The sequence below is a fragment of the Kitasatospora sp. NPDC048296 genome (genome assembly GCF_043201815.1).
Classification (GTDB): Bacteria; Actinomycetota; Actinomycetes; order Streptomycetales; family Streptomycetaceae; genus Kitasatospora.
This window is the reverse complement of the sequence record NZ_JBICZB010000001.1, coordinates 99,490-330,175: the sequence shown is the minus strand read 5'-3', so window position 1 is coordinate 330,175 and position 230,686 is coordinate 99,490. Positions and strand designations below refer to the sequence as shown.

Sequence of the window (230,686 nt, the reverse complement as noted above, 5' to 3'; positions counted from 1 at the left end):
TCCCGCACCACCGGGACGACCAGGCCGCGTTCGCCCTGTGCGGCGAAGCCCAGGTGCACCGCCGAATGCCGGACGATACCCGAACCGTCCTCGGTCACACTGGAGTTGAGCTCGGGGAAGCGCGCCAGCGCGACTGTGCAGATCCGGGCCAGCAGCGCCAGCACGCTCACCTTCGGGCCCGGCGTCGCGTTCAACTGCCGCCGCAGCGCCATCAGTTCGGTGGCGTCGACGTCCACCCAGCAGGTCGCGGCGGGAATCTCCCGGTGGCTGCGGCTGAGCTTCTCGGCCACCGCCTTGCGCAGTCCGCGCAGCGGGACGACACCCTCCTGAGCCGCCGGAGCGACGGCGGGCGCGGCGACCACCGGAGCCACCACCTTGGCCGCGACCGCCCGTTCGACGTCCGCGCGCATGATCAGCCCGTCCGGCCCGCTCCCGGCGAGCGCGGCCAGATCGACCCCCTGCTCCCGGGCCAGCCGCCGCACCAGCGGCGAGATCACCGGCACCACGACCGGAGCGGCCGGAGCGGAGGGCACGGCAGGAGCCGGGGCAGCGGCGACCGCAACCGGCGCAGCAGCAGCCGGAGCCGGAGCCCCGACCCGACGCCGCCGCCCGCCCTTGCTCTCGACGACCCCGTACCCCACCAACGGCCGCTCGACCTCAGCGGCGAGCGCGGCGGCCGGCGCCCCGGGAACAGCCCCCTCCGTCGGCGCCCCCGCGACCGCGACCGTCACCAGCGGCGCGCCCACGGCGATCTCCTCGCCGAGCTCGCCGTACCGCGCGGTGACCACCCCGCCGTACGGGCAGGGCACCTCCACCACGGCCTTGGCCGTCTCGACCTCCACCACCGGCTGGTCGACCGCGATCACCTCGCCGACCTCGACCATCCAGCGGACCACCTCCGCCCCGGTGAGTCCCTCACCGAGGTCGGGCAGCCTGAACTCCCGTACGACGGGCATCATCCTCAGTCCTCCCACTGCAGCCGGGCGACCGCGTCCAGGATCCGGTCCACCCCGGGGAGGTGGTGGTGCTCCAGCATCGGCGGCGGGTACGGAATGTCGAAGCCGGTGACCCGCACCACGGGCGCGGCCAGGTGGTGGAAGCAGCGCTCGGTGACCCGCGCGGCGATCTCCGCGCCGGTGCCGCCGAAGCCGCTCGCCTCGTGCACCACCACGGCCCGGCCGATCGAGCGCACCACCCGGGTGACCGTCTCGTCGTCGAAGGGCACCAGGGTGCGCAGGTCCAGCACCGCGAGGTCCCAGCCCTCGGCCTTCGCCGCCTCGGCCGCCTCCAGGCAGACCGGCAGCGAGGGGCCGTAGGTGATCAGTACGGCGGAGGCGCCGGTGCGCCGCAGCACGGCCCGGCCGATCGGCTCGACCGGCGCGGCCGGGTCGAACTCGGCCTTGCCCCAGTAGAGCCGCTTGGGCTCCAGGAACACCACCGGGTCGTCGGAGGCGATCGAGGCGCGCAGCAGCCCGTACGCGTCCGCCACCGTCCCCGGGGTGACCACGTGCAGGCCCGGGGTGCTGGTGTAGTAGGCCTCGGAGGCGTCGCTGTGGTGCTCGACGCCGCCGATGCCGCCGCCGTAGGGGATACGCACGGTGATCGGCAGCGGGAGCTTGCCCGCCGTACGGTTGCGCATCTTGGCGACGTGCGAGAACAGCTGTTCCAGCGCCGGGTAGGCGAAGGCGTCGAACTGCATCTCGACCACCGGGCGCAGCCCGTACATCGCCATGCCGATCGCGGTGCCGAGGATGCCGGCCTCGGCCAGCGGGGTGTCCAGGCAGCGCTCGGGGCCGAACTCGGCGGTGAGCCCGTCGGTGATCCGGAAGACGCCGCCGAGCCGGCCGACGTCCTCGCCGAGCACGTGCACCGTCGGGTCCTCGCGCATGGCGTCCCGCAGGGCGGAGTTGAGCGCCTGCGCCATGCTGGCGGTACGGGAAGAGACAGCGGTGGACATCAGTGCTGCACCTCGGCCTCGGCGGCCAGCTCGGCGGACAACTGGGCGGCCTGCTCCAGCAGTTGCGGGGTGGGCTCGGCGTAGACGTGGGCGAACAGCGCCATCGGGTCGAGCTCCGGGTCGGCGTGGAACTCGGCCCGCATCCGGGCCGCCAGCGCCTCCGCCTCGTCCGCCGCCTCCTGCACCAACCGGTCGTCCAGCAGATCGAGTTCGCGCAGCGCGTGCTCCATCAGCAGGATCGGGTCGTGCTCCCGCCAGGCGGCCACCTCGGGCTCGGTGCGGTAGCGGGTGGCGTCGTCGGCGTTGGTGTGGGCCTCGATCCGGTAGGTCAGCGCCTCGATCAGGGTCGGGCCCTCACCGCTGCGGGCCCGCTCGACCGCCTCGCCGAGCACGGAGTGCAGCGCGGGAGCGTCGTTGCCGTCGACCAGCCGGCCGGGCATGCCGTAGCCGACGGCCTTGTGGGCCAGGCTGGGCGCGGCGGACTGGGCGCTGAGCGGCACGGAGATGGCGTAGCCGTTGTTCTGCACCAGGAAGACCACCGGGGCCCGGAGCACGGCCGCGAAGTTCAGCGCCTCGTGGAAGTCGCCCTCGCTGGTGCCGCCGTCGCCGAGCATGGCCAGCGCGACCACCGGCTCGCCGCGCAGCCGGGCGGCGTGCGCCAGTCCGACGGCGTGCGGCGCCTGGGTGCCGAGCGGGGTGCAGAGCGGGGCGGTGCGGCTGGCGCGCGGGTCGTAGCCGGTGTGGGCGTTGCCGCGCAGCAGGGTCAGCGCCTCCAGCGGGTCGACGCCCCGGGAGACCACGGCGAGGGTGTCGCGGTAGCTGGGGAAGAGCCAGTCGTGCTCGCCGAGCACCAGCGCGGCGGCAACCTGGCAGGCCTCCTGGCCGGTGGAGGCTGGGTAGACGGCGAGGCGGCCCTGCTTGGTGAGGGTGGTGGCCTGCTGGTTGTAGCGGCGGCCGACCACCAGTCGGCGGTAGAGCTCGCGCAGCAGCGCCGGGTCGTACTTCTCCAGCGCGGGGGTGCCGAGCACCCGGACGGGGGAGACGTCCGGAAGGAGCGGGGCCGGATCGGTGCGCGGGGCGGTGGCCCCGGGCAGCCAGCCGGGCACCGCGGTGTGGTGTCTGTGGTCGAGAACGGTCATCTCGGGGCACCTCCTGGGGTGGCGGGGGCTCCCTACCGATTGTTCGGTCGTCTGTTCATCTTGACCAGAACCGTGACAAGGTGGTGGACATTCGGCCTGTGCGGGGGTCGACTGGTGGCAGTGCGTCCAATCGGTGAGGGTGGGGGGTCATGTCGGCTGAACAGATGTCCAGACTCGACCGGGTCGACCGGTCGATCCTGCGGCTGCTGCAGCAGGACGGTCGCGCCTCGATCCGCTCGGTGGCCGAGCGGGTCCACGTGTCCCGGGCCAATGCGTACGCCCGGATCTCCAGGATGGTCGAGGACGGCATCATCCGCGGCTTCACTGCCAGGGTGGACCACGAACGGGCCGGTCAGGGCGCGTCCGCGTACATCACCCTGAAGATCGTCCAGAACTCCTGGCGCACCGTGCGCGAGCAGCTGCTGGAGCTGCCCGGGGTCGCCCACATCGCCCTGGTCGGCGGGGACTTCGACGTGCTGCTGCTGGTGCACACCGCCGACAACCACGCCCTGCGGGAGCTGGTGCTCAACCGGATCCAGTCCATCCCACAGGTGCTCGGCACACGAACCATGCTGGTGTTCGAGGAGACCGACCAAGTGCCGCCCGATTAAGGCGCCCCCTGATTAGGCGCCCTTCGCCTCCGAGGCGCTCTGATCCGGTGCCGACGGTCGGCGCTCCGGCGCTCGTGCCTCGCTTGTCGCTCCTCCCTTTCGGCACCGGCGCGCCCCTTCGGCTCAGGGCGCGAGTGCCGTCAGGTGCGCGAGTGCCGTCAGGTGCGGGCCCGCAGCCCGTCGAAGGCCAGGTGCACCACCGCGTCCGCGACCCCGTCGGCCGCCTTCAGCCCCGGCCGGTACCACTCCACGATCGAGTTGATCATCCCGAACAGCAGCCGGGTGGCCAGCCGCGGTTCCACGTCCGCGCGCAGCGCGCCGTCCGCGACCGCCGCCCGCAGCAGCTCGGCGACCTGGTGGTCGAAGTCCCGCCGGCGCTCCAGCGCCCACAGCTCGGTGGCCGTGTTGCCGCGCACCCGCAGCAGCAGCGTCACGTACGGCAGCTCCGCCAGCAGCACCTCGGCGGTGCGCCGCACCACGTGCTCCAGCCGCTCCACCGCCGGCCCCTGCACCGCGGCCGGCTCGGCCAGGATCGCGAACAGCCCGTCCAGCGCCCGCCCCACGGCCAGCCGCAGCAGCTCCTCCTTGCCGCGGACGTGGTGGTAGATGGAGGACTTGGAGATCCCGGCCGCCCGGGACAGGTCCTCCATCGAGGTGCCGTCGTAACCGCGCTCGTTGAACACGTCGACGGTCACCGCGAGCAGTGACTCGACGGTGTAGGCGGTGCGCGTGGTGTGATCGGCCATCCTCCGAGTATCCCCGGCCGCCCCGGACCCCACGCGATCGGGTCGGCCGGTCCGTGCCGGGCCGCTCGGTCCATGCCCGGCCCGGTACGGACCGCCTAGACTTCGGCGGACGATCGTCCACGTCCAGCAGGCTGGGGTCCACCGCTGATGAACGCAATACCGGCAGTCTCCTCCGACCTGCCCGAGCAGCGCAGCGAGGAGCCGGAGAGCGTCCCGGACACCTGGCAGGAGCGCGCCCGCGCGCTGGTGGTCCGCTTCGGCCCGGCCGTGTGGTGCTACGCGGTGCTCAAGCTGATCGGCTTCACCGTGTTCATGAAGCTGCTCTCCTTCGCCGGGGACTACGCCAAGAAGCCGGCCCGGTTCGGCGGCGGCGCCAACACCTGGGACGTGCTGGCCAGCTGGGACGGCTGGTGGTACCAGCAGGTCGCGCAGTTCGGCTACCACCCGGCGCTGATCCCGGTCCCGGGCGGGCAGCCCGGCTTCACCATCGAGCAGAACTCGGCCGCCTTCTTCCCGCTCTACCCGGGCCTGATGCGGCTGACCTCGGACGTCACCGGGCTCGGCCTGTACGGCGCCGGGATGCTGGTCTCGATCCTGGCCTCGCTGTTCGCCGCCGCCGGGATCTACGCCGTGGTGGACAGGATGTCCGGCCCCCGGGCGGGCGTGATCGCCGCCGGGATCTGGGCGATCGCCCCGGGCTCGGGCGCCGAGTGGGCGGTCTACTCGGACTCCCTGTTCGTCGCGCTGGCCGCCTGGGCCTGCTACTTCGTGATGACCAAGCAGTGGGTCACGGCCGGGGTGATCACCCTGATCGCCGGGCTCAACCGGCCGACCGCGGCGGCGCTGATCGGCGCGGTCGGCCTGGCCGCGCTGGTCGAGCTGTACCGGCGGGAGAGCGGCGTGCTGCGCCCGCTGGCGGCGATGCTGCTGGCCCCGGTCGGCCTGCTCGGCTACGTGGCCTGGGTGGGCTGGCGGACCGGCGAGTGGGGCGGCTACTTCCGGCTGCAGCGCGACTCCTGGCTGCACTACTTCGACTGGGGCCAGGGCACCTGGCACTCGATCCGCGGCGTGCTGCTGGGCCGCAACGACTACCCCTTCGCCTTCCCGGTGCCGGACCTGCTGGCCACCCTGATCGTGTTCAGCCTGCCGGTGCTGATCGTGCTGCTGATCCGGCTGCGCCCGCCGCTGGTGCTGACCGCCTACACGCTGGCCACGATCGTCTCGGTGCTCGGCAGCCTGGGCATCTTCGGCAACGTCTCGCGCTACCTGCTGCCGGCGTTCCCGCTGTTCATCGCGCTCGCGGTGGGAATGCGCAAGCTCAGCTGGCCGGTGCTGGCCGCCGTGCTGGGCACCGGCGCGGTCGCCTCCGGCTGGTACGCCGGGTACGTGCTCTTCGAGCTCGGCGTGCCGTAACCACGACGCGCACGAAGCAGCAGGGGGCGCGTCCGCCGAGGACGCGCCCCCTGCTTTTCTGCCGGAATCCGATCCCTGCACCCTCTTGAGCCGACCGATCGTTCGGTTACTCTGTGACGTGTCCCGTCCTCCCCCTTGAGGAGCGCACAGATGTCCGCAGCGGTCACCCACCCCCTCGTCAGCGAGCTGGTCGAGCGCCACCAGGCCACCCTGGACGCCGCGCTCGCCGCCGCCGCGAAGCGCGACTACTGGTCCCCGTACCCCGAGTTCCCGAAGGCCTACGGCGAGACCGGCCCGGCGGACGGCAAGGCCGCCTTCGACGCCCTGCTCGGCAGGCCCTTCGCCATCGAGGGCCACCCCACCGACGGCGACCAGGTCGGCGGCGAGGCCTCCCCGTACGGCGTCGAGCTGGGCATCACCTACCCGCACGCCGACCCGGACGCGCTGATCGCCGCGATGCGCGCCGCCCAGCCCGGCTGGGCCGCCGCCTCCCCGCTGGCGCGCGCCGCCGTCTGCCTGGAGATCCTGCACCGGATCAACGCCCGCTCGCACGAGTTCGCCCAGGCCGTCATGCACACCACCGGCCAGGCCTACGGCATGGCCTTCCAGGCCGGCGGCCCGCACGCCCAGGACCGCGGCCTGGAGGCCGTCACCTACGCATACGCCGAGCAGACCCGGCTGCCCGAGCGGGCCGCCTGGACCAAGCCGCAGGGCAAGCGCGAGCCGCTGGTGATGACCAAGGAGTTCACCGTCGTGCCGCGCGGCCTCGCGCTGCTCATCGGCTGCAACACCTTCCCCACCTGGAACGGCTACCCGGGCCTGTTCGCCTCCCTGGCCACCGGCAACCCGGTGCTGGTCAAGCCGCACCCGCGGGCCGTGCTGCCGCTCGCGCTGACCGTCGCGATCGCCCGCGAGGTGCTCACCGAGGCCGGCTTCGACCCCAACCTGGTCTGCCTCGCCGCCGAGCACGAGGGCGGCACCGTCGCCCAGACCCTCGCCGTACGGCCCGAGATCAAGATGATCGACTACACCGGCTCGACCACCTTCGGCGACTGGCTGGAGGAGCACGCCAAGCAGGCGCAGGTCTACACCGAGAAGGCCGGTGTCAACGCGGTGGTGATCGACTCCACCGACGACTACAAGGGCATGCTCGGCAACCTGGCCTTCGCGCTCTCGCTCTACAGCGGCCAGATGTGCACCACCCCGCAGAACCTGCTGATCCCGCGCGGCGGCATCGGCACCGACCAGGGCGACAAGTCCTTCGACCAGGTGGTCTCCGACCTCGCCGCCGCCATCGAGGGCCTGCTCTCCGACGACGCCCGCGCCGCCGCCATCCTCGGCGCCGTGGTCAACCCGGGCGTGCTGCAGCGCTCGGCCGCCGCGGCCGGCGGCGAGTACGGCGAACTCGCCCTCGCCCCGCGCGCGGTGACCTCGCCCGAGTTCCCCGGCGCGACCGTCCGCACCCCCGCGCTGATCAAGCTCAACGCCGACAAGCCGGACGACCGCTCGGTGTTCCGCAGCGAGTGCTTCGGCCCGGTCTCCTTCGCCGTCGCCGTCGAGTCCACCCCCGCCGCCGTGGAGCTGCTGCGCACCACCGTCCGGGAGAAGGGCGCGATGACCGCCTCCGGCTACACCACCTCGCCCGAGGTGGAGGCCCTGCTGGTCGAGGCCGCGCTGGACGCCGGCGTCTCGCTCTCGCTCAACCTCACCGGCGGCGTCTACCCCAACCAGACCGCCGCCTTCTCCGACCTGCACGGCACCGGCGCCAACCCGGCCGCCAACTCGGCCTACTGCGACGGCGCCTTCGTCGCCAACCGGTTCCGCACGGTGGAGATCCGCCGGCACAGCTGAGCCGACGCACGGGCGGCACCCGGTCCCCCGGTGGCCATCGGCCACCGGGGGACCGGCGGTTCACAGCAATCGTGAGGCCCGGGATGATGGAGGCTGGGAGAACGCCGGAAACGGCGTCCAACCGCCCTCCGAACACCGGGAGCTGAATACATGACCGTGAAGCCGACGACCGAGACCGACGTCGTCATCGTCGGTGCCGGACCGACCGGACTGCTGCTGGCCGGCGACCTCGCCGCCGCCGGAGTCGGCGTCACCGTCCTGGAGAAGCGCACCGCCGAATCCAACCTGACCCGCGCCTTCGCCGTGCACGCCCGCAGCCTGGAGCTGCTCGACGCCCGGGGACTGGCCGACGAGCTCATCGCCACCGGCCGCCCGCTCGGCTCGCTGCGGATGTTCAACCGGGTCGCGATCGACCTCAGCCCGATGCCCACCCGGTTCCCGTTCGTCCTGATCACCCCGCAGTACAACGTCGAACGGCTGCTCCAGGACCGCGCCGAGAAGGCGGGCGCCACGATCGTGCGCGGCGCCGAGGTCACCGGACTGCGCCAGGACGCCGAGGGCGTCACCCTGGAGACCCGCGACGGGCAGGCCCACCGCGCCCGGTACGCGGTCGGCACCGACGGCGTCCGCTCCGCGGTCCGCGACCTGCTGGGCATCCCCTTCCCCGGCGAGGCCGTGGTCGACTCGGTGCTGCTGGCCGACGTCCGGCTGGAGCGCGAGCCCGCCGACGCGATCGCCGTCGGCGCCAACAAGAGCGGCTTCTCCTTCATCGCCCCGTTCGGCGACGGCTGGTACCGGGTCATCGCCTGGGACCGCCACGAGCAGTACACCGACGGCGCCACCCCCACCCCCGAGCAGCTCACCGCGATCGTCCTGGCCACCCAGGGCGAGGACTACGGCCTGCACGACGTGCGGTGGAGCTCCACCTTCCACAGCGACGAACGCCAGGCCCCCAACTACCGCTCCGGCCGGGTCTTCCTGGCCGGCGACGCCGCCCACTGCCACTCCCCGGCCGGCGGCCAGGGCATGAACACCGGCCTCCAGGACGCCGCCAACCTCTCCTGGAAGCTCGCCGCCGCCCTCCAGGGCCGGGCCACCGACGCGCTGCTGGACACCTACCAGACCGAACGGCATCCGGTCGGCAAGATGGTGCTGCGCACCTCCGGCGCGCTGATCCGGATCGCCCTCGCCGAGTCCGCCCCCAGCCGCGCCCTGCGCGGGGCGCTCACCGCGCTCGGCAGCCACCTCGACCTGTTCAGCGAGCGCGGCGCCCGGCTGGTCTCCGGCATCGAGATCTCCTACCCGGCCCCCAAGGGCTCCCACCCGCAGGTCGGCAAGCGCGTCCCCGACCTGCGGCTGACCGCGCTGAGCAAGCCCGAGGAGGGCGCCCCGGCCGGTCCCGAGCGGCTCTACGAGGCGCTGCGCGCCGGGCGGTTCGTGCTGGTCAGCAATGACGAGCTGGCCGCCGCCGAGCCCTGGGCGGACCGCTTGGTCTCCGCCGCCCCCGCCGACCCGCACGGCAAGCTGGCCGACACCGTCCTGCTGATCCGCCCGGACGGCTACGTCGCCTGGGCCGCCGTCGACCCCGGCCAGGGCGAGCTGAGGGACGCCCTCACCACCTGGCTGGGCGCGGGGGCCGCCGAGGCCTGATCGGCCGTCCGATCCCCCACCTGATCCCCGCGCCCCGACAGGGGCGCGGGGATCCGCGCGCAGCGGAAGGCGCGGCCCGCACCCGGGCTACGGGCCCCGGACCGCGCGCCACCGCACCCCGCGCAGCGGCCCGCACCCGCCGACCCTTCGTTCGGTCGTCCCTTAACCCCGCGCCTTCACGTAGTGCCGCGCCGCCTTCGCCCGGTTCCCGCAGACCGCCATCCGGCACCACCGCCGGCGGCCGTTCTGCGAGGCGTCGAAGAAATGCAGAATGCACGCCTCGTGTGCGCACTGCTTCACCCGGTGCGCGCCCTGCCCGAGCAGCGTCAGGAAGTCGTCCGCCGCCAGCCAGGGCGCCAGCCACTCCGGCCGGTCGGCCTCCACCCGGTCCTCGGCCCCGCCCGGTCCGGCCGTCCGCCGGATCCGCCCGTGCGCCAGCACCGCGTCCAGTCCCTCGCGTGCCCGCAGGCTCAACTCGCCCTGGTCACGGGCCTCCTGGGCGGCCAGCCGGATCGCCTCGCGGGTCTCGCGGATCGCCGCCAGCCCGGCCTCGTCGGCCGCGCAGCGCCCGCTCAGCCCGTTGCTGGAGAGCCAGATCCCGTACTCCTCGACGCCGGTGAGCAGATCGTTGACGGGCGTCCCGGCCCAGCGCGTGTTGAGCAGGTCGAGCGCGAGCGGCTCACCGATCAGCGGTCGGGGGTCCCTCGGGTCTGCCGTCACGTCAGTCATCCCTCTCCCTCGGCTCCGCCCGATTCTACGACCGCGCCCCGCATCGCGAATTGGTATGGACCGGCGCCGGAATTCCGGCCATTCACTGTATGGAATCACCGGCCGCCCGGGGATCCACAGTTGACTGTTTTTTAGCAACGAATTACTTGACCATGATCCAACAAGCGGACTTGTTCTGTCATGTTCTAGCCAGCGTTCTACCCCGGAACGCCCTGGCCCCTTGCCGGCCCCCACAGCCGGCCAGAGGAGGATCCGTTGCGCCCCCGCACCCTTGCCCTCGCCGCGGCGATAGCCGTCCTGCCGCTGACCGCCGTCTCGCTCGGCGTCTCCACCGCGCAGGCCGCCACCGCCCCCCACGCCACCCCGCGCGTCGCCCTGCCGAACACCGTGAACCCCGCGGTGGCCCACTCGGAGAAGAAGGGCGACGTCCCGGCCGAGCAGCAGATCTCGGTGGCCGTCAGCCTGAAGCTGCGCAATGCCGACGCCCTGGACCGCTTCCTCACCGCGGTCACCACGCCCGGCTCGCCGCAGTTCGGCAAGTACCTGACGCCCGAGCAGTTCTCCGCCCAGTTCGGCCCGGCCCAGCAGGACGTCGAGAAGGTCAAGGCCTACCTGGCCGCGCAGGGCCTGACCGTCGGCGACGTCAGCGCCAACCGCCAGGTGATCAACGCCCACGGCACCGCCGCGCAGATCTCGCAGGCCTTCGGCACCCACGAGAGCTCCTACGTCGACCCGCAGCTGCAGCGCGCGTTCTTCGCCAACGACGACGCCGCCTCGATCCCCGCCGACCTGGCCGGCGTGGTCCAGGGCGTGAGCGGCCTGGACAACCACGCGGTGCGCAAGACCCACCTGGCCAAGCCGAACGCGGTCACCCCGAGCGCCGCCACCGCCACCCCGAGCGGCATGAGCCCGGCCCAGTACACCGGCGCCTACAACCTGAACAAGACCGGCGCCGACGGCACCGGCACGACGGTCGCCCTCTGGGAGTTCGACGGCTACAAGTCCTCGGACCTGACCACCTACGACTCGCAGTTCGGCCTGACCGGCCCGGCGGTCTCCACCGTCTCGGTGGACGGCGCCAACTACGACTCCGCGCCCGGCCAGGGCGAGGGCGAGGTCGAGCTGGACAGCGAGATCGTCCGCGGCGCGGCCCCCAAGGCCACCCAGCTGATCTACGAGGCCCCGAACAACGACCAGGGCGAGATCGACATGGCCAACAAGATCGTGGCCGACAACAAGGCCTCGGTCATCTCGATCTCCTGGGGCTCCTGCGAGCCGGACACCACCGCCGCCTCGATGACCGCGGTCGACAACGCCTTCAAGCAGGCCGCCGCCCAGGGCATCTCGATCTTCTCCGCCTCCGGCGACGACGGCTCGCGCGACTGCACCCGCTCCACCAGCGGCTCGACCGTCAAGGCCGTCGACTTCCCGGCGTCCAGCCCGCACCAGACCGGTGTCGGCGGCACCAACCTCAAGGTCACCAGCAGCAACGCCTACTCCTCGGAGAGCGCCTGGAGCACCGCCGGCGGCGGCGTCTCCACCGTGTTCAGCAAGCCGAGCTGGCAGACCGGCACCGGCGTCAACGGCACCATGCGCACCGTGCCGGACGTCGCCTCCAACGCCGACCCGCAGAGCGGCTTCTCGATCTACACGGCCGGCGCCTGGCAGGTCTACGGCGGCACCAGCGCGGCCGCGCCCCTGTGGTCCGGCTACGCGGCCCAGTTCAACCAGAAGGCCAAGGCCGCCGGCCAGTCGGTCCTCGGCGAGGCCAGCCCCCGCCTGTACTCGGTCGCCAACAGCAGCAACTACGGCAGCACGTTCCACGACGTGACCACCGGCGCCAACCAGGACTTCTCCGCCGGCACCGGCTACGACCAGGTCACCGGCTGGGGCTCCCCGGTCGCCGACGCCCTGACCACCGCCCTGCTCGGCGGCAGCAGCGGCACCACCCCGCCGCCCACCGGCGGCTGCACCGCCGCCCAGCTGATCGGCAACGGCGGCTTCGAGTCCGGCACCGCCGCCCCGTGGACCGCCTCCTCCGGCGTGATCACCAACAGCACCTCCGAGCCGGCCCACTCCGGCTCCTGGAAGGCCTGGCTGGACGGCTACGGCAGCACCCACACCGACACCCTGTCGCAGACCGTCTCGGTCCCGACCGGCTGCGCCTCCGCGACCCTCACCTTCTGGCTGCACATCGACACCGCGGAGACCGGCAGCACCGCGTACGACACGCTGACCCTGCAGGCCAACAACACCACGCTGAAGACCTGGTCCAACGCGGACGCGGCCTCCGGCTACGTCCAGCAGACGGTGGACCTGACCTCCTTCGCCGGCCAGACCGTGAACCTCACGTTCACCGGCACCGAGGACGGCTCCAACCAGACCAGCTTCGTGATCGACGACGCCGCGCTGAACGTCAAGTGATCACCGGCCGGTAGCTCCACCGAGCACCACCGAGACCCCCGCCGGGGCGGCGCCGACAGGGCCCGCCCCGGCGGTGTCCGTTTCCGTCTCGTTCGCGCCTTCCGCCCTCCCGGGTTCCGGTCGTGTTTCCGGACTGTTTCAAGATCGATAACCATCTGGTCGACCTGTCGTGACCACTGTCATACGCGCGACTGATGACGTAGCCTCTCGACCGTGCATAGGGTTCCCCAAAGCTCGGTGAAGCCGCTGGCGGCGCGCCCCGGCGCCGGCCCGGTGCCACCGAACTCACCTGGTGGGGAGGGTCACCGCATGGCCGCACAGCAGCCTCAGGACGCCGCGCGGCTGCGGCTGGTCGGATCGCGTACGGAGCGTCCCGACCCGCCCACGCCTGCGGCCCCGGCCACGGCCCCCGTGCCGTCCGCCGGACGCCCCACCCCGGCCGGCGGCTTCGCGGACGCCCTGCACCTGGCCATCGAGGCCAGCGGCCTCAGCCTGGACCGGATCCGCGCGGCGCTCGCCGGGCGCGGCGTCAGGGTCAGCGTGACGACCCTGAGTTACTGGCGCCGCGGGCGCAGCCAGCCCGAGCGGGCCAGCTCGCTGCGCGCCGTCCACCTGCTGGAGGAACTGCTCGACCTGCCGCACAGCTCGCTCTCCTCGCTGCTCGGCCCGCCGCGCCCGCGCGGCCGCTGGGCCGCCGCCGCCAGCATCAGCCACCTCGGGCTGGAGGACGTCTGGCCGGGCGAGCAGGAGATCGCCGCGATCTTCGCCGAGCTGGACGCCCCGCCGGCCGGCGAGCTGGAGCGGCTCAGCATCCACGACTCGTACTACGTGGACGCCGAGCGGCGCGCCAACCTGCTCCGGATGCGCCAGGTGGTGCGCGCCACGGTCGGCGGCGTCGGCCGCTGCCTGGTCGTGCACAAGGCCGACGAGGAGGCCACCGGCTGCCCGGAGATCACCTCGGTGCGGCACGGCCGGCTGGGCCGGGTCCGCCGCCGCCCGGAGGTCGGGCTGACCGTCGCCGAGCTGATGCTGGACCGCCCGCTCGGGCTCGGCGACAGCACGGTCTTCGAGTACGAGGTGGAGATCCCGCCGGGCGGCCCGACCATGGAGTACAGCCGCCGCTTCGCCACCCAGGTGCGCGAGTACGTGCTCCAGGTGCACTTCGACCCGGCGGCCGTCCCGGTGCACTGCGAGCGCTACGACCGCGAGCCGGGGGCCGACGTCGACCACCGCCGCGAGCAGCTGTGGATCGGCGCCTCGGCGAGCGCCCACGTGCTGGCCCCGGACCAGCAGCCGGGCCACATCGGCATCCGCTGGGAGTGGGCGTAGCCGCCCCCCACCCCACATCCCCACAGCCCCGTCTGACCGTCAGGTCCGGCGGGGCTGTCGCGTTCCCGCCCCGGAGAACCTAACCCCTTCACCCAGGAGAAATGGTTGACTCTCCATCATCTAACTCATAGTCTCATGAATACCGGTTAGGTAGGAGCCTCGCCGGACCGCCCCAGCCACAGGAGTGACCAGGCATGTCCAGCACCACCCTGCTCCGCACCCTGCAGACCGGCCACGTGGGCCTGAACGTCACCGACCTGACCCGCTCGATCGACTTCTACCGCGCCGTCCTCGGCCTCCAGCTCGCCCACGAGGGCACCGACCCCGAGCGCCGCTACGCCCTGCTCGGCCGCGACGGCCGCCTGGTGGTCACCCTCTGGCAGCAGAGCACCGGCGCCTTCTCCACCGCGACCCCCGGCCTGCACCACCTCTCCTTCGAGGTGGAGAGCCTGGACGAGGTCCGCGCCACCGAGCAGCTGCTGCGCGAGCTGGGCGCCGAGTTCGCCTACGACGGCGTCGTCCCGCACGGCGAGGGCTCGGCCTCCGGCGGCATCTTCTTCTCCGACCCGGACGGCATCCGGCTGGAGGTCTACACCCGCACCGGGGTGGACGGGACCGACGCCGAGGCACCCACCACCGACGCCCCGACCTGCGGCTTCTTCTAAGCCGACACCGAGCGCGGACCACCACCGGTGGGCCACGGGGGAGCCCGCCACCGAGCCGAGGGGAGCACGCCATGACGACCGTCAGCACGCCGTACCACGCCGGCGAGCGGGCCGCCCAGGCCCGGGCCGGCCTGACCGAACGGGCCGACCACGCCGGCCGGTCGATCCGCAGCACCGTCCCGGCGGTCGCCGCCCGCTTCCTCACCGAACGGCGGATGCTGGTGGTCGGCGCCGCCGACCCCGACGGCCGGATCTGGGCCACCCAGCTGGCCGGCCCGGCCGGCTTCCTGCAGACCGCGGACGAGCGGACGATGACGGTCGCCGCCCGCCCGGCCGGGGCCGACCCGCTGGCCGAGGCGCTGGCCCGCCCGGCCCGGGTCGGCACCATCGCCCTGGACCCGGCCGGCCGCCGCCGGATGCGGCTCAACGGCCGCTCGGCGCCGGACGGCCGGGGCGGGCTGACGATCCACGCCGAGGAGGTGGTCTCCAACTGCCCGAAGTACATCCAGCGCCGCACCCCGCTGGACCGCCCGGGCGCGGGCGCGCCCCGTGCGGTCGCCGCCGGCCCGGTGCTGTCCACGGCGCAGCAGCTGGCCGTGGCCACCGCGGACACCTTCTTCGTCGCCACCGCCGGCCCGGACGGCAGCGTGGACGCCTCGCACCGCGGCGGCTTCCCCGGCTTCCTGGAGGCGGTCGGGCCGGACCGGGTGCGCTGGCCGGAGTACCGGGGAAACAGCATGTTCATGACGCTCGGCAACCTGGAGCTGGACCCTCGGGCCGGCCTGCTGCTGCCCGACTGGGAGACCGGCGGGGCGCTGCTGGTCACCGGCGAGGCCCGAGCCGACTGGTCCGAGCAGGCCCGGGAGTCCGCCCCGGGCGCCGAGCGGATGGTCGAACTGACCGTCACCGGCGTGCTGGAACTCGCCGACGCCGCCCCGCTGACCTGGACCGGTCCCGACTACTCGCCCGCCAACCCGCGCTGAGCCGCCGTCGGGTCCGTACCGGCGCCACCTGCGCCGCCCCGCCCGCTTCGGGACTTCGGTCCCGATGACACGCGGATGCGACCCGGGCAGGCCGCTCCCGTCCCGCCGTCAGGCGCGGACCGGGAAAGGCCCGGACACCTGGCGCGGGCCGTCCTCCCGGCGCCCGTTCCTCAGCGCCTGCCGGACTGCCAGTGGAACAGGCCCATCGCGACGCTGGTCGCCAGGTTGAAGCTGGACACCCCCGGCTGCATCGGCACCGCGACCAGCCGGTCGGCGCGGGCCTTGAGCTCCGCCGAGACGCCGTGCCGCTCGGTGCCGAAGGCGAGCAGCGCGTCGTCCGGGAACGGCAGGTCCCGGATGTCCGCGCCCTCCGGGTCCAGCACGTACAGGGGCCCGGCGGGCAGCTCCGGCAGGCTCAGCCGCTCGACGGCGGTCGCGAAGTGCAGCCCGGCGCTGCCGCGCAGCACGGTCGGGTGCCAGGGGTCCAGATCACCGGTGGTCACCACCCCGGTGGCGCCGAACCCGGCCGCCAGCCGGATCACCGCCCCGACGTTGCCCAGGTTGCGCGGGTTCTCCAGCAGCACCACCGGCGCCCTGCGCGGCCGGTGCGCCAGCACCGCCCGGTTGGCCTCGACGGTCGGCCGGACGGCCAGCGCGATCACCCCGGTCGGGTGCAGCCGGGGCGCCAGCGTCCGCAGCCGGGCCTCCGGCAGCTCCACCGCGAGCCCGTCCAACGCCGGGACGACGTCCTCGGCCAGCTCGGCGGCGAGCGCCAGCAGCGCCGACCGGTCGGCCGTCAGCACCCGGCGGACGTCACCACCGAAGCGCAACGCGTGCTTCAGCGCGTGGAACCCGTCCAACAGCACCGCCCCCGGCTCCCCCTCGGCCGTCCGCCACGCCCGCACCAGCTCCTCGTCCATGCCGCTCATGCTCCCACCCCGCCTACCGCCCCTCCGAACTCCCCCGCAGAGCCCGCTCCAGATCCCGCAGAGCCACCCCCAGCAACCGCGTCCCAGCCCGCACCACATCCGCCTGCACGCCCGCCGGCACCTCCGCCAGCCGCTCCTCCAACCGCGCCTGCGCCTCCCGCACGGCCCCGAACTCGACCGGTCGCCCCGTCAGCAGCGCCCCCGCCGCCAGCGCCGTCGCCAGCTGCAGTTCCTCCGCGTACTCCGCCGCCCCCGGCACCGGATCCGCGTCGGCGGCCGGCAGGTGCGCCTCCAGCAGCACCGCCGCCCGCCCGAGGTGTCCGACCGCCGCCCGGGCCCGGTCGATCTGGCGCCGGCTCACCCCGGTCAGCCCGGACTCGTGCCGCCCCGGTTCGGCGTCGGCCCGCTGCATGGCCTGGATCAGCTCGGAGCGCGCCTCCCGCGAGTCCAGCAGCGCCGACCGCACCACCCGCCCCCGGGGTGCCGCCGGCTGCTCGTAACAGGCGACCACCGCCGCCGCGTACCGCCCGGCCGCCGCCAGCCATTCGGCGAGCCGCTCCCCGAGCCGCGCGGTCTGCCAGGTGGGGAACAGCGCGTACGTCAGCAGCGCGACCGACCCGCCGAGCAGGGTCAGCCCGACCCGTTCGAAGGCCGTCGCCAACGGGTCGCCCGCCTGCAGCCCGAGCAGGAACACCACGTACGAGGAGATCACGACCGTGGTCAGCGCGTACCCGGTCCGGAACGCGAGGTACGCCCCGCCGATGCACAGCACCGCGAGCGCGGCCAGCACCCATTCCCCGGGGTGGGCGAGCTGCACCACCAGCGTGGAGGCGGCGACCCCGACGACCGTCCCGGCCAGCCGGGCGACGCCCCGGCTGTACGTCTGGGCGAAGTCCGGCCGCATCACCATCGCGGCGGTCATCGGCGCCCAGTACCCGTGGTGGAACCCGGCCAGCCGGGCCAGCAGGTAGGCGACGGTGACGACCGCGGCCAGCCGTACGGCGTGCTGGAAGATCGCCGAGCGCGGCTGCAGCTGCCGCCGTACGGCCCGCGCCGCGACCGGCAGCATCCGGACGATGGACGGCTTGTGCAGCGCCCCGCCGGCCCCGACCACGGGGGTGGTGATGGTGTCCTCGTCGCTGCGGTCCAGCGTGTCCGCGGCCTTGCGCAGCAGTCCGCCGAGCCGTCGGGCGGAGCGCCGGGCCGCGCCCCGCAGCCGGGCCCCCTCGTCGGGCCGGACGAGGGTGAGGGTGGGCGCCGAGCGGGGGAGCCGGACCGGGTCGCCGGTGCGGATCGCCCGGGCGAGGGCGTCCATCACCTCGGCGGAGGCCGCCAGCACCTCGCGGGCCCGGTCGCGCTCCGGTCCTTCCCCCGGGGCGCCCACCTTGGGGTCGGCGAGCGCGGCGAGGGTGGGCCGGATGCGTTCGGCGAGGCCGCGCAGGCCGCGCATTTCGGGCGGCCGGTGGCGGTCCTGCCAGGGGGTCAGGGCGGCGGCGTACCGGGCGGTCATGAACGGCGCCGGGTCCACCTGCGCGGTCGGGTCCTGCCGCAACCGGCGTGCGTAGTCGGCGAGTTCCGCGTAGGTGTCGGCGAGGGCGCCCCGCTGGGCGGTCCAACTCCCGATCGGCCACAGGGTGATGACGACGGCCTGGACGATCCCGCCGAGCGCGGCGACCAGTCCGTGGCCGAGCGCGGTGAACGCGCTGACCGGCAGCTGGACGACGATCAGCATCACCGAGAGGGTGTTGGCCGCGACCACCCCGGCGGTCGGCCCGATCGCCCAGGCGAGCCCGGCGCCGAAGGCCCACACCGCGAGCAGCACCGGGAACAGTCCGGTGACCCCGGCGGCCAGGTAGCCGAGGAAGGTGCTGACGCCGAGCCCGAACCCGGCCGCGACGGCGAGGCTGGCCCGGGGCCGGAAGCTGCGCTGGAAGGTGGCCGAGCCGGCGATGAACGCCCCCATCGCGGCCGAGGTGGCGAGCGGGACCCCGCCGAGTGCCAGGGTCGGGAACAGCACCAGCGCCACGGCGGCCGCCCCGCGGGCGGCCCGCTTGGGGTCGGTGAGCGCCCGGTCCAGGGTGAGTCCGGTCCGCGCGGTGTCACGAAGGGCGGCGAACCAGGACATAACGACATCCTAGGCGGCAGGCCCCCCGTCCTTGCACCGGGTGGAGCCGTTGCCCCTGATGGCCCCGGGGGACCTGCCCGCTCCGATCCGCCCGAGCCGCGCCGCCACCCAGAGCAGGGCGCCGGTCGGCAGGAACACCGCGTCCGCCGCGACCATCGCGAGCGAGAACACCGGCAGCCCGAGCACCACCGCGATCCCCACGTGCTCGACCATCATCACCGCCAGCAGCACGTTCTTGACCCGCCGGTTGACCAGCGTGAACGGGAAGGCGACCTGCAGGATCACCGTGCCGTACGAGATCAGGAACACCGGCAGCAGCGCCGAGCCGACCAGCGCCGACAGCCCCGGCCAGGGGCTGAAGTAGTCCAGGTGCAGCGGGTAGTACAGCGCGGTGCCGTCCTGCCAGCGCGAGCCCTGCACCTTGTACCAGCCGGCCGTCGCGTAGATCAGCACCACCTCGGCGGCGATCACCAGCAGCGCGCAGTTGTGCACCATGTTCGCCAGCGCGTCGAGCACCGCCCGCGGCTCGCCATCCGGCCGCAGCCGTCCGAGCACCCACCAGATCCCGGCCACCGCCCAGAGCCCCCAGAACAGCGGCGACCAGCCCAGGTACGGGAAGGTCGGGCCGGTCCAGGTCAGGCTGTCGCCGGAGAAGTCGCCGAGCTGACAGGCCGCCAGTACCGCGCCGAGCACCGCCCAGAGCCCCACCCCGGACCACTCGGACCACCAGGACCGACCGGACCGACCGGCCCGGGCCCGCCGGGCGTCCAGCGACCAGACCTCGGCGCAGCGGGTGAAGACCAGGTAGACCGCCATCAGGTGGACGACGTTGTCCCCACCGTCGCCGAGCAGGACGCTGCGGTTCTGCAGCGACAGCACGGTGACCAGGAACAGCACCGTGCCCGCCCGGGTCCGCCAGCCCAGCAGCACCGCCAGGGCGGCCAGCACGGCCAGGTGGTAGACCAGCTCGAACCAGAGCCGCCCGCCGAACCAGGGCAGCACGGTGAACGCCCCGGTGTCGGCCAGCAGCCGCTGGGCGAGCTCCATCGACCAGGGCGAGCGGTCGCCGTACAGCACCCGCCGGTTGGGCCACTCGCGCAGCAGGTAGACGAGCCAGACCAGCCCGAAACCGATCCGCACCACCGCGGCCTGGTGCCGTCCGAGCACCCGCCCGGTGAAGGCCTCCATCGCCCGCCCGAGCACCGCCACCGGCCCGCGCGGCACCGCCACCGGTGCGGGCGGCTGCCCGCCCTGCCGCGGGACGCGGTCCGACAGTGGCGGCTCCACGGCCTCCACCGGCTGCGGAGCCTGCGCCGACACCTCGTTCACCCGAGCCCCCGGTAGTCCTCGTCCCCGACCGGCCACCACGGCAGCTCCCGCACCTTGGGCGCGGGCGGCGCGGCCTCACCGCTCCAGGACGGCGGCGGGACGGTGGTCGAGGTCACCCGGAACTCGATCTCCAGGACCCGCTCGCCGTCCACCTCCCGCCCGATCCGCTGCAGCGCGATCCGCTTGAGGTACTGCTCGGCGAGCCGGCCGCGCGGGTTGGTCTGCTTCTCGTCCTGGTCGTGCGAGCCGTCGTAGAAGTCCCAGGCGCGGCGCAACAGGTTCTGGTCGGCGTGGCTGGGCGCGGGGTTGCCCCGGATCGCGGCGAGGTCCTGCGCGGTCAGCCCGGTCCAGTCACGGGTGCGGGTGGTTCCGCCGTCGGCGACGGTGCGCACCCGGGCGTCCACGCTGATGTTCTGCTGCAGCGGGTTGGGGGCGAACAGCTTCCAGTTCTGCTCGAACTCGGGGTACACCACGCCGTCGACCTGGTCCTGGTACTGCCGGGACAACGCGTTGGAGGGTGCCACGTGCAGGAACACCGCGCTCAGGAACAGCCCGGTGCCGCCCACCAGCACCGCCCCGGCGAGGCCGAGGACGAGCTGCGCGGGCTTCGACCAGACCCTCCCCGGCCCTTCGGCCGGGAGGTGCCCCCGGGAGGCAGGCCGGTCCGTGTTCTCCGTCATGGCCTCCCCCGCCCGACCGACGCTCCGCCGGCCCCGTACCGGCGCGTCGCGCGCCCATCCTGCCCCAACCCCCGAACGGGACCTACAGGACGAAGGCCGCCTGGCCGCTGCTGCTGACCATCGGACGGCCCGCGCCCTCCCAGGCGTACATCCCGCCGTCCACGTTCACCGCGTCCCGGCCCTGCTGGACCAGGTACTGGACGACCTGCGCGGAGCGGCCGCCGACCCGGCAGAGCACGTACAGCTTCGCGTCGGGCAGCTCGCCGATCCGGGCGATCACCTCGCCGATCGGGATGTGCAGCGCGCCGTCCACGTGGCCCGCGTCCCACTCGTCCTGCTCGCGCACGTCCAGCAGGGCGGCGTCGGCCGGGACGGAGGCGGCGTCGGTGGTGGGGATCTGCGCGAACATCGTGTGGCTCTCCTGGTGGGGGTACCGCCCGGCCGGAGGCTGGGGGAAGGTCGGGTCGCTGCCATTCTCGCCCACCGGCACCGCCGAGTGGGCACCGAACAGCCGTTCCAGCTCGGCCTGCTGCGCGGCGGCCTTGGCGAGCAGCTCCTCGGCGAGCTGCTCCAGCAGCCGGTCCGGGTCCTGCGGGGCGAGGGCGAGCAGCTGGCCCATCGGGGTCTGCTCCAGCCGGACCTGCTCGGTGGCGGTCTCGGCGATCTTGGCGGTCAGCCAGTCCAGCCGTCGGCGCAGCCAGCCCAGCCGGTCGGGGGAGTCGAGGGCGGGGGCGGCCTCCGGCGCGGTGGACCACTCGGCGGCCAGGCCCTCCAGCGCGGCGGCGTCCCCGTACGCGTAGGCCTCGTTGACCCGGACCAGGAAGGCCGCCCGGCGCTGCTGCTCGGCCGGGTCGGTGCTCAGGTCGGGGTGGGCGCGGCGGACCAGGTCGCGGTAGACCCGCTGGGCCTGCTTGCCCGGCTTCACCCGGGGAGGCGCGGCGGGCGTCGGGGCGGCCTCGGCCTGCTCCTCGCCGGACTTCTCCCGCACCGAGTCGAACAGTGCGTCCAGGTCCGGCAGCTCCTCGACCCGCTGCCGCGCCTCGGCGGCCAGCCGGACGTCCTCGGGCCGTCCGGTGCGGGCCGCGACGGCCTCGGCGACGAGTGCGTCCAGCTCGTCCAGCCGGGCGTAGAGCGGGCCGAGCAGCTGGTGGTGGATCAGGGCGAAGTTGTCGATCTCGACCCGCAGCGTCTGCACGTCCACGTCCATGCTGAGCCAGGCGAGTTCGGCCGCGGCCACCCGCTCCTCCAGCTCCTGCTGCTCCGGGTCCGTCCAGCGAACGGGGCTCTGCGCGCTCACTTCTCGCCTCTGTCTCGTCCGGCCGGCAGGGTCCTGCGGAGCCGCCGCGGGGGCGGCCCGGCCTGCCACCCTACCGCCGCGCGGGCAAGCCCCGTCCGGGTGAAGCGGGGGTACGAACCGGCGCGCGGCACGTGACACGCAACCGATCCTGATGAATCTCCCCGTTTCGGTGTCGGGCCCGGCCCGGTCCGTGCTTCGCTGGTATCCGCACAGCGTGCCTTCCTCCGGAGAGACGGCCGCCTCCAGGCGTGGCGGCTAGGCGGGAGCAGACCGAATCCATGGTGGCCGAGTCCAACTCCACACCGCGTTCGGCGGGCGCCGAAACCGCGCCGGGCGACCACCCGGGCGGGGTGGCCGCCCTCGTTCGGCTCGCCCTCGTCCTGGTCGACCGGACGGGACGGATCGCCCAGTGGAGCCGGGCCGCCGAGGAGCTGTTCGGGCACCGCGCCGAGGCCGCCACCGACCGCCCCGCCTCCGGCCTGCTGCCCGCCCTGGAGGACCGGATGCTCGGCCGCTGCGCGGTACGCCGCCGCTGCGACGCCCTCGACACCCTGGCCGAGCGGACCTCCGGCGGCAGGCCCTGGGCCGGCCGGCTGACCGTGCACGACCGCGAGGAACACCAGCGCGACGTGCTCTGGTGGGCCTACCCGCTGTCCGGCCCGTCCGGCGGGCTGCTCGCGCTGGCCGCCGACGCCCGCCCGCTGCGCACCACCGGGCCGCGGCTCGCGCTCGGCGAGCGGCTGCTGCCGTTCTCCGCCGCCCCCGCCGCCCGGGGTGGCTTCCACGGGCTGACCGCGACGCTCACCCCCGCCGTCGGCGGGCTGCCCGAGCCGCTGTCCCGGCTGCTGCCCGCCGCCCAGCGGGCGCCGCTGCTGGAGGCGGTGGCCCACGGCGGGCTGCCCGCCCTGCGGCTGGACGCGACCACCGTCCTGCCGGTGCTGCCCTCCGATCCACAGTCCGGCGCCGCGCACGCCGCCGTAGGCCTCGGCCGCCGCTACCCGACGCCCCAGCAGCGCGCCGCCCGGGTCGGCCCCCCGCCGCAGCCCGAGCAGGCCGCGCCCGGCCGCCGGCCGCCCGGCCCGCTGCCCGTCCAGCGCGAGACCGCCCAGCGCGAGACCGCCCAGCGCGAGGCCGTCCAGCGCGAACAGCGCGAACCGGCCCAGCTCCCCGCCGCGGTCGGCGGCGGCCCCGCGGGCGTCCCGTCCGTCCCTCCCCCCGCCTCCGGCCGGGAGGTCCCCCCACCCATCGGAGGAGGAGCCACCATCGAGCAGCAGGCCGCCGTCGAGTCGTCCGCCAAGGGCCTCCCGTCCCGCCGCGCCGACCAGGCCCCGTCCGGAACCGTCCCCGCCCCCGCCTGCCCCGAGGGCCCGCCGGGCGGACGGCTGGGCCCGTTCCTCACCAACGGGCAGGCAGGCGAGCAGCTGGCCCTGCTGAACGAGGTCGGTGGCAAGGTCGGCACCACCCTGGACCTCGGCTTCACCGCGCGCGAGCTGTGCCAGGTGCTGGTCCCCCGGGTCGCCGACTTCGCCTGCGTGGACCTGGTGGACGGGCTGATCTCGGACTCCGAGCTGCCGGTCGCCAGGCCGGACGACGACACCATGCTGCGCCGGGTCGCCCTGGTCTTCAACGAGACCGGCGGCGCCTGGGACCACGTGCTCCCCGAGGGCTCGCTGGTCAGCATGCCCCGCCGGACCCCGCCCGGGATGGCCCTGCAGCTGAACCAGCCGGTGCTGGTCCCGGTGGTCAGCGACGACGTCGCGGTCAACTACGCGATCGCGCTCGGCGGCGCCCGGCTGGCCCCGGTGGTCTCCGGCCGCTCGATGCTGGTGGTGCCGCTGTCCGCCCGGGGCACCGTGCTGGGCATCCTCAAGCTGCTCCGGCTGCCCGACCGCGCCCCCTTCGACGAGAGCGACGCCGCCACCCTCAAGGAGCTGGCGGTACGGGCCGCGCTGTCGCTGGACAACGCCCGGCTGCACCGCGCCGAGGCGCGGGTCGCCACCACCCTGCAGCGCTCGATGATCCCGACCCGCCCGCCGCAGATCCCGGGCGTGCAGATCGCCCACCGCTATCTGCCGGGCGATCCCAAGGCCGAGGTCGGCGGCGACTGGTTCGACGCGATCCAGCTGCCCGGCAGCCGGGTCGCCCTGGTGGTCGGCGACGTGATGGGCCACGGCATCCACTCCGCCGCCGCGATGGGCCGCTTCCGCACCGCGATGCAGACTCTCGCCGCCCTGGACCTGCCGCCCGGCCAGCTGCTGCGCCACCTGGACAACCTGGCCCACAAGCTGGGCGACGACCACCTGGCGACCTGCCTGTACGCGGTCTACGACCCGATCAACCGCACCTGCGAGCTGGCCAGCGCCGGGCACGTCCCGCCCGTCCTGGTGCACCCGGACGGCACCGGCGAGCTGCTGGAGATCCCGGCCGGCGCGCCGATCGGCGTCGGCGGGGTGCCGTTCGTCGCCAAGACCATCGACGTCTCGGACGGCTCGATGCTGGTGCTGTGCACCGACGGCCTGGTCGAGGTGCGGGGCGGGGACATAGGAGCCGGCCTGGCCGCGCTGTGCGGCAACCTGATCGACCCGCAGCAGAGCCCCGAGCAGGCCTGCGACGAGGTGCTGCGCCGACTGCACACGGACGACCGCAAGGACGACGTCGCCCTGCTGGTGGCCCGCTTCGACGGGGTCGCCCCGTCCGAGGTGGCCACCTGGGACCTCACCGTGGACCACCGCGAGGTCCGCCGGGCCCGCTCGCTGGTCCGCGAGCAGCTGGCCGCCTGGCACCTGGAGGCGCTCGGCGACACCACCGAGCTGCTGGTCAGCGAGCTGGTCACGAACGCCGTCCGGGTCGCCCGGGACACCGTCCAGCTGCAGCTGATCCGGGTGGACAAGCTGCTGGTCGAGGTCAGCGACGACAACCACAACCTGCCCTCGCTGGAACCCGCCGAGCAGCTCGGCGAGACCGGCCGCGGCCTCACCCTGGTCACCAAGCTCGCCGAACGCTGGGGCACCGCCCGCAAGGCGGTGGGGAAGGTCGTCTGGTTCGAACTCCCCCTCCCGCACGCGTGACGGCCGCGTACGGACACACTGTGAACCAGTGGGTCGGCGTACGCGGCCGTCACGACCGATGAAACGACCGTCAGGGGATGGCGGCCCCCGCCGAACGGTGCCGCCCGGCCTCCACCGCGACCTCCCGGGAGGCGACCGCGGCCACCGAGGTGGCGGCACCGACCCCGGCCAGCACCCGCGGCCAGAAGTCCCCGAAGACCTCGACCGAGACGGCGATCAGCAGCGCGGTGACCACCGCGACCACGTGCTCCAGACCGGCCAGGTTCGGCAGCACGATCGCCTCGCCGACCATCAGGGTCACCACCAGGGCGGCCGTGAGCCAGGCCCGGCAGCGGAACGCGATGCAGATCGCCAGCGCCACCACCGCGGCCGACGGCCCGGTGTCCCGCACGTAGGCGACCCACTTCGGGAAGCCGAACAGGTGGCCCGGCCCGATGGCCACCCCGATCCGGGCGAACAGCGTGCCCGTCAGGGTGCAGGCGTAGGCGACCACCAGCGTCATCCGCCGGCCGAGCACGATCTCGGCGATCGCGAAGACCACGAACACCTGGGCCAGCGCCCCCCAGACCGGCAGGTCCAGGGCCGGCACGTACAACGACAGCGGGGTCCGCACCAGCGAGACCTCCAGCGGCAGCGCGGCCCGCACCACTCCGATGTGGTTGACGAACCGCTCGCCGCCCGGCAGGTGCTGGACGATACTGAACAGCAGGATCAGAAACGTCGCCGCCGTGGCCAGCGGGAACGCGGCGAACCTCTTTCGCACCACTGCGTCCCGGACCGTGACGTACAACGCTCCCCACTCGGCGACAGCGGCCGTTCTGGCTAGCGCCACCGGCCCCTTTCGCACGCCCCCCGCGTGGGTCCTGTGAATCACAACGTTTCTCCTGAATCCCCGAACTTCTCAGCCACTCCAACATTAGAAGCCAGTTAACAAATCCACATCGGCATGGATGGGGATTCAGGTCATCCTCAGGGGGGAGAACAATCCCCCCACCGGGTCCCCCATCGGACCGATCGGGCCCTCCACCCCACCCCCCGTCCGACCGGGCAGGCCCCCCTCCGCCCCCGACGGAGGGTTATCCCTCCCCGTCCCGCGCCGCCACCGGCACCCGGGGGGCCACCACGGCGGCCCGGGAGTGTCGGCGACGGAACAGCGCGGGCAGGCTCGGCGCGACGATGAACCCCTCGGCCCGCGCGCTCGCCAGGCCGATCCGCGGAATCTCGCTGCTCTTCTCGAACAGCAGGTAGCGCGGCTCCCAGATCGGCCGGTACTTGGCGTTCGCGCGGTACAGCGACTCGATCTGCCACCAGCGCGAGAAGAACCCCAGGACGGCACGCCACAGCCGCAGCACCGGGCCGGCACCCAGCCGCGAACCGCGCTCGAACACCGACCGGAACATCGCGAAGTTCAGCGAGACCCGCTTCAGCCCCACCTCGTCGGCGCGCTGCAGCAGCTCGATCACCATGAACTCCATCAGGCCGTTCTCGGTGTCCCGGGCCCGGCGCATCAGGTCCAGCGAGAGCCCGTCCGGGCCCCACGGGACGAAGCTCAGCAGCGCCGCGAGCTCGCCGTCCCCGTCATGGCACTCCAGCATCACGCAGCGGCCGTCGCCCGGGTCCCCGAGCCGGCCCAGCGCCATCGAGAAGCCCCGCTCGGTCGCACCGTCGCGCCACTCGTCGGCCTTGGCCACCAGCTGCGCCATCTCCTCCTCGGAGATGTCCTCGTGGCGGCGGATCCGCACCGTGTACCCGGCCCGCTTGACCCGGTTGTAGGCCTGCCGGACCACCCGCATCGCGCGGCCGTCCAGCGAGAACTCGTCCAGCTCGACGATCGCCTCGTCGCCCAGCTCCAGCGCGTCCAGCCCGTGCCGGGCGTAGATCACACCGGCCTCCTCGGAGGCGCCCATCACGGCCGGCGCCCAGGCGTGCTCACGGGCCTCGGCCAGCCAGGCGTCGATCGCGCCCGGCCAGGCCTCCGGGTCGCCGATCGGGTCGCCCGAGGCGAGCGAGACCCCGCCGACCACCCGGTAGGTCACCGCCGCCTTGCCGCTGGGGGAGAAGACCACCGCCTTGTCCCGGCGCAGCGCGAAGTAGCCCAGCGAGTCGCGCTCGCCCTGCTTGTCCAGCAGGCCGCGCAGCTTCGCCTCGTCCTCGGGGTTGAGCAGCTCCTTGCCGCGCGGGCTGCGGAAGGCCACGTACAGCACCAGCAGGAACAGCACCGCGCCCATCGCGTTGATCGCGGCGTTCACCCAGGTCGGCGCGGCGATCACCGAGCGCAGGTGCTCGGACGGGGTGATGGTGATCATCCGGCCGACCGAGTAGCGGAAGAGGTCCCACCAGCCGGCGCCGTTCAGCTCGTTGGTCAGCCAGACCAACAGCGCGCCGACGCTGCCGCCGAACACCAGCCCGCCGACGAAGGTGGCCGCCGCGGTCTTCGGGTTGGAGCGGTCGCCCTTGGACGTGAACTCCTTGCGCCCGATCAGCAGCGCCAGCACGAACAGGCAGGTCAGGATGGTCGAGATGTAGTTGAGCGGGTGCTTGTTGAACCGTTCCCCGGGCAGCACCATGACCGTCAGGTACAACAGTGCGAACACGCCGCTGAGCGCCGCGTTGAAGATCCACGCGGCCCGCTTGCGGCGCCGCATCGCGACGGCGAGGAAGACCGACAGCACCGCGGCGGCCAGGCCCGAGGTCATCAGGTACGGGGTGAAGTACTCACCCTCGTTGTGCTCGGAGACCTGGTTCCCCCAGGGCACCAGCAGCACCGTGGCCACGTTCAGCAGTGCCAGCAGCCGCAGGTACCAGACGGAGGCCACGGCGGCCCTCGGACGCCAGCGGTCGAGCAGCCCGGCGGGCCGGGGCCCGGTCGACGTGGCGGACGGCTCCGGCTTCACAGTGGACGACACAGCTCAATTCCAAACGATCAGATGGTGGGGCGCATCCGCACACGGCCCGGCGCCGGGCGCCCGCACGGGCCCGGCGGACTGACCGGCCACCCCCGCCCACCGGCTGCCCGCAGGGAGCGGCGGGCCGGAAAAGGCAGCCAACTCCATGGTTCCCCACCATTCCTGAGAATTACGTGAACCGGGTAGCGGATTCCCACCCCCGCCGAACGGCGGGGGTCGACACCCCCCATGCGTTCGGCGCCCCGCCGTCGCTACCCCTACCCTCAAAAGCGATCCCCGCGGACCGCCCGAACCCGGCCGCCCGAACCGAGGAGGCACCATCACCACGACCCGCGTGCTGATCGTCGACGACGAGATCCTGGTCCGCTCCGGCCTGGGCCTGATCGTCGGCTCCGCCCCAGACCTGGAGGTGGTCGGCGACTGCTCCGGCGGGCAGGCCGAGGAACACGTCCAGCGCCTGCGCCCGCACGTGGTGCTGCTCGACATCCGGATGCCGGACCTCGACGGCATCTCCGTGCTGCGCCGCCTGCGCGCCCTGCCCGACCCGCCCGCCGTGGCGATGCTCACCACCTTCGACACCGACGAGTACATCGGCACCGCGCTGCGGGCCGGCGCGGCCGGCTTCCTGCTCAAGGACACCGCCCCCGAGCAGCTGGTGCACGCGGTCCGGGTGCTCGCGGCCGGCGGCAACATCCTCTCCCCGACCGTCACCCGCACCGTGATCGGCGGCTACGTCGACGGCGGCGGCCCGGACGCCGAGGCCACCGCGCTGGCCCGCACCCTCACCGGCCGGGAGCTCGACGTGCTCGCCCTGCTCGGCGAGGGCCTGTCCAACGCCGAGATCGCCGACCGGCTCTTCCTCGGCACCGGGACGGTCAAGGACCACATCAGCGCGATCCTCGGCAAGCTCGGCGCCGCCAACCGGGTGCAGGCCGCCGTGGTCGCCCACCGGGCCGGCCTGGTGCGACCCAAGTCCGGCGACGGGGCATGACGACCGTCGACCAGCTGCCGTCCCGCCGGCTGCCGGCCTGGTGCACCGCGCCCTGGCTGATGCTCCTGCTGCCCGTCCTGTACTCCCTGCTGGACGCCGCGCTGGTGGCCCGGGACGCCACCTGGTGGCAGTTGGCGCTCTCCACGCTGGCCGCCGTCGCGCTGTTCTGGCGCCGCCGCTTCCCGGTGGCGGTGTTCCTGCTCACCATGCCCGGTACCTGGGTGGAGGCGATCTGGCTGGCCCCGATCACCGCCGTCTACACAGTGGCCACCGGGCGTCCCAGCACCAAGGTGCTGTTCCCCTGCGCGGCCCTGTTCACCCTGGTCTCCTTCTTCCACTGGCCGCTGCCGACCCCGGTCATCGACCTCAGCCGGAACACCGCCCTGGACGCCATCCAGGCCGTGATGCTGGCCGCCGGCCCGGCCGCCACCGGTCTGCTCTCCCGAACCCGGCGAGAGCTGGCCGCCCGTCTGGAGGAGCTGACCCGCGGCCAGGAACGGGAGAGCCGGCTGCTCGCCGAGCGGGTGCTGATGAGCGAGCGCGGCCGACTGGCCCGGGAGATGCACGACGTGGTCTCGCACCAGGTCAGCCTGATCAGCATCCAGGCCGGCGCGCTCCAGGTGAGCACCGCCGACCCGGCCGCCGTGACCGTCGCCCGCACCATCCGCGAACTGTCCGTACGGACCCTGGACGAGCTGCGCCAGATGGTCGGGGTGCTGCGCGGCACCGGCGCCCCGTCCCCGGCCGCCCCGCTCGCCCCGCAGCCCCGGCTGGCCGACCTGCCCCGGCTGATCGAGGAGAGCGGCCTGACCGCCGACGCCGAGCTCAACCCCGGTGACCGCCCGTGGCCGGAGGCGGTCGAGCGGGCCGCCTACCGGACCGTCCAGGAGGCGCTCACCAACATCACCAAGTACGCCCCGGAGGCGGTGGTGCACGTGAAGGTCCGGGCGAAGGGCCGCCGGCTGCGGGTGGAGGTCCGCAACGAGGCGCCGCCGGTCCGCCCGGCCGAGACCCTGCCGGGCGGCGGCCACGGGCTGGTGGGCCTGCGCGAGCGCGCCCAGCTGCTGGGCGGCACGCTCACGGCCGGCCCCACCCAGGACGGCGGCTTCGAGGTCCGTGCCGAGCTCCCCGCCACCCACTCCTGAGCCGAGCGCCCCGCTCACGGACCGCGCCCGGCCGGGGTCCGTGAGCACGGACCCCGGGGAATGAGTTGGGAGAACGAGAAAGCCCCGCAGATCCGAAGATCTGCGGGGCTTCGCTGTGCGCGAGGGGGGAGTTGAACCCCCACGCCCTTTCGGGCACTGGAACCTGAATCCAGCGCGTCTGCCTATTCCGCCACCCGCGCATGGGTGTTGTCTTCTTTGCCGACCTTCCCTCAGAACCGCTCGATACCATGTGGTCTTCGCGCTTCCTCGGTCCGACTTCCCTTCCGGGCGGCCCTTCCGACGTGGAAAACAGTAGCACGACCTGGGGGGCAGCTCCGAATCCGTATCCGGGGGGACCGACCGGACCCGAACGGGCGAACGACGAACGGGCGAGCGAAGGAGGGAGGCGGCTCCCACCGGCACACCTGGCGTGCGGCACCCGGCATGCGTCACCCTGTGTGTCCGAGCCCACCCCCGGGCACCACGCGGTCCGGGAACCGTACGGAAGGGCCCGGCGTGGATACGATCAGTACGGAAGTACCGCAAGTAGGCACGACCGACTCCTCGGAGGACCGCTCCTCGGAGAGGGCCGGTCGGCAGGCAGGCGAACGAACCCTGGAAGGGGGTGCCCCATGGGGATGCTGAAGAAGTTCGAACAGCGACTGGAGGGTCTTGTCAACGGCACCTTCGCCAAGGTGTTCAAGTCCGAGGTCCAGCCCGTGGAGATCGCCGGCGCTCTGCAGCGCGAGTGCGACAACAACGCGAGCATCTGGAACCGCGACCGCACCGTCGTGCCGAACGACTTCATCGTCGAGCTCAGCCCGCACGACTTCGAGCGGCTCAGCCCCTACTCCGGCCAGCTCGGCACCGAACTGGCCGGGATGGTCCGCGAGTACGCCGAGGCCCAGCGGTACAGCTTCATGGGCCCGCTCCAGGTGAACCTGGAGAAGGCCGACGACCTGGACACCGGCCTGTACCGGGTGCGCAGCCGCACCCTGGCGGCCGAGGAGCCCCAGCAGTACTCCCCGCCGCCGCAGCAGCAGCCCGGCTACGACCGCCAGCCGTCCGCCCCCGCCCCCGGCGCGCCGTGGCAGCAGGGCGGTGCCGGGCAGTACAGCGCGCCCCCGCCGCCGGCCGCACCCCCCGCGATGCCCGCGGCCCCGCCCGCCGGCGGCAACGTCCGCGCCTTCCCCGGCTCCGGCCACGGCGCCTCGGTCCGCCGCTGGATCGAGGTGAACGGCGCCCGCCACCAGATCTCCGGCGCGGCCTGCGTACTCGGCCGCTCGACCGAGGCGGACGTGCGGATCGACGACCCCGGGGTCTCCCGCAAGCACGCCGAGATCCGCCCCGGCACCCCCTCGATGGTGCTCGACCTGGGGTCCACCAACGGCATCGTGGTGGACGGGCAGCACACCCAGCGCGCTACGCTCCGCGACGGCTCCCGAATCGTCGTGGGCTCCACCACCATCGTCTACCGGCAGGTCGAAGGGTAGTGTCCGAGTTGTTCGCGCGCCTCGCTCACCGACTGGCGGGACGGCCATGTCAGAACTGACCCTGACGGTCATGCGGCTGGGTTTCCTCGCCGTACTGTGGCTGTTCGTCATCGTCGCGATCCAGGTGATCCGCAGCGACCTGTTCGGCACCAAGGTGAACCCCCGCCCCTCCCGCCGCGGCGCCAACGCCGCACCGGGCGGTACCGCGACCACCGCGGGCGCCGGACGTCCGGCGCCCGCCGCCGGCGGGTCCACCGGCTCCGCCGCGGGCCAGACCCAGGGCGGCGGCCGCCGTCGCGGCGCCCCGACCCAGCTCGTCGTGGTGCAGGGCTCGCTGGCCGGAACCACCGTGGCGCTGCAGGGCCAGACCATCACGCTGGGCCGCGCGCACGACTCCACCATCGTGCTGGACGACGACTACGCGTCCTCCCGGCATGCCAGGATCTATCCGGATCAGACTGGGCAGTGGACGGTCGAGGATCTAGGCTCCACCAACGGCACCTATCTGGACCGGCAGCGCCTGACCGCGCCCACCCCGCTCCAGCCGGGCATGCCGATCCGTATCGGCAGGACCGTCATCGAACTGCGGAAGTAGTAGCGCATGAGGGCAAGCATCCCGTCCAAGACCCAGAGGGGGGCACAGGTCGCATGACCCTGGTGCTGCGCTTCGCCGCCGGCTCCCACAAGGGATTGATCCGGGAGGGGAACGAGGACTCCGGCTACGCCGGGCCGCGGCTGCTGGCCGTGGCCGACGGCATGGGCGGCGCCGCGGCCGGCGAGGTCGCGTCCTCCGAGGTGCTCGGCTCGATCGTCCGGCTGGACGAGGACGTGCCGGGTGCCGACCTGCTGACCCTGCTGGGCAACGCCGTCCAGGGCGCCAACGACCGGCTCCGGCAGATGGTCGAGGAGGACCCGCAGCTGGAGGGCATGGGTTGCACCCTGACCGCCATGCTGTGGACCGGCCAGCGGATGGGCCTGGTGCACGTCGGCGACTCCCGCGCCTACCTGCTGCGCGACGGCTCGCTGGTGCAGATCACCCAGGACCACACCTGGGTGCAGCGCCTGGTCGACGAGGGCCGGATCACGCCCGAGGAGGCCGAGACCCACCCGCAGCGCTCGCTGCTGATGCGGGCCCTGGACGGCCGCGGCCAGGTCGAGCCCGACCTGTCGATCCGCGAGGTCCGGGCCGGCGACCGCTACCTGATCTGCTCCGACGGCCTCTCCGGCCCGGTCAGCCACCAGACCCTCCAGGACACCCTCGGCAGCTTCTACTCGCCCGAGCAGACCGTGCAGGAGCTGATCCAGCTCGCGCTGCGCGGCGGCGGTCCGGACAACATCACCTGCATCGTGGCGGACGTCATCGACGTCGGCGCCACGGACACCATGAGCGGCCAGTTCAACGACGTCCCGGTGGTGGTCGGCGCGGTCGCCGACACCCCGCCGTCCTCGGCCGCCGCCGACCGTTCGATCGCGGACACCCCGGCCGGCCGCGCCGCCGGCCTGGGCCGTAGCCCCCAGGGCGCCTTCGGCCCCGCCGAGGGCTACGAGGACGGCTACGGCGCCGCGCAGGGCGGCTTCGGCCCCCCCGAGGGCTACGAGGGCGAGGCCGGCTACGGCTACTCCTCCGCCGAGCCCTCGGTGTACGGCACCGAGGACTTCGACGAGGAGCAGCCCCCCAAGCGCAAGCGTCGGGGCCTGACCGTCTCGCTGGCCGTCCTGGTCACCCTCGGCCTGCTCGGCGGCGCCGGGTACTTCGGCTACCAGTGGACCCAGGACCAGTACTACATCGGCGAGGACGGCGACCACGTCGCCATCTACCAGGGCGTCAACCAGAACCTGGCCGGTCTGAGCCTGTCCTCGGTGCACGAGTCGCACAACGACGCCCCGCTGAAGTGGCTGCCGCAGGACCAGCGCGCCCAGGTGAACAAGACCATCTCGGTCGGCAGCCTGAAGGACGCCGAGAAGACGATGACCGACCTCGTGAACTGGGCCCAGCTGTGCCAGAAGGTCGCCGGCACCACCACCGGAGCGGCCCCGCAGGGCGCCCAGCCGGGAGCGGCCCCGCAGAGCGCCGCACCGACCCAGGCCAGCAAGGCCTCGTTCGTGGCCGCCGTCCCCGTCCCGGGCGAGAAGGAGAAGACCCCGCGCCCGGCCGCGGCGGCTCCGACCGCCACGCCGACCCCGACCGCGCCGAGCACCTCCGCCCCGACGCAGAACGCCACCCCGCCGGTGGCCGCCGCCCCGAGCGAGCAGGCCCAGCAGCCCCAGCTGAGCGACGATGACCGCAGCCGGGCCGAGTCCTGCCCGAAGCAGTGACGTCCGTGACCCGACATAGGTCCGCCCGGAGCGGGCTTGCCGGCCGTCAGGGAGCGGTCACCACGTGAGCAGCTACAACCTGAGCGGCGATACCGGCCGCGCCGGCCGTCGGCGCCGGGCGGTGGCCCAGCGAGCCGTGCCCCGGCGCCGGGGCAACACCACCATCTCGCTCCAGGGCGCGCCGAACCGGCGCAACACCGAGCTCACGCTGCTGGTCTTCGCGGTCCTGCTGCCGATCCTGGCGTACGCCAACGTGGGGCTGGCGATGGACTCCCGGCTGCCGGCCGGCATGCTCGGCTACGGCCTCGGGATGGGCTCGCTGGCGCTGGTCGCGCACCTGCTGGTGCGCCGCTTCGCGCCGTACGCGGACCCGCTGATGCTGCCGATCGCCACCCTGCTGAACGGGCTGGGCGTGGTGATGATCTGGCGGCTGGACAAGGCGGGCAAACTGCTCAGCGGCAACTTCCCGGCGGCGAGGAACCAGCTGGTCTGGTCCGCGCTCGGGGTCGCGCTGTTCATCGGCGTGATGGTCCTGCTGAAGGACCACCGGGTGCTCCAGCGCTACACCTACATCTCGATGGTGGTGGCGCTGGTCCTGCTCGCCGCGCCGGCCTTCTTCCCGGCCCGGGCGGAGGACTTCGGCGCCAAGATCTGGATCCGGATGGGCAGCTTCTCCATCCAGCCCGGCGAGTTCGCCAAGATCATCCTGACCGTGTTCTTCGCCGGCTACCTGATGGTCAAGCGGGATGCCCTGGCACTGGCCAGCCGCCGCTTCATGGGCCTGTACCTGCCGCGCGGCCGCGACCTCGGCCCGATCGTCGTGATCTGGCTGCTCAGCCTGCTGATCCTGATCTTCGAGAACGACCTCGGCACGTCCTTCCTGTTCTTCGGCCTGTTCGTGGTGATGCTCTACGTCGCCACCGAGCGGACCAGCTGGATCCTGTTCGGCCTGCTGATGTCGATCGGCGGCGCGGTCGCCGTCGCCACGACCACCAGCCACGTGAAGGTCCGCATCGACGCCTGGCTCGACCCGATGGCCGCGTTCTCCGCGAACCCGCCCAAGGGCTCGACCGAGCAGATCGGCCAGTCGCTGATGGCGCTCGGCTCCGGCGGGGTGACCGGCTCGGGCCTGGGCCAGGGCCGCTCCTGGCTGATCAACTTCGCCGCGAAGAGCGACTTCATCCTGGGCTCCTTCGGCGAGGAGCTCGGGCTCACCGGCCTGATGGCGATCTTCCTGCTGTACGCCCTGCTGGTGCAGCGCGGCCTGCGCACCGCCCTCGCCGCCCGCGACCCGTTCGGCAAGCTGTTCGCCGTCGGTCTCGCCTCGGCGATGGCGCTGCAGGTCTTCGTCGTGGCCGGCGGGGTCACCGGGCTGATCCCGCTGACCGGTATGACCATGCCGTTCCTCGCCCAGGGCGGTTCGTCCGTGGTCGCCAACTGGGCGCTGGTCGCGATCCTGCTGAAGATCAGTGACAGCGCCCGCCGACCCGGGGTCGAACCGGCCCCGGCCACCGAGGGCCAGGGAGGACCCGTCCGATGAACAAACCGATCCGCCGGGTCTCGATCTTCTGCCTCGTGCTGATCCTGGCCCTGATGGCGCGCACCAACTGGGTCCAGGGAGTCCAGGCCGATTCCCTGGCGTCCAACAAGAACAACAAGCGCCAGCTGTACGACCGCTACGCCCAGCCGCGCGGCAACATCATCGTCAGCGGCCAGCCGGTGACGAAGTCCGACTTCGTGAACGGCCTGCGCTACAAGTACAAGCGCTCCTGGGTCGACGGCCCGATGTACGCGCCGGTGACCGGCTACTCCTCGCAGGCCTACGGCTCCAGCCAGCTGGAGAACCTGGAGGACGGCATCCTCTCCGGCAGCGACGACCGGCTGTTCTTCCGCAACACGCTGGACATGATGACCGGCGAGCAGAAGCGCGGCGGCGACGTCGTCACGACCATCAACGCCAAGGTCCAGAAGGCCGCCTTCGACGGCCTCGGCGACAAGAAGGGCGCGGTGGTCGCGCTCGACCCGAAGACCGGCGCGATCCTGGCCCTGGTCTCCACCCCCTCGTACGACCCGAGCACCTTCGCCGGCGGCGACAGCGGCGACACCAAGTCCTGGCAGGACCTCAACGCGGACCCGAACAAGCCGATGCTCAACCGGGCGCTGCGGGAGACCTATCCGCCCGGCTCGACCTTCAAGCTGGTCACCGCGACCGCGGCGTTCGAGAACGGCCTGTACCAGAACATCAACGACGCCACGCAGACCCCGGACCCGTACACCCTGCCCGGCACCCAGACCGTGCTGAAGAACGAGAGCCCCAACGAACGCTGCGAGAACGCCACGCTCAAGTCCGGGATGGACCAGTCCTGCAACACGGTCTACGCCAAGATGGGCGCGGACCTCGGCAAGGACAAGATGCGGGCGCAGGCCGAGAAGTTCGGCTTCAACAGCACGGTGGACACCCCGATCCGCTCCGAGAAGAGCATCTTCCCGGACAGCCCCAGCCTGGACGGCACCGCCCAGGACTCGATAGGCCAGCACGACACCCGGGCCACCCCGCTGCAGATGGCCATGGTCTCCGCCGCGATCGCCAACAACGGCAGCCTGATGCAGCCGTACCTGGTCGACCAGGAGCGCTCGGCCTCGCTGACCACCATCTCCAAGCACACCGAGAAGCAGTTCTCCCAGGCGATGAGCCCGGCCACCGCGCAGAAGATGCAGGACCTGATGGTCTCGGTGGTCGAGAACGGCACCGGCACCAACGCCAAGATCCCCGGCCTGCAGGTCGGCGGCAAGACCGGCACCGCGCAGCACGGTGAGGACAACGCCGGGCTGCCGTTCGCCTGGTTCACCTCCTGGGCCAAGACCCCGGACGGCCAGTCGGTCGCGGTCGCGGTCGTGGTCGAGGACGGCTCCAACAACCGCGACGGCATCAGCGGCGGCCGCCTCGCGGCCCCGGTCGCCAAGGCGGTGATGCAGGCCGCGCTCGGCAAGTGAGGGGAGCGCGGCCGACGGTGAGGCGAATGTCACGATCGGCACCCCGGTCCGGATACCGGTCTGATATCGGCCGACGGCTGACTCCGGTCCGGCGGGGTGCGACCGGTAGCGTATCCGCCAGCAGCGGGTGTGCCCGTTGCCGCCCGCGAGGCGACGCACGGCCCGGCCGGAGAACCGGCCACGGCGCGCGCGGCGTCACCCAGAGCGTGCGGGGACACCTACGTCACAACCTCACCGGCGGGTGAGGGAGAGGGTCGGAACTATGGAAGAGCCTCGTCGCCTAGGCGGCAGGTACGAGCTCGGCGGCGTCCTCGGGCGCGGCGGCATGGCCGAGGTGTACCTCGCCCATGACACCCGGCTCGGCCGTTCCGTCGCAGTGAAGACGCTCCGGGCCGACATGGCCCGGGATCCGTCGTTCCAGGCCCGCTTCCGTCGCGAGGCACAGTCGGCGGCGTCCCTGAACCACCCCGCGATCGTCGCCGTGTACGACACCGGCGAGGACTACATCGACGGCATCTCCATCCCGTACATCGTGATGGAGTACGTCGAGGGGTCGACGCTGCGCGAGCTGCTGCACTCCGGCCGCCGGCTGCTGCCCGAGCGGGCGCTGGAGATGACCATCGGCATCCTCCAGGCGCTGGAGTACTCGCACCGGGCCGGCATCGTGCACCGCGACATCAAGCCGGCCAACGTGATGCTGACCCGGCAGGGCAACGTCAAGGTGATGGACTTCGGTATCGCCCGTGCGATGGGTGACGCCGGGATGACCATGACCCAGACCTCGGCCGTCATCGGCACCGCCCAGTACCTCTCCCCCGAGCAGGCCAAGGGCGAGCAGGTCGACGCCCGCTCCGACCTGTACTCCACCGGCTGCCTGCTCTACGAGCTGCTGACCGTGCGCCCGCCGTTCGTCGGCGACTCCCCGGTCGCGGTGGCCTACCAGCACGTCCGGGAGGAGGCGCAGCCGCCGTCCGTCTTCGACCCCGAGGTGCGCCCCGAGATCGACGCGATCGTGCTGAAGGCGCTCGCCAAGGACCGCGACTACCGCTACCAGAGCGCCGACGAGATGCGCGACGACATCGAGCGCTTCCTCGACGGCCTCCCGGTCGCCGCCGCCCAGCAGGCCGCCGCCTACGGCATGGGCGGCGCCGGGTACGGCTACGACCAGAACGGCTACCCGCAGCAGCACGACCCGTACGGCCAGACCAACGTGCTGCCGCAGCAGCCCGGCGGCCCGACCACCGTGCTGCCGCAGGCCTCCGCGCAGCCCGGCTACGGCCAGGGCGGCTACCAGGACGACGGCTACGGCCAGACCTACGCCGGTGCCCCGGGCGGCGGCCACGACGGCTACGACGACGGCTACGGCGAGGGCGGCCGCGGTCGGCGCGGCGAGGACCGGCCGAAGAAGAGCAACACCTCCTGGATCGTGCTGGCGGTGGCCGCCGTGCTGGTCCTGGTCGGCACCTTCTTCGTGGCCCAGGCGATGTTCAGCGACAAGGGCACCAAGGACACCGCGAAGGTGTCCGTGCCGAACCTGGTCGGCAAGAGCCTGGCCGACGCGAAGACCGCCGCCGGGGCCAAGCTCCAGGTGACCGAGGGCGACAAGATCGCCTGCCCGGACGCCACCATCAAGAAGGACCAGGTCTGCACCCAGAACCCGGTGGCGGGCGGCCAGGTCGCCGAGAACGGCACCATCACGGTGCAGATCTCCTCCGGCCCGGCCAAGGCCCAGGTGCCGAGCGTGGTCGGCAAGACCAAGGACCAGGCCACCAAGGCGCTCTCCGACGCCGGCTTCACCAACGTCACCACCGAGTACAAGGACGACGACACCGCTCCGCAGGAGAACGTCACCGCCCAGGACCCGGCGGCGAACCAGACCGCCGACCCGAGCGCCCCGATCAAGCTGACGGTCTCGCAGGGCAAGACCAAGGTGAACGTCCCGAACGTGGTCGGCGCGCAGAAGGACGCCGCGGCGGCCCAGCTGCAGAGTGCGGGCTTCCAGGTCGACATGTCGAAGACGGTGCCGACCACCGACCCGACCAAGGTCGACACCGTCGCGGCGCAGTCGGTCCCGGCCAACACCAAGGCCCCGGCCAACACCAAGATCACGCTGACCGTCTACAAGGCGCCGGACAAGGCCCAGGTCCCGCCGCTGCAGAACGTCAAGCTGTCGGACGCCATCGCCCAGCTGCAGAAGGCCGGCCTGGGCTACACCGTGGTCGGCCCGCAGGACCCGAACGCGATCGTCCAGATGAGCAACCCCGGAGCCGGCACCCAGCTGGACCCGAACACCCAGGTCCAGCTGTTCACCAAGGCTGCGGACCCGACCAAAGGGGGCGACCCCTTCACCACACCCCCCAACCCCAAAGGGGGGCCCAACAACTAAGCCCCTGTTCCCCTGGTTCTGAGGCTTGGCCGTCCCGAGCAACAACGCCCGAGGGCCCGTCGCGGTGATCGCGACGGGCCCTCGGGCGTTGCCGGGAGCTAAGCCTGAGGAGACCTCAGGAGGCACCGAAGGCCCCTCAGGAGTGCCGCAGCTCGGGCGGCGGGGTGCGCTTGGCGTCCATGTCGTCCACCCGCACCAGGCTCCCCCAGACCGCCATCCGGTACCGCGAGGTGTACACCGGCGTGCAGGTGGTCAGGGTGATGTAGCGGCCGGGGGCGCTGTAGCCGGAGCCGACCGGGACGGGCGCGATGATGCCGGTGTCGTACTTGGAGGTCTCCGGCAGGGTGCTGTCGACCTCGTAGACGTACCACTTGTCCTTGGTCTCGACCACGATCGCGGCGCCCTTGTGGACGGCGTCCAGGTCGTGGAACTTGGCGCCGTGGCCGTCCCGGTGGGCGGCCAGCGCGAAGTTGCCCTCCTGGTCCCAGGGCATCGCGGCCTTGTAGGGCTGCTCGTAGACACCCGCCACGCCCTCGTCCAGGACCCCGGTGGAGGTGCCCATCCGGATCAGCACCTCGAAGTCCTTGCCCATCGCCGGGACGTGCAGGAAGCCGACGTCGTCCCCGATCGCGGGCGGCGGCGCCGCCGGGGCCCGGCCGGGCGCGGAGGTGGCGCCGGGCGCCGGGGTGACGCCGGGCGCCGGGGTGGCGCCGGGCGCGGCCGAGGGGCCGGCGGTCGGGCCCGCGGCCCAGGAGCTGCGCAGCTTGTCGGAGGCGTCCGCCGCGGAGCGGTCCGCCTGCACGTTGGTCCACCACAGCGAGTAGGCGACGAACAGGGCGAGCACCAGGCCCAGGGTGATCAGCAGCTCGCCGAAGACGCCGAGCGCGGCCAGCGCCCGGCTCCGCCCGCGCCGCGCCCCGCCCGCGCCTTCGGGCGCGGCGCCGTCCCCGGGCGGGGGGAAGGCCTCCTGGGCCGGCTCTGCCGACTGTGCGGTCCCGTCGTCCTGCATCTGCGGTGCTCCCCCTCCGAACGGGCCTCCGGGCGGCTATCCGCCCGTGATCGCGGCCGGCTTGCCTTGGCTGCGCGGCCGTTCCTCGATCATCTTGCCAAACAGGATGAGTCGGAACTTGGAAGTGAACTCCGGCGTACAGGTGGTCAGCGTGATGTACCGGCCGGGGCCGGTGTACCCGGAGCCGTTCGGCACCGGCTTGATCACGCTCACGTTGCTGGGGGAGGTCTGCGGGATGCCGCCGGTGATCTCGTAGGTGTAGTAGGCGGTGGCGGTCTCCACCACGACCTTGTCACCCTTGCCCAGCTGGTTGATGTACCGGAACGGCTCGCCGTGGGTGTTGCGGTGGGCGGCCAGCGCGAAGTTGCTCGCCTTGTCGCCGGGCATCCCGGTGTTGGTGTAGTGGCCGACCAGGCCCTTGTCGAGCACTGCCGACTTGTCGGTCCCCTCGGCGATCGGGAACTTCAGCCCCAGCTTGGGCAGGTAGATGATGGCGAAGCCCTTGCCGGGCGCGAACGCCTCCGGCTTGTTCGGGTCCGGCGCCGGCTGGCCCGGCTGGGCGGGCGGTTGGGCGTCGAACTGCTGCTCCAGCTGGTCGCGGGCGCTGCTGGCGGCCTCGTCGGCCTGCACGTTGGTCCACCAGAGCTGGTAGGCGACGAACAGCAGCATCACCATGCCGAGCGTGATGCACAGCTCGCCGACCAGCCGGGCGCCCACCACGGCCGCGGACTCCTTGGGGCGCGTCCGGCCGGCCGCCCGGCCCTTCGCCCGGCGCCGCCCGCCGCCCGCACGGACCGAGGTCCGGCCCTGGGCGGCCCGTCGGCGCTCGGCCCGGCCACCGGTCGGCGGGGCGGGCTCCGCGGCCGGCTCGCCGTCATCGGCGGGCAGGCGCAGCTGGAGGGTCTGGTCGGGCAGCCACGGGTACTCGGGCCCGCCCGCGGCGGGCTCCTCGGCCTGCTCGTACACGCCCCAGGCGTCCTCGGGCGCGCCCTGGACCGGGTGCTGCCGGGGGTACGGCCCGTCGGCCCGGCCCCCGTCGTACGGCGCGCCGGCGTATTGCTCCTGCGCGCCGCCGTACTGCTGCTGCGGGCCGCCGTAGGGACCGGCCTCGGGCTGGTAACGCCCCTCCGGGCGCACCGCGGTCACGCCGCTCAGCCCCGGCCGATCACCGGGGCGAGCCCGGCCGACCGGTCCACGGCGTGCGGGTCGCCGCACTCCGCCAGCCAGTTGGCGAGCATCCGGTGCCCGCCCTCGGTCAGCACCGACTCGGGGTGGAACTGCACGCCCTCGACGGGCAGTTCACGGTGCCGCAGGCCCATGATCACGCCGCTCCCGGTGCGCGCGGTGACGATCAGCTCGGCCGGCACGGTGGCCGGGTCGACGGCCAGCGAGTGGTAGCGGGTCGCGGTCAGCGGCGAGGGCAGGCCCTCGAACACCCCGCCGTCCTCGTGCTCGACCGGCGAGGTCTTGCCGTGCAGCAGCTCCGGCGCCCGGTCGACCACCGCGCCGTACGCCACCGCGATCGACTGCAGGCCCAGGCAGACGCCGAACACCGGCAGCCCGATCCCGGCGCAGTGGTGCACCATCTCGATGCAGACCCCGGCCTCCTCGGGCGCCCCGGGCCCGGGGGAGAGCAGCACCCCGTCGAAGCCCTCCTCACCCGTCCGGCGGACGGCGTGCTCGACGGTCACCTCGTCGTTGCGCACCACCTCGCAGGTGGCGCCGAGCTGGTACAGGTACTGGACCAGGTTGAAGACGAAGCTGTCGTAGTTGTCCACGACCAGGATGCGGGGTGGGGTCGGCTGGGTGGTCATTCGCGCGTGGTCTCCGTGGGTGCGGTGCTGGGGGGAACTGCCGGGCCCGCCGGTCAGCCGGCCGCGGCTCCGTCGCCGCCGTCCACTGTGACGTCACCGAAGGGGAGCAGCGGTTCCGCCCACGGGAAGACGTAGGTGAAGAGAAGGTAGACGATCCCCAGAATCAGGAGCAGCGAAATGACGGCCTTGACCAGAGTGTTCCCCGGGAGGTGACGCCAGATGAAGCCGTACATGGTGCTCCCTCGACGTAGCGGACTGGGGTCAAGAGTAGACCCGAGATCCACAGCTGCGAGGCCGGTCCGCCACTCAGCTGCTACTGTCCGCCCGCCGACCGGAGTTCGGTGGTGCCGGAGTAGCCGGGCAGGGTCAGATCGCCGCTCTCCTGGACCTTCCAGCCCAGGCCGTACGCCTGGACGTACTGCAGGTAGTTGCGGATGGTCGGGTCGGCCTCGACGGCCGCCCGCAGGGCGTCCGTCCTGCCCACCGCCTTGACCACGTACGGCGGGGAGTAGACCCGGCCCTGGAGCAGCAGGGTGTTGCCCACACAGCGCACCGCGCTGGTGGAGATCAGCCGCTGGTCCATCACCTGCACGCCCTCGGCGCCGCCCCGCCACAGCGCGTTGACCACGGCCTGGATGTCCTGCTGGTGGATGACCAGGTCGTTGACGCCGGGCTCGGGCACGCCGGGGATGCGCGCGGTGGCGTTCGGCGGGGCGTCGTTCAGGGTGACGCTCAGACCACTGCCCTGCAGCGGTTCCAGGGCCGCGCCGAGCCGCAGGCCGTCCAGCCGGGCCGCGTCGGCGGGGTTGTTGCCCTGCTGCTCGGTGACCTGCTGCGCCCGGGACTGGAGGTCGGCCAGCTGGGCCTGCGCCTGCTGGTTCTGGGAGCTGCGCTGGCGGATCACGTCGCCGAGGCTCAGCAGCGAGTTGTCGGTCCGCAGGTCGGTGCCGCGGGCGGTCTGTGCGCTGATGTAGAAGAGCAGACCGGCGAGCGCGAACACGGCGCAGGTCAGGGCACGGCCGACAATTCGGATGCCGGATCGGCGGGTACCGGCCTTCCCAGGGGGAATCGACAAATTAGTCACCGTACCCTTATCTCCTTGAGACCCGCCGAGCCACTACGCTAACGGACGCCGGTGGCAGGTCGGGGAGCGGTCCCAGAGCGTTCTCCACGTCCCGTCGTCGGCGTCTCACCCGCTGCACCCCTGCGCGGTCTCACAGCGCATCGACAGGAGAGCTCCTCGTGCCGAAGTCTCGACTCCGCAAGAAGTCCGACTACACCCCGCCGACGACGGCTGTGGTGAAGATCAGCTCGGGCCGCGGTTGGGTCGCGCCGCTGATGCTGGCACTGTTCCTGATCGGCCTGGTCTGGATCGTCACGTACTACGTGACCAGCGGCAGCTACCCGGTCGAGAGCTGGCGGAACTGGAACATCCTGGTCGGCTTCGGCTTCATCGCGGCTGGGTTCGGCGTCTCCACCCAGTGGAAGTGACGCTCCGCTCGTCCTGAGGCTCGAATTCGAGCCGTTTCCGCCGCCTCGGATCGCGGTTCCCGAAGCGGCGGTTCGGCATGCCCGGACACGGACTGAAGCCCCGTCGGTTATCCCCACCATCCGACAGTCGGGCTTATCCACATGGTTATCCACACTGGGGAAAAGTCCCCACAGCCTGTGGATAACTTTTCCGGCCGGGACTGTCCACAGCTGTGCACAACCGCCCGGGAACGGGAGAACCGCACAGGGGAACGCGCGTAGAACAGCAGTTCACAGGCGGACCGGCGCACAGCCTGTGCACAACCCCCCACCCGCTGTGGACAAACGTCCAGGGCGTCACGCGCCGTAGAGGGCCATCCCGGTCAGCAACATCGCCGCCTCCACTGCCACCGCCCCGGCCACCGTCAGCGCCTGGACCAGTCCGCGGCGCTCGCGGGGGGCGTACATCAGGCCGAAAGCCGTCAGTGCGCCCAGGGCCAGGCCGCCGAGGTGCGCGCGCCAGTCGATGCCCGGGCGGGAGAAGGTGACCACCAGGTTGAAGACCAGGAAGGCCACCGCCGGGGCGAGCGGGCCCCGGTTCCGCAGCTGCATCACGATCGTGGCGCCGATCAGGCCGAAGACCGCCCCGGAGGCCCCCAGCGAGTTCATCCAGTCGCCGGCCACCAGGAAGGCGAAGGTGCTGCCGCCGAGGCCCGCGAGCAGGTAGAGGGCCAGGAAGCGCAGTCGGCCGAGCGCCTCCTCCAGCGGCGGGCCGAGCCAGAACAGCACCAGCATGTTCATCCCGACGTGCCACCACTCCAGGTGCAGGAAGGTGGCGGTCAGCAGCCGGTACCACTGGGCCGGACCGTCGGCGATGCCGTACGGACCGCCGAGGACGTCCCGCCCGGCGCTGACCAGCGACCAGACCTCACCCAGCCGCGGCCTGAGCACGTAGGCGGCCAGCAGCCAGACCACCAGGTTGATCCCGATCAGCACCCGGGTGACCAGCCCGCCGTCGACGGTCAGCGCGCCGCCGAACCGGGTGGTCGCCCGTCTCGCCCCGGCGTGCCCGCCACCGACGCACTCCGGGCACTGGAAACCCACCGAGGCGGCCACCATGCACCGGGGGCAGATCGGCCGCTCGCAGCGGGTGCAGGAGATCCCGGTGGCGGTCTGCGGATGCCGGTAGCAACCGGGCGGCCCACCCTCCGGAGAAGGCTCCGTCGACTGCCGCGGCTCGTCCGGGAGCATCAGCGCTCTCCCCTTCCCGTACCCGACCACCGGAGCCGCCAGCGTACTGCGGTACCCCTCGCCCCCGGCGCCTTCCCGCACCCGGGCCCGCCCCGGAAGGGGGCCCCGGCCCACCCCCGCTCCTCCCCCGCCGCTCCCCGCAGGGGCCCTCGCCCGGCCCACCCCGGAGTGCCGCTGGACAAATCCGGATGCATGATCAGCATTCAGGTGGATACGTGCATAGAGGATGCCGCCCAGGAGGAGAGACTCGTGAGCTTTTCGGATTCGGCCCGTGAGACGGCCACCAGGACCCGGGACACCGCCTCGCACTTCGCGGACGGCGCCAAGCAGCGCCTCGGGCCCGCCTTGGACGCGCTCGGGCCGAAGGCCTCCCAGGCCGCCCACAATCTCCGCGTCCAGTACGACAGGCACCTCGCCCCACAGTTCGGCCAGGCCTTCGCCAGCCTGCCGCCCGAGGCCCAGGAGAACGCCCTGAAGGCCCTCCACCGGGCCCAGGAGACCGCGCTGGCGGCCCGCCTCTCCGCCACCCGCGCCGCCGACCAGGCCCGCGCCACGGTGGGCCCCAGGGTCGCCCAGGCCGTCGAGGACGCCCGCGCCGCGGTCTCCCCGGTCGCCCACGAGGCCCAGGCCCGCGGCGCCGCCGCGCTGACCGCCCTCCAGGGCCACGTGAGCGCGGCCGAGATCAGCGAACTCGCCGCCCGGAACGCGAAGCGGGCGCGGTGCCGCGGCGGCTGGTCCACCGGCCTCGCGGTGGCGGGCGTGCTGGCGATCGGCGGCGGCATCGTCGCCTGGCAGTGGTGGCGCCGGCACAGCAACCCGGAGTGGCTGGTCGAACCCCCGGCCCCGGAGGCACCCCGGCCGGGCGGCGCCCGCGGCGCCACCGCCCCGATGAACGGCGCCGCCCCCGACGACGCGGCCGAGTCCACGGAGCCCACCGAGGACGACCGCCCGCAGTCCTAGCGGCCGGCCCGGGGAAGACGGCCCGGAACGACAGAACGGCGGCCGACCTGGAGAACAGGTCAGCCGCCGTTCAGGCGCTGTGGAGCATAGGAGACTCGAACTCCTGACATCTGCCTTGCAAAGGCAGCGCTCTACCAACTGAGCTAATGCCCCTCGACGGCACGGCGCGTGCCAACGGGCACTAGCGTACCGGGTTTCGACGCGATTCCGAGCGCCGTCCCCTCGAAGGAACCGGCCGGTCCGGTCATGTGACCGGACCGACCGGTTTCGGGAGGCGCGATCAGCGCCTCCGAAGATCGTCGATCGTCAGATCGTCCGGGTCAGCGACCGGCCGGAACCGGGTCGGTGGCCTCGGTCCACAGGTCCTGCTCGGCGCGGTCCGCCTGGACCTGACGGTAGACAAAGAAGCCGCCGAGGGCGACCAGGGCGACCAGGAGGAGCTTCTTCACCGCGGGACCTCGTCCTTCTTGCGTTGGTGGACTCAGGAGCCGGTGCTCCAGCCGGACTGAAACGGGCCGACGAGTCCAGATGTGTTTCGAGCGCGAACGGGCTGCCGGGTGCCAGACTGCCCTTGCGGCCGATGATACACACCAGTGTCCCAATCGTGACCAGCCACCGGCGCTTCAACCCGAAGGCCCGCCTGGAGGATTGACGCCGCACCTCCCGTCCTGCGGTTCGTCCGCACGCGGCCGGTCCGGGAAGCCCTCGTCAGAGCCGGTCCGGCCGGCGCCCCGGCCGCGACGGCCCCGGACTCACGGCGAAAACGACGAGGGGCCCGGAGTGATCACTCCGGGCCCCTCGTGGCGGTGGGCCTAACAGGACTTGAACCTGTGGCCTCTTCCTTATCAGGGAAGCGCTCTAACCGTCTGAGCTATAGGCCCGCGCTGCTCAGAGAGCGTACCGGAAGCGGCCCCGATCTGCGAAAACGACAAGAGGCCCGGAGTGATCACTCCGGGCCCCTCGCGGTGGTGGGCCTAACAGGACTTGAACCTGTGGCCTCTTCCTTATCAGGGAAGCGCTCTAACCGTCTGAGCTATAGGCCCTTGCCGCACTGAAAGATTAGCGGACCGACCGCCGATCTCCCAAATCCGTTCCGGCCTAGGTCGCGGCAGGGACCTCGACGGCCGGACGCACCAGCCACTCCTCGCGGGTCGGCGGCAGAGCGGCCATGCCCTCCTCGGTGCTGCGGACGGCCAGGACCTGGTTCACGCCGATCCGGTTCTGCTCGAAGGCGAGCGCGGAGGCGGCCATGTACAACCGCCAGACCCGGGCGCGGCCGCGACCGACCAGCCGGACCGCCTCCGTCCAGTGCGCCTCCAGATTGGCCACCCACTCGCGCAGGGTCAGCGCGTAGTGCTCGCGCAGCGCCTCGACGTCCCGGACCTCGAAGCCGGCCTCCTCCAGCCGAGCCACGGTGGAACCGACCGGGGAGAGCTCGCCGTCCGGGAAGACGTAGCGGTCGATGAAGGGGCTGGTGCGGTGCGGCTCACCGGGGTGGTCCGGGCGGCGGGCGATCTGGTGGTTGAGCAGCCGGCCGCCGGGCACCAACAGCCCGTACAGGCCCTCGGCGTAGACCCGGTACTGCTCGGAGCCGACGTGCTCGGCCATGCCGACGCTGGAGACGGCGTCGAACGGGCCGTCGGTGATCTCCCGGTAGTCCTGCAGCCGGACCTCGACCCGGTCGGCGAGACCGGCCTCCTCGACCCGCGCGCGGGCCAGCGCGACCTGCTCCTTGGAGATGGAGACGCCGACCGCGGTGACCCCGTAGTGCTTCGCCGCGTGCAGCAGCAGCGAACCCCAGCCGCAGCCGACGTCCAGCAGCCGCATCCCGGGCCGCAGGCCGAGCTTGCGGCAGATCAGGTCGAGCTTGGCCTCCTGGGCCGCCTCCAGGCTCTTCGCCTCGGGCGTCCAGTAGGCGCAGGAGTAGACCATGGACGAACCCAGCACGAGGCCGTAGAAGTCGTTCCCGACGTCGTAGTGGTGGCTGATGGCCGCGCGGTCCCGGTTGCGGCTGTGCAGCCGCCCCTGGGCCCTGCGGACCTCCTCCGCGGGCGGGGTGGGCTCCGGGCCGATCGCCCCGGCCCGCACGGCGGCGGCGAGGACCTTGCGGCCCCTGGCGCCGAGCACGTCGCGCGGCCCGATGGTCATGGTGCGGATCTCCGGCCGCTCGGCGAAGCGGGCGACCGCGGAGAGCGTCTCGTACAGGTCGGTGCCGGGGGCGAGTTCCAAGTCCCCCGAGACGTACGCCCGGGCCAGGCCCAGCTCGTCCGGCTGCCAGATCAGCCGGCGCAGCGCCCGGCGGTTGCGCAGCACCACCGTGGGCGTTCCCGGCGGCCCGGCGACGCTGCCGTCCCATGCCTGGACCCGCAGTGGTGCCGGGACCCCCATCAGCCCTTCCAGGGCCTCCACCAGTTGACCTGCGAGCTTCGCCATCGCGCGCCTCCGTCCAGTCGTCCTGCTGAACCTCTCCTGACCCGGTCGACGGACCGGGGGGCGGCCTGTGGCACTCCCAGGCGCGGGAACGGGCGGCGTCCAGCTAATCCCACCGCGGCCGACCCGTTTCCGGGCGGCGCGCCGCGGGAGCCGGCTGTCACCCGAATGCCGACGGGCCCCGCAGGCGGCAACAGCCTGCGGGGCCCGTACATTCCGTTCCCGAACGGAGAACTGACCGATGGTCAGTATCCGGCCGGGGGTCAGTCCTCTTCGGCCAGGGTCAGCTCGACGCCGCCGGTGAAGCCGGCCGCCGCGTTGTAGATGAAGGCCGAGAGCGTGGACAGCGCGGTCAGCAGCACGACGTCGACCACGGCGATCAGCGTGGTGAACATCATCACCTTGCCGAAGCCGATGTAGTCCATCAGGTTCAGCTGGCTGCTGGTGTTCTCGGCGCCGCCGCCGGTGACGTCCTTGAGCGTCTTGGTCAGCGAGTCGAAGACGCCGAGCGAGTCCAGCGTCATCCACAGCACCGCCGCGGCCACGATGATGATGATGCCGACGGCCAGCGACAGCAGGAAGCTGACCTTCATCACCGACCACGGGTCGACCTTGGTCACCCGCAGCCGGGCCTTGCGGGTCCGGCCGAGGGTTCCGACGCCGGCCGAGGGCCCGCCGGAGGAGCGGCGCGCCGCCCCGGGGACGGGGGTGCCGCCGGCCGGGGTGTTGCCACCGGTCCGGGTGCCCCGGGCCGGGGTCGGCTGCCCCTTGGTGTAGGTGGTCGGCGTCGAGAAGCCGCCCGCGCCCGAGGCCTGACCGCCGGGCGGCGGCGTCTGGCCCCCGTAGGTCGCACCGGCCTGGCCCGCTCCGCCGACCGGCGGCATCAGCGAGGTGGACGCGGCCGAGTGCTCGGTCGGCGGCTGTCCCGGGACGCCGTACGAACCCCCGCCCTGCGCGCCCGGACGGCCGCCGGAGGGTCCTCCCGCAGCACCCGTGGCTCCACTCACCTGGTCCTCCCGCACTTCCCACCAGGGCGGCGCCGCCCTGGTCCGTCACTCGTCATCCAGCGCCCGGCGGGATTGCCCGGTACTGGTCGGCGTCCGATGCCGCCGCGCCCACTCCTGTGGACGCGGCGACACCGGCCTGCGGTTCGGTTCAGGCCTCGGCGTCGCCGCCGACCGCCGTCTCCGTACCCTCGGCCGTCTCGGTGGACTCGGTGCCCACGACCTCGTCCTCCGCCGTCTCGTCGTCCTCGGCCTCCGCGTTGCGGGCCATGCCCACCACCGCGTCGCGCTTACCGAGGTTGATCAGTTGGACGCCCATGGTGTCACGTCCGGTTTCACGAACTTCGGAAACCCTCGTTCGAATCACTCCACCCGACAGGGTGATCGCCATGATCTCGTCGGTGTCGTCCACCACCAGCGCCCCGACCAGCGAGCCCCGACCCTCGACGATCTTCGCCGCCTTGGTCCCGTAGCCGCCGCGCCCCTGGACACGGTACTCGTCCACGCCGGTGCGCTTGGCGTAGCCACCGTCGGTGGCGGTGAAGACGTACGTCCCCGGGCGGACGACGTTCATCGAGAGCAGCTCGTCGTCCTCGCGGAAGGCCATGCCCTTGACGCCGGAGGTGGCGCGGCCGGTGGGCCGCAGTGCGTCGTCGGTCGCGGTGAAGCGGATCGACTGGGCCTTCTTGGAGACCAGCAGCAGGTCGTCCTCGGCGGAGACCAGCTCGGCGCCGATCAGCTCGTCGTCCCGGCCCTCCTCGTCCTGGCGCAGGTTGATCGCGATCAGGCCGCCGGAGCGCGGGGAGTCGTAGTCCTTGAGCGGGGACTTCTTCACCAGGCCGGCCCGGGTGGCGAGGACCAGGTACGGCTTGTCCTCGTAGGTGCGGACGGCCATCACCTGGGTGATGTGCTCCTCCGGCTGGAAGGCCAGCAGGTTGGCCACGTGCTGGCCGCGGGCGTCGCGCCCGGCGTCCGGCAGCTCGTAACCCTTGGCGCGGTAGACCCGGCCCTTGTTGGTGAAGAACAGGATCCAGTTGTGGGTCGTCGTCACGAAGAAGTGGTCGACGATGTCGTCCTGCTTGAGCTGGGCACCGCGCACGCCCTTGCCGCCGCGCTTCTGCGAGCGGTAGAGGTCGGAGCGGGTCCGCTTGACGTAGCCGCCACGGGTGATCGTGACGACGATGTCCTCCTCGGCGATGAGGTCCTCGATGGAGAGGTCGCCGTCGGACGGGATCAGGGTGGAGCGCCGCTCGTCTCCGTACTTCTCGACGATCGCGGCGAGCTCCTCGGAGATGATCTCCCGCTGACGGATCGGCGAGGCCAGGATCGCGTTGTACTCGTCGATCTTGCGCTGCAGCTCGTCGTGCTCGTCCGTGATCCGCTGGCGCTCCAGGGCGGCCAGGCGGCGCAGCTGCATCTCGAGGATGGCGTTGGCCTGGAGCTCGTCGATGTCGAGCAGGCCCATCAGGCCGGTGCGGGCGGCGTCCGCGCTCGCCGAGGCCCGGATCAGCGCGATGACCTCGTCGATCAGGTCCAGGGCCTTGAGCAGCGCGCGCAGGATGTGGGCGCGCTCCTCCGCCTTGCGCAGCCGGAAGGTGGTGCGCCGGACGATGACCTCGACCTGGTGGTTGACCCAGTGCCGGATGAAGGCGTCCAGCGACAGGGTGCGCGGCACGCCGTCGACCAGGGCCAGCATGTTGGCGCCGAAGTTGGTCTGCAGCTCGGTGTGCTTGTACAGGTTGTTCAGCACGACCTTGGCGACCGCGTCGCGCTTGAGCACGACCACCAGGCGGGTGCCGGTGCGGGAGGAGGACTCGTCGCGGACGTCGGCGATGCCGGCGATCTTGCCGTCCTTGACCAGGTCGGCGATCTTCAGCGCGAGGTTGTCCGGGTTGACCTGGTACGGCAGCTCGGTGATCACCAGGCACTGGCGGCCCTGGATCTCCTCGACCTCGACCACGGCGCGCATGGTGACCGAGCCGCGGCCGGTGCGGTAGTAGTCGTCGATCCCGCGGCGGCCGACGATCAGCGCGCCGGTGGGGAAGTCGGGGCCCTTGATCCGCTCGATCAGGGCCTCCAGCAGCTCCTCGGCGGAGGCCTCGGGGTTCTCCAGGTACCAGAGCGCGCCGGAGGCGACCTCGCGGAGGTTGTGCGGCGCGATGTTGGTGGCCATGCCGACCGCGATGCCGGTGGCACCGTTGACCAGCAGGTTGGGGATGCGCGCGGGCAGGACGGTCGGTTCCTGCGAGCGGCCGTCGTAGTTGGGCGCGAAGTCGACGGTCTCCTCGTCGATGTCGCGCATCATCTCCATGGCCAGCGGCATCAGCTTGCACTCGGTGTAGCGCATGGCCGCGGCCGGGTCGTTGCCCGGGGAGCCGAAGTTGCCGTTGCCGTCCACCAGCGGCATCCGCAGCGACCACGGCTGGGCCAGGCGGACCACTGTGTCGTAGATCGAGGTGTCACCGTGCGGGTGGTAGTTGCCCATGACGTCGCCGACGACGCGGGCGCACTTGTAGTAGCCCTTCTCGGGCCGGTACCCGCCGTCGTACATCGCGTAGAGCACGCGGCGGTGCACCGGCTTGAGGCCGTCGCGGACCTCGGGGAGCGCCCGGCTGACGATCACGCTCATCGCGTAGTCGAGGTAGGAGCGCTGCATCTCGGTCTCGAGCTCGACCGGCTCGATCCGCATGGTCACCTGGGCGGTGGCCTCGGCGGCGTCGGGAGTCTCGGAGGTCTCGGGCTGTTCGCCGTCGGGACGGTTGTCGTCGACCACTGGTGGTCAGTTTCCTTTCACGCGGACTGGTACGTGCGGGGCCTGGGGTGCAGGCGCGTCACACGTCCAGGAAGCGGACGTCCTTGGCGTTGCGCTGGATGAAGGAGCGGCGGGCCTCGACGTCCTCGCCCATCAGCACGGAGAACAGCTCGTCGGCGCGGGCGGCGTCCTCCAGGGTGACCTGGAGCAGCAGCCGGTGCTCGGCGTCCATGGTGGTGACCCGGAGCTCCTCGGCGTTCATCTCGCCGAGACCCTTGAAGCGCTGGATCGCGTCGTCCTTGGGCAGCCGGCGCCCGGCCTCCACGCCGGCGGCGATCAGCGCGTCGCGCTCGCGGTCGGAGTAGGCGTACTCGAAGTCGTCCTTGCCCCACTTGATCTTGTACAGCGGCGGCATGGCGAGGTAGACGTACCCGGCCTCGACCAGCGGCCGCATGAAGCGGAACAGCAGGGTCAACAACAGGGTGCGGATGTGCTGACCGTCGACGTCGGCGTCGGCCATCAGGACGATCTTGTGGTAGCGCAGCTTGGACTCGTCGTAGTCCTCCTGGATGCCGCAGCCGAAGGCCGAGATCAGGGCCTGGACCTCGGTGTTCTGCAGCACCTTGTCGATCCGGGCCTTCTCGACGTTCAGGATCTTGCCGCGGATCGGCAGGATGGCCTGGGTGCGCGGGTCGCGGCCCTGCTTGGCCGAGCCGCCTGCGGAGTCACCCTCGACGATGAAGATCTCGCACTCGGACGGGTCCTTGGACTGGCAGTCGGAGAGCTTGCCCGGCAGCGAGGCGGACTCCAGCAGGCCCTTGCGGCGGGTGAGGTCGCGGGCCTTGCGGGCGGCGACGCGCGCGGTGGCGGCCTGGATGGACTTGCGGATGATGTCCGCGGCCTCGTTGGGGTTGCGGTCCAGCCAGTCGTTGAGCTGCTCGTGGACGACCTTCTGGACGAAGGTCTTCGCCTCGGTGTTGCCGAGCTTGTCCTTGGTCTGGCCCTCGAACTGCGGCTCGCCGAGCTTGACCGAGATGATCGCGGTCAGACCCTCGCGGATGTCCTCGCCGGAGAGGTTGTCATCCTTCTCGCGGAGCAGCTTCTTGTCCCGGGCGTAGCGGTTGACCAGGCCGGTCAGCGCGGCACGGAAGCCCTCCTCGTGGGTGCCGCCGCCATGGGTGTGGATGGTGTTGGCGAAGCTGTAGACCCCCTCGGTGTAGGAGGAGTTCCACTGCATCGCGATCTCCACCGAGATCGCCCTGTCCTTGTCCTCGGCCTCGAAGTCGATCACCGAGGGGTGAATGACCTCGCCCTTGCGGGAGTTGAGGTGGGCGACGAAGTCGGCGATGCCGCCGTCGTACTTGTACGTGACGGAGAGCGGCTTGCCCTCCTCGTCCACGTGCTCGGGACGCTCGTCGGTCAGCGAGATCGACAGGCCCTTGTTGAGGAAGGCCATCTCCTGGAAGCGCCGGGAGAGCGTCTCGAAGGAGTAGACGGTGGTCTCGAAGATGTCGGGGTCGGCCCAGAAGGTCACCGTGGTGCCGGTGCGGTCGGTCTCGGCGCCCTTGACCAGGGCGGCGGTCGGCGCGCCCATCTTGTAGTCCTGGGTCCAGACGTGACCGTCCTTGTGGATCTCCACCGCGAGCCGGGTGGACAGCGCGTTCACCACCGAGACGCCCACGCCGTGCAGACCGCCGGAGACGGCGTAGCCGCCGCCGCCGAACTTGCCGCCCGCGTGCAGGACGGTGAGCACGACCTCGACGGCCGGCTTGTCCTGGCCCGGGACGATGTCCACCGGGATGCCGCGGCCGTTGTCGACGCAGCGGATCGCACCGTCGGCCATGATCGTGACGTCGATGGTGTCGGCGTACCCGGCCATCGCCTCGTCGACGGAGTTGTCCACGACCTCCTGCACCAGGTGGTGCAGGCCGCGCTCACCGGTGGAGCCGATGTACATGCCGGGGCGCTTGCGGACGGCGTCGAGGCCTTCCAGCACCTGGATGTTGCTACCGGTGTAGGAAGCCTGGTCGGTCTGGTCTGGGGTCTGGCTGGGGTTGCCGGAATCGGCCACGAAGCGCCCTCTCTGGCACAGCACGGGTCGCATGCCTCTCCCCCTACGGGCGGGCGTGCGACCACAGCGTTTCGACTCGGTTGCCACTAGCAACAGTGTTTGGCTCCCAGTCTACCGGTACGACTGACAGAGATGGGCGTTTGGCAGCCCTTGAAGGCAGATATGCCGCCCTGAATCCCCTCGGCACGTGTCCCGATACTCGCCCGGGGGGCCTGGGGCGCCTGGAAGGGCCGTCAGGGGTTCCGGAAGATCGTGGTCCGATCCCGGCGGGGCCGGCGGCGCCCAGCCCCGGGTGCCGCCCGGGCCTAGCCCCAGGTGTCGCCCGGGCCCTTGCTCCCGGGCGCGCGCAGCCGGCCGTAGCCGCGGGCGGGCGCGGCCGGGCCGAGCACCTTGATGGTCCGCACCGTGCCGTGGCCCAGCTCATGGTTCAGGCGAGCCACCAACTGCCGCGCCAGCCAGCGCAGTTGAGTCGCCCAGGCGGTGGAGTCGCACTGCACGGTGAGCACCCCGGCGGCCTCGTCGTAGGAGGAGGGGTGGCAGTGCGCGGCGATGTCCGGACCGACGATCTGCGGCCAGCGGCCCATCACCCCGCCGACCGCGGCGGAGGACTCCCAGCCGCGCTCGGTCAGCAGCCGGTTCAGCGCCGCGCCCAGCGGGACCGGGTCGCGGCCGTCCGAGCGGGCGCCGCTGCGCAGCCCGTGCCGCTTCGCCTCGCGCTTCTGCTGCACCTGCTCGCCGCGCTGGCGGGCCTGGGCGCGGGCCGCCCGCAGGGCGGAACGGGCCAGGTCGGCGCCGGTGGGCTCGGGGGCAGCGGGGGTGGGGCCAGAGAGGGAGTGCTCCGCCGGCTCGCTCACGGCGATCTCCTTTCCCCAGCCTGTGGACAACCGATGAGCCGTCCAGCCTACGGGAGCGCTCGGACGAGTGACGGCGGGGTGGACCCGAGGCGCGGTCGGTGTGACGAGCGGATCAGATGACGGATCGGACGATGAATCGGGCGGTGAATCGGGCGGTGAATCGGGCGGTGAATCGGGCCACGGATCAGGCGTCGGTCCGGCGGACGGCGCCGTCGGAGACCGCGAACCGGGCGCCGGCCAGCGCCTTCGGCACGTCCTCGGCCACCGCGGCGGTGACCAGCACCTGCTCGCCGTCGGCCACCAGCTCGGCCAGCCGGTCCCGGCGGGCGGCGTCCAGCTCGGCGAAGACGTCGTCCAGGATCAGCACCGGCTCGCCACCGTCGGACCGCAGCAACTCGTACGAGGCCAGCCGCAGCGCCAGCGCGAACGACCAGGACTCGCCGTGGCTGGCGTAGCCCTTGGCGGGCAGCGGGCCGAGCCTGAGCACCAGCTCGTCGCGGTGCGGACCGACCAGGGTGACCCCGCGCTCGACCTCCTGCTTGCGGACCGCCTGCAGCGCCTGCAGCAGCTGCTCCTCGGCCTGCTCCCGGCTGGTCGGCAGCTCGCCCTCGAAGGAGCTGCGGTACTCCAGTGCGGTCTCGCCGCCGCCGGGGGCCAGCTGCCCGTAAGCGGCCGTCACCAGCGGTTGCAGGGCGGCCACCAGCTGGATCCGGAAAGCCGTCAGCTCGGCGCCGGCGCGCGCCAGATGGCCGTCCCAGACCTCCAGGGTGGACAGGTCGGCGCCCTTGCCGCCGCCGGCCCGGCGGGCCATCGCGGCGGTCTTCAGCAGGGCGTTGCGCTGCTTGAGCACCCGCTCGTAGTCCTGCCGGACCCCGGCCAGCCGGGGCGCGCGGGCGGTCAGCAGCTCGTCCAGGAAGCGCCGACGCTCGCCCGGATCGCCCTTGACCAGGCTGAGGTCCTCGGGGGCGAACAGCACGGTGCGCAGCAGGCCCAGCACGTCGCGCGGGCGGACGTTGTCCGAGCGGTTGATCCGGGCCCGGTTGGCCTTGCCCGGGGTGAGCTCCAGCTCGACCAGGGTGGAGCGGCCGCGGTCCACCACCGAGGTGCGGATCACCGCCCGCTCGGCGCCGAGCCGGATCAGCGGGGCGTCGGTGGCGACCCGGTGGCTGCCCAGGGTGGCGACGTAGCCGATCGCCTCGACCAGGTTGGTCTTGCCCTGGCCGTTGGGCCCGACGAAGGCCGTCACGCCCGGGTCGAGGGGAACCTCGGCCCGGGCGTACGACCGGAAGTCGGCGAGCGACAGATGCGCGACGTGCATGGCGGTGAACTGCGCTCGCCTTCTATGAACAGACCTGTGGATGACCGGAGGCCGGTGGACTACTTCGACTCGACCGCGTGGCCGCCGAACTGGTTGCGCAGCGCGGCGATCATCTTCATCTGCGGCGAGTCGTCCTGACGGGAGGCGAAGCGGGCGAACAGCGAGGCGGTGATCGCCGGCAGCGGCACGGCGTGGTCGATCGCGGCCTCGACGGTCCAGCGGCCCTCGCCGGAGTCGGCGGCCCAGCCGCGCAGCTTGTCCAGGTGCTCGTCCTCGTCCAGGGCGCGGACGGCCAGGTCCAGCAGCCAGGAGCGGATGACGGTGCCCTCCTGCCAGCTGCGGAAGACCTCGCGCACGTCGGTGACCTCGGGGGCGGCCTCCAGCAGCTCCCAGCCCTCGGCGAAGGCCTGCATCATCGCGTACTCGATGCCGTTGTGGACCATCTTGGCGAAGTGGCCGGCGCCCACCGCGCCCGCGTGCACCGAGCCGAAGTCGCCCTCCGGCTTGAGCGCGTCGAAGACCGGCTGAACGCGCGCGACGTGCTCGGCGTCGCCGCCGTACATCAGCGCGTAGCCGTTCTCCAGGCCCCAGACACCGCCGGAGACGCCGCAGTCGACGAAGCCGATGCCCTTGGCGGCCAGCGCCTCGGCGTGCTTGATGTCGTCGGTCCAGCGGGAGTTGCCGCCGTCGACGACCACGTCGCCGGGGGAGAGCAGCTCGGCGAGCTCGTCGACGGTCGCCTGGGTCGCGGCACCGGCCGGAACCATCACCCAGACCACTCGGGGCCCCTGGAGCTTGGAGACGAGCTCCCCCAGGCTCTCGACGTCGGAGATCTCCGGGTTGCGGTCGTAGCCGACGACGGTGTGGCCGGCGCGGCGGATCCGCTCGCGCATGTTGCCGCCCATCTTGCCGAGACCGATGAGGCCGAGCTCCATGACCAAATCCTTACTGTGGGGACGTGCCTGGCGGCGGCGCCGTTGCCGCACTCCCCGAGCCTACGCTTCCGGCGGTGACGGGCTCCGCGCAGTCGGGCCGACCGGGGGAGACGTCCACAGGCTGTGCACAGCGGGTGTGCACAGCCTGTGGGTGACGGACGGAGCCGACGGTCAGCCGGAGAGGCGGACCGGCATGATCAGGTACTGGTACGCCTTGTCTTCCTCAGCGTCCACCGAGACCTTGCCGCTGAGCAGGGCCGGCTTGGTCGGGGTGGTGAAGCTCAGCTGGGCGAAGGGGGAGTCGATGGCCTTGAGGCCCTCCTCCAGGTAGCCCGGGTTGAAGGCGATCGAGATGTCGTCGCCCTCCAGGTCGGCCTCGATCCGCTCGGTGGCCTGGGCGTCGTCGCCCGAGCCGGCCTCCAGGGTCAGCACGCCCTGCTCGAAGTTGAGCCGGACCGGGGTGTTGCGCTCGGCGACCAGCGAGACGCGCTTGAGCGCCTCCAGGAAGGGCTGGGTCTGGATCGCGGCGACCGCGCTGAACTCGGTCGGGAAGAGGCTGCGGAACTTGGGGAACTCGCCCTCCAGCAGCCGGGTGGTGGTGCGGCGGCCGGCGCCCTCGAAGCCGATCAGGCCCTCGCCCGCGCCGCCCGAGGAGAGCGCGATGGAGACGTTGTCGCCGCTGCCCAGGGACTTGGCGATGTCCTGCAGGGTCTTGGCGGGCACCAGGGCGACCGCGGAGATGTCCGACTGCTCGGGCTTCCACAGCAGCTCGCGGACGGCGAAGCGGTAGCGGTCGGTGGCGGCCAGGGTGATCCGGTCGCCCTCGATCTCGACCCGGACGCCGGTGAGCACCGGCAGGGTGTCGTCCCGGCCGGCGGCGACCGCGGCCTGGCTGACGGCGGAGGCGAAGACGTCCCCGGAGACGGTGCCGGTGGCGGTCGGCATCTGGGGCAGGGCCGGGTACTCGTCCACCGGCAGGGTGGGCAGGGTGAAGCGGGAGCTGCCGCAGACCACGCTGACCCGCTGGCCGTCGGTGGAGATCTCCACAGGCCTGTTGGGAAGGTTGCGCGAGATGTCGTTGAGCAGTCGACCGGAGACCAGGACGGTGCCGGCCTCCTCGACGTCGGCCTCCAGCTCGACCCGGGCCGAGACCTCGTAGTCGAAGCCGGACAGCGCCAGGCTGCCCTCCTGCGCCGTCAGCAGCAGGCCGGCCAGCACCGGCACCGGCGGCCGTGCCGGGAGGCTGCGGGCAGCCCAGGCCACCGCCTCCGCGAGGACGTCACGCTCCACCCGGAACTTCACCGGTAACCGCCTCCTGGATCGAGCGCTCCCGCTCGCACTCTGGTTCGTCTGATCTTGATCGTCGGTCCCGCTGTCCGCGGAGCTCTGCCACTCCGCTTCCAGCTGCAAAGGACAGTCTGACGTACTCCGCCGACAGACGGGGCAGACGGGCGGAAGCAAACCCGAACAAGTGTCGGGGAGCGGTTGTCCACAGATTTCGTGCCCACCCACTTTGAAAGCAGGTTCACGGTCTATCTGTGTAGCGGTAGTAGTAGGGCCTGTGGAAACCGTGGATAACCCCGTTTCCGCAGGTCAGCGCCCGATTTTTGTCCACAGACGGTGTGGACGGCGGCTGTGGACGGACAGGCCGCGCTGTGGACAGCCGAGCGTTACCCACAGGGCACGCTGAGTATCCACAGGTTATCCCCAGGGCTGTCCCCAGATCCGGGCCCGGTTATCCACGGGCGCCGGTCAACTTTCCGTGACGCCTTTCACACCAGGGCATGAACGGCAGCCCACGGTTGTCGAACTGTGGACCCGGCTGTGGACAACCTGGGGATAACCGCCCGGCCCCTGGGGACAACCGGTGGACAACCCGGACGGCCCATTGGTGGCCCGTCAATTGTCCACACCCTGTGGATAACCGTTGTGCACAAGTCCACAGGCACCTGACCTGCGCGGAAGAGCGTAGCGGCGACGGGCCTGTGGACGAATTCTGGATAACTTCGGACTCCCCAGCCTGTGGACTGTGCGGAAGGGGCCGGTCCTGTGGACAACGGCCTTGCGCGCCCCCGGTTTTCGAATCACCGGTCAGTTGTTCGGCGCCGGCTGCGGGCTGGCGGAACGTCCGTCGACGGCATCCCTGCCCAGCCTCGGCCCGGCACACACCTGTGGATGTGAAAAAAGGGCGTCAGGATCGCTCCTGACGCCCTCTGAAGGCCGGTCGGCCCGTCCGTGGACGGGTGCTAGCTCTTGATGCGGTTGGTGAGTTCGGTGACCTGGTTGTAGATCGAGCGCCGCTCGGCCATCAGCGAGCGGATCTTGCGGTCCGCGTGCATCACCGTGGTGTGGTCGCGGCCGCCGAACTGCGCGCCGATCTTCGGCAACGACAGGTCGGTGAGCTCCCGGCACAGGTACATGGCGATCTGCCGGGCCGTCACCAGCACCCGGCTGCGCGAGGATCCACAGAGGTCGTCCACGCCCAGGCCGAAGTACGCGGCGGTCTGCTGCATGATGACCTGCGCGGTGATCTCCGGGCCGGCGTCCTCGTCCCCACCCGGGATCAGGTCCTTGAGGACGATCCCGGCCAGCTCCAGGTCCACCGGAGCCCGGTTGAGGTTGGCGAAGGCGGTGACCCGGATCAGCGCGCCCTCCAACTCCCGGATGTTGCGGGTGATCCGGGACGCGATGAACTCCAACACGTCGGCGGGAGCGTTGAGTTGCTCCTGGATCGCCTTCTTGCGCAGGATCGCGATCCGGGTCTCCAGCTCCGGCGGGGTGACGTCGGTGATCAGACCCCACTCGAAGCGGTTGCGCAGCCGGTCCTCCAGCGTGGTCAGCAGCTTGGGCGGCCGGTCCGAGGAGAGGACGATCTGCTTGTTCGCGTTGTGCAGGGTGTTGAAGGTGTGGAAGAACTCCTCCTGGGTGGACTCCTTGCTCGCGAGGAACTGGATGTCGTCCACGAGCAGGATGTCCATGTCCCGGTAGCGGCGGCGGAAGGTGTCCGCCTTGCCGTCCCGGATCGAGTTGATGAACTCGTTGGTGAACTCCTCCGAGGACACGTAGCGCACCCGGGTGCCCGGGAAGAGGCTGCGCGAGTAGTGCCCGATGGCGTGCAGCAGGTGGGTCTTGCCCAGCCCGGACTCGCCGTAGATGAAGAGCGGGTTGTACGCCTTGGCCGGGGCTTCGGCGACCGCCACCGCCGCCGCGTGCGCGAAGCGGTTGCTGGCGCCGATGACGAAGGTGTCGAAGAGGTACTTGGGGTTCAGCCGGGCGGCCGGCTCGTCCTTGCGCGAGCCGCCGGCCGGGGGCGCGCCGGGCGGGGCGGGCACCCCGGGGACGGCGGGGCGGTCGGTGCCCCGTTCCGTGGCGGGCTTGTCGGCCGGGCGGCCGCCGGTGGGCCGGGCGCCGTGCGCACGACGGCCGGCGCCGCCGCGGGGCTGCTCGCCCGGGCCGGGGCCGTACGCGCCGCCGAACAGGTCGCCCTGGGTGGTCGAGGGCGGGCTGGGCAGCGGGCGCGGCGCCGGGCGGGGAGAGGGCTCCTCGGGCTCGCGGTAGGGCTGCTGCGGCTCCTGGTAGTCGGGCTCCTGGTAGCCGGACTCCTGGTAGCCGGACCAGGGCTGGCCCGGCTGGCCGCCGTACGGCGCCGGGCGCTGCTCATAGCCGCCGGTGTCGTAGCGGGGGCGCTCGTAGTCCTGCTCGTAGGGGTGCTGGTAGTCCTGGCCGCCGTAGCCGCCGGTGTCCTCCTCGGCCGGGCCGGGGTACGGCTCGGCGGGGGCCTGGGCGGCGGGCGTGGGGGTGGTGGGCACGGCGTTGGCGTCGACCATCACGGCGATCCGGACCGGTCGGTTGAGCTCGCGGCTGAGGGCGTCGGTCAGCTGCGGCAGCAGCCGGCCCTCCAGCACCTGCTTGGCCCGCTCGTTGGGGGTCGCCAGCAGGGCGGTGTCGTGCATCATCCACATGGGCTGGGTGCGCTGCACCCACTGCTTGTCCATCTCGCCGATATCGGGGTCGTTGACCAGCCGCTCGACGACCCTCGCCCAGACCGGGACGAGGTCGCTGTTGACATCAGCCACTGGTGCACGCTTTCCAAGAACAAACCAGACAAGTCCTGCAACGGTAGTCAGCGAACGGGAACGGATCAAGTCGTTGTCCACAGGCTGTGGGTAAGTTCGCCACGGGCGGCCGGTTTGACCCTCGCACCTCGTCCCGCGTACCGTAACCAGGTCGAGTTGTCGATGGCCGCTGCCGCATGTCCGCGGGTCCGCCCGCTCCATAAGGCGCGCAGCACGGGCGCCGTGGATTGCCTCAGACCCCAGCCGAACTGGGGCGATGGGCCGGATTTCCGAATCAGGGGAGATCACGCGGACGCACGGTGACGGCCAAGCGACTCCCCGTCATCCTACGATTCACCTCAGGAGCCCCCGAGTGAGCAAGCGCACCTTCCAGCCGAACAACCGTCGCCGCGCGAAGACCCACGGCTTCCGGCTGCGTATGCGTACCCGCGCCGGCCGCGCCATCCTGGCTGCCCGCCGTGGCAAGGGCCGCGCCAGCCTGTCCGCCTGATCCACGACAGAGTCTGTTGTGCTGCCCTCCGAGAATCGGCTGCGGCGGCGCCAGGACTTCGCGACCGCGGTCAAACGCGGTCGCCGGGCCGGCCGGCCCCTTCTGGTCGTCCATCTCAGCAGAGAGGTCGACCCGCAGGGGCAGACCGACCGGACCAGCGACTCCCGCCCGCACGTCGCCGAGGGGACTCCTTCGGCGCGTGCGGGTTTCGTCGTGAGCAAGGCCGTCGGCCCGGCGGTCGTCCGCAACCTGGTCAAGCGCCGGTTGCGCCATCTCGTCCGTGATCGTCTGTCCAGGCTGCCCGCCGGTAGCCTGATAGTGGTGCGTGCGCTGCCCCAGGCCGCGACCGCCTCGTACCAGGATCTCGAACGTGATCTCGACGCGGCGCTGAAACGGTTGCTGAGGGCCGAGCCCGCCGCCACGGCGCCGACGGGAGCAGGGCGATGAAGTACCTGCTGATGGGTCTGATCAGGGTCTACCAGTGGACCATCAGCCCGCTGCTCGGTCCGGTGTGCCGCTATTACCCCTCCTGCTCGCACTACGGCTACGAGGCCGTGAAGGTGCACGGGGCGGTCAAAGGCGGCGGACTGACCGTGTGGCGCATCCTGCGCTGCAATCCGTGGACGCCCGGCGGGGTCGATCATGTCCCGCCGCGCAAGCATCCGGTGTGGCACCGGCGGTTGCGAGACCGGCTGAGCAGCCGGTCCGCCACCGGAGAGCCGGTGACCGTCACCCCCGCCGGTCCGGACCCCGAGGGCCCGGCCACCATTGGCCCGGAGCGGCCAATCCACCTGTCCAAGGAGTCTGACCGGTGACCTTCGGTTTTCTTAGCCCCCTCTACACAGCGGTGTCCTGGATCATCGTCCAGTTCCACTCGCTGTACAGCAACGTCTTCAATCCGGACGGTGGCTGGGCGTGGGGTCTGTCCATCGCCTCGATGGTCGTCGTCATCCGGATCTGCCTGATCCCGCTCTTCGTGAAGCAGATCAAGGCGACCCGGGCCATGCAGGCGATCCAGCCGAAGATGAAGGCCATCCAGGAGCGCTACAAGAACGACCGGCAGCGCCAGTCCGAAGAGATGATGAAGCTGTACAAGGATGCGGGTACCAACCCGTTCTCCAGCTGCCTTCCCATCATCGTGCAGGCCCCGTTCTTCACCGCCCTCTACGGCGTGCTCGCCTCGGTCGCCAAGGGCAAGCCCATCGGCGTCATCCACGGCGACCTGCTGGTGAGCGCCGGCAAGGCGCACATCTTCGGTGCCCCGCTGTCCGCGACCTTCGTCAGCAGCAGCGTGACCAGCGTCAAGATCGTCACCGCGGTGATGATCGTCATGATGTCGCTGTCGCAGTTCGTCACCCAGCGCCAGCTGATGACCAAGAACGTCGACCTCACGGTGAAGACGCCGTTCATGCAGCAGCAGAAGATGCTGATGTACGTCTTCCCGGTCATGTTCGCCGTGATGGGCATCAACTTCCCGGTCGGTGTCCTCGTCTACTGGCTGACCACCAACGTCTGGTCGATGGGCCAGCAGCTGATCGTCATCCGCAACAACCCGACCCCGGGCAGCAAGGCCTTCCAGGAGCGCCAGGCGCGGCTGAAGAAGGCCGGCCGACTGCGTCCGGACGGTACGGAGATCAAGGGCGCGCTCTGGGGCATGCTGCCCCCGTCCAAGGAGGCCCTCGACCAGGCGGCCTCGGCGGCCACCGTGGTCGAGGAGTCGGTGCAGGCGCGCCGCCAGCAGCCGCGTCGGCAGACCAAGGCCCAGCGCCAGCACGGCGGTGCCACCACCCAGGGGGCCGAGCCGGGCGAGGACACCGTGGCCGAGCAGCCGAGCGACGCCGCCCCGGCCGAGTCCGATGCCAAGCAGACCGCGGCCAAGCCCGCCGACACCAAGCAGGGCACCCGGCAGCAGCCCAAGCGCGGCGGCCAGCGGCCGAAGAGGAAGTCCTGACCGGCCCCCGGCCCGTTGTGGCAGCCCCGAAGAGCTTCGTTCCCGGCCCGCCAGACGGGCCCAACTCCGAAGGAGTCCATCAGTGACGGAAGGCACCACCACCTCCGCCGTCGAGGCCGAGGCCGCCGCCAGCGCCGACGAGAGCCTCATCACCCGCCTGGAGCAGGAGGGCGACATCGCGGCGGACTACTTGGAGGGTCTGCTCGACATCGCGGACCTCGACGGTGACATCGACATGGACGTCGAGGGCGACCGCGCCCTGGTCTCCATCGTCAGCGACGGCAACGACCGCGCGCTGCAGCGCCTGGTCGGCCAGGACGGCGAGGTGCTGGAGGCCCTGCAGGAGCTGACCCGGTTGGCTGTCCACCGGGAGACCGGCGAGCGCAGCCGCCTCATGCTGGACATTGCCGGCTTCCGGGCCCGCAAGCGTGAGGAGCTGGCCGCCCTCGGCGCCGCGGCCGCGGAGCAGGCCAAGAGCACCGGCGAGCAGGTCAAGCTGAAGCCGATGACGCCCTTCGAGCGCAAGGTCGTCCACGACGCGGTCGCGGCCGCGGGTCTGCGCAGCGAGTCCGAGGGCGAAGAGCCCCAGCGGTGCGTGGTCGTGCTGCCGGCCTGAGGCCGACGGTCGATGACCGGCCGCTGCGGCAGCCGGTGAGCTTCACCGGACGCGACCCCGTCCGCCTCGTGCGGGCGGGGTCGTCGTCCCTTCCGGGATGTTTCACGTGAAACAGTGCGTTGAGCGGGTCGGTGGATCCGGGGATCGGAGAGGTCGAGATGGACACGGAGAGCACGGCCGCCGGCCGTCCGGGGGCGGACGTGGATCCGGACGCTGAGGGGCGCGCGGCCGAGGCACCCGAGCTGGACGTGCTGGCGGAGGCGCCGGCCGCTGCCCGGGAGGTCTTCGGCGACCGATTCGACGCCGCCGTCCGCTACACCGAGCTGCTGGCCACGGCGGGTGTCAGGCGCGGGCTGATCGGGCCGCGCGAGGTGCCCCGGCTGTGGGACCGCCATGTGCTCAACTGTGCGGTGCTGGCCGAGCTGCTGCCGAGCGGCTCCACCCTGTGCGACGTCGGCTCCGGCGCCGGCCTGCCCGGCATCCCGGTGGCGCTGGCCCGTCCGGACGTCTCGGTGACCCTGCTGGAGCCGCTGCTGCGCCGGACCACCTTCCTGGAGGAGGTCGTCCGGGAACTGGGCCTGGAGAACGTCACGGTGCTGCGCGGCCGCGCCGAGGAGATGGTGGGCAAGCTCGCGGTGGACGTGGTGACCGCCCGGGCGGTGGCGCCGCTGGACCGGCTGGCCGGCTGGGGGCTGCCGCTGCTGCGTCCGCACGGTCAGATGCTGGCGCTCAAGGGCGACAGCGCCGAGCAGGAGCTGGCCGACTCGCGCGCCGGGCTGGCCAAGCTGGGCGCGGTCGAGTGGAGCGTCATCTCGGTCGGCGAGGGCACCCTGGAGACCTCGACCCGGGTGGTCCAGGTCAAGGCGGGGGAGAGCCCCGGCGGGGTGAAGGCCGCGACCCGGCGGGCCAAGGTGGCCCGGGCCGGCCGCAACGCCAACGCCAGCGCCAAGGGCGGCGAGCGCGGTCGGGGCGGGCGGCGCCGCAGCCGCTGAGGCCGAGGCTGCGGAGGGGCTGATGGTGAGGCCCACTGAGGCCGAGTGACGCCGGAAAAGGACGAGAGCGGGCGGACGGTCCTCCTGAACGGGGGAACCGTCCGCCCGTCGTCGTTCAGGTGACGCCCGGGCCGCCATCGGGACATCGGAGTGTCGCAACGTCAGATTTCCGACATAGCGGGCATGGTGTTTCACGTGAAACGTCGCTCCTTGCTCTCGGGAATCCTTAGCCGCGGCCGGGCGGCGACTGTTGCCGCTCCGGTTTCACGTGAAACACTGACCTCCATGCAGGACTCGGAGACCATCGACCAGATCGATGACACGCCCATCGCACGGGCCGCCCAGGCTGCGGTACAGGCGATCGGCCGAGCGGGAGAGGGGCTGCCCCGACCCGCCGGCACCCGGGTGATCGTGGTCGCCAACCAGAAGGGTGGGGTGGGCAAGACCACCACCACCGTGAACATGGCCGCCTCGCTGGCGATGCACGGACTGCGCGTCCTGGTGGTCGACCTCGACCCGCAGGGGAACGCCTCCACCGCCCTCGGCATCGACCACCACGCCGAGGTGCCCTCCATCTACGACGTGCTGGTCGAGGGCAAGCCCCTGGCCGACGTGGTCCAGCCGGTCGTGGACGTCGAGGGGCTGTTCTGCGTCCCCGCCACCATCGACCTGGCCGGCGCCGAGATCGAGCTGGTCTCGCTGGTGGCCCGGGAGAGCCGGCTGCAGCGCGCCATCGCCGCCTACGAGCAGCCACTGGACTACGTCCTGATCGACTGTCCGCCCTCACTGGGCCTGCTGACGGTCAACGCCCTGGTGGCCGGCCGGGAGGTGCTGATCCCGATCCAGTGCGAGTACTACGCGCTGGAGGGCCTCGGCCAGCTGCTGCGCAACGTCGAGCTGGTGCGCGCGCACCTCAACCCCGCGCTGCACGTCTCGACGATCCTGCTGACCATGTACGACGCCCGGACCAGGCTGGCCGCTCAGGTCGCCGAGGAGGTCCGGACCCACTTCCAGAACGAGGTGCTGAGCACGGCGATCCCGCGCTCGGTGCGCATCTCGGAGGCGCCCAGCTACGGGCAGACGGTGCTCACCTACGACCCGGGTTCGACCGGGGCGCTCTCGTACCTGGAGGCCGCCCGCGAGCTCGCGCTGCGTGCGGTGGGCATGGGCGGATCGCTGGTGGGCCAGCAGCGGGACGGCCAGCAGGGGCACGGTGCCCCGGTGGCACAGCACGGTACGACGGAGGGTAATCGGTGAGTGGTCGCAGCAGGGGTCTGGGAAAGGGGCTGGACGCGCTGTTCGGCGGGGCGACGCAGCCCGCGACGGCCGCGTCGCCGCCGCCCTTGGTGACGGCCGCCGGCGGGACGTCGCCGACCGAGGTTCCGACGCTGCCGGCCGACCGCAGCACGGTGGCGGCCCGGGTGGCCGCAGGTAAGCGGGCCATCGAGCAGCCGAAGCCGGCGCCGGGGGCCAGTGCCTTCTTCGCCGAGCTGCCGCTGGACTCGATCAAACCCAATCCGCGGCAGCCGCGCGAGTACTTCGCCGAGGAGAAGCTGGCCGAGCTGGTCGTCTCCATCAAGGAAGTGGGCCTGCTTCAGCCGGTCGTGGTGCGTCAGACCGGGCCGGAGAGCTTCGAGCTGATCATGGGCGAGCGCCGCTGGCGCGCCTCCCGGGAAGCCGGACTGAAGCTGATCCCGGCGATCGTCCGGGCCACCGAGGACGACAAGCTCCTGCTGGACGCCCTCCTGGAGAACCTGCACCGGGCCGAGCTGAACCCGCTGGAGGAAGCGGCCGCTTACGACCAGCTGCTACAGGACTTCTCCTGCACCCACGACGAGCTGGCGGACCGGATCGGCCGCTCGCGCTCGCACGTGACCAACACCCTGCGGCTGCTGAAGCTCCCGCCGGCCGTCCAGAGCCGGATCGCCGCCGGGGTGCTGTCCGCCGGCCACGCCAAGGCGCTGTGCAGCCTCACCGATCCGGAGAGCCAGGAGAAGCTGGCGGCCCGGATCAACCGCGAGGGCCTCTCGGTGCGGACCACCGAGGAGATCGTCAAGACGATGAACACGGAGGACAGGCCCAAGCGCCAGGCACCTCAGGCGGGCAAGCTGATCTCCCCGGCCTTCAACGACCTGGCGACCCGGCTCTCGGACCGCTTCGACACCCGGGTCAAGGTCGAGGTGTCGCAGCGCGGCGGCAAGCTGGGCAAGGGCAAGGTGGTGCTGGAGTTCGGCTCGGTGGAGGACCTCAACCGGATCCTGGACAGCATGGCTCCGGGCGAGGACGGTCTGCGGCTGTCGCAGGGCTGAGCCGGCCCAGGGCAACGACCCGATGGGTGCATGTTCCACGTGAGCGCTGTTTCACGTGAAACATGCACCCATCGGCGTTCGCAGGGGAATGCTCGACCGTGAAAGGGAGGAGGAGTACGGGCCATGGGACGCCGGATAGCTCCGCTGACGCTGGACAACCTCACGGATCTGCCGACCGGCTGCCGCTCCTGTGTGTTCTGGGAGCTGGACCCGGTGAGTGCGAAGGAGGCGGTTGAGTCCGGGAAGCCGGAGCTGGAGAAGGAGGGATGGATCTCCGCGGTGCTGCTGGAGTGGGGGTCCTGCGGCCGGATCGCCTACGTGGACGACCAGCCGGCCGGCTTCGTGCTCTACGCCCCGCCGGCCTACGTCCCCCGCTCGCAGTCCTTCCCGACCAGCCCGGTCTCGCCGGACGCCGTCCAGCTGATGGTCAGCCGAGTGCTGCCGGGCTACCAGCGGCAGGGGCTGGGCCGGGTGCTGGTGCAGACGGTGGCCAAGGACCTGCTCGGGCGCGGGGTGCGGGCGATCGAGGCCTTCGGCTCGGCGGGCCGGGTGCCGACCAGCTGCGTGCTGCCGGCCGACCACCTGCTGGCGGTGGGGTTCAAGACCGTACGACCGCACCACCGCTACCCGCGGCTGCGGCTGGAGGCACGGACCATGCTCTCCTGGCGGGGGGATGTGGAGGTGGCGCTGGAGCGGCTGCTCGGCGGCGGGCGCAAGGAGCCGGCGCTGCGGCCGTTCTGAGCGGCCGGTGCGAAGGCCGTAGGTGGAACGACGGCGGCGGGGGGGCCCCGGGGGGGGGGGCCCCCCCCCCGGGGGGGGGGGGGCCGGGGCCCCATGATAACGCCGGCCACCGCGCGCACCACCCCCGCCCAGGGGGGCGCCCCGCGGTGGGGGGGGCGTGGGCGTCGGGGGCGGGGGGGGGGGGGGGGGGGGGGGGGGCCCCGGGGGGGGGGGGGGCGCCGGGGGGGCCCCCCCCCCCCCCCCCGCCGTTCGGTCGGTGACCGGTGGACCTTAGATCAGGCCGTCCAGCTCGCGCAGCAGCGCGGCCTTCGGGCGCGCGCCGGTGATCTGCTTCACCGGCTGGCCGCCCTTGTAGAGGATCAGGGTCGGGATCGAGATGACGTTGTACTCGGCGGCGGTCACCTGGTTGGCGTCCACGTCGAGCTTGGCGACGGTCAGCTTGTCACCCTGCTCGGCCGCGATCTCCTCGAGGATCGGGGCGACCTGGCGGCACGGGCCGCACCAGGTGGCCCAGAAGTCGACCAGTACGGGCTTCTCGCTGTCCAGGACATCGGACTTGAACGTCGCGTCGGTGACGGTGGTGGTGGCGCCGGCCACGGGAACTCCTCGGGTTCGGACGGAGGGGGCTGCCAGGAGAACAACGGGAGGGCCGTTTCTGTTTCTGCCTGGCCGGGGCGGGGGTGTTCCACGTGGAACACCCCCGTGCGGATCGCTCGGTGGCGAGGGGGTCAGACCGCCACGGCGGCGGCCTTGGACTCCAGGTCGTCCAGCGCGGCGAGGTAGCGCTCGGCGTCCAGCGCGGCGGAGCAGCCGGTGCCGGAGGCGGTGATGGCCTGGCGGTAGGTGTGGTCCACGACGTCGCCGGCGCCGAACACGCCCTCGATGTTGGTCCGGGTCGAGGGGGACTCGACCTTGAGGTAGCCCTCGGCGTCGAGGTCCAGCTGGCCCTTGAACAGGTCCGTGCGCGGGTCGTGGCCGATCGCGATGAACAGGCCGGTGACGGCCAGCTCGCGGGTCTCGCCCGTGGTGGTGTCGCGCAGGGTGACGCCGGTCAGCTTCGGGTCGCCGTGGATGGCCTCGACCGCGCTGTCCCACTCGAAGCGGATCTTCGGGTCGGCGAAGGCGCGCTCCTGCATCGCCTTCGAGGCGCGCAGGGTGTCCCGGCGGTGGATGATCGTGACGCTCTTGGCGAAGCGGGAGAGGAAGGTCGCCTCCTCCAGGGCGGTGTCGCCGCCGCCGACCACCGCGATGTCCTGGTCGCGGAAGAAGAAGCCGTCGCAGGTCGCGCACCAGGAGACACCGCGGCCGGAGAGCTTGTCCTCGTTCGGCAGGCCCAGCTTGCGGTGCTGGGAGCCGGTGGTGACGATCACGGCGCGGGCCTTGTGCACATTGCCCTCGGAGTCGGTGACGGTCTTGATGTCACCGGTGAGGTCGACCGCGACGATGTCGTCGGGGATCAGCTCGGCGCCGAAGCGCTCGGCCTGCGCCCGCATGTTGTCCATCAGTTCGGGGCCCATGATCCCGTCCCGGAAGCCCGGGAAGTTCTCGACCTCGGTGGTGTTCATCAGCGCACCACCGGCGGTGACGGCCCCCTCGAAGACCAGCGGCTTGAGGGAGGCACGGGCCGTGTAGAGCGCAGCCGTGTACCCGGCCGGGCCGGAACCGATGATGATCACGTTACGGACGTCGCTCACTGCTTCTCCTGGTTCGCATCGCGACCCGCGTTTGCTGCGGGGAGGGCGGTCCTGCTCCGCCGCCCGGGACAACGACTGACCAGTCTCTCGCATTCCCAGGCCGATCAGTACCATGCGCCCGGAGTGTGGGAGCGGCGTGGCGTCCTGGTCGTCGATCGCATGGGAACGGTCCCGCGACGGCTGGGAACGCCTGGTCAGCCCTTGGGGACGGTCCGCTGCAGCACGATCGGGCCGCAGTCGGGGGAGCGCAGGTAGACGTCCACGAACCCGGGTCGGCCGGGGGCCGGGTAGACCAGGACCTCGACCGGGGCGCCCTGGAAACTGCCCCGGTCGGTGGCCAGCGGGGTGCCGGCGGCGGGGGCCGGACAGGGGGCCGGGGTGTTGAGCTCCGGCCGGAGGCCCTCGGCGGGTGCCGCGGCGTCGGACTTGGCGGGCCCGGTGGCGCGCAGCCCGGGAGCGGTGCCGGAGCGGGCCAGCAGCTGCTGCACCTGGGCGGTGAGTTGGTCCTCCCGGTAGACGGTGACCGGACCGGTGCTGCGGGGGGTGCGGGCGCTCTGGTCGGTGGCGGAGGTGCCCGCCGGGGCGCCCGCGGCGACCGAGGGGCGGTCGGCCGGGTCGGAGGAGTTCAGCAGCAGTGCCCCGCCGAGCCCGAGGGCGGCCAGTACGGCGGTCGCGCCGAGGAGCAGACCGGCCCGCCGCCGACGCGGGCGAGGGCGGCCGGGCCCGGTGGCGGAGACGGGGCGGGACGGGGGCGCGGAGGGCGCTGCTGCGGCCCGTACGGGCGGGGCCGGGGTGACCGTCCGGCGGTCCGTTCCGGCGGCCTCCTGGGGGCGGTCGGCGGCCTCGGCGTGGGCGGCCTCGGCCAGGGCGGCGTCCAGCCGGGCGGCGACGTCGGCGGGCATCGGCTCGGGCTCGACGGCACCGAGCAGCGCCTGCACCTCGGCCAGCGCGTCGACGGTCTCCCTGCACTCGGCGCAGCCGTCCAGGTGCCGGCGCAGCGCCTCCGCGGTCTCGGCGGTCTCGGCGGGCTCGATCAGGCCCTCGGCGAGGTCGGCGAGCTCCTCGACGGAGGGGTGGGCGTCGGCGGGTTCGGAGGAGGAGAGGGGGGCGGTCGTCATCGCGTGCTCGCATCTCCTTCCAGCATCGTCCGGCCGGTGCTCGGGCCTGTCCCTGTGACGGTGCGGGGGCCCGACGGGTTCCCCGGGGTGCCCCGGCGTGACGGCGGGGCCGCGCCGGGGGCGCTCGGTGTCTCTCGTACGGGTGCCCCGCGTCCCGGCGTTCCGCGCGCCGGTGTTCCACGTGGAACACCGGACCCGTCGTCCGCCTCGCGCAGGTGCCGGACCAGCGGCAGCAGTCGGGCCCGGCCGCGCGCGCAGCGGCTCTTCACCGTGCCCACCGGGACGCCCAGCAGCTCGGCGGCCTCGGCGACCGGGTAGCCCTGCATGTCGACCAGGACCAGTGCGGCCCGCTGCTCGGGGGGCAGCTCGGCGAGCGCCGCGGTCAGCTCCCGGTGCACCTCGGCCCGGACCACCGGGGAGTCGGCCGGTTCGGCGGAGCCGACCAGGGTGTCCAGCCGCTGGGGGTCGTCGTCCAGCGGGGTGGTGCGGCGGGTGGCCCTGCGCCGGGCGCGGTCCAGGCAGGCGTTGACCACGATCCGGTGCAGCCAGGTGGTGACCGCCGAGCGTCCCTGGAAGCCGGCGGCGGCCCGGAAGGCGGAGACCAGGGCGTCCTGGAGGGCGTCCGCGGCCTCCTCGCGGTCGCCGAGGGTGCGCAGGGCGACCGCCCAGAGCCGGTCGCGGTGGCGGTTCACCAGGAGGCCGAAGGCCTCCCGGTCACCGGCGACGTGCCGGGCGAGCAGTGTCGCGTCGTCGTCCGCCACTGTCACCCCTCTGCCTTCGCGCCGGTCGACTCACGGCTGTGCGGTCAGCCGGAGACCTTGACCTCGGCGATCCCGCTACGGTACTGGCCGTCCGCGTCCTTCGGTAGAGCGGTCAGCCAGATCATGAGGAACCGCGTGTCGGCCGGCTTGTCGAGGGTGTAGGTGACCGTGGTGCCGGACTGCTTCTGGGCCACTACGGTGAAGTCGCCGAGCGGGGCCTTCTGTACGTTCGCGTCGGTGGTCGGGGAGTTCGGGATCCGGATGTCCGCCGTGGTGGTGGCGACGAACTGGACGGTCACCGAGCTGACGGACTGCGACGAGCCGAGGTCGATCAGCAGGCCGGTGCCGTCCTTGTAACCGCCAGGGGCGAACTGGTCGTTGTAGCCGAAGGTCGGCCAGGCCGTGTTCGGGTCCCCGTCGATGGCCTTGGGCAGGGCCCAGGCGGATTCCGGGTCGCCCTTCGGGTGGTAGGACAGGGCGGCTTTGGGCTGGATCGGCACCGGGGTGTGCGCCGTCGGTTGCGCGCTCGGCGCGGTGGTGCTGACCGAGGGCTGAGGGGTGGCGACGGTCTGACCGGGGGTGTTGCGCAGGCTGCCGACGAACTGCCAGGACGCGACGCCGATCGCGCCCAGCGCGATCGTCCAGGCGGTGGCCTTGACCACCCGGCGCAGCCGCCGCTTGGTGCGCCGGGAGGCGGTCGGCCGGGAGGAGGGCGGCAGCGGGGAGACCGTCGTGTCGGCCACCCGGGTCGGGTTGGGCGCGGTGGGCAGCGCATGGGTGTTGTGCCGGGGAGGGGCCTGGAAGGCGGGCAGCTCCGGTTCGGGCTGGCGGATCTTGGGCAGCCGGGCGATCGCCCGGACCAGCTCCTCCGGGGTGGTGATCGGCTCGGCGTGGTGCGGCGGGTGGTCGAACAGGGCCCGCGCGGCGAGCTCGGACAGGCCCTTGTGGACGCCCGCGCGGACCTGGTCCGGTGCGGCGTTCTGCAGGCCCTTCGGCAGCCCCTGGAGGTCGTAGCGGTCCTCGGGGTACGGCCAGCGGTGGGTGAGCGCGGTGAACAGCAGTGCGCCGATCGCACGGGTGTCGGTGCGCTGGGCGTCCTCGTCGGAGTCCTCGGCGGGCAGCCCGCGCAGGGCGGCGTCCACCGCGATGCCGTTGATCCGGTACTGGCCGCTGTCGGTGCGCAGCACGCAGCGCGGGGTGAGCCGCAGGTGGGCCTGGCCGCGGCGGTGGGCGGCGGCGACCGCGTCGGCGACCTGGCGGACCATCTGGTACGCCTCGTGCGGCTCCATCGGGCCGTTGACGAGCAGCTTGGCGAGGTCGGAGGCGCGCGGCAGCCACTCCCGCACGACGTAGACCAGCTCGCCCTCCTGGACGGCGTCCAGGACCTGTACGAAGCGCGGGTCGCCGAGCAGGGCGGCGGACTTGGCGGCGGCCAGCACCTTGCGGGCGCGCTGGTGGCCGGAGGCCATCAGGTGGACACCGACGGCCCGGCGCAGCTTCTCGTCGACGGCGCGCCAGCTGCTGAAGGTCTCGGTCTGGGAGATGCACTCCTCCAGCCGGTACCGGTGGCCGATCATGTCGCCGCTGTGCCGCATCGGCGCCGGGAGGGTGCGCGGGAGGGTGGCGGTGTCGCGCGGGTCGACCGTGGGCTGCGGGTCGGTGGGACGGCGCTTGGCGGCGGCCGGCTCCGGGGCGGGGGCGGGCTTCTTCGGGGCGGAGCCGGCGGCCAGTTCGGCGGCGATCTCCTGGACCGAGAGCGGTGCGGTGATCTCCGAGGTCTCCTCGCTGACGGAGGCCTCCGGTCGGGGCTCCGCGGGAGTGTCCGCGTCGTCGGCCGCGGGGGACTCTTCGGCCTCGGCGGCCGCCTCGGCGGCCGCCTCGTCGTCGGTCTCGTCGTCGGCCTCGGGGGCGTCCGCGGAGGGTGCGTCGGCGGAGGGTGCGTCGGCGGCGTCCGCCGGGGCGGCCTTCCCGCTCCCGAGCTCGTCGATCGCCGCGGCCAGCGCGGCCTCGTTTGCCGCCGCGTCAGCTGCTGACGTGTCGACGACCGCCTTGGTGCCATCAGCCACCGTGGTCCTGCCTCCCCTTGTGTCGCCCCGGCTTGAGAGAGTCGCTGGAGCCCGCGGATTGGCCGTCCTGTGCTCCAGGACAATTGTGCCCACTCTTCTCCACCGGGTACGACCGCTGAAAGGTCCGCTCGGTTGCGTAGGGGTGGAGAGATGTGGTGCAGATCCGACACCGGGCCGCCACCTTGTGGGCCCGGGGGCGCCCGGTACGGGTGGCGGCACAGCATTCGGCCGGACGGGCGGAGGCGGTGGTCGCCCCGGTTGACGCCCGGTCAGGGCGCCCGCTCGTCCGGCCGGTTGACGCGGTGGTCAGCGGCCCAGTCGGCCTCGGACCATGCCCAGCATGGCGTTCATCTCCTCGATCCGCAGGCGCTTCGCGATGAACACAAACACCAGCATCTGGAGGCCGCCGCCCAGGACCACCGACAGCACGCTGCCCACCCAGCCGGCGAGCACCTGCTGGACCGCCAGGCTGACGCCGAGGCCGACCACCGCGGCCGGGACGCAGGCGGCGGCCAGCCGGCTGTAGGTCTTGCCGATCCGCTTGGTGTCCAGCCCGCCGATCTTCTTCTTCAGCTTCGGCACCGCGACCGTCACTCCGACGGCGTAGGCGAGGCCGTAGCCGAAGGCCATTCCGGTCACGGTCCACTGCGGGGGCAGCGCGACCCAGCAGATCAGCGAGAAGCCGGCCTGGCAGGCGGCCACCCAGACGGTGTTGGAGAACGGCGTCCGGGTGTCCTCGTAGGCGTAGAAGCCGCGCAGCATCACGTACTGGGCCGAGTACGGGATCAGCCCGAGCGCGAAGGCCGAGAGCATCAGACCGACGTTGGTCGCGTTGTCCAGGGCCGTGCTGCCGCCGCCGACCGCGTAGATCGAGCGGCCGATCGCCGGGCCGAGCGCCAGGAACAGGAAGGCCGCAGGGACGACCGCCACCGCGGTGGTGCGCAGTCCGTACGACAGGTCGTCCCGGACGGCGCCGGCGTCCTCGTCGGCCGCCGCCCGGGAGAGCCGGGGGAGCACCGCGCTCATGATCGAGACGGTGATGACGGCCTGCGGGAGCTGCCAGATCAGCAGGGCGTTGGAGAAGGCCGACAGGCCGACACCGCCGTGACCGCCCTGTTCGGCGGCGCTGCCGGCGGCGGTGGCCAGCTGGGTGATGACCAGGTAGCCGGCCTGGTTGGCGAGCACGAAGAAGAAGGTCCACTTGGCCAGCCGGGCCGCCTTGCCGAGGCCGTGGCCGCGCCAGTCGAAGCGCGGACGGAAGTGGAAGTCCGCGGCCCGCAGGTACGGGATCATCGCCAGCGACTGGACCACCAGGCCGAGCAAGGTGCCCAGGCCGAGCAGCCGGACGCCCTCCGGGGAGATGTTCTCCGGGGTGACCTGGGTGCCGTTGTAGCCGCCGTAGACCCAGATGTACGCGCCGAAGGTGAAGATCACCACGATGTTGTTGAGGACCGGGGTCCACATCATCGCGCCGAACCGGCCGCGGGCGTTCAGGATCTGGCCCATCACCACATGGACGCCCATGAAGAAGATGGTCGGCAGGCAGTACCGGGCCAGCGCCACCGTGGTGTCGGCGCGGGCCGGGTTCGACATCATCGGGTGCGAGATCAGCTGGACCAGCAGGGGCGCCCCGAGCACCGCAAGGAACACCACGCCGCCGAGCCCGACCATCACCAGGGTGAGCAGCCGGCTGGCGTAGGCGGTGCCGCCGTCCTCGTCGTTCTTCATGCTGCGCACCAACTGCGGCACGAAGACCGCGTTCAGCGCGCCGCCGCCGATCAGGATGTACAGCAGGGTCGGCAGGGTGTTCGCCGCGTTGTACGAGTCACCCATGACCGCGATGCCGATCGCACCGGCGATCACCATCGTCCGCAGGAAGCCGGTGCCCCGGGAGACCAGGGTGCCGGCCGCCATGATCGCGCTGGAGTTCAGCAGGCTGGCGACCTTGCCGCCACCCCCGCCGGAGGCCGGGGCCGGCTCGGCGGCCTGCTCCTGCGGCTGCGCGGCGTGCTCCTCGGCGAGGTCCGCCAGCGGCTCAACCGCCGGGGGCACCGCCACGGCGGCCACCTGCATGGTGGCCTCCTCCTCGAAGAGCGGCGGGTCGAACTCGATCGGCGGCACGAAGGGGCGCTGCCCGTCCGGGCCGCCGTACTGCGGCTGCCCCGGGTAGCCGCCCGTGGGCGGGAACGGAGCGGGGGCGGCCGGCGGGACCGGCGCGGCCGGGAACGGCGCGGCCGGGGGCACGGGCGCGGTCGGCTGGGCCGGGGCGGGCTGGGGCACCGGCGGCGGGCCCGCGGGCTCCGCCTGGTGGCCGCCGAACAGCGCGTCCACCCCGACGTACTCGGTGGTCTCGCTGTCCCAGGCCGAGTGCGCCGGGCCGGGCGCCCACTGCGGCTGGGGCTGCTCGGCGCCGCCCCACTGGCCGCCCGCCGGGGCCGGCGGCTGCTGCTGCGGCCAGGCGGTCTGCGCCGGGGTGTCCCAGCCGGGCTGCGTCGGCGGCACCGGGGGTGAGAACGGGGTCGGCGACGAGAACTGGGCCGGCGGCACCGGCGTCGGGTAGCCGCCGCCCTGCGGCGGCAGCTGCGGCGGCACGTCGTACGCGGTGACCGGCGGCTGCGGGGCCGCGGGCTGCCCGGCCCGCAGGCCGTACGGGTCCTGGTCGTCCTGCGGGGTCCCGTACGCGTCGCCCGCGTACGGGTCCTGGGCATAGGTGTCGGCCACGTACCAGTCGCCGGACGGCGACTCGGCGCCCGGCCGGCTCTCACCGCGGCCAGGCGGCCGCTCCTCGCTGCGCCCGGTCATGTCACCTCTTCGCTGTCGTGGGGGGAGGCCGGCCCGGCGTTACGGGGGGTCGGCGGTATCAAGGACCAACCTTCTCATCACTGGCGGTCCGATCCCGGCCATCCGGGCTGCTGGCGCGTGGTGTCTGCGCGGGACCGTCACCGGCGGAGTCGTCCGCCGGGCCCTCTTCCGGGCCCTCCTCCGGGGCCTCCGGCTCCGCTTCGGCGGCGTCCCCGGTGCCGTCCGTCGCGGGGCCGTCCCCGACCGGCTGGTCGCCGTCCTGGTGGGGCTGCCCGCCGCGGCGCTTGCGCTGGCGGACGAAGCGCAGTGCGGCCAGCAGCAGCAGGACGCCGGCGCCGGCGAAGACGTACAGCACCCCGTTGGTCACCGAGGTGACCTCGACCCGGAACGTCTTGGCCTCGCCGTACTTCTGCGGGTTGGGGCCGGTGGTGTACAGCTGGGCGGTCATGGTGACCGGGCCGTTGTTGCGCGCCTCGGCCGGGAAGCGCAGGGTGACGCTCTGCGAGGCCGGGATGACCAGGTCCTCCGCCTTGCCCACCCACACCCTGTTCTGCTGGTTCGAGCTGAGCACCAGCTTCAGGTTGGTGACCGTCTGGGTGAGGTCGTTCTTCACGCTGACCTGCAGCAGGCCGGTGTTCCCGGCCAGGGTGACCACCTTCTTGTCCGGCACCTTGACGGCGCCGGTGAGGTCGTCCAGGTACTTCTTGACACTGTCGCGGTAGGTGCTGCCGGCCGGGCCCTGGGGCCGCCACTCGGTGGAGAGCGAGCGGACCATGGCGGCGCTGAACGGGCCGCGCACCCGCTGCGGCAGGGTGAGCACCCGCATCAGGATGTCCAGCTTCTGCTGGATCTCGTCGGTGGTGCTCAGGTCGGCGGCCGACAGCTCGGTGGCCCGGGCCTGGGTCGGGTAGTCGGCGGGCGAGGGGACGGCGGTGTTGGCCTTCGGGTCCGGTGCGGACTGGGCGAGCGTGTCCAGCTTCACCGGGGTCAGCCACTTGTCGGTCGCCGTCTGCAGCGCGCCGGCCAGCACCTTGGCGGTGGCGGCGGACAGCTCGCGCGGCGGCATGACCAGCAGTCCGCGCTGGTTCTGCGGCTGCTCGTGGGTGATCGTGTAGGTCTCGGCCAGGAAGCGCTGGGTCGCCTCGGTCTGGTCCTTGGGGCTGGTCAGGTCCTTCTGGAGGAGCGAGGAGACCGTGTCGTCGGCGACCAGGGCGTTCTGTCCGTTGCCGATCGGGCGCACCGCGGTCGGGGTGTAGTTCACCGAGTCCGGCTCCGGCATGCTCGCGCCGTTGACCAGCACCAGCCCGTCGCCGGCCTGCCGGGCGATGCCGGCGATCTGCTGGTCGAGGTAGCCCTGGTAGGGCCAGGCGACGTCCGAGCGGGTGTCCACGGACAGCCGGCCCTCGACGGTCAGCCGGCCGGCGGTGGCCGCCTTGTTCAGGGCGGTGCCCATCCCGGTCAGGTCGGCGCCGTTGTGCGCGATCGAGGCGAGGTCCGGGTCGGCGTACGGCAGCGCGACCACCTGGCTGCCCTGCTTGGCGACAGCCGCGCGCAGCTTGTCCAGCCAGGCCGTGGCGGCGGTCGAGCCGGTGCCCGGGACGGTGTTGTCGTCCCTGGCCGGCTTGCCCGGATCCGTGCCCGGCTTCTGCACCCGGTACTGCTTGTTGGTCATCGCGAACGCGGCGTCCAGCAGGTCCGGGTCGACCACCCAGGTCAGGCTGGACAGCTTGGAGCCGGTGTCCACCAGCTCGTACAGCCGGCCGCCCGGCGCGAACTCGGCGGCCAGGCTGTCGTCGCGCAGCACCGGGACGGTCTGCTCGTTGTCGGAGACGGTCTGCGCGGCCAGCACCGGGGCGTGCACCAGCGGCCAGAGCGTGGTGATCTTCGTCGGCTGGGCCTCGGTGCCGCCCTGGCTGTACGGCAGGAAGCTGCGGGCGATGCCCAGGGCCCGGTCGCGCGGGTTGTCGGCGGTCGCGCCCCAGGCGTCCACCGCGAGCTCGTAGACGCCGCTGTCGGACAGCCCGAGGTCGCTCACCGCGACGCTCAGGGTGTACGGCTGGCTCTGGCCCGGGTTCAGCTCCGGCAGGGCGTACTGCGGGCTGTCCAGCTCCACGCCGTCGGCGCTGCCGGGCGCGTTGCGGGTGGCCACCAGCTGCAGCTCGCTGCGCCGCTGCAGCGGCTTGCTGGAGGCCGGCCTGCGGATCGCCGCGTGGGCGCCCTTGAGCGCCGACTTGCCGGCGTTGGTGACGTGCCCGCTGATGCTCACGGTGCCGTTCGGGGCGGCGACCTGCGGGGCCACCGTCTCGATGGTCAGCGCCACCGGGTACTCCGCGGTGGTCGTGGCGTCGGCCGCCGGGCGGATGTCGCCGCCGGTCGGCAGCGCCACGGCCGGGGCGGCCGTGAACAGGGTCAGGGCGGCCGCGCAGGCGGCGGCGAAGCGGCGGGCGCGGTGGCCCCGGCTCCGTCCGTCGGTGGCGCGTTCCGCGGGACGTTCGGCGGGGCCCGCGGCCCGTCCAGGCTGTCGGTGCGCCCCCAGGCCCGAGTGCCGTGCCGGCTCACTCACTCGCTTCGCCCTCGCCGTTCTCGATCGATCGCTCGCTGCTGATGCTGATGCTGTCCGCCCGGCGCTGCCGCCGGACGTTCCCCGCTCGACGTTCTTCGCCTGACGCCGTTCGCCGCACTGCTGCCGCGGAGGGTTCCGTCGGCGGTGGCGGCACGCGACACCGCATCCCCGGTTCCGGTGCGCGAGACTCGTCCACCGGCATGGTAACGATCCAGCCAGGCGTGCAGTGTTGCGGGCTGTGGGGTGAGACGCCCAAAACGCGCGGGCGGTTGACCTGTCGGGGCACGTACCCTTGTGAGCCGTGTCCACTGCCAATGAGCCCAACGCGCGCACCGATCGTTCCAGCACCGCCGTCCAGGTCGTCCCAGGCCTGAGCGAGGCCCAGACCCTGGGGCTGCAAGAGCTGCTGCGGGTGTCGCCGGTCGCCGACGAGATCGCCCGCCGGTTCCAGGCGGCCGGTCACCGGCTTGCGCTGGTCGGCGGCTCGGTGCGGGACGCGCTGCTCGGCCGGCTCGGCAACGACCTGGACTTCACCACCGACGCCCGCCCGCAGCAGGTGCTCAAGCTGGTCAAGGGCTGGGCGGACGCGGTCTGGGACGTCGGCATCGCCTTCGGCACGGTCGGCGCCCGCAAGGACACCGCCGAGGGCTCCTTCCTGATCGAGATCACCACCTACCGCTCCGAGGCCTACGACCGCACCTCGCGCAAGCCCGAGGTGACCTACGGCGACACCATCGAGGAGGACCTGGTCCGCCGGGACTTCACGGTCAACGCGATGGCCGTCGACCTGCCCGGTCGCGGCTTCGTCGACCCGCACCACGGCCTGGACGACCTGGAGGCCCGGGTGCTGCGCACCCCCGCCACCCCCGAGGAGTCCTTCTCCGACGACCCGCTGCGGATGATGCGGGCCGCCCGCTTCGCCGCCCAGCTGGACTTCGACCCGGCGCCCGAGGTGGTCGCCGCGATGACGGAGATGGCCGAGCGGATCGCCATCGTCTCGGCCGAGCGGGTCCAGGCCGAGCTGAACAAGCTGCTGCTGGCCAAGTACCCGGTGAAGGGCCTGCGGCTGCTGGTCGACACCGGGCTGGCCGGGTACGTGCTGCCGGAGCTGCCCGCGCTGCGGCTGGAGCGTGACGAGCACCACCGGCACAAGGACGTCTACGAGCACTCGCTGACCGTCCTGGAGCAGGCCATCGCCCTGGAGCAGGACGGCCCGGACCTCGCCCTGCGGCTGGCCGCGCTGCTGCACGACATCGGCAAGCCGCGCACCCGCCGCTTCGAGCTGGACGGCCGGGTCTCCTTCCACCACCACGAGGTGGTCGGCGCCAAGATGACCCGCAAGCGGATGCGCGAGCTGAAGTACTCCAAGGAGCTCACCGAGGACGTCTCGCGCCTGGTCGAGCTGCACCTGCGCTTCCACGGCTACGGCGGCGGCGAGTGGACCGACTCCGCGGTGCGCCGTTACGTGACCGACGCCGGGCCGCTGCTGGAGCGACTGCACAAGCTGACCCGCTCGGACTGCACCACCCGCAACCGCAAGAAGGCCGCCGCGCTGTCGCGCACCTACGACGGCCTGGAACAGCGGATCTCCGAGCTGAAGGCGCAGGAGGAGCTGGACGCCGTCCGCCCGGCGCTGGACGGCAACCAGATCATGGAGCTGCTCGGCGTCAAGCCCGGTCCGCTGGTCGGCAAGGCGTACAAGCACATGCTCGAACTGCGGCTGGAGCACGGCCCGATGGAGCACGACGAGGCGGTCGCGGCGCTGCGGGCCTGGTGGGCCGAGCAGCAGGGCTGACGTCCGGTCACGACGCGAGGGGTGGTCCCGGCACTCGGCCGGGGCCACCCCTCGCGGTCGTACCGGCGCCGGTTACTTGAGCTGCTTGAGGCAGAGCACGTAGTCCAGGGCCGGGAGGCTGGGGTGCTTGCTGGTGTACCAGCTGTCCGCCTTCGGCTGCTTCCCGCAGACCTTCTGGTCGGAAGTGGCGAAGTACTTGTACACCACCTTGTACTGCGCCTTGGAGTCGGTGCAGGGCAGCACGCTGACCTTCGGGTGGCTGTCGGTGGTCTCGCTGGTGCCGTTCTCGTTGCGCAGGCAGTCGCCGATCTTGGCGTCGTCCGGGCCGTCCGTCGAGTCGGTCGGGGTGGGCGTGGTGACCGGCGGCAGGGTGATGCTCGGCAGCGGCGGCAGGGTGAAGGTCGGCGAGGGGAAGGGCGGCGGGCTGTAGGTGGGCATCGGCAGCGGCGACGGCGAGAAGGTGATCGGTGCCGGCGTCGGTCCCGGGTTCGCGTTGTTGTTGTCGTCCTTCGGGCCGAGCACGCCGGTGGCGGCCAGGATCACGGTGACGACCAGGGAGACCGGCAGCAGCAGCATCGCCATGTGCGGCCGCCGGCCCAGCGGGACACCCGGGTCGAGCTGCGGCCCGTGGGTGCCCGGCATCGGCGGCGGCAGCCGCTTGATCCGGCCGTTGGCGCCGAGGTTCAGCAGCAGCGTGATCGGTGCCAGGATCAGCGACGCCGGGCTCCACCAGCCCTGGACCAGGGTCCGGGCGGACATGTCGCGCACGGTGGCCGTCCCGCAGGTGCGGCAGAACGGACCGTGCATCCGCAGCATCCGGTAGGCCAGGACCAGGCCCTGGTGGCCGCGGACGGTGGCGCTCACCGCCGGGTAGCCGCCGCAGAAGCGGCAGGTCTGGCCGTCCATCGGGGCCGGCGGCGGGTATCCGTAGCCGTAGCCGGGCGGCTGGGCGTCGTACGGCGGCTCCGGCGGCGGGGCGCTCGGGTAGCCGTACCCGGGCGGGCCCGCGGTCGGCGGGGGCGGCGCGCCGTACGGGCTGCCGCCGGAGTACGGGTTGCCGTCGCCCGGCGGTGGGCCGAACGGCATCTGGGGCGGAGGCGGAACGGACAAGTGGTCCCCCCGGAGAAGGGTGGTGGTGGACGAGTTCAGGACTTCTTCACCGGCGGGTAGCCGGTGGTGCTGGGTGCGGTGGGGGCCAGCGAACCGAGGCAGAGCACGTACCGCTTGGTGTTCCAGCGGCGGCCGGTCTTGCCGTAGACGGCGCGGGTGGTTTGCGGCGTCTGCTGGCAGCGGTTCACGTCGGTGGTGCCGGTGAACTTCGCCAGCACCTTGTAATTCGCCTTGGAGTCACTGCACTTGACGATTTCGACATCGCTGTGGCCGCTCACCCGGACGCAGTCGCCGACCTTGGCGCTGCTGACGCTCGGGCCGACCACGAAGTAGGCCACGGCCAGCCCGGCGGCGCAGACGGCCCCAACGGCGATTCGCACTTTGGACCGGAGGCTGCGTTCGGCGGGGGACGCCGAGGGAGCGGGGGCGGGCTGTGGCTGCGGCTGCCCGTAGGGAGCCTGGGCGTACGGGTGCTGGGCGTAGGGCTGTTGCCCGTACGGGGTCTGGGCGTACGGTGCCTGCCCGTACGGGGGCTGGGTGTACGGCGCCTGCCCGTAGGCCGGCGGGGGCGGCCCGAAGCCGGCCGGGGCCGCCGGCGTGGGTGGTGGCGGCCCGTACGGGCCGGGCGGTGTGCTCATCAGTTCGTCCCCCGAGACCAAGCGCTGTCGCTCCGACAGGTCTACGTACCCTAGCGACTGGGTCGGACGCAATCCGTCCGGAGCCCACAAGGGGTTTCGGGACCAGGCGGTTTCCATTCCGGGACAGCGCGGTTTCGGACAACGCGGTTGCCGGGCGCGGTGGTTCGCCGCACCGGGGCCTTCGGCGGCGCGGTTTCAGGAGTGCCGGTCGCCGGGCAGCGGACCGGAGCGGCGCGCGGCCCGCAGGTAGAGCACCGCGGTGAACGCGTACACCGCCGCGACCCCGACGACCACCCCGACCGACCGGCCGGACAGCGGCAGCACCAGGGCGGTGACCATGGCGGCGGCCACGAAGGCGACGTTGAACAGCACGTCGTAGATGGCGAAGACCCGGCCGCGGTACTCGTCCTCGACCGACTCCTGGACCACGGTGTCGGCGCAGATCTTGGTTCCCTGGGTGACCACCCCGAGCAGCAGCGCGGCGATCAGGCAGGGCACCGGGGCGAAGAACAGGCCCAGCGCGGGGACGAAGACGACGGGGGCGAGCAGGCAGACCGTCATCCAGCCGGTCAGGCCCAGTCGCCGGGTGCACCAGGGGCTGACCACGGCGGCGACGAAGAATCCGGCGGCCGACAAGCCGACCGCCTGGCCGAGGGTGGCCAGCCCGGCCGCGCTGTCGGCCGGGTCGTTGAAGGTGTACCGGGCGAGCATCACCACGACCACGATCAGCACGCCGTAGCAGAACCGGGCCGCGGTGACGGCGGCCAGCGCGTGGACGGCGCTCCGGCAGTCCCGCCGCAGGTGGCGCAGGGCGGCGCCGAGTTCGACGGCGGCCCGCACCAGCGCCTGGCTGAGCGCCGGGTGGTCGCCGTGCTTCTCCGGGCCGAGCAGGTCGCGGTCCATCCGGCGGGCGGCCAGCGCGGCCGACAGGTAGAGCAGCGAGGCGACCGTGACCAGCGCGGCGTCCGCCCGCGGCCCGGGGGTCATCACCTGGTGCAGCAGGAAGCCGATCCCCCCGCCCGAGGCGGCGGCGACCGTCCCGAGGGTGGGGGACAGGGCGTTGGCGGTGACCAGGTGGTCCTGCTCCACCACCCGGGGCAGGGCCGCGGACAGGCCGGCCAGGATGAACCGGTTGAGCGCGGTGACCAGCAGCGCGGAGGCGAAGAACAACCAGGTCGGGGCCTGGACCAGGAGCAGTGCGCCGGTGCCCAGGCCCAGCCCGAAGCGGGCCAGGTTGCCGAAGTAGAGCACCTGGCGGCGGCGCCAGCGGTCCAGCAGCACCCCGGCGAACGGGCCGATCACCGAGAACGGCAGCAGCATCACGGCCAGCACCGAGGCGATGTCGGTGGGGGAGGACTGCTTCTCGGGGGAGAAGACCACGTAGGCGGCGAGCGAGACCTGGAAGACGCCGTCCGAGAGCTGGGAGAGCACCCGGGCGGTCAGCAGCCGTCGGAAGTCCCGACCGCGGAGCAGACCGAGGAGCGTGGCACGGTGCGCGGACTGGTGTGTGCTGCCGTTCTCGGTGATCGCCACCCGCCCAGGGTGCCATGGAACCGGGCACCGTTTCACGTGAAACATTGGCCGCGAAATGGTGAAGGGCCCACGATCCGGTGATCGTGGGCCCTTCCGGGGAGCTATGAGCGACGACGAGTCGTCGGCTCAGCGCTCAGTGCTCAGCGCTCGACCTCGCCGCGGATGAACTTCTCGACGTTCTCCTTGGCCTCGTCGTCGAAGTACTGGACCGGCGGGGACTTCATGAAGTACGAGGAGGCCGACAGGATCGGGCCGCCGATGCCGCGGTCCTTGGCGATCTTCGCGGCGCGCACGGCGTCGATGATGACACCGGCGGAGTTCGGGGAGTCCCAGACCTCGAGCTTGTACTCCAGGTTCAGCGGGACGTCACCGAACGCGCGACCCTCCAGGCGGACGTACGCCCACTTGCGGTCGTCCAGCCAGGCCACGTAGTCCGACGGACCGATGTGGACGTTCTTGGCGCCCAGCTCGCGGTCGCGGATCTGCGAGGTGACGGCCTGGGTCTTGGAGATCTTCTTGGACTCCAGGCGCTCGCGCTCGAGCATGTTCTTGAAGTCCATGTTGCCGCCGACGTTCAGCTGCATGGTGCGCTCGAGGATGACACCGCGGTCCTCGAACAGCTTGGCCATCACGCGGTGCGTGATGGTGGCGCCGACCTGGGACTTGATGTCGTCACCGACGATCGGCACGCCGGCCTCGGTGAACTTGTCCGCCCACTCCTTGGTGCCCGCGATGAACACCGGCAGGGCGTTCACGAAGGCGACCTTGGCGTCGATGGCGCACTGGGCGTAGAACTTGGCCGCCTGCTCGGAACCGACGGGCAGGTAGCAGACCAGGACGTCGACCTGCTTGTCCTTGAGGACCTGGACGACGTCGACCGGGGCCTCGTCCGACTCCTCGATGGTCTCCAGGTAGTACTTGCCCAGGCCGTCGAGGGTGTGGCCGCGCTGGACGGTCACGCCGGTCGGCGGCACGTCGCAGATCTTGATGGTGTTGTTCTCGCTGTTGCCGATGGCGTCGGCCAGGTCGAAGCCGACCTTCTTGGCGTCGACGTCGAACGCGGCGACGAACTCCACGTCACGGACGTGGTAGTCACCGAACTGGACGTGCATCAGCCCGGGGACCTTGCCGGCCGGGTCGGCGTCCTTGTAGTACTCGACACCCTGCACCAGCGAGGCGGCGCAGTTGCCCACGCCGACGATGGCTACGCGAACCGAACCCATTTCCGGTTGCTCCCTGTGATCTCATGAGTACCGCCGAAATCGGCGGTACTCGTCCTGCTTCTTCGATGACTGCTTGTCCGGGCGCGAGGCGCCCTCTCCTGCCGCGTGGCACAGGGCTGACGCGGTGTCAGCGCTCCTGGGCGGAGCGCCCCGGGCGGTCGTACGGTGGCCCGGACGGGTCCGGGGACCCGGTCTCCTGGCCACGGCCGTCCGAAGTCTGGTGGGGTCCGGCGGCGGTGCCGCCGGTGGCGGGCCCGGTCCGGCCGGTGCGGTTGGCCCGCTCGGTCTCGATCAGCTCGTTGAGCCACCGGACCTCGCGTTCCACCGACTCCAGTCCGTGCCGCTGGAGTTCGACGGTGTAGTCGTCGAACCGTTCGCGGGCCCGGGCCAGCGAGCTGCGCATCCGCTCCAGACGCTCCTCCAGCCGGCTCCGGCGACCTTCCAGGACGCGCATCCGGACCGCCCGGTCGGTCTGGCCGAAGAACGCGAAGTGGACGCCGAACCGCTCGTCCTCCCACGCGTCGGGGCCGGAGTCGGCGAGCAGCTCCTCGAAGCGCTGCTTGCCCTCGGGGGAGAGCCGGTAGACGATCTTCGACCGCTTGCCGTTGAGCGCGGTGGCCGGGACGTACTCGACGTCCGGGTTGTCCTCGACCAGGAAACCCTGGGCGACCAGGCTCTTCAGGCACGGGTAGAGCGTTCCGTAGGAGAGTGCCCGCAGCGCTCCGAGCAGGATGTTGAGCCGCTTGCGCAGTTCGTAGCCGTGCATCGGGGCGTCATGGAGCAGGCCGAGAACGGCGAACTCCAGCACTCCTGAGCGCCTGCCCACTGCCGTCGTTCTCCTCCCTCTCGACCTTCGTCCCGGCCGCTGCATCTGGCGGTATACCGCTTCGATGTATCGGCTCGATATATCGAGAACAGTAAACCCGGCCCTCGGAACGGGCAAGGGGGGCACGCGTGAATGTGATCACAAGCCGACGCGCGGGTGGGGTTGGCAACGGGCGTGTAATGATCTGTCGCCGTTTTGCGGTAATTGACGGCTGATGCCCGATTAGTTGCCATTTCGTGCTGCGTACGCTGTCGCGTGTGCACGAGGACCAACCTCCGGGGTTAGGGCGGTCCGGGCATCGGACGTGAACCCTGCCTTCAGGCTGGACAGGCCTGGCGAGGAGTGGCTGGAACATGAGCGAGCGACGGCGAAGGACGCCCAACCCGGGCGGTGACGGGCAGCAGCCCCCGGGAGGCGGTGGCCGTCGGGGTGGACCCGGTCCCGACGAGCTGAGCTCGGAAGGGCTCGGCCGTCGACGCCCGCCCGGCGTCCGGGAGACTGCTCAGCAGCCCCGGATGGGCCGTGCCGAGATGCGCAAGGCCGCGCAGAAGAAGGGCAAGGGGGGCGGCCGACGGGATGCCGCGGCCGCTTCCGCCGCCGCGGCCGCCGGCCCCGGCAAGAAGCGCTTCATCGACTACCCCCGGTGGGGCAAGACCGGCGTCCGGCGCTGGCTGCCGTCCTGGAAGCAGTGGCTGAGCGCCTTCCTGCTCTTCTTCGCCACCGGCGTCGGCATCGTGTTCTACCTCTACCAGACCACGACGGTCCCGCAGCTCAAGGACCTGGTGAAGGAACAGAACACGATCTACTACTGGGCCGACGGCAGTGAGATGACCCGCAAGGGCGACACCAACCGCCAGATCGTCGAGCTCAGCGACATCAGCCCCAACCTGCAGAACGCCGTCATCTCGGCGGAGAACGAGACCTTCCGCACCGACAGCGGCATCGACCCCAAGGGCATGCTGCGCGCCGTCTACAACATGGCGAAGGGCGGGGAGACCCAGGGCGCCTCGACGATCACCCAGCAGTACGTCAAGAACGCCTACCTGAGCCAGGAGCAGACCCTCAGCCGCAAGCTGAAGGAGTTCTTCATCACGCTGAAGATCAATCAGCAGACGAGCAAGGACGAGATCCTCAAGGGCTACCTCAACACCAGCTGGTTCGGCCGCAACGCCAACGGCGCGCAGGCCGCCGCCCAGGCGTACTACGGCGTCAACGCCAAGGACCTGAACCTCTGCCAGAGCGCCATGCTGGCCGGACTGCTGAAGGGCGCGAACTACTACGACCCCTCCAAGTCGCCGGCCAACCACGACCGCGCCGTGGAGCGCTGGAAGTGGATCCTGGACCGGATGGTGATCACCCACAACACCACCCCGGAGGAGCGTGCCAAGTGCACCACGTTCCCCGAGCCGATCCAGCAGAAGCCCAGCTCCAACATGAACGGTGAGGTCAGCTACCTGGTCGACACCGTCAACCAGTACGTGATGTCCACCGACAAGTCGATCACCCAGCAGATGATCGACAAGGGCGGCCTGAAGATCTACACCACCTTCGAGAAGGACAAGGTCGACGCCCTGAAGAAGGCGGTCGACGACGTCAAGGCGGAGAACCTCAACCCGCAGAAGCGCCCCGACAACGACACCTTCATCCAGTTCGGCTCGGCCAGCATCCGCCCCGGCGACGGTGCGATCGTCGCCCTCTACGGCGGTGACGGCGTGGAGAACGGCCACTTCGACAACAACGCCAACGCGACGGGCGTCCAGGTCGGTTCGACCTTCAAGCCCTTCGTGCTGGCCACCGCGATGCAGGTCGGCGTGCAGACCGCGAAGGGCGACGACGGCAAGCCGAAGCGGATCAACGCGGACAGCCGCTACCTCTCCGACGACCTGTCCGAGATCCGCAAGCCGGACGGCTCGCTGGTGATCGGCGACGACGGCAAGCCGTACCGGCAGAAGAACGAGGACGCCGGCAAGCGCGGCTACGTCTCGCTGCGCCAGGCCATGCAGTTCTCGTACAACGTGCCCTTCGTCCAGCTGAACCAGGACGTCGGCGGCCAGAACGTGGCCGACATCGCGGTGCAGATGGGCATCAAGAAGGACAGCCTGGCCGACCCGAAGACCCCGACCTTCCCGCTCGGCACCTCCACCATCAGCCCGATCCGGATGGCCACCGCCTACGGCACCCTCGCGGCCAGCGGCAAGGAGGCCGAGCCCTACTCGGCCACCAAGGTCGAGGTGGACGGCAAGGAGCGCCCGGGCTTCGGCAAGAAGGACACCAAGGTCGCCCTGGAGCCGGCCGTCGCCGACAACGTCACCGACGTGCTGGTGAACGTGGCGAAGAACGGTACCGGTACCAAGACCAACACGCTGGGCCGCCCGGTGGCCGGCAAGACCGGTACCACCGACCAGAACAAGTCGGCCTGGTGGGTCGGCTACACCCCGCAGCTGGTGACCAGCGTCGCGATGTGGCGCGAGGACCCGAACAAGCACGACCGGCTCTCGCTGAACGGCACCGGCGGCAAGGAGTCCATCCACGGTGGTGACATCCCGACGGACGTCTTCACCCGGTACATGAAGGCCGCGCTGGCCAACGAGAAGAAGATGGACTTCCCGAACCCGCAGCCGGTCGGCACCGAGGTGGACTCCTCCGGTGCGCCGTCCACGGCCACGGCCACGCCGACCCAGACCCCGACCCAGACCGCGACCGAGACCCCGTCGGCCCAGGCACAGCCGACCCAGGCTCAGCCGACCCAGGCGCCGCCGCCGCAGCCCACCCAGGGCGGGGGCTGCGTGCCGGGTGTGGACTGCCAGCCGACCCAGGCCCCGCCCCACCCGCCGAAGACGCCGACGCCCACCTGCGGCCTGTTGGGCTGCACGACACCGACGCCGACCGACACCAACCCGCCGGGTGGCGGCGGCGGTGGCAGCAGTGGCGGCGGCAAGCCGGGCGGGGGCGGCAAGCCGACTCCGAGCAGTACGGCCACGCCGTAGGGCACGGCCGGTCGGTGAGACGCTGAAACGGCGGTGGCGGTCCTCCTCGGGGGGCCGCCACCGCCGTTTCGTCATCTTTCGCCGCCCGCGCCCCCTGCGTACCACCCGTACCGCCGGGGCCACCGCGGGGTCCTCCTCGTCCCGGCGCATCCGGTGCGGCAGGATGTCCGGCATGACGTCGAGCGATCGTGACGAAACCGCGGGCCCGCACGGGCCCGGCGCCGCCGCAGGGCCCACCCCGGCAGCCGTCGCCACGGCCGCGCCGCCGGCCAACACCGTGGTCGTCCCGGCCGACGAGGACCGGGTGGCGGCGGCCGGCAGCGAGGTGTTCGGCGGCCCGCCCGGCCGCCGGGCGCTGCTCGGCGTCTCCTGGTGGATCCCGGCGCGCTTCCTGGCGCTGGTGGTGATCGTGGTCTCGGCGCTCGGCATGGTGCACAACCTGCCCTGCTACCAGCAGGCCTGGTTCCAGCCGGGGTCGCCGCAGTACATCCACGCCTGTTACAGCGACATCCCGCACCTGTTCTCCGGGCGCGGCTTCGCGGCCGGGCTGCATCCGTACGTGGACCGCATCCCGGGCAGCTCGGGGGACCTCCAGTACCTCGAGTACCCGGTGCTGACCGGTCTGTTCATGCAGGTCGCGGCCTGGCTGACGCCCGGCGGCGGCGACCAGCAGAGCCAGGAGCAGTGGTTCTGGGCGATCAACGCCGGGATGCTGATGGCCTGCGCGGTGGTCGCCGTGGTGGCGCTCTCGCGCACCCACCGCCGCCGCCCCTGGGACGCCCTGCTGTTCGGGCTCTCGCCCGTCCTGCTGCTGAACGGCACGGTCAACTGGGACCTGCTCGCGGTCGCCCTGGCCGCCGTGGCGATGGCCTGGTGGGCGCGCTCCCGGCCGGGCTGGGCCGGGGTGTTCATCGGACTGGCGACCGCCGCCAAGCTCTACCCGCTGCTGCTGATCGGCCCGCTGCTGGTGCTCTGCTGGCGGGCCGGGAAGTGGCGCGAGTTCCGGGTGATGCTGGGCGGTGCGGTGGGCGCCTGGTTGGTGGTCAACCTGCCGATCATGCTGGCCAACTGGCAGGGCTGGTCGACCTTCTACGTCTTCAGCAAGCACCGCGGCGAGGACTACGGCTCGTTCTGGCTGATCCTGATGCAGAACCGCGGCGTCGGGCTGGCCGATCTCGACCTCTACATCGGGGTGCTGATGGTGCTGGGCTGCGCGGCCATAGCGTGGCTGGGCCTCTCTGCGCCCCGCCGGCCGCGCCTCGCGCAGCTGGCCTTCCTGGTGGTCGCGCTGTTCGTGCTGGTCAACAAGGTGTACTCGCCGCAGTACGCGCTCTGGCTGCTGCCGCTCGCGGCGCTGGCCCGGCCGCGCTGGCGGGACATCCTGATCTGGCAGGCCTGCGAGGTGCTGTACACCCTGGGGATCTGGTCCCACCTGGGCTTCGTGACCGGGCCCAAGCAGCACGGGATCGGCGAGCCCTGGTACCACTTCGCGATCGTGCTGCACCTGCTCGGCACGCTCTACCTGGTCGTGCTGGTGGTCCGCGACGCCCTGCACGCGGACCGCGACCCGGTCCGCTGGGACGGCAGCGACGACCCCTCCGGCGGGGTGCTCGACCGTGCCCCGGACGTGTTCGTGCTGGGCACCGCCCGGCGGCTGCACGAGGAGGAGAGCTACGCCGCCTACGCGCCGGCCGGCTCCGAACAGTGGCTCAAGGAGCCCGAACTGCCGAAGCCGGCCGAGAAGCGGTAAGGCCGCGAGCGAGCCGTAACGCCGCGAGCGAGCCGAAGGGCCGCGCCGGTGCCGAAAGGGAGAAGCGACCAGCGAGGCACGAGCGCCGGAGCGCCGACCGTCGGCACCGGGCCGGAGCGGCCCGGAGGTGAGCCGAGCGCCGATGAGGGGGTAGCGCCGACCGTCGGCACCGGGCCGGAGCGGCCCGGAGGTGAGTCGAGCCCCCCAAAAAAGGGGCGTCGCTCAGCGGTCCACCACGCGGTCGAAGTGCGTGGTGGTGTGCCGGACCTGGAGGCCCAGCTCCTCGCCGATCGCGGGGGGCACGGTCTCCCCGTCCAGGAACAGCAGCGAGACCTGCATGTGCGGCGGCTCGGCGAACCAGAGCTGCTTGCCGGCCCAGTGGAACGGCGACTTGGTCTTGTTGACGGTCGCCAGACCGGCCCGGGCGATGCCCTTGGCGCGCGCACCCATGCTCGCCACGTACTTGGGCGCCTCCAGGCCGATGCCGTGCGCGGTGCCGCCGGCGACCACCAGGATGTGGCCGTCGGAGGGCGCCGGGTGCTGGCGGTAGCCGTAGCGGTCGCCCTTCTTCAGCGGGGTGACGTCCAGCACCGTGGCCCGGACCTCCAGCGCGGCGTGGTCGCCCAGCCAGAGCCGGGTGCCGATCCGGGCCCGGAAGACGGTGCCCGGGTAGCGCTGGGTCAGCTGGTCCATGCCGGTCGCGCCGAGGTGGCTGACGAAGACGGTGTGCACCGGGATGCCGGCCGCCTTGGCGGTGTCCACCCAGTACGCGACCTCCTCGATCGGGCTGGAGCCGTCCGGCCGGTCCATCGGCAGGTGCAGCGCCAGGCCCTCGAAGGAGACCCCGTCCAGCTCGCCGGCCACCGTCTGCAGGTCGGCCGCGCTCACGCCGTGCCGGCGCATGGTGGTCATGCACTCCAGCACCACTCGGGCGCCGTGCAGCGCCCGCAGCGCGTCCACGCTGGCCACCGTCCGGATCACCCGGGCGTGCGGCAGCGGGAGCACCTCCTCGCCGATCCGGTACGGGGTGAGCACCAGCAGCTCGCCGCCGTACCACTCGGCGGCGTCGGCCGCCTCGTAGGCGGTGCCGACGGCCAGCACCCCGGTGCCGAGCTGCATCGCCTCCTCGGCCAGCCGGTGGTTGCCCAGGCCGTAGCCGTTCCCCTTGGCGACCGGCACCAGGCCGGGGAACTCGGCCAGCACGGACCGCTGGTGGGTCCGCCAGCGTTCGGTGTCGAGGTAGAGCGACAGCGTCATCGGGGCAGCCTCCTCAGCGGCGGGACATGTAGAGGTCGAGGGCCTTGTGCAGCAGCTTGTTCAGCGGGAAGTCCCACTCGCCGAGGTACTCCGCCGCCTGGCCGCCGGTGCCGACCTTGAACTGGATCAGACCGAACAGGTGGTCGTTCTCGTCCAGGGTGTCACTGATTCCGCGCAGGTCGTACACGCCGCCGCCGAGGGCGTAGGCGTCGCGCATCATCCGCCACTGGATCGCGTTGGACGGCTTGACCTCGCGCTTGTGGTTGGCCGAGGCGCCGTAGGAGTACCAGACGTGCTCGCCGACCACCAGCATCGTGGTCGAGGCCAGCGGCTCGCCCTCGTGGTAGGCGATGTAGAGCCGCATCCGGTTCGGGTCCTCGGCGTTGAGGGCGTTCCACATCCGCTGGAAGTAGGACAGCGGGCGCGGGGTGAACTTGTCGCGCTCGGCGGTCACCAGGTAGAGCTGGTGGAAGATCGGCAGCTCGTCGTAGCCGCCCTGGACCACCTCGACGCCGCTCTTCTCGGCCTTCTTGATGTTGCGACGCCAGAGCTGGTTGAAGCCCTTCTGGATGTCGTCCAGCGAGCGGTTGGCCAGCGGCACCTGGTACACGTAGCGCGGCTGGACGTCACCGAAGCCGGCGCCGCCGTCCTCGCCCTGCAGCCAGCCGGCCTTGCGCAGTCGGTCGGCCACCTCGAAGGCGCGCGGCTCGTACCAGTCGGCCTCGATGTCGCGCAGGCGCTTGGCCTGCTTGCCGGCGATGGCCTCCTTGATGGTGGGGGCGTTCCAGCGGCGGATGACCACCGGCGGGCCCATCTTCACCGAGAACGCGCCCTGCGACTTCAGGTGCGCCAGCATCGGGGAGAGCCAGCGGTCGAGGTCGCGGTCGAACCAGTCGATGACCGGGCCCTCGGGCAGGTAGGCGAGGTAGCGCTTGACCTTGGGCAGCTGGCGGTAGAGCACCAGGCCGGCACCGACCAGCTGGTTGTGCTCGTCGAACCAGCCGATCGACTCGGAGCGCCACTCGGCCTTCACGTCACCCCAGGCCGGCACCTGCATGTGGCTGGCCGAGGCGCGGCTCCTGATGAAGGCGAGGTGCTCCTCGCGGGTGATCGTCCTCAGGCGAAGGCTCATTGCTCGGTGCTCCTCGTCGGTCGGGCTGCGGTGGCCCCAGGTTCTCGGGGTGACCCTATCGTCCGGGGTCCGGGGGCCCGCCGCTGCGGGCACGACGGCGCCCCCGTCGCGTACCTGTCTTCTTGCAGATACGCGACGGGGGCGCCGAGGGTTCCGTGGGCCCGCCGGCTCAGCCCACCAGACCGCCGCGGGCGATGCCGAGGTAGAAGCCGATCGCGGAGGCGCCGAGCGTGATCATCAGGACGAAGCGCTCGGCGGTGGTGACCGAGACGTACATGCCCCAGAGCCCCGTGACGATCCCGGCCAGGCCGGTCCACGAGGTCAGCACGTGCAGGTTGTGGAAGAACGAGGTGGTGAAGGCGATCACGCCCAGCACGGCGGTCAGTGCCACCAGGGTGTTCTCGCGGGGGTGCGGGTGGCCGTCGGTGTTCAGCGTGAGCGCGGGCATGCGGTGGACGGACTGGGCCATGAGTCCCACCTCCTGGCGTGGAGACGAACGGGCAGGAATCCCGTTCCGTCCAGATTGCGGCGGTTGGGTCGCTCTCACAACCCCTATGCGTTTTGTTCGGCCGTCCGGGTGCAGGTAGGCTGTGCCGTCTGCACTGGTGTAGTTGTGCCCCCTTCTGCCCTCTTCCGGGCGACATCCTCTTTCGGGTGAGCGGGGGCCGACTGTCGGACCCGGCCGCTACGGTGGGCCGGAGTCGTCACTGCTCCGGTGCCGACGCTACGCACAACCCTCCTGCCACGGAGAGACCGTGGCCGCTGAGTCCAAAGGAGGTGGGTTACTCATGCGTCACTACGAGGTGATGGTCATCCTCGACCCCTCGGTCGAGGAGCGCGCTGTCTCCCCCCTGATCGAGAACTTCCTCACTGTCGTCCGCAACAGCGGCGGCAAGGTGGAGAAGGTCGACACCTGGGGTCGTCGCCGTCTGGCTTACGAGATCAACAAGCAGTCCGAGGGCATCTACTCGGTCATCGACCTGAAGGCCACGCCTGAGGTCGTCAAGGAGCTCGACCGCCAGATGGGCCTGAGCGAGTCGGTTCTGCGGACCAAGGTCCTGCGCCCGGACAACCACTGAGCCACTTCTGAGGCCTTCGGGTCTCGGGTAGCTCGCGTCCGCTGTTTCACGTGAAACAGCGGTGAACGGACATCTTCCCGAGAGGTCATCACCACCATGGCAGGCGAGACCGTCATCACCCTCGTCGGCAATCTCGTCGACGACCCCGAGCTGCGTTTCACCCCGTCGGGTGCGGCGGTCGCGAAGTTCCGCATCGCGTCCACCCCCCGCACCTTCGACCGTCAGACGAACGAGTGGAAGGACGGCGAGAGCCTCTTCCTCACGTGCAACGTCTGGCGTCAGCCGGCGGAGAACGTGGCCGAGTCGCTGCAGCGCGGCATGCGCGTCATCGTGCAGGGCCGACTGCGCCAGCGGTCTTACGAGACCAAGGAAGGCGAGAAGCGGACGGTCTTCGAGGTCGAGGTCGACGAGGTCGGCCCGAGCCTGCGCTCGGCGACCGCGAAGGTCACCCGGGCCAACCGGTCCGGTGGCCCCGGTGGTCCCGGTGGCGGCTTCGGCGGCCAGCAGGGTGGCGGCCAGGGCGGTTGGGGCGGCGGTGGCGGCCAGCAGGGCGGCGGCGGCTGGGGTGGAAACTCCGGCGGCGGCCAGTCCGGCCCCTCCGACGACCCGTGGGCGTCCAGCGCCCCGTCCGGCGGCAACCAGGGCGGCGGCTGGGGCGCCCCGTCCGGTGGCGGCTTCTCGGAAGAGCCCCCGTTCTAAGAGCTGACAGATTTCGTGCGGCCCGGCCGTCGGCGTCCCCGGACGCCCGTCGGGTCGTGAACCCCAAATGGAGCACACCATGGCGAAGCCGCCTGCTCGCAAGCCTAAGAAGAAGGTTTGCGCCTTCTGCAAGGACAAGGTCAACTACGTTGACTACAAGGACACGAACCTGCTGCGGAAGTACATCTCCGACCGCGGCAAGATCCGTGCCCGCCGGGTCACCGGCAACTGCACCCAGCACCAGCGTGACGTCGCCACGGCCGTGAAGAACAGCCGTGAGATGGCGCTGCTGCCCTACACCAGCACCGCGCGCTAAGAGAGGGTGACCGAGTAATGAAGATCATCCTCACGCACGAGGTGCCGGGTCTCGGCTCCGCCGGCGAGGTCGTCGAGGTCAAGGACGGCTACGGCCGCAACTACCTGGTCCCGCGTGGCTACGCCATCCGCTGGACCAAGGGCGGTCAGAAGGACGTCGACGCCATCCGTCGCGCCCGCAAGATCCACGAGATCCAGACCCTTGAGGCCGCCAACGAGGTCAAGGGCAAGCTCGAGGGCGTCCAGGTCAAGCTGGCCGTTCGCTCGGGTGACGCCGGCCGTCTGTTCGGTTCGGTGACCCAGTCCGACGTCGTCGAGGCCATCAAGGCCGCCGGCGGCCCGGCTGTGGACAAGCGCGCCGTCGCGATCGCCTCGCCGATCAAGACCGTGGGCACCCACAAGGTCTCGGTCAAGCTGCACTCGGACGTCGTGGCCAACCTCGACGTCGCCGTCGTGGCTGCCTGAGTTCCGTAGCAGTGGCCTGAGGGCCGGACTCCCCCCCGGGGAGTCCGGCCCTCGGTCGTTTTCGAGGGGGCGGGCGCTAACCCCGGACGGCGCCGGTGACCAGCCAGCCGCCGCCGCGGGCGCGGGCCGCCAGGAAGACCGCGCGGACCAGCATGAACAGGTTCATCGCCCACCAGAGCCCGGCCAGCCCGGTGCCGGTGGCCGGAACCGCGGCCGCTGCCGGGGCGAAGACCGCCAGCGTCGCGAGCGCCGCCCAGGCCAGGTACGGGCCGTCGCCGGCGCCCATCAGCACGCCGTCCAGCACGAAGACCAGGCCGGCCACCGGCTGGCTGAGCGCGAGCAGCAGCAGGACGGTGTCCAGCTGTGCCTGCACCGACGGATCGGGCGTGAACAGTGGGACGTACAGCGGGCGGGCGAGCACCACCAGCAGGCCGAGCACCACCCCGGAGCCGACACCCCACCGGACCATCCGCCGGGTGGCGGCCTTGGCGCCCGAGACGTCCGAGGCGCCGAGGTAGCGGCCGATGATGGCCTGCCCGGCGATCGCGATGGCGTCCAGCGCGAAGGCCAGGAAGCTGAACAGCGTCATGGTGATCTGGTGCGCGGCCACCTGGTCGTCGCCGAGCCGGGCGGCCACCGCGGTGGCGATCATCAGCACCCCGCGCAGACTGACGGTCCGGACCAGCAGCGGACCGCCCGCCCTGGCACTGGCCCGGATGCCCGTCGCGTCGGGCCGCAGCGAGGCCCGCTCGCGGCGGGCGCCGCGCACCACCACGGTCAGGTAGACGGCGGCCATCCCGGTCTGCGCGAGCACGGTGCCCCAGGCCGAGCCGGCCACCCCGAGCCCGGCGCCGTACACCAGGCCGACGTTCAGGCCGAGGTTGGCGGTGAAGCCCGCGATCGCCACCAGCAGCGGTGTGCGGGTGTCCTGGAGCCCGCGCAGCACACCGGTGGCGGCCATCACCAGCAGCATCGCCGGGATGCCCAGGGAACTGATCCGCAGGTACGTCACCGCGTACGGCGCGGCGGTCGGTGAGGCGCCCAGGAGGTCGGCCACCCAGGGGGCCAGCAGCAGGGTGAGCAGGACCACCGGGACGGCCAGCCCGAGGGCGAGCCAGAGGCCGTCGACGCCCTGCTGGACGGCGCCCCGGCGGTCCCCGGCGCCGATCCGGCGGGCCACCGCGGCGGTGGTGGCGTAGGCGAGGAAGACGAACACGCCGGTCGCGGTGGTGAGCGCGGCGGAGGCGACGCCGACCCCGGCGAGCTGGGGGGTGCCGAGGTGGCCGACGATCGCCGAGTCGGCCATCAGGAACAGTGGCTCGGCGACCAGCGCGCCGAAGGCCGGGATCGCCAGGGCGAGGATCTCGCGGTCGTGTCGGCGTATGGAGGGCTCGGTGGGGGCGGCGGTCATGGGCTCCAGGGTACTCATCCACAGGTAATGACTGCTAGCCGATTGCAGTCATTACTCGATACCTTGAGCGACGAGCTCCGTCCGCTGTGCGCCCACAGCCGTTCGGAGGTGTGTGAAGAATTTCTCATGCACAGGCCCGGCAAGAGGTAATCGCAGGTCAGCCGGTTGACGGTGGATCGATCGTCCGGTTATCCACAGGAGCTTCCACAGGGGTGTCCACAGCTTTGCGGCAGTTCTCCACAGCCCAGGGCCACTCGTCCACACCCCCTGTGGATAACCGCCTTGGCGCAAGGGCTCCCGGCGCCTTAGCGTGGGCTCTCCGCCCGACACTCCCACCCGCCTCGGCGTCCGATTTGTCGGTGCCGTGGCGTACAAAGAGGAGCGGATCCGCTCCACCCAGCCACCGGCAAGGCCCGCTCCAACTCGCACCACTCGCTGATCGGGGAACACGCGTGACCGGCCCCCAGTACGACGACCACGACGCCCCGCCGCCGGAGGAGGACTGGCAGACCGCCGAGGATCCCTTCCCGGTCGGCGCCTTCGACGACGCCCCCTTCCCGGACGGGCCCGGCGACCGGCTCCCGGTCTCCCGCAACCGCGGCGGTCAGGGTGGCCAGGGTGGCGGCCGGGGCGAGGGTTTCCGCAAGGGCGGTGGCTTCAAGAAGGGTGACCGCCGGGACGACCGCGACCGCCGCGAGGACGAGGGCCAGGGCGGCGTCGACGGCTTCGAGCGCGTTCCCCCGCAGGACCTCGCCGCCGAGCAGTCCGTCCTGGGCGGCATGCTGCTGTCCAAGGACGCCATCGCCGACGTCGTCGAGGTGCTCAAGCCGGCCGACTACTACCGGCCCGCGCACGAGATGGTCCACGGCGCGATCCTCGACCTCTACGCCCGCGGCGAGCCGGCCGACCCGATCACCGTGGCCGGCGAGCTGACCAAGCGCGGCGAGCTGCAGCGCGTCGGCGGCGCCTCCTACCTGCACACCCTGGTCAACTCCGTCCCGACCGCGGCCAACGCCGAGTACTACGCCCAGATCGTCCACGAGCGGGCCGTGCTGCGCCGTCTGGTCGAGGCCGGTACCCGGATCGCCGGCATGGGCTACGCGGCCGAGGGCGACGTGGACGAGATCGTCAACGCCGCCCAGGCGGAGATCTACGCCGTCACCGAGCAGCGCACCAACGAGGACTACGCGCCGCTGGCCGACATCATGGAGGGCGCCCTCGACGAGATCGAGGCGATCGGCTCCCGGCAGGGCCAGATGTCCGGCGTGCCCACCGGCTTCGCCGACTTCGACCAGCTCACCAACGGCCTGCACCCCGGTCAGATGATCGTCATCGCGGCCCGTCCCGCCATGGGTAAGTCCACCCTCGCGCTGGACTTCGCCCGCGCCTGCTCGATCCACCACAAGCTGCCGAGCGTGATCTTCTCGCTCGAAATGGGCCGCAACGAGATCGCCATGCGTCTGCTCTCCGCCGAGGCCCGGGTCGCGCTGCACCACATGCGCTCCGGGAACATGACGGACGACGACTGGACCCGGGTCGCCCGCCGGATGCCCGACGTCAGCGAGGCGCCGCTGTTCATCGACGACTCGCCGAACCTGTCGATGATGGAGATCCGCGCCAAGTGCCGCCGGCTCAAGCAGCGCAACGACATCAAGCTGATCGTGATCGACTACCTCCAGCTGATGCAGTCCGGCGGCTCCCGCCGGGCCGAGAACCGCCAGCAGGAGGTCTCGGACATGTCCCGTAACCTCAAGCTGCTGGCCAAGGAGCTGGAAGTCCCGGTCATCGCGCTCTCGCAGCTGAACCGTGGTCCCGAGCAGCGCACCGACAAGCGGCCGATGGTCTCGGACCTGCGTGAGTCCGGCTCCATCGAGCAGGACGCCGACATGGTCATCCTGCTGCACCGCGAGGACGCGTACGAGAAGGAGTCCCCGCGCGCGGGCGAGGCCGACCTGATCGTCGCCAAGCACCGTAACGGTCCGACCGCCACCATCACCGTGGCCTTCCAGGGCCACTACTCGCGCTTCGTCGACATGACCCGGGACTGAGCCCGTCGGTTGTAGGGTCTCAAATATCGTGTCGGAATCTCGCGGTCGGTGTCGGATCGAAGTCGGATCCGACACCGAGCTGAGATTCGCAGGTCGCTGCCGTACCTCGTTCGAGTGAGTGTTGCCGGTGTGCTCCCGTCAGCGTGTTGGGCGGGAGCATCGTGCTGCCGAGGGGCAACTCCAACTCGGGAGTGGGGATGGAAGCGACTGTCAGCTTTCGCGGACACGGTAGCGGGATTGAAGCGTGTTCCTGGGCGTCCGTGGCACCGGCGTCGCTACAGACGGCTCATCCGTGGCGGACGTTCCGCTGGTACAGGGGGCAGAAGCACTACTCGGGCACCTACTGGTCGGCGACAATGGGCGATCACGTGATCTACGAGTCACGGCTTGAGCTGTCGCGTCTGCTCTTCGCCGATTTTGATCTGTCTGTACGCGCCGTCGTGGCCCAGCCCTTTCTGCTGGAGACAGTGCTGGAGGGGAAGACACGTCGGCACATCCCGGACTATCTCCTGCTCACTGGGCAGGTGCCGGTGGTTGTCGACGTCAAGCCGTTGCAGCGGTTGTCCACGCCGGAGGTGGCTTTCACCTTCGAGTGGACCCGGAGGGCGGTGGAATCTCGGGGATGGGAGTACGAGGTCTGGAGCGAGCCTCCGGCCGCAGAGCTGGAGAACATCCGGTTCCTCGCGGGCTACCGTAGAGATTGGCTGTTCAACCCCGAGGTTTTGGAAGCGCTGCGGGATGCGGATCTCGACGGGCTTCCTCTGGGACAGGCCATGAGGTGTCTGCCGGATCATCCGGAGCCTCAAGTCCGTTCCGCTATCTTCCATTTGCTCTGGAAGCAGGCTTTCGTCACCGATCTCGACGAGCCTCTCGGCCCTTCGCACATCCTGCGGAGGTCAGCGTGAGCAGGGCGGCGACCCGAGTCGGAGTTGGTACGCGCTTCCGCTACGACGGGGAATCCGTCGAGGTGGTGGAGATGGCCGCGACCACTGCGGGCAACGAAGTCGTCCTGAAGGATGGTCACGGGCGGCTTCTGCGGCTGTCGCTCAAGGAGTTGCTGTTCTCTGACCGTGCCGCGATCAGTCCTGATGGCCCGGGACCGGCCGCAGATGACGAAGGCGAGATCGCCTCCGTGGTCCTCGGGCAGCTTGATGCGGAGGAGAGACAGAAAGTCCTGGAGCGAGCTGGGCACGTCCGCGAGGTGCTGACCGGCTACCGCTCCGGCAGCGGGGAGTTGGCGGCCGACGACGAACCGAAGGCCGCCTACGCCACGGCAGTGCCGATGGAAGCGAGGAAGGCTGCCAAAGCGGCGGAACTTGGCATGACGGCTCGCACCATCGAGCGCTGGGTCGCTGGATTTCTCCAGCATGGCGAGGCCGGCCTTGCACCGGGGAGGACGCGTTCGGAGCGGGCACAGAGCTCGGTCGATGACCGGTGGGTGGAGACCGCGGTGGAGGTGATGGTTGAGCACGCCGACCAGTCGCGGCCGTCGCGGACGTTGGTGATCGAGCGGACCCGGGCCCGGGTGATTGCGCGGTTCGGTGAGGGAGTGGTGCCGCAACCGAGTCGGGCGACGGCGTTTCGGCTGATGGAGCAGTTGGAGCGACGCCATCCGCTGTTCCGGCTGAGTACGAAGCGCAACCGGGACATTGCCGGTCGGCCGGAGGGCCCCTACGGCAAGCTGCGGCCCACGCGGCCGGGCGAGTACCTGGTGATGGACTCCACCCGTCTGGATGTGTTCGCGTTCGATCCGCTGACGCTCAAGTGGGTGCAGGCCGAGTTGAGTGTCGGGATGGACTGGTACACCCGCTGCATCACGGGGATCCGGCTCACGCCGGTCTCGACGAAGGCGGTGGATGTCAGCGCGGTGCTGTTCCAGTCGTTTCGGCCGAGGCCGGCGGGACGGGACTGGCCGCGGCACGCGGTCTGGCCCGAGCACGGCATTCCCCGCACCGTCCTGGTCGACGTCGAGGGCGTCACCGGGCCGGGGCTGGCCTCGCCGCCCCTGGTTCCCGAGACGCTGGTGGTCGACCACGGCAAGGTCTACGTCTCGGAGCATCTGACCAGCGTCTGCCGCCGGATGGGCATCTCCATCCAGCCGGCCCGCCTGCGGACGGGCCGCGACAAGGGACCGGTGGAGCGCTACTTCCGGACCCTGCGGGAAGGGCTGCTGCAGGTGCTGCCCGGCTACAAGGGGCCCGATATCCACTCGCGGGGCGAGAGCCCCGAGGACGATGCGTTCTTCTTCCTCGACGAGCTGGAGGCGATCATCCGGGAGTGGACCGCGACGGTCTATCACTGCAGGCCACACTCCGGTCTGGTCGATCCAGGGCTGCCGGGGATGCGGATGTCCCCGGCGAAGATGTTCGAGCACGGCATGGCGCGGGCGGGCTACATCGAAGCACCCCGTGACCGGGACCTGGCCTTTGAGTTCCTGAAGACCGAGTGGCGCACGGTCCAGCACTATGGGGTGGAGATCGGCCGCCGCCGTTACAGCGGCCCGGGCCTGCCGGAGCCGGGTATCCGCAGTCCTTACGACGCGCCGGTGAAGAACGGCTGGCCGTTCCAGGTGGACCCCGACAACATCACCCGGATCTACTTCCGTGATCCGGCCACCCGGTCCTGGCACACGCTGGTCTGGGAGCACGCACCGTCGGCCGAGATGCCGCTGAGCGAGGACGCGTTGGTGTTCGCCCGCCGGCTGGCCGCCTCGAAGTATCGCTTCCCCGACGACCGGCTCGCCGTCGCCGATCTGCTTCAGCGGTGGAACCTCGGGCTGGGCACCACGATCGCCGAGCGGCGCATGGCCCTGCGGCTCTCGCGCGAGCAGGCCGCCATCGAGCTTCCCGAGAGCGAGGAGGAGACGGTCGTCTCGCTTCCGTCCGTACGCAAGGCCCTCGGTCAGGACGAGGGGACCGCAGGGCTGCGGGAGCCCGACGTGGTGGCGGAGACGGGGGACGACGACGAGGCCGATCTGGAGGACCTCGCCGCGGAGAACGACTTCTACGCCGATGCGCTGGAGGACGTGTGAGCGCGGACGGTGTTCCGGGGCCGGCCAATCTCGCCTTGTCGCGGAAGGAGGACTTCAAGGCGTTCGCTGAGAGTCCCCGCCGCAGCCGGCCCGATCTGCTGACCCGCAAGCAGCTGAAGTCCCTGGCCACACAGGAGCGGGCGGACTACGACCGGCGGCGCCGGGCGTGGCACGCGAACATCGGCCCGGTCAAGACACCGCAACTGGCAGAGCTCCACGAGGACTTGTGGGACATCGTCGACAGCAACGAGCAGGACGGAGACAAGGCCAAGGGGGCGGTGGCCGTCGACGCGTTCCCGGGGCTCGGCAAGACGACCTCGGTGCTGGCCTTCGCCCGCGACTTCCACCAGCGGGAGATCGAGGAGTCGGGCCCGTTCACGAGCCAGGGGCACGAGCGGATTCCCGTCTGCCGGGTCGGGCTGACCGGGAACACCGGGATGAAGGACCTCAACCGGGCCATGCTGGAGTTCTTCGGCCACCCCGGACAAGGGAGGGGCACCACCGCCCAGTTCGGACGGCGGGTGCTGGACTGCGTGTTGTCCTGTGACGTCCGTCTGCTGGTTCTGGACGATCTGCACTTCCTGAAGTGGGGCCAGAAGAGCGGCATCGAGGTGAGCAATCACCTGAAGTGGATCGCCAACGAGTTCCCGGTGACATTGCTCATGGTGGGGGTCGAACTCGCGGAGAAGGGCCTGTTCGGTGAAGGCACGAACGGGCGCGACACCGCCCTGGCCCAGACCGGCCGTCGTACCACCCGCCTGGGGCTTCGCCCGTTCACCATCGACGGGGAAGCCGGGCGCTGGGAATGGCGGCAGATGCTGTTGGCCCTCGAACAGCGCGTCGTGCTCGCCGACAAGCACCCCGGCATGCTCGCGGACGACCTGTCGGACTATCTGTTCGCCCGCAGCACCGGACACATCGGCTCGCTGATGACGCTGATCAACCGCGGCTGCCAGCGGGCGGTCCGAACCGGTGCCGAACGGCTGGACCAGGAGCTGATGGACCGGGTGAAGAACGACGAAGCATCCGAGGCGGCCCGCCTCGAACTCCAGGTCGCGCTGGAGAAGAAGCGGCTGACCAGCCGCCCGCGATCCCGAAGCCGACGAGCCGCATGAGACCGCCGGCCCGCACCCTGCCGATCCGGTTTCCCCCATTGCCCGGCGAGGCCCTGGACTCCTGGCTGGAAGCGACGGCCCGACGGATGGACACCACACTCGGCGATGTCCTACTGCACTTTGGTTTCCCGGTCCGCCAGCGGGCCGGAAACCAGCACCACGGCATCCCGGCCGACTGGACGATCTTCCTCGACGAGCGGTTGACCGCTGCCGTCGCGCACGCGACCGGCATCAGCTCGCAGGCGATCACCGCACTGACGCTGGCCCACTATGACGGGCGGGCCCTGCGGACGAGTGCGGGTGGACGGTCCGTGTCGCGGCATGTCCTCTGGGGCCGCGGGCGGGGTTCCCGGTTCTGCCCGGACTGCCTTGCGAGGGCCGACGGTCGCTGGCAGTTGTCCTGGCGGCTCGGCTTCTCCTTCGCCTGCACCCGCCACCGCAGACTGCTGGCCGACTGCTGTCCGGTTTGTGGGAGAGTTCCCAGACAGCGGCCCTGTTCGGGCCGCTCCGTTCCCCGGCCAGAACTCTGCGGCAACCCGCCAGCCCGGCCCGGTGGCCCGGTCACCGCCGGATGCGGCAGCGACCTTCGCAGTGTTCCGACACTCCTCCTGCCTCCCGGGCACCCCGTTCTCACAGCGCAGGACCAGGTGATGGCCGCCATCGACACCACGACCGCCTCCTTCGGCCCCTACGCGGCCACCCCGCAGCCGACGGCAGCCGTCCTGGCCGACATCAGAGCGCTGGGCATCCGCTTCCTGGCGGACCTCCCTGCCGAGGCCCTGGGGCAGTGGCTCCCCGAAGACATCACGACGGCATATCTCTCCCAGAGGCCCGCCGCTGCCGGGCAGGCGGGGGACCGCCCGGGCTTCATGGCCCCGCCGCGGGCCGCAGACACCGCGGTCGCGATCACCGGCGCCCTGAACATTCTGCAGAGACCCGGAATCCATACGGCCGGCGAGGCCCTGCGCGGCCTGCTGGAAGCAGTACGCGACGAGCTCACACAGATCTCGGTGACCAGCATTGACGACTGGGGCCAGGGCATCAGCCCGGTGCTGCAGTCCGTGCACCTGGCCGCTCTCGCCCCGTCCCTCCGGCCCAGTGAGTGCCTCCGCTACCGCACCACGACCCAGTCGCCACGACGGCCGACCAGGACGGCGCGAGCCACTGAGCAACGCTCCAGGAAGATCCCCACGCTCTTCTGGCCTTCCTGGACGGCCCGGCTCGCACCACCCGAAGGAATCCACGCACGAACCCTGGCCCCCGTACTCGCCGCCTTGCTACTGATCCCCGATGCCCGTGTTTCCTTGGACCAGGCCGCCGTTCTGGCCGGTGACGTCACCGATGGCATCGAGATCTCCCGCCTTCTCCAGGAACTCGATGATCTGCCGCACTGGCCGGACATCGTTACCGCCCTGACCCGACTCACCGACTACCTCGACGCCGACGACACCCCCATCGACTACGGTCGGCGCCGAATCCTGGACTACACCCGCCTGCTTTCCCACGACCGTTGGCTGGAGATCTGCCTCCGCACGGGAACACCTCCGGGGGCCGGCAGGCGCGCACGCATCGCCCGCAGCCAGCTCTTCCGCCGCCTCAGCGGCCTGCCTGCCGAGTCTTGCCCCGACGAACTGGGCGGGCTTGACAGTCGAGAGTTCCGGGCGGCCTCCGTGCGGTTCACCGCCCTTCAGACCCCCGAACTCGCACACGCCCTCCAACAGGAAGCCCTCGGCTTCCTGGCCTCGCACCACATCCACGACGAGCCCGTGACCTGGCAGCCTCCCACCGGCTTGCTGGCCGGTCTCTCCCTTCCAGGACCCGACCCGGCGCACATCGACCTGACCCGCCTGCACCAGCTCGTCCGAGAACGCCAGCACCCCGTCCAGCACGCCGCCCAAGTCCTGGGCACGACCGTCGAGGTCATCCGGCAGCTTCTCGACGAACACCCAGCACCCCCACCCCCCATGACGAAGAACACCGCCAGAGCCACCGGCCACATCCGGCTCCAAGCCCGTCGGGAACTGTCGAAAGAGACCTTCACCCGCCTCTACCTCAGCGAACACCGCTCGTTGAAGCAGATTGCCACCCTCACCGGCTTCTCCCGCAGCGTCCTGACCGGCCTCGCCCGCGAATATGGCATCCCCCTCCGCAACGGCCCACAGGACTACAAGCGATGCGGTGACATCGAACGTGACTGGCTCTTCGAGCAGTACGTCCACCATCGGCGGACCCTGCCCGACCTTGCCCGCGAGAAGGGAATGAGCACCACGAACATGGCCAGGTGGGCCCGCACTTACGAAATCCCGCTCCGGCCCCGTGGCGGGGGAAGCCATGACGCCGCCCTCCGGGTTCCCAATGCGACTGCCAGGATGCCCCCCATCCTGCGGATAGCCCTCACCAGCCCCTACGCGTGGCAACGGCTGGATCGCTTCCTGGCGGCCGTCTCCTACCCAACGATGAGGGAAGCTGCCGCAGCCCTCGGGATCAACCAGTCGGCGCTCGTGACCCAGATCAGCCGTCTCGAACGGGACCTCGGGAACCCCCTGTTTGAGCGCGCCGAGCGCGGACGCCCGATGAGGCTGACAGCGGTTGGCGAGGAGGTCACCGCCGCGGCTCAGAGGCTCCGGCGACGGGTGCCGACACCTCGCAACGAATCCTGTCGTACTGGGAAGGCACAATCGGCGCATGCCTGAGACCTTCGTCGACCTCGGAACCGTCAATGTGCCGTCCGGTGTGCTGGTGCTCGGCATGGCCGGGTGGATCGACTACTGGCGGGAACTGGGTCAGCCCCTATCCGAGCGCGCCAGGACAGCCGCGTCCTCGGGAGGGGGTCATCTTCGTGAGTGGTTGTGCGAGGCGGCCGCCGTCCCGGCCGCCGACGACCGGCCGTTGAGGGTGAGGGCGAGCACGTCGCCATCCCCGTTCGATAAAGAGCCGACGATCGCGACCCTGGAGATCAGCCTCGGACTCGCATGGCCCGAGGCCGCAGACCGGTCGGTGCCGATCCTGCTCGGGGACCTGCCCGTCGACCGTTGCGGCATGGTCATTGGCGACGCCGCAGGGCTGGACGCATGGACGGGGATGAACGACGAGCCAGCCGACGGGCTCGCCGATGTCACCTATTGGGGCCGGTACGCGGACGACGCACACGCCGAGTTCGGTGGCGAGCGGATCGCGCAGTACGGCGTCGACGGACCGCACGGGTGGCTCGATCTCCCGCTGGCCGAGGCAGCCGCGCGCGCGGCCGAACTCACCGCCTGGCGTGACCGCCTCCACGCCAAGGGCCTCATGGTCTCGATAGACCAGCACACTGACTTCTACCGCTTTCGGCGGGCCGGGTGGCACCATCCGCTCCAGGTCGGTGCGATCGAGGTCGGCGGCTGTCAGGTGCTCGGGATCGAATGGGACCAAGGCGACCACTCGATCAGACACCGCGGTGAGCGCAACGCCGGCCAGGTCTACCCGGTCACGCTCGAAGCCGACGAGGCGGGCGAGATGGTGATGCGATGGACCATCCCGCCCTATGACTTCGAAGACGAGTGACGAGCCCAGCTCAGGGGATTCGTCATCGTCGTCGGACTGCCCAGCCAGGGCCGGTGTCAGGTTGTGAGACTCCAGGGACGGGTTCAGTCGGTCTAGTTGACCATGCTGCCGCCCTGCCACAGCTCATGAGCCGTGCGAGCTGATTCCAGCAACAGCGTACGGAGCTCCGCGCGGTGCGATCCGCGTTCTTTCTTCGCATGGCAGTTGGGGCACAGCGCGATCATCTGCACCGGGTGATCGCGGCCGCCCTCGGAGATGCGTTCGATGTGATCCACTTCCAAGATGGGCTGGCCATCGTCGGTCACGTCATCGACTTGCCCGGCGCAGGACGGGTTCTCGCAGCGCCCTCGGCTGCGGAGCAGCACCGCATCTTTGGCGTCTCCAAGACGTACCGGCGCGTTCCGCTTGGTCTCGCGGCGTTGCCCATAGGCGGCGGCCTCGCGCTGCTCGACCTTGCTGACGAGAGCCCGGTAGGTGGCAGTGTCCGCAGTGGCCGGCGGCGGCACCGTTGATCCCTCGTTGCCGGTCTCGCGCCTGCGGTTCTCGCACTGTTGGTGGCGGATTAGACCGTTTTGCACTGGTTTCTCGCAGACCGGGCACGACTGCTGCGGCCGTTCGCGCGCTGGCTCCATCGTCGGTAGCGCTGGACGACGATGGCGAATCCCCTCGCTGATTTCCGACTTGGGTTGGCTGGGAGGAGCCGTTGCGGGCGCGACTGGGGTCGTGGAGCTGGCCATCTGTGGACCCACGCGATCGACTCGCGCCTTCGCAGGACGAGGCGGTGCGGCAACCTTCTTGGCAACTGCCTTCTTTACGGGGGCCGCCTTCAAAAGAGGCGGCGACGGCTGGCGCTTCGCATCCACGACCGAACGGATATGAACCCCAAGCATGTTGACTGTTTCGTCAATCCACCGCTTGGCTTCCACCCACGTCGGCGCGTACTCCCTGCCCGATCCCGCGCCAGCCGGCCACAGCACCGGACGCTTTGATATGAAGGTCACGGTCCTGTTCGGGTATTTCAACCGCATTGAGGCGCCGGTCTTCTCATCCAGGCCGTTGTGTGTCTGTGCCAGCCAGTTGAACAGTTCCCGAGCGACAGAATGGCTGAGCTTTTCGAGGTGGAAGGTGATTCTGGGGAAGCGTCCATCGACCAGCGCCACTGTGACGCTGTAGCGCCGTTCTTCGTCCCACTCGAAGATGATTGACGTGCCGTCCGGACTCCAGGGCTTACGGTAATCACCGACGAAGGCGAGGAAGTCGTTGTGGTCCGTCTTGCGGTCGCTTGCGCGTGGATCGCCCTCATCTGGGGCTTCGGGACCTCTGACGTCAGAGAACATTCGCCCAAGTTATCCGAGGGGACCTCGGTCTCGGTGCTGAGTTACCGTTCGGTTGTTGAACGGCGGATCGGGAGGGTTTGAGGCCGCTCTAGACGTGGAGCCCGTGCCTTGCAGTGGCTGCTTCGGGACCAGTTCGAGGCGGTTGGGGAAGCTGCGGGAGGCGAAACCCTTTTGCCCTGCCGTACGGCAGGGCCTGATGCTGAGCACTCGGGATTCGTCAGGGTACGCCACTGCCGAGAGCGGTTGGAGACGGTCGACCGGGCGCCGGACCATCCCGCCCTACGACTACGAAGACGAGTGACGAGTTCAGCTCTGGGGATCCGCCACCGCCGTGAGACTAATCAACCCCAACACGTGGTGAGACAGATCCGAGATCCGCAGGTCACAGAGGCGACCTGTGACACGAGCGGTGAGACCCTACATCGGTCAGTCGTACGCGGAGCTCCCGTGGTGGAACCGTCGCCGCGCCCGCGGCACCGGCCCGGGGCGTACCGGCCCCGGTGGCTCCGACCGAGCCGAGGGTTCCCGCCGGGGCGGGTTCGCGCAGCGGCTGAGCGGCTCGCGGCAGACATCGAGGGCCTGTACCCCGGCCGGGGTACAGGCCCTTCGTCGGTCCGGGGCGCCGGGTCAGATGCTGACGGTGGCGCGGAAGAGCGTGCTGCCGGTGCCGGTGAGGCGGGTCGGGGCGCCGGTGGCCGGGAGGAAGGCCGACTGGCCGCGGACGAGGTCCAGGGCGGTGCCGTCGGTGGCGGTGAGCCGTACCGCGCCCTCGGTGCAGAGCAGGATCTGCGGGGTGCGGCCGTCGATCTCGCGTTCGACGCCGTCCAGCTCGAAGCGGGAGAGCCGGAACTCGTCGATCGGGACGGGGTAGAGCTGCTCGCCGGGAGTCGCCGCGACGGGGACGGGACGGACGACCCGGGCCGCGTCGGACTCGAAGACCACGACCTTCAGCAGCTCCGGCACGTCGATGTGCTTGGGGGTGAGACCGGCCCGCAGCACGTTGTCCGAGTTGGCCTGCAGTTCGACGCAGGCGCCGGACAGGTAGGCGTGCGGCACCCCGGCGCCCAGGTAGAGCGCCTCGCTGGCGCGCAGCCGGAAGTGGTTGAGCAGGAAGGCGGTGATCAGGCCGCGGTCCTCCGGGAAGTCCTTGGCGATCCTGGCGTACGGGGCGTAGTCCCAGTCCGGGTCGCCGTCGTCGCACTCCGCCAGCGCCTGGGCGGTCTCCCGGGCGATCCGCTCGGCGGTCCGGTCGTCCATGGTGAGGACGGCGGCCAGGGTTCCGCGCAGCGCCTCGGCCTCGTCCTCGACGGACAGCAGGTCGATCAGCGCGTCGTGTCCTGGCACCGAGAGCCCGGCCATCAGTTCGGCCGCCTCGGCGGGCCGGCGGAAGCCGCACAGGCCCTCGAACTCGCCCAGCGCGCAGATCATTTCGGGCTTGTGGTTGTCGTCGCGGTAGCTGCGCTCGGGGGCGTCCAGCGGTATCCCGAGGGCGTTCTCGGCGGCGAAGCCGGCCTTGGCCTGGTCCGGCGTGGGGTGCGCCTGGATGGACAGCGGGGTGCCCGCGGTGAGGACCTTGAACAGGAACGGCAGGGTCGGGCCGAACCTGGCCACGCTCGCCGCGCCGAGCTCGCCCTCGGGGTCGGCCGCGATCAGCTCGTCCAGCCGCCGCGGGCCCTCGCCGCGGTCGGCGCGGGACGGGTCGCCGGGGTGGGCGCCCATCCACAGCTCGGCCTGCGGTTCGCCGGTCGGCTGCTGCCCCAGCAGCTCGGGCAGGGCCGTGAGCGACCCCCAGGCATACGGGCGGACGGTGTTGACGAGCCTGTCCATGCGCGCGGTCCTACTCCTTCGCTGTCTGGGCGGGTCTGCCGGATCGCCGAGGCGGGCCCGGCGGTGCGGGGGGTCCGGGCACGGGGCAAGGGCATCGACCCTAGCCCACCTGCCGTACCCACGGGCAAACGGTGGTCATCCGGTGGGAGTGCCGTGGTCGGACCGGTGGTTCCCGGGCGCGGTAGTAGGATGCCAGGACGCAGTAGTCCCAGCCCCGCACAGCATTCTCCACCGTGGTCAACCCGTCGGCGGGCTGTCGGCGGGACCGCGTTCCAGAGTGCGGGCGACGGTGTTCTGATACTCCCCGCCATCGGCCGAGAGGTTTGTACGTGACCGTGAACCAGCAGAGTTTTGCTGATCTCGGCAGGGTCCTGGTGATCATCCCGACCTACAACGAGGCGGAGAACGTCGAGCGGATCGTCGGCCGGGTCCGCGCCTCGGTGCCCGAGGCGCACGTGCTGGTCGCCGACGACAACAGCCCCGACGGCACCGGCGAGCTGGCCGACAAGCTGGCCACCGAGGACCAGAACGTGCACGTCATGCACCGCAAGGGCAAGGAGGGCCTGGGCGCCGCCTACCTCGCGGGCTTCCGCTGGGGCATCGACAACGGCTACGACGTCCTGGTCGAGATGGACGCGGACGGCTCGCACCAGCCCGAGGAGCTGGACCGGCTGCTGGGCGCGCTGCGCGGCGCCGACCTGGTGCTCGGCTCGCGCTGGGTGCCGGGCGGCCGGGTGGTGAACTGGCCGAAGTCGCGACTGCTGCTCTCGCGCGGCGGCTCCACCTACTCGCGGCTGATGCTGGGCGTGCCGATCCGGGACGTCACCGGCGGCTACCGGGCCTTCCGCAAGGAGACCCTGCAGGGGCTGGGCATGGACCAGGTGGCTTCGGCCGGGTACTGCTTCCAGGTCGACCTGGCCTGGCGCACGGTGAAGGCCGGGTTCAAGGTCGCCGAGGTGCCGATCACCTTCGTCGAGCGCGAGCTGGGCGCGTCCAAGATGAGCCGCAACATCGTGATCGAGGCGCTCTGGCGGGTCACCTCCTGGGGTGTCGCCGACCGGGTGGCCCGACTGCGTGGTCGCCTGACCAAGCGCTGAGTCCTGGGCGAAGGGCCCGTCCGCCGGTTTCCGGCGGGCGGGCCCTTCGTCGTGTCCGGGGGTTTCCGGCTGCCGCGGCCCGGGCCGGTCAGCAGCCGCCCTTGAGGGCGCTCTCCGGCAGGTAGCGGTCGGCCCAGACGGCCAGTTCGGTGAGTGCGGGCTTCAGCGCGATGCCGCCCTCGGTGAGCCGGTAGCTGACCCGCAGCGGCGGGCCCGCGTCGACCTCACGGACGAGCATCCCGGCCTCGGCCAGCTCGGACAGCCGGTCGGAGAGCATCCGCTCGCTGATGCCCGGGATCGCGCGGCGCAGCTCGGAGAAGTAGGCCGGGCCGCTCTGGGCGAGCACGCCCAGCAGCAGGCCGGTCCAGCGCTTCCCGAGCAGGGTGAACACCCGGGTGAGGGCCAGCTCGACGTTGCCGCAGCCGCCCTGCTCCCCGGCGGCGGCGCACGCCTCCACGGCGGTGGGCGCCCCATCGGTCACTACCTCGTGCTCGGCCATGGCATCCAGACTACTCGACCTGTCACTAGTGACTGCAGAAAAGTAAGCTGCTACGGTACTTGCAGCTGCGGCGAAAACAGCAGCTACTTATTCTCTGGAGGTCCCGCCATGCCCACGCTTCTGCACATCGACTCCTCCGCGGTCGCCGACGGCTCCGTCTCCCGCGAGGTCACGGCCGCCTTCCGGGCCGCCTGGCTGGCCGAGCACCCCGAGGGCACGGTGATCCACCGGGACCTCGCCGTCGACCAGATCCCGCACCTGGACGTCCACGGCATCACCAGCGGGTTCGTCCCGGCCGAGGGCCGCAGCGCCGAGCAGAGAGCCGCCTTCGCGCTGCGCGACGAGCTGATGGCCGAACTGGAGGGCGCCGACGCCGTGCTGATCGGCACCCCGATGTACAACTTCACGATCCCGTCGACCCTCAAGGCCTGGCTGGACCAGGTGATCCTGATGGGTCGCACGGCCGGCGAGGAGCCCTCCGCCAAGGGCACCCCGGTCACCGTGGTCGCCGCTCGCGGCGGCTCGTACGCGCCCGGCGCCCCGCGCGAGCCGTACGAGTTCGTCACCACCTACCTGGAGAAGGTGCTGACCGGCATGCTCGGGCTGGAGGTCGACTTCATCGTCCCGGAGTTCACCCTGGCCGGGGCCGTCCCGGCGATGGCCGACTTCGTGCCGAAGGCCGTCGAGTCCAAGGCGCAGGCGCTGGAGCAGGCCGCCCGCCGCGGCAAGGAGACCGCCGCCCGCGCCGCGGTGTGAGCCGGCTGAGCCGCGTGAGCCGCGTCTGAAGGCGCGCCCCGCCGGGCGCGCCTTCCGCGCGATCGGCCGCCGGTACTCCCATGCTGTAGGGCGCAGGGAGTCCGACCGCCGACCAGAGGGAGCAGCCCGTGACGTCGTCCCCGCCCGAGGAGAGCGCCGGTGCGGACCGGGCGGACGCCGAGCCCGCTGCGACCGACCCCGGGGTGGCCGGCGCCGCCGCGCAGGCCGAGCGGCCCGCGCGGCCGCTGGAGGTCGCCGTCTTCACCGGTCCCGAGTCGGCCTTCTTCACCACCTCCACGCTGATCCTCGGCGAGCGGACCGCGATCCTGGTGGACGCCCAGCTCACCCGCAGCGCCGGGCGGGAACTGGCCGAGTGGGTCGCGGGCAAGGGCCGCCGGCTGCTCGCCATCGTGGTCACCCACCAGCACCCCGACCACTACTTCGGCGCCGAGGAGGTGCTGAAGCTCTTCCCGGACGCCCAGCTGCTGGCCGCGTCGGCGGTGGTCGAGGGCATCCGGCGCACCGTCGCCGCCAAGGTCGCGCAGTGGAAGCCGGTGTACGGCGACGACATCCCCGACCACCCGCTGGTCCCGGCCCCGCTGCTGCCGCAGCCGCTGATGCTCGACCGCCAGGTGATCCCGGTGCTGCTGCTCGGCCAGGCCGACTGCGGGGAGTCCTCGGTCGTCCACGTGCCCGGCATCCGGACCGTGATCGCCGGGGACTTCGTCGGCAACGGCACCCACGTGTGGACCGCCGACACCACCCCGGCCCAGCGCGCCACCTGGGGGCGCAACCTCGGCCGGATCGCCGACCTCGGGGTGGAGCGGGTGATCGCCGGACACCGCGCCCCCGGACAGGGCGACGACGCGGCCCGGGTGCTCGCCTTCACCGGGGAGTACCTGCGGGACTTCGACCGGGCGCTGGCCGCGCACCCGGCCGACCCGGAGGCGCTGGTCACGGCGATGAACGAGCGGTACGGGGAGCTGACCCTGCCGTCCTTCCTGGAGCTGGGCGCGGCGGCGAACACCGCCCGGGCGGCGGCGGAGGACGGGATCATCGACGCGGAGATCGTCGAGGACGACCCGGCCGAGTAGTGCCCGGCCGGGTAGGGCCCGCCCGAGGAGTGCCCGGCCGGGTAGGGCCCGGCGTGGCCGGGCGGATACTGGCCGCATGACGCCGTACGACGTGATCGTCCCCGCGGGTGGGGCCGCCCGCCGCCTCGGCGGGGTCGACAAGCCCGGTCTGACCGTGGGGGAGACCACCCTGCTCGACCGGGTGCTCGCCGCCTGCACGGGCGCCCGCACCACCGTGGTGGTCGGTCCCGCTCGGCCGACCGCGCGCGACGGGGTCCGCTGGACCAGGGAGCAACCGCCCGGCGGCGGGCCGGTCGCCGCCGTCGCGGCCGGGCTCGACCTGGTCACCGCGGACACCGTGCTGCTGTTCGCCGCCGACCTGCCCTTCCTGGACCGCAGGACGGTGGACCGGCTGGTCGGTGCCCTCGACGCGGCCGACCCGACCGTGGCGGCCACCGTCCTGGTCGACGCCGGCGGACGCGAGCAGCCGCTCGCCGCCGCCTACCGGACCGCCCCGCTGCGGGCCGCGCTGGCCGGGCTCGGCGACCCGGACGGGCTGCCGCTGCGCCGGCTCGTCGGAGGGCTGTCCCGGCTGCTGGTGGCCGACACCGACAACGTCGCGTACGACTGCGACACCTGGGAGGACCTGGAGCAGGCCCGGGAGCGGGAGAAGTCCTGAGGGTTCGCCGCGCGGCGGTCGGCAGGGACCTCACGGGGTCCGTCGTCGGCCCGTGAGGGAAACGACGCGCCTTGCACACGGGGTGAACACCTCGGGGAAACCGCCGATCAGGCAGCATGGGCGCATGGAGCGCACGCTGGAAGACTGGATCGCCGAGGTCAAGGCCGACCTGGGTATCGACCTGGACGTGGACGTCCGGGGCCTGCTCGACATGGCCCGGGTGGTCGCGCACGGGGTCGCCCGGCCGGCCGCGCCGCTGACCGCCTTCCTGATCGGCTACGCGGCCGCGCAGCAGGGCGGCGGGTCGCAGGCCGTGGCCGAGGCGTCCCGGCGGACCACGGCGCTCGCCGAGAGCTGGAGCGCCGCCGCCGGGCCGGGCGAGCCGTGAGCGAGCTCGGGCGGACCACCGTGGCCACCCCGTCCACCGGCCCCGGCCTGCTGAGCTGGCCGCGGGCCCGGGAGACCGCGCGCCGGGCCGGGCTGCGCCCGCTGCCGGTGATCGGGCTGTCGCTGGCCGAGACGCTCGGCCACACCCTCGCCGAACCGCTGGGCGCGCTGACCGACCTGCCCGCCTTCGACACCTCCGCGATGGACGGCTGGGCGGTCGCCGGTCCCGGGCCCTGGCGGGTCGCCGGGCGGGTGCTGGCCGGCCGCACCGAGGTGACGCCGCTGGCCGACGGCAGTGCCGTCGAGATCGCCACGGGGGCCCAACTGCCGCCCGGCGCCACCGCCGTACTGCGCCGCGAGCACGGTCGGACGGACGGCGTGGTGCTGCACGACCGCGGCCCGCAGCAGCTGACCACCGGTCAGGACGTCCGCCCGCGCGGCCAGGAGTGCCGCCGGGGCGAGGAGCTGCTGCCGGCCGGGACGGTGATCGGCCCGGCGGTGCTCGGCCTCGCCGCGGCCTGCGGCCACGACCGGCTCGCCGTGCGCCGCCGTCCGGTGGTCCAACTGCTGGTGCTGGGAGACGAGTTGCTTGCCTCCGGGATTCCCGGGCCGGGGCTGGTCCGGGACGCGCTCGGTCCGCTTCTGCCGCCCTGGCTGCGGGCGGCCGGTGCGGAGGTGGCCGAAGTCCGGTGCGTCCGCGACGACTTCGGGCTGCTGCGGGACGCGCTGCGGCACTCCACCGCCGACGTCGTGGTGACCACCGGCGGGACGGCCGCCGGGCCGGTGGACTTCCTGCACCGGGCGCTCGCCGAGTCCGGTGCCCGGCTGCTGGTGGACGGCGTCGCCGTGCGGCCCGGGCACCCCATGCTGCTGGCCGAACTCCCCGGCAGGCGCCACCTGGTGGGCCTGCCGGGCAACCCGCTGGCCGCGGTCGCCGGGATGGTCACGCTCGCCCTGCCGCTGCTGCACGCCCTCGGCGGGCGGTCCGTCGCCGCCCCCGCGCTCGCGCCGGCGGCCGTGCTGCTGCCCGGGCACCCGGTGGACACCCGGCTGCAGCCGGTGCGGCGCACCGTCGAGGGAGTCGTACCGCTCGCCTTCGACGGGCCCGCGATGCTGCGCGGCCTGGCCCGGGCGGAGGCGCTGGCCGTGGTCCCGCCCGGCGGGGCGGCGGCCGGGCAGGCCGTCGAGCTGGTGGAGGCGCCGTGAGCGAGCAGTGGGGGCACCCCCGGCCGGAGGCTGGGGGAGAGGTGGGCGCATGAGTCGGTTGCGGCGGATCTCGGCGCCGGGGACCGAACCGTGGGCGGACGCCGGGATCGTGCTGCCCGCCCGGCGGACCGCGCCGGCGCTCCGGCAGGTCGGCTCGCGGCTGCTGCTGGCGCTGGCCGTCCTGGTCGCCACCTCGGTGATCGTGTACCTCGACCGGGGCGGCTACCACGACAACGCGGGCGGCGAACTCAGCTTCCTGGACGCGGCGTACTACGCCACCGTGACGCTCTCCACCACCGGGTACGGCGACATCACCCCGTTCAGCGACGGCGCCCGGCTCACCAACATCTTCGTGATCACCCCGCTGCGCGTGCTGTTCCTGATCATCCTGGTCGGCACCACGTTGGAGGTGCTCACCGAACGGACCCGCCTGCAATGGCGGTTGAACCGCTGGAGGTCCACCGTGCGCGAGCACACCGTCGTCATCGGCTTCGGGACGAAGGGGCGCAGCGCCGTCGACACCCTGCTCGGACAGGGGGTGAAGAAGGAGGAGATCGTCGTCGTCGACCCGCAGCTCAAGGTGATCGAGTACGCCTCGCAGCACGGCCTGGTCGGGGTGGTCGGCGACGCGACCCGGACCGACACCCTGGTGCGGGCCGCTCTGCCCACCGCGGCCCGGGTGGTGGTCGCGCCCGAGCGGGACGACACCGCCGTGCTGATCACCCTGACGGCGCGGCAGTTGAACAAGGCCGCCACCGTGGTCGCGGCGGTGCGGGAGGACGAGAACGCGCCGGTGCTGCGGCAGAGCGGCGCCGACGTCGTGGTCACCAGCTCCAGTTCGGCCGGGCGGCTGCTCGGGCTGTCGATGCTCAGCCCGCACGCCGGAGCGGTGATGGAGGACCTGCTGACGTACGGGAAGGGGCTGGACGTGGTGGAGCGCCCGGTCACCCGGGCCGAGGCCGGGCACAGTCCGCGCGAGTGCGCGGACCTGGTGGTCGCGGTGGTCCGGGGCCGACGGGTGCTCAACTACACCGAGCCGGAGGCCGCCGTGCTGCAGCTGACCGACCGGGTGATCGTCATCAAGTCGACCGACCGGCGAGGGGCCTGACCCCCGAACTGCGGTGAGTCGCAGTAGGTTCGGGGCATGTATGCGATGACGATTCCCGTACCCGGCGGCCCCGAGGCACTGGTGTGGGCCGAGGTGCCCGATCCGGTGCCCGGCGAGGGCGAGGTCCTGGTCGAGGTGGCGGCCACCGCCGTCAACCGGGCCGACCTGCTTCAGCGGCAGGGCTTCTACAACCCGCCGCCCGGCGCCTCGCCCTACCCGGGGCTGGAGTGCGCCGGGCGGATCGTCGCGCTCGGGCCGGGGGTGTCCGGTTGGGCGGTCGGCGACGAGGTGTGCGCGCTGCTGGCCGGCGGCGGGTACGCGCAGCGGGTCGCGGTGCCGAGCGGGCAGCTGCTGCCGATGCCGAAGGGGCTGAGCGCGGAGCAGGCCGCGGCGCTGCCGGAGGTGGCCTGCACCGTCTGGTCCAACGTGTTCCTCACGGCCCACCTGCGGCCCGGTGAGACGGTGCTGCTGCACGGCGGCGCGAGCGGCATCGGAACGATGGCGATCCAGCTGGGCAAGGCGGTCGGCGCGCGGGTCGCGGTGACGGCGGGCAGCGCGGAGAAGCTGGCCCGGTGCGTCGAGCTGGGCGCGGACATCGCGATCGACTACCGCGAGCAGGACTTCGTCGAGGTGCTCCGGGAGGCCACCGACGGGGCCGGGGCGGACGTGATCCTGGACATCATGGGCGCCAAGTACCTGCAGCGGAACGTGGACGCGCTGGCGGTCAACGGACGGCTGGTGATCATCGGGCTGCAGGGCGGGGTGAAGGGCGAGCTCGACCTCAACGCGCTGCTGCGCAAGCGGGCGGCGGTGATCGCCACCAACCTGCGCGGGCGGCCGCTGGCGGAGAAGGCGGCGATCGTGGCGGCGGTGCGGGAGCACGTGTGGCCGCTGGTCGAGTCCGGCGTGGTGAAGCCGGTGGTGGACCGGGTGCTGCCGCTGGTCGAGGCCGGTGCGGGGCACCGGGTGCTGGAGGCGGGGGAGCAGGTCGGGAAGGTCGTGCTGAAGGCCTGAGCGGCGGGTCCGCGGGGCGGCGGGGTGGCCCGGGATGTCTGAAATGCCGCATTAGGCGGAATGTGTGAGGCTGGTCCGGAGCTGTCCCGCCGCCGGCCCCGCCTCCGGGCGCGGTCGGCCGTCGGAAGGACTCCGACCGTGGCCGCACCATTCCACTCATCCCTCGGGCCGCTGCCCGCCGCGTCGCACCACCGTCGTACCCACCGCACCCAGAGGCTGTTCGCGGCGGCCGTGCTGGGGCTGATGCTCCCGCTGGCCGTCGCGACGGCGGCCCCCGCGACGACGACCGTCGCGGGGGCCCTGTCGGACACCGGACCGAGCGTCGGGGCGGAGCCCTCGGCCGCACGGCCGCAGCATCAGGGGCCCAGGCAGCGCCGGGCCGCCGGCGACTTCCCCCGTGCCCACCGCCACCGCCTGGCCTCGGCGCCGGAGCGCCCCGGCGCGGCGGTCGAGCGGGCGCCGGACCAGGCCGTCCAGCAGCCTCCCGCGCAGGCCCCGGAGCAGGTCCAGGACCAGGCCCCCGGCCGGGCCCAGGACCGGAGCTTCGAGACCGACCGCCCGGACAGCGACGCGGGCACCCCGGCCCCCGCCGACCCCACCGCCCCGGACACCGTCACGGGCGCCTCCGACCAGCCCGTCGCAGCCCCCGCTGTCCCCGCCGTCCTCCCGGCACGCTGGCAGGACCCCTCCACCCTCCAGCTCCCCCTGGGCGTCGGCCTCGGCCTGATCGGCTGCGGCCTCGGCCTGATCGGCCTCCGCCTGCGGAAGGGCTGAACCGGCCCGCTTCGCCCCTCTCCGGCCCGTCGAGAGCACTCCTCCGGCCCTGCCGGAGGTGGAGGTTCGGTGCGGGTTCCGGGGCGGGCTCCTGGGGGCCGTGCGGCGGGAGTCGGTCGGGGCGGGGCGGGAACTGAGTATCCGTACGGATTCCCGCGCGGGGCGCGGGGGCGTACCGTCGTGACGGGGTGGCGCAGGACGGCGGGACGAACGGGGGCTTCCGCCCGACCAACCCCAGTGAGAGAGAATGTTGTTCATGACGAATCCGATGAACGAGCGCTCGTCGCAGGAGCCCTTCCGGGCCGCCGGCGGGCAGTCGCAGGACGGCCAGAAGGTGCTGATCGTCGGACCGGACGGGCTGCCGGTGGGCCAGGGGTTCGCCGGGCCGGCGGGAGACGGGGACGACGAGGGCGACCTCCCGCGTGAGCTCCCGGTGACCGAGATGGTCGAGCAGCCCGCCAAGGTCATGCGCATCGGCAGCATGATCAAGCAGCTGCTGGAGGAGGTCCGGGCCGCGCCTCTCGACGAGGCCAGCCGGGCCCGGCTGAAGGACATCCACGCCAGCTCGATCAAGGAGCTGGAGCTCGGGCTGGCCCCGGAGCTGGTCGCCGAGCTGGAGCGGCTGTCGCTGCCGTTCACCGAGGACAGCATCCCGACCGAGGCCGAGCTGCGGATCGCCCAGGCCCAGCTGGTGGGCTGGCTGGAGGGCCTGTTCCACGGCATCCAGACCGCCCTGTTCGCCCAGCAGATGGCCGCGCGGGCCCAGCTGGAGCAGATGCGCCGCGCCCTGCCGCCCGGTCTGCACGGCGGCGAGCCGGACGAGGAGGACCCTGGTCACGGCCGCGGCATCCGTTCCGGCCCCTACCTCTAGACCGCAGCCTGTGGACCACAGCCTGTAGGCCGTCGCCGGACCGGACGTACCGCGACGATCCGCCCCGGGTCGCAGCGCCGTGGAGGGGCGCCGACGGCCCGGGGCCAGGATCGGCCCTGCACCGATCACCGTCGGCGAGAGCCGATACCCTGACCCCTGTCGCTGGCCGGTCGAGCCGCCGCGACAGGGGTCCGCCAGGCCAGCGGGCCGGGCCCACCACGCACGGACGAGACCGAACGTCACGGCTGCGGCAGCACGGCCGCGCCGAGGGGGAGCAGAGGACCATGAGCGAGCACGGCAACGCGGCGGTCGAGGGCTTCTCCCTGGGCAACGGCCGCTATGTGCTGCAGCGGCTGCTGGGTGAGGGCGGCATGGCCTCCGTGCACCTCGCGTACGACAGCGTGCTCGACCGGCAGGTCGCGCTGAAGAGCATGCACAGCGAGCTGGGCCGGGACGACTCGTTCAAGGAGCGGTTCCGCCGCGAGGCCCAGGCGGTGGCCCGGCTGGAGCACCCCAACATCGTCACGGTGTACGACAGCGGCGAGGACGTCGCCGCGGACGGCTCCAGCACGCCGTACATCGTCATGCAGCTGATCGACGGCAAGGGCCTGCGCGAGACGATCAACGAGGCGGTCGCCCAGTACGGCGCGGTGCCCACCGAGGAGGCCCTGAAGGTCACCGTCGGCGTGCTGAACGCGCTGGAGGCCTCGCACGACATGGGCCTGGTGCACCGCGACATCAAGCCCGGCAACGTCATGTTCGACCGCAAGGGCAACGTCAAGGTCATGGACTTCGGCATCGCCCGGGCGCTGGAATCCGGCGTCACGTCGATGACCCAGACCGGCATGGTGGTCGGCACCCCGCAGTACCTCTCGCCCGAGCAGGCGCTGGGCAAGCCGGTGGACGCCCGCTCCGACCTCTACTCGGTCGGCGTGATGCTCTTCGAGATGCTCACCGGCCAGCTGGTCTTCGACGGTGACTCGGCCTTCTCGATCGCCTACAAGCACGTCCAGGAGGAGCCGCCGGCGCCCTCCAGCCTCAACCGCTCGATCACCCCGGCCGTGGACGCCTACGTCGCCCAGGCCCTGCGCAAGGACCCGGCGCACCGCTTCCAGAGCGCGGCCGCGATGCGGGACGAGGCGGAGCGGCTGATCGCGGAGCTGAAGGGCGGCGGTGGACACTCGCTCCAGGCGAGCACCCCGCTGATGATCAAGGAGGGTCCGCGCGCGGTGCACGCCGCGCCGCAGACCCCGCAGGCCCCGCAGACCCCTCACCCCTTCCCCCAGCAGCCGCAGTACCGGACCCCGCCGCCCGCCTACCAGACCCCGGCCCCGCAGGCTCCGCACACGCCGCACCCCCAGTACCTCCAGCAAGGGGGGCAGCCGCAGTACCGGACGCCGCCGCCCGCCTACCAGGCCCCGGCCCCGCAGCCGCAGTTCCACCAGCAGGGCGGGCAGCGGCCGATGCACACCCCGGTGCCGCAGCCGATGCCGCCGTACCAGCAGCCGAAGCCCAACAGCGGCGGCTGCTCCACGGCGTTCGTGGTCGTCGCGATCATCGTCGGTGTGCTGGTGCTGGCCGGCATCATCATCGCGATCGTGGTGAACAACGCGCAGGACAAGACCAAGACCAAGTTCGGTGGGCACGCGGAGCGGCCGGCCGCGGTGCTGGTGCTGGACCAGCCGACCGACCGGAATGGCCTGCTCTGACGGATTCCGGCAGGTTCGGGCTGTCACGGGTGCGCGCCGGAAGCGGTAGCGTTCGGGGATACGTAAGCGACAGGGCACCGCGATTCCGAGCGAACGCCCGGGGCGAGGAGCGATGGCACAGACGCAGCAGCCGGACGACGACGCGGGTGCCCGAGCGGACGGACGGACCGGCGGGACGCCGAGGACTTCCGAGCCGGGCAGCGAAGCCGCGACCTCCGCGCTGCCGCCGTTCGGCCGGAGCGGGCCGCAGACCCCCGGCCGCGGCACCGCCGCCCCGCTGGGCACGGTCGGCGACGGGCGCTACCGGCTGACCCACCGGCTCGGCCGCGGCGGCATGGCCGAGGTCTTCGCCGCCGAGGACGTGCGGCTGGGCCGCACCGTCGCGGTCAAGCTGCTCCGCGGCGAGCTGGCCCAGGACGACGTCGCCCGACTGCGCTTCACCCGCGAGGCACACGCCGTCGCGGCGCTGAACCACCACGCGATCGTCGCGGTCTACGACACCGGCGAGGAGTACGTCGGGGACGAGTCCACGCCGTACATCGTGATGGAGCTGGTCGAGGGCCGGACCGTCCGCGAGCTGCTGGTGGACGAGGAGGCGCCGCCGGTCGACCAGGCGCTGATCATCATCGCCGGGGTGCTGGAGGCGCTGGCCTACAGCCACCGGAACGGCATCGTGCACCGCGACATCAAGCCCGCCAACGTGAGCATCACCAACGCCGGCGCGGTCAAGGTGATGGACTTCGGCATCGCCCGGGCGCTGACCGGCGGGGCCACCACGATGACCCAGACCGGCATGGTCATGGGCACCCCGCAGTACCTGTCGCCCGAGCAGGCGCTCGGCAAGGCGGTCGACCACCGCTCCGACCTGTACGCGGCCGGCTGCATGCTCTACGAGCTGCTCACGCTGCGCCCGCCGTTCACCGGCGACACCCCGCTCTCGGTGGTCTACCAGCACGTCCAGGACCCGCCGGTGCCGCCCTCGCAGGCCAACAGCCGGGTGCCGTACGGGCTGGACGCGCTGGTGCTGCGCTCGCTCGCCAAGAACCCGGACGACCGCTTCCAGGACGCCGACGAGTTCCGCGCCCACGTGCAGCACGCGCTGCGCGAGATGCACGGCGCGGCCGGCTGGGTCGGCGCGGAGGCCGGCGACACCGGCGCCACCCAGGTGATCCGCCCGGACCAGTCGGCGGCCACCCAGGCCTTCGGTGCGGTCGGCGCGGGCGACCAGACCTCCGTGCTGCCGTACTCGACGGGTGGCCCGCACACCCCCTCCTCGCCCTACCCGGCGGCCGGCGGCCCGTACGGCGGCGGTGGCGGGGAGGACGACGGCGACCACGGCGACCACGGCTCCGGCCGTCGGCGCGGGCCCTGGGGCTGGGTGGTCGGCGGACTCGCCGTGCTGCTCGCGGCCGGCGCCGGGATCGCCTTCGCGCTCAGCGGCAACGACAACAACAAGACGAACACGCCGAACACGCCCGCCCCGGTAGTCAGCACCACCGAGGCGACCACGCCGACCCAGAGCGGCCAGGCGAGCCCGTCGCCGTCCGTCCCCGGCAGCCGGCGGACGCAGCAGCCGACCGACAACGGCAGCTACACCGGCAACAGCGGTGGCTACAACAACGTGTCGCCGTCGCCGAATTCGGGCAGGCACACGCCGACCCAGACGCCGACCCAGACGCCGACGTCGACGCCCACCCACGTCCCCACGGCCACCTCGACGGGGACCGGCGGGCCGACCTCGGGGGGGTCGACGCCGACCTCGGGCGGCGGGGGCAGCACGCCCACCAACCCGGCGCCGCCGACCTCCAAGCCGACCGGTGGCGGAGGCGGCACGGTGCCGCCGCCGTCGGGGCTCTGACGACCCCCGGCTGACGGGCTCAGTTGGCGAAGGCGTCCAGGACCTGCTCGTACTCCTGGCACCACCACGCCAACTGGCCCGCCGAGGCGGGGTAGAGCGGGTCGGCCCGGTGGTCGGCCCGCTGGTAGCGCCACTGCAGCATCCAGAAGTCGTTCAGCCGCTCCCACCAGACCCGGTGGACGGCGGCGGCCAGGTGCTCGGCGGTGGCGGCCCCGGAGGCCCGGTAGGCCTGTGAGTAGCGGCGGACCCGGACCAGGTCGAGGGCGCCGGTGGTCCGGTCGTTGAAGAGCAGCGTGGCGCCGCGGACGGCCTCCTCGGCGCGTGGCTGGGGGCCGAGCTTGTCCCAGTCCAGGACGGCCGTGACCCGGTCGCCGTCGTACAGCAGGTTGAGGCCGTGGAAGTCGCCGTGGGTCCAGCCGGTGGGCGGGGCGGCCTGCGGGTCGGGGCGGCGGTGGGCGTGGTCGGCGAGCAGTTCCAGTCGTTCGGCGAGCCGTTGTTCGACCAGGGTGTCCAGTTCGTCGTACGGGCGGTGCTCGCGGGCGTGGCGGCGCAGTTCGCGGGCGAGTTCGGCGCTGTCGAGGGGGTCGGCGCTGCGGTAGCCGGCGGGCTGGTCGAGGGGGGCGCAGACGTCGTCGAGCGCGCCGTGCAGTCGGCCGAGCAGCGCGCCGAGCGTGTCGCACTGCGGCAGGGGGAGCTCCGTACCGTGCTGGTGTCGGCCATCGACCCAGGGGAAGAGCGCGAACAGCCGGCCGCCCAGGCCGGCCACCGTGCCGGCGCGTTCGGTGCAGGTCAGCGGCGGTGAGACGGGCAGTCCGAGGGCGTGCAGGTCGGTCATCGCGCGGTGGTGGGCGAGGATCTTCGGACGGTTGGCGGTGGCGGCGTCGACGTAGCACTTCAGGAAGTACGCCCCGGCCTCGGTGGTGACCCGGTAGCCCCGGTTCAGCAGGCCTTCGGCGACGGGTTCGGCGGTCAGCAGCCGCCCCACCCGGTAGCGGGCCAGGACCTCGTCGAGTGCGCTGCGCGGGACGGGCGGGCTGAGGGTCCCTATCGGCGGGGCGGAGAGGTCGGGGCGGGCCGGGGCGCAGGCGAGGGTCTGGCTGAAAGTCACGTGCAGAGGTTATGGCCCCCTGGTGGGGGCCCTTGACAAACCGTCAGATGTGTGAAGTGGCCGGATCAGTACTGATGGTCGGCCTGGTGCCGTGCCACGAAGGCGGCCGCCTGGGTGCGCCGCTCCATGCCCATCTTGGCGAGCAGACTGGAGACGTAGTTCTTCACCGTCTTCTCGGCCAGGTGCAACTCGTTGCCGATCTGACGGTTGGTCATCCCCTCGCCGATCAGATCGAGGATCCGCCGCTCCTGCTTGGTGAGTTGGGACAGTCGCTCGTCCTCCTTCTCGCCGCCGTCGCGCAGCCGGGCGAGCACCCGGCTGGTGGCGACCGGGTCGAGCAGCGAGCGGCCGGCCGCGACGTCCCGGACGGCGGTGATCAGGTCGGTGCCGCGGATCGCCTTCAGGACGTAGCCGGAGGCGCCCGCCATGATCGAGTCGAACAGCGCCTCGTCGTCCGAGAAGGAGGTCAGCATCAGGCACTTGATCTCGGGCAGCCGGGAGCGGACCTCGCGGCAGACCTCGACCCCGTTGCCGTCCGGCAGCCGGACGTCGAGCACCGCGACGTCGGGGTGGACCGCCGGGATCCGGGTGAGCGCCTCGGCGGCCGTGCCGGCCTCGCCGACCACCTCGATGTCGTCCTCGACCGAGAGCAGGTCGTGCACGCCCCGTCGGACGACCTCGTGATCGTCGAGCAGGAACACCCTGATTTGTCCGTTATCAGTCACGTCCAAAGCCTCCCATATCACCCTACATAAGGCCTATCGTTCGCATCGGCGTAAAGACGTGATCCGGCCACAGTCGCCGAAACCGATACCGAGAACCCCCTTTCGTACGGGCGTCTGCCCGGATAACGTGCGCTGGTGTCCTGAAGGCGCTCGAATTGAGAGCTGCGTCACGCCGACCGTCACCCCCACCCTTCCGACGGCGAGCCCCGGCGCGGCACCCTCGGGGTTGTAGGCCCTGAACAAGTAGGACGTCCTAGCGCAAGCGCGCCAAGGGCGGACGCTGGGTAACGTTCTCGTGAGGGACGCCGTCGGAACAGGATCACCACCTGCCACGCAGTAGGTGCGCACACCCACGCGCGCCCCGCGAGGCGGTGACCGGACCGGTCACCGGCGACCCCGGGCGGCCGGACAGACCGAGGAGTGAACGTGACCGTCAAAAGCACGGCGAGGGCTCGCAAGAAGGCGGCCCCCGCTGTCCCTGACACCCTCCGCGCCACGGGTAAGGACGCCCAGCCGGAGCTCGTGCAGCTGCTCACCCCGGAAGGCGAGCGGGTCGAGCACCCGGACTACCCCCTCACCATCACTCCGGAGGAGCTGCGCTCCCTCTACCGCGACCTGGTGCTGGTGCGCCGGTTCGACGGCGAGGCGACCGCCCTCCAGCGTCAGGGCGAGCTGGGCCTGTGGGCCTCGCTGCTCGGCCAGGAAGCCGCCCAGGTCGGCTCCGGTCGCGCCATGCGCACCGGCGACTACGCCTTCCCCACCTACCGCGAGCACGGCGTGGCCTGGTGCCGCGACGTCGACCCGCTGAACCTGCTCGGCATGTTCCGCGGCGTGAACCACGGCGGCTGGGACCCGAACGAGAAGAACTTCCACCTGTACACCATCGTGATCGGTGCGCAGGCCCTGCACGCCACCGGCTACGCGATGGGCATCACCAAGGACGGCGCCGACGACGCGGTGATCGCGTACTTCGGCGACGGCGCCTCCAGCCAGGGCGACGTCAACGAGGCCTTCACCTTCGCCTCGGTCTACAACGCGCCGGTGGTGTTCTTCTGCCAGAACAACCAGTGGGCGATCTCCGAGCCCACCACCACCCAGACCAAGATCCCGCTGTACCGCCGCGCCTCCGGCTTCGGCTTCCCGGGCGTGCGGGTGGACGGCAACGACGTGCTGGCCTGCCTCGCGGTCTCCCGCTGGGCGCTGGACTACGCCCGCAGCGGCAACGGCCCGGTGCTGATCGAGGCCTTCACCTACCGGATGGGCGCGCACACCACCTCCGACGACCCCACCCGCTACCGGCTCGCCGAGGAGACCGAGGCCTGGAAGGCCAAGGACCCGATCCTGCGGCTGCGCACCCTCCTGGAGAAGGAGGGCCTGGCGGACGAGGAGTTCTTCGCCGCCGTCGACGCCGAGAGCGAGCAGCTGGGCCTGCGGGTGCGCGAGGGCGTGCGCAGCATGCCGGACCCGGATCCGACGCTGATCTTCGACCACGTGTACAGCGAACCGCACGCGCTGGTCGATGAGGAACGGGCCGAATACATCGAGTACGCGGCCTCTTTCGAGGCGGGGGAGAACCACTGATGGCCGGTCAGCTGAGCATCGCCAAGGCGCTCAACGAGGCGCTGCGCAAGTCGCTGGAGAACGACCCGAAGACCGTCCTGATGGGCGAGGACATCGGCAAGCTCGGCGGCGTCTTCCGGATCACCGACGGCCTGCAGAAGGACTTCGGCGAGGGCCGGGTGATCGACACCCCGCTGGCCGAGTCCGGCATCATGGGCACCGCGATCGGCCTCGCGCTGCGCGGCTACCGCCCGGTCGTGGAGATCCAGTTCGACGGCTTCGTCTACCCGGCCTTCGACCAGATCGTCTCCCAGCTGGCCAAGATGCACGCCCGTGCGCTGGGCCACGTCAAGATGCCGATCACCGTCCGCATCCCCTACGCGGGTGGTATCGGCGCGGTCGAGCACCACAGCGAGTCGCACGAGGCGTACTTCGCGCACACCGCCGGTCTGCGGGTGGTCACCCCGGCCAACGCGCACGACGCGCACTGGATGCTGCGGCAGTCCATCGAGTCGGACGACCCGGTCATCTTCCTGGAGCCCAAGCGGCGTTACTGGGACAAGGGTGAGGTCGGCGCCGCCGCCGACCTGGGCCTGCACGACGCCCGGATCGTCCGTCCCGGCGCCGACGCGACGCTGATCGCGTACGGTCCGATGGTCAAGGTCTGCCTGGAGGCCGCCGCGGCCGCCGAGGAGGACGGCCGCCGGCTGGAGGTCGTCGACCTGCGCTCGCTCTCCCCGGTGGACTTCACCACCCTGGAGGAGTCGGTCAAGCGCACCGGGCGGGCCGTCGTGGTGCACGAGGCTCCGGTCTTCATGGGCATGGGCGCCGAGCTGGCCGCCCGACTCACCGAGCGGTGCTTCTACCACCTGGAGGCGCCCGTCCTGCGGGTCGGCGGCTACTTCGCGCCGTACCCGCCGTCCCGGGTCGAGGAGTCCTTCCTGCCCGACCTGGACCGCGTGCTCGACGCCGTCGACCGCGCGCTCGCGTACTGATACCGGGGAGCGAAGATGACCACCGAAGTTCGCTCGCTCCGCGAGTTCAAGATGCCCGACGTGGGCGAGGGCCTCACCGAGGCCGAGATCCTCAGCTGGTACGTCAAGCCCGGTGACACCGTCACCGACGGGCAGGTCGTCTGCGAGGTCGAGACCGCCAAGGCGGCCGTGGAGCTGCCGATCCCGTTCAACGGGGTCGTCGAGCAGCTCTTCTTCCCGGAGGGCGCGACGGTCGACGTCGGCACCGTGATCATCTCGGTCGCGGTGGCCGGCGAGGCGGCCGCTCCGGCCGCTGTGCCCACGCCGGCCCCCGCCGCCGAGGCGCCGGCCGACGAGGCCGAGCCGGAGCGCCGGGAGGTGCTGGTCGGGTACGGCCCGCGCACCGGCGGCAGCCAGCGCCGGGCCCGGCGGACGACCACCACCAAGACCGTCACCGCGTCGAAGCCGGCTCCGGCCGCGCCCGCCGCCCCGGTCGCCCCGGCTCCGGCCGCGCCCGCCCCGGTGGCCGAAGTGCCGTTCGGTGAGCGGCCGTTGGCCAAGCCGCCGGTGCGCAAGCTGGCCAAGGACCTCGGCATCGACCTGCGGGCCGTCACCCCGACCGGCCCGGACGGCGTGATCACCCGCGAGGACGTGCACGCCCACGCCGCGGCCCAGGCCGCTCCGGCGGCTCCGGCCGTCGAGGTGGCCGAGGTCGCCGCGGTCGAGGTGCCGGTGTCCGCCCCCGCCGCGGGCGACGTCCGGGTGCCGATCAAGGGCGTCCGCAAGGCGACCGCGCAGGCGATGGTGGCTTCGGCCTTCACCGCCCCGCACGTCACCGAGTTCGTGCAGGTCGACGTGACCCGCACGATGAAGTTCGTCCGCCGGCTCAAGGAGAGCGGCGAGCTGGGCCGGGACGTCCGGGTCAGCCCGCTGCTGCTGGTCGCCAAGGCGCTGCTCACCGCGATCAAGCGCCACCCGGAGATCAACGCCCAGTGGGACGAGGCGGCCCAGGAGATCGTGATCAAGGGTCAGGTGAACCTCGGCATCGCCGCGGCCACCCCGCGCGGCCTGATCGTCCCGAACATCAAGGACGCCGGGTCCAGGACCCTGTCCGGCCTGGCCGTCGCGCTCGGCGAGCTGGTGGAGACCGCCCGCCAGGGCAAGACCTCGCCGGCCGACATGCAGGGCGGCACGGTCACCATCACCAACGTCGGCGTCTTCGGCGTCGACACCGGCACCCCGATCCTCAACCCGGGCGAGGCGGCCATCCTCGCCTTCGGCGCGGTCCGGGAGCTGCCGTGGGTGCACAAGGGCAAGGTCGTCCCGCGTCAGGTCACCACGCTCGCGCTCTCCTTCGACCACCGGCTGGTGGACGGGGAGTTGGGCTCCAAGGTGCTGGCCGACGTGGCCGCGCTGCTGGAGCACCCGAAGCGCCTGATCACCTGGGGCTGACGGCCCGGTAGGACCTCGTAGGACCTCGTAGGACCTCGTAGGACCGAAGAAGGGGCCCTCCTCCGCACCGCCGTGCGGAGGAGGGCCCCTTCGTCGTGCTCGCCCGTCGACTACCGCTGGGGACGGAGTCGGCGGACGGCGATCAGGACGCCGGCGCCGAGCGCGAGGAGCGCGGCGGCGGAGACGGCGAGGAAGGTGTTGGTCTCGGCGGCGCCGGTGTGGGCGAGCTCGGGGGTGCCGGCCGGGGCGGTGGTGGCCGGGGCGGAGGAAGTGGCCTGCGGCGCCGGGGAGGTGGGGGCCGCGGCGGCGGGCGTGGGGGTCTCCTTGGCCGGGGTCTGGTCGGCGGCGGGCTCGGCGTGCTTGGTCTGCTTGGCCTCCTTCGCCTCCTTCGCCTTCTTGGTCGGCGCGGGCTCGGGCTTGGCCGGGGTGGTCGGCTTGGCGGGCGCCTGCGGGTGCGCCACCTTGACCTCGGTGACCGCGCCGCGGCCCCCGCCCGCGCCCGGCGAGACGATGACCTGCAGCCCGTCGACGTCCTTGGTGACGTCGGCGGAGAGCCCGACCCGGAAGCGGTAGTTGACGGTGTGGCCCTTGGCGAGCGGCATGGCGGCGGCCGGAGCCGCGCCGCCGACCGCCGGGTCGCAGCCGTTCCGCACCGACAGGCGCTGCCACTGGCCGTTGACCATGATCTCGGCGGTGACCTGCGAGGGCTTCGGGGTGGAGCCGTGCGTGTTGAAGACCGAGATTCCCGGGATGATCCGGTGGTAGTCGGCGCCGGTCCCGTTGAAGACCGCCGCATCGAACTCGGCCTTGGAGCCGCCGACGGTGATCGCGGCCGGGATCGAGGTGAACGTGGCCGTGGCGCCCTGACCGTGCAGCTCGAAGGACTGGTCCTGCTCGTCCGCGGCGGACGGCTTCGCGGGAGCGGTGACGGGCGCACTGCCCTCGTCGTCCCCGCAGGCCCAGGCGGTGTCGGTGGCGAGGAACTGGATGCCGCCCGCGAGGACGGTGGTGGCGGCAAGCGCGGCGATACGGCGGCGGCCGGAGAGCGAGCGGGTGTTCTTCGCAAAACGGGTGATAACGGACGTGCGCATGACGTGACTCCCCAGGGTCATGTGGCTGACGGTGTGTGGGTGAAGACGACCGGCCCCGCTCCTCGTGAGCGGAAGCGCCCCCGGCTCCGCCGGTCTCGCTCTCCGTGCCTTCACTCTGATGGACGCGCATCCCCGCCGGGGGTTGCAGGTCGGTTCGGAATTTCTTCCGATCGATCGGGGCCGAGGGCCCCTTCGCGTGTGGTGTGGCCGGTCAGCGCTGGTGCCGGAGGCGGCGGACGGCGATCAGCACGCCGGCGCCGAGCGCGAGGAGCGCGGCGGCGGAGACGGCGAGGAAGGTGTTGGTCTCGGCAGCGCCGGTGTGGGCGAGCTCGGGGGTGCCGGCCGGGGCAGCGGAAGTGGCTTGCGGCGCCGGGGACTTGGTGGCCTCGGTGTCGGCCTTCCCGGCGGCGGGCTCGGCCGGCTCGGCGGGCGCGGGCTTGGCGGCCTGGGTCGGCTTCGCGGCGGGCGCGGCCTTGGTGGGCGCGGGCTTGGCGGCCTGGGTCGGCTCCGCGGCGGGCGCGGCCTTGGGGTGGGTGACCTTCACGTCGCGGTGGTCCCAGGACTCCTCCACGCCCTTGTCGTTGGAGGCGTCCGTCACCAGGCTCAGTGCGGTCAGGTCCTTCGGCGCGTTGGGCGAGAGCGAGACCCGGAACATGAAGTTGGCGGCCCGGCCGTTGGCCAGCGGCTGCGCCAGGGAGGAGGTGTCGGTGTCGAGCCCGTTGCAGCCCGGGGTGAGCTTCAGCGACTTCCAGGAACCGTGCTGCATGACCTCGACCCGCACGTCCTTGGCGCGCAGCGGGGTGCCCGGGGCGGCGCTCGACAGGCCGAAGTTCGGCGCGGTCTTCGGGACGTCGGCCCCGGTGGAGTTGCCGATCGACAGGCCGAATTCGGTCCAGCTGCCGTCGGCGGCGATGCTGTTGGACTCGAAGATCCGGAAGTCCGCCCCCGGGACGGTCGGCTTGTCGACCGTGCGCGGAGCGCTGTACCGCACGTCGCCACAGGCCCAGGCGGTGTCGGTGGCGAGGAACTGGACGCCGCCCGCGAGGACGGTGGTGGCGGCGAGGACGGCGATACGGCGGCGGCCGGAGAAGGCGCGGTCGTTCTTCGCAAAACGGGTGATAACGGACGTGCGCATGACGTGACTCCCCAGGGTCATGTGGCTGACGGTGTGTGGGTGAAGACGACCGGCCCCGCTCCTCGTGAGCGGAAGCGCCCCCCGGCTCTGCCGGTCTCGCTCTCCGTGCCTTCATCCGTATAGACGTGCATCCCCGTCGGGGGTTGCAGGTCGGTTGAAAAGTTTTTTCGGGAGTCTTCGGCCGGGCTTCGGGATACTGCCGGAATGACGGATGAGCTGACGATCCGACCGGAGAAGACGGCGGTCGAGGGCGGGGAACGTCGGTCGCTGCGGCGGGACGTGTCGGGGCCGGCGCTGCTGGCGGGACTGGTGTGCGTCGCGGTGTCCTTCTCGGGGCCGCTGGTGGTGGTGCTGGCGGCGGCGGCCGCCGGGCGGCTGGACCAGGCGCACACCGCGTCCTGGATCTGGGCGGTGGCGATCGGCAGCGGGGTGAGCGGCTTCGCGCTCAGCTGGTGGACCCGGACGCCGGTGATCACCGCCTGGTCCACCCCGGGGACCGCGCTGCTGGTGACCAGCCTGGGCCACTACCCGTACCGGGAGGCGGTCGGGGCGTTCCTGGTGAGCGCCGCGGTGGTGACGCTGTTCGGGGTGACCGGCTGGTTCGGCCGGCTGATCGCGGCGGTGCCGGTGGGGATCGTGAACGCGATGCTGGCGGGCATCCTGTTCTCCTTCGGCGCCGGGATCTTCGGCGCCGTGCACAGCGCGCCGGTGCTGGTGGTGGGCGGCTTCGCGGCCTTCCTGCTGGTCAAGCGGTTCGCGCCCCGGTACGCCGTACCGGTCGCGCTGCTGGTCGGCGGGGTGCTGGCGGCGCTGACCGTCGGGCTGCCGCTGCACCTGGGCTCGGGCGGGCCGACCGTGCCGGTGCTGACGGTGCCGGCCTTCTCCTGGTCGGCCCTGGTGGGGCTGGCACTGCCGCTCACCATCGTCACGCTGGCCTCGCAGAACGCCCCGGGCCTCGGGGTGATGCGGGCCTTCGGCTACCAGGCGGACGACCGGCTGCTGATCGGCTCGACCGGCGCGATGGCGATGCTGATGGCGCCGTTCGGCTCGCCCGGGGTGAACCTGGCGGCGATCACCGCGGCGATCTGCTCGGGTCCGGAGGCCCACCCGGACCCGCGCCGGCGGTACGTCGCGGGGATGTCCTCGGGCGTGCTGTACGTGCTGGTGGGCAGTTTCGGCGGGGTGCTGGTGAGCCTGTTCACCGGGCTGCCGAAGGAGTTGGTCGCGGTGATCGCCGGGGTCGCGCTGCTGGCCTCGCTGCAGGGCAGCCTGGCGGCGGCGGTCGCCGAGGAGCGCGGGCGGGACGCGGCGGTGGTGACCTTCCTGGCGAGCGCCTCGGGGATGAGCCTGTTCGGCATCGGTTCGGCTTTCTGGGGGCTGCTCTTCGGGCTCGGGACGCACCTCGTGCTGAACCTGGGGAAGCGTTCCCAGGAGTGATGCAGCGGGACTGATTGGTATGAATGGCGTGATAGGAATCGTTCGGCCAGGTCGGTGACATTTTCTTCGGCCGGTTGGGGCGACACACCGGTCCGGGTACGTCTCCGCTCCACCACCCGGGCGACGCCGGGTGACCGGAGCCCCGAGGACGAACCCGTATGCCTTCTGGCACCCCAGGCCGTCTCGTCCGGAGTCTGGCCGCGTTCGTGCTGGTGTCCACCGCCGTACTCCCCGCCGCTCTGGAGGCGGTCGGCCCCTCGCCGTTCGGCGTGATCGGGGCGGGCGCCCCGGCCGACCGGGCGGTGCCGCCGCACACCTCGCACCGCCCCGACCAGCGAATACCCGCGGCCGCCCCGACCTTCGACATACGCCGCACCGGGGACCCGGCCAACCGGATCACCCTGGTCCTGCTCGGTGACGGCTACACGGGCGACGAACAGGAACTGTTCCGGCAGCAGGCCGACAAGGCCTGGCACGCGCTGATGGACATCGAGCCGTTCCGCACCTACCAGGGGTTCTTCAACATAAGGCGGGTCGAGGTGGTCTCCCCGGTCTCCGGGATAGCCGAGACCGAGAGCCGCGGCCGCAACCCCGCCACCCCGCTCGGGATGCACTTCTGGTGTGAGGGGACCGCCCGGCTGCTCTGCGCCGACGAGTCCGCCACCGCCCGGTACGCGGGGGACGGCGCCGGGCCGCAGTACCTGATAGCGCTGGCCAACTCCGCCGAGTACGGCGGCGCCGGGGGCACCGGGGTGACCACCCTGGCCGGGGGCAGCCCGGACTCCGGGCGGATCATCCAGCACGAGATCGGGCACACCGTGGGGGACCTCGGGGACGAGTACGACAGCGCCCCGGAGGACGCCGACTACCCGAACCTCTCCACCCTCAACGCCGACGACATGCGCAAGAAGCAGACCAAGTGGTGGCGCTGGCTGGGCGTCGACTCCCCGGACGGCGCCGGGACCGTCGGGGCGTACCGCGGCGCCAACGGCCTCTACCGGCCCACCCCCGACTCGGTGATGCGCACCCTGGGCAGCAGCTACAACCTGCCCTCGCGCGAGGCGATCATCGAGGAGGTGTACCGCAAGGTCCGGCCGACCGACGCCCCCTCGCCGCCGCCCGGCGAGGTGACCGGGCGCCCGCGGCTGGACGTCCGGCCGCTGCCGCTGACCGGCACCCGGCAGCTGAAGGTGGAGTGGAAGGTGGACGGGGTCCCGGTGATGCCGCAGGCTCCGGACGGCGGCTCGCTGGACACCGCGCAACTGGACCTGGCCCCGGGCCGGACGGCCACCGTCACCGCGACCGTCCAGGACACCACGGACTGGGTGCGGGACGAGGCCTTCCGGGACCGCTACATGACCAGGTCGGTGTCCTGGACGGTGACCGGCTGAGGGCCCGCCCTCACCCCAGGCTGGGCGTCCAATCATGGGATGACTAATCTGGACGAACTATGACCGTGGAGCCAGCTCGTTCAGCCCCGTCCCTGTCCGTCCCCGCTCCCCGACCCGCCGTCGCGCCCTCGACCGCCACCGCGCCCTCGACCGCCACCGCGCCCTCGACCGCCACCGCACCCTCGCCGCCCGGCGGCCGCGCGGCCTGGCTGGCCTGGTCCATCGGCGTCAGTGTCTACATCCTGGCCGTCATCCACCGCACCAGCCTCGGCGTGGCCGGACTGGACGCCGCCGAGCGCTTCGGCATCGGCGCCTCGGCGCTGTCCACCTTCTCGATCCTCCAGGTGCTGGTCTACGCGGCCATGCAGGTCCCGGTCGGGCTGCTGGTCGACCGGTTCGGGCCGCGCCGGGTGCTGCTGCTCGGCGTGCTGCTGCTGAGCACCGGCCAGCTGGCCTTCGCGTTCAGTTCCTCCTTCGCCCCGGCGCTGGCCTCCCGGGCGGTGCTCGGCTGTGGCGACGCGATGACCTTCATCAGCGTGCTGCGGATCGCCGCCCGCTGGTTCCCGGCGGCCAAGAACCCGTTCGTCGCCCAGCTGACCGGCCTGGCCGGGATGGGCGGCAACCTGGTCACCACGGTGGTGCTCGCCCAGGCGCTGCACAGCGAGGGCTGGACGCCCACCTTCGCCGCGATCGCGCTGCTCGGCGTGGCGGTGTTCGCGCTGGTCGCGCTGTTCCTCAAGGACGCACCGCCGGTCGTACGACCGGCCGACCCGCCGACTGCCCGCCCTGAGGTCCGACGGCAGGTCCTGGACTGCTGGCGGGAGCCGGGCACCAGGCTGGGCCTGTGGGTCCACTTCACCACCCAGTTCCCCGGCAACGCCTTCGGCCTGCTCTGGGGCATGCCCTACCTGGTCGAGGCGCAGGGCATGTCCCGGACCGCGGCCGGCGGGCTGCTGACCCTGCTGGTGCTCTCCAACATGACATGCGGCTTCGTCTTCGGCCGCCTGCTCTCCCGCACCGCCCGGGCCCGCATGCCCATCGTGCTCGCCGTCATCGCCACCACCGCGCTCGGCTGGGCACTGGTGCTGGCCTGGCCCGGCGGCCACCCGCCGATGTGGCTGCTGGTCGGGATCATCCTGGTGATGGGCAGCAACGGCCCGGCCTCACTGGTCGGCCTCGACTACGCGCGCTCCCGCAATCCGGTCGAGCGGCTCGGCACCGCCTCCGGCATCGTCAACATGGGCGGCTTCATCGGCACGATGATCACCCTGTTCGGCATCGGCGTGCTGCTGGATGCGCTCTCCCCGGCTGGCGCCGGGGCGTACTCGACCACCGCCTTCCGCTGGGCGTTCTGCTGGCAGTACGTGCCGCTGGCGGTGGGGACGCTGATGATCCTCCGGCTGCGGCGGAGGGTTAATGCGGCCGATGTGTACAGTTTCTGACCTGCGGAAATGCGCTAACCCTCACTTCTAGTGAGGGTTAGCGCGGGCTATGAGTGAGTTGAACCCACTCATAGCGGCGGCATCAGCGCCTGTACTCCCGCATGAACTCGACCATCTGCGGGGCCGTCCCATAGATGCGGTCAATCTGGCCGGCGTTTACTTCCGCGTACATGAGTCCGCGATCAGGCGCGGGCGGGTGGCTCGGCTTCGGCTGCGCTTCCTTCCGCAGGCGGATCAGATCCACCAGCTTCAGCTTCGGGCACCCCGGAACGATCCGGCTGCCCCGGATCCCGACCCGTTCCCCGCCCGGGCAGGCGAAGTACGCGCCGAACGGCGGTCCGCTGTCCTCCTCCCGGCTCGGCAGGTGGAGGACCATCTCGCCGTGCCGGCAGCGGACCGTCCCGTCCGAGTGGACGGTCAGGCCGGGCCAGTCCTCGTGGTCGATCTCCGCGACGATCCGCACCTGCTGGCCGATCGCCTCGGCCAGGGTCTCCGCCATCCGCCGCTGCTGGGTCGGGATGTCGGTGTCCCCTCGGCGGACGGAGGGGAGCAACTCCTCCGTGACCCAGTTCCTGAACGGCCTGGAAGACGTCTTGTTGGACCTCATCAGCAGTGAGTAGAGGCCAGCTTCACTCACCACGCGCAGGAATGGATTTCCACGGCCGTACAGTTTCTGACCTGCGGAATCGTCGTAACCATCGCTTTTGGCGATGGTTACCAACCGCATGTCGACGGTGCGGTGCTGGCGTTCCTCCAGCCGCTTGAGGGCGTCGGCCGGGTTCCGTCGTCCCAGCACCCGACACACGTCCGCCGTGACGAACCACGGCTCCCCGTCGATCATCACGACGCGGATCGGCTGCCCCGTGACCGGGAAGCTCGACCGCACCAGCACCATCTCTTCCTGCTGCCCCTGTTCGTCGTCCATCAGGACGCTCCTCCTTCTTCCGGGTGATGGCAGAACTGCCCGGAGCAACGAGGCCAAACAGGTGAGGTGGCTGGTGCGAGGTTGACGCATGGATGCACGAGTGGTGCCGACTGGATGCACGAGTGGTGCCGACCCGGCGCGCGTTGGTGCGTGTACGCCGGGTGGTGCGCGCCGATGAGCCTCAGATGGTGACGGCGAAGTTGGCTAGCACCCGGTCGGCCAGCTCCTTGTCGCCCTCGACGGTCACCGGGCCCGGTCGGCCCCGGCCGCAGGCGAGGCGGACGTACGTCTCCCAGTCCATGGTGAGCTGGACGTCGGGGGCCAGGCTGATCGACTCGTCCACGGTGCCGCGCCCGGCGGCGTCCACCCGGACGGTGCGCAGGAACTCCACCGGGCCGGTGACGTCCACCACCAGGGCCGTCCCGGCCGGGGCGCCGGCGTTGTGGGCGACGGCCTTGGGCAGCCGCTCCAGCAGGGAGTCCCGGGTGATCAGCGCACCCGGGGCGGCCAGGTTGCCGGGGGTCTCCAGGGCCCGGCGCAGGTCCTGCTCGTGCACCCAGACGTCGAACGCCCGCATCCGCAGCAGCTCGTGGTACGGGACGTTCCCGGCGAGCGGGCCGGCCGACCAGCGCACCGGCTCGTCGGGCGCCTGCTTGGCGTTCCGCAGCGCGCGGGAGCGGCGGATGATCGTGTACTCCAGCTCGCTGGTCATCTCCAGCGCCGTGTGGCAGCGGCGCTTGTCGACCGGCAGCTCGATGTAGCGGGCGAACTCGGTGGTCACGTGGCGAAGATCACGCGGCAGCGAGTGGATCGGACGGGGATCGCCGAGCAGCTCGGACTCGACCGCGATCACGTGCGACACGATGTCCCGGACCGACCAGCCGGGGCACTCGGTCGCCCGGTTCCAGGATCCCTCGGGGAGGGGGGCGACCAGCTCCGATATGGACTCGATGCTGTGCGTCCACGCCTCGGTGTAAGCCTGCACGGTCTGGTTGTCCGTCACGGGAATCTCCGGCCCTCCGTCAGCTTTCCTACGGTTCGCGCCCGGTCATCGCGGCCGGCCGGGATGGTCCGGCTTCCGGGCGCTCACGCTAACCGCACGTTACGCTGCCGGGAGACAGCTGGGCAGCGCTTTCGGGTGACGATCGTAGGACTCTTGCCGTGGACGGTGGTACTGTGCGCGCTTCATTGATCCAACTCGGGGTCTCCGACGCCGAGCCGCCCGCCGAGCGACGGGCCCGCGCCGCGGCGCTGGTACGGGCGCAGCAGGACGCCGACCTGGTGGTGCTGCCGGAGCTGTGGCCGCTCGGCGGCTTCGCCTACGACCTCTGGTCGGAGGGCGCCGAGACCCTGGACGGGCCCACCTCGGACGCGATGGCGGCGGCCGCCCGGGCCGCCGGGGTCTGGCTGCACGCCGGTTCGATCGTCGAACGCGACCCGGACGGGCCGATCTACAACACCTCGATGCTGTTCGCCCCGGACGGCGAGCTGGTGCACACCTACCGCAAGATCCACCGCTTCGGCTTCGACAGCGGCGAGGCGGTGGTGATGGGCGCCGGGCAGGAGATCGTCACCGCGCCCACCGACTTCGCCACCCTGGGCCTGGCCACCTGCTACGACCTGCGCTTCCCGGAGCTGTTCCGGGCGCTGCTGGACGCCGGCGCGCAGCTGCTGGTGGTCCCGGCCGCCTGGCCGGCCCGGCGGCGCGAGCACTGGACGCTGCTGGCCCGGGCACGGGCGGTGGAGGAGCAGGCCTTCGTGCTGGCCTGCAACACCGCCGGGACGCACGCCGGGGTCGAGCAGGCCGGGCACAGCATCGTGGTGGACCCGTGGGGCCGGGTGCTGGCCGAGGCCGGGGACGACGAGCAGGTGCTGACCGTCGACTTCGACCCGGCCGAGGTGGGCAAGGCGCGCGAGGAGTTCCCGGTGCTGCGGGACCGCCTGCTCGGCATCCCGGCACCCGTCCAGCGGTAGGGCCCGAGGCGTTCCGGAGGGTTGGTTCGTACCTGCTCCGGGCCGGTTTGAGAAGATGAGCACTCGTCGTGTTCCCTGCCGCTGGTCGGCCGGTCCGTCGCGGGTCGGCCTGGCGGCCTGCCCGAGGAGGTCGCGCGCATGTCCGGCAACGGCGCAAGCGACACCCCCCGTCCCGTCATCCACCGCAACAGCCTGCGCGAGCAGATCGCCGGCGCGCTGCGCGAGGAGATGATGGCCGGCCGGCTGGCGGCCGGGCGCAACTTCACCGTCAAGGAGATCGCCGAGCTGTACGGCGTCTCCGCGACCCCGGCCCGCGAGGCGCTGGTCGACCTCGGCGCCCAGGGGCTGCTGCGGACCGAGCACCACCGCGGCTTCACGGTGCCGGAGCTGTGCTGGGAGGACTTCCTGGAGATCTTCGAGTCCAGGGTCCTGCTCACCGACAGCTTCTACCGCCAGTTCTCCACCCGCCGGGCGCTGCCCGACCTCACCCGGCTGCCCTCGCTGAGCCGCCGGGCCGACGCGGCGGTCCGGGCCGCCCGGGCCGGGAACCTGGACGTGATGGTGGGCTGTGACCGCCGGTTCTGGCAGGAGGTCTCCGCTCTGCTCGGCAACCGGCGGATCGGCGACTACCTGGACTGGCTGCGGGTGCAGTCCTGGATGTTCGCCGCGCCCTACCTGCGGGAGATGCCCGCCCTGGGCGGGGTCTGCTGGGACCGCCACCTGGACCTGGTCGAGGCGATCGGGGCCCACGACCTCGAAGCCGCGCACCGGATCATCTGCGAGTACAACCTGTTCACCGTCCGGCTGCTGGCCGGGCTGGCCGGGCGCCCGCTGGAGTCGGTGACGGTGCTCGGGCTGCTCACCGAGGCGGCCGGGGCGGAGCCGCTGCCGGTACCGGTCGAGCCGCCGGTGTCCTCGCCGCCGCTCCCGGCGGAGCCCGCCGCGGAGCCCGGGACGGCCCGGGCCGGGCGGCCCCGGCAGGGCGGGGAGGTCGGCCGGGAGCTGGGCCGTGAACTGGGCCTGGGCCTCGGCCTGGTGCCGCAGCCGCGCTGGGTGCCGTACGGACGGTTCGGCCGGCGGCCGGCCGAGGCTCCGCAGGGACGGCCCGATCCGCACGCCGCGCCGGGCCGGTAGGGTGGGCGGGCGTCGAACCCGGTGCCCTGGCAAGGGCCGTCCGGGTACCGACTCCGCCCCCCGTCGTCGCCCCGCCCCGCGGGCGATCCCCGCCGTCCGGAGAGGAACTGCCGGCCATGGCCTGCGACCTCTGGCTCGTCCCGCTGGTGGACGTGCTGAGCCACAGCCCCGACAACCCCTTCCGGGACGACCTCGCGCTCTACAACGCGGTGCTGACCTCCCGCGGGCTGCCCCAGGTGCCGGTCTACCAGTACGTCCCCGGGCTGAGCGGAGCGGTCGAGCCGATAGCCGCCTTCGACTACGACTCGCTGCACTTCCTGCGCCGCGCCTACCTGCTGGGCCTCACCGGTCTGGACATCACCCCGGTCGACGCGCTCGGCGGCGACTACGAGCAGCTGTTGGAGATGTTCGAGAGCAGCGCCGAACAGTCGCACCTGGTCTGGCACTTCGACCACGCCGGCGCGTACGTGCCGATCGAGTTCCCGACCCCGCTGGTGGACGACGCGCTGCTCGCCGGCGGCGGCCCGCTCGGCTCCAGCCACGGGCTGCTGCGCGAACTGCAGGCCGTGGCGCCGGCGCTGGGCATCGACCCGCTCAACCCGCCGGACCCGACCCGGCCGCTGGGCCCGACCGGCCTGGAGCAGCCGTTCGGTCCGCCGATCGACGACGTGCACCCCTTCGCCCGCGAGCGCCACGCCTGGTCGGGCCTGTACGCGGCGGCGACCCGGAGCCTCGCCCAGGGCTCGATGATCGTCTTCGCGTAGCGCCGTACCACCGGGGTGCGTCCGTCGATCCGCGCGTCCGGCGCGAACCGCCGGACACGTCCAGGGGCGCGCCCTACCGCAGCGGTCCCTCCGGCGGCCGCTGGCGCGGCATGGTGGGCCTGGTCCCCGGCGGCGGCAGCACCCGCACCTGGGCGCCCACCCCGGGCTCGGTGCGCCCGCCCCAGGCCCCGGGGGCCTGGGTGGGCAGCTGGGTCATCGAGGCGCGGAACTCCAGCATCCACTCCGAGGTCTCGGTGCGGACCATGTCCGAGACGTCCTCGCAGAACCGCCGCAGCACGCCCAGGCAGCGCTCGGCGGCCTCGCCCGCGGTGCCCTCGGTCGGGCCGAGCACCTCGCGCACGCACTCCGACGCCCAGTCGAACTGGAAGGCCTCCAGGCGGCGTTGCAGCGCCTGGGCGATGGAGACGTCCCGCATCCAGCCGGAGGTGAGGCCGAAGGCCCGGTCGGTGCCGTAGCAGGCGGCGGCGAGCGCGAAGCTCACGTAGCCCCAGCCGGCGCCGTGCGAGAGCGCGCCGGTCAGGTCCACCAGCGGGCCGGTCACCCCGCCCACCGCGAAGCCGGCCGTGCCGAAGCGCAGCAGGCGCGCCCAGCGGCGCTTCCAGATCCGGTCCCGGCGGTACCACTCGATCGCCTCGACCGCCCGCTCCTCGGACCAGCGGTAGAGCTCCTCCAGTCGCTCGGCGGGCTCGCCCCAGTCCCCGAGCGGGAACTGTCGGGTGCTCAGATCGGTCCGGCGGCGGGTGGAGGCCCGCCGGGCGACGGCGGCGGCGGGCGGGTCCTCCTCACCGATCTCCTTGCCCCAGGCACTCTCCTCGGGCTGCATTTCCGGCTGGCTCACCTGTGGGGCTCCCTGTGGCGGGCGGGCGGCTTGGTCTGGCGGCGCATCGGCTGACGTGACGTCTGCCGGTGGTTGTCCAACAGCACTTCTTACCGCCAAATGGCTGACCGTGGGGGCGCTTCCACGGTGATCGTTATCGGTTTCGGCCACCGGAACCCGAGGTGAGCGGGTTGCGGGGGTCGGCGAGATTTCACCCGTCCGAGCGAGGCGCCGGTGACCCGCCGTCCTGACCCGGACACCCGCCGCGCATCCGGACCCTCCGGGCTTGGAGATTCCTCCGGCGTCGTCGGCGTACGGAGCTCTTCTCCTGGAGGATCCGACGGGACCGGAGAGCGGCCGGAACAGGCCACCGACTACGCTGCCTGGCGTGAAGGTCCTCGTCATCGGCGGCGGCGCCCGCGAACACGCCCTGTGCCGCTCCCTGTCCCAAGATCCCTCCGTGGCCGAGCTGCACTGCGCCCCGGGCAATGCCGGGATCGCCGGCGTCGCGACGGTCCACCCGGTCGACCAGCTGGACGGCGCCCAGGTCGCCGAACTGGCCGTGCGGCTGGGCGCCGACCTGGTCGTGGTCGGCCCCGAGGCCCCGCTGGTGGCCGGCGTCGCCGACGCCGTGCGCGCGGCCGGCATCCCGGTGTTCGGCCCCTCCGGCGCGGCAGCGCAGCTGGAGGGCTCGAAGGCCTTCGCCAAGGACGTGATGGCCGGGGCAGGGGTGCCCACCGCCCGTTCCTACGTCTGCACCACCCCCGAGGAGGCCGCCGCGGCGCTGGACGCCTTCGGCGCGCCGTACGTGGTCAAGGACGACGGCCTGGCCGCCGGCAAGGGCGTCGTGGTCACCTCCGACCGCGAGGCCGCGCTGGCGCACGCCGCCGCCTGCGAGCGCGTGGTCATCGAGGAGTACCTGGACGGCCCCGAGGTCTCGCTGTTCGCGATCACCGACGGCACCACCGTGCTGCCGCTGCAGCCCGCGCAGGACTTCAAGCGCGCGCTGGACGGCGACGAGGGCCCCAACACCGGCGGCATGGGCGCCTACTCGCCGCTGCCGTGGGCGCCGGACGGCCTGGTCGAGGAGGTCCTGGAGACCGTCCTGCAGCCGACCGTGGACGAGCTGCGCCGCCGCGGCACCGAGTTCTCCGGCCTGCTGTACGCGGGCCTGGCGCTCACCTCGCGCGGTACCCGGGTGATCGAGTTCAACGCCCGCTTCGGCGACCCGGAGACTCAGGTCGTGCTGGCCCGGCTGCGCACCCCGCTGGCCGGCGTCCTGCTGGCCTCCGCCACCGGCGCCCTGGACCAGCTGGAGCCGCTGCGCTGGGACGAGGGCGCCGCCGTCACCGTGGTGATCGCCTCCGAGGGCTACCCGGCCGCGCCGCGCACCGGCGACCCGATCGATGGTCTGGCCGAGGCCGAGGCCGACGGCACCGCGTTCGTGCTGCACGCCGGCACGAAGGCGGACGAGGACGGCCGGGTGCTGAGTGCCGGCGGCCGCGTCCTGTCGGTCACCGCGACCGGCGCCGACCTGGCCGAGGCGCGCGACCGCGCGTACGCCGCCGTGGACCGGATCTCCCTCAAGGGCGGGCAGCACCGCACCGACATCGCGCTCAAGGCGGCCACCGCCTGAGGCACCGGCACCCCCTGCGGCCCCCGTGCGAACCGCTCGCACGGGGGCCGCGCTCGTCAAGGGCGAGCGCGCCGAAGGGGCGCGCCGGTGCCGAAAGGGAGAAGCGACAAGCGAGGCACGAGCGCCGGAGCGCCGACCGTCGGCACCGGGTCAGAGCGCCCCGGAGGCGAGCGCGCCCGAAGGAGAGGGCAAACAACCCGCAGGGCGCAGCGCCCTCGGCGTTTCCCGGGCCGGAGCGGTTCCGGGGGCCGACGCACCGTTCGGCGGCCGGATTCCAGCCCATCGGGTGACAGCAACCGCATCCAGCTGACGTAACCGCGCGCTCGGCCTTATGGTGCGCTGGATCGCAGTGCGACGGGGCCGTGCGCCGGGGTCGCCGCCGGGTAGCGGCGCGCCCGCGGGGGGATGCTGGACGGCGTCCGGCCGGGCGGTCGCTCGGGTGCTTCGCACCGGACCGGTCGCAGGCGTCCGGGCTGCGTCACCGAAGCAACCGGGCGGCGTCACCGGGACGAGTGGAAACCGGGTCGTTCCGGAACGCCCGCCCGGACCGGGGCGTCGAAAATGTCAGTAGCGCCACACAGCCTGCACTGCCGGGGATCGGACGCCTCCGCTTCCCGGTCGGAACTGATCATTTCGAGTCGGCTCAGGGCCCGGATCCGGGCGCCCGAGGGCTCCGAAGGGGGTGCCGCACCGTATGGCCGCAGTCGACACCACGCGCGCTCACGCCCAAGCGGTCCTGCGGGTCCGAGGCCTGGCCCTGGCCGCCGCCGTCGTGCCCGCCGCCGTCACGGTGGTCCTGCTCGCGGGCCGGTTCACCGGCCGGATCGGTGCGCCCGGTGCCCCGGACGCCGCCGGCTGGGACGCCGCCCGCTGGGCCTTCGGCGCGGTCGCCGCGCTGACCCTGCTGGTGGCCGGGCTGACCGCCTGCGCCTACCGCCGGGCCGTCCCGCCGCAGATCCCGGCCGTCCCGGTCGCCCGAGCCGAGGCCCCCGAGCTGTACCGGCTGATCGGCGAACTGGCCGACCGGCTGGACGTGCCCGCGCCCTCCGCCATCGCCCTCACCCCGGACTGCGACAGCTGGCTGGAGGACCTCCCGCCGGTGCGGCGGCCCGGACCGCTGCGGCCGCACCCCGTGTCGCCCGCGCCGGTGCTGGTGATCGGCTCGCCGTTCCTGTGGTGGATGCGGGCCGGCGAGCTGCGCGCCCTGCTGGCCCCCGTGGTGGCCGGCACCGCCGCCTCCGCCGACCCGGAGATCGCCGCCGCCCGCCGCTTCCTGCGCAGCCTGGACGCCTGCGTGGACTCCGGCGCGGGCGCGGCCCCCGGGCTCGGTGGCGGCACCCTGGCCGCCCCGCCCCGGCCGCCCCGCCGCGGCGCGGCCGGGCTCGCCGACCGGATCACCCGGCGGATCACCCGCCGCATGCTCGGCGCCTGCCGCGGCCACTCCGCCGAGCTGGAGCGCTCCGTCGCGAGCTGGGCCTCCGAGCAGGCCCGGACGGTCGACTACGGCCTGCGGATCGCCGCCCAGGAGCAGGTGGGCCTGGCCTACGCCGGCTGGGACCGGCTGCTCACCCGGGTCGCGCTGCCCGCCTGGCGGCTCGGCCGCCACCCCGCGCACCTCAACGCCGGAGTGGCCGCCGCGCTCACCGAGCTGTCCCGCCGCGACCGGCTGGCCGACGGCTACGGCAACCGGCTCGGCGACCGCCCCGCCTGCGACCTGCTGGAGGAGCCCGGCACGGTGGACCGGGCGGTCTCCCGGCTCGCGGCCGAGCTGTTCTTCGGCCGCCCGCCGGCCGGCGCCTGGGACGAGCTGGAGTGGGCCGACTACCCGACCGACGTGGTGGACGCCGGCTGGCGGGCCCGCGCCGCCGCCCTGCAGTCCGCCCTGGACCGACTCGCCCCGCAGTCCCGTCCCGGCGCCCCGACCCTCACCCGGCTGCTGGTCCGGCTCGCCGAGGGCGACGGCGAACGGCTGGCCGCCGCGTTCGCCGCCCAGCTCGCCCGCACCACCGCTCCGGCCCCGGTGCTCGAACCCGACCGCACCGGCCGCGACCTGCTGGTCGACCACGTCACCGCGATGGTCTGCTGCGCGGCCGTGGACACCGCCGGCGGCGCCCCCGGCCTGGACTGGCTGGACGGCCCGGTGCTGCTGCTCGGCGGGGTCCGCCGCACCGACCTGGCCGGCCCGGTCGCCCAGGCCGTCGAGCAGGGCCAGGACGGACCGCTGCGCGCCTGGCTGGACACCGCCGAGGTCCGCCTGGAGAAGCCCGTACGCCTCTAGGCGCGGCTGATCGTTCCCATCGGGCGCGAACGGCCCGACACGCCTCTGTCGCCCCATCGGCCACAGACGGCGCTCGGCGCCCCGGCACGCGCCCCCGTCGGGCCCCGCCTCCGGCCGTCTCCGCAGGCCGGAGGCCCTGTCCGGACGGCTCGCGAGATTTCCGACACCAATTGCTACCGTGGGGTGACGCAGCGCCAGCACTGTGTGGTGTATTAGACCGCACGCACATCCGGGGGGCACGTGCCAGCCGGACGGAAGTGCACCTGGGAGGGGCGCGTGGGGACCGAACTCAACCGCCGCTGGGAGTCGGGAACGCACGCTTACAGCGTCTCCGACCCCTTCGGCCAGGGCCCGCTGCCCTGGCTGCGCAGCCCCGACCAGTACCTGGCGGGGGCGGAGGGCGCCGTGCCCTGGTACGTCTCGGTGGACGCGCCCGGCCAGCAGCCGCTGTCGGCCGGCGCGCGGACCAAGCCGCCGGTCGGCACCCCGCAGAGCTCCAACGACGTGGACCAGCAGATCAAGGGCTTCGCCTCGGCCGGGGTGGTCCGTCCCGGCGGCTCGGTGGACTTCCGGGTCACCGTCAACCCGCCCCGTGACTTCACCGTGAGCGTCTACCGGATCGGCCACTACGGCGGCGACGGCGCCCGCCACATGATCGACAGCCCACTGGTGGCCGGCCTCGCCCAGCCGGCCCCGCTGGTGGTCGAGCGGACGGTCTCCTGCCACCACTGGTGGCACTCCTGGCGGCTGCAGATCCCGGCGCACTGGAAGCCCGGCGCGTACGTCGCCGTGCTGACCACCGCGGACATGCTGCACCGCAGCCACATCCCCTTCACCGTGCGGGACTTCGCGGACCAGGGGCGCAAGGCCGAACTGCTCCTGGTGCTCCCGGACGTGACCTGGCAGGCGTACAACCTGTTCCCCGAGGACGGCCGCACCGGCGCCAGCCTCTACCACGCCTGGGACGGCCGGGGCGGTCTGGTCGGCGAGCCGGAGGCGGCCGTCACCGTCTCCTTCGACCGCCCGCACGCCACCGCCGGGCTGCCGCTGCACGTCGGCCACGCGTACGACTTCATCCGGTGGGCCGAGCGCTACGGCTACGACCTCTCCTACGCCACCGCCACCGACCTGCACGCCGGCCTGGTGGACCCGGCCGAGCACCGGGCGCTGGTCTTCCCCGGCCACGACGAGTACTGGTCCGAGCCGATGCGCCGGGCCGCCGAGCGGGCCCGGGACGGCGGCACCTCGCTGGTCTTCCTGTCCGCCAACACCATGTACTGGCGGGTCGAGCTGACCGCCGCCGCCTCCGGCGAGCCGAACCGGCTGCTCAACTGCCGCAAGCGGCAGAAGGCCGCGCCCGGCAGCCCGGCCGTCGGGGTGCCCGGCGCGGCCAGCGCGCTGTGGCGGGACGCCGGCGAGCCCGAGCAACACCTGCTCGGCGTGCAGTACTCGGGCCGGGTCGCCGCGCCCGTCCCACTGGTCGCCCGGCACACCGCGCACTGGCTCTGGGACGGCACCGGGCTGCAGGAGGGCGACGAGCTGCCCGGCCTGGTCGCGGGGGAGGCCGACCGGTACTACCCCAAGGTGGCGCTGCCCGAGCACACCGAACGGGTGCTGCTGGCGCACTCCCCGTACCAGGACCTGTCCGGCCGCACCCGCTACCAGGAGACCTCGCTGTACCGGGCACCCAGCGGCGCGTACGTCTTCGCGGCCGGCACCTTCGCCTGGTCGCCCGCGTTGGGCCGCCCGGGACTGACGGACGAACGGATCCAGCGGGCCACCGCCAACCTGCTGGACCGGCTCTGCAAGAACTGACGTTCAGCGGTCGTGAAAGACTGCGGGGGCAGTGACCTCCCCTTTCGCGGTGCCCCACGCCCGTGAACGACCCCTGAGGACTGAACACCTTGAGCGGATTTGTCACCAAGCCCGAGCCCGTCCAGGTACCCGGCCTGGTCCACCTGCACACCGGCAAGGTGCGCGACCTGTACCGCACCGAGTCGGGCGAGCTGGTGATGGTCGCCAGCGACCGGATGTCCGCCCACGACTGGGTGCTGCCGAACGAGATCCCGGACAAGGGGCGCATCCTCACCCAGCTCTCGCTGTGGTGGTTCGAGCGGATCGCCGACATCGTCCCCAACCACGTGATCTCCACCGAGATCCCGGTCGGCGCCCCGGCCGACTGGAAGGGCCGCACGCTGGTCTGCAAGAGCCTGGAGATGATCCCGGTCGAGGCGGTCGCCCGCGGCTACCTGGCCGGCTCCGGCCTGGCCGAGTACAACGAGAGCCGTACGGTCTGCGGCATCGCCCTGCCGGAGGGCCTGGAGAACAGCTCCGAGCTGCCCGCCCCGATCTACACCCCGGCGCTCAAGGCCGAGGTCGGCGAGCACGACGAGAACGTCTCCTACGAGGAGACCGCCCGCCGGATCGGCGCCGAGCTGGCCAGCCGGCTGCGCCGCACCACCCTGGACATCTACGCCCGGGCCCGGGACATCGCCCGCGAGCGCGGCATCATTCTGGCCGACACCAAGTTCGAGTTCGGCCTGCTGGACGGCGAGCTGGTGATCGGCGACGAGGTGCTCACCCCGGACTCCTCCCGCTACTGGCCGGCCGACGAGTACCAGCCGGGCCGCTCGCAGTCGTCCTTCGACAAGCAGCTGATCCGCGACTGGCTGGTCTCTCCGGCCTCCGGCTGGGACCGCTACAGCGAGCAGCCGCCGCCGGAGCTGCCGGCCGAGGTGGTCGAGCAGACCCGGGCCAGGTACATCGAGGTGTACGAGCGGCTGACCGGCACCAGCTGGGTCTGATCCGCAGCGGCGGTGACGCCCGCGGGCACTAGATCCAGCCGTGCTCGCGGGCGATCCGCACCGCCGCGTGCCGGTTCTCCGCGCCCAGCTTGGTGGCCGCCGAGGACAGGTAGTTGCGCACGGTGCCCTGGGAGAGCGCGGCCCGTTGGGCGATCTCCGCGATCGGGGTGCCGTCCGCGGCCAGCTCCAGGACGTCCGTCTCGCGCGGGGTCAGCGGGGTCTCCCCGGCGCTGATCGCGTCCGCCGCCAGCTCCGGGTCCACGTACCGTCCGCCGGAGCGCACGGTGCGGATGATGCCGGCCAGGTCGGCCGCCGAGACGGTCTTCGGCAGGAAGCCGCGCACCCCGACCTCCAGTGCCCGCTTCAGATAGCCCGGGCGGCCGTGGCCGGTGACGATCATGCAGCGGCAGTCCGGCAGTAGCCGGCGCAGCTCGGTGGCCGTCTCGATGCCGTCCTTGCCGGGCATCTGGAGGTCCAGCACCGCGATGTCGGGCCGGTGGGTCGCGGCCATCGCCAGCGCCTCCGGGCCGGAGCCGGCCTGGGCGACCACCTCGATGTCGTCCTCCAGCGAGAGCAGCGCGGCCATGGCGCCACGGATCAGGTGCTCGTCGTCGGCGAGCAGGACGCGGACGGGCGCGGTGTCGGTCATCGGCGGGCCTTCCTCAGCGGCAGGGGGATCAGAGCGGGATGGTGGCGAGCATCCGGAAGGTGCCGGGTGCGGCGGTCGGGACGGTCAGCTCGCCGTCGTGGGCGGCCAGCCGCTCGCGCAGGCCGCGCAGCCCGGTGCCGGCGCCCTGGGACGGGATCGGGACGGCGGGCACCCCGTCGTTCTCCAGCTCCAGCACCGCCCGGCCGTCCTCCCGTCGCAGCCGGATCAGGCAGTGGGCGGCCTCGCTGTGCCGCAGCACGTTGGTGGTGGCCTCGCGGATCACCCAGCCGAGCACCGACTGCACCGGCAGCGGCAGCCCGTCGGCGTTCTCGCCCAGGTCGATCTCGCAGGCGATGTCGGCGGAGCGCAGTACCGCCCGGGCGCCGATGGCCTCGGCGTGCAGGTCGGCGGTGCGGTAGCCGCGGATGACGTCCCGGACCTCGCGCTGCGACTCCTGGGCGATCTTCTGCACCTCGGCCATCTGCTCGGCCGCCTCCGGGCGCCCGCGCCGGGCGAGCTGGACGGCGAGTTCGCTCTTCAGCGCGATGGTGGTGAGGTTGCGGCCCATCACGTCGTGCAGGTCGCGGGAGAAGCGCAGCCGTTCCTCGGCGACGGCCAGCCGGGACTGCGTCTCACGGGTGGCGTCCAGCTCCCAGACGATGGCGGTCACCCACGCGAAGCTGCGGCAGCTGCCGATCAGGATGAGCGTGCCGATGACCGCCCCGACCAGCCACCCCGAGGTGGTGGCGACGTCGACGCCGGCCAGCAGCATCGCGGGGGCGATCGCCAGTGGTAGAGCGGCCGCCGTGAGGCAGGCCCAGCGCGGCCGCAGGGCTACCCCGGGCGGGCCTGCGGCCGCGCCCACCAGGGCGGCGGCGATCACCGAGGTGAACGGCGGGCCGGGGTGGGGCGACAGCCCGTCGGAGGACGGGCCGAGCAGCAGCACGGTCCAGGAACCGGCCGTCGTGAGGACGGCATTGACGATCAGCCAGCGCCGGTAGGTGCTGGGCCGCCCCAGGTAGTGGTCGAGAGAGGTGCGGTAGGCCCGGAGGGTGACCAGGACCGAGGCGAACGACAGCACCAGGGCGACCTGGGCGGTGGAGGTCGCGCCCCCGATCCGTACCGAGGAGGCGCTGGCCAGCAGGTTTATCGGCAGCATGATCCATGCCACCAGGTAGAGCGACCAGCGGAAGTACAGCTCGGCGCGTTGCGGCTTGCCGTAACCCTTCCAACGGCGGATCGGCCCCCGGACCATCGAACTGCTCCCCGTCTGATCACGATCGTGTCGCTGCCTTCATATCAGAGGTGGAACGGGGAGGGGTCCTTCGGATTCCTTTTCGCCCGGCTCAGCGCCGCGGCTCCCAGCGGAAGTACCGGACCGCGCCCCAGACCGCCAGACCCAGCCAGATCGCGCCGGTGACCAGGTGCGGGGCGGCGGCGCCCCAGCTGCCGAGGAAGTCGGTCGCGGCGGCGGAGCCGTCGGTGCCGAACCAGCCGACCTGGATCAGCTGGAAGGCCGGGGTGGTCGGCAGCAGGCGGCAGACGTCGGCCAGCTGCGAGGGCATGACCTCCAGCGGGACGAACAGGCCGGAGCCGAACTGCATGACCAGCATGACCGGCAGAGTGGTGATGCCGGCGCTCTCCACGGTCTTGGTGAAGGCGCTGGACAGCGCGGCCAGGGCGATCATGGTGGCCAGCAGCATCACCAGGCCGACCAGCATCAGCACCGGGTTGACCGGCACGGCCAGGTGCAGGCCGAGGCTGCCGCCGACCCCGATCAGGGCGGCCATCAGCAGACCGAGGGCGAGCGAGGGGACGGCCGTGCCGAGCAGGATCTCCAGGTCCTTGGCCTCGCCGGTGCGCAGCCGCTTGAGCACCAGCTCGCCGCGCCGGCCGACGTATGCGGCGGTCAGGTTGTAGTACACGACGAAGGCCAGGACCATCCCGACCGAGCCGTAGACCAGCAGCGAGTGGACGTCCATCCCGGGGTTGCTCTCGGACTGCTTCTTGAGCAGGCTCTGCAGGGTGCTGATCAGCACCACCGGCAGCACCAGGGCGGTGAACAGCGCCGTGCGGTTGCGCAGCAGCAGGGTGGCCTCGGCGCGGCCGAGGGCGAGCAGCCGGCCGGCCGTGGTGCTCTGCGGACCGGTGGCGCGGGTGTCGGTGGGAGCGGCGGTGGTCATCGGGCGGATCCGATCAGGCGGCGGCGGGCGGGACGGGGGGAGGCGGCGGAGGCCTGCGGCGGGGCCTGGTGGGCGGCCTCGGAGGCGATCGCGAGGAAGGCCTCCTCCAGCGAGGCGCTGCGGGCGTCCAGGGCGCCGAGCGCGATCGAGTGGTGCCGGGCCCAGCCGAGCAGGTCGGTGAGGGTGTCCTGGAGGCGGGCGGTCTGCACGGTGACCTTGCGGTCGTCGACGGCGACCTCGGCCCCGGCCAGGACGGGCAGCGCGGTCCCGGTGAACTCTGGGAGCTCGAAGGTGATCCGGGAGGGCCGGCCGGCGATCACCTCGGCGACGGTGCCGGTGGTGACGACCTGGCCGCCGTGCATGATGGCCAGCCGGTCGGCGAGTTCCTCGGCCTCCTCCAGGTAGTGGGTGGTGAGCAGCACCGTGGTGCCCTGGGCGCGCAGTTCGCGGACCAGCCGCCAGACGGCGGCGCGCGCCTCCGGGTCGAGGCCGGTGCTGGGCTCGTCCAGGAACAGCACCTCGGGGCGGCCGAGCAGGGCCATCGCGAGGTCCAGCCGGCGCCGTTCACCGCCGGACAGCTGCTTGACCCGGACGTCGGCGCGGTGGCCGAGGCCGACCAGCTCCAGCGCCTCCGCGACCGGACGGGCGCCGCTGGTCATTCCGGCCCAGGTGCGGCCGGTCTCGGCGGCGGTGAGTTCGCCGGGGAAGCCGCCCTCCTGGAGCATGATGCCGATCCGTGGGCGGACGGCGGCGCGCTCGGTGAAGGGGTCGTGGCCGAGCACCCGGACGGTGCCGCGGGTGGGAGCGGCCATGCCCTCGATGACCTCCATGGTGGAGGTCTTGCCGGCCCCGTTGGTGCCGAGCAGGGCGAACAGCTCGCCGCGGCCGACGGTCAGGTCGACGCCGCGGACGGCGTGGTACTCGGTAGTGCCGGTGCCGTAGCGGCGGTGCAGGTCGGTGACCTCGATCACGCTGTCGCCGGGGCGGGAGGGCTGGCTCGTTTCCATGCCTCCAGCCTTCCGCGGCCCCGGTCGCGCGGGCAGTGCGCGCCGTCATGAGTCGGCGGTGCGAATCCACGGGTCGGCGATGACAAATGTCATGGGAGGAGCGGCGGTGGACCGCGGTCAGGGAGAAGCGGGAATGCCGAAGGCCCCCCTCGATCGAGGGGGGCCTTCGTTCTGGAGCGGACGACGAGATTCGAACTCGCGACCCTCACCTTGGCAAGGTGATGCTCTACCAACTGAGCCACGTCCGCAGGATTGAACTATTGAGTTGTGCTGTGCTCGCGCACTGCGAGCGGACGACGAGATTCGAACTCGCGACCCTCACCTTGGCAAGGTGATGCTCTACCAACTGAGCCACGTCCGCATGGTGCCTGGTGGGGCACCCGCCGCCTCTTCGGATCTCTCCGTTGCGGCGACGAGGAATACTCTACAGCATCGTTCGGGGTGGTCGCCCCACCCTTTCGGTCCGGGCGGGCAGGGCGACCAGGGGCTGCGCCCCGGGAGGGTCAGTTCGCCTCGGCGAACGCCTCGTACACGTGCTTGGGGATCCGGCCGCGGGCCGGGAGTTCCATGCCGCGGGACAGGGCCCAGGCGCGCACGGCGGCCGGGTCCGGGGTGAGCGCGGTGCGCCGGAAGGACTTTCCGGTGCGGCTCTGACGGCGGCCCGCGGCGACGAACGGGGCGAGGGCCTCCCGCAGCTTTTCCGCGTTGTCCAGCGACAGGTCGATCTCGTACGACTTCCCGTCGACGCCGAAGTGGACGGTTTCTGCGGCGGCGCCGCCGTCCAGGTCGTCGGAGAGCGTGACAACTACACGCTGAGCCATGGGTGTCAATCCTCTCGGGCAATTCGGCCGCCGGTTCGCGGGGTACGTCCCGTGGCCTGATGTGCACCAACTCGCGCAAGCGCACACGGGCAGGCCTGGTGGCCCGCCGGATACGCAGCACTTGCCGCGACAGGTGGCCCTATTCTGCACCCGAAGGGGGTCGAAATCGAAGAGTTCGGCATTCTTTTCCGGATATTCACGAATCTTCGCGGGCCTCCCGGATACCGATGCGCGGGACGGGCCGATCTGTCCCCAAGTGCCGTATTCGGGTGTTCTTCGGGCGTTCATGCTCGGGGGCGTGAATCGCCGGAAACGGAGCGGTCCGGGCGGGGGGCGGGGGGTCCGGATCCCTTGTGGCGTAAGGGTCCTGGATCTACGCGCGTCACCCTCCCCGGCCAGCAATGCGGCCCGAAACGGCCGGTAGTCTGGAGTTCCCCCGCCTCACCGAAGACACCACCGGGAGTGCCAGTGGCACGCGTCGTAGTCGACGTCATGCTCAAGCCGGAGATCCTCGACCCCCAGGGACAGGCGGTGCAGCGTGCACTGCCCCGTCTCGGATTCACCGGGATCGCCGACGTCCGCCAGGGCAAGCGTTTCGAGCTGGAGCTGGAGGGCCCGGTCGACGACGCCGCGCTCGCCCGTATCCGCGAAGCCGCCGAGACCTTTCTCGCCAACACCGTGATCGAGGACTTCACCGTCCGGGTCGAGGAGGCGGCGAAGTGACCACCCGCGTCGGCGTCGTCACTTTCCCCGGCTCCCTCGACGACCGCGACGCCCAGCGTGCGGTCCGCCTGGCCGGCGCCGAGCCGGTCGCCCTCTGGCACCGTGACAAGGACCTCCACCAGGTCGACGCCGTCGTCCTGCCGGGCGGATTCAGTTACGGCGACTATCTGCGCTGCGGCGCGATCTCCCGCTTCTCGCCCGTGATGGAGACCATCATCGAGCAGGCGAAGCTCGGAATGCCGGTGCTCGGTATCTGCAACGGCTTCCAGGTGCTGTGCGAATCGCACCTGCTGCCCGGCGCGCTCACCCGGAACGACTCGCTGCACTTCATCTGCCGCGACCAGAAGCTGCGGATCGAGAACGCGGGCACGGCCTGGACCCGGGATTACTCGGCGGGCCAGGAAATCGTCGTCCCGCTGAAGAACGGCGAGGGCCGCTTCGTCGCCGACGAGCACGTCCTCGACGAGCTGGAGGCGGAGGGCCGGGTGGTCGCCCGTTACCTGGACGTCAACCCGAACGGTTCGTACCGCGACATCGCCGGCATCACCAACGCCGCCGGCAATGTCGTCGGCCTGATGCCGCACCCGGAGCACGCCGTGGAGCCGCTCACCGGTCCGACCACCGAGGGCCTGGGCTTCTTCACTTCCGTCCTGAAGCAGCTGGTGAACGCCTGATGAGCCTCGACACCGTCAAGAACGCCGAGCAGACCCCGGACGCCGCCCAGCCCTGGGCCGAGCTCGGCCTCAAGCAGGACGAGTACGCGCGCATCCGGGAGATTCTCGGCCGCCGCCCGACCGGCGCCGAACTCGCGATGTACTCGGTGATGTGGTCGGAGCACTGTTCGTACAAGAGCAGCAAGGTCCACCTGAAGCAGTTCGGCGAGAAGAAGCCGGATTCGGACGCGATGCTCGTCGGCATCGGGGAGAACGCCGGCGTCGTCGACGTCGGCCAGGGTTACGCGGTCACCTTCAAGGTCGAGTCGCACAACCACCCGTCGTACATCGAGCCCTACCAGGGCGCGGCCACCGGCATCGGCGGCATCGTGCGCGACATCCTGGCGATGGGCGCCCGCCCGGTCGCCGTGATGGACCCGCTGCGCTTCGGTGCGGCCGACCACCCGGACACCCGGCGCGTGCTGCCCGGCATCGTCGCGGGCATCGGCGGCTACGGCAACTGCCTGGGCCTGCCGAACATCGGCGGCGAGGTCGTCTTCGACTCCTGCTACCAGGGCAACCCGCTGGTCAACGCGCTGTGCGTGGGCGTCATGAAGCACGAGGACATCCACCTCGCGCAGGCCTCCGGCGCCGGCAACAAGGTCATCCTGTACGGCGCCCGCACCGGCGGCGACGGCATCGGCGGCGTCTCGGTGCTGGCCTCCGAGACCTTCGACGACACCAAGCCGGCCAAGCGCCCGGCGGTCCAGGTCGGCGACCCGTTCCAGGAGAAGCTCCTCATCGAGTGCACCCTGGAGATCTTCCGCGAGAAGCTCGTCAAGGGCATCCAGGACCTCGGCGGCGCCGGGCTGTCCTGCGCCACCAGCGAGCTGGCCTCGGCCGGCTCCGGCGGCATGCGGATCGACCTCGACACCGTGCACCTGCGCGACCACACGCTCTCGCCGGAGGAGATCCTCATGAGCGAGTCGCAGGAGCGCATGTGCGCGATCGTGGAGCCCGACAAGGTCGCCCGCTTCCTGGAGATCTGCGAGAAGTGGGACGTCATCGCCAACGTCATCGGTGAGGTGACCGACGGCGAGCGCCTGGAGATCTTCTGGCACGGCGAGCTCGTGGTGGACGTCCCGCCGCGCACCGTCGCCCACGAGGGCCCGACCTACCAGCGTCCGTACGCCCGCCCGAGCTGGCAGGACGCGCTGCAGGCCGACGCCCCCACCGCCGAGCGGCTGGCCCGCCCGACCACCGGCGAGGGCCTCAAGGCCGACCTGCTGAAGGTCGCGAGCCACCCGAACCAGGCCTCCAAGTCCTGGATCACCGACCAGTACGACCGCTACGTGCTCGGCAACACCGTGCTCTCGTACGGCGAGGACTCGGGCATGATCCGGATCGACGAGGAGACCAACCTCGGCGTCTCCGTCGCCACCGACGGCAACGGCCGCTACGCCAAGCTGGACCCGTACACCGGCGCCCAGCTGGCCCTGGCCGAGGCGTACCGCAACGTCGCGGCCGGCGGTGCCAAGCCGCTCGCCGTCTCCGACTGCCTCAACTTCGGCTCCCCCGAGGACCCGGACGTGATGTGGCAGTTCGCCGAGGCGACCCGCGGTCTGGCCGACGCCTGCCTGACCCTCGGCACCCCGGTCACCGGCGGCAACGTCTCGCTGTACAACCAGACCGGCGAGGTCGCCATCCACCCGACCCCGGTGGTCGCGGTGCTCGGTGTCATCGACGACGTCACCCGTCGCACCCCGGTCGCCTTCGCCGAGGAGGGGCAGCTGCTCTACCTGCTCGGCGACACGGCGGACGAGCTCGGCGGCTCGGCCTGGTCGCAGGTCGTCCACGACCACCTCGGCGGCCTGCCGCCCAAGGTGGACCTGGAGCGCGAGCGGCTGCTCGGCGAGATCCTGATCTCCGCCTCGCGCGACGGCATGATCGATGCCGCCCACGACCTGTCCGACGGCGGTCTCGGCCAGGCGCTGGTGGAGAGCTGCCTCAAGGGCGGTCACGGCGCGCGGATCATCGTGCCCGAGGGCCAGGACCCGTTCGTGTTCCTGTTCTCGGAGTCGGCCGGCCGCGCCGTCGTGGCGGTGCCGCGCAGCGAGGAGCTCCGGTTCAACGACATGTGCACCGCGCGTGGCCTGCCGGCCACCCGGATCGGTGTCGTGGACGGCGACAGCCTGGACGTCCAGGGGCAGTTCACCGTCTCGCTGGCCGAGCTGAAGGACGCCCACACCGGCGTCATCGAGGCCCTGCTGGCCTGACCGGCGTGCCTTCGAGGGGCGGGCGGTTCTTTCGGGAACCGTCCGTCCCTCGGCGTATGTTGGGCCCCATGCCTCCCAAGTCCCGTACGTACCAGCCACAGAAGGTCCGCGCCGCGCTGGCCGCCCAGACCGGGGCGCTGCGCGCCGCCGTGGCCGGCCTCGGCGACGAACAGCTGGACCTGCCGACCCGGCTGGGGGACTGGCGGGTGCGGGAGCTGCTCGCGCACCTGGCCGTCCAGCTCGACTTCCTCCCGGTGCACCTGGACGACCCGCTGGAGGGGCGGCCGGTGCTGGACCTGCTGGGCTGGGTCTCGGCGGTCGCCACGGTCGCACCGGCGCTGGACGCCCAGACCCGGGAGCGGGCGGCCGCCGGGTTCGGCGGGGACGCGGCCTCGGTGGCGGCCGCCTTCGGACGGGCCGCCGACGCGCTGACCGGGCTGCTGGAGCGGTCCGAAGCCGCCGACCCGGTACGGCGGTTGGAGGGCCGGCTGGGGTCGATGCTGCTCTCCGACCTGCTGGTGACCAGGCTGGTGGAGACCGTGGTGCACGCCGACGACCTGGCCGACGCGCTGGGCCTCGCCGCCTTCCCGCACGACCGCCAGGCCGTCGCCGCCGTCACCCGGCTGCTGGCGGACGCCTTCGCCGACCGGGTGCCCGGCGGCGCGGTCGAGCTGCGGATCCCGCCTTACGCGGTCGTCCAGGCCGTCCCTGGGCCCAAGCACACCCGCGGCACCCCGCCGAACGTGGTCGAGGCCGACCCGCTGACCTGGATCCGGCTGGCCACCGGCCGGGCGGACTGGGCGACGGCGGTGGCGGACGCCGGGGTGTCCGCCTCCGGGGAGCGCAGCGACCTGGGGGAGTACCTCCCGATCCTGGGTTAGCCCTTGAGCCGGCCGGCCAGGGCCTCGGCGGCCTTGCGTAGCGGCTCGCCGGCGAGGGCCGGGTTCTGGGCTTCCTGGCCGGTGGTGTTCTGGTCGAGCATCAGCACCAGGTCGCCCTCGCCGTGGAGCGCGATCCGGGCGACGGCGGCCGTACCCCCGCCCGGGGTGAGCTCGGTCTGCCCGACGGCGGGCCGGTCGCTGGAGAACTGGGACAGCTGGTCCACACCGAGCAGCCCGGCGCGCGCGATCGAGGGGAGCATCATGCTGATGCCGTAGTCGTTCTTCGGCACGGCCAGCAGCTCGACGTCGACGGTGGACGGGCCGACCGTGTACGAGCAGGTGATCTGGGCGTTCGGGGGAGTGGCCGGCATCTCGGTCATGGTCGGCGGGTGGGTGGCTCCCGAGGGCCAGGGCTGGGCCGGGACGCCGTCCCCGGCGTTGCCCTTGACGGAGCGTCCGTCCGTCACGGCGGGGGCGACGGCGCCGGTGATCCCGGCCTCGGACGCGGCCTTGGCGAAGTCGAGGCCGAACGGGCAGGTGCTGGACTTGTTCTTGAACAGGTCCAGGGCGGTCGACCGGACGCGGTCGTAGGAGAGCGCTCCGCCGCTCGTGGCGGTGTCGGTCGAGGACGAGCAGGCGGCGGCGCCGAGCGTGATCCCGGCGATGGCGAACGCGGCGGTGAGCCTTCGGCGTTGGGCAGCGGTCATGATCGCAGGCTAGTGCGAGGTCGTCCCGTCCACTTGCCGTTCAGGTCTCAACTCCGTTGCACTACGGGACGGACGGTCCGCTCAGGTAGGTGCCGTCCGCCGAGTACGGCCAGGCGTTCGGCGTGCAGCCCTTGAGGCCGTAGATCTGCTGCATCATCGCGGGCGCGGGCTTGCCCGGGCCCGGGCAGGTCTCGTGGCCGTGGCCGATCCGGTGGCCGACCTCGTGGTTGACGATCAGCGCCCGGTACTCGTCCGGCGGGCCGCTGAACTGCGGCGAACCGGTGTTCCAGCGCTTGGAGTTGACGAGCACCTGGTTGCCGATGTTGCAGTTGACCTCGCCGTGGGTGTCCAGGCCGGAGGCGCCGCAGATCTTGTCGACGGTGGCCGGGGAGGCGATCTTCACGGTGAAGTCGTACGAGCCGCCGGCGACCAGCTGGAAGCCGTTCTTGTGGTCGTTGGTCCAGCCGCGCCGGTCGCCGAGGATGCCGTGGATCTGCGCGGCGGCGGAGGCGGCGTCGATGCCGATGCCGTCCTCGACCTCGACCCGGTAACGGCGCACGGTGCCGCGGCCGACCGCCTTGGCGCTGGCGGGGGCGATGCTGAAGGTCCCGGAGCCCTTGGTGGGGCCGGGGTCCGGTGCGGTGGGGGTCTGCGTCGGGGTGGGCGCGGGCGGGGACGTCGGGGTGGGTGCGGGGGTCGGTGTGGCTGCCGCGGTGGGCGACTGCTCGGCCGGCGGGGCGATCCGGGCCTGGGCGGTCGGCGCGGGGGCGGCCGCGCCCGGGGGGCGGTTCAGCAGGAAGGCCGCGGAGCCCAGCACCAGCAGCGAGGCCACCAGGGCCGTGAGCATGCCAGGGCCTATTCGTCGACGTGCCTTGCGGCGTCGGCGGCTCCCGCCGGCGTTCCGGGGAGAAGCGGCTCCCGGGCGGGAGGATCGGGCTGCGGGCACGAAACGGAACCCTGGCACGGAGAACGGGTGAATGTCCATGGACGAGGTGGGCGATCTCGGGGGTACGCCGGGCGCGTCGTGTGGATCTCGCCGGATCGGGCCCCGGCGGCCCCGTCCGGCACCGAGTCGGGGCCCGATCCAGCTCACGGGCGGTTGACCCCTGGGCCTCGGATGGCAGACTGCACTGCATGGCGATTCACAAGAATCTTCTCGACGGCCCCGAACCGACCCTCCTGCCGGAGGACGAGCACCCCTACCGGATGCTGGCGGAGGAGTCGGCCTCACCGACCCAGGTGGCGGCCGACTTCCCGGCCTTCTGCCTCGCCTGGGCCATGCTCGCCGACGACGCCTACGCGGCCGGTCGTTACGTCGAGTCGTACGCCTACGCCCGGACCGGCTACCACCGTGGCCTGGACGCGCTGCGTCGCAGCGGCTGGAAGGGCCACGGACCGGTGCCGTGGGAGCACCGCGGCAACCGCGGCTTCCTGCGCTGCCTGGCGGCGCTCGCCCGGGCGGCCGGCGCGATCAAGGAGACCGAGGAGGAGGCCCGCTGCTGGCAGTTCCTGAAGGACAGCAGCTCGGAGGCGTACGCGGAGCTCAAGCAGTAGCTCAAGCAGTAGTGCAAGCAGCGGCTCAAGCAGTGGCTCAAGCAGGAGCGATCGCGGAGCTCGATCAGGAGCGACCGCCGAGCCCGAGCGGTAGGACCACATGACCGTGCCCCCGGCGGAGGACCGCCGGGGGCACAGCCGTTGTCACGCTCGTTCCAGCGGGCTCACTTCAGGCGCTTGCCGGCCGAGCGCAGCTGCTCGGCGGCCTCGACCACGCGGGCGGCCATGCCGGCCTCGGCCAGCTTGCCCCAGGTGCGGGGGTCGTAGGTGTTCTTCTTGCCGACCTCGCCGTCGACCTTCAGCACGCCGTCGTAGTTGGCGAACATGTGGCCGGCCACCGGGCGGGTGAAGGCGTACTGGGTGTCGGTGTCCAGGTTCATCTTCACGACGCCGTTCTCCAGCGCGGTGGCGATCTCCTCGGCGGTGGAGCCCGAGCCGCCGTGGAAGACGAAGTCGAACGGGTCGGTCTTGCCGTACTGCTTGCCGATCGCGTCCTGCAGCTCGCGCAGCAGCTCCGGCTTCAGCACGACATTGCCCGGCTTGTACACGCCGTGCACGTTGCCGAAGGAGGCGGCCAGCAGGTAGCGGCCCTTCTCGCCCAGGCCCAGCGCCTCGGCGGTGCGCACGGCGTCGTTGACGGTGGTGTACAGCTCGTCGTTGATCTCGTGCGAGACGCCGTCCTCCTCGCCGCCGGTCGGGGTGATCTCGACCTCAAGGATGATCTTGGCGGCGGCGGCCTGGGCCAGCAGCTCCTGGGCGATGGCCAGGTTGTCGGCCAGGGTCTCGGCCGAGCCGTCCCACATGTGCGACTGGAACAGCGGGTTCTCGCCCTTGGCCACGCGCTCGGCGGAGATCGCCAGCAGCGGGCGGACGTAGCCGTCCAGCTTGTCCTTGGGGCAGTGGTCGGTGTGCAGCGCGACGGTGACGTCGTACTTGGCGGCGACGATGTGCGCGAACTCGGCGAGCGCGACCGCGCCGGTCACCATGTCCTTGTTGTGCTGACCGCCCAGGAACTCCGCGCCACCGGTCGAGATCTGGATGATGCCGTCGCTCTCGGCCTCGGCGAAACCACGCAGAGCGGCGTGCAGGGTCTGCGACGAGGTGACGTTGATGGCCGGGTAGGCGAACTTGCCCGCCTTGGCCCGGTCCAGCATCTCGTTGTAGACCTCGGGAGTTGCGATGGGCATGCGATCCGCTCCTGTCGGGTTGCGGCGTACGGACGGTGCTGTCCGACGCTGTGTACGCCTTCGTGACGACTCCGTGCCGGCCCGCCGACGCGCGGCGCTGCGGTGTGGCTCTCCGGCACCAAGGTTCGAGGCGGCCTCCGCGGTACGACCATGAGGGTGGTGGGCCGACGCGGGGCAGGACGCCGGTGCCATCTTCCCAGACTCGTGCCCGCAGGTCAGCAGGAGCCCGCCTGTCGGAACGTCGAGCTGGGACGCTCGGCCGGAAGCCGTCGCAGGGCTCGGCCGGAAGTCGTCGGCAAGGTACGCCCGCTATCCTGCGCCCGTGGACTACAACCAGCTGGCCGTCAATCTGCTCGACGCCAAATCCCTGATCTCGTCCCTCGGCGCCATCGGGCTCATCGCGATCATCTTCGCGGAGACCGGCCTGCTGGTCGGCTTCTTCTTCCCGGGCGATTCGCTGCTGATCCTCGCGGGCGTCGCCGCCTCGAACGCCGCCTCCTCGGTGCTCGGCGACGGCGCCAAGCTGCCGATCGCCGTCCTGCTCATCGGCTGCCCGATCGCGGCGATCGCCGGCGCCCAGCTGGGGCACCTGATCGGCGCCAAGGTCGGGCCGAAGATGTTCGAAAAGCCGGATTCCAAGATCTTCCGCCGCGAGTACGTGGTGAAGGCGGAGGAGTACTTCAACAAGTTCGGCTCGGGCAAGGCCGTGGTGCTGGCCCGCTTCATGCCGATCATCCGGACCTTCCTGAACCCGGTCGCCGGCACCCTGGAGATGCCCGCCAAGACGTTCTTCCTGTGGAACGCCATCGGCGGTGTGCTCTGGACCGAGTCCATGCTGCTGATCGGTTACTTCTTCGGTGACGCGCTCGCCCCGGTGATCGACAAGTACCTGATCCCGGCGGTGCTGCTGATCGTCCTGCTGTCGATCTCGCCGATCCTGATCGAGGTCATGCGGGAGCGCCGCAAGAAGAAGGCGGGCGTCGTCGACACCGCCGTCGAGACCGCGCAGAGCGGCGGCGGGCGGCACCGGCGCGGCTGAGGCCGGCCGGCTGGGTTCAATGCGAAGGGCCGGGCTGTTCCACGTGGAACAGCCCGGCCCTTCGCATTGTCCGTTCGGGCTCGACGGGGTCAGAGGCCCAGGTCGTCCAGGTCGTACGCGGTCACGTACTCCAGGCCCTGCTCCTCGACGGCACCCGCGCCACCGCGCTCGACGATCACCGCGACGCCGACCACCTCGGCGCCCGCCTCGCGCAGCGCCTCGACGGCGGTCAGCACCGAGCCACCGGTGGTGGAGGTGTCCTCGACCGCCAGCACCCGGCGGCCCTTCACGTCCGGGCCCTCGATCCGGCGCTGCAGGCCGTGCGCCTTGCCCGTCTTGCGGACCACGAAGGCGTCCAGCTTCCGCCCGCGCGCGGCGGCGGCGTGCAGCATCGACGTGGCCACCGGGTCGGCACCCAGGGTCAGGCCGCCGACGGCGTCGTACTCCAGGTGGGAGGTCGCGTCCAGCATCACCCGACCGACCAGCGGGGCGGCCTCGCCGTCCAGCGTGATCCGGCGCAGGTCGACGTAGTAGTCGGCCTCCTTGCCGGAGGAAAGGGTGACCTTGCCGTGCACGACGGCCTTGTCCTTGATCTGTGCCAGCAGGGCGTCGCGGTCGTTGCTCATGAGCGTTCAGTCTAGGGCCTGTCCTCGGACCCCCGCCTGCCCCGCCGCGCGCGGCGCTTTCGACAGGCCCTAGCGGCGGCGCAGCGCCCTCACCAGCACCACGGCGCCGCCCAGCAGTGCCACCGAGCCGCCGATCACCCACGGCACCGCGCTGCGGCCACCGCTGCCCGGCACCACGATGCCGCCGGCCTCGCCGCCCCAGCGGGACGCCGCCCGGGCCCGAGCACTGCGGGCCGGCATCGCCGGGGCGTACCGGCCGCGCGGTGGGGCGTGGTCCACCTCCTCGGCCGAGCGGCCGACGATGCTGCGGCGGACGGGGCCGCTGAGCTCCGGCTCGTCCTCGTAGGCGAACAGCGGCTCGACGGGCACCTCCTCGGCGACCTCGTCCGTGCGGCCGCCGCCCTCGGCCTCGGCGTCCTCGCCGTCCTCGTGGTCGTCGGCGGAGCCGGTGGGGAGGCCGAAGCGCTCGGCGTCGGCGTCGGAGAAGGCGATCAGGTCGGAGAGGTCGTCGTCCAGGTCGTCGCCGGGCAGGTCCTGGCGGTCCTCGATGGAGACCACCTCGGCCTGGGTCCCGGTCTCCTCCCCGGCCTCCTCGCCGGTCTCCTCCTCGGCCTCCTCGGCCTCCTCGGCCTCCTCGTCCGCCGGTTCGGCGTCCTGGGAGGTGAGCGCGGCGGCGAAGCGCTCCAGCAGACGGCGACCGGCGGCGTCGAGGGTCTCGGCGTCGAACTCGGTCAGCCGGCCGGTGGCGCTCAGATCGCCGGTGAAGCGGATCGCCGCGGTGCCCTCCTCGGCGCCGTCCACGACGCTGACCCGCACGGTGGCGGTCGCCTCGCCGCTGCCCCGGGCCTCCTGACCCTCGGCGAGCACGGTGAGCACACCCTCCCGGCCCTCGATCAGCGACAGCACGCCCTTGTAGGTGATCGTGGAGCCGCCGACCCGCAGCTTCAGCCGCCCACCGATCTCCTCGGCCGACCCACTCCCGACCGCCGCCGGCTCGGTGCTCAGCCCCGGCACGCTCCGCGCCAGCAGCGCCGGATCCTGCAAGGCCTCCCGCACCAGCTCTGCGGACATCGGGACGACAACCTCATGCTCCATGCCACGGAGCCTACCGACTGGGCCCGGTCCGGTCCCTACCTACCGCCACCCGACTTTCCCCCGCCCCGCCCGCCACGGCCCGCAACCCGTTGCTCCCGTCGGGGACAGGCCCTTTCGCCGCAGGCCGGGGCTCGCTTCTGCTCAGCGCAGCCCCAGCAGGGTCAGTGGCGCCGGGGGGCGGGCGGGGCGGAGGGCGGTGAGGTGGGTGGTGGAGGTGCGGAGCGTGTCGGGGGTGAGGGCGCGGGGTGGCGGGGCGTCGGGGTCGAGGGTGAGTGGGGGTTGGGTGGCGGCGGCGAGCAGGAAGTCCTGGGTGGCGTCCGCGGGTCCGGGGCGGCAGGTGGCGGTGGGGCTGCCCCGGACGGCGTACGGGGTGGTCCGCAGGCCCGCCGCGCGGAGGCCGGACTCGATCTGCCAGAGGCCGCCCTCGTCCCCGCCGGCCCGGACGGCGATCCGGCCGCCGGGGGCGAGCAGCCGGGCCGCGAGGCCGTAGAACTCCTGGGAGTGGAACTTGACCGGCCCGCCGTCCGAGGGGGCGGGCAGGTCGGCGAGCACCACGTCGTACTCGGCGTCGGGCGCGCCGCGCAGCCAGGCCATCGGGTCGGCCGCGGTGGTGCTGACCCGGGGGTCGTCCAGGGCGTGGCCGGTGAGGTCGGCGAGCCCGGGGTCGGTGCGGGCGAGCCGGGGGAGGGCCGGGTCGGCGTCGACCAGCCGGACGGACTGGACGCCGCGGTGCCGGAGCACCTCCCGCAGGGCGAGGCCGTCGCCGCCGCCGAGCAGCAGGACCCGGGTGTCCGGCCCGGCGGCCATGGCCGGGTGGACGAGTGCCTCGCTGCCCCGGTACTCGTCGGGTCCGCAGACCGCGAGTCGTCCGTCGAGGTAGAGCCGGAGCGGGCCCTCGGCGGGGCCGGTGAGCACGATCTCCTGGTACCGGCTGCGGGTGGCGTAGCGGATCTGGTCGCCGTAGAGGGCGTGCCGGGCGGCGCGTTCGATCGCGTCGGAGCCGACGGCGGCGGCCGCGAGCAGGGTGAGGACGACCGCGCAGCCGAGCCAGAGCAGGCGTCGTATCCGGGGCGCCGGTTCCTCGCGGAAGAGCCAGAGCACCACGGCGGCTCCGGCGACGGCGTTGACCGCCCCGGTGAGCAGGGCGCCGTCGCCGGGCCCGAGGCCGGGGAGGATGAGGAAGGGGAAGGCGAGGCCGCCGATCAGTGCCCCCACGTAGTCGGCGGCGAACAGGTCGGCGGCGGCGCGGCCGGCGTCCTCGCGTCGGATCCGTTGGATGAGGGTCATCAGCAGCGGGATCTCGGCGCCGATCAGGATGCCGATGAGGCAGGTGAGGCTGACCGTCGCGGCCTGGTAGCGGCCGATCCAGGCCCAGCAGGAGTACAGGGCGAGGACGGAGAGTCCGCCGGTGAGCGCGAGGGCGCATTCGACCAGGGCGAAGGCGGTGGCGGGCCGGCTGGTGAGCCGTTTGGCGAGCAGTGAGCCGAGGCCCATCGCGAAGACCATCACGGAGAGCACGACCGAGGTCTGGGTGACGGTGTCCCCGAGCAGGTAGTCGCCGAGTGCCACGAGTTCGAGCTCGTAGACGAGTCCGCAGGCCGCGCAGACGAACGCGGCCAGGAGGACGGCCAGGCGGGCGAGCCGGGGGTGGGATCGCAGCCGGGATCGACGGCGGGTGGGCAGGGGGGTGAGACTTCGCCCGGTCAGGGGTGGGGTGCCGTGGTCGAGGTCCACTCGCGGGCGTGCGGGCGGACCGGCCGGATGGTTGATCACGAACAAACGCTAGGGGACGTGCGGGACGGATAGCTGCGCCCATTCGACGGACAGTGCGGGCCTTCGGATTGACGAACCGTTCCTGCGTACGATTCGTCGGCTCGCGCCGTGTGACGTATGAGCGGATCGGTGCTCCCGCCCGGGCTTCGGGCGGTCACGCCCCCGACACCACCAGCGAGGAGCGGGTGCAGACCAGCTGCCCCTCCTGCGGGTAGGCGTGCCAGGTCCGCCAGAGCAGCCGGTCCGTGCCGCCCTGGGTGACCAGCGCGGTGAAGGCGCTCGGGTCGCCCGGGAAGACCCCGGCGAGGCCGCGCGGGTGCCCCTCGACCAGGGCCAGCAGTTCCTGGGCGCGGGCCGCGAAGTCGTGCGGGGGCAGGACCTCGATCCGGGCGGCGAACTCGTACTCCCAGCCGCCGACCTGTTTGGCCACCCGGGCGGGCAGCGGGGTGCTGCGGCCGGGCAGGCAGGCGACGGTCTCCAGGCAGCTGCCGGGGCCGGCGTCGATCACCACCTGGTGCGAGGCGCCCAGCAGGCGCAGCTGGAGGGTGCCGGGGGTACCGGGGCGGCCGCCGTCGAGTCTGAGGTCGCGGACCGCGAGCGCGGGCAGCGGTTCGCCGCCGAGGCACCAGGCCAGGTCACCGGCGCGGGTGTCCGTGTAGGAGGTCTGCAGTGTGGTGAGCATGCTCGGCTCCGCGTTTCAGCTCCGTGCGCGCCCGCCGAGCAGCAGCGAGTAGGCCTAGGCGATGGCGAGGCTGTTCGTGGCTGTACGGCCCTGGGCGCGGCCGACCGTGGAAGGAAGGATTCCGGCTGGAGATTCAGCAGCAGAGAAGCACGAATACGCCGGGTCCGCCTGTGATTTACCCATCTTTGTCAAGCATTCACCGCTTCGAGCACACCTGCTTCCCGGCTCTGATCGACCCAGTGTGCGACTTTGCACAGCACGCGCCCCTGCAACCGGCCCGCGCGCCGTGCGCGCTGGGAGTGCGCTGTCCGCGCGCTTCACGTGCCGCCGTCCTCCACGCACCGGGCGTGGAGGACGGGCGGGTGTGCCAGGGAGGTCGGCTGAATTGCCTCCTTGGCAGCAAACGAGCATGCCACTCAGGTGAGTTGATGGCCAATCAAACCTGGTGCCGGGCCGGAAGTGCTTCCGTTCGAGGGGGCGCGCGGGCGCTCGGAGGCGCTGCAGCCGCGCTACGGCCTCCCGGAGCACCTCGTCCTTTTTGCAGAAAGTGAAGCGGACCAGGCTACGGCCCGCGTCGGCATCGTCGTGGAAGACGGCGTCGGGGATCGCGACCACGCCGCAGCCCTCGGGCAGGGCGCGGCAGTTGTCCAGGCGGACGACGCCCTGCGGGCGGCCGCGCTGGCGAACCACGACCTGGCGCCGATCCTGCCGTTCGAGGAGGTGTACGGCCCGCTCCTGAACTCCGCCGGAAAGGCCACGGCGATCGGGATCGACCCGGAGGAGCCGTACGGCGCGGACGGCGAGATCAACTACGTCTACGCCGACTTCCTCAAGTTCGGCCTGCTGTACGGCGTTTACCGCCCCGCAGGTGACGTCGGCCCGGCCGGGCCGGAGCGGGAGGACGATCTCTGGAACACCACGCTCTACCCCTACCCCGGCGGGGCCGTCGACCCGACCACTGTCCCGCTCGCGGAGCTCGGGCTGGACGTGGCCGGGGTCGACCGGCGTTTCGTGCACTTCTGCGCGGGCGTGCTCGGGGTCGAGGCGGTCGACGATCTCGGGATGCTGCGGGACACCTTCGACCAGGCCTGGCCGGACTACCGGGAGACCGTCCGGGCTGGGCTGCTGCACGTCGTGCAGAACCGGCCGCTGTCCCCGCAGTAGCCGCTTGTCAGAGCTGCTGCAGCCGCGCGACGGCCTCCTGGAGCACCTCGTCCTTTTTGCAGAAAGTGAAGCGGACCAGGCTACGGCCCGCCTCGGCGTCGTCGTAGAAGACGGCGTTGGGGATCGCGACCACGCCGCAGCGCTCGGGCAGGGCGCGGCAGAACTCGATGCCGTCCTTCTCGCCGAGCGGGGTGATGTCGGTGGTGATGAAGTAGGTGCCCTCGGGGTTGAAGACCCGGAAACCGGCGGCGGAGAGTCCGTCAACCAGCAGGTCCCGCTTCCGCAGCAGGTCGGCACGGAAGGTGTCGAAGTAGCTGTCGGGGAGGCGGAGTGCCTCGGCGACGGCGTACTGGAAGGGGCCGGCGCTGACGTAGGTGAGGTACTGCTTCGCAGTGCGGACCGCCGAGACGAGGACCGGACTCGCGGTCACCCAGGCCACTCCGTGTTCGTACACTCATTCGCATGCGACGAACGACCTCCGACCTGCGGACCTCCGCTGCTGGGCAGCCGGCGGCGATCTACTGCCGAATATCCCAGGCGGACGACGACGACCAAACCGGCGTGGACCGCCAGGAGCGGATCTGCCGGGAGATCGCCGAGCGGCGCGGCTTCGTCATCAACCCCGAGCACGTGTACGTGGACAACAGCCGGTCGGCCTGGAAGCGGAACCGGAAGCGGCCGGGTTGGGACAGCCTGCTGGGGGAGGCCCGGAACCGGGGCTTCCGGCACATCATCGCCTACCACCCGGACCGGCTGATGCGGCAACCACGCGACCTGGAGGAGCTGCTCCAGATCTCGGACGACCACGCGATCACCCTCCACGGGGAGGCGAACCGGCGAGACCTCTCGGACCCGGATGACCGGTTCATCCTGCGCATCGAGGTCGCGCACGCATGCCGGTCGTCCGACGACACGTCGCGGCGGTTGAAGTCGGCCATGAAGGACCGTGCCCAGGAGGGGAAGCCACAAGGCGGTGTCCGCCGGTTCGGCTACGTGCCGGGTGGCATGACGGTCATCGAGAAGGAGGCCGAGATCGTCCGCGAGGTGTTCGACCGCTACCTCAAGGGCGAGGGGCCGTCCCCGATCGCGCGAGACCTCCACCAGCGCGGGATCGAGACGGCCAACGGCAAGGAGTGGAACGCCGGGACCGTGCGCGCGCTGCTGGACTCCCGGCATGTTGCGGGCATCCGCATGCACCAGGGGGAGGAGGTCGGCCGGGGCACCTGGCCCGCCATCATCGACGCCGGCACCTGGGAGGAGGCCAGGACCCGGCGCGAGTACCGCTCGGCGGCGCATCGCGAGAGCCTGGACAAGGTGCCGCAACGCTTCTACCTCCTGCGCGGCCTGGTGATGTGCTCGCGGTGCGGCACCTTGATGTCCGGCACGGCGAAGCAGAACGGTCCGGCCTACCAGTGCAACCGGCGGAACCGGAACGGCGACCAGAAGTGCGTCCGGTCGATCAGGGCGGAGTCGCTGGAGGACTTCGTACGGGACGCCGCGATCGACCTGCTCGGGAAGCTTCGGGTGGACGGCCGACTTGCCGCCAGCAACCTGTCGGACGAGGCCGTGGAGGCGGTCGAGGCGGACCAGCAGCAGCTCGCCGAGCTGAACGAGATGTGGACGGCCAAGGAGATCAGCACTGCGGAGTTCCGCAAGATGCGCAAGGAGATCCAGGCACGCATCGCGAAGGCCCAACGCAAGGTCGTCGTAAGGCCGATGGTCCTGCTGGATGGCCTGACCGGGGCCGGTGCTCGCCAGGCTTGGTTCGCCAAGGAGATGACGGACGAGCGGCGGAACGCTGTGTTGCGGTTCCTCTTCTCCGGCGTCGTGATCGACGAGCCCACGAAGTACGGCAGGTACATGGACTGGGAGCGCATCCGCATCGAGCAGAACCCGCTCTGACGTTGAGGCCGACGCGCTACCACAAGATCGGCCGAACGCGTTCGGCCGCACGCAGGCGATTGTGGTCTCGCGGGCCCGGAGTGGGTCCGTCGTCCGAGGAGGCTGCCGTCGCCGTACCACAAGATCGGCTCGCTACAGCGAGTCGCGCGTGGGCGATTGTGGTCTCGCGGACCCGGCGCGGACCGAGTAGCGCCAGGAGAAGGAAAGGCGGGATTCGCATTTCGATGAGGAGATCCAACACTGCAACCAGGGGCCTCCCGGAAGGGCGTCGTCGCAGGTCAGATGGCCTGCGGGAAATCTGATAACGATTTCGCCGAACTCCTTGCCCGGTAGATTTCGCCGAAGTCCTTGCACGGTAGATATCGCGGGTGCTTGAGTAATCCCATCCCCGGTAATTCCGCCTGCGATCTCCCCTGCCCCTACGACCTTTCCCCGCGCGGTCGCGCGCCTTCTATCACCGGTTTCCGGCCGCACCAAACCGGCATCTTCGTGGTCACCTGTGTGCGGCGACGGCCTTCGTGCCGCCGCCGGATGCCCCAGCCTGCCCTGAAACGAGGAGTTTCTGACATGACGTAGCCGCTGAGGAGCGTGCCGAGCGCCTGCCAGCATCCGGCCCGCTGACCGGCACGGGCCCGGTGTTGGAGCACCAGGTCCGTGGCCTCCGACTTCCTGACGATCGCCCACAACCCGCGCGACCCGGTGCAACCCAGGGGCCTGCCAGCCCCGCGCCTGGCCGCGAGGAGGCTCAGTTGACCCTGCCCACAAGCCCCCAGGTAGCGGCTCCCGACGTCGACGGGGCCGTGATCGCCCTGCGCCGACCCGGCGTCGCCCCGACCCGTGGCCGTTCACTCTCGGGACGGCCGGCCGACGAGCGCGCACAAGCGCTGGAGAGGGTCTGCTCCGGTTTCCGGACGACGATCAGCCCCCGCAGCGCGGCCCGCCTGGCCGACCTGATGGGGACCGCCACGGCCGGTGCTGTGGCTCTCGCGGCCTGACCGCGCCCACCCAGGGCCCGCACGCTGTGCGGATTTACCGGGTAAAGGGGTCGGCCCCTGGTGTTGGAGCACCAAGGGCCGAGACGACTCCCTGACGACCGCCCACAAATAACGATCAACACGGGTGCCTTCGGCCTGCCAGCCGGACGGCACCGCGCAAGGAGTTCCGTGTCCCAGCGTACGTTTCCCAGCTCCCGGACCGCATCCCCCTTCCAGAATGACGAGCCCACCTCGCTGGCCCTGGGTGGGCTGGGCGGGCTGCCGGTGCCGCCGCACGACCTGGACGCCGAGGCGATGGTGCTGGGCACCGGCATGTTCCAGGCCGAGGCCATCGACGTGATCCGCCCGATCCTGGAGCCGGGCGACTTCTACCGCCCCGCCCACGGCGACATCTGGCGCGCGCTGCTCGCGCTGCGCGACGAGGGCGCCCCGACCGACCCGACCGCCGTGGGCGCCCAGCTCGCCAAGGGCGGCAACCTCAGCCGCGTCGGCGGCCCGTCCTACCTGCACCGCCTGTTCACCGCCGCCGTCCCCGTCTCCGGCGCGGACTACCACGCGCAGATCGTGCGGGAAAAGGCCGAACTGCGGCGCTGGCAGGCCACCGCCGTCCGGCTGCTCCAGCAGACCGACGCCGAGGGCGCCGACCCGGAGCGGATCCGGGCCGCACTCGACGCCGAGCTGACCTCGGCGGCCGACCGGGGCTTCGGTGTGCGCGGGCAGCGGCTGACCAGGTTCGCGGTGGACGGCTGGTCCTTCGTCCAGGACCTCGGCGACCAGGTCGCCCCGATCTGGGGCAGCCGGGAGCAGACCGCCTGGGCCGACGGCGAGTCCCTGATGCTGGTCGGCCCGCCGGGAGTCGGCAAGACCACGATCGCCCACCAGATCGTCCTGGCCCGCCTCGGCCTGCTCTCGGCGGTGCTGGACATGCCGGTCGCCGAGGGCGAGCGCGTCCTGTACCTGGCGATGGACCGCCCGCCGCAGATCGCCCGCGCCTTCGCCCGCCGCGTCATGCCCGCCGACCGACGACACCTCGCGGAGCGGCTGGTCTTCTGGACCGGCCCGCTGCCCGCCAGCCTCGACCGGGAACCCAACCTGCTGGCCGAGATGGCCGAGGCCCACCGGGCGGACACCGTGGTCATCGACAGCCTCAAGGACGTCGTCGGCAAGCTCACCGACGACGAGGCGGGACTCGCCTACAACAACGCCCGCCAGCGGCTGCTTCGCTCCGGGACTCAGCTGCTGGAGCTGCACCACCAGCGCAAGTCCGGCGGCGACGCCAAGCGCGGCGAACGGCCCGTGCTGGACCGGGTGTACGGGTCGGCGTGGTTCACCGCCGGAGCCGGCAGCGTGCTGTTCCTCGCCGGCGCGGCCGGGGATCCGATCGTGAAGCTGCACCAGCTCAAGACCGTCACCGGCGACGTCGGCCCGCTGTCGGTGGTCCACGACCACACCCGGGGCACCTCCACCGTCGAGGCGGCCCTCGACCCGGCCGCCATCCTCGCCGCCTCCCCGCAGGGCATGACCGCCCGTGAGCTTGCCTGCCGTCTGACCGGCGAGGCCGACCCCGACCGCTCCGACATCGAGAAGGCCCGCAGGCGCCTGGAGAACCTGGTCAAGGCCGGCAGGGCCACACGCCAGGACGGCACCACGGGCGGGACCGGAGGCGGTCAGCAGACCCGCTACCGCTCCACCGTCCGCCACATCGCCGCCGTCTCCTGACCGGCCCACCGGTCGGAGCGGTCCACGCGACCGATCACGCCCCACCAGCCCCACCGGTCACCACGCACCGCCCACACCGCGCACGCCGACCGCCGAAACCGGCGCTCCCACAGCGCACGCGACCCTGCATGCCGTTCACGCCGCCTCCGCTGCACGCGCGTTCCCCTCCTTAAGAGGGGGAACGCGTGCGCGCCCAGCAGGCCCGGCACCCAACACCTCGACCACCAAAGGGAAGACCACCACCGCCATGCCCGCCACCACCCAGACCTCAAGCCGCGTGACCGGATGGGACTTCACCGCGGTCGGCCTGCTCGCCGTTGCCGGCTTCGCCCTCTCCTACGACGCCCTGCGCCAGACGGCCATCGCGATCCACGTCCGAGGCCCGCTCACCTACGTGTTCCCGCTGATCATCGACGGGTTCATCGCCTACAGCGTCCGCGCGCTGCTCATCCTGCGCACCGCACCACTGACGGCCCGCGCGTACGTGTGGCTGCTGTTTGGCGCCTCCACCACGGCCAGCATCTGGGCGAACGTCCTGCACGCCGTCCGCCTCAACCAGCAGACCCTCGCGGTAACCGGCCGGCTGCACCTGAGCGACATGTCGGTCGGCATCCTGTCCGCCGTCGCCCCGCTCGCCCTCGCCGGGTCCGTCCACCTCGGCATCATCACCGCCCGCCACACCCATCCCACCGAGCCCCGGACCGGCGACCCCCTCCCTGCCGGAGAGGAGTTCCGAGCAGTGAGCGGAAATCCGGTCGCTCCGCGAGTTGCGGACCGCGACGACGCTTCCGCTCCACTGCCGGCAAGCGAGCCGCACGAGGGCGGAGTCGGGCAGCCGGCGCCGGAACAGCCCTCGGTTCTCCGCTGGTCCGCAGCGGTCGGCGACCTTCCGTGGACCGTTCCGAGCAGCCCCGGGCACGCGCGGGCCGAGGACGCCGTCCCCGGTGAACCCGCAGGCCAGAGGCCGAGCGGAAATACGGCTCAGCCCCCAGCCGCCAAGCCCGCAGGCCGTCCCCCGGGCGCTTCGCTGGAGGAACTGGCCGCCATCGGCCAGCAGGCGTGGACCGACGCCCAGAAGCTCAGCCGATCCGTGGTCCGCGACGCCATCCGGGACCAGGGCCTCACGATCTCCGACCAGCGGCTCACCGAGGTCATGAGGATGCTCCGCCCCGACGACGAACCCCACCAGCAGGCCGCCGTCGACTGATTCGCGCACATCCGGGCACCTCGCCGAGCCGAGACCAGCGAGGTGCCCACCCCGCCGCACCCGGCCCAGCACCGCGCCCACTCCCCGGCCAGGTGAAGCCCGGACCGCCGCCTTCTACGCCGCATCTCCGGCACCGCACAGCCGGCATCCGCCCGGACCATCACCCGCACCCCGCCGCCTGTCCCGACAGAAATCCGGAGACCCCGTGCCCGCCCCGCAGCACCCCCGAGACACCTTTCCCGCCGTTGCAGAGCAGGGCGCCAAGAGCGGTAGGCTGATCGGCCGTCTGCTCCGCGCGTTCGGTAACTCGGCTCCTGGCGGAGCCAGTTGTACCCAGTCTCCGACACTTCGCACGGGTCTGGGGTCCTCCGCCCCAGGGGCGGAGGAGGAGGCCCGGCGCGAGGGCGCGCCAGGCCAGGAAGTCCAGGCCGAGGGCGGCCTGGACCCGGAGCAGCTCGACGCGCTGCAGCGCGACATCCTCGCGCGCGTCCGCGCCGACCAGAGCGCCACCGAGACGCCCGCCATCGTCGACGACGAGAGCGTTCGCGCCGCACGCGCCGCATTCCTGCACGAGAACACCGCAGCCCTCGACGTCCCGAAACTGAACACTCCCGAAGGCGCCCAACCGATGCCCAAGGGCAAGCACCGCAAGCACACCGGAACCCGCCGTACAGAGCGGGTCGGCCCGGTCGGCTTCACCGAAGCGGAACTCGTCGAGCTGAAGGACGCCGCCGTGCGCCACGGCTACAAGGACACGATCTCCGGATACCTCGGCGACATCGCGCTCGCGTTCATCCGGGGCGAGTTCACCGTCGACCTGCCCCTGCACACCGACCGACTCGCCCTCCAGGAGTTCCGGGCCGAGATCCGCCAGGAGATCAACGCGATCGGCAACAACATCAACCAGATGGTCCACGTGCTGCACCGTGACGACCGCGTCGAACCCGACATCGGCGAGCGCCTGGAACGCCTTGAAGGGCTGCTGACCGACATCGCCCGAGCCCTGCTCATACCCACGACCCCGACCGGCCTCGAAGAAGGAGGTGCCAGCGCGTGATCCCCTCCATCAAGGCCCCCGGCGGCAACACCCGCGGCCTGCTCGCCTACCTATACGGGCCCGGCCGCCACGACGAGCACATCGACCCGCACCTCGTCGCCTCGTTCAGCCCGCTCGGCCTGCGCGATCCTGGCCGCGACCCGGACGCCACCCTCACCCAGCTCGCCCGGATCCTCGACGAGCCGGTGAACCTGCACAACAGCGGCTTCGGCAAGAAAGTCACCGACCACGTCTGGCACTGCCCCGTACGCGCCGCACCCGGCGACCGGTACCTCTCCGACGCCGAGTGGGGCGAGATCGCCCGCCGCATCGTCAACGCCGCCGGCATCGCCCCCGACCGTGATCCGCACGGCTGCCGCTGGATCGCCGTCCGGCACGCCGACGACCACGTCCATATCCTCGCCACCACCGTCCGCGAGGACGGCCGCCGCCCCAAGCTCCACAACAGCGGCATACGCGCCCAGGCTGAAGCCCGCGCCATTGAGAAGGAACTCGGTCTCCACCAGGTGAAGCCCGGCGACCGCACCGGCGAGCGCCGCCCGACCCAGGCCGAGATGCACAAGGCCGACCGTCTGGGCTGGCAGCAGACCAGCCGCCAGTGGCTGCAGGACCGCATCCGCGACGCCATCCCCCACGCCGGCAGCGTCGAAGAACTTCTCGCCTATCTCCAGGCAGACGGCGTCCAGGTCAAGCCCCGCCGCCTGCCCTCCGGCGACCTCCAGGGCTACGCGGTCGGACGGCCCGGCGACTCCAACGCCAAGGGTGAGCAGATCTACATCCCCGGCAGCAAGATCGCCCCCGACCTGTCCCTGCCCAAGCTCCAAGCCCGCCTCGCCACCACCACCCCGGAAGACCACCCCACCGCCCGGCGCAACCAGCCCACCACCAGCTGGCACCGCACCACCGACACCCTCGACCACGTCCACCGGCACCTCGCTGAGGACACCGCTGGCGGAACGGGTGGCGAGGACGGTGGCGCGCTCGCGCAGGCGCAGATCACCGCGCTGGGCGACATCATCAACGCCACCGCCCAGACCGCCCCGCACGAACTGCGGGCCGAACTGCGAGCTGCCACAAGGGCGTTCGCCCGCGCCCAGCGCTCCCAGGTCCGCGCCGACCACCAGGGCGCCGCCGACCTGCGCAGGGCCGCTCGCGACATCATCCACGCCGGCGACGGGCCAGACGGCAACGCCCTCACCGTGATGATCGCGGCCCTCGTGTGGGCGGCGATCCTCACCAACCGCTGGCACCAGGCACGAGGCCACGCCCAGCAGGCCCAAGCCGCCCAGCAGGCCGTCCAGCACCTCCAGACCGCCTACGACCAGGCCGCCACCGACCAGCTCGCAGCCCTCACCCACCGCCAACCGGCCAGGGAGATCACCAACACCTTCGCCGGAGACGTCCGCTCCGCCGTCCCCGACCACGCCACCCGGATCCTCGCCGACCCCAACTGGCCCGCCCTGGCCACTGTCCTCGCCGACGCCAAGGCCCTCGGCCACCAGCCCCGCCAACTCCTCCAGGAGGCCGCCGCCCGCCGAGAACTCACCACCGCCCGCCTGCCCGCCAAGGTCCTCCTCGGCCGTATCCAGCACACCAGCCGCAACCCCAGCTACAACCCCACCGCCGAAGCCGCCCGTGTGCGCGCCGCCACCGCCCGAACCGCCGCGCACGCCACCACCACCAGCCCCGCCGCCCCGCCCGCCGCACCGGCCGCCACCCCTCCGCGCCGAACTCGCTGAACCCTCCCCGGCTACGACACCCAGGCGCCCAACCGACCCCCGAAGCCGGGGCACCGAAGCGGTGCCCCGGCACGCCGCCAAACCGATGACCACCTCGCCCTCGAAGGCGAGCGACTGCCGACGCCCGCCTATAGACCCTGACCCAGCAAGGAGGCCCGATGCCCCGTGCACCGCCCGTCTGCAAGCCGCATCGCCCGCACCGCTTCATGCCATCAACACAGGCCCCAATCAAGGAGATTCATCACCTTGGCCCAGCCCGACTGCCGCCTCGACATCTTCCTCCTGCTCAACGACGCCGACTTCATCGTCCGTTCCGACACCAACACCTGGTCCCACCACGACGGGCGCCCCTTCACCGAGGCCGAGCAGGCCCTCGCTGACGGCGCCACCGACCTGGAGTTCGAAACCCTCCTCTCCGCGTACAAGATCGGGTTCGACCACGGCCTCGGCGACGACCCGGCGCACGTCCTGCGCATCCTCCTGTACCGGTACTCGCTCAAGCTCCCCGACGGCGCCACCGACGAGGACACCGTCGCCGCCATGACCGGCGAGGACCGCGCCGAGTACGAGCGCCTGAGCCGCTGGGCCCGTGCCGGCATCCGCGCCGAGGTCGTCACGCTGCTGCTCGACGCCAACCTCTCGGCGTTCATCGACACCAAGACCTGGACCCACCACGACGGGCGCTCCTTCACCGAGGAGGAGCGGGCCCTCGCCCGCAGCTGCACCCGGCGGGAGATCGAAGCCGTCCTCGCACAGATGCAGCTTGAGCTCGACTTCGAGACCGAGCTGGAAACCGACGCTCCTCGTGCCGTCGACGCCCTGCTCACCAAGTACTACGGCCACCTCCCCAGCGGCACCCTGATCCGCGACCCCGGCGCGGGCATGACGGAGAAGGACCGCACCGAGTACGAAAGCCTCATGTGCATCATCGCGCCCGAGCCCGGAGAGATCTTCGCCCGCGGCGAGGACTGAACCCGGGCCCCATGGCCGGGAGCGACGTGATCAAGATGTCGATGTGATGTCTTCTGCGGCGGTCGGGAACTTCCCGACCGCCGCACGTCTTGTGGTCCCTTGCCTCGCGTCACCGCACCGGGAAGGACCGCATGACCGACTACGACCCCGACTTCCACACCCCCGTCCCCGAGCCCCACCGCTTCGCCATCCGCGCCGTCCCCCACCCCGCCGAACTCGACGCCCGCGGCATCCCCATCACCTGCCCCAACTGCCGCGCCCGACGCGACTGGCTCCTGCTCAACGTCCGCCACCAGGTCTTCGTCCGCTGCCGCTGCGCCGCCGAATGGCACGAGCCCGACCTCAGCCGCGCCTATTTCGACCAGCACTTCACCGAATCCGAGCGCGAGTGGGAGTCCTTCGGCGACGCCATGACCGCGCTCGGCTTCGACGGGCTGCTCGCCGGCACGGTGTGGAACTAACGGGCCGAATTGCATCTGTTGCAACAATTCGACATGACCTGGTCAGGTGGCTGACGTGCAGCTCCTGCGCGCTCTGCCGGTCCTGACCAACCTCGAAGTCGCCCGCTGGCAGATGACACTGCCGCCCACGACCAGCATGAGCCCCGATGAACTCCTTGCGTGCTGATGGGGGTAGAGAGGTGGTTGCCGTTGAGCGAGAGGACGAGAAGACGTGGATGTGTATGAAGCCGTGGACAGCCGCCGGGCCGTGCGGGCGTTCAGCGATGCGCCGGTGTCCCAAGAGGTACTCGAACGCGTGCTAGCTGCCGCGACGAGGGCTCCGTCCAGCGGGAACCTCCAGCCGTGGCATCTCTATGTCGTGACCGGCGAGCCCTTGGCCGAACTAAAGAGGCGCACGACGGCCAGGGCACTGGCCGGAGACCTGGGCGATGAGCGCGAGTATCCGATGTACCCGGCCGAACTGAACTCGCCGTATCTGGACCGCTTTTCATCTGCGGCCGCCCAGCGGTACGAGGCTCTGGGGATCGAGCGCGACGACCCCGATAGGCCCAAGAAGATCGCCGCCTTGAACTCGGAGGCGTTCGGGGCGCCAGTCGTGCTGTTCTGCTACCTCGACCGGACGATGGGGCCCGGACAGTGGGGAGACGCGGGGATGTACCTGCAGACGGTCATGCTGCTGCTGAGGGCGGAAGGGTTGCACAGCTGCCCCCAGGTGATGTGGACGATGTACCGCAAGACGGTCAGCCAGATCGTTGGAGTCGATGACGGGCTCATGCTGTTCTGCGGTGTCGCGGTGGGATTCGAGAAGGAAGACGTGCCGCCGCTGCGGACAGGGCGGGCGGACATGACAGAAACCGTGAGCTTCATCGGAGTGTGACCGCCAGGCGGTTCCGGGCGGTCCGCGCGGATGGCCCGGAGCCGACTGGCGAATACCGCCGCCCGCCACCCGTTCGAGGCGCCGGACCAGAGTCACACCAGCCCCTCGCACCAGCCAACTTTAAGAGATGGCGCAGGCTCCGTGATCGACATCAGGGGAACGCGACACAGCCGGTTCGGTCGGCTACCGGGGCGATAGAGGTGGCTTGGTCATGTACATCTTGATGACTGAGGCCGGCACCGGGATCGGTTCGTAGGGGGCGATGGCCTCCGCGATCACCTGGGCCAGTTCGTCGATCGTCCGTACCACGTACCTGGGCGGGGTGATCCAGATGCGTGGAGTGGCGTCCCGGCCGTCGGTGTTGTGGATGATCTGGGCGTAGAAGTGTCCGAGACTCTCTTCCCAGCCCCACGTGCTGTAGCGCTCCCAGCCCGGCATCGCGAAGTCGTGGAGACCGCTGACGTTCTCGGCCGTGACCGGCTGGGGAATTGGCGAGTGCTTATCGGTGTACGACGGCCCGTAGACGATCTCCCAGGTCCCGTCGGAGTGCTCGAGCACGTCCATCTTCACGTGCTGCTTCAGCCGATGCAGTTGCTGGCGGAACTCCTCAGCGGTGAACCCGGCCCGGGCGGCGAGCGCCGGCAGGTCGGCCTCGGTGACGTCCAGGCCCATGATCTCGGGGATCTCGTGGCCCCACATGCTGCTCGTGGGCTCGGTGTACTCGGCCAGGACCAGGAGCACCCGCCTGGTAAGCGGGTCGGTGACGCCGAGCCGCTGCACGTACTTGATGGCCTGATCGCTCACTCGAGATCCATCCCTGCGTTCCCGGATTGCCTGGTCGGCACCTGGTGGATCACGCTACCGCGAGCGGTGTATGACTGAGTGTCAATCGACAGGTGGGGGGACCATGGCGATCGTACGAACCGATCGGGAAGTCGAGAGCGACGTCGCTGATGTCGTGTCGGCGTTGGCGTCGATGGGGGCCGAGGAAGCGGACCTCACGCGAACCACGGAGGCGCTGCGAGCGTTCTGGCGGGCACGGGTCCGGTACAGATCGTTGATCTGGCCTGTCAGGGCGCTTCTCCTGATCAGCTGCCTCGTTGCGCTCGTGTCGATCTTCGATATCCACCCCCACGCTGGAGCGCACGGCATTGGCGCACTTGCTGGGCCCCTCGCTCTGTGGTTCGCATGCATGCTCGGGGTCTGCGTCAATTTCGCGGCCATGCGGTTCATAATGCGGACGATCGTCAACGACAGCGCCGACGTCGAACGCTTCGAGGTGATTCGCTGGGCAACGCTCGCGGTGGCCTCCTGCGGGCATGCGTTCGGCGTCTCCCCCGTTGATCGAGCCGTTTCTCTTCGCTGGATCAGCCACCAGTGCGCTGGGATGGAGCAAGCACTGCGGAAGTCGCACAGGACCACCCAGCACACCAGGTACTTCTCCCCACGTCGGAAGGAGATCCGGGTTCATGCGGCCCGGGTGATCGGTGCGTTGCGGCAGGCCGAAGCCAAGTTGGACTCCGATCCGGACGGCGCGCTTCGTGAGCTGGCAGTCATGCTCGTGACCATCTCCGAGAACTACGCGGCGGGGAAGTACACGGCTCTTCTTCCCGAGGACCAACTCGAGCAAGCTCGCGCCGCACGGGACTGGGACCGCGTCTGGTTCCTGGGGGCCTGGATCTTGTCCCTGGGCCTCGCGTGGGCAGTCTCCCAGCTCGACCTTCCGGAGATTGCCAAGGCACCGATCACGCTCCTAGCGACAGTGTCGCCCTTCATCGCCCGCTGGGGCATCGAGGGTGGATTCAGCCGCTTTGCGCTGACGAAGGGGCCGCAGTAGTCGCTGGCGTCTTGCTGTCGGGGCGAGGGTCGTGGAGCTGCAGTCCGCGTTGCGTAGGCCCAGCGCTGGGTGATTCTTTTGTGGTCCGCGCGAGTCACGCCGCCATGGCGGGAAGCGCCCGCAGGCGCTCGCGGAACTCGGCGACGGCAGGCTCGGCGCCGTACGGCCTGAGATAGCCCTCGAACTTGGTGAGGCGGCTGACGGCGCGCACGGAGTGGACCTGCGTTTCGAGGAGCCCGAGGCCGCGGCTGGCGGCGTCGAGGGCGCCGTCCAGGTCCTTGCCAGCGAGGCGCGCGGTGGCGAGACGGCCCGCGCGGACGGCCTGGTCACGGGGGACGGCGTGGTCGATGGAGGAGGCGAGAGCACTGGTGGCCCGGTCGACCTGGCCCGCGCGGAGCATGACCTTGCCCTCGGTGGAGCTGAGCTGGGCGTCGCCGTACCAGGAGAGCCAGCTCGGGAGCTGGTCGCCGCCGTTCTTGGACCACAGGTCGTGGGCGCGGTTGAGGGCGGAGCCGGCCTTCTGGTGCTGGCCGTCGCGGGACAGGCTCTCGGCGTGGTGAAGTTCGAGGTAGCTTCGCACGCCGGGCTGCATCGCGGCGGGGGTGTTGGCGAGCGCGGTCTCGACCTGGGCGACGCGCTCGGCGGGGTTGCCGGCGTCGGAGAGGTGGACGCCCATCTCGGCGAGCAGGAAGCCGCCGAGGGCGTCGTCGCCGATGGTCTTGGCGGCGCGGAGGGCGCCGAGGTAGTACTGCTGGCCCGCTGAGCGCAGGCCGCTGTCGTAGGCCATCCATCCGGCGATGTAGTTGACCTGGGCGGCCAGACCGAGCAGGCGGGCCTCGACGGCTTCGGAGTGGCGGCCGTGCTTGAGCAGGGTCGTGATGATGGCGAGGTCGCCTCGGGCCTGTTCGATGAGGCGGGCGCCGCCCATCTGCGCGTCCAGGGTCTGGAGGGTGGCGACGCGAGCTTCGAGGGTGTCGACCATGGAGTCCGTCACCTGGTCGCCACCCAGGGCGGAGGCGAACGCTGGCGAGGCGGAGGCCCAGCTCGCGGCGACGGTGGCCATGGCGGCCCCGGTGATGGTGAGAAAGCCCCGCCGATCCATATGCCCACTCCTGACCAGTTCCACCAGTACGTCCACGGTACCGGCCTTTGTCCACGGCGCCGTGATGCCGGTCACTTCCCAGACCGGGAGCCACCTGGGCCACGGATTGGCAACCAGGGTACGGGGATTGACGCCGAGGAGGTCGGCCAGAACGAACTGCGCGTCGGGCTCGGGCTCCTGGCCCTGCTCCCACTTCCACACCAGTGTCCGGTTGGTCGCCAGGTGGATCTTCAGCGCGGCGCCGTGGTCGCGCATCATGCGCGCGAACTGGATCTTTCCCCAGCCGCGTAACCGCATCAGATGGGTGAGTGGGTGGACTGCCAGAACGTCTGAGTTCATCTCAACCCCCCGGCGATTCATGACCTGTTGGTGAGCGTACTGCTACCCGCTGTGGTGCGGGCCGCATCGAGGAGAAACCCCCCAGAAACGTTCCGGGTTGCGCGGCGGCACGGCGACGCTGTACCGCACCGTCCGGCTCCGGAAGCCGACGAGGGGAGGAGCCATGGAGCCAGTCGAGAGGCCACATCAGAGCCATCAGGGCAGGCACCGCGGCGCACACCGCGACCCGGTGGGGACAGCGCTCACCGTGCTGTGGGGCCTGGGCCACGTCGTCACGCTCGCGCTGCTCGGGGTCGCCGCCGACCACCAGCTCAGCACCGATCACCCGGTCGCGGCACCGCCCGCACGGTCCCTTCCCGATCACGACCCGGACGTCTGAAGCCCGGGCCCACGCTGCCGCGACGGCCCTTCGTGAACCCCGCTACCCGCCCGACGACTTGGAGGACACGCACCGTGCCACGCCTGCAAGCACCACCGATTCTTCCGTGCGATCCGGCGGCCTCGGCCGAACCCGGCGTCTTCGCCCGCCGCACCGCGGTCGTCACCGGTGCCGCCGGGTTCATCGGCTCGCACCTGTGCGAGCGCCTGCTGGACCTCGGGGCCGAGGTGGTCGGCATCGACAACCTGCTGACCGGCCGCCTCGACAACCTATCCAACCTGCGCTCGGCCGGCGGCTTCCGCTTCCAGGCCGACGACGTGACTCGACCCTTCACGGTGGCCGGTCCGGTGGACTTCGTCTTCCACCTGGCCTCGCCCGCCTCGCCGTTGGACTACGCCCGCCACCCGCTGGCCACGCTGAAGGTCGGCGCGATGGGCACCCTCAACGCCCTGGAGCTGGCCGACGCCAAGCACGCCCGGTTCCTGCTCGCGTCGACGTCCGAGGTGTACGGCGACCCGCTCGTCCACCCCCAGCCCGAGCAGTACTGGGGCAACGTCAACCCCGTCGGGCCCCGCAGTGTCTACGACGAGGCCAAGCGGTACGCCGAGGCCCTGACCTCCTGTTTCCAGCGCACCGGTAGCACCCGCACCCGCATCGTGCGGATCTTCAACACCTACGGCCCGAGGATGCGCGCCGACGACGGCCGCGCGGTGCCGGCCTTCATCCAGCAGGCGCTGGCGGGCGAGCCGATCACGGTCGCTGGCGACGGCAGCCAGACCCGCTCGCTGTGCTTCGTGGCCGACACCGTCGCCGGTCTGCTCGCCGCCACCATGGCAGAGCACGCCGACCCGGTGAACCTCGGCAACCCGCACGAGATCACCATGCTGCAGCTTGCCGAGGAGATCCGGGCGATGACCGGCTCCGCCTCCGCGATCACCTTCGTCCCGCTGCCCGCCGACGACCCCAAGCGCCGCTGCCCCGACATCAGCGCCGCCCGCGCCCACCTCGGCTGGGAGCCCACCACCCACCTGCGCGACGGCCTGCGCCAGACCCTCGACTGGGCCCAGCAGCACTTCCCCCGCCAGACCGCCGCCACCACCGGAAGGAGCGCCTCGTGAACACCGCCCCGCGCCCGCTGCCCGCGATCGTCTGCGGAGTCGACGACGGATACGCCCGCCCGCTGCGGACGCTGATGCACTCGATCGCCGCCGCCCACCCCGGCACCGTCGGCGAGCTTCGCCTGATCGTCCTCGACCAGCAGATCAGCGAGGCCAACCGGAAGGCGATCCTGCGGGACGCCGACCGCACCGGCCTGCGCACCGAGCTTCGGCCGGCGCCGGTGACCGACCCGCGCTACCCCGTCTCCGACTGGGTCAGCGGCGCGGTGTACGTACGCCTCGCCATCCCGGAGGTCATCCCCGACGAGCACCGGGTGCTGTACTTGGACGCCGACACCATGGTGCTCGGTGACCTCCGACCGCTGCTCGGGCAGTCCCTCGACGGGCGCCCGATCGGCGCGGTGCGCGACCCGCAGAACCCGGTCATCGGCCGCGGCATCCAGCTGCCCGGCTGGGACCAGTTCGGCGTCCCGTACGGCCGGGACTACTTCAACAGCGGCGTCATGCTCATCGACCTAGACCGCTGCCAGCAGCTCGGCGTCTTCGACCGCTCCCGGCAGTTCCTGTCCGAGCACCCCGACAAGGTCCGCTTCTGGGACCAGGATGCCCTGAACTGGGCCGTCGATGACAACTGGCAACGGCTGGACCGGCGATGGAACACCTTCGCCATGTCGCCGCAGGCCGCGCAGCCCGGCTTCATCCACTACGCCGAGGCCGACAGCCCGCTCGCCCAGCTCCTCCAGGACGAGAAGACCGCCGCCCTCGTGCACTTCGCCGGCCCCGACAAGCCCTGGCAGGACACCTACCCGGCCGGCCAACTCCGGGACACCTACCGCCTGTTCCACGACTATGTCGCCGACGGCGGCACCAAGTGACCACGAAACGACGCAAGCCGCTGTGGCGAAGCACGGCCTGGTGGATCGCCGCCGCCGTGGCCGCGCGCAATGTCAACGGGCTGCGGCAGGTCTGCCGGACGCTGGCCTGGGCCGACCAGCCCGTGTCAGCCGGGAACCGGAGGGCGGTGGAGCCGATGGTGCTGCACGTCATCGTCCCGGTGCTGCGGGAACAACAGCAGATCGCCGCCGCACTGGCCTGGTTCGTCCCTCTCCTGCGCGACCTCCCCGGCTCGACGCTGTCCCTGGTGACCACGGCTCGCGAGGAGGCCGAGCGGCAGCACCTGGCCGCCCGGCTGGCGGGGGCGACGGCGGCCGACCTCACGGTGGAGCGCTTCCCGCAGCTGACCGGCGGCGAGCTGACCGCCCTTGGCAAGGCCCTGACCGGCACCGGCGAGGGCTCGCTGACCGGCGCCTTGGCCGCCGAGGTGCTGTCCGGCTTCCCCACCACGGCGGACGTCGTCACGGCGGAACTCGCACGCCTGCCGGAGCCCGACCCGCTGATCCGGCACGTCCACTACCGGGGCGACGGACGCAAGGCCGCACAGGTGAATGCCGCCGTCGAACAACTCACCACCGCAGACGCAGACCAGGAGTACATCGCCGTCTACGACGTGGACTCCCGCCCGAGCCGCGAGCTGCTGGAGCGGACCGCCGAATTCCTTGCCCGCCGCCGGGCCGACGACGGCGAACTCCCATGCGTTGTCCAGCAGTCCGCCCGCTTCGCCACCCAGGGTGCGGCCGGCACCTGGTGGGAGCAGAGCCTGTGCCGAGGCGCCGCCCGAGCCCAGACCCTGTGGACCCTCCGCCGCGAAATCCCCAACCTCCGCCAGCACGCCGACGCCGCCCGCCGTCCGCACACCGGCCCCGGCCTGCCGGGGCTGGCCCAGACCGTCGGCCACGGCCTCCTCGTTCGCATGGATGTCTTCCGGCAGGTCGGCGGCCTGCCCACCTTCACCGTCCTCGACGACGTCGCCTTCGGCTACCGGCTCACCCTGGACGGCATCCCGGTGGACAGCCTGCCCTTCACCACCACCGTGCCGGCGGCCGAGTACGTGAGCGAGCTACTGGTCCAGAGCGAGCGCTGGTTCCAGAGCTACCTCGACTACCCGCAGTGCGCCGCCCGTTGGCACACCGATGGCCACGGCCGCCGCCGCGACCACGCGGCGGCCCTGACCATCGGCACCTACCGGGGCATGGCCTGGCTGCTGGTCTCGCCCGCCACCGCGCTCTGCCTGACCGTCGTGCTCGGCTCGCGCACGCGCCTGCCCGTCAGGGTGGCCGCCGCGACGGCACTCTGGGCGGCCACCGTCGCACCGGTCCGCGCACTCGCCGCGGCCGAAGGGCGCCCCCTGACGGTGCGGGAGACCGCCGTGCGGAGCGCGGAGACGCTGGCCGGGCTCCTCCTCAAGAGCGTCGGCCCGCTGACGGCCCTCGGCCGCTGGGCCGCCACCGGCACCCGGCAGACCACGCTCGCCCCCAAAACCAACCGACGCACCACCCCATCCACCACCACGGACAGGGAGTTCGCGTGATCCTCGGCATCGAGGGCGTCAGCTGCGTCGGCAAGACCACGCTGGCCGCCCAGCTCGCCCCCCACCTCCACCAGCCCGCCGTCATCCCCTGCTACTACCACGCCAGCCCCGACCCAACCCTGCTGCCGACCCCAGAGCCGTTCACCGCCGAGCACCAACTGGCCAACATCGCCCAGTTCCTGGACGTCGAGGACCTGCGGCTCACCCGGGCCAGGCAAGCCCTCGCCGAGGGCCGGGACGTGATCCTCGACCGCACCGTGGACACCCTCCTCGCCCACGCCCACGCCGTCGGCCGGATACACGGATTCGACTGCGACGACCAGGCCCGGCGCCTGGCCACCAGCCGGCCGGTGGCGATGCCCGACCTGACGATCGTGCTCACCGCTGACCCGGACCTGCTCGCCAGCCGAGCCCGCCTGCGCAAGGGCATGCCGACGATCTTCTACGACCGCCACTTCAGCGAGCACTTCAACGCCTACCTCGCCCACCCGCTCGCCCCGGCCGTCGCCCTGCTCGACGCCGACTGCGGCTCGCTCGACGACCTCACCGCCCGTGCCCTCGACCACGTCTACCGCCACCAGGCCGCCAAGCACCGGCCCAGCCCGGCCCCCGGGCCGCACTCGCTCAAGGAGGCTTCGTGAAGGCCGCGATCATCGGCTGCGGCGCCATCGCCAGCCGCTGGGTCCGCTCCCTGCTCGCCGACGGTCGCATCGAGATCACCGCCCTCGTCGACCCCGACCAGCAGGCGGCACGGGTGCTCGCCGCCCGCTACGGGCTGAGCCCGGCCGTCGCCACGACGCTCCCCGAGACGCTCGCCCAGGCCGAGGCCGATGTCGTCGTCAACCTCACCCCGCCCGAACTCCACTACCCCGTCAGCCGTTCGGCGCTCGCCCAGGGCCTGCATGTCCTGACCGAGAAGCCGCTGTCCCTGAACCTGCCCGACGCCCTCGACCTCGTCCACCTCGCCCGTGAGCGCGGCCTGCTGCTGGCGGTCATGCACAACCGGGGCACTGACCCGGACTTCCTCGCCTTCGCCGACACGGTCCGCTCCGGCGGACATGCGCCCTTCGCCGTCACCGCCGACACCCTGGTTACCCTGCCTGGCCCGGGCTTCCGCAGCGGCCAGCACCTGCCCGTCACTACGGACCTCGCCGTCCACGCCTTCGACCAGGTCCGCGCGCTGATCACCGCACCGCCCACCGAAGTGACCTGCACCGAGACGGCGACCGGCTTCCTCGCGGCCCACAGCGCGATCGCCGCGATCACCGTCCACTTCGCCGACGGCTCCCTGTTCACCTACCGAGGCGGCTACATCGTCGACCAGGCCCTGCGGACCGACGCGAACGGCGACTGGCGCGTGGAGGGCCGGGGCTTCGCCGCAAGGTGGGCCCCGGACCCCCACCGGGCGCGGAACGCCCCCGAGGCCGGGCCGCTGGCCTACCAGCGGTGCATCACCGCGATGGTCGACGCCCTCCACCAGGACGGCCTCCTGCCGGTGCCCGCCGCCGGCAACCTCGCCTCCATCGCCCTGCTGGACGCCGCCCTGGCCTCGGCCACCAGCCGCCGACCCGTCCCCGTGCCGGAGGTGCCCGATGCCCGCCCCTGACACTGTGATCAGCCGCCCTCACCCGCTGCTGGTCGACGCGCTCGCCGCGGCCGGCTTCGACGCCACCAACGCACGCTTCGCCCCGCTCAAGTTCGGAACGGACAGCCTCCCCTTCGCGGCCACCACCCGCCACGGCCACCAACTGGTCGTCAAGGTCCGCCGCGCGGGCAGCCGCTCCCGCTACCCGACCGCCGCCTGGGCCTCGGCCCGCATGCGCGAAGCCGGTATCCCGGCCGCCGAGATCCTCTGGCACAGCCGGGAAGCGTGCGTGGAGACCCGCTGCCCCGGCCGCCCCCTCGAAGCCGAACCGCCCACGCCGCAGGACCTGGACGCGGCGAGGTGCGCGGGCGTGATGCTCCGGCGCCTGCACACCATCGAGGTCGGCAGCTTCGGCCAGCTTGACGGCCACGGCATCGGCCAGCACACCACCATCCAGGGCTGGTTCCTCGGCCTCGCGCCCCGCAACATCCCGAGCATCGACGGCCTCGACCTGCCCCGGCTGCTGCAACGGACCCGCTTCATCCTCGACGTCGGATCGGGCCGCCTGCCCCGCAGCACGCCCCGGCTCCTGCACGGCGACTGGGTCGGCCGGCACCTGTTCACCGACGACCGGCAGATCACCGGCGTCGTCGACCTGGAGAGCGTGCGCGGCGGCGACCCGCTGGCCGAACTCGCCGGCTGGTCGCTGCGCGAACCCGCCCCGATGACCGAGGCCCTGCTCGACGGCTACTTCGACGGCCCGATCCCCGCCGACCGCCTGCTGCCGCTGGTCCTGTTCCGCCTTCGCATCGCCTACTCGCTGCTGCACTTCCACGCCTCCTGCGACGACCAGGACATGGTCCGGCTGCGGGCCGCCCAGCTCCAGGCCGACCTCGACGACCTCGACCACGGCCACCTCGCCGCCATCCCCCGCATCACCCCCGATGCCGCGTCGAACGCGCGCCGCCGCCCGTAAGCCGCCCAGCATCCTGTTGCCCATGCCCGGAAGGACACCCGTGAACGACCCCGCCGTCACCCTCCCGTTCCCCCGCGAGCCCAAGTACGGGCAGGCCGAGAAGGAGGCCGTCCTCAAGCTCCTCGACGACGGTCACCTCTCCGAGATCAACCTCGGCCCGGCCACCAACGCCCTCGAAGCCGCCTTCGCCCGCCTCACCGGCACCCGCCACGCGCTGTCGTTCAACTCCGGCACCGCGTCCCTGCACGCCGCCCTCCACGCGGTGGGCGCAGGCCCCGAGGCCGGTGTGGCCGTCTCCCCGATGACCTGGGTCTCCGCCATCACCGCCGTCTTCCAGGCCGGCAGCTACCCCGTCTTCTGCGACATCGAGCCGGACAGCCCGAACATCGCCGCCACCGCCGTCGCCGAGGCGGCCGGTGCCTGCTCGGCGGTCCTGGCCACCCACACCTGGGGCATCCCCGCCCGCATGGACCAGTTGGCCACGGCCACCGAAGCGCCGATCGTCGAGGACTGCTCGCACGCCCACGGAGCCCTCTACCAGGGCCGGGCGGTCGGCTCCTGGGGTGCGGCCGGATGCTTCAGCCTCCAGGAGTCCAAGGCCGTCTCCGGCGGCGAGGGCGGCGTCCTGACCACCATGGACCGGGGGGTCTACGAGCGGGCCCTCACCCTCGGCCACCACCCCGCCAGGCTGGCCGCCGAGCTCACCCTGCCCGAACTGCAGCCGTTCGCCACCACCGGGGCCGCCTACAAGTACCGGATGCCCGCCCTGTCCGCCGTCATCGCCCGCCAGCAGCTGCGATCACTGCCCGACCGCATGCTGGCCGCCGAGCAGAACCTCGCCACCCTCCGCAAGGCGCTGGAGGAGTACGACGTACCCGTTGCCTGGCCCGCGATCGGCGAGCTCTCTGTCCGTGGCTGGTACGGCACCCCGCTGACGATCAGCGCCCGCGTGCCGGACCCGGCGGAATTGAGCAAGCGGTTCAAGGCCGCTGGCGTCCCCGTCCGCTCTCTGTACGAGGACTGGACACAGGCGCCGCTGCTGCAACGCCCGGACCTGGCCGCCCACTTCTGGCCACACGTGGCCCGTAGCCCCTACCGGCCGCCGACCCGCGAGGAACTGCCGAACTACCACAAGGCGATGCGGCAGATGATCGTCCTCAAGGTGCCGCAGATCCTCGCCCCGGACTACATGGAGCAGGTGGCCGAAGCCCTCGCCGGGGTTCTGGGTCGCACAGTCATCTAGGCGGTGCGGCAAAGGACTTCATGCCGCACCCTTGCCGATGGTTTGTTAGCCATGCGGGTCATGTCTGGGGCGTGGGCTCAGGCCACGGCGGGGCTGCGGCGCTCGACCAGGACGACGTCGCGCCAGCGGCCGTCCTGCCGTCCGAGACGCTCGCGGGTTCCGACCACGCGGAAGCCGGCGTGGGCGTGGAGGGCGAGGCTGGCGGTGTTCTCGGGGAAGATGCCGGACTGCACGGTCCAGATCCCGGCGGCGTCGGTCGAAGCCAGCAGCGCCTCCAGCAGGGCCAGGCCCACGCCGCGGCCTCGGGCGTCGGGGTGGACGTAGACGGAGTGCTCGACGACCCCGGCGTACGCGCACCGGTCGGAGACCGGCACCACGGCGGCCCAGCCGAGCACCCTGCCGCTGCTGTCGACGGTGACGAGACGGTGCTCGGGCAGGCGGGAGGCGTCGAAGATCTCCCAGGTGGGTGCAGTGGTCTCGAACGTGGCGTCGCCTCCGTCGATCCCGGCCTGGTAGATCGCTAGAACCTGCTCGGCATGCTCGGGGAGCATCGCGGTGACAGTCACCGGGGCGTCGGTCATACGGCGGCCTCGATGCCGAGTTCGGCGAGCAGGGTGCGGATGCGCTGCTCGATCTGGTCGCGGATCGGACGGACGGCATCGACGCCCTGGCCGGCCGGGTCGTCGAGCTTCCAGTCCAGGTAGCGCTTGCCGGGGAAGTACGGGCAGGCGTCGCCGCAGCCCATGGTGATCACCGCGTCGGACGCCTCGACGGCCTCGACGGTGAGGACCTTCGGCACCTCGGCGGAGATGTCGATGCCGATCTCCCGCATGGCTTCGACCACGGCCGGGTTCACGGTGTCGGCCGGGGCGGAGCCGGCAGAGCGGACCTGCACGCGGTCGCCGCCGAGGTGGGTGAGGAAGGCGGCGGCCATCTGGGAGCGGCCGGCGTTGTGGACGCAGACGAACAGCACGGACGGGACGGCGGGAGTACTCACGAGCGGGTTCCTTCGGCAGGAGCGGGAGAGAGAAGGTGGGGCAGCGTCAGCGGCCGGAGGCGACCGGGGTGTGCTCGCCGTGCGGGACGACCACGTCGTCCTCGGTGGCGGGCGCGGACCGGCCGAACAGCAGCGCGACCAAGGCGACGCCTGCGGCGAGGCCGACCAGCTGGGCGGCGATGAACGGCAGGAGTGAGCCGGGGGCGATGCCGGCGAAGGTGTCGGTGAACGTCCGCCCGATTGTCACCGCCGGGTTGGCGAAGCTGGTGGAGGAGGTGAACCAGTACGCCGCGCCGATGTAGGAGGCGACCGCGACCGGCGCGAAGTGCGCTCGCCCGGCGCGGGCCAGGCCGAAGATCAGCAGAACCAGCCCGGCGGTGGCCACGACCTCGCCCAGCCACAGGTGTGGGGCCGACCGGTCGTGGGTGGACCAGCGCACCAGCGGCTCGGCGAACATCGCGTCCGCCAGCACCGCGCCGCCGATCGCCCCGGCGATCTGCGCCGGGATGTAGGCGGCGGCCTCGCGCAGGGTCGGCCCGTCTCCGTTGTGGCGGCCGGTCCACCAGGCGGCCAGGGTGACCACGGGGTTGAAGTGGGCGCCGGAGACCGGCCCGAGCAAGGCGATCAGCACGCCAAGGCCGAAGACGGTGGCCAGGGAGTTGGCCAGAAGCTGCACGCCGACATCCTGGGACAGCTTGGTGGCCTGGATGCCCGAGCCGACCACGACCGCGACCAGCGCGCCAGTCCCGACGAACTCCACCGCCGCCCGGCGGCCGAGCGGTGCCATCTACGTCATCTCGCACCCCCGGCGGGGATCTCGGCCGTACCGGTCGGGGCCTGGAGCAGTGCGGAGAGCCTGGCGAGCGCGGCGGGCAGCACCCAGTAGTAGACCCAGGTGCCGCGCCGCTCGGAGCCGACCAGCCCGGCCTCGCGCAGCACCTTGAGGTGGTGGGAGATCGTCGGCTGGGACACGTCGAACGGGCCGGTCAGGTCACAGACGCACGCCTCGCCGCCCTCATGCGAGGCGATCAACGACAGCAGCCGCAGCCGAACCGGGTCCGACAGCGCCTTGAACATCCGCGCCAGGTCGACGGCGGCCTCCTCGCCCAGCGGCTCACGGACCATCGGCGAGCAGCAAGCGATCGCCGCGTCGCCCTGGTCGAGCACCTTCAACTCCAGATTCGACATGTGTCTATGTTGACGCTCATCTAATCGGGTGGCAAGCTCGACTGTATCGACAGACGTCGATACAAGACCTCGGATCGGGGAGACCGCCATGTCCCGTGTTCAGCTCGCCCTGCGCGTCGCCGACCTCGAAGGCTCCATCGCCTTCTACTCCAAGCTGTTCGGCACCGAGCCCGCCAAGCGCCGCCCCGGCTACGCGAACTTCGCGATCACCGAGCCCCCGCTTAAGCTCGTCCTCATCGAGGGCGAGGCCGGCGAGGAGACCCGCCTGGACCACCTCGGCGTCGAGGTGGAGAGCACCGAGCAGGTGACCGCCGCGACCACCCGGCTCCAGGAGGCCGGCCTGGCCACCTTCGAGGAGAACGACACCTCCTGCTGCTATGCGCTCCAGGACAAGGTCTGGGTCCAAGGCCCCGGGAAGGAGCCCTGGGAGGTGTACGTGGTCAAGGCCGACGCCGACACCCTCGACAAGGCCATCAGCGCGCCGGAAGCCTGCTGCGGCACCACCGCCTGCTGCACCCCCGACGAGCAGGCCATCGACCCGGCCCGGACCCCGGTCGAGGCGAAGGCTGCCGCCGGGTGTGCATGCGGCAGCTGACCAGGCGGGCGATAGCCAGGGAGCGGTTACGGCATGGCCGCGAACGCCTCCTGCACCACCTCGCGCCGCTCGGTCCACCATGCCAGGAACCGTTCGGCGGGCAGGAACAGATGGTCGCACGAGTGGTCGTCGCGGTCATAGTGGAAGGCCAGTTGCCAGTAGTCCGACATGCGCTTCCACCACAGCCGCTCCACCGCGTCCGCCAGGGCCGGCACCGGGATCGGCACCACCGACCGGTAGCCGGCCACGAACGTCGCGGTCCGTTCCAGGTCCAGGAAGCCGTCTTCACCGCCGAACTGCACGGTGGCGGTTCGGGCGACCTCCTCGCCGAACGGGCGCACGCGGATGCGGTCCCAGTCGATCACCCCGGCGATCTTGCCGTCGCGCCACAGCACGTTGCGGTGTTGCACGTCCCCGTGCGTCCAACCGACCGGGCCCGCCGCCACCTCGGTCGCGGGGCGTTCGCTGCCGTACTTGTCGAGCAGCACCTTGCGCTCGCCCAGCGCCTGGGCTGCCTCGGCATCGAAGGCCGCCGGGCCCTCCATGCCAGCGATCAGCGCCAGGAAGCGGTCCGCCTCGGCGTGCGCCGCGCCCGGGGTGGTCACCGGGGCGGCCAACGGCTCCGAACCCGGCGGCAGCAGGCGGGCGATCCGCTCGTCGTTCAGGCTCCGGTGGATCTGGCCGAGAAGGACACCGAGATCCGCCGCCTGGTCCAGGGTGAGCTCCGTCCCGGGCTGGTGGCCGCCTTCTAGCCAGGGGATCAGGCAGTAGCCTCGGCCCGCGACCTCCGCCACGGTCTTGCCGGAGGAGGTGGTCATCGGCCGCCCGACCGGGACTCCTGCGTCCGCTAGCTCGGACAGGACCGCCAGGTTCCGGCGGGCGAGCGGCAGCGGCACGTCCATGATCCGCTTCAGCGCGAACGCGCCCTCGGCCGTCTCCAGCCGCCAGTTGCCGTTCATCAGGCCGTTGGGCAGGAAGCGGCACGCCCGGACCTCACCGAGCCCAAAGGACCCGCAGAGGACCCCCAGATCCTCCTCGATGTTGCTGTAGCGCGAGCCACACGAGGCGTCGTCCATCGCTTCCGTCACCCAAAGCAGGCTAGCGGAGCGGAGACGCAGACGCGGCCGGTTCGAGCACTGTGGGCCGTGGTGTCGATAGGTGTCGGATGTGATCAAGACCGCTGCGGCAAGGGGCCCTTGCTGTGGCAAGTGACGTGGTACGTTCCGTGGTCCAACCGAAAATAGGCGACCCCGGCGGTGCGCTAACACCCCGGGGTCCGGCAACAGGAGCTCTAACTCCCGATGCGCGTCCATCGTAGCGCCCACGTGCGCAACTTCACGGTGCTGCCCAACTGCATGCTGCAGTACCGGCAGCTGTCCTACACCGCCCGCGGCCTGCTCGCGGACCTCCTCTCCCGTCCGGACGGCTGGCGCGAGGACGGCCGGCACATGGCCGACACCAGCCCCCAGGGACGCGGTGCGATCCGCAAGGCCCTGAAGGAGCTGACCGGCGCCGGGTTCTATCGGGTCGAGAAGATCCGCATGCCCGACGGCACGATCCGCACCGAGACCCACGTGTACGACACCCCGCAGCTCGCCCTGCCGGGTGTCACCCGTCCGGTCTCCGGTGAAGCGACCACCGGCGGTACTGACGCCCTTCCAAAGGACCGGCACCAAGAACCCTCCCTCCCCACTGGCCCTGCGAACGGCCAGGCGACCACCGACGGGGCGGTCGAGGAGCCGGGAGGGCGGGAGGAGGACCGCCAGGAGACCAAGGACGCTCCGGCGGTGCCGGACGAGCAGCTCCGCGAGGCGGTCGCCACGCTGTTCCGGGTGATCCGCCCGGAGCCCCGTCTGCGCCTCGGCGAGGTCGAAGCGCGCACACTCGCACCCCTGGTCGCCCAGTGGCTGGAGCGCGGCGCGAGCCACGCCGACCTCGCCGCCGCCCTGCTGCCTGGCCTGCCCACCCCGGTGCACTCGCCGACAGCGGTGCTCCGCAACCGCCTGGAGCGCAAGATGCCGCCCGTACCGGCCCCCGTTCGCCCAGCAGCGGCCCGGTACGCCGAGTGCGCCAAGTGCCACGACCCAGTGCCCCAGCCGGGCATCTGCCGCCCGTGCGCGGGCCTTCCAGCCCGGACCGTCGCGGTCGGCACGGGCGAGACTGTCACCCGCAGCGGGGCGTCCCGAGCCCGAGCCGCGCTGAACGCCGCCAGGGCCGGGCTGGGCGTCAGGCCCGCTACGGCCGCTGCCGCTACCAGGTAGGGGCAGGGCGCGGTGCGGTCTCGGCCGGAGCGGTCAGAGCTGCCGGAGCCGCGCTACGGCCTCACCGAGAACATCATCGCGCTTGCAGAACGTGAACCGCACAAGGCTCTGCCCAGCCTCGGCGTTGTCATAGAAGACGGCGTTGGGGATGGCGACGACGCCACAGCGCTCGGGGAGGCTTCGGCAGAACTCGATGCCGTCCTTCTCGCCGAGTGGCGTGATGTCGGTGGTGATGAAGTACGTGCCATGGGGCTCGAACACGGCGAAGCCGGCGGCTGCCAGCCCGTCGGAGAGTAGGTCCCGCTTGCGAAGCATGTCGGCCCGAAAGCCCTCGAAGTAGCTGTCGGGGAGACGGAGTGCCTCGGCGACGGCGTACTGGAACGGACCGGCGCTGACGTAGGTGAGGTACTGCTTGGCAGTACGGACAGCTGAAACCAAGGCCGGGCTCGCGGAGACCCAACCAACCTTCCAACCCGTGAAGGAGAAGGTCTTGCCGGCCGACGAGATGGAAACCGTCCGCTCGCGCATGCCCGGTAGAGCAGCGATTGGGTGGTGCCCGCCGCTGAAGACCAGGTGTTCGTAGACCTCGTCGGTGATCACAAGAAGGTCGTGCTCGACGGCGAGCTTGGCAATGGCGGCGAGCTCCTCCGGGGTGAGGACGAGGCCGGTGGGGTTGTGCGGGGTGTTGATCAATAGCAGCCGGGTGCGCGGGGTGATCAGAGCACGCAGCTCGTCCAGGTCCGGGCGGAAGGAGGGTGCACGCAGGGTGAGCGGGACGCGGGTAGCGCCGGCCATCGCGATGCAGGCGGCGTACGAGTCGTAGAACGGCTCGAAGGCCACCACCTCGTCGCCGGGCTCCAGCAGGGCGAGCAGCGCGGCGGCGAGCGCCTCGGTGGCGCCGGCGGTGACCAAGACCTCGGTGTCCGGGTCGTACGTCAGTCCGTAGAAGCGCTGCTGGTGCTCGGCGATGGCGTGCCGCAGCTCAGGGATGCCAGGACCAGGGGGGTACTGGTTGCCCTGGCCGTTCAGCACGGCGCGTGCGGCGGCCTCGGCGACCTCGCGCGGCCCGTCGGTGTCCGGGAATCCCTGCCCGAGGTTGATCGAACCGGTAGCGACAGCCAGCGCTGACATCTCCGCGAAGATCGTTGTCCCCATGCCCGCCAGCCGGCGGTTCAACAGCGGCCTAGCACTCAATTCCGGCTCCTCACGGCTCGTAGTCAGCCCATCATCGCAGCGAGCGGAGCAGGAACAAGTCCCTTACGTGGCTGGTGCAGCGGAGATCGCATGTAGAGGTGGCCACTTGGAGCGTGGTGGGGCTGTGGTTCGAGTGGAAGTACTGCATCAGCCGTACAGCAGCGGTCCACACGGCTACGCTGCAGAGCTGCGGTGAGCGGCTGGCCCGAGACGGGGGAGGCGCCATGGACTCACGTGTGTGGGTGCAAGGCCACTATCGAGATAGGCCGCGACGGCCTTCCGGGACTTCAGGATGGCCTGTCGTCGCCATTGGTGTGGTGGTCATATGGGTCTGGGGAGCTGGCGACACCAAGGGGAGCCCATCCGAGACTGGCGCGTGGACGCCGCCATTGTGGCTGTGGATCGTCATCGGAACTGCGTTCGTGCTGGTAGCGGGTGCTTTGTCCGTCTACCTGTGGAAGCGCGTTCGCAGAGAGAACGCTCAGCTCCTTGCCGCGGAGGAAGCGAGGGCCGCCGAGCGTGCACTCGCTGAGCAGCAGCTTGCTGACCTCAAACAAGTCACGCCCCTTGCAACCCTATTGGAGCTGAATAGGGAGCAGATCGATCAGTATCACCGGATTGCTACCGATCAGGCGGACATGTCCTTCCGATCGTCTCAGCGGGCAATGTGGTTGGGGCTGCTCGTAGTAGTGAGTTGCGTGGCAGGCGGCGTCTACCTCAAGGGCGCAGATGTGAAGATCTTCATGGGCGCAATCGCCCTGGTGGGAGCATCGCTGTCGGCCTTCCTGAACCGCACATACCTCCGCATGTACGGTCAGACACTCAGCCAGCTCAACAGGTACTTCGAGCAGCCAGTCCTAACTGGCTACTACCTGACTGCGGAGCGCCTCGCTGAGGATTTGGAGCCCAGGGCGAAGGACGAGGTCCGACGGCAGATCATCACTCAGGTGCTCGGTGCCAGCAACAGGTTGGCCAAAGGCGAACCGGGCGCAAGAGGAAGGCGTCATCGGCCTAGGCGTGCCCGCAAGGAAACGGTTGACGGTGCGGAGCAACCAGCGCCACTGTCAGACTAGTTGGTTAGTCTGATCGCATGTCTGCTGGACGCCCCGCTGTGCCTCGGGAGCTGCGCCGCGACCTCTTGGTTGAGGCCGGACACCGCTGCGCTATCCCCACCTGCCGCGCTGTGCCGCTCGAACTGGCCCACATCGTTCCATGGGCGAAGGTGCGAGTACACGAGTTCAGCAACATGATCGCACTTTGCCCAAATTGCCACACTCGCTTTGATCAAGGCCAGATCGACCGGCTTGCGATGCGGAAGTACAAGGCCGGTCTGCAGAGCTCGGCAGACCGAGTTGGCCTGCTTGACGCCTACCGCTGCTTCCAGGCGGCGATTGACCGGTGGAGCGCGTCCGTAGCGGATCCTCGGTGGGATGACATCACATTTGACAAACCCACCCTGCGGGCCGCCCTCGTTACCCAATGTGGCCTCGATTGCGGACGGGCACAGGGAGCTCTGGACAGCCTTACCCAGGTCGCTGCCGAGGAGGCATCGTGGGAGGCGAAGATGCTCTACGGATGGGTCAAGTCGTGGGCTGATGATGTGGCCGACGGGCTTTGGCCGAGCACCCATCCTGGTGCCACTGAGCACGATCCGTGCGACCTCGCCGAGATCGAATATGCGCTCCACCGCGCCATCTGCGTTCAGCTCGGGCTTGAGATGGAGGTGCTCCCCCTGCGGGTCGATGTGAAGGGCGGTGGCTCTCCTGTCCACATCGGAGGTACGGGAAAGGCCTACTGAAAACGATGTCCGTCTGGTGAGTTGTCCGCCATCAGCACGCCAGCGAATAGGTAGGCGAACAGGGCTTGACCCAGCCGACCTTCCATCCGGTGAAGGAGAAGGTCTTGCCAGCCGAGGAGATGGTGACGGTGCGTTCGCGCATGCCGGGCAGGGCGGCGATCGGGTGGTGGGTGGCGCCGAAGACCAGGTGTTCGTAGACCTCGTCGGTGACCACCAGCAGGTTGTGCTCGACGGCGAGTTCGGCGATGGTGGCGAGTTCCTCGGCGGTCAGCACGGTGCCTGTGGGGTTGTGCGGGGTGTTGATCAGCAGCAGGCGGGTGCGTGGGGTGATCAGGGCGCGCAGCTCGTCCAGGTCGGGGCGGAAGTGCGGGGCCCGGAGGGTGAGCGGGACGCGGGTGGCGCCGGCCATGGCGATGCAGGCGGCGTAGGAGTCGTAGAAGGGTTCGAGGGCGATCACCTCGTCGCCGGGCTCCAGCAGGGCGAGCAGGGCGGCGGCGATGGCCTCGGTGGCGCCGGCGGTGACCAGCACCTCGGTGTCGGGGTCGTAGCTCAGGCCGTGGAAGCGCTGCTGGTGCTCGGCGATGGCGGTGCGCAGTTCGGGGATGCCGGGGCCGGGCGGGTACTGGTTGCCATGGCCCTCGCGCAGGGCCCGTACGGCGGCCTCGCGGACCTCCTCGGGCCCGTCGGTGTCCGGGAATCCCTGGCCGAGGTTGATCGAGCCGGTGGCCGTGGCCAGGGCGGACATCTCGGCGAAGATCGTCGTCCCCATGCCCGCCAACCGGCGGTTCAACAGCGGCCTAGCGTTCATGTCTCCACCATTCCCACTCGGTACCCGTCAATCCTCCGAGGACCATCCTGACTCATGGTTGGTCTCGGCCTCGAGTGATGTATGGACGACAGCGGGCAAAGAGGGGTACGCGCTCTCTTCGTGGGACTCCGCCTCCTGCTCCGGGAGAGCATTGGCCCTTGCCGAGATGTCACGCAGGAGCGCGTCTTTCAGGTCGTGCAGTGTCGTGCTCGCGGAGACCAGCTGCTTTGCCACGGCGTGCAGGGGGTCGGTCGTGGCGTGGAAGTCCGCACGGGTACGTGGGTCGGGCCAGGTGATGCTCAGGTTCGCGAGGGCACGTGCGGAGATCTCCCTGGCGTTTCGGCCCTGAGCCATCCGTGCGACGTCGCTGCTCCGGCTTCTCAGCTCGTGGTACAGCCACCAGGTGTCCTCGTCGTCCGCAGGCCGCACCGCCACGACCCCTCTGGTGGGTGACGCCGGGTGCTGCGTCACGGCAATGTGCGCGCCGTCGGGGCGGGTGCTCAACATCAGGGTGCCGGGAGGCCACGCTTCTGCGGCAGCTGTCGGGCTGCTCAAGCGGAACCTCTCCACGTGTGGCACTGCGCGGTCGAAGAGGTCGGTCGGGGTGATCGCGTCGACGCCGGAGCCTTTCGTTCCGGGCGGGAGCGAGCGCGCGGAACCCTGACCTGTCTTCGCCTTGGCAACTGCGCCGAGCCGTCGTGTTTCCCAGATCGAGCCTGCGGAGGACCAGTCGTCGTGGATCGCGCCGGCCAACTCCACTGCCTTTCGCGCGGCCTCCTGGTGGAGGTCGATCATCTCCTCGATGAGGCTGAAGGCCCTGTGGTACTTGGTGATGACGTCCGGTGGGGGAAGCGGGAAGGGCATGCGGCGGAGCGTGTCGAGGCTCACCGTAGGCTCGACGTGTGCCGTCACGTCCTCGTCGATCCGAGCTTTCGCCGTGGGCGTCTGCAACCAGATGCGAAGCCATCTCACGATGTGTGGGGCCGCGCGGATGATGCCGATCGACCTGGTCGCGGTCCATCCCGCGTGCTCGGCGGTGACGAAGGCAGAGTCGCCCGACCGCCTGACGAGTACGACGGCCAGGTCGCCCTCCTGGAGGGTCGCCCGATTGGGGCGGGAGCGCTCGAGGCCGCCTTCGCGGTTTCGGGGTGAGCGAATCCTCCCGTGTCTGACGTATGTCGAACTGATGATGCCCGTCGGATCGGGGGCATTGTCGTCGAGGACGCCCGAGGTCGTGTACACGGTCTCCGGTGGGAACTCGGCGATAGCGGTCCACGGCCACATCTCGGCATCGGATCGGTCGTGGTCGGCGGCCGCGTCCATCAGATCTCCTTCAGGGCGTCCAACAGGCGCGATTCGAGGGCGTGGACCTGGTCGAGCTTCTCGACCAGCTCGTGCTTGAGCTGGTCGACTCGGCTGCGTGTGTCGCGTGCGGGGCTCGGGGGCTCCACGGCATACGAAGTAGGCATGAGGTCGTACTGGGACCAGGCGATGTCCTCCGTCGAACAGCTTCGCGACCAGCCGGGCTCATCGGAGTAGGACAGAGACGCGCCGCGGCCCTCCGTGATGCCCCGCCAGGTGGCCATGGTGGTCAGGATTCGTTCCACGTGCTTGTCGCCCAGCCTCCGCGCCCTCGACCCCGGGACCGGCTCGAAGGCCCGCCGCGCGTTGATGAACAGCACCTGTCCACGACGGTCACCGGTGCCCCAACTCGCTCGTGGACTCTTGTCCTTGTTGAGCACCCACAGGCAGGCGGTGGCATCGGTGTGACCGAACACGCGGGGCGGCAATGCGATCAGGCACTCGACGAGGTCGGCTCGCAGCAGTCGCTTTCGCAGCTCTCTCATGGCGGGTTGGGCGCTTTTCGCCACGCTGTCGGCCATGAGGAAGGCTGCTCGGCCCTGCGGAGCGAGCGCGTGCGCAATGTGCAGGATCCACGCGGAGTTGGCGGATCCCCTGGGCGGTGGCTCGTCCGGCCACCGGGGATCGGTGGGGACGGGCCGGTCCTGCCGCGCGCCCTGGCCTTCCTGGGCCCAGTCGTGCTGGTTGAACGGGAGGTTGGCCAGGACGATGTCGTACCGATCGGGCTCCGGTGTGGCGAGACTGTCCGCGGGTGGGAAGACTCGAGCCTCGATGCCCCGCACGGCCAGGTTCATGCGGGCGACCTGCGAGGTGTGGGCGTGCTGTTCCTTTCCTGCCAAGGACATGGTCGGGTTCAGTCCGACGCGTTCGTGGACGTAGCGGTGACTCTCGACCAGCAGTCCACCCGAACCGCACACAGGGTCCAGCACACTGTGTCCGTCCTGCGGCACGGCGGCGCCGACGATGAGGCGGGCCATGTCGCTGGGCGTGAAGTAGTGGCTTCCCCGTGCCTGCTCGGCCGAGAGGTCGTGCAGGCATTGATCGAGCAGTGTTCCGACCTGTTGGACGGAGCTGATCGCCAGAATGAGACCACGTAGCGGGTCGTCGGTGCCCCGAAGTGGAACAGGCATCAAGTCCTTTGTGCCTGTACCGTCCCCGCTGGTGTCGGTCACGGGGAGCCAGTACGCAAAGCACGTACTCACTGAAGGTCCGATCGGCGAACCAGGCTTCGCGGCCTCTCCCAGCAGCCATGACCAGGTGGGAACACCGGCCCCCGGGGCGGCGTGTGCGGTCCGACTCAGGTAGAGCAGCCCCAGGACGAGCCGTGCAGCATCGTGGGCGTTCATCAACCGGGAGAGGCGCGCGCGATGTTGGCGCACCTCCATGAAGACCTTGCGCGCGGCAGGGTCCTCGGCACGTGCACCCCTTCGAAGGGCTCTCGCCTCGCTCACGAGCCCACCACGCCCAGGCAGGCCATGACCCCGAGAATGAGCGTCAGGGCACCAGCGAAGGTCGTCGCTCCGGACCTGAGCGCCACCAGGGGCTTTCCTCCCTCGATGACAGCCACGAGGCTGCCGGCGAGGGCGGCCACCAGCGCCGCGAGCACTGCGATGATCACGTACATCCACTTCTGTTGCACGCGCTTCCTCTCTGAGGTGAGGGGATCTCCGAGAGCGCGAGCAAGTCGCGTGATCCCCGGCTTCAAGAAGGACAGTAGAAGACGCGGCCCGCGCAGCATCTGGTGCACGGTGTTTGGGGTTTCTCCTGGGTCAAAACGCGCATCTGACGGTCTGTTTTCGAGTGCACGCGCTTTGGGACTTAGGTCAGCAAGCTTCCCAGCGCGCCCCCGCCTGGCGACGAACCTTGGGGGCTGGGGTGGGGCGGGCCGCCACCGGCTAACGATCAGCCGCCGGCTGGCCTCGCGCCGGACCGCCACGGCTGGTGGTGATGGCACCGGTCGTCCCCTTCGTGTCCCTTCGAAAGCGCGAAAGCTTGTCCTCAGCTCGCCAGCGAATAGGTAGGCGAACAGGGCTTGACCCAGCCGACCTTCCAGCCGGTGAAGGAGAAGGTCTTGCCGGCGGAGGAGATGGTGACGGTGCGTTCGCGCATGCCGGGCAGGGCGGCGATCGGGTGGTGGGTGGCGCCGAAGACCAGGTGTTCGTAGACCTCGTCGGTGACCACCAGCAGGTCGTGTTCGACGGCGAGGGCGGCGATGCCGGCGAGCTCCTCGGCGGTCAGCACGGTGCCGGTGGGGTTGTGCGGGGTGTTGATCAGCAGCAGCCGGGTGCGCGGGGTGATCAGGGCGCGCAGCTCGTCCAGGTCGGGGCGGAACGAGGGGGCCCGCAGGGTGAGCGGGACGCGGACGGCGCCGGCCATGGCGATGCAGGCGGCGTAGGAATCGTAGAAGGGTTCGAGGGCGATCACCTCGTCGCCGGGCTCCAGCAGCGCGAGCAGGGCGGCGGCGATGGCCTCGGTGGCGCCGGCGGTGACCAGCACCTCGGTGTCCGGGTCGTACGCCAGGCCGTGGAAGCGCTGCTGGTGCTCGGCGATCGCAGTGCGCAGTTCGGGGATGCCGGGGCCGGGTGGGTACTGGTTGCCATGGCCCTCGCGCAGGGCCCGTACGGCCGCCTCGCGGACCTCCTCAGGCCCGTCGGTGTCCGGAAAGCCCTGGCCGAGGTTGATCGAGCCGGTGGCCGTGGCCAGGGCGGACATCTCGGCGAAGATCGTCGTACCCATTCCGGCCAGTCGGCGGTTCAGCAGCGGCCTGGTACCCATCGGTGGCTCCTCACGGCTCGTCGTCAGGGGCCATCCTCTGATGGTCGGCGAGCGACGGACAAGCATGCGCACCCGCCGCTCCGATCCAACTGGTGTCGCAGCCGGGCCGAAGGCGACCGAGACACGGAGGAGCAGCACCGCCGAGCCCGCCCGGCCCGAGAACCCGGTCACCCTGCCGTCGGGCGGGGCTACCGGGCCCTCCCGGCGTCTCAGGGCGCGAGCCAGCCGGCGTGGGCTGCCCGGACGCCCGCCTGGAAGCGGCTGCGCGCGTCGAGGCGTTCCATGAGGTCGGTGGCGATGCGGCGGGCGGTGCGGGGCGAGACGCCGAGGCGCTTGGCGATGGCGTCGTCGGTGTGGCCGTCGCCCAACAGGGCGAGGGTGGTCTGCTCCTGGGCGGTGAGCCCGTGTCCGTCGAGCTGGGTGGCGGCACCGATCGGCTGGGCCCCCGACCAGACGGTCTCGAACAGGGCGCACAGCGCGGTCAGCATGCCCTGGCTGGTCAGGACGACGGCGCCGGCCGCGCTGTCGTCGCTGCGTACCGGGATGACGGCGGTGGTCCGGTCGACCACGATCATCCGGGTCGGGAGTGCGGGCACGGTGCGGACGTGGCCGCCTTGGGAGGAGAGCCAGTTGACGTACTCGACGGTGTGCGGGCTGTTGCGGACGCTGTCCAGGTAGACGGTCCGCATCCGGACGCCGCGCCCCAGCAGGGCGAGGTCGAGGGGCTTGGCGGCCTCGATGTTCTCGGGCTTCTGCCCGCCGTCGGGCGCGAAGGTCATGACCTCCTCGCGCACCTCCCGGGTGAGCGTCGCAAGCCGGTCGCGGATCTGGTCGAGGCCCGTGAGCTGCTCGACGCCGGGGTGGTTCCCGGCCGGCCGAAGGTCGGCGTAGTCGGCGATGAGCTGCGCGGCCGCCGCCCGGGAGGCCTCGACGCGCAGCTGCTGCGCGGCGAGTTCAGCCTGCTGGCGGGCCATCAGCAGTTCCATGCCGACCTCGGGGGAGACGGCCCGCAGTTCGCCCTCGCGGTCCGCGGACGGGCGCAGCAGGGCCAGTTCGCTGAGGGTGTCCAGGGCTGCCCTGATCTGCTGTTCGGGCAGGTCGAGCCGCGCGGCGAGGGCGGCGACGCCCTCCTGCGGATGGGCGAGCATCGCCCGGTAGACCGACTCCGAGGCCTTGTCCAGTCCCAGTGCCGTGAGCATCCGTACCCCCGTGAGGAACCCGTGTTCGATGTGCACGCGATCATTTCACAGCCGGGGGAGTGTGGTCACGGAGCCGTGTGGACGGTTCCGGCCGGGGACTGAACCGTCCGTGGTGATCCCCTTCACACCTATTGCCCGCTTCGGCACGCTCGATCCATGTATCTCGTTCACGCCGCCTTGCAGCCCGTTTCGCCCGGCCGCTCGCTGCCTCTCGACGCCCGTGAGCTCCTGTTGGCCACCGTCCACCCCGAGGACCGGGTCGAGCACCTCGTCCTCCACGCGGACGCGGTCCCGGATCCGGTGCTCGGCGTCTACCTGCTCGCCGACTCCCTTGCCGGGGCGGAGAGCCGGACGGCCGCGTTCTGCCGCCGCGCACTCGCGGCCGTACCCCAGTTCGCCGGCTGGAAGGCGGAGAGGGTCGCCGCACCGCTCGTCGTGCCGTTCTACGAGCGACTGCTGTCCGCCCCCGCCTTTCCTGGCCGGAACGGTCCAGGGACGGTTTCGGCCATCTGAGAACCCTTTCAACCGCCCTGACCAGCGACGAAGCTAGTGGTCGTCGGAAGGGAACACCGCCCGTACGACAACCGGAGAAAGCGTCACCGCGGAACGCGAGCACCGGAATCCCACCACCCCGTCGTATCCGAAGAGGACACCGTCATGCTTCGCACTGTCACCGCCGAGGCCGCCGCGGTCGCCGCCCTCGCCCTCGCCGCCCTGGTCCCCGCCGTCGCGGCCCAGGCCGCTCCCGCCCAGCCGGTCATCACTGCCCAGGCCGCCACCGTTCAGCCCGCCAACATGATCTGGGGCTGATCTCCCGCCAGGGCCGCGGCATTCCGCCGATCGGCTGCTCCTGCAGGGCAGCCGCCCGGACCTCCTGACAGGCCCAGCGCGCACCGCACATGAGGCGGCCTCCGCCAAGCTCCTCCCATGCTCCGGTTCTCCCAGTCCCTGACGAGGCCCCGAGCCGCCCAGAGCGGCAGGTCTCACGCGGCGCCGGCCGCACGGGACGCGGAGGCCAGCGGGCTCAGTGGCCTGACCCTCTGAACGAACCGCGCGCACACGGCGCGCATACCGAGTACTTCTCGCCGGTGCACCGCCGGCACGCCATCACCTGATCTCGTCCTGCTCGCAGACCTCTGGAGATATGTCATGTCCAAGATGACTTTTCGTCGCGCTGCCGCGCTGAGCACCGCCGCCGCGTTCCTGCCCATCAGCCTTGCCCTGGGTGCCGCGCCCGCCTCCGCCAGCGTCGGAAGCTCCATCGCCGCCACCGCGCAGGCCAACCTCGGCGACAAGAACTGCATGACCAACAGCGCGGGAGGGACGGGGTACTACACCAGCTGCAACGGAGAGGCCTGGTGCGCGGACTTCGCCAAGTGGGTCTGGGCCCAGAACGGTGTCGACGTGACCGGTCTCACCTCGGGCGCCGGCAGCTTCGGCCGCTACAACGGCGGACTGCACAGCACCCCGCACGTCGGCGACACGATCCTCTTCAACTACAACGGCTACGACTACGCCGACCACATCGCCATCGTGACGGCCGTCGGCAACGGCACCGTCACCACCATCGGCGGCAACGAGCACGGCGTGCACGGCAACTGGTCCGCCACCTCCATCGTCCAGCAGTCCACCCACAGCTCGGCGATCGGCTACAGCTGGGGCGGCCAGCGCATCAGCGGCTACGTCTCGCCGATCGGCGGAACGGACTCCGGCGCAAGTAACGCCCCGGCCCCCGCCCTGCCCCCGGGCAACCACGTGTACGACAACATCCGCTTCGCCAACGGCACCTGGCAGGGCGCCGCGCTCGCGGACGGCGGCGCCGACGTGTCCCAGGTCGTCACCGCGTCGCTGCCCAACGGTGACACCCACGTCATTACCCTCGTCAACGGCTCTGTGTACGACAACGTCCGTTTCGCGAACGGTACCTGGCAGGGCGCCGCGCTCGCGGACGGCGGCGGCAGCGTCGACCAGATCGCGGCGGTCGGTATGCCCAACGGCGACATGCACCTGGTGACGCTCAGCCGCGGTTCGGTGTACGACAACGTCCGCTTCGCCAACGGCACCTGGCAGGGCGCCGCCCTTGCGGACGGTGGTGGCTCGGTGGGTGCCATCTCCGCCGCGGCCCTGCCCAACGGCGACATGCACCTGGTGACCCTCTCTGGCGGTTCGGTGTACGACAACGTCCGCTTCGCCAACGGGACGTGGCAGGGAGCCGCCGTCGCGGACGGCGGCGGCCACGTCACCTCGATCGCGACGGTCGGCATGCCCAACGGCGACATGCACCTGGAGACGCTCACCGGCGGTTCGGTGTACGACAACATCCGCTTCGCCAACGGCACCTGGCAGGGAGCCGCCGTCGCGGACGGCGGCGGCCACACCGACGCCATCTCCGTCGCGGCCCTGCCCAACGGCGACATGCACCTGGTGACCCTCGGCGGTGGCGTGGTCTACGACAACGTCCGCTACGCGGGAGGCTCCTGGCAGGGCGCCCAGGTCGCAGACGGCAGCGGCTCGGTCAACGCCATCTCCGCCACGGGCATGCCCAACGGCGACATGCACCTGGAGACCCTCGCCAAGTAACGGGTCGCCGACGATCCGGAACCCGATCGCCCGGTCCCGCTCCAGGGGCCGGGCGGCCGCCCGCGCCAAGACCACCGCCCCGACCGGCAACGCCCTACGGGGCCCGCCCGCCACCCCCCGGCCCGAGGCACCTGACCAGGCTGCTCACACAACGCGTCCAGCACCGCAGAATCCCAGGAGCCCACTATGCCCGCACGCGCTCTCAAGGCCGCGGGTGGGCTGCCCGCAGCGGTGACCAGTGCGTCCGAGGCTTCCGTGAACGGGCAGCTGCAGGTGGTGGCTGTCGCCGGTGGCCGGGTGTACCACTCGATTCGCGGTACTGACGGCACGTGGAGCCCGTGGGGCGACGTGTACTCGATGGCAGGAGATGCGGGTGCGGCGACCGACGTCGCGGTGACCGGTACCGGTGCGGACATGCAGATCGTCATCGCGTCGAACGGAGGGACGAAGCAGTACCACGGTGCTCGGCTCGCCAGCGGCCAGTGGATGCCGCTGACCGATCTGACCTCGGTGGCGGGCTCGTTCACCACGACGTCGGTGAGTGCCGGGACGGTCGCCGGCGAGCTCCAGGCGACGTTCGTGACGACGGACAACCGCATCCTGCACGCCATCCGCTACACGGACGGCAGCTGGCAGAACGCCGCCGCAATCGACCTGACCGGCGTCTACGGCAACCACTACGCCGCGGGCATCACCGGGACCCTCTGATACGAAAATCCCCTCTCGCAGTTCTGCTCGAAGATCAGGCGACCTCGACGGATCGGAGAGTGACTTGGTGGCCGCCGAGGTCGTGGTACTCGATTCCGCGGGCGAACATGTGCCGGACCGCGATGAGGATTGAGTGCTTGACCTAGCCGACCTTTCAGCTGGTGAAAGAGAAGGCCTCGGGTGCGCGGGGTGACAGGGCGATCACCTCGTCGCCGGGCTCCAGCAGGTCGGGGCCGGGGACAAGGGCGGCCCGCCACTGCGACGTGAGCGCGGTGGCGGGCCGTACGGGGGAAGCGGGGATCAGGCCTCGTCGGAGTCCTCGCCCTCGCCCTCCTCGCCCTCGATCTCGTTCTGCAGGCCCAGGCGCTCGACGATCCACTGCTCGAAGCCGACCGCGGCCTGGGTCCAGTTCGCGGTGGTGGTGACGAAGTAGTCCAGGTTGACGCCGGTGCCGACGATCATCTGGGCCTCACCGATCAGACGGACCACGCCGTCCTCGTGGGTGTGGGTGTAGACCTTCGGCCAGAGGGTCTCGCGGTTCCACTCGTCGATCAGGTCGAGGATCTCGCCCTTCTTCTCCAGCGGGTACGCCCGGTCGTAGAAGGCGCGCACCGCGAAGAGCTCCTTCTGCTCGCCGCGGAACATGTAGTAGACGCGGAAGCCCTCCCAGGGGGCGGTGAGGTCGCCCTCCTCGTCCACGACGTGCTTGAGCTGCATCTGGTCGAGCAGCTGGGTGACCAGGCCCTGGTCCGGGACGATGATCGGCGGAGGGCCGGCCGGCCGCCCGCCCTGGCCACCGGGCTGGCCGCCTCCGGGGACGCCGAAGGACGGGATGGACGACGGGTCGATGCTCATGGGGGTCCTCTTCCTCAGTGCACGTGGTGGCCGGCAATGAGAGGCCGCCCTTTCCACCTCCCATCCTGCCTCATCCGGGGCCTCGCTCACAGGGGCACCCGGGGGCGCGTCGATCTTCCTTTCCGCGCCTCGCGGGCACCGGTCACCCAGGGTGCCCGGCGGGCGGCGGCCGGGCGGCGCGCCCGGCGCGCGGGTGAGCCAAGTCACGCGCCCGGCGCCCGGGTTCGGCTGCCGAACCGGCCGGATACGGTTAGCGTGCGACGGAACTCGCCGTTGGCAACATCCTTATTCGGTGGGCGAGTTGAGGTGATTTGAGCTGAAGGGGGGAAGCGGGATGGAGCGTACGGTGACCGGGGAGGGTGCCTCGCTCGGGAGGCTGCTGCGGAACATCCGGCTGGAGCGGGGGATGACGCAGGAGCAGTTGGGGGAGGTGTCGGGACTGAGCGTGCGGTCGATCCGCGACCTGGAGCGGGGGGTGTCCTGCCCGCGGGTTTCCACGCTGCGGCTGCTCACCCAGACGTGGAGCCTGCCACAGGCGCAGGGGGCCGAGCTGCACCGGCTGGCACGCACCTGGCGGGACCGCTCGCGGCGGCAGCGGCGGGGCGCGGCGGACTGACCGCGGGGAGCCGACAGACTGCGGGGAGCCGACCGGCCACGGGGAGTCGGCACGACGCGGTTCGGGCCGCTCCGCGCGCCTGAGCGCGGGGAGCGGCCCGAACCGGCCCTTCCGGGGTTACTTCTCCAGCGGGCCCCGACCGCGGACGGTGAGGCGGTCGCCCTCCTCGTCCCGCTCGACCAGGACGGTGTCCCCGTCGTGCACCTGGCCGGACAGGATCGCCCGGGCCAGCTGGTCGCCGATCGCGGACTGCACCAGCCGGCGCAGCGGGCGGGCGCCGTACGCCGGGTCGTACCCGGTGAGCGCCAGCCAGTCGCGGGCGGCCGAGGAGACGTCCAGGGTGAGCCGCCGCTCGCGCAGCCGCTCGCCGAGGCGGGCCACCTGGATGTCGACGATCCGGCTGAGCTCGCCGGTGCCCAGCGGGTCGAAGACCACGATGTCGTCCAGCCGGTTGAGGAACTCCGGTTTGAACGCGGCCCGGACGGAGTCCAGCACCAGGGCCTTCTTCTTGTCCTCGGGGGTGGCCGGGTCCACCAGGTACTGGCTGCCCAGGTTGGAGGTGAGGATCAGGATCGCGTTGCGGAAGTCCACCGTGCGGCCCTGGCCGTCGGTGAGCCGGCCGTCGTCCAGCACCTGGAGCAGGACGTCGAAGACCTCCGGGTGGGCCTTCTCCACCTCGTCCAGCAGCACCACGCTGTACGGGCGGCGGCGGACCGCCTCGGTGAGCTGACCGCCCTCCTCGTAGCCGACGTACCCGGGCGGGGCGCCGACCAGGCGGGAGACCGAGTGCTTCTCGCCGTACTCGCTCATGTCGATCCGGACCATCGCCCGCTCGTCGTCGAACAGGAAGTCGGCCAGCGCCTTGGCGAGTTCGGTCTTGCCGACACCGGTCGGACCGAGGAACAGGAAGGATCCGGTCGGGCGGTCCGGGTCGGCGATGCCCGAGCGGGTGCGGCGCACCGCGTCCGAGACCGCCTGCACGGCCTCCGTCTGGCCGATCAGGCGCCTGCCCAACTCCTCCTCCATGCGCAGGAGTTTGGCGCTCTCGCCCTCCATCAGACGGCCGGCCGGAATGCCCGTCCAGGAGGCGACCACATCGGCCACGTCGTCCGGGCCGACCTCCTCCTTGACCATCGACGGCGAGGCGGACCCGGTCTCGTTGTTCGCAGCGGCGGCGCGTTCCTGGGCGTCGGTGAGCTCCTTCTCGGCCGCCGGGATCTCGGCGTACATCAGCTTGGACGCCCGCTCGAAGTCCCCGTCGCGCTGGGCCCGTTCGAGGGCGCCGTGCAGGTCGTCCAGCCGCTCCTTGAGCTCGCCGACCCGGTTGAGGCTCTTCTTCTCCTGCTCCCAGCGCGCCGTCAGCACGCTCAACTGCTCGTTCCGGTCGGCGAGATCGCGCCGAAGTCGGGCCAGCCGGTCGACCGAGGCCGGGTCCGACTCCTTCTCCAGGGCCAGCTCCTCCATTCGCAACCGGTCGACGGCGCGCTGGAGTTCGTCGATCTCGACCGGGGAGGAGTCGATCTCCATCCGCAGCCGGGAGGCCGCCTCGTCGACCAGGTCGATGGCCTTGTCGGGCAGGAAGCGGGAGGTGATGTAGCGGTTGGACAGGGTGGCGGCGGCGACCAGGGCGGCGTCCGAGATCTGCACCTTGTGGTGCGCCTCGTACCGGCCCTTGAGGCCGCGCAGGATGGCGATCGAGTCCTCCACGCTGGGCTCGCCGACCAGCACCTGCTGGAAGCGGCGCTCCAGGGCCGGGTCCTTCTCGATCCGCTCGCGGTACTCGTCCAGCGTGGTGGCGCCGACCATCCGCAGCTCGCCGCGGGCCAGCATCGGCTTGAGCATGTTGCCCGCGTCCATCGCGGAGTCGCCGCCGGCGCCCGCGCCGACCATGGTGTGCAGCTCGTCGATGAAGGTGACGACCTGGCCGTCGGAGGCCTTGATGTCGTTCAGGACGGCCTTCAGCCGTTCCTCGAACTCGCCGCGGAACTTGGCGCCGGCCACCATCGCGCTGAGGTCCAGCGCGACCAGCCGCTTGCCGCGCAGCGACTCCGGCACGTCGCCGGCCACGATGCGCTGGGCCAGGCCCTCGACCACGGCGGTCTTGCCGACGCCGGGCTCGCCGATCAGCACCGGGTTGTTCTTGGTCCGGCGGGAGAGCACCTGGACCACCCGGCGGATCTCGTGGTCGCGGCCGATCACCGGGTCGAGCTTGCCGTCCCGGGCGGCCTGGGTGAGGTCGGTGCCGTACTTCTCCAGCGCCTTGTAGGTGCCCTCCGGGTCCGGCGAGGTGACCCGGCCGCTCCCCCGGACGTCCTTGAAGGCGGCGAGCAGCGCCTTGGGCGTGGCGCCCTGCTGCACCAGCAGCTCGGCCACCGGCCCGCCCTCGGCGGCCAGGCCGACCATCAGGTGCTCGGTGGAGACGTACTGGTCGTCCAGGTCGTCCGCGCGCTTGCCGGCCTCGGTGAGCACGGCGAGGGTGTCCCGGGCGAGCTGCGGGGCGGCGACCGTCGAGCCCGTCGCGCTGGGCAGCGCGGTCAGCTGGCGGCGCGCCTCGGCGTCGATCCGGGCGGCGTTCGCCCCGACCGCCTCCAGCAGGGGCCGGGCGATGCCCTCGGGCTGCTCCAGCAGGGCGATCAGGATGTGCACCGGCCTGACGTCCGGGTTGCCGACCGTGCCCGCCTGCCGGATCGCGGCGGACAGGGCGTCCTGCGTCTTGGTGGTGAACTTGCTCGCGTCCACTGCTGGGGGATCCTCCCTCGTCGTCCTTCACTACTGCTACATACAGCATGCACTAACTTGAGTCTATTCCGCTCAAGTTTTCTCCATCGGCCCGAGGCCCGGGTTTCCCCTGGCTCGACCTTTCGCCGGGCTCAGGTTCCCGGGTTCAGGTCCCCGCGCGGGGGTTTCCTCGCGCAGGTTCCCCGGGCTCAACTCTTCCTCCTGGCGATGGGGCCGTTCGTCCGCCGGGTCAGCCCCAGCAGCTCCCGGGCCGGCCCGCTCGGCCGGTGCCCGGCCGGCCACACCGCGCGCAGCGGCCGCCGCAGGTCCAGCTCCTCCGCCAGCGGCACCTCGACCAGCCGCCGGGTGGCCAGCTCCTCCACCACCGCCAGCTCGCTCAGGCAGACCGGCCCCGCCCCGGTCATCGCCGCCGCCTTCAGCGCGGTGGACGAGGCCAGCTCCAGCCGGGGCCGCGTCGCGCCCCCGTACGGCGTCAGCGCCATCTCCAGCACCTCCCGGGTGCCCGAGCCGGGCTCCCGGAGCACCAGCGGGGTGGCCGCCAGCTCGGTCCCGGTCAGCGGGGTGCGCCGACGCGACCACGGGTGACCGGGCGCCACCACGACCACCAGCCGGTCCGCCGCCACCACCGCGCCGGCCAGTCCGGGCGGGGTGGACGGGCCCTCGACGAAGCCGAGGTCGGCCTCCCGGGCCAGCACGTGCCCGGCGACCTCCGCCGAGTTCGCCGTCCGCAGCGTCACCGCCGTCCCCGGGCTGGCCTCGGCGAGCGCCAGCAGCCAGCCCGGCATCAGGTACTCGGCGACGGTCAGGCTGGCCACCACCCGCAGCTTGGCGTCCCGCCGTTCGCGCAGCGCGTCGATCCCGGCGTCCAGCGCCTGGGCCGCCTCCACCACCTGCCGGGCCCACTCGACCACCAGTCGGCCCGCCTCGGTGGGCCGGCTGCCCCGGGGCGAGCGCTCCAGCAGCGCGACGCCGATCTGCCGCTCCATGCCCTTGATCCGGGCGCTGGCGGTCGGCTGGCTGACGCCCAGCTCGGCCGCGGCCCGGCCGACGCTGCCCAGTCGGGCCACCGCGAGCAGCAGTTCCAGGGCGCCCAGTTCGGGGACGTGCGGGGAGAGGGGCATAGGTTCAGGCTATGTCCTCATAGGATTCGCGGCGCTACCGGCGGCCGGGCCGCCGGGCCAGGGTGGAACCATGTCCACCTCGGTCGATGTCCGTCCGCTCACCCGTCCCGCTCCCCGTACCCGGCTCTCCCGGTTCGACCTCGCCCAGCTCGGCCCCAACTGGTACGCCGCCGTGATGGGCACCGCGATCATCGCCAACGGCGCCGCCGCCCTGCCGGTCCGGGTGCCCGGGCTGATCGGCTTCGGCGAGGTGATGTGGGCGCTCGGGCTGGCCGCCCTGCTGGTGCTGGCCGGGGCCCGGCTGGTCCACCTCACCCGGCACCGCGAGGCGGCCCGCGCCCAGCTGCTGGACAACCCGGCCACCGCGGTCTTCTACGGCTGCCCGCCGATGGCGCTGCTGGCGGTCGGGCTCGGCACCCTGCTGCTCGGCTCCCGGGTCATCGGCACCGGTCCGGCGGTCGCCCTGGACGCCGTGCTGTGGGGCGTCGGCACGCTGTACGCGCTGACCGTCGCGGCCGGCATCCCGTACCTGATGATCACCCGGCACCCGGTGTCCGCGCTGGAGGCCAACCCGACCTGGCTGCTGCCGGTGGTCGCACCGCTGGTCGCCTCCGCCTGCGGCCCGGCCCTCGTCCCGCACCTGCCCGCCGGAGCACCCCAGCAGGCCCTGCTGTACGGCTGCTGGGCGCTGTTCGGGGTCGGCCTGCTGGCCACCCTGGTGCTGCTGCCGGTGGTGTTCACCGGGCTGTTCCACAGCAAGCTGCCCGCCCTGACGCTCACCCCCGCGCTGTTCCTGGTGCTCGGCCCGCTCGGCCAGTCCGTCACCGCGATCCACCAGCTCGCCGACGCCGCCCGCCCGGTGCTGCCCGCCCTGGCGCCCGTCATGCTGCCGCTGGCCGAGCTGTACGGCATCGCGGTGATCGGCGTCGCGATGCTCTGGCTGGCCGTCGCGCTCACCGCCAACCTGCGGGCCCGCCGGGCCGGGATGCCGTTCGCGATGACCTGGTGGGCCTACACCTTCCCGATCGGCACCTGCGTCACCGGCGCCGCCGCGCTCGCCCGGCACACCGGCTTCGGCGGCTTCACCGCGCTGGCCGCCGGGCTCTACCTGCTGCTGGTCGTCGCCTGGGGGCTGGCGGCGGGGGGCACCGCCGCAGGGCTGGTGCGCGGGCGACTGCTGGCGCGCTGACCCGGTCGGACGGCCGGTCGGACGGTCAGTCGAAGGAATGGCCCCGGCTCAAAAGCAGGCCGCCGTTGCAGGAATGCGCACCTTCAGGCTGACCGTGCACAGCCAACCGGCCGCCGCTGCCCGCACCCCCCGCTGGCCTCGGGCTTTACCGGAATCCCGCCCGCCGCCCACGGCACCGCATCGGCACCGGGATGCAGGTACCTGCAAATGCGCGAACCTGAACTCGGGCGACACTTGTCCACCGGGCGTCACGCTGTGAGGGTGGAGGCACGCCAAGGTCGCCGGGCAACCGCAGCCCGAGAGTGGCGACTTGCTCTTCAGGTCTGACCACGTGTGCAACGTTCAGCACGCGTGGAACGGGGGGGAAGAGCGCCGGCCGGGGTCCATGTGTGGTGATGGACTCCGGATCCGGATCCGTCGAGGCGTTGCTGCTCCGCCTCGACGGAAGCGCCTGGGCATTGGCGTGCCGACGGCGGCCCCCGGGCACCCGGTGTGCGACGGCACCCGGACCCGGGGGCCCGCCGTCCGACCGGTACCGTGAGCACGCCCGGCAGCCGGTACCGCGCACCCGCGACTCGCGTGTACGGGCGGGGGCAACACCAGGGGAGAGGCGTCCGGCAGGGAGAGTGCGACGTGACGGCGGAACCGGCGGTCACGCCGCACCACGCGGTACCCGTGGGCGGGGAGCCCGACGAGGCGGCCCGGCAGCTCTACCTGGCGATCATCGCCGAAGGCGGCCGCATCCCCTGCGCCGACATCGGGGACACCGACCGCGACGCGCTCCGGCAACTCCTCGACATCGGCCTGCTGATGGCCAACCGGATGGACCGCTGCTACACCGCCGTCAGCCCGCGCTCGGTCAGCGACCGCCTCGGCTCCGAGCTCCGCAGCGAGGCGACCCGGCTGCTGGTCCGCGCGGAGAACCTCCCGGGCGCCCTCGACGGCCTCACCCGCGCCTACGACGCGATGCCCCGTCCGTCCGGCCGCTCCAGCGGCGCGGTCTACGTCGAGGGCCACGTTCACATCCGCCAGCGGATCTCCCAGCTGGTCTCCGACTGCCGCTCCGAGGTGCTCACCGCCCAGCCCGGCCACCGACCCGCCGACACCCTCCAGGTCGCCCTCGCCCAGGACGTCCAACTCCTCCAGCGCGGCTGCTCGCTGCGCACCATCTACCAGCCGGTCGCGCTCGCCGAGGCGCCCGCGCTCGCCTACGCCGAGGAGGTCACCCGGCACGGCTCCCAGATCCGGATCCTCGACGAGCCCTTCCAGCGGCTGATCGTCTTCGACCGCAGCGTCGCCGTCATCGCCGCCAACGACGACAACAGCACCGCCGCCTTCATCAGCGACCCGGCCGCCCTCACCTTCCTGATCGGCGCCTTCGAACGCGACTGGGCCCGCGCCGACAGCACCGAGGCCGCCGCCGCCCTCGGCCAGGGCCCCGCCCGCTCCATCCCCGACCGGGTCGGCCGCCTCCTCGCCCGCGGCCTCACCCAACGCGCCGTCGCCACCCGCCTCGGCCTCAGCGAACGCACCGTCGCCGCCCACATCTCCCGCCTCCGCGACCGCTACGGCGCCCAGACCCTCTTCCAGCTCGGCTGGCTGATGAGAGGCTCCCGCGATGACTGACGAGCCCGCCCCGGCCGAGCGCGCCCTCTACCTCGCCGCCGTCCGCGGTGGCGGCCGCCTACGCCCCGAGGACCTCGCTCCCGCCGACCGCCCCACCGTCGCCGCCCTCGTCGCCCGCGGCCTGCTCACTCCCACCGCCACCGGCTACACCGCCGCCAACCCGCGCGCCCTCGGCGACCGCCTCGGCGTCGAACTCCGCACCCGCGCCACCCGCCTGCTGCTCCACGCCGAGCGCCTCCCGGTCGCCCTCGGACCGCTCACCCGGGCCTACGAGGCGGTCCGCCGACCGGACGGGCCGGGCGGGCCGGGCGGGCCGGGCGGTTTCGGGCCGGAGAGTGTGGAGTTCGACACCGCCGTCGACATCCGCCAGCGCATCGCCGAGCTCATCTCCGAGTGCAAGGAGGAGTTCCTCGCCGCCCAACCCGGGCCGCGCCCCCTCGACGGCCTCCAGATGGCCCTCGCCCAGGACCTCTCCCTGCTCCGCCGCGGCTGCTCGATGCGCACCCTCTACCAGCCGGTCACCCTCACCGACCATGCCGTGCTGCGGCAGATCGCCCTCCGCACCCGGCAGGGCGCCCGGGTCCGGGTGCTCGCCGAACCCTACGAACGGCTAATGATCTTCGACCGCTCGGTGGCCGTCATCCCGGCCGCCGAGGACCGCAGCCGCGCCGCCTTCCTCACCGACCCCACCACCGTCGCCTACCTGGTCGCCCACTTCGAACGCGACTGGGCCCGCGCCACCCCCGCCGACCACCACATCGAAGCCCCGCACCCCACCACCGTCCGCATCGGCCGCCTCCTCGCCCGCGGCCTCACCCAACGCACCGTCGCCACCCGACTGGGCCTCAGCGAACGCACCGTCGCCGGCCACATCGCCCGCCTCCGCGACCGCTACGGCGCCCAGACCCTCTTCCACCTCGGTTGGCACCTGCGCGGAGAACACCATGGCTGACGCCTCCGCCCTCCTCTCCGCCGCCCTCCCGGACGCCGCCGCCCGCGCCCTCTACCTCGCGGTGCTGCGCGAGGGCGGCCGCATCCGCGCCGCCGAGGTCGGTCCGGCGGACCGGGCGGCGCTCCAGCGGCTGGTGGAACTCGGGCTGCTGGTACCGCAGTTGCAGGACGCCGCGTACAGCGCGATCGACCCGCGTGCGGCCACCGAACGGATCGGCACCGAAATCCGCTTCCAAGTCGCCCGACTGCTTACGGAAGCCGAACAACTCCCGGAACTGATGGGCGATCTCACCCGGGCATACGACGCGACTCCGAAACGGCGGGGCGACTCGACCGGGGTGCGATACATTTCGGGAAAGGAGCAAATTCGGCACGAACTGGGGCAATTGAGCCAGGAGTTCCCCAACGAGGGCCTGACCGCCCAGCCCGGCGGCCCCCGGTTGCCCACCGAAATGCCTGACGCGCTCGACCGTGCCCGTCGCTACCGCGAACGCGGCGGAACCTTGCGCACCCTGTACGAGCGCTCGGCCAAGCTCGACCCGGCGACCGTACGGTTCGCCGCTCAAACCGCCCAACTCGGTTCCACCACACGAGTCCTCGCCGTACCGTTCAAGCGCTTCCTGGTCTTCGACCGTGCCGTCGCCATCATCCCCGCCGCCTCGGACTACTCCAGCGCCGCCGTGGTCGACGACCCGGCGATGGTCGCCTTCGCGGCCGATACCTTCGAGACGCTCTGGCAGCAGGCCGAAGGAGTCAACTGGGCGTCCCTGGCTGCTGGTTCCGCTGAGCCCGCCGTCCACGAGCGGGTTGCCGGACTGCTCGCCCAGGGCCTCACCCAACGGTCGATCGCGAGTCGCCTGGGCCTGAGTGAGCGCACGGTCGCCAGCCATATCGCCCGCCTGCGCGAGCTGTACGACGCCGAGACGCTCTTCCAACTCGGCTGGCATTTGAGAGGTGAGCAGTCATGACCGATCACGGCCTCATGCTTCCCGACGGCGCCGCCCGCGAGCTCTACCGCGCGATCCTCCGCGAGGGCGGCCGCATCCGCATCGCCGACATCCAGGAGCGGGACGCGGCGACCGTCCAGTCGCTGCTGGACCTGGGCCTGCTGAAGCCGTACGTCTCGGACGGGTCGCTCAGCGCGATCAACCCGCGCTCGGTCACCGCCCGTCTCGGCGCCGATCTGCGGGCGGCGGGTACCCGCCTGATGATGCAGGCCGAGCAACTCCCGATCCTTCTAGGCGACTTGACCGCCGCCTACGACACCGCCCCGCGACGCCACGACCGCACCGGAACCATCCGGATCGTTGAAGGCGGCGAGAACATCCGGCACCGGATCTCGCAGCTCAGCGAAGAGCTGAACCATGAGGCGCTTTCGCTCCACCCCGGTGGAGCCAGGCCGACGGACGCCACCGGCGACATCGTGGAAACCGCCCGCCGTTTTGTTGAGGCCGGCGGTTCGATGAACACCATTTACGAGGACACGGCCCGACTCGATGGTCCGACCGTCCGTCTGGCCGCTCGCTTGACCGACATCGGCTGCCGCATCCGGGTCGCACCGTTTTCGCTCACCAAGATGATGATCTTCGACCGCACCGTGGCCGTCATTCCGGCCTCGGCCGATCTCGATGCCGCGGCTTTCGTGGAAGACCCGGCCACGGTCGTCTTCCTGGCGGAGGTCTTCGAGCGATTCTGGCAGCTCTCCGAGGGTGTCAACTGGGCGGCCCTGGCCGCAGGTTCCACGGACTCCGACCCTCGCGAGCAGGTGGGCCGCCTGCTCGCGAGGGGCCTCACCCAGCGGGCCATCGCCACTCGCCTGGGCCTGAGCGAGCGAACAGTCGCCGGTCACATCGCCCGCCTGCGCGAGCTGTACGACGCCGAGACGCTCTTCCAGCTCGGCTGGCAGATGAGGGGGGCTCGCGGTGCCTGAGCCGGTACTCGATCTGCCCGGGCCACCATTGGCCGCGCAGCCCGGGCGGAGGCGGCCGGGCTGCGCGGCGAGCGGCGGAAGCAAGAGCCCGGAGGGGGATCCGGGGGGTGCGCTCTGCTCAGCCGGTGGCGGCGCCGGTCGGCCAGTAGCCGGGGACGGAGGACTGCTGTCGGGGGACGTTGAACTGCTCGCCGGGCGCGGTCCAGAAGCCCTCGCGCAGGGAGAGCGCCATGCCGGCCCAGTCCAGGGCGGTCTCCACCGTGTGGTTGAGGGCCTCCTGCGACCAGGTGTCGTCGAAGACCAGCGGCAGGACGGGGGCGACCTGCTCGATGGTGGCGATCAGCGGGTTGTGGGTGATCGCCTCGTCGACGAGCAGGACGATCGGCTTCCGCAGGGCCGACGCCCAACCCAGCTCCAGGCTCACCCCGGCCGAGAGCGGGGCACCGACGTAGGCGAAGACCAGGTCCGCGGACTGCAGGGCGCGGAAGTCGGACGGCACCCGGGGCTCGGGCGCGCGGCCGGCGACGGTCCAGGCGTCGCTGTGGTGCGCGCTGTACACGGCGGCGCCGCTGCGGAGCAGGGTGGTGCGGAGCGTCGTCAGCCGCGTCCGGCTGGCGAGGGTCACCACGCTGTCGGCCGGGCCGGTCAGCCGCATCAGCGGCGCGGCCAGGAACACACGTGCACGCCGACCCTCAGGGGCCTGGCTGTCGTGGTGACGCAGGTAGGGCTCGGTCATGTCGACTCCGGGGAAAGGCCGACCGGGTGGAGGAGGCGGTGCCGGTAGGCGTGTTTAGTTGCTGCTTCAAGGAATCCGATGGTTAAGCAGGAAGGAAATTTGACGGTACAGCGGCAAGTCTTCCGGCTTCATGGGACCATCGGGAGCGAACTGATCGTCTATCAGCGGTGATGGCTTCGTCCAGCGGTCCGCCCTGGCATCTGGATGCCTGGCAGAGAGATGACGCTCGCTCTGTTGGTCGACAGGTGACACTGGAGCAAGGCATGCGGCATCATGTGGACGCTAGTGCTATTAGTCCAACTTGCGGACTTGAGAGGAAGAGGGTGGGTCCATGTCCCGTATGCGCCGACTTGTCCGTAAGGCTGTGCTGTCCACGGTAGTGGGCGCTTCCCTCGTGGCCGCTGGTGTCTCCGTCGGAGGTTATGGGCCCTTCGGGATGGCGCATGGCCGTGCGACCGTTGCTGTTGTCGGGGCGGAGACGGTGGCTGACGACTTTCACTGGTAGGACCGGCCCGTGACCGGATTGCTCGGCCGGCAGGCGGACGGAACGCCAGGTCTCCTGTGCACGCCGAATGGCCCATTGGCCTGGGCGTACCGTCTCCCGGCTTCCGTCGGTGTCCCGTGAACCGGCGGCGCGACCGACAGGCGCCGCCCGTATCGGGCCGCTGCCATTCCGTGTCCGCAGAGGAGCCTCGGGTCACGGTGTCAGTGGCCTGCGCGATCCGCCTTTGCGGCGTGCCCGAGTACGTAGCCGAGCTGGAAGAGCGAGTCGACGTTGTACTCCTCGCGCATTTCCGCGATGTGCCTGGCCAGGGTCCGTTCGCTGATGCCGAGTCGCCGTGCGATGACTCGGTGATTCGTTCCGGATAGCAGTAGGTCGATGATCGTCTGTCGGAGCTGTGAAACCACCTGCTGGGGTACGGTGCGGTCGCCTTCGAAATCCAGGGCTCTGCTCCAGTTTCGTTCGAAAACCTCTTGAGCGAGATAGTTGATCACTGCCGCGTCATGGACGAAAGCGGCCAGATTGTCACCGGCGATTGGAATGACGGCGAGCCGTCGATCGAAGATCAGCAGTCGCGTGTACGGCTCGTCCAGGGTCCGGAACTGCCACCCCTCCTTGGCGAGTGTGGCGACATAGTCCCTGGTGGGTTGGTGGTAGCGGGTGCTCGCGTTGTAGATCGACCGCATCGACGCACCGGTTCGAATGATGTCGAGATCCCGTTTCAGGAATGAAGTCAGCATTTCGGAGGGGCGTGGCCCTCCAGGCTGCATGGCGAGACCTTCGGTCATGCCGTTGGCCATGGCCTGTTGTAGCCGTTGGTTAATCACCGCCCGGCCCTGAACGTACTCGATGGGGCCGCCGCTCTGGTCCGGCGTGTGAAATGCCTCCGCCAGATCTGTCAATTCACCCGGAATTGAAACCGCGCGGGACAAGAGGTCGAGAGCCTGGCGCTGCCAAGTTGAGCTCAGGCTGGCGGCAAGTTTTTCAGGGTCGGCGGCGAACAATGACCCGGGCTCGTCGTTGTCCGATATCAGAAGTCCGAGTCCCAGCAACTCCTGGATGGCCTCACCCTCCTCCTGAGAGCAGGTATCCCTGGTGAGCCGGCCGTTGCCCGCCAACGCTTTGAGGTACAGCGTGCGGGCGCCGGGAGACAGGATCGGCGATCGACCGTGGCTGTTCACCAGGTGCTCTCGATCACTCACTTTCGGCTCCTTGTCGTCGACCGGACAACTAGTCAACGCGACTGAAGTCCGCAGCCTCAGGGATCTTAATCCGAGACCGCGATCCGATGCTCAGGTCAAATGAAGGCCGTCAAGGCGCCCGGCAGTTGCTCCGAAACCAGCACTCTCTCACCAACACCGAGCCGCCGGCACCCCCCGAACAGGAGGGAGCCGGCGGCTGGCGAGGTGAGCAGTGCCCCGGGTCAGCGCCTGGGGCGCCAGACGACGAGGGCGCTGGACTGGGGGGTGGGGGGCTGGTACGGGACGAGGTCGCGGCGGTAGGAGGCGTGGACGGCGGCCTCGCGCTGCTGGAGGGCGGTGGCGGCGCCTTCGAGCGAGTCGACCAGCTCGGTGATGCGGGCCTGGAGGGCGGCGACCTGGTTCTCCAGCTCGATGATCCGCTTGATGCCGGCCAGGTTGATGCCCTCGTCCTGGGAGAGCCGCTGGACCTCCCGCAGCTGCTGGATGTCGCGGGCGGAGTAGCGGCGGCCGCGGCCGGCGGTGCGGTCGGGGCAGACCAGGCCGAGGCGGTCGTACTGGCGCAGGGTCTGCGGGTGCAGGCCGGACAGCTCGGCGGCGACCGAGATGACGTACACCGGGGTTTCCTCGGTGAGCACGTACTGCGGCGGGGCCGCGGCGGTGCGCCGGGTGCGGCGGGGGCCGTTGCCGGGAAGGCCCTCGCCGAGGCCGGGGCCGATCGGGCTGTCGGGGGTCATCGGGTTCGGGGACATCTGGTCGTCACGCTCCCTTCGCCGCCCGGAAGAGGGCGGCTCGCGGGTCGTCGGAGGCGGTGGCCTCGCGGTACTGCTCCAGGGCGTTCAGCGCGTCGCCGTCGACGTGCTGAGGCACCACGACCTCGACGGTGACGAGGAGGTCGCCGCGGGTGCCGTCCTTGCGGGTGGCGCCCTTGCCGCGGGCGCGCATGGTGAGACCGTTGGCGCTGCCCGGGGGCAGCTTGAGCTTGACGGCGGGGCCGCCGAGCGTGGGTACCTCGATGGTGGCGCCGAGGGCCGCCTCGGGGAAGGTGACCGGGACGGTGACGGTCAGGTTGTCGCCCTTGCGGCCGAACACCGGGTGCGGGTCGACGTGGACGGTGACGTAGAGGTCGCCGGGCTGGCCGCCGCGCTCGCCCTGGGCGCCCTTGCCCTTGAGCCGGATCCGCTGGTCGGCCTGGACGCCGGCCGGGATGCGGACCTGCATGGTGCGGGCCGAGGTGGCCCGGCCGCTGCCGTGGCAGTCGGTGCACGGGTCGTCGACGATCATGCCCCGGCCGCGGCAGTCCTTGCACGGCTCGGAGAGCGCGAAGGCGCCCTGGCCGCGGCTGACGGTGCCGGCGCCGACGCAGGTCGGGCAGACCCGCGGGGTGGTGCCGGACTTGGCGCCGGTGCCGTTGCAGACGCGGCAGGGGGCCTGGCTGGTCATCCGCAGCGGGACGGTCGCGCCGTCCACCGCCTCCTCGAAGGAGAGCGTCACCTCGGTCTCGACGTCGGCGCCGCGCCGGGGCTGGGCCTGCCGGGTGCCGCCGCGGTTGAACAGGCCGCCGAAGACGTCGCCGAGCCCGCCGCCACCGCCGCCGCCGCCCTGGTTACCGCTGAAGAGGTCGCCGAAGTCGAAGCTGTAGCTGCCGGTGCCGGGGCCGCCGGTGCGGAAGCCGCCGTTGGCGAAGAGGCTGCGGGCCTCGTCGTACTCCTTGCGGCGCTTCTCGTCGGAGAGGACGTCGTACGCCTCGGAGATGTCCTTGAAGCGCTCCTCGGCCTTGGCGTCGCCCTTGTTCGCGTCCGGGTGGAACTCGCGCGCCAGCTTGCGGTAGGTCTTCTTGATCTCGGTGGCGGTGGCGTCCTTGGGCACGCCGAGGACCTTGTAGTAGTCCTTCTCGACAAAGTCCTTGCCGCTCATACGTCCACCTCGCTGCGCTCGGCAGCCGCTGAGCGGTTCACGCGCCCCTCGATGGTTCGCTCGCTGCGCTCGCTCACGGCCTCCGCCACCTCCCGATGTCCATCGTCACTGCGCTGTCAACGGCAACTGGAAGAAGAGCCGTTGACAACGCGCTGCGGAGCCGGCCGCCGTGTTGGCCGGCGTACGACTCCGCAGCGCACTGGTTGTCAGCTGTCACAGGTTGTCAGCTGTCCGAGCCACCGTCGGACGTGTCCGCGTCGGCGGACTTCGCCTCGGCGTCCGGGGCGGACGTCGTCTGGGTGCCCGGCTGGGGCTCCGCCACGGCGACCATCGCCGGGCGGATGATCCGCTCGCCGATGCGGTAGCCGGGCTGGAGGATCTGCACGCAGGTGTCCTCGGTGACGTCCGAGGAGTAGCTGTGCATCAGCGCCTCGTGCTGGGTCGGGTCGAAGGGCTCGCCCTCCTTGCCGAACTGCTGGAGGCCCAGCTTGGCGACGACCGTCTCCAGGGACTCGGCGACGGACTTGAAGCCGCCCGTCACCTCGCCGTGCTCGCGGGCGCGGCCGATGTCGTCCAGGACCGGGATCAGGGACTCCAGGATGTTGGAGACCGCGATCTCGCGGACGGTCAGTCGGTCGCGCTCGACCCGCTTGCGGTAGTTCTGGTACTCGGCCTGCAGCCGCTGCAGGTCCGCGGTGCGCTCGGCCAGCTCGCGCTTGGCCGTGGCGAGATCCTCGGAGCCCTCGCCGGCACCCGCCGCCGCGGCCTCCTCGGCAGCCTTGATCACGGCCTCCTCGGCGGCGGAGTCGTCGCCGGGCTTGCCGCCCTGCGGCTTGTCCGTCATGCCGACGCACCGCCCTTGGGCTTCTCGTCGTCCACGATCTCGGCGTCGACGACGTCGTCCTCCTTGGCGTGGGTGGACTCGCCGGCCGCGGCCGCACCGGCACCGGCGGCGTCGGCGTTGGCGTACAGCGCCTGGCCGAGCTTCTGGGCGGTGGTGGAGACCTTCTCCGAGGCCTCGCGGATCTTCGCGATGTCCTCGCCCTTCAGGGCCTCCTTGAGCTCGCCGATGGCGGTCTCGACCTCGGTCTTGACGTCGGCCGGGAGCTTCTCGGCGTTGTCGGCGATGAACTTCTCGGTCGAGTAGACGAGCTGCTCGGCGGAGTTGCGGGTCTCGACGGCCTCGCGGCGCTTGTGGTCGTCCTCGGCGTACTGCTCGGCCTCGCGGCGCATGCGGTCGACCTCGTCCTTCGGCAGCGAGGAGCCGCCGGTGACGGTCATCTTCTGCTCCTTGCCGGTGCCGAGGTCCTTGGCCGCGACGTGCATGATGCCGTTGGCGTCGATGTCGAAGGTGACCTCGATCTGCGGCAGGCCGCGCGGCGCCGGCGGCAGGCCGGTCAGCTCGAACATGCCGAGCTTCTTGTTGTACGCGGCGATCTCGCGCTCGCCCTGGTAGACCTGGATCTGCACGGACGGCTGGTTGTCCTCGGCCGTGGTGAAGATCTCGGAGCGCTTGGTCGGGATCGTGGTGTTGCGCTCGATCAGCTTGGTCATGATGCCGCCCTTGGTCTCGATGCCGAGGGACAGCGGGGTGACGTCCAGCAGCAGGACGTCCTTGACCTCACCCTTGAGGACACCGGCCTGGAGCGAGGCACCGATGGCGACGACCTCGTCCGGGTTGACGCCCTTGTTGGCGTCCTTGCCGCCGGTCAGCTCGCGGACGAGCTCGGCGACGGCCGGCATGCGGGTCGAGCCACCGACCAGGACGACGTGGTCGATCTCGGAGAGCGAGATGCCGGCGTCCTTGATCACGTTGTGGAACGGGATCTTGCAGCGCTCCAGCAGGTCGGCGGTCAGCTGCTGGAACTGGGCGCGGGTGAGCTTCTCGTCCAGGTGCAGCGGGCCCTCGGCGGAGGCCGTGATGTACGGCAGGTTGATCGAGGTCTCGGAGGACGAGGACAGCTCGATCTTGGCCTTCTCGGCTGCCTCGCGCAGACGCTGCAGGGCCATCTTGTCCTTGGACAGGTCGACGCCGTGGCCGCTCTGGAAGGTCTTGACCAGGTGGTCGACGACCTTCTGGTCCCAGTCGTCGCCACCGAGGTGGTTGTCACCGTTGGTGGCCTTCACCTCGACGACCCCGTCGCCGATCTCCAGCAGGGAGACGTCGAAGGTGCCACCGCCGAGGTCGAAGACCAGAATGGTCTGGTCGTCCTTGTCCAGGCCGTACGCGAGGGCGGCCGCGGTCGGCTCGTTGACGATGCGCAGGACGTTCAGGCCCGCGATCTCGCCGGCCTCCTTGGTGGCCTGGCGCTCGGAGTCCGAGAAGTACGCCGGGACGGTGATGACGGCGTCGGTGACGGTCTCGCCCAGGTACGCCTCGGCGTCGCGCTTCAGCTTCTGCAGCACGAAGGCCGAGATCTGCTGCGGCGTGAAGTCCTTGTTGTCGATGTTGATCTTCCACCCGGTGCCCATGTGGCGCTTGACCGAGCGGATGGTGCGGTCGACGTTGGTGACCGCCTGGCGCTTGGCCACCTCGCCGACCAGGACCTCGCCGTTCTTGGCGAAGGCGACGACGGACGGCGTGGTCCGGGCGCCCTCGGCGTTCGTGATGACGGTGGGCTCGCCACCCTCGAGAACGCTGACGACCGAGTTCGTCGTGCCGAGGTCGATGCCGACCGCGCGTGCCATCGTAGATACCTCCACGGAAGAGTTGAGCTTTACGGGCTCAAGCATGCATGAGGCCCACGAACGAGTCAACAGCCTTGAGCTGTCCTGGCTCAACTTTGCTGCGGCGGCGCTTCCCCTCTTCCGTTTTGCTCCGAATGGATGAGTATGGCCTTACGTGACTGCCGCCATACCTTGAGCACCTTCTGAATCGGTGCTAACGGGCGGTAAGGTCCGGCCGGTGGGTGGTTAAGTTACCCACGAGTACACTTGACCGACTTATACCTTCACCGCCGCTGGAGTACGGAGAAGCCGGATGCAGCTAGCAGCGATCGTCATCTCACTGGGCACGACCGTGGTCGGCGTGGCGCTGTTCGCTCGTGCCATCGCGCAGATCTACCGGTTCGTCCGGCTCGGCCAGCCCGTCCCGAAGGGCGCGCGGATCAACGACCCGGTGGCCCGCACGGTGACCCTGATCCGTGAGTTCCTCGGGCACACCCGGATGAACAAGTGGGGCGTCGTCGGCGTCGCCCACTGGGCTGTCGCGGTCGGCTTCTACGCGCTGATCCTCACCCTGGTCGGCGCGTTCGGTCAGCTCTTCGACCCGGACTTCGAGGTCCCGATCGTCGGGGACTGGACGCCGTACCTGGTGTTCCAGGAACTGCTCGGCTTCGTGACCTTCCTCGGCATCGCGGTGCTGACCGTGATCCGCCAGCTGAGCCTGCCGAACAAGGCGGGCCGCAAGTCCCGCTTCGCGGGCTCCAACATGGGCTTCGCGTACTTCATCGAGGCCGTCATCCTGGTCATCGGCGCGGCCATCCTGACCCTGCGCGGCCTGGAGGGCGCCCAGCTGGGGGTCGACCACTACTCGGTCTCGTACGTGGTCTCGTACCCGCTGGTGAAGCTGTTCTCCGGACTGAGCGTCGGCACCCTGCACAACCTGCTCTGGCTGGTTGCGATGATCAAGATCTCCGTCTCCTTCATCTGGATGATCACGGTCTCGCTGAACACCGACATGGGTGTGGCCTGGCACCGCTTCCTGGGCTTCCCGAACATCTGGTTCAAGCGCAACGCCGACGGTGCCGTCGCGCTGGGCGCGCTGCAGCCGATGACCTCGGGCGGCCAGCCGATCGACTTCGAGGACCCGGCCGACGACGCCGTCTTCGGCGTCTCCCAGGTCGAGCACTTCTCCTGGAAGGGCATCCTCGACTTCTCCACCTGCACCGAGTGCGGCCGCTGCCAGTCGCAGTGCCCGGCCTGGAACACCGGCAAGCCGCTCTCCCCGAAGCTGCTGATCATGAGCCTGCGGGACCACGCCTTCGGCAAGGCGCCGTACCTGCTGGCCGGTGGCGGCAAGGACATGGAAGGCACCGAGCAGGCCACCGCCGAGCAGCTCAAGGACGTCCCGGCGAGCGCCATGGCCGAGGCCGAGCGCCCGCTGATCGGCACCGCCGAGGAGAACGGCGTCATCGACCCGGACGTGCTGTGGTCCTGCACCACCTGCGGCGCCTGCGTCGAGCAGTGCCCGGTGGACATCGAGCACATCGACCACATCGTCGACATGCGCCGCTACCAGGTGATGATCGAGAGCAACTTCCCGACCGAGGCCGGGACGATGCTCAAGAACCTGGAGAACAAGGGCAACCCGTGGGGCATGGCCACCAAGGCCCGCCTGGACTGGGTCAAGGAGCTCAAGAAGGAGACCGGCATCGAGGTGCCGGTGATCGGCGAGGACATCGACCCGGCCGAGGTCGAGTACCTCTACTGGGTCGGCTGCGCCGGCGCCCTGGAGGACCGCGCCAAGAAGACCACCAAGGCCTTCGCCGAGCTGCTGCACACCGCGGGCGTGAAGTTCGCGATCCTCGGCAAGGAGGAGACCTGCACCGGTGACTCCCCGCGCCGCCTGGGCAACGAGTTCCTGTTCCAGATGCTCGGCGCCCAGAACGTCGAGACGCTGAACGCCGCGCTGGAGGACGCCCCGACCAAGCGGATCGTGGCCACCTGCCCGCACTGCTTCAACACCATCGCCAACGAGTACCCGCAGCTCGGCGGGCACTTCGAGGTGATCCACCACACCCAGCTGCTGCAGCACCTGATCGACGAGGGCAAGCTCGTCCCGGTCAACCCGGTCGAGGGCCTGATCACCTACCACGACCCCTGCTACCTGGGCCGCCACAACAAGGTCTACAGCCCGCCGCGCGAGATCATGGACAAGGTCCCCGGTCTGCGCCAGCAGGAGATGCACCGCCACAAGGAGCGCGGCTTCTGCTGCGGCGCCGGCGGTGCCCGGATGTGGATGGAGGAGCGCATCGGCAAGCGGATCAACACCGAGCGCGTGGACGAGGCGCTGTCGCTCAACCCGGACATCGTCTCCACCGCCTGCCCGTTCTGCCTGGTGATGCTCTCCGACTCGGTCAACGGCAAGAAGAACGAGGGCGCGGCCAAGGACCACCTGAAGGTGGTCGACGTGGCCCAGCTGCTGCTCGACTCGGTGAAGGCGACCCCGCCGGACGAGGCCGAGGAGCCCGCGACGGTGGACGCGTAGCGACCGCTGTTCGACAGTTCTGCTACAAAAGCCCGGCCCGGTGGGTGCCGCCAACGCGCCCGCCGGGCCGGGCTTTTGGCGCCCCCGGTCGAGGCCCCGGGGCCGGGCGGCCGGGCGGAGGGTGACGCCGATCGCACGGCCGCCGGACGGGCATTCGGTCGGAAGGAAATACAGTAGGCGCCGGACCGGCCGCGAGGCCGGTCGACCCGTTCCGGACGGGTCAGAAGACCGACGGAGGTATCGGCCCGCCGGGCCGGGCCGCAGAGACCACAAGGGGAACAGCGCAGACCATGACCGAGGCGATCATGCTCGTCGGTGGTAAGGGCACGCGACTGCGTCCGCTGACCACCCACACCCCCAAGCCGATGCTGCCCGTGGCGGGCGTCCCGTTCATCGCGCACCAGCTGGCCCGTGCCGCCGCAGCCGGGGTCACCCGCGTGGTGCTGGCCACCTCGTACCTGGCCGAGGTGTTCGAGGACCACTTCCAGGACGGCACCCCGTACGGCATCGAGCTGGTCTACCTGACCGAGCGCGAGCCGCTGGGCACCGGCGGGGCCATCCGCAACGCCGCCTCCGGGCTGACCTGCGGGCCGGACGAGCCGGTCCTGATCTTCAACGGCGACATCCTCTCCGGGCTGGACATCGCCGCCCTGCGCGACGGCCACGTGGCCGCCGGGGCCGACGTCACCCTGCACCTCACCCGGGTCGAGGACCCGCGCGCCTTCGGTCTCGTCCCGACCGACGGCAACGGGCGGGTGCTGGAGTTCCTGGAGAAGCCGGAGACCCCGGAGCAGATCGTCACCGACCAGATCAACGCCGGCTGCTACGTCTTCACCCGTTCCGTCATCGACCGCATCCCGGCCGGCCGGGAGGTGTCCGTCGAGCGCGAGACCTTCCCCGAGCTGCTGGCCACCGGCGCGCTGCTGCGCGGCGTCGTCGACACCTCGTACTGGCTGGACCTCGGCACCCCGGCCGCGTTCGTCCGCGGCTCGGCCGACCTGGTGCTCGGCAAGGTCGACTCCCCGGCCGTCCCCGGCCCGACCGGCGACGCCCTGCTGCTGCCCGGCGCCACCGTCCACCCGGGCGCGGTGCTCAGCGGCGGCACCGTGGTCTCCGCGGACGCGGTGGTCGAGGCCGGTGCGATCGTCGAGGGCAGCGTCATCCTGCCCGGCGCGGTGATCGGCCCGGACACCCTGGTCAAGGACTCGATCGTGGGCGCCTTCGCCACCGTCGGCGACCGCTCGGCGCTGGACGGCGCGGTGATCGGCGACGGCGCGATCGTGGAGTCCGACAACGAGCTGCCCAGCGGCATCCGGGTCGCCTGCGGCACCCTGCTGCCGGTCGGCGCGGTGCGCACCTCGGCCGGCCCGGGCGGCTGCCCGGCCGGTACCACCGCGGCCGCCGCGGTGCACGGGCCGTCGGTCACCGCCCAGCGGTAGCGACGTCCCGAGGGGGCTTTCGGACCCGTTCGTCTCAGGCTCGCTGCAAACCGGCCCCGGCTCCGTCCGGGGCCGACGCGCGTTGGGCCGGACGGGTACCTTCGGAACGTGGCTGGTAATCGATACGACAGCGGTCAGGGCGCCGACCGCCCGCACGGCGGATGGTCGGCCCCGCCGTCGGCGGGGGCGCCCGGGGGGCACGGGCAGCCGGACGGGCCGGAGCACTTCACAGCCCCGCATCCGACGGCGGCCGGTGGTCCGGGGGGTCCTGCCGGCGGTCCCGGGGGTACGGTCGGCGACGGGTACGACCCGTACGCGGCCGACCGGCCGGGCGGCACCCGCTCCTTCCCGGTCGGCGACCCGTACGGCCGGCAGCAGCCGTACGGTCACGAGCCCGGTCCGGGCCAGGACCGGGGCTGGTACGGCCAGGGCCCGGGCCCCGGCTACTACGACGACGGGTACGGGCAGCAGCAGCCGTACGGCCAGGAGCAGCACGCGCCGTACGGCCAGGACAACGTCGCGGTCTACCGGGCGGGCGGCCAGTCCGCGCCGCACGTCGCCGGGCCCCGGCCGCAGTGGCGCGAGCTGTTCACCGGCCTCTTCCGCAGCCCGACCGCGATCTTCGACCGCACCCGCGACCACCAGGTCTGGCTGCCCGCCCTCACCGTCTCGCTGCTGTACGGCGCGCTCGCGGTGCTCGGCATCGGGCTGACCCACGACGACATCGTCAACTCGACCTTCTCCGTGGCGCTGACCGGCATGTTCGCCGCCGCCGTCGGCTTCACCCTGGCCGGCGGGATCTTCGGCGCGGTCACCTACGCGCTGGCCCGCCAGCTCGGCGGCGACGGCCCGTGGAAGTCGACGGTCGGCCTGGCCGCGCTGATCGGCTGGCTGACCGACGCCCCCCGGCTGCTGCTGGACCTGGTGCTGCCCTCCGACAGTGCGGTGGTCCAGGTCGTCGGCTGGGCCACCTGGATGTTCTGCGCGTACCTGCTGACCAGCATGGTCCGGCGGCTCCACGACCTGCCCTGGGGCAAGGCGGCGGCGGCCGCGGCGGTGCAGCTGGTCGCGCTGCTGGTGCTGATCAAGCTGCCGACCCTGGGCTGAGGGGCGGGAGGCAGAATGGTGGGCGGGTCGGGCCGGTAGGCCAGGGCCCGCTCGACCTCGTTCGTCCACAGTCACCGGAGCCAGCCATGACCCTCCCCACCACCCACGTCAGCTTCCCGGCCGGGGCGGTGACCGGAGAGTCCCCGGTGCTCGCGGTGCACCCGCTGGCCGACGGCCGGTACGCCGTGGTGACCGGGGCGACCCCGTTCCACCCGCTCGACCACACCTGGCCCGACCAGCCGGCCGACCACGGCACCCTGACCGTCGACGGCGCCGAGCTGGCCGTGGTGGACTGCCTCACCGGCGCGGTCGGCCCGGACGGCGGCGCGCCGCTGGTCGGCGCCGAGATCCCGGTGAAGCGCGGGGACGAGGAGTGGTCCTGGCTGGTCCTGCACGTCCTCGACACCGACCCCGGTGACATCACGGGCCGCACCGCGACCCTCGCCGTCGACGCCGGGCGCCGGGCCGCCCTGAGCGCCTCGCACAGCGGCTGCCACCTGCTCGCCCTCGCCCTGAACGCCGCGCTCGCCCCGCGCTGGCGCAAGGACCCGGGCCGCTCGGACGCCTTCGGCAACCCCGACTTCGACAGCCTCGCGATGGCGAGCTCGGTGATGGACACCGAGGCCAGCACCGACACCTACCGGCTCGGCAAGTCGCTGAAGAAGAAGGGCTTCACGGCGGACGCCACCGAGGAGTTCCCCGCCCTCGCCGACGCCCTGCCCGCCCTCACCGAGGCCGTCAACGCGCGGCTCGCGGCCTGGGTCGCGGCCGACGCGCCGGTCCGGATCGAGGTCCCCGGCCCCGAGCTCACCGCCCGCCGCCAGTGGCACTGCGAACTGCCCGAGGGCGGCGCGCAGATCTTCTGCGGCGGCACCCACCTGCACCACCTCGGCGAGCTCGCCGAACTGCGCACCGAGCTGCGGCTGTCCGAGGACGGCACCGAGCTGGTCGCGGTCACCAGCCCCGAGCGGGCCTGAGAACGCCGCGGGGGGGGGCCCCCCGCCGGGGGGGGGGGGGGCCCCCCCGCGGGGGGCCGGGGGGGGGCCGCTCACGCGGGGGGGGGGGGGGGGGTTGTGTGGGGGGGGGGGGGGCGGGCCGCGCGGGCG

At 71.7% G+C, this 230,686-nt stretch carries 193 protein-coding genes, 6 tRNA genes and 9 pseudogenes (1 of these 208 cut by a window edge); 111 read left to right on the top strand and 97 right to left on the bottom strand.

Annotation, left to right across the window (positions count from 1 at the left end; genetic code table 11):
- The 3 genes in view from ACGF12_RS01515 to pdhA (ACGF12_RS01505) are tightly spaced (at most 5 nt apart) and all read right to left on the bottom strand, a layout consistent with a single transcriptional unit that may run on beyond the window.
- Positions 1–956, bottom strand: the 5' portion of a protein-coding gene (locus ACGF12_RS01515; protein WP_393023960.1) for a dihydrolipoamide acetyltransferase family protein. Its footprint begins 361 nt before the window's first position; only the first 956 of its 1,317 coding nucleotides appear in the window; the start codon lies at positions 954–956; the stop codon falls past the left edge of the window.
- 5 nt (positions 957–961) lie between these two features.
- Positions 962–1,957, bottom strand: coding sequence for an alpha-ketoacid dehydrogenase subunit beta (locus ACGF12_RS01510; RefSeq protein WP_393023791.1), 996 nt, complete (start codon positions 1,955–1,957; stop codon positions 962–964).
- The gene (gene pdhA / locus ACGF12_RS01505; RefSeq protein ID WP_393023788.1) at positions 1,957–3,096 is read right to left on the bottom strand and encodes a pyruvate dehydrogenase (acetyl-transferring) E1 component subunit alpha; all 1,140 of its coding nucleotides are present in this window, start codon (positions 3,094–3,096) and stop codon (positions 1,957–1,959) included. The genes ACGF12_RS01510 and pdhA (ACGF12_RS01505) overlap by 1 nt, the downstream gene beginning before the upstream one ends.
- 149 nt (positions 3,097–3,245) lie before the next feature.
- Here pdhA (ACGF12_RS01505) and ACGF12_RS01500 point away from each other — a divergent pair, with 149 nt between their 5' ends.
- Positions 3,246–3,707: an Lrp/AsnC family transcriptional regulator gene (locus tag ACGF12_RS01500; RefSeq protein WP_030278207.1), complete on the top strand. Its 462-nt coding sequence runs from the start codon at positions 3,246–3,248 to the stop codon at positions 3,705–3,707.
- A gap of 158 nt (positions 3,708–3,865) precedes the next feature.
- Here the strand turns inward: ACGF12_RS01500 and ACGF12_RS01495 are convergent, their stop codons facing one another.
- The gene (locus ACGF12_RS01495; protein ID WP_387620913.1) at positions 3,866–4,453 is read right to left on the bottom strand and encodes a TetR/AcrR family transcriptional regulator; all 588 of its coding nucleotides are present in this window, start codon (positions 4,451–4,453) and stop codon (positions 3,866–3,868) included.
- 147 nt (positions 4,454–4,600) lie between these two features.
- Here ACGF12_RS01495 and ACGF12_RS01490 point away from each other — a divergent pair, with 147 nt between their 5' ends.
- The 3 genes from ACGF12_RS01490 (at position 4,601) to ACGF12_RS01480 (ending at position 9,367) form a co-directional block, all read left to right on the top strand.
- The gene (locus ACGF12_RS01490) at positions 4,601–5,866 is read left to right on the top strand and encodes a hypothetical protein (RefSeq protein WP_393023783.1); all 1,266 of its coding nucleotides are present in this window, start codon (positions 4,601–4,603) and stop codon (positions 5,864–5,866) included.
- Positions 5,867–6,016: 150 nt separating this feature from the next.
- On the top strand, positions 6,017–7,717 hold the full coding sequence (gene paaN / locus ACGF12_RS01485) for a phenylacetic acid degradation protein PaaN (protein ID WP_393023780.1): 1,701 nt from the start codon (positions 6,017–6,019) through the stop codon (positions 7,715–7,717).
- A 150-nt stretch (positions 7,718–7,867) separates the two neighbouring features.
- Complete coding sequence (locus ACGF12_RS01480) at positions 7,868–9,367, top strand: FAD-dependent monooxygenase (RefSeq protein WP_393023777.1); 1,500 nt, start codon at positions 7,868–7,870, stop codon at positions 9,365–9,367.
- Positions 9,368–9,529: 162 nt separating this feature from the next.
- On the opposite strand, the gene ACGF12_RS01475 is transcribed toward ACGF12_RS01480, so the two are convergent.
- The gene (locus ACGF12_RS01475; protein WP_393023775.1) at positions 9,530–10,096 is read right to left on the bottom strand and encodes a CGNR zinc finger domain-containing protein; all 567 of its coding nucleotides are present in this window, start codon (positions 10,094–10,096) and stop codon (positions 9,530–9,532) included.
- A gap of 255 nt (positions 10,097–10,351) precedes the next feature.
- On the opposite strand from ACGF12_RS01475, the gene ACGF12_RS01470 reads away from it, so the two are divergent.
- The 4 genes from ACGF12_RS01470 to ACGF12_RS01455 all read left to right on the top strand — a co-directional run bounded on the left by ACGF12_RS01470 (position 10,352) and on the right by ACGF12_RS01455 (position 15,497).
- On the top strand, positions 10,352–12,520 hold the full coding sequence (locus tag ACGF12_RS01470) for a protease pro-enzyme activation domain-containing protein (protein WP_393023772.1): 2,169 nt from the start codon (positions 10,352–10,354) through the stop codon (positions 12,518–12,520).
- 309 nt (positions 12,521–12,829) lie between these two features.
- Positions 12,830–13,849 (top strand): XRE family transcriptional regulator, encoded by a 1,020-nt coding sequence (locus ACGF12_RS01465; protein WP_393023769.1) that lies wholly within the window; start codon positions 12,830–12,832, stop codon positions 13,847–13,849.
- 194 nt (positions 13,850–14,043) lie between these two features.
- Positions 14,044–14,514: a VOC family protein gene (locus tag ACGF12_RS01460; RefSeq protein WP_393023766.1), complete on the top strand. Its 471-nt coding sequence runs from the start codon at positions 14,044–14,046 to the stop codon at positions 14,512–14,514.
- A gap of 71 nt (positions 14,515–14,585) precedes the next feature.
- On the top strand, positions 14,586–15,497 hold the full coding sequence (locus tag ACGF12_RS01455) for a pyridoxamine 5'-phosphate oxidase family protein (protein WP_393023763.1): 912 nt from the start codon (positions 14,586–14,588) through the stop codon (positions 15,495–15,497).
- A gap of 170 nt (positions 15,498–15,667) precedes the next feature.
- Here the strand turns inward: ACGF12_RS01455 and ACGF12_RS01450 are convergent, their stop codons facing one another.
- From ACGF12_RS01450 to ACGF12_RS01430, 5 genes are all read right to left on the bottom strand, one after another.
- Complete coding sequence (locus ACGF12_RS01450; RefSeq protein ID WP_393023958.1) at positions 15,668–16,417, bottom strand: TrmH family RNA methyltransferase; 750 nt, start codon at positions 16,415–16,417, stop codon at positions 15,668–15,670.
- Between the two features lie 22 nt (positions 16,418–16,439).
- The gene (locus tag ACGF12_RS01445) at positions 16,440–18,551 is read right to left on the bottom strand and encodes an FUSC family protein (RefSeq protein WP_393023760.1); all 2,112 of its coding nucleotides are present in this window, start codon (positions 18,549–18,551) and stop codon (positions 16,440–16,442) included.
- Between the two features lie 9 nt (positions 18,552–18,560).
- Positions 18,561–19,739, bottom strand: a complete 1,179-nt coding sequence (locus tag ACGF12_RS01440) for an HTTM domain-containing protein (protein WP_393023955.1) — start codon at positions 19,737–19,739, stop codon at positions 18,561–18,563.
- Positions 19,740–19,876: 137 nt separating this feature from the next.
- Positions 19,877–20,560: a DUF5819 family protein gene (locus ACGF12_RS01435; RefSeq protein WP_393023757.1), complete on the bottom strand. Its 684-nt coding sequence runs from the start codon at positions 20,558–20,560 to the stop codon at positions 19,877–19,879.
- 82 nt (positions 20,561–20,642) lie between these two features.
- The gene (locus ACGF12_RS01430) at positions 20,643–21,857 is read right to left on the bottom strand and encodes a rhodanese-like domain-containing protein (RefSeq protein WP_393023755.1); all 1,215 of its coding nucleotides are present in this window, start codon (positions 21,855–21,857) and stop codon (positions 20,643–20,645) included.
- Between the two features lie 278 nt (positions 21,858–22,135).
- Here ACGF12_RS01430 and ACGF12_RS01425 point away from each other — a divergent pair, with 278 nt between their 5' ends.
- Complete coding sequence (locus ACGF12_RS01425; RefSeq protein WP_393023752.1) at positions 22,136–24,925, top strand: SpoIIE family protein phosphatase; 2,790 nt, start codon at positions 22,136–22,138, stop codon at positions 24,923–24,925.
- Between the two features lie 70 nt (positions 24,926–24,995).
- Here ACGF12_RS01425 and ACGF12_RS01420 read toward each other — a convergent pair whose 3' ends face one another.
- Positions 24,996–25,691 carry a hypothetical protein gene (locus tag ACGF12_RS01420; protein ID WP_393023749.1) on the bottom strand — a complete coding sequence of 232 codons (696 nt, stop codon included), beginning with the start codon at positions 25,689–25,691 and terminating at the stop codon, positions 24,996–24,998.
- Between the two features lie 310 nt (positions 25,692–26,001).
- Positions 26,002–27,771 carry a phosphatidylglycerol lysyltransferase domain-containing protein gene (locus ACGF12_RS01415; protein WP_393023952.1) on the bottom strand — a complete coding sequence of 590 codons (1,770 nt, stop codon included), beginning with the start codon at positions 27,769–27,771 and terminating at the stop codon, positions 26,002–26,004.
- A 400-nt stretch (positions 27,772–28,171) separates the two neighbouring features.
- On the opposite strand from ACGF12_RS01415, the gene ACGF12_RS01410 reads away from it, so the two are divergent.
- Both ACGF12_RS01410 and ACGF12_RS01405 read left to right on the top strand, forming a co-directional pair.
- Positions 28,172–28,822: a response regulator gene (locus ACGF12_RS01410; protein WP_393023949.1), complete on the top strand. Its 651-nt coding sequence runs from the start codon at positions 28,172–28,174 to the stop codon at positions 28,820–28,822.
- Complete coding sequence (locus ACGF12_RS01405) at positions 28,819–29,967, top strand: sensor histidine kinase (RefSeq protein ID WP_393023746.1); 1,149 nt, start codon at positions 28,819–28,821, stop codon at positions 29,965–29,967. Before ACGF12_RS01410 ends, ACGF12_RS01405 begins: the two co-directional genes overlap by 4 nt.
- Before the next feature lie 116 nt (positions 29,968–30,083).
- Here ACGF12_RS01405 and ACGF12_RS01400 read toward each other — a convergent pair.
- Positions 30,084–30,167 (bottom strand) — tRNA-Leu (locus ACGF12_RS01400).
- 432 nt (positions 30,168–30,599) lie between these two features.
- Here ACGF12_RS01400 and ACGF12_RS01395 point away from each other — a divergent pair.
- The 7 genes and pseudogenes from ACGF12_RS01395 (at position 30,600) to pknB (ending at position 39,156) form a co-directional block, all read left to right on the top strand.
- Positions 30,600–31,460 carry an FhaA domain-containing protein gene (locus tag ACGF12_RS01395; RefSeq protein ID WP_393023743.1) on the top strand — a complete coding sequence of 287 codons (861 nt, stop codon included), beginning with the start codon at positions 30,600–30,602 and terminating at the stop codon, positions 31,458–31,460.
- 46 nt (positions 31,461–31,506) lie between these two features.
- Positions 31,507–31,650: pseudogene (locus ACGF12_RS01390) on the top strand (FHA domain-containing protein); the annotation flags it as partial.
- Between the two features lie 90 nt (positions 31,651–31,740).
- A pseudogene (locus ACGF12_RS01385) lies at positions 31,741–32,055 on the top strand (FHA domain-containing protein); the annotation flags it as partial.
- Positions 32,056–32,108: 53 nt separating this feature from the next.
- On the top strand, positions 32,109–33,776 hold the full coding sequence (locus ACGF12_RS01380; protein WP_393023740.1) for a PP2C family protein-serine/threonine phosphatase: 1,668 nt from the start codon (positions 32,109–32,111) through the stop codon (positions 33,774–33,776).
- A gap of 121 nt (positions 33,777–33,897) precedes the next feature.
- Positions 33,898–35,316: an FtsW/RodA/SpoVE family cell cycle protein gene (locus ACGF12_RS01375; RefSeq protein ID WP_393023946.1), complete on the top strand. Its 1,419-nt coding sequence runs from the start codon at positions 33,898–33,900 to the stop codon at positions 35,314–35,316.
- The gene (locus ACGF12_RS01370; RefSeq protein WP_393023737.1) at positions 35,313–36,770 is read left to right on the top strand and encodes a peptidoglycan D,D-transpeptidase FtsI family protein; all 1,458 of its coding nucleotides are present in this window, start codon (positions 35,313–35,315) and stop codon (positions 36,768–36,770) included. The genes ACGF12_RS01375 and ACGF12_RS01370 overlap by 4 nt, the downstream gene beginning before the upstream one ends.
- A 262-nt stretch (positions 36,771–37,032) precedes the next feature.
- Positions 37,033–39,156, top strand: coding sequence for a Stk1 family PASTA domain-containing Ser/Thr kinase (gene pknB, locus ACGF12_RS01365; RefSeq protein ID WP_393023734.1), 2,124 nt, complete (start codon positions 37,033–37,035; stop codon positions 39,154–39,156).
- Positions 39,157–39,292: 136 nt separating this feature from the next.
- On the opposite strand, the gene ACGF12_RS01360 is transcribed toward pknB, so the two are convergent.
- The 5 genes from ACGF12_RS01360 to ACGF12_RS01340 form a co-directional block, all read right to left on the bottom strand.
- Positions 39,293–40,165 carry a class E sortase gene (locus ACGF12_RS01360; protein WP_393023731.1) on the bottom strand — a complete coding sequence of 291 codons (873 nt, stop codon included), beginning with the start codon at positions 40,163–40,165 and terminating at the stop codon, positions 39,293–39,295.
- Between the two features lie 36 nt (positions 40,166–40,201).
- On the bottom strand, positions 40,202–41,311 hold the full coding sequence (locus ACGF12_RS01355; protein ID WP_393023728.1) for a class E sortase: 1,110 nt from the start codon (positions 41,309–41,311) through the stop codon (positions 40,202–40,204).
- A gap of 5 nt (positions 41,312–41,316) precedes the next feature.
- Positions 41,317–41,979, bottom strand: coding sequence for an aminodeoxychorismate/anthranilate synthase component II (locus ACGF12_RS01350; protein WP_393023725.1), 663 nt, complete (start codon positions 41,977–41,979; stop codon positions 41,317–41,319).
- Between the two features lie 53 nt (positions 41,980–42,032).
- Complete coding sequence (locus tag ACGF12_RS01345; protein ID WP_355668934.1) at positions 42,033–42,212, bottom strand: hypothetical protein; 180 nt, start codon at positions 42,210–42,212, stop codon at positions 42,033–42,035.
- Between the two features lie 80 nt (positions 42,213–42,292).
- Positions 42,293–43,054, bottom strand: a complete 762-nt coding sequence (locus tag ACGF12_RS01340; protein WP_393023722.1) for a DUF881 domain-containing protein — start codon at positions 43,052–43,054, stop codon at positions 42,293–42,295.
- A 167-nt stretch (positions 43,055–43,221) separates the two neighbouring features.
- Here ACGF12_RS01340 and crgA point away from each other — a divergent pair, with 167 nt between their 5' ends.
- Entirely contained in the window at positions 43,222–43,470 is a 249-nt protein-coding gene (gene crgA, locus ACGF12_RS01335) for a cell division protein CrgA (protein WP_380608889.1), read from the top strand.
- A gap of 336 nt (positions 43,471–43,806) precedes the next feature.
- On the opposite strand, the gene ACGF12_RS01330 is transcribed toward crgA, so the two are convergent.
- Positions 43,807–44,700 (bottom strand): rhomboid family intramembrane serine protease, encoded by an 894-nt coding sequence (locus tag ACGF12_RS01330; RefSeq protein WP_393023718.1) that lies wholly within the window; start codon positions 44,698–44,700, stop codon positions 43,807–43,809.
- Between the two features lie 249 nt (positions 44,701–44,949).
- Here ACGF12_RS01330 and ACGF12_RS01325 point away from each other — a divergent pair, with 249 nt between their 5' ends.
- Positions 44,950–45,660 carry a DUF5324 family protein gene (locus tag ACGF12_RS01325; protein WP_393023716.1) on the top strand — a complete coding sequence of 237 codons (711 nt, stop codon included), beginning with the start codon at positions 44,950–44,952 and terminating at the stop codon, positions 45,658–45,660.
- An 80-nt stretch (positions 45,661–45,740) separates the two neighbouring features.
- Here ACGF12_RS01325 and ACGF12_RS01320 read toward each other — a convergent pair.
- From ACGF12_RS01320 to dnaA, 13 genes are all read right to left on the bottom strand, one after another.
- Positions 45,741–45,813, bottom strand: a tRNA-Ala gene (locus ACGF12_RS01320).
- Positions 45,814–45,980: 167 nt separating this feature from the next.
- Positions 45,981–46,109 (bottom strand): DLW-39 family protein, encoded by a 129-nt coding sequence (locus ACGF12_RS01315; RefSeq protein ID WP_014137031.1) that lies wholly within the window; start codon positions 46,107–46,109, stop codon positions 45,981–45,983.
- A 358-nt stretch (positions 46,110–46,467) separates the two neighbouring features.
- A tRNA-Ile gene (locus ACGF12_RS01310) sits at positions 46,468–46,541 on the bottom strand.
- Positions 46,542–46,626: 85 nt separating this feature from the next.
- Positions 46,627–46,703 (bottom strand) — tRNA-Ile (locus ACGF12_RS01305).
- Positions 46,704–46,758: 55 nt separating this feature from the next.
- Positions 46,759–48,093, bottom strand: a complete 1,335-nt coding sequence (locus tag ACGF12_RS01300) for a class I SAM-dependent methyltransferase (protein WP_393023714.1) — start codon at positions 48,091–48,093, stop codon at positions 46,759–46,761.
- A 260-nt stretch (positions 48,094–48,353) separates the two neighbouring features.
- Positions 48,354–49,097: a DUF3566 domain-containing protein gene (locus ACGF12_RS01295; RefSeq protein WP_393023712.1), complete on the bottom strand. Its 744-nt coding sequence runs from the start codon at positions 49,095–49,097 to the stop codon at positions 48,354–48,356.
- Positions 49,098–49,245: 148 nt separating this feature from the next.
- Positions 49,246–51,783: a DNA gyrase subunit A gene (gene gyrA / locus ACGF12_RS01290; RefSeq protein WP_393023943.1), complete on the bottom strand. Its 2,538-nt coding sequence runs from the start codon at positions 51,781–51,783 to the stop codon at positions 49,246–49,248.
- Between the two features lie 142 nt (positions 51,784–51,925).
- Positions 51,926–53,941: a DNA topoisomerase (ATP-hydrolyzing) subunit B gene (gene gyrB, locus ACGF12_RS01285; protein ID WP_393023940.1), complete on the bottom strand. Its 2,016-nt coding sequence runs from the start codon at positions 53,939–53,941 to the stop codon at positions 51,926–51,928.
- A 281-nt stretch (positions 53,942–54,222) separates the two neighbouring features.
- Complete coding sequence (locus tag ACGF12_RS01280) at positions 54,223–54,771, bottom strand: DUF721 domain-containing protein (RefSeq protein WP_393023709.1); 549 nt, start codon at positions 54,769–54,771, stop codon at positions 54,223–54,225.
- A gap of 184 nt (positions 54,772–54,955) precedes the next feature.
- The gene (gene recF, locus ACGF12_RS01275; RefSeq protein ID WP_393023706.1) at positions 54,956–56,089 is read right to left on the bottom strand and encodes a DNA replication/repair protein RecF; all 1,134 of its coding nucleotides are present in this window, start codon (positions 56,087–56,089) and stop codon (positions 54,956–54,958) included.
- A 59-nt stretch (positions 56,090–56,148) separates the two neighbouring features.
- On the bottom strand, positions 56,149–57,024 hold the full coding sequence (gnd, locus tag ACGF12_RS01270) for a phosphogluconate dehydrogenase (NAD(+)-dependent, decarboxylating) (protein WP_393023703.1): 876 nt from the start codon (positions 57,022–57,024) through the stop codon (positions 56,149–56,151).
- A 171-nt stretch (positions 57,025–57,195) separates the two neighbouring features.
- Positions 57,196–58,326 (bottom strand): DNA polymerase III subunit beta, encoded by a 1,131-nt coding sequence (gene dnaN / locus ACGF12_RS01265; RefSeq protein ID WP_224284069.1) that lies wholly within the window; start codon positions 58,324–58,326, stop codon positions 57,196–57,198.
- 944 nt (positions 58,327–59,270) lie between these two features.
- Positions 59,271–61,100 carry a chromosomal replication initiator protein DnaA gene (gene dnaA, locus ACGF12_RS01260; protein ID WP_393023699.1) on the bottom strand — a complete coding sequence of 610 codons (1,830 nt, stop codon included), beginning with the start codon at positions 61,098–61,100 and terminating at the stop codon, positions 59,271–59,273.
- Positions 61,101–61,452: 352 nt separating this feature from the next.
- Here dnaA and rpmH point away from each other — a divergent pair, with 352 nt between their 5' ends.
- The 9 genes from rpmH (at position 61,453) to ACGF12_RS01215 (ending at position 68,199) form a co-directional block, all read left to right on the top strand.
- Complete coding sequence (gene rpmH / locus ACGF12_RS01255; protein WP_030059672.1) at positions 61,453–61,590, top strand: 50S ribosomal protein L34; 138 nt, start codon at positions 61,453–61,455, stop codon at positions 61,588–61,590.
- Positions 61,591–61,608: 18 nt separating this feature from the next.
- Positions 61,609–62,037, top strand: coding sequence for a ribonuclease P protein component (gene rnpA, locus ACGF12_RS01250; protein ID WP_393023697.1), 429 nt, complete (start codon positions 61,609–61,611; stop codon positions 62,035–62,037).
- Positions 62,034–62,405, top strand: a complete 372-nt coding sequence (gene yidD / locus ACGF12_RS01245; RefSeq protein WP_393023695.1) for a membrane protein insertion efficiency factor YidD — start codon at positions 62,034–62,036, stop codon at positions 62,403–62,405. Before rnpA ends, yidD begins: the two co-directional genes overlap by 4 nt.
- Positions 62,402–63,541, top strand: coding sequence for a membrane protein insertase YidC (yidC, locus tag ACGF12_RS01240; protein WP_393023692.1), 1,140 nt, complete (start codon positions 62,402–62,404; stop codon positions 63,539–63,541). The genes yidD and yidC overlap by 4 nt, the downstream gene beginning before the upstream one ends.
- Positions 63,542–63,623: 82 nt before the next feature.
- On the top strand, positions 63,624–64,157 hold the full coding sequence (locus tag ACGF12_RS01235) for a protein jag (RefSeq protein WP_393023689.1): 534 nt from the start codon (positions 63,624–63,626) through the stop codon (positions 64,155–64,157).
- A gap of 158 nt (positions 64,158–64,315) precedes the next feature.
- Complete coding sequence (rsmG, locus tag ACGF12_RS01230) at positions 64,316–65,149, top strand: 16S rRNA (guanine(527)-N(7))-methyltransferase RsmG (protein ID WP_393023686.1); 834 nt, start codon at positions 64,316–64,318, stop codon at positions 65,147–65,149.
- Positions 65,150–65,461: 312 nt separating this feature from the next.
- Positions 65,462–66,406, top strand: coding sequence for a ParA family protein (locus tag ACGF12_RS01225; protein ID WP_393023937.1), 945 nt, complete (start codon positions 65,462–65,464; stop codon positions 66,404–66,406).
- On the top strand, positions 66,403–67,458 hold the full coding sequence (locus tag ACGF12_RS01220; RefSeq protein WP_393023683.1) for a ParB/RepB/Spo0J family partition protein: 1,056 nt from the start codon (positions 66,403–66,405) through the stop codon (positions 67,456–67,458). Before ACGF12_RS01225 ends, ACGF12_RS01220 begins: the two co-directional genes overlap by 4 nt.
- Before the next feature lie 123 nt (positions 67,459–67,581).
- Positions 67,582–68,199 carry a GNAT family N-acetyltransferase gene (locus ACGF12_RS01215; protein ID WP_393023680.1) on the top strand — a complete coding sequence of 206 codons (618 nt, stop codon included), beginning with the start codon at positions 67,582–67,584 and terminating at the stop codon, positions 68,197–68,199.
- A gap of 270 nt (positions 68,200–68,469) precedes the next feature.
- Here the strand turns inward: ACGF12_RS01215 and trxA are convergent, their stop codons facing one another.
- The 7 genes from trxA to ACGF12_RS01180 form a co-directional block, all read right to left on the bottom strand.
- Positions 68,470–68,796 carry a thioredoxin gene (gene trxA / locus ACGF12_RS01210; RefSeq protein ID WP_393023677.1) on the bottom strand — a complete coding sequence of 109 codons (327 nt, stop codon included), beginning with the start codon at positions 68,794–68,796 and terminating at the stop codon, positions 68,470–68,472.
- A 131-nt stretch (positions 68,797–68,927) separates the two neighbouring features.
- Positions 68,928–69,893 (bottom strand): thioredoxin-disulfide reductase, encoded by a 966-nt coding sequence (gene trxB, locus ACGF12_RS01205; RefSeq protein WP_380608871.1) that lies wholly within the window; start codon positions 69,891–69,893, stop codon positions 68,928–68,930.
- A 194-nt stretch (positions 69,894–70,087) separates the two neighbouring features.
- Positions 70,088–71,011 (bottom strand): hypothetical protein, encoded by a 924-nt coding sequence (locus ACGF12_RS01200; protein WP_393023673.1) that lies wholly within the window; start codon positions 71,009–71,011, stop codon positions 70,088–70,090.
- On the bottom strand, positions 71,008–71,778 hold the full coding sequence (sigM, locus tag ACGF12_RS01195) for an RNA polymerase sigma factor SigM (RefSeq protein ID WP_393023670.1): 771 nt from the start codon (positions 71,776–71,778) through the stop codon (positions 71,008–71,010). Before sigM ends, ACGF12_RS01200 begins: the two co-directional genes overlap by 4 nt.
- A 38-nt stretch (positions 71,779–71,816) precedes the next feature.
- Positions 71,817–73,838, bottom strand: a complete 2,022-nt coding sequence (locus ACGF12_RS01190) for a serine/threonine protein kinase (protein ID WP_393023667.1) — start codon at positions 73,836–73,838, stop codon at positions 71,817–71,819.
- 306 nt (positions 73,839–74,144) lie between these two features.
- Positions 74,145–76,640 (bottom strand): murein biosynthesis integral membrane protein MurJ, encoded by a 2,496-nt coding sequence (murJ, locus tag ACGF12_RS01185; RefSeq protein ID WP_393023664.1) that lies wholly within the window; start codon positions 76,638–76,640, stop codon positions 74,145–74,147.
- Positions 76,641–76,698: 58 nt separating this feature from the next.
- Entirely contained in the window at positions 76,699–79,203 is a 2,505-nt protein-coding gene (locus tag ACGF12_RS01180; protein WP_393023662.1) for a DUF6049 family protein, read from the bottom strand.
- Positions 79,204–79,504: 301 nt separating this feature from the next.
- On the opposite strand from ACGF12_RS01180, the gene ACGF12_RS01175 reads away from it, so the two are divergent.
- On the top strand, positions 79,505–80,998 hold the full coding sequence (locus ACGF12_RS01175) for a CCA tRNA nucleotidyltransferase (RefSeq protein ID WP_393023659.1): 1,494 nt from the start codon (positions 79,505–79,507) through the stop codon (positions 80,996–80,998).
- A 72-nt stretch (positions 80,999–81,070) separates the two neighbouring features.
- Here the strand turns inward: ACGF12_RS01175 and ACGF12_RS01170 are convergent, their stop codons facing one another.
- The 5 genes from ACGF12_RS01170 to ACGF12_RS01150 all read right to left on the bottom strand — a co-directional run bounded on the left by ACGF12_RS01170 (position 81,071) and on the right by ACGF12_RS01150 (position 86,328).
- Positions 81,071–82,108: a hypothetical protein gene (locus ACGF12_RS01170; RefSeq protein WP_393023656.1), complete on the bottom strand. Its 1,038-nt coding sequence runs from the start codon at positions 82,106–82,108 to the stop codon at positions 81,071–81,073.
- Positions 82,109–82,143: 35 nt separating this feature from the next.
- Positions 82,144–82,746, bottom strand: a complete 603-nt coding sequence (locus tag ACGF12_RS01165; protein ID WP_393023654.1) for a hypothetical protein — start codon at positions 82,744–82,746, stop codon at positions 82,144–82,146.
- A 195-nt stretch (positions 82,747–82,941) separates the two neighbouring features.
- Entirely contained in the window at positions 82,942–84,279 is a 1,338-nt protein-coding gene (locus ACGF12_RS01160; protein ID WP_393023651.1) for an MFS transporter, read from the bottom strand.
- A 140-nt stretch (positions 84,280–84,419) separates the two neighbouring features.
- The gene (locus tag ACGF12_RS01155; RefSeq protein WP_387613266.1) at positions 84,420–85,502 is read right to left on the bottom strand and encodes an inositol-3-phosphate synthase; all 1,083 of its coding nucleotides are present in this window, start codon (positions 85,500–85,502) and stop codon (positions 84,420–84,422) included.
- Between the two features lie 127 nt (positions 85,503–85,629).
- Complete coding sequence (locus ACGF12_RS01150; RefSeq protein WP_387613269.1) at positions 85,630–86,328, bottom strand: helix-turn-helix transcriptional regulator; 699 nt, start codon at positions 86,326–86,328, stop codon at positions 85,630–85,632.
- Positions 86,329–86,843: 515 nt separating this feature from the next.
- Between ACGF12_RS01150 and ACGF12_RS01145 the strand changes: the two genes are divergently transcribed.
- The gene (locus ACGF12_RS01145) at positions 86,844–89,315 is read left to right on the top strand and encodes a transglycosylase domain-containing protein (protein WP_393023647.1); all 2,472 of its coding nucleotides are present in this window, start codon (positions 86,844–86,846) and stop codon (positions 89,313–89,315) included.
- A 172-nt stretch (positions 89,316–89,487) separates the two neighbouring features.
- On the top strand, positions 89,488–91,065 hold the full coding sequence (locus ACGF12_RS01140; RefSeq protein WP_393023645.1) for a glycosyltransferase family 87 protein: 1,578 nt from the start codon (positions 89,488–89,490) through the stop codon (positions 91,063–91,065).
- 222 nt (positions 91,066–91,287) lie between these two features.
- Here the strand turns inward: ACGF12_RS01140 and ACGF12_RS01135 are convergent, their stop codons facing one another.
- From ACGF12_RS01135 to ACGF12_RS01125, 3 genes are all read right to left on the bottom strand, one after another.
- Entirely contained in the window at positions 91,288–92,322 is a 1,035-nt protein-coding gene (locus ACGF12_RS01135; protein ID WP_393023642.1) for an alanine racemase, read from the bottom strand.
- 13 nt (positions 92,323–92,335) lie between these two features.
- Complete coding sequence (locus ACGF12_RS01130; protein ID WP_393023639.1) at positions 92,336–93,454, bottom strand: lipid II:glycine glycyltransferase FemX; 1,119 nt, start codon at positions 93,452–93,454, stop codon at positions 92,336–92,338.
- A gap of 169 nt (positions 93,455–93,623) precedes the next feature.
- Positions 93,624–93,923 (bottom strand): hypothetical protein, encoded by a 300-nt coding sequence (locus tag ACGF12_RS01125; protein ID WP_393023636.1) that lies wholly within the window; start codon positions 93,921–93,923, stop codon positions 93,624–93,626.
- A gap of 319 nt (positions 93,924–94,242) precedes the next feature.
- Between ACGF12_RS01125 and rpsF the strand changes: the two genes are divergently transcribed.
- From rpsF to rplI, 4 genes are all read left to right on the top strand, one after another.
- Positions 94,243–94,533, top strand: a complete 291-nt coding sequence (gene rpsF, locus ACGF12_RS01120; protein ID WP_393023634.1) for a 30S ribosomal protein S6 — start codon at positions 94,243–94,245, stop codon at positions 94,531–94,533.
- Positions 94,534–94,629: 96 nt separating this feature from the next.
- Entirely contained in the window at positions 94,630–95,232 is a 603-nt protein-coding gene (locus tag ACGF12_RS01115; RefSeq protein ID WP_380608855.1) for a single-stranded DNA-binding protein, read from the top strand.
- A 79-nt stretch (positions 95,233–95,311) separates the two neighbouring features.
- Complete coding sequence (gene rpsR / locus ACGF12_RS01110) at positions 95,312–95,548, top strand: 30S ribosomal protein S18 (protein WP_350515712.1); 237 nt, start codon at positions 95,312–95,314, stop codon at positions 95,546–95,548.
- Between the two features lie 17 nt (positions 95,549–95,565).
- Positions 95,566–96,012: a 50S ribosomal protein L9 gene (rplI, locus tag ACGF12_RS01105; protein WP_393023630.1), complete on the top strand. Its 447-nt coding sequence runs from the start codon at positions 95,566–95,568 to the stop codon at positions 96,010–96,012.
- Positions 96,013–96,088: 76 nt separating this feature from the next.
- On the opposite strand, the gene ACGF12_RS01100 is transcribed toward rplI, so the two are convergent.
- Positions 96,089–97,423, bottom strand: a complete 1,335-nt coding sequence (locus ACGF12_RS01100) for an MATE family efflux transporter (RefSeq protein ID WP_393023628.1) — start codon at positions 97,421–97,423, stop codon at positions 96,089–96,091.
- Between the two features lie 452 nt (positions 97,424–97,875).
- Here ACGF12_RS01100 and dnaB point away from each other — a divergent pair, with 452 nt between their 5' ends.
- From dnaB to ACGF12_RS01065, 7 genes and pseudogenes are all read left to right on the top strand, one after another.
- The gene (gene dnaB / locus ACGF12_RS01095; protein WP_387613293.1) at positions 97,876–99,471 is read left to right on the top strand and encodes a replicative DNA helicase; all 1,596 of its coding nucleotides are present in this window, start codon (positions 97,876–97,878) and stop codon (positions 99,469–99,471) included.
- 197 nt (positions 99,472–99,668) lie between these two features.
- The gene (locus ACGF12_RS01090) at positions 99,669–100,376 is read left to right on the top strand and encodes a TnsA-like heteromeric transposase endonuclease subunit (RefSeq protein WP_393023626.1); all 708 of its coding nucleotides are present in this window, start codon (positions 99,669–99,671) and stop codon (positions 100,374–100,376) included.
- Positions 100,373–102,502, top strand: a complete 2,130-nt coding sequence (locus tag ACGF12_RS01085; RefSeq protein ID WP_393023623.1) for a helix-turn-helix domain-containing protein — start codon at positions 100,373–100,375, stop codon at positions 102,500–102,502. Before ACGF12_RS01090 ends, ACGF12_RS01085 begins: the two co-directional genes overlap by 4 nt.
- A gap of 35 nt (positions 102,503–102,537) precedes the next feature.
- Positions 102,538–103,617 (top strand): AAA family ATPase, encoded by a 1,080-nt coding sequence (locus ACGF12_RS01080; protein ID WP_393023620.1) that lies wholly within the window; start codon positions 102,538–102,540, stop codon positions 103,615–103,617.
- Positions 103,614–104,006: pseudogene (locus ACGF12_RS01075) on the top strand (TniQ family protein); the annotation flags it as partial. The gene ACGF12_RS01080 and the pseudogene ACGF12_RS01075, both read left to right, overlap by 4 nt.
- A 261-nt stretch (positions 104,007–104,267) precedes the next feature.
- The gene (locus ACGF12_RS01070) at positions 104,268–106,310 is read left to right on the top strand and encodes a LysR family transcriptional regulator (RefSeq protein WP_393023934.1); all 2,043 of its coding nucleotides are present in this window, start codon (positions 104,268–104,270) and stop codon (positions 106,308–106,310) included.
- On the top strand, positions 106,303–107,160 hold the full coding sequence (locus ACGF12_RS01065; protein ID WP_393023618.1) for a hypothetical protein: 858 nt from the start codon (positions 106,303–106,305) through the stop codon (positions 107,158–107,160). Before ACGF12_RS01070 ends, ACGF12_RS01065 begins: the two co-directional genes overlap by 8 nt.
- Before the next feature lie 92 nt (positions 107,161–107,252).
- Here the strand turns inward: ACGF12_RS01065 and ACGF12_RS01060 are convergent, their stop codons facing one another.
- Together ACGF12_RS01060 and manA are read right to left on the bottom strand one after the other, a co-directional pair.
- Complete coding sequence (locus ACGF12_RS01060; protein ID WP_393023616.1) at positions 107,253–108,497, bottom strand: HNH endonuclease; 1,245 nt, start codon at positions 108,495–108,497, stop codon at positions 107,253–107,255.
- Positions 108,498–109,124: 627 nt separating this feature from the next.
- Positions 109,125–110,324 (bottom strand): mannose-6-phosphate isomerase, class I, encoded by a 1,200-nt coding sequence (gene manA / locus ACGF12_RS01055; RefSeq protein WP_393023613.1) that lies wholly within the window; start codon positions 110,322–110,324, stop codon positions 109,125–109,127.
- 329 nt (positions 110,325–110,653) lie between these two features.
- Between manA and ACGF12_RS01050 the strand changes: the two genes are divergently transcribed.
- Positions 110,654–111,421 carry a polyprenol monophosphomannose synthase gene (locus ACGF12_RS01050; RefSeq protein WP_393023610.1) on the top strand — a complete coding sequence of 256 codons (768 nt, stop codon included), beginning with the start codon at positions 110,654–110,656 and terminating at the stop codon, positions 111,419–111,421.
- Between the two features lie 88 nt (positions 111,422–111,509).
- On the opposite strand, the gene ACGF12_RS01045 is transcribed toward ACGF12_RS01050, so the two are convergent.
- Complete coding sequence (locus ACGF12_RS01045; protein WP_393023608.1) at positions 111,510–111,920, bottom strand: winged helix-turn-helix transcriptional regulator; 411 nt, start codon at positions 111,918–111,920, stop codon at positions 111,510–111,512.
- 108 nt (positions 111,921–112,028) lie between these two features.
- On the opposite strand from ACGF12_RS01045, the gene ACGF12_RS01040 reads away from it, so the two are divergent.
- The 11 genes and pseudogenes from ACGF12_RS01040 to ACGF12_RS00990 all read left to right on the top strand — a co-directional run bounded on the left by ACGF12_RS01040 (position 112,029) and on the right by ACGF12_RS00990 (position 123,355).
- The gene (locus ACGF12_RS01040) at positions 112,029–112,676 is read left to right on the top strand and encodes an FMN-dependent NADH-azoreductase (RefSeq protein ID WP_393023605.1); all 648 of its coding nucleotides are present in this window, start codon (positions 112,029–112,031) and stop codon (positions 112,674–112,676) included.
- 128 nt (positions 112,677–112,804) lie between these two features.
- A complete protein-coding gene (locus tag ACGF12_RS01035) occupies positions 112,805–113,770 on the top strand; it encodes an MBL fold metallo-hydrolase (protein ID WP_393023602.1) in 966 nt (321 codons plus the stop codon).
- Between the two features lie 76 nt (positions 113,771–113,846).
- Positions 113,847–114,428, top strand: coding sequence for a molybdenum cofactor guanylyltransferase (locus ACGF12_RS01030; protein WP_393023600.1), 582 nt, complete (start codon positions 113,847–113,849; stop codon positions 114,426–114,428).
- 106 nt (positions 114,429–114,534) lie between these two features.
- Positions 114,535–114,816, top strand: a pseudogene (locus ACGF12_RS01025) (DUF6457 domain-containing protein); the annotation flags it as partial.
- A complete protein-coding gene (locus ACGF12_RS01020; RefSeq protein ID WP_393023597.1) occupies positions 114,813–116,021 on the top strand; it encodes a molybdopterin molybdotransferase MoeA in 1,209 nt (402 codons plus the stop codon). The pseudogene ACGF12_RS01025 and the gene ACGF12_RS01020, both read left to right, overlap by 4 nt.
- 49 nt (positions 116,022–116,070) lie before the next feature.
- Positions 116,071–117,129 carry a potassium channel family protein gene (locus ACGF12_RS01015; RefSeq protein WP_393023595.1) on the top strand — a complete coding sequence of 353 codons (1,059 nt, stop codon included), beginning with the start codon at positions 116,071–116,073 and terminating at the stop codon, positions 117,127–117,129.
- Positions 117,130–117,165: 36 nt separating this feature from the next.
- A complete protein-coding gene (locus ACGF12_RS01010) occupies positions 117,166–118,143 on the top strand; it encodes an NAD(P)H-quinone oxidoreductase (RefSeq protein WP_393023592.1) in 978 nt (325 codons plus the stop codon).
- A gap of 138 nt (positions 118,144–118,281) precedes the next feature.
- On the top strand, positions 118,282–118,917 hold the full coding sequence (locus ACGF12_RS01005) for a hypothetical protein (RefSeq protein ID WP_393023589.1): 636 nt from the start codon (positions 118,282–118,284) through the stop codon (positions 118,915–118,917).
- Between the two features lie 256 nt (positions 118,918–119,173).
- Positions 119,174–119,788, top strand: a complete 615-nt coding sequence (locus ACGF12_RS01000; protein ID WP_380608842.1) for a bacterial proteasome activator family protein — start codon at positions 119,174–119,176, stop codon at positions 119,786–119,788.
- A gap of 284 nt (positions 119,789–120,072) precedes the next feature.
- Entirely contained in the window at positions 120,073–121,497 is a 1,425-nt protein-coding gene (locus ACGF12_RS00995) for a protein kinase (RefSeq protein ID WP_393023586.1), read from the top strand.
- Positions 121,498–121,609: 112 nt separating this feature from the next.
- Positions 121,610–123,355: a protein kinase gene (locus tag ACGF12_RS00990; protein ID WP_393023584.1), complete on the top strand. Its 1,746-nt coding sequence runs from the start codon at positions 121,610–121,612 to the stop codon at positions 123,353–123,355.
- 19 nt (positions 123,356–123,374) lie between these two features.
- On the opposite strand, the gene ACGF12_RS00985 is transcribed toward ACGF12_RS00990, so the two are convergent.
- Both ACGF12_RS00985 and ACGF12_RS00980 read right to left on the bottom strand, forming a co-directional pair.
- Entirely contained in the window at positions 123,375–124,463 is a 1,089-nt protein-coding gene (locus ACGF12_RS00985) for a phosphotransferase (protein ID WP_393023581.1), read from the bottom strand.
- 65 nt (positions 124,464–124,528) lie between these two features.
- Complete coding sequence (locus ACGF12_RS00980; protein ID WP_380608838.1) at positions 124,529–125,188, bottom strand: response regulator; 660 nt, start codon at positions 125,186–125,188, stop codon at positions 124,529–124,531.
- A gap of 426 nt (positions 125,189–125,614) precedes the next feature.
- Here ACGF12_RS00980 and pdhA (ACGF12_RS00975) point away from each other — a divergent pair, with 426 nt between their 5' ends.
- The 3 genes from pdhA (ACGF12_RS00975) to ACGF12_RS00965 are packed head-to-tail and all read left to right on the top strand — an operon-like array spanning position 125,615 to position 129,174.
- On the top strand, positions 125,615–126,769 hold the full coding sequence (gene pdhA / locus ACGF12_RS00975) for a pyruvate dehydrogenase (acetyl-transferring) E1 component subunit alpha (RefSeq protein WP_393023576.1): 1,155 nt from the start codon (positions 125,615–125,617) through the stop codon (positions 126,767–126,769).
- A complete protein-coding gene (locus ACGF12_RS00970) occupies positions 126,769–127,743 on the top strand; it encodes an alpha-ketoacid dehydrogenase subunit beta (RefSeq protein WP_387613343.1) in 975 nt (324 codons plus the stop codon). The genes pdhA (ACGF12_RS00975) and ACGF12_RS00970 overlap by 1 nt, the downstream gene beginning before the upstream one ends.
- A gap of 15 nt (positions 127,744–127,758) precedes the next feature.
- Positions 127,759–129,174: a dihydrolipoamide acetyltransferase family protein gene (locus tag ACGF12_RS00965; RefSeq protein WP_393023573.1), complete on the top strand. Its 1,416-nt coding sequence runs from the start codon at positions 127,759–127,761 to the stop codon at positions 129,172–129,174.
- A gap of 110 nt (positions 129,175–129,284) precedes the next feature.
- Here ACGF12_RS00965 and ACGF12_RS00960 read toward each other — a convergent pair whose 3' ends face one another.
- Together ACGF12_RS00960 and ACGF12_RS00955 are read right to left on the bottom strand one after the other, a co-directional pair.
- Complete coding sequence (locus tag ACGF12_RS00960) at positions 129,285–130,265, bottom strand: hypothetical protein (protein ID WP_393023570.1); 981 nt, start codon at positions 130,263–130,265, stop codon at positions 129,285–129,287.
- A 211-nt stretch (positions 130,266–130,476) separates the two neighbouring features.
- Positions 130,477–131,400 carry a hypothetical protein gene (locus ACGF12_RS00955; RefSeq protein WP_393023567.1) on the bottom strand — a complete coding sequence of 308 codons (924 nt, stop codon included), beginning with the start codon at positions 131,398–131,400 and terminating at the stop codon, positions 130,477–130,479.
- A gap of 204 nt (positions 131,401–131,604) precedes the next feature.
- On the opposite strand from ACGF12_RS00955, the gene ACGF12_RS00950 reads away from it, so the two are divergent.
- From ACGF12_RS00950 to ACGF12_RS00940, 3 genes are all read left to right on the top strand, one after another.
- The gene (locus ACGF12_RS00950) at positions 131,605–132,837 is read left to right on the top strand and encodes a benzoate/H(+) symporter BenE family transporter (RefSeq protein ID WP_393023565.1); all 1,233 of its coding nucleotides are present in this window, start codon (positions 131,605–131,607) and stop codon (positions 132,835–132,837) included.
- Positions 132,838–132,995: 158 nt separating this feature from the next.
- On the top strand, positions 132,996–134,228 hold the full coding sequence (locus ACGF12_RS00945) for a M64 family metallopeptidase (RefSeq protein ID WP_393023563.1): 1,233 nt from the start codon (positions 132,996–132,998) through the stop codon (positions 134,226–134,228).
- A 59-nt stretch (positions 134,229–134,287) separates the two neighbouring features.
- Positions 134,288–135,670, top strand: a complete 1,383-nt coding sequence (locus ACGF12_RS00940; RefSeq protein WP_393023561.1) for a nitrate/nitrite transporter — start codon at positions 134,288–134,290, stop codon at positions 135,668–135,670.
- Between the two features lie 82 nt (positions 135,671–135,752).
- On the opposite strand, the gene ACGF12_RS00935 is transcribed toward ACGF12_RS00940, so the two are convergent.
- Together ACGF12_RS00935 and ACGF12_RS00930 are read right to left on the bottom strand one after the other, a co-directional pair.
- On the bottom strand, positions 135,753–136,595 hold the full coding sequence (locus ACGF12_RS00935; RefSeq protein WP_393023558.1) for a BRO family protein: 843 nt from the start codon (positions 136,593–136,595) through the stop codon (positions 135,753–135,755).
- A 181-nt stretch (positions 136,596–136,776) separates the two neighbouring features.
- Positions 136,777–137,598, bottom strand: coding sequence for a maleylpyruvate isomerase family mycothiol-dependent enzyme (locus tag ACGF12_RS00930; protein WP_393023556.1), 822 nt, complete (start codon positions 137,596–137,598; stop codon positions 136,777–136,779).
- Between the two features lie 173 nt (positions 137,599–137,771).
- On the opposite strand from ACGF12_RS00930, the gene ACGF12_RS00925 reads away from it, so the two are divergent.
- The 3 genes from ACGF12_RS00925 to ACGF12_RS00915 all read left to right on the top strand — a co-directional run bounded on the left by ACGF12_RS00925 (position 137,772) and on the right by ACGF12_RS00915 (position 140,467).
- The gene (locus tag ACGF12_RS00925; RefSeq protein ID WP_393023553.1) at positions 137,772–138,569 is read left to right on the top strand and encodes a carbon-nitrogen family hydrolase; all 798 of its coding nucleotides are present in this window, start codon (positions 137,772–137,774) and stop codon (positions 138,567–138,569) included.
- Positions 138,570–138,707: 138 nt separating this feature from the next.
- Positions 138,708–139,703, top strand: a complete 996-nt coding sequence (locus tag ACGF12_RS00920) for a GntR family transcriptional regulator (RefSeq protein WP_393023550.1) — start codon at positions 138,708–138,710, stop codon at positions 139,701–139,703.
- A gap of 116 nt (positions 139,704–139,819) precedes the next feature.
- Positions 139,820–140,467: a hypothetical protein gene (locus ACGF12_RS00915; protein ID WP_387613368.1), complete on the top strand. Its 648-nt coding sequence runs from the start codon at positions 139,820–139,822 to the stop codon at positions 140,465–140,467.
- A 73-nt stretch (positions 140,468–140,540) separates the two neighbouring features.
- Here the strand turns inward: ACGF12_RS00915 and ACGF12_RS00910 are convergent, their stop codons facing one another.
- Positions 140,541–141,326, bottom strand: coding sequence for an SLATT domain-containing protein (locus ACGF12_RS00910; RefSeq protein WP_393023547.1), 786 nt, complete (start codon positions 141,324–141,326; stop codon positions 140,541–140,543).
- A 367-nt stretch (positions 141,327–141,693) separates the two neighbouring features.
- Here ACGF12_RS00910 and purD point away from each other — a divergent pair, with 367 nt between their 5' ends.
- The 4 genes from purD (at position 141,694) to ACGF12_RS00890 (ending at position 148,023) form a co-directional block, all read left to right on the top strand.
- Complete coding sequence (gene purD / locus ACGF12_RS00905) at positions 141,694–142,941, top strand: phosphoribosylamine--glycine ligase (protein WP_393023544.1); 1,248 nt, start codon at positions 141,694–141,696, stop codon at positions 142,939–142,941.
- 694 nt (positions 142,942–143,635) lie between these two features.
- The gene (locus tag ACGF12_RS00900; protein ID WP_393023541.1) at positions 143,636–145,219 is read left to right on the top strand and encodes a hypothetical protein; all 1,584 of its coding nucleotides are present in this window, start codon (positions 143,636–143,638) and stop codon (positions 145,217–145,219) included.
- Positions 145,220–145,495: 276 nt separating this feature from the next.
- Positions 145,496–147,034 carry a N,N-dimethylformamidase beta subunit family domain-containing protein gene (locus ACGF12_RS00895; RefSeq protein ID WP_393023539.1) on the top strand — a complete coding sequence of 513 codons (1,539 nt, stop codon included), beginning with the start codon at positions 145,496–145,498 and terminating at the stop codon, positions 147,032–147,034.
- An 89-nt stretch (positions 147,035–147,123) separates the two neighbouring features.
- Complete coding sequence (locus tag ACGF12_RS00890) at positions 147,124–148,023, top strand: phosphoribosylaminoimidazolesuccinocarboxamide synthase (protein WP_393023536.1); 900 nt, start codon at positions 147,124–147,126, stop codon at positions 148,021–148,023.
- A 28-nt stretch (positions 148,024–148,051) separates the two neighbouring features.
- Here the strand turns inward: ACGF12_RS00890 and ACGF12_RS00885 are convergent, their stop codons facing one another.
- The 7 genes from ACGF12_RS00885 to ACGF12_RS00855 all read right to left on the bottom strand — a co-directional run bounded on the left by ACGF12_RS00885 (position 148,052) and on the right by ACGF12_RS00855 (position 152,683).
- Positions 148,052–148,672 carry a response regulator gene (locus ACGF12_RS00885; RefSeq protein WP_393023533.1) on the bottom strand — a complete coding sequence of 207 codons (621 nt, stop codon included), beginning with the start codon at positions 148,670–148,672 and terminating at the stop codon, positions 148,052–148,054.
- Between the two features lie 28 nt (positions 148,673–148,700).
- Positions 148,701–149,927: a sensor histidine kinase gene (locus ACGF12_RS00880; RefSeq protein ID WP_393023530.1), complete on the bottom strand. Its 1,227-nt coding sequence runs from the start codon at positions 149,925–149,927 to the stop codon at positions 148,701–148,703.
- Positions 149,928–150,018: 91 nt separating this feature from the next.
- Positions 150,019–150,855: an ABC transporter permease gene (locus ACGF12_RS00875; protein WP_393023528.1), complete on the bottom strand. Its 837-nt coding sequence runs from the start codon at positions 150,853–150,855 to the stop codon at positions 150,019–150,021.
- Positions 150,852–151,862: an ABC transporter ATP-binding protein gene (locus tag ACGF12_RS00870; RefSeq protein ID WP_393023525.1), complete on the bottom strand. Its 1,011-nt coding sequence runs from the start codon at positions 151,860–151,862 to the stop codon at positions 150,852–150,854. Before ACGF12_RS00870 ends, ACGF12_RS00875 begins: the two co-directional genes overlap by 4 nt.
- 172 nt (positions 151,863–152,034) lie before the next feature.
- Positions 152,035–152,110, bottom strand: a tRNA-Gly gene (locus tag ACGF12_RS00865).
- A 40-nt stretch (positions 152,111–152,150) separates the two neighbouring features.
- Positions 152,151–152,223 (bottom strand) — tRNA-Gly (locus tag ACGF12_RS00860).
- Between the two features lie 142 nt (positions 152,224–152,365).
- Positions 152,366–152,683 (bottom strand): Lsr2 family protein, encoded by a 318-nt coding sequence (locus ACGF12_RS00855; RefSeq protein WP_380608816.1) that lies wholly within the window; start codon positions 152,681–152,683, stop codon positions 152,366–152,368.
- A gap of 468 nt (positions 152,684–153,151) precedes the next feature.
- Between ACGF12_RS00855 and purS the strand changes: the two genes are divergently transcribed.
- The 4 genes from purS to ACGF12_RS00835 all read left to right on the top strand — a co-directional run bounded on the left by purS (position 153,152) and on the right by ACGF12_RS00835 (position 157,216).
- On the top strand, positions 153,152–153,406 hold the full coding sequence (purS, locus tag ACGF12_RS00850; protein WP_030278336.1) for a phosphoribosylformylglycinamidine synthase subunit PurS: 255 nt from the start codon (positions 153,152–153,154) through the stop codon (positions 153,404–153,406).
- Positions 153,403–154,080 (top strand): phosphoribosylformylglycinamidine synthase subunit PurQ, encoded by a 678-nt coding sequence (purQ, locus tag ACGF12_RS00845; RefSeq protein WP_393023521.1) that lies wholly within the window; start codon positions 153,403–153,405, stop codon positions 154,078–154,080. The genes purS and purQ overlap by 4 nt, the downstream gene beginning before the upstream one ends.
- A complete protein-coding gene (gene purL, locus ACGF12_RS00840; RefSeq protein ID WP_393023518.1) occupies positions 154,080–156,335 on the top strand; it encodes a phosphoribosylformylglycinamidine synthase subunit PurL in 2,256 nt (751 codons plus the stop codon). The genes purQ and purL overlap by 1 nt, the downstream gene beginning before the upstream one ends.
- 68 nt (positions 156,336–156,403) lie before the next feature.
- Complete coding sequence (locus tag ACGF12_RS00835; protein ID WP_393023516.1) at positions 156,404–157,216, top strand: sterol carrier family protein; 813 nt, start codon at positions 156,404–156,406, stop codon at positions 157,214–157,216.
- Here ACGF12_RS00835 and ACGF12_RS00830 read toward each other — a convergent pair.
- Positions 157,213–157,923, bottom strand: coding sequence for a hypothetical protein (locus ACGF12_RS00830; protein WP_393023514.1), 711 nt, complete (start codon positions 157,921–157,923; stop codon positions 157,213–157,215). The genes ACGF12_RS00835 and ACGF12_RS00830 overlap by 4 nt on opposite strands.
- Before the next feature lie 61 nt (positions 157,924–157,984).
- Positions 157,985–158,770 (bottom strand): DUF3152 domain-containing protein, encoded by a 786-nt coding sequence (locus tag ACGF12_RS00825; protein ID WP_393023511.1) that lies wholly within the window; start codon positions 158,768–158,770, stop codon positions 157,985–157,987.
- 287 nt (positions 158,771–159,057) lie between these two features.
- Between ACGF12_RS00825 and ACGF12_RS00820 the strand changes: the two genes are divergently transcribed.
- A complete protein-coding gene (locus tag ACGF12_RS00820) occupies positions 159,058–159,477 on the top strand; it encodes a DUF3151 domain-containing protein (RefSeq protein WP_393023509.1) in 420 nt (139 codons plus the stop codon).
- A gap of 164 nt (positions 159,478–159,641) precedes the next feature.
- On the opposite strand, the gene fbaA is transcribed toward ACGF12_RS00820, so the two are convergent.
- Positions 159,642–160,664 (bottom strand): class II fructose-bisphosphate aldolase, encoded by a 1,023-nt coding sequence (fbaA, locus tag ACGF12_RS00815; RefSeq protein ID WP_380608809.1) that lies wholly within the window; start codon positions 160,662–160,664, stop codon positions 159,642–159,644.
- A gap of 322 nt (positions 160,665–160,986) precedes the next feature.
- On the opposite strand from fbaA, the gene ACGF12_RS00810 reads away from it, so the two are divergent.
- Positions 160,987–161,703, top strand: a complete 717-nt coding sequence (locus tag ACGF12_RS00810; RefSeq protein ID WP_393023506.1) for a DedA family protein — start codon at positions 160,987–160,989, stop codon at positions 161,701–161,703.
- A gap of 89 nt (positions 161,704–161,792) precedes the next feature.
- On the opposite strand, the gene pyrE is transcribed toward ACGF12_RS00810, so the two are convergent.
- From pyrE to ACGF12_RS00785, 5 genes and pseudogenes are all read right to left on the bottom strand, one after another.
- The gene (pyrE, locus tag ACGF12_RS00805) at positions 161,793–162,329 is read right to left on the bottom strand and encodes an orotate phosphoribosyltransferase (RefSeq protein WP_393023503.1); all 537 of its coding nucleotides are present in this window, start codon (positions 162,327–162,329) and stop codon (positions 161,793–161,795) included.
- A gap of 69 nt (positions 162,330–162,398) precedes the next feature.
- Positions 162,399–163,424 (bottom strand): hypothetical protein, encoded by a 1,026-nt coding sequence (locus ACGF12_RS00800; protein ID WP_393023500.1) that lies wholly within the window; start codon positions 163,422–163,424, stop codon positions 162,399–162,401.
- Positions 163,425–163,565: 141 nt separating this feature from the next.
- On the bottom strand, positions 163,566–165,197 hold the full coding sequence (locus ACGF12_RS00795; RefSeq protein ID WP_393023497.1) for a polyamine aminopropyltransferase: 1,632 nt from the start codon (positions 165,195–165,197) through the stop codon (positions 163,566–163,568).
- A 154-nt stretch (positions 165,198–165,351) separates the two neighbouring features.
- Positions 165,352–165,879 (bottom strand): DUF2617 family protein, encoded by a 528-nt coding sequence (locus ACGF12_RS00790; RefSeq protein ID WP_393023495.1) that lies wholly within the window; start codon positions 165,877–165,879, stop codon positions 165,352–165,354.
- A gap of 492 nt (positions 165,880–166,371) precedes the next feature.
- Positions 166,372–166,521 (bottom strand): annotated as a pseudogene (locus ACGF12_RS00785) (aminotransferase); the annotation flags it as partial.
- On the opposite strand from ACGF12_RS00785, the gene ACGF12_RS00780 reads away from it, so the two are divergent.
- The gene (locus ACGF12_RS00780) at positions 166,465–167,043 is read left to right on the top strand and encodes a hypothetical protein (RefSeq protein ID WP_393023493.1); all 579 of its coding nucleotides are present in this window, start codon (positions 166,465–166,467) and stop codon (positions 167,041–167,043) included. The pseudogene ACGF12_RS00785 and the gene ACGF12_RS00780 overlap by 57 nt on opposite strands.
- Positions 167,044–167,050: 7 nt before the next feature.
- On the opposite strand, the pseudogene ACGF12_RS00775 reads toward ACGF12_RS00780, so the two are convergent.
- Positions 167,051–167,482: pseudogene (locus ACGF12_RS00775) on the bottom strand (aminotransferase class I/II-fold pyridoxal phosphate-dependent enzyme); the annotation flags it as partial.
- A 23-nt stretch (positions 167,483–167,505) separates the two neighbouring features.
- On the opposite strand from ACGF12_RS00775, the gene ACGF12_RS00770 reads away from it, so the two are divergent.
- The 9 genes from ACGF12_RS00770 (at position 167,506) to ACGF12_RS00730 (ending at position 177,972) form a co-directional block, all read left to right on the top strand.
- Entirely contained in the window at positions 167,506–168,945 is a 1,440-nt protein-coding gene (locus ACGF12_RS00770) for a recombinase family protein (RefSeq protein WP_393023491.1), read from the top strand.
- A 749-nt stretch (positions 168,946–169,694) separates the two neighbouring features.
- Complete coding sequence (locus tag ACGF12_RS00765; protein ID WP_393023489.1) at positions 169,695–169,940, top strand: hypothetical protein; 246 nt, start codon at positions 169,695–169,697, stop codon at positions 169,938–169,940.
- A 168-nt stretch (positions 169,941–170,108) separates the two neighbouring features.
- The gene (locus ACGF12_RS00760; protein ID WP_393023486.1) at positions 170,109–171,659 is read left to right on the top strand and encodes a DnaB-like helicase N-terminal domain-containing protein; all 1,551 of its coding nucleotides are present in this window, start codon (positions 170,109–170,111) and stop codon (positions 171,657–171,659) included.
- 247 nt (positions 171,660–171,906) lie between these two features.
- Entirely contained in the window at positions 171,907–172,866 is a 960-nt protein-coding gene (locus tag ACGF12_RS00755; RefSeq protein WP_393023483.1) for a DUF2637 domain-containing protein, read from the top strand.
- A 205-nt stretch (positions 172,867–173,071) separates the two neighbouring features.
- Positions 173,072–173,923: a plasmid mobilization relaxosome protein MobC gene (gene mobC / locus ACGF12_RS00750; protein ID WP_393023481.1), complete on the top strand. Its 852-nt coding sequence runs from the start codon at positions 173,072–173,074 to the stop codon at positions 173,921–173,923.
- Positions 173,920–175,662: a mobilization protein gene (locus tag ACGF12_RS00745; RefSeq protein WP_393023478.1), complete on the top strand. Its 1,743-nt coding sequence runs from the start codon at positions 173,920–173,922 to the stop codon at positions 175,660–175,662. The genes mobC and ACGF12_RS00745 overlap by 4 nt, the downstream gene beginning before the upstream one ends.
- A gap of 246 nt (positions 175,663–175,908) precedes the next feature.
- Entirely contained in the window at positions 175,909–176,634 is a 726-nt protein-coding gene (locus tag ACGF12_RS00740) for a hypothetical protein (RefSeq protein WP_393023475.1), read from the top strand.
- A gap of 131 nt (positions 176,635–176,765) precedes the next feature.
- Positions 176,766–177,095 (top strand): hypothetical protein, encoded by a 330-nt coding sequence (locus ACGF12_RS00735; protein ID WP_393023473.1) that lies wholly within the window; start codon positions 176,766–176,768, stop codon positions 177,093–177,095.
- 211 nt (positions 177,096–177,306) lie between these two features.
- Complete coding sequence (locus ACGF12_RS00730; RefSeq protein WP_393023470.1) at positions 177,307–177,972, top strand: nitroreductase; 666 nt, start codon at positions 177,307–177,309, stop codon at positions 177,970–177,972.
- Positions 177,973–178,155: 183 nt separating this feature from the next.
- On the opposite strand, the gene ACGF12_RS00725 is transcribed toward ACGF12_RS00730, so the two are convergent.
- Positions 178,156–178,776: a hypothetical protein gene (locus tag ACGF12_RS00725; protein WP_393023467.1), complete on the bottom strand. Its 621-nt coding sequence runs from the start codon at positions 178,774–178,776 to the stop codon at positions 178,156–178,158.
- Between the two features lie 103 nt (positions 178,777–178,879).
- On the opposite strand from ACGF12_RS00725, the gene ACGF12_RS00720 reads away from it, so the two are divergent.
- A complete protein-coding gene (locus tag ACGF12_RS00720) occupies positions 178,880–179,809 on the top strand; it encodes a hypothetical protein (RefSeq protein ID WP_393023464.1) in 930 nt (309 codons plus the stop codon).
- Between the two features lie 94 nt (positions 179,810–179,903).
- On the opposite strand, the gene ACGF12_RS00715 is transcribed toward ACGF12_RS00720, so the two are convergent.
- Positions 179,904–181,250, bottom strand: coding sequence for a transcriptional regulator (locus ACGF12_RS00715; protein ID WP_393023462.1), 1,347 nt, complete (start codon positions 181,248–181,250; stop codon positions 179,904–179,906).
- Between the two features lie 163 nt (positions 181,251–181,413).
- On the opposite strand from ACGF12_RS00715, the gene ACGF12_RS00710 reads away from it, so the two are divergent.
- The 8 genes from ACGF12_RS00710 (at position 181,414) to ACGF12_RS00675 (ending at position 188,979) form a co-directional block, all read left to right on the top strand.
- Positions 181,414–181,629, top strand: a complete 216-nt coding sequence (locus ACGF12_RS00710) for a hypothetical protein (RefSeq protein WP_393023460.1) — start codon at positions 181,414–181,416, stop codon at positions 181,627–181,629.
- Positions 181,630–181,703: 74 nt separating this feature from the next.
- On the top strand, positions 181,704–182,747 hold the full coding sequence (locus tag ACGF12_RS00705; protein WP_393023458.1) for a UDP-glucuronic acid decarboxylase family protein: 1,044 nt from the start codon (positions 181,704–181,706) through the stop codon (positions 182,745–182,747).
- Positions 182,744–183,622, top strand: coding sequence for a glycosyltransferase family 8 protein (locus ACGF12_RS00700; protein WP_393023456.1), 879 nt, complete (start codon positions 182,744–182,746; stop codon positions 183,620–183,622). The genes ACGF12_RS00705 and ACGF12_RS00700 overlap by 4 nt, the downstream gene beginning before the upstream one ends.
- Positions 183,619–185,175: a glycosyltransferase gene (locus tag ACGF12_RS00695; RefSeq protein WP_393023453.1), complete on the top strand. Its 1,557-nt coding sequence runs from the start codon at positions 183,619–183,621 to the stop codon at positions 185,173–185,175. The genes ACGF12_RS00700 and ACGF12_RS00695 overlap by 4 nt, the downstream gene beginning before the upstream one ends.
- The gene (locus ACGF12_RS00690) at positions 185,172–185,816 is read left to right on the top strand and encodes a dTMP kinase (RefSeq protein ID WP_393023450.1); all 645 of its coding nucleotides are present in this window, start codon (positions 185,172–185,174) and stop codon (positions 185,814–185,816) included. Before ACGF12_RS00695 ends, ACGF12_RS00690 begins: the two co-directional genes overlap by 4 nt.
- Positions 185,813–186,781: a Gfo/Idh/MocA family protein gene (locus ACGF12_RS00685; protein WP_393023448.1), complete on the top strand. Its 969-nt coding sequence runs from the start codon at positions 185,813–185,815 to the stop codon at positions 186,779–186,781. The genes ACGF12_RS00690 and ACGF12_RS00685 overlap by 4 nt, the downstream gene beginning before the upstream one ends.
- Positions 186,768–187,736, top strand: a complete 969-nt coding sequence (locus tag ACGF12_RS00680) for a phosphotransferase family protein (protein ID WP_393023445.1) — start codon at positions 186,768–186,770, stop codon at positions 187,734–187,736. Before ACGF12_RS00685 ends, ACGF12_RS00680 begins: the two co-directional genes overlap by 14 nt.
- A gap of 40 nt (positions 187,737–187,776) precedes the next feature.
- Complete coding sequence (locus ACGF12_RS00675) at positions 187,777–188,979, top strand: DegT/DnrJ/EryC1/StrS family aminotransferase (RefSeq protein ID WP_393023443.1); 1,203 nt, start codon at positions 187,777–187,779, stop codon at positions 188,977–188,979.
- Positions 188,980–189,056: 77 nt separating this feature from the next.
- On the opposite strand, the gene ACGF12_RS00670 is transcribed toward ACGF12_RS00675, so the two are convergent.
- From ACGF12_RS00670 to ACGF12_RS00655, 4 genes are read right to left on the bottom strand one after another with little or no spacing between them, the layout of a single operon-like run.
- The gene (locus ACGF12_RS00670) at positions 189,057–189,560 is read right to left on the bottom strand and encodes a GNAT family N-acetyltransferase (RefSeq protein WP_393023440.1); all 504 of its coding nucleotides are present in this window, start codon (positions 189,558–189,560) and stop codon (positions 189,057–189,059) included.
- The gene (locus tag ACGF12_RS00665) at positions 189,557–189,976 is read right to left on the bottom strand and encodes an arsenate reductase ArsC (RefSeq protein WP_393023437.1); all 420 of its coding nucleotides are present in this window, start codon (positions 189,974–189,976) and stop codon (positions 189,557–189,559) included. Before ACGF12_RS00665 ends, ACGF12_RS00670 begins: the two co-directional genes overlap by 4 nt.
- 46 nt (positions 189,977–190,022) lie before the next feature.
- Positions 190,023–190,763: an aquaporin gene (locus ACGF12_RS00660; protein WP_393023435.1), complete on the bottom strand. Its 741-nt coding sequence runs from the start codon at positions 190,761–190,763 to the stop codon at positions 190,023–190,025.
- Positions 190,764–190,768: 5 nt separating this feature from the next.
- Positions 190,769–191,164, bottom strand: coding sequence for an ArsR/SmtB family transcription factor (locus ACGF12_RS00655; protein ID WP_393023432.1), 396 nt, complete (start codon positions 191,162–191,164; stop codon positions 190,769–190,771).
- A gap of 88 nt (positions 191,165–191,252) precedes the next feature.
- Between ACGF12_RS00655 and ACGF12_RS00650 the strand changes: the two genes are divergently transcribed.
- Positions 191,253–191,759 carry an ArsI/CadI family heavy metal resistance metalloenzyme gene (locus tag ACGF12_RS00650; protein WP_393023430.1) on the top strand — a complete coding sequence of 169 codons (507 nt, stop codon included), beginning with the start codon at positions 191,253–191,255 and terminating at the stop codon, positions 191,757–191,759.
- A 26-nt stretch (positions 191,760–191,785) separates the two neighbouring features.
- Here the strand turns inward: ACGF12_RS00650 and ACGF12_RS00645 are convergent, their stop codons facing one another.
- The gene (locus ACGF12_RS00645) at positions 191,786–192,847 is read right to left on the bottom strand and encodes a homoserine kinase (protein WP_393023428.1); all 1,062 of its coding nucleotides are present in this window, start codon (positions 192,845–192,847) and stop codon (positions 191,786–191,788) included.
- 213 nt (positions 192,848–193,060) lie between these two features.
- Here ACGF12_RS00645 and ACGF12_RS00640 point away from each other — a divergent pair, with 213 nt between their 5' ends.
- Positions 193,061–194,020: a hypothetical protein gene (locus ACGF12_RS00640; RefSeq protein WP_393023425.1), complete on the top strand. Its 960-nt coding sequence runs from the start codon at positions 193,061–193,063 to the stop codon at positions 194,018–194,020.
- 33 nt (positions 194,021–194,053) lie between these two features.
- On the opposite strand, the gene ACGF12_RS00635 is transcribed toward ACGF12_RS00640, so the two are convergent.
- Positions 194,054–195,214, bottom strand: coding sequence for a pyridoxal phosphate-dependent aminotransferase (locus tag ACGF12_RS00635; protein WP_393023422.1), 1,161 nt, complete (start codon positions 195,212–195,214; stop codon positions 194,054–194,056).
- Between the two features lie 98 nt (positions 195,215–195,312).
- Here ACGF12_RS00635 and ACGF12_RS00630 point away from each other — a divergent pair, with 98 nt between their 5' ends.
- A complete protein-coding gene (locus ACGF12_RS00630) occupies positions 195,313–196,287 on the top strand; it encodes a hypothetical protein (RefSeq protein WP_393023419.1) in 975 nt (324 codons plus the stop codon).
- A gap of 17 nt (positions 196,288–196,304) precedes the next feature.
- A complete protein-coding gene (locus tag ACGF12_RS00625) occupies positions 196,305–197,012 on the top strand; it encodes an HNH endonuclease (RefSeq protein WP_393023416.1) in 708 nt (235 codons plus the stop codon).
- 52 nt (positions 197,013–197,064) lie between these two features.
- Here the strand turns inward: ACGF12_RS00625 and ACGF12_RS00620 are convergent.
- The 6 genes and pseudogenes from ACGF12_RS00620 to ACGF12_RS00595 all read right to left on the bottom strand — a co-directional run.
- Positions 197,065–197,820, bottom strand: a pseudogene (locus tag ACGF12_RS00620) (aminotransferase class I/II-fold pyridoxal phosphate-dependent enzyme); the annotation flags it as partial.
- Positions 197,821–197,847: 27 nt separating this feature from the next.
- Entirely contained in the window at positions 197,848–199,143 is a 1,296-nt protein-coding gene (locus ACGF12_RS00615; RefSeq protein WP_393023413.1) for a hypothetical protein, read from the bottom strand.
- Positions 199,143–200,354, bottom strand: a complete 1,212-nt coding sequence (locus ACGF12_RS00610) for an N-6 DNA methylase (RefSeq protein WP_393023410.1) — start codon at positions 200,352–200,354, stop codon at positions 199,143–199,145. The genes ACGF12_RS00615 and ACGF12_RS00610 overlap by 1 nt, the downstream gene beginning before the upstream one ends.
- Positions 200,355–200,629: 275 nt before the next feature.
- Positions 200,630–200,821 (bottom strand): hypothetical protein, encoded by a 192-nt coding sequence (locus ACGF12_RS00605; protein ID WP_393023408.1) that lies wholly within the window; start codon positions 200,819–200,821, stop codon positions 200,630–200,632.
- Between the two features lie 380 nt (positions 200,822–201,201).
- Positions 201,202–201,957: pseudogene (locus tag ACGF12_RS00600) on the bottom strand (aminotransferase class I/II-fold pyridoxal phosphate-dependent enzyme); the annotation flags it as partial.
- 209 nt (positions 201,958–202,166) lie between these two features.
- Entirely contained in the window at positions 202,167–203,156 is a 990-nt protein-coding gene (locus tag ACGF12_RS00595; protein ID WP_393023405.1) for a LuxR C-terminal-related transcriptional regulator, read from the bottom strand.
- A 156-nt stretch (positions 203,157–203,312) separates the two neighbouring features.
- Between ACGF12_RS00595 and ACGF12_RS00590 the strand changes: the two genes are divergently transcribed.
- The 4 genes from ACGF12_RS00590 to ACGF12_RS00575 all read left to right on the top strand — a co-directional run bounded on the left by ACGF12_RS00590 (position 203,313) and on the right by ACGF12_RS00575 (position 206,444).
- Positions 203,313–203,669: a hypothetical protein gene (locus ACGF12_RS00590; RefSeq protein ID WP_393023403.1), complete on the top strand. Its 357-nt coding sequence runs from the start codon at positions 203,313–203,315 to the stop codon at positions 203,667–203,669.
- Between the two features lie 144 nt (positions 203,670–203,813).
- Positions 203,814–203,966 (top strand): hypothetical protein, encoded by a 153-nt coding sequence (locus tag ACGF12_RS00585; RefSeq protein WP_393023400.1) that lies wholly within the window; start codon positions 203,814–203,816, stop codon positions 203,964–203,966.
- A gap of 348 nt (positions 203,967–204,314) precedes the next feature.
- Positions 204,315–205,736, top strand: a complete 1,422-nt coding sequence (locus tag ACGF12_RS00580; RefSeq protein WP_393023397.1) for a CHAP domain-containing protein — start codon at positions 204,315–204,317, stop codon at positions 205,734–205,736.
- 186 nt (positions 205,737–205,922) lie between these two features.
- Positions 205,923–206,444: a hypothetical protein gene (locus ACGF12_RS00575; protein ID WP_393023394.1), complete on the top strand. Its 522-nt coding sequence runs from the start codon at positions 205,923–205,925 to the stop codon at positions 206,442–206,444.
- Between the two features lie 300 nt (positions 206,445–206,744).
- On the opposite strand, the gene ACGF12_RS00570 is transcribed toward ACGF12_RS00575, so the two are convergent.
- On the bottom strand, positions 206,745–207,299 hold the full coding sequence (locus ACGF12_RS00570; RefSeq protein ID WP_393023391.1) for a YbjN domain-containing protein: 555 nt from the start codon (positions 207,297–207,299) through the stop codon (positions 206,745–206,747).
- A gap of 334 nt (positions 207,300–207,633) precedes the next feature.
- On the opposite strand from ACGF12_RS00570, the gene ACGF12_RS00565 reads away from it, so the two are divergent.
- Positions 207,634–207,915, top strand: a complete 282-nt coding sequence (locus ACGF12_RS00565) for a helix-turn-helix domain-containing protein (protein WP_393023388.1) — start codon at positions 207,634–207,636, stop codon at positions 207,913–207,915.
- A gap of 117 nt (positions 207,916–208,032) precedes the next feature.
- Here ACGF12_RS00565 and clpB read toward each other — a convergent pair whose 3' ends face one another.
- Both clpB and ACGF12_RS00555 read right to left on the bottom strand, forming a co-directional pair.
- Positions 208,033–210,654: an ATP-dependent chaperone ClpB gene (gene clpB, locus ACGF12_RS00560; protein WP_393023385.1), complete on the bottom strand. Its 2,622-nt coding sequence runs from the start codon at positions 210,652–210,654 to the stop codon at positions 208,033–208,035.
- Between the two features lie 188 nt (positions 210,655–210,842).
- Positions 210,843–211,775: a LysR family transcriptional regulator gene (locus ACGF12_RS00555; RefSeq protein ID WP_393023382.1), complete on the bottom strand. Its 933-nt coding sequence runs from the start codon at positions 211,773–211,775 to the stop codon at positions 210,843–210,845.
- 70 nt (positions 211,776–211,845) lie between these two features.
- On the opposite strand from ACGF12_RS00555, the gene ACGF12_RS00550 reads away from it, so the two are divergent.
- The 5 genes from ACGF12_RS00550 (at position 211,846) to ACGF12_RS00530 (ending at position 217,471) form a co-directional block, all read left to right on the top strand.
- A complete protein-coding gene (locus ACGF12_RS00550; protein ID WP_393023379.1) occupies positions 211,846–212,964 on the top strand; it encodes a TDT family transporter in 1,119 nt (372 codons plus the stop codon).
- 633 nt (positions 212,965–213,597) lie between these two features.
- Positions 213,598–214,590, top strand: a complete 993-nt coding sequence (locus ACGF12_RS00545) for a LuxR C-terminal-related transcriptional regulator (protein WP_393023376.1) — start codon at positions 213,598–213,600, stop codon at positions 214,588–214,590.
- On the top strand, positions 214,583–215,542 hold the full coding sequence (locus ACGF12_RS00540) for a LuxR family transcriptional regulator (protein ID WP_393023373.1): 960 nt from the start codon (positions 214,583–214,585) through the stop codon (positions 215,540–215,542). The genes ACGF12_RS00545 and ACGF12_RS00540 overlap by 8 nt, the downstream gene beginning before the upstream one ends.
- Positions 215,535–216,509, top strand: a complete 975-nt coding sequence (locus ACGF12_RS00535) for a LuxR C-terminal-related transcriptional regulator (protein WP_393023371.1) — start codon at positions 215,535–215,537, stop codon at positions 216,507–216,509. The genes ACGF12_RS00540 and ACGF12_RS00535 overlap by 8 nt, the downstream gene beginning before the upstream one ends.
- A complete protein-coding gene (locus ACGF12_RS00530) occupies positions 216,506–217,471 on the top strand; it encodes a LuxR C-terminal-related transcriptional regulator (RefSeq protein WP_393023368.1) in 966 nt (321 codons plus the stop codon). Before ACGF12_RS00535 ends, ACGF12_RS00530 begins: the two co-directional genes overlap by 4 nt.
- A gap of 118 nt (positions 217,472–217,589) precedes the next feature.
- Here ACGF12_RS00530 and ACGF12_RS00525 read toward each other — a convergent pair whose 3' ends face one another.
- The 6 genes from ACGF12_RS00525 to dnaK all read right to left on the bottom strand — a co-directional run bounded on the left by ACGF12_RS00525 (position 217,590) and on the right by dnaK (position 224,513).
- Positions 217,590–218,207, bottom strand: a complete 618-nt coding sequence (locus ACGF12_RS00525) for a hypothetical protein (RefSeq protein ID WP_355668839.1) — start codon at positions 218,205–218,207, stop codon at positions 217,590–217,592.
- Between the two features lie 705 nt (positions 218,208–218,912).
- On the bottom strand, positions 218,913–219,911 hold the full coding sequence (locus ACGF12_RS00520; protein ID WP_393023364.1) for a helix-turn-helix domain-containing protein: 999 nt from the start codon (positions 219,909–219,911) through the stop codon (positions 218,913–218,915).
- A gap of 221 nt (positions 219,912–220,132) precedes the next feature.
- Positions 220,133–220,660 carry a heat shock protein transcriptional repressor HspR gene (locus tag ACGF12_RS00515; protein WP_393023361.1) on the bottom strand — a complete coding sequence of 176 codons (528 nt, stop codon included), beginning with the start codon at positions 220,658–220,660 and terminating at the stop codon, positions 220,133–220,135.
- Between the two features lie 7 nt (positions 220,661–220,667).
- Complete coding sequence (dnaJ, locus tag ACGF12_RS00510; RefSeq protein ID WP_393023358.1) at positions 220,668–221,825, bottom strand: molecular chaperone DnaJ; 1,158 nt, start codon at positions 221,823–221,825, stop codon at positions 220,668–220,670.
- A gap of 223 nt (positions 221,826–222,048) precedes the next feature.
- Positions 222,049–222,669, bottom strand: coding sequence for a nucleotide exchange factor GrpE (gene grpE / locus ACGF12_RS00505; protein ID WP_380608791.1), 621 nt, complete (start codon positions 222,667–222,669; stop codon positions 222,049–222,051).
- Entirely contained in the window at positions 222,666–224,513 is a 1,848-nt protein-coding gene (dnaK, locus tag ACGF12_RS00500) for a molecular chaperone DnaK (protein WP_393023355.1), read from the bottom strand. Before dnaK ends, grpE begins: the two co-directional genes overlap by 4 nt.
- Positions 224,514–224,805: 292 nt before the next feature.
- On the opposite strand from dnaK, the gene ACGF12_RS00495 reads away from it, so the two are divergent.
- The 4 genes and pseudogenes from ACGF12_RS00495 to ACGF12_RS00480 all read left to right on the top strand — a co-directional run bounded on the left by ACGF12_RS00495 (position 224,806) and on the right by ACGF12_RS00480 (position 230,557).
- Entirely contained in the window at positions 224,806–227,034 is a 2,229-nt protein-coding gene (locus ACGF12_RS00495) for a (Fe-S)-binding protein (RefSeq protein WP_393023352.1), read from the top strand.
- Between the two features lie 290 nt (positions 227,035–227,324).
- Positions 227,325–228,398 (top strand): annotated as a pseudogene (locus ACGF12_RS00490) (sugar phosphate nucleotidyltransferase); the annotation flags it as partial.
- Between the two features lie 183 nt (positions 228,399–228,581).
- Entirely contained in the window at positions 228,582–229,580 is a 999-nt protein-coding gene (locus ACGF12_RS00485; protein ID WP_393023351.1) for a Yip1 family protein, read from the top strand.
- Between the two features lie 86 nt (positions 229,581–229,666).
- A complete protein-coding gene (locus tag ACGF12_RS00480; RefSeq protein ID WP_393023348.1) occupies positions 229,667–230,557 on the top strand; it encodes a metal-dependent hydrolase in 891 nt (296 codons plus the stop codon).
- Positions 230,558–230,686 lie beyond the last annotated feature (129 nt).

Excerpts from the sequence above, each read along its gene's own strand:
- ACGF12_RS01510 (WP_393023791.1), bottom strand. The coding sequence starts at position 1,957 with ATGTCCACCGCTGTCTCTTCCCGTACCGCCAGCATGGCGCAGGCGCTC.
- pdhA (WP_393023788.1), bottom strand. The coding sequence starts at position 3,096 with ATGACCGTTCTCGACCACAGACACCACACCGCGGTGCCCGGCTGGCTG.
- ACGF12_RS01500 (WP_030278207.1), top strand. The coding sequence starts at position 3,246 with ATGTCGGCTGAACAGATGTCCAGACTCGACCGGGTCGACCGGTCGATC.
- ACGF12_RS01495 (WP_387620913.1), bottom strand. The coding sequence starts at position 4,453 with ATGGCCGATCACACCACGCGCACCGCCTACACCGTCGAGTCACTGCTC.
- ACGF12_RS01490 (WP_393023783.1), top strand. The coding sequence starts at position 4,601 with ATGAACGCAATACCGGCAGTCTCCTCCGACCTGCCCGAGCAGCGCAGC.
- paaN (WP_393023780.1), top strand. The coding sequence starts at position 6,017 with ATGTCCGCAGCGGTCACCCACCCCCTCGTCAGCGAGCTGGTCGAGCGC.
- ACGF12_RS01480 (WP_393023777.1), top strand. The coding sequence starts at position 7,868 with ATGACCGTGAAGCCGACGACCGAGACCGACGTCGTCATCGTCGGTGCC.
- ACGF12_RS01475 (WP_393023775.1), bottom strand. The coding sequence starts at position 10,096 with ATGACTGACGTGACGGCAGACCCGAGGGACCCCCGACCGCTGATCGGT.
- ACGF12_RS01465 (WP_393023769.1), top strand. The coding sequence starts at position 12,830 with ATGGCCGCACAGCAGCCTCAGGACGCCGCGCGGCTGCGGCTGGTCGGA.
- ACGF12_RS01460 (WP_393023766.1), top strand. The coding sequence starts at position 14,044 with ATGTCCAGCACCACCCTGCTCCGCACCCTGCAGACCGGCCACGTGGGC.
- ACGF12_RS01455 (WP_393023763.1), top strand. The coding sequence starts at position 14,586 with ATGACGACCGTCAGCACGCCGTACCACGCCGGCGAGCGGGCCGCCCAG.
- ACGF12_RS01450 (WP_393023958.1), bottom strand. The coding sequence starts at position 16,417 with ATGGACGAGGAGCTGGTGCGGGCGTGGCGGACGGCCGAGGGGGAGCCG.
- ACGF12_RS01445 (WP_393023760.1), bottom strand. The coding sequence starts at position 18,551 with ATGTCCTGGTTCGCCGCCCTTCGTGACACCGCGCGGACCGGACTCACC.
- ACGF12_RS01440 (WP_393023955.1), bottom strand. The coding sequence starts at position 19,739 with ATGGAGGCCTTCACCGGGCGGGTGCTCGGACGGCACCAGGCCGCGGTG.
- ACGF12_RS01435 (WP_393023757.1), bottom strand. The coding sequence starts at position 20,560 with ATGACGGAGAACACGGACCGGCCTGCCTCCCGGGGGCACCTCCCGGCC.
- ACGF12_RS01425 (WP_393023752.1), top strand. The coding sequence starts at position 22,136 with ATGGTGGCCGAGTCCAACTCCACACCGCGTTCGGCGGGCGCCGAAACC.
- ACGF12_RS01405 (WP_393023746.1), top strand. The coding sequence starts at position 28,819 with ATGACGACCGTCGACCAGCTGCCGTCCCGCCGGCTGCCGGCCTGGTGC.
- ACGF12_RS01395 (WP_393023743.1), top strand. The coding sequence starts at position 30,600 with ATGGGGATGCTGAAGAAGTTCGAACAGCGACTGGAGGGTCTTGTCAAC.
- ACGF12_RS01380 (WP_393023740.1), top strand. The coding sequence starts at position 32,109 with ATGACCCTGGTGCTGCGCTTCGCCGCCGGCTCCCACAAGGGATTGATC.
- ACGF12_RS01370 (WP_393023737.1), top strand. The coding sequence starts at position 35,313 with ATGAACAAACCGATCCGCCGGGTCTCGATCTTCTGCCTCGTGCTGATC.
- pknB (WP_393023734.1), top strand. The coding sequence starts at position 37,033 with ATGGAAGAGCCTCGTCGCCTAGGCGGCAGGTACGAGCTCGGCGGCGTC.
- ACGF12_RS01360 (WP_393023731.1), bottom strand. The coding sequence starts at position 40,165 with ATGCAGGACGACGGGACCGCACAGTCGGCAGAGCCGGCCCAGGAGGCC.
- ACGF12_RS01350 (WP_393023725.1), bottom strand. The coding sequence starts at position 41,979 with ATGACCACCCAGCCGACCCCACCCCGCATCCTGGTCGTGGACAACTAC.
- ACGF12_RS01345 (WP_355668934.1), bottom strand. The coding sequence starts at position 42,212 with ATGTACGGCTTCATCTGGCGTCACCTCCCGGGGAACACTCTGGTCAAG.
- ACGF12_RS01330 (WP_393023718.1), bottom strand. The coding sequence starts at position 44,700 with ATGCTCCCGGACGAGCCGCGGCAGTCGACGGAGCCTTCTCCGGAGGGT.
- ACGF12_RS01300 (WP_393023714.1), bottom strand. The coding sequence starts at position 48,093 with ATGGCGAAGCTCGCAGGTCAACTGGTGGAGGCCCTGGAAGGGCTGATG.
- gyrA (WP_393023943.1), bottom strand. The coding sequence starts at position 51,783 with ATGCGGATCGAGCCGGTCGAGCTCGAGACCGAGATGCAGCGCTCCTAC.
- recF (WP_393023706.1), bottom strand. The coding sequence starts at position 56,089 with ATGCACGTCGCGCATCTGTCGCTCGCCGACTTCCGGTCGTACGCCCGG.
- gnd (WP_393023703.1), bottom strand. The coding sequence starts at position 57,024 with ATGGAGCTCGGCCTCATCGGTCTCGGCAAGATGGGCGGCAACATGCGC.
- yidD (WP_393023695.1), top strand. The coding sequence starts at position 62,034 with ATGAAGTACCTGCTGATGGGTCTGATCAGGGTCTACCAGTGGACCATC.
- rsmG (WP_393023686.1), top strand. The coding sequence starts at position 64,316 with ATGGACACGGAGAGCACGGCCGCCGGCCGTCCGGGGGCGGACGTGGAT.
- ACGF12_RS01215 (WP_393023680.1), top strand. The coding sequence starts at position 67,582 with ATGGGACGCCGGATAGCTCCGCTGACGCTGGACAACCTCACGGATCTG.
- ACGF12_RS01200 (WP_393023673.1), bottom strand. The coding sequence starts at position 71,011 with ATGACGACCGCCCCCCTCTCCTCCTCCGAACCCGCCGACGCCCACCCC.
- murJ (WP_393023664.1), bottom strand. The coding sequence starts at position 76,640 with ATGACCGGGCGCAGCGAGGAGCGGCCGCCTGGCCGCGGTGAGAGCCGG.
- ACGF12_RS01165 (WP_393023654.1), bottom strand. The coding sequence starts at position 82,746 with ATGAGCACACCGCCCGGCCCGTACGGGCCGCCACCACCCACGCCGGCG.
- ACGF12_RS01155 (WP_387613266.1), bottom strand. The coding sequence starts at position 85,502 with ATGGGTTCGGTTCGCGTAGCCATCGTCGGCGTGGGCAACTGCGCCGCC.
- ACGF12_RS01145 (WP_393023647.1), top strand. The coding sequence starts at position 86,844 with ATGGGCCGTGCCGAGATGCGCAAGGCCGCGCAGAAGAAGGGCAAGGGG.
- ACGF12_RS01140 (WP_393023645.1), top strand. The coding sequence starts at position 89,488 with ATGACGTCGAGCGATCGTGACGAAACCGCGGGCCCGCACGGGCCCGGC.
- ACGF12_RS01135 (WP_393023642.1), bottom strand. The coding sequence starts at position 92,322 with ATGACGCTGTCGCTCTACCTCGACACCGAACGCTGGCGGACCCACCAG.
- ACGF12_RS01130 (WP_393023639.1), bottom strand. The coding sequence starts at position 93,454 with ATGAGCCTTCGCCTGAGGACGATCACCCGCGAGGAGCACCTCGCCTTC.
- ACGF12_RS01125 (WP_393023636.1), bottom strand. The coding sequence starts at position 93,923 with ATGGCCCAGTCCGTCCACCGCATGCCCGCGCTCACGCTGAACACCGAC.
- rpsF (WP_393023634.1), top strand. The coding sequence starts at position 94,243 with ATGCGTCACTACGAGGTGATGGTCATCCTCGACCCCTCGGTCGAGGAG.
- ACGF12_RS01115 (WP_380608855.1), top strand. The coding sequence starts at position 94,630 with ATGGCAGGCGAGACCGTCATCACCCTCGTCGGCAATCTCGTCGACGAC.
- rpsR (WP_350515712.1), top strand. The coding sequence starts at position 95,312 with ATGGCGAAGCCGCCTGCTCGCAAGCCTAAGAAGAAGGTTTGCGCCTTC.
- rplI (WP_393023630.1), top strand. The coding sequence starts at position 95,566 with ATGAAGATCATCCTCACGCACGAGGTGCCGGGTCTCGGCTCCGCCGGC.
- ACGF12_RS01100 (WP_393023628.1), bottom strand. The coding sequence starts at position 97,423 with ATGACCGCCGCCCCCACCGAGCCCTCCATACGCCGACACGACCGCGAG.
- ACGF12_RS01090 (WP_393023626.1), top strand. The coding sequence starts at position 99,669 with ATGGAAGCGACTGTCAGCTTTCGCGGACACGGTAGCGGGATTGAAGCG.
- ACGF12_RS01070 (WP_393023934.1), top strand. The coding sequence starts at position 104,268 with ATGGCCGCCATCGACACCACGACCGCCTCCTTCGGCCCCTACGCGGCC.
- ACGF12_RS01065 (WP_393023618.1), top strand. The coding sequence starts at position 106,303 with ATGCCTGAGACCTTCGTCGACCTCGGAACCGTCAATGTGCCGTCCGGT.
- ACGF12_RS01060 (WP_393023616.1), bottom strand. The coding sequence starts at position 108,497 with ATGTTCTCTGACGTCAGAGGTCCCGAAGCCCCAGATGAGGGCGATCCA.
- manA (WP_393023613.1), bottom strand. The coding sequence starts at position 110,324 with ATGGACAGGCTCGTCAACACCGTCCGCCCGTATGCCTGGGGGTCGCTC.
- ACGF12_RS01045 (WP_393023608.1), bottom strand. The coding sequence starts at position 111,920 with ATGGCCGAGCACGAGGTAGTGACCGATGGGGCGCCCACCGCCGTGGAG.
- ACGF12_RS01040 (WP_393023605.1), top strand. The coding sequence starts at position 112,029 with ATGCCCACGCTTCTGCACATCGACTCCTCCGCGGTCGCCGACGGCTCC.
- ACGF12_RS01030 (WP_393023600.1), top strand. The coding sequence starts at position 113,847 with ATGACGCCGTACGACGTGATCGTCCCCGCGGGTGGGGCCGCCCGCCGC.
- ACGF12_RS01015 (WP_393023595.1), top strand. The coding sequence starts at position 116,071 with ATGAGTCGGTTGCGGCGGATCTCGGCGCCGGGGACCGAACCGTGGGCG.
- ACGF12_RS01010 (WP_393023592.1), top strand. The coding sequence starts at position 117,166 with ATGTATGCGATGACGATTCCCGTACCCGGCGGCCCCGAGGCACTGGTG.
- ACGF12_RS01000 (WP_380608842.1), top strand. The coding sequence starts at position 119,174 with ATGACGAATCCGATGAACGAGCGCTCGTCGCAGGAGCCCTTCCGGGCC.
- ACGF12_RS00995 (WP_393023586.1), top strand. The coding sequence starts at position 120,073 with ATGAGCGAGCACGGCAACGCGGCGGTCGAGGGCTTCTCCCTGGGCAAC.
- ACGF12_RS00990 (WP_393023584.1), top strand. The coding sequence starts at position 121,610 with ATGGCACAGACGCAGCAGCCGGACGACGACGCGGGTGCCCGAGCGGAC.
- ACGF12_RS00970 (WP_387613343.1), top strand. The coding sequence starts at position 126,769 with ATGGCCGGTCAGCTGAGCATCGCCAAGGCGCTCAACGAGGCGCTGCGC.
- ACGF12_RS00965 (WP_393023573.1), top strand. The coding sequence starts at position 127,759 with ATGACCACCGAAGTTCGCTCGCTCCGCGAGTTCAAGATGCCCGACGTG.
- ACGF12_RS00960 (WP_393023570.1), bottom strand. The coding sequence starts at position 130,265 with ATGCGCACGTCCGTTATCACCCGTTTTGCGAAGAACACCCGCTCGCTC.
- ACGF12_RS00955 (WP_393023567.1), bottom strand. The coding sequence starts at position 131,400 with ATGCGCACGTCCGTTATCACCCGTTTTGCGAAGAACGACCGCGCCTTC.
- ACGF12_RS00950 (WP_393023565.1), top strand. The coding sequence starts at position 131,605 with ATGACGGATGAGCTGACGATCCGACCGGAGAAGACGGCGGTCGAGGGC.
- ACGF12_RS00945 (WP_393023563.1), top strand. The coding sequence starts at position 132,996 with ATGCCTTCTGGCACCCCAGGCCGTCTCGTCCGGAGTCTGGCCGCGTTC.
- ACGF12_RS00940 (WP_393023561.1), top strand. The coding sequence starts at position 134,288 with ATGACCGTGGAGCCAGCTCGTTCAGCCCCGTCCCTGTCCGTCCCCGCT.
- ACGF12_RS00935 (WP_393023558.1), bottom strand. The coding sequence starts at position 136,595 with ATGGACGACGAACAGGGGCAGCAGGAAGAGATGGTGCTGGTGCGGTCG.
- ACGF12_RS00920 (WP_393023550.1), top strand. The coding sequence starts at position 138,708 with ATGTCCGGCAACGGCGCAAGCGACACCCCCCGTCCCGTCATCCACCGC.
- ACGF12_RS00915 (WP_387613368.1), top strand. The coding sequence starts at position 139,820 with ATGGCCTGCGACCTCTGGCTCGTCCCGCTGGTGGACGTGCTGAGCCAC.
- ACGF12_RS00900 (WP_393023541.1), top strand. The coding sequence starts at position 143,636 with ATGGCCGCAGTCGACACCACGCGCGCTCACGCCCAAGCGGTCCTGCGG.
- ACGF12_RS00885 (WP_393023533.1), bottom strand. The coding sequence starts at position 148,672 with ATGACCGACACCGCGCCCGTCCGCGTCCTGCTCGCCGACGACGAGCAC.
- ACGF12_RS00880 (WP_393023530.1), bottom strand. The coding sequence starts at position 149,927 with ATGGTCCGGGGGCCGATCCGCCGTTGGAAGGGTTACGGCAAGCCGCAA.
- ACGF12_RS00875 (WP_393023528.1), bottom strand. The coding sequence starts at position 150,855 with ATGACCACCGCCGCTCCCACCGACACCCGCGCCACCGGTCCGCAGAGC.
- ACGF12_RS00870 (WP_393023525.1), bottom strand. The coding sequence starts at position 151,862 with ATGGAAACGAGCCAGCCCTCCCGCCCCGGCGACAGCGTGATCGAGGTC.
- ACGF12_RS00855 (WP_380608816.1), bottom strand. The coding sequence starts at position 152,683 with ATGGCTCAGCGTGTAGTTGTCACGCTCTCCGACGACCTGGACGGCGGC.
- purL (WP_393023518.1), top strand. The coding sequence starts at position 154,080 with ATGAGCCTCGACACCGTCAAGAACGCCGAGCAGACCCCGGACGCCGCC.
- ACGF12_RS00835 (WP_393023516.1), top strand. The coding sequence starts at position 156,404 with ATGCCTCCCAAGTCCCGTACGTACCAGCCACAGAAGGTCCGCGCCGCG.
- ACGF12_RS00830 (WP_393023514.1), bottom strand. The coding sequence starts at position 157,923 with ATGACCGCTGCCCAACGCCGAAGGCTCACCGCCGCGTTCGCCATCGCC.
- ACGF12_RS00825 (WP_393023511.1), bottom strand. The coding sequence starts at position 158,770 with ATGCTCACGGCCCTGGTGGCCTCGCTGCTGGTGCTGGGCTCCGCGGCC.
- ACGF12_RS00820 (WP_393023509.1), top strand. The coding sequence starts at position 159,058 with ATGGCGATTCACAAGAATCTTCTCGACGGCCCCGAACCGACCCTCCTG.
- fbaA (WP_380608809.1), bottom strand. The coding sequence starts at position 160,664 with ATGCCCATCGCAACTCCCGAGGTCTACAACGAGATGCTGGACCGGGCC.
- pyrE (WP_393023503.1), bottom strand. The coding sequence starts at position 162,329 with ATGAGCAACGACCGCGACGCCCTGCTGGCACAGATCAAGGACAAGGCC.
- ACGF12_RS00800 (WP_393023500.1), bottom strand. The coding sequence starts at position 163,424 with ATGGAGCATGAGGTTGTCGTCCCGATGTCCGCAGAGCTGGTGCGGGAG.
- ACGF12_RS00790 (WP_393023495.1), bottom strand. The coding sequence starts at position 165,879 with ATGCTCACCACACTGCAGACCTCCTACACGGACACCCGCGCCGGTGAC.
- ACGF12_RS00770 (WP_393023491.1), top strand. The coding sequence starts at position 167,506 with ATGCGACGAACGACCTCCGACCTGCGGACCTCCGCTGCTGGGCAGCCG.
- ACGF12_RS00755 (WP_393023483.1), top strand. The coding sequence starts at position 171,907 with ATGCCCGCCACCACCCAGACCTCAAGCCGCGTGACCGGATGGGACTTC.
- ACGF12_RS00735 (WP_393023473.1), top strand. The coding sequence starts at position 176,766 with ATGACCGACTACGACCCCGACTTCCACACCCCCGTCCCCGAGCCCCAC.
- ACGF12_RS00720 (WP_393023464.1), top strand. The coding sequence starts at position 178,880 with ATGGCGATCGTACGAACCGATCGGGAAGTCGAGAGCGACGTCGCTGAT.
- ACGF12_RS00715 (WP_393023462.1), bottom strand. The coding sequence starts at position 181,250 with ATGAACTCAGACGTTCTGGCAGTCCACCCACTCACCCATCTGATGCGG.
- ACGF12_RS00710 (WP_393023460.1), top strand. The coding sequence starts at position 181,414 with ATGGAGCCAGTCGAGAGGCCACATCAGAGCCATCAGGGCAGGCACCGC.
- ACGF12_RS00680 (WP_393023445.1), top strand. The coding sequence starts at position 186,768 with ATGCCCGCCCCTGACACTGTGATCAGCCGCCCTCACCCGCTGCTGGTC.
- ACGF12_RS00670 (WP_393023440.1), bottom strand. The coding sequence starts at position 189,560 with ATGACCGACGCCCCGGTGACTGTCACCGCGATGCTCCCCGAGCATGCC.
- ACGF12_RS00660 (WP_393023435.1), bottom strand. The coding sequence starts at position 190,763 with ATGGCACCGCTCGGCCGCCGGGCGGCGGTGGAGTTCGTCGGGACTGGC.
- ACGF12_RS00655 (WP_393023432.1), bottom strand. The coding sequence starts at position 191,164 with ATGTCGAATCTGGAGTTGAAGGTGCTCGACCAGGGCGACGCGGCGATC.
- ACGF12_RS00650 (WP_393023430.1), top strand. The coding sequence starts at position 191,253 with ATGTCCCGTGTTCAGCTCGCCCTGCGCGTCGCCGACCTCGAAGGCTCC.
- ACGF12_RS00640 (WP_393023425.1), top strand. The coding sequence starts at position 193,061 with ATGCGCGTCCATCGTAGCGCCCACGTGCGCAACTTCACGGTGCTGCCC.
- ACGF12_RS00625 (WP_393023416.1), top strand. The coding sequence starts at position 196,305 with ATGTCTGCTGGACGCCCCGCTGTGCCTCGGGAGCTGCGCCGCGACCTC.
- ACGF12_RS00615 (WP_393023413.1), bottom strand. The coding sequence starts at position 199,143 with ATGGACGCGGCCGCCGACCACGACCGATCCGATGCCGAGATGTGGCCG.
- ACGF12_RS00595 (WP_393023405.1), bottom strand. The coding sequence starts at position 203,156 with ATGCTCACGGCACTGGGACTGGACAAGGCCTCGGAGTCGGTCTACCGG.
- ACGF12_RS00590 (WP_393023403.1), top strand. The coding sequence starts at position 203,313 with ATGTATCTCGTTCACGCCGCCTTGCAGCCCGTTTCGCCCGGCCGCTCG.
- ACGF12_RS00585 (WP_393023400.1), top strand. The coding sequence starts at position 203,814 with ATGCTTCGCACTGTCACCGCCGAGGCCGCCGCGGTCGCCGCCCTCGCC.
- ACGF12_RS00580 (WP_393023397.1), top strand. The coding sequence starts at position 204,315 with ATGACTTTTCGTCGCGCTGCCGCGCTGAGCACCGCCGCCGCGTTCCTG.
- ACGF12_RS00575 (WP_393023394.1), top strand. The coding sequence starts at position 205,923 with ATGCCCGCACGCGCTCTCAAGGCCGCGGGTGGGCTGCCCGCAGCGGTG.
- ACGF12_RS00570 (WP_393023391.1), bottom strand. The coding sequence starts at position 207,299 with ATGAGCATCGACCCGTCGTCCATCCCGTCCTTCGGCGTCCCCGGAGGC.
- ACGF12_RS00565 (WP_393023388.1), top strand. The coding sequence starts at position 207,634 with ATGGAGCGTACGGTGACCGGGGAGGGTGCCTCGCTCGGGAGGCTGCTG.
- ACGF12_RS00555 (WP_393023382.1), bottom strand. The coding sequence starts at position 211,775 with ATGCCCCTCTCCCCGCACGTCCCCGAACTGGGCGCCCTGGAACTGCTG.
- ACGF12_RS00550 (WP_393023379.1), top strand. The coding sequence starts at position 211,846 with ATGTCCACCTCGGTCGATGTCCGTCCGCTCACCCGTCCCGCTCCCCGT.
- ACGF12_RS00540 (WP_393023373.1), top strand. The coding sequence starts at position 214,583 with ATGACTGACGAGCCCGCCCCGGCCGAGCGCGCCCTCTACCTCGCCGCC.
- ACGF12_RS00535 (WP_393023371.1), top strand. The coding sequence starts at position 215,535 with ATGGCTGACGCCTCCGCCCTCCTCTCCGCCGCCCTCCCGGACGCCGCC.
- ACGF12_RS00530 (WP_393023368.1), top strand. The coding sequence starts at position 216,506 with ATGACCGATCACGGCCTCATGCTTCCCGACGGCGCCGCCCGCGAGCTC.
- ACGF12_RS00525 (WP_355668839.1), bottom strand. The coding sequence starts at position 218,207 with ATGACCGAGCCCTACCTGCGTCACCACGACAGCCAGGCCCCTGAGGGT.
- ACGF12_RS00515 (WP_393023361.1), bottom strand. The coding sequence starts at position 220,660 with ATGTCCCCGAACCCGATGACCCCCGACAGCCCGATCGGCCCCGGCCTC.
- dnaJ (WP_393023358.1), bottom strand. The coding sequence starts at position 221,825 with ATGAGCGGCAAGGACTTTGTCGAGAAGGACTACTACAAGGTCCTCGGC.
- grpE (WP_380608791.1), bottom strand. The coding sequence starts at position 222,669 with ATGACGGACAAGCCGCAGGGCGGCAAGCCCGGCGACGACTCCGCCGCC.
- dnaK (WP_393023355.1), bottom strand. The coding sequence starts at position 224,513 with ATGGCACGCGCGGTCGGCATCGACCTCGGCACGACGAACTCGGTCGTC.
- ACGF12_RS00495 (WP_393023352.1), top strand. The coding sequence starts at position 224,806 with ATGCAGCTAGCAGCGATCGTCATCTCACTGGGCACGACCGTGGTCGGC.
- ACGF12_RS00480 (WP_393023348.1), top strand. The coding sequence starts at position 229,667 with ATGACCCTCCCCACCACCCACGTCAGCTTCCCGGCCGGGGCGGTGACC.